Here is a 230,686-nt window from a genome sequence, read left to right as displayed (position 1 = left end):
GTCCTTGGGCACGATGACCGCCAATGCTCCGGCGGCATCCGCCGAACGCAGGCAGGCGCCGAGGTTGTGGGGATCGGTCACGCCGTCCAGCACCAGCAACAGCGGCGCGCCTTCGGTACGGTCGAGCAGCTCGTCGAGCATGGCCTCGCCCCAGACCTGGCTCGGACTGACGTCCGCGACCACGCCCTGGTGAACGCCCTCGACCCACGCGTCCATTTCACGACGCTCGGCCTGACCGATGGCAACCTTGTTTTGGGTAGCCAGTTCGACCAGCGCTTGCACACGCGGCTCGCTGCGACCTTCCGCCAACCACACTTGCTTGACACGCTTGGGGTGGTGACGCAGCAGGGCTTCTACGGCGTGCACGCCGTAGATTTTTTCCAGACTCATGACTTGGCCTTAGGTTTGCGCGACCCGCCGCTTTTCGCGGGGGCCGAACCCGCTTTTGGCGGGCCTTTACGGTGTTTGCTTGGCTTGCTCGACGACTTTTCCGCCCCGTGGGACTTTCCCCCAGACGCCGCTTTACCACCGCTTTTGGCTTCGTTGAGCAACTGCTGTTTCAACTCGCGACTCTTGCGCAGCTCGGCGTTTTTCGCCGCTGCGTCGCTGGGGCGGTAGGCTTCGGGAGCCTTGTCCTTGGCAGACGAACGGCGACCGGCCTTGGCTGGCTCAGGCTCTGCGGTTTTTGCAGGAGCACCTTTACCTCTGCCTTTGGTCGCAGGCGCTGCGGTCTCGCTGCCGCGCTTTTTACGGCCAGTCGGTGCTTCGGCCGGCTTGTCGGACATGCCGAAGTCGATCTTGCGCTCGTCGAGATCGACGCGCATGACCTGCACTTCCACGGTGTCGCCCAGGCGGAAGCTGCGGCCGGTGCGCTCGCCCGCCAGGCGGTGATGCACAGGATCAAAGTGGTAGTAATCGCCCGGCAAGGCGGTGACGTGCACCAGGCCCTCGACATAGATATCGGTCAGTTCGACGAACAGACCAAAGCCGGTCACAGCCGTGATCACGCCAGGGAACGACTCGCCCACGCGATCCTTCATGAACTCGCACTTGAGCCAGTTCACCACGTCGCGGGTCGCTTCGTCGGCACGGCGCTCGCTCATGGAACACTGCTCGCCCAACTGTTCCAGAGCCGCTTCGTCGTACGGATAGATCCGTGCCTTCGGAATGGTCATGGCACCGGCGCGCTTGACGTGCGGGGTGTTCTGCTTGGAATGGATCACGCTGCGGATCGCGCGGTGCGTGAGCAGGTCCGGATAACGGCGGATCGGCGAGGTGAAGTGGGTGTACGCCTCGTAATTCAGACCGAAGTGGCCCTGGTTGTCGGCGCTGTACACCGCCTGGCTCAGGGAGCGCAGCATCACGGTCTGGATCACATGGTAATCCGGACGGTCCTTGATGCTGGCCAGCAGTGCCTGGTAGTCCTTCGGCGTCGGACCGTCCTTGCCTTTGTGCAGGGACAGGCCGAGCTCGCCAAGGAAGGCGCGCAGTTTTTCCAGGCGCTCCGGCGGCGGGCCGTCGTGCACGCGGTACAACGCCGGAATCTCGTGTTTCTTGAGGAATTCGGCGGTGGCCACGTTGGCCGCCAGCATGCACTCTTCGATCAGCTTGTGCGCATCGTTACGGGTGGTCGGGGTGATCGCGGCGATCTTGCGCTCGGAACCGAAGACAATCCGGGTTTCCTGGGTCTCGAAATCGATCGCGCCACGCACGTGACGGGCACCCAGCAACACCTTGTACAGCGCGTACAGTTGCTTGAGGTGCGGCACCACGCCAGCGTATTCGGTACGCAGGGCCTTGGCTTCACTGGTCTTCGGCGTTTCCAGGATGGTGCTGACCTTGTTGTAGGTCAGGCGCGCCTGGGAGTGGATCACCGCTTCGTAGAACTGGTAGTCGGTCATTTCGCCGGTTTTGGAGATGGTCATCTCGCACACCATGGCCAAACGGTCGACTTTCGGGTTCAGCGAGCACAGGCCGTTGGACAGCTGCTCAGGCAGCATCGGAATCACGCGTTCAGGGAAATACACGGAGTTGCCGCGCACCTGGGCTTCGTTATCCAGGGCCGAACCGATCTTCACGTAGCTGGACACGTCGGCAATCGCGACGAACAACTTCCAGCCGCCGGAGAACAGGCGCAGCTTCCCGGGCTTGGCTTCGCAGTACACCGCATCGTCGAAGTCGCGGGCATCTTCGCCGTCGATGGTGACGAACGGCAGATGGCGCAAGTCGATGCGTTTTTCTTTATCTTTCTCTTCGACTTCCGGCTTGAGCTTGGCGGCTTCCTTGAGCACAGCGTCGGGCCAGACGTGAGGAATGTCGTAGGTGCGCAGCGCAACGTCGATCTCCATGCCCGGCGCCATGTAGTTGCCGACCACTTCAACGATATCGCCCTGGGGCTGGAAGCGCGCAGTGGGCCAGTGGGTGATTTTCACCTCGACGAACTGACCCACCTTCGCGGCGCCATTACGGCCCGGAGTAATCAGCACTTCCTGCTGGACCTTCGGGTTATCCGGCACAACGAAACCGATGCCGCCTTCTTCGAAGTAACGGCCAACGATGCTTTCATGGGCGCGGGACACCACTTCGACGATCACGCCTTCACGGCGACCGCGGCGGTCCAGGCCGGACACGCGAGCCAGGGCCCGGTCACCGTCGAACACCAGGCGCATTTGCGCCGGGCTCATGAACAGGTCGTCGCTGCCATCGTCCGGGATCAGGAAGCCGAAGCCGTCACGGTGACCGGCGATGCGGCCGAGGATCAGGTCGAGCTTGTCCACCGGCGCATAGGTGCCGCGCCGGGTGTAGATCAGTTGAGCGTCGCGCTCCATGGCGCGCAGACGGCGGCGCAGGGCTTCGAGTTGGTCCTCGGTGGTCAGACCGAACTCTTCGACCAACTGCTCGCGGCTAGCAGGCGAACCCCGATCGGCGAGATGCGCCAGGATCAGTTCACGGCTAGGAATAGGGTTTTCATATTTTTCCGCTTCACGAGCGGCCTCGGGATCGAGGGACTGCCAATCGGCCATTAGAGAGTTTTCACCTTGTCTATATGCGGGTTAGTTTGGCATAGGCTTAATGAAACGGGAAATTTCAAGCATTCGATAGCGTTTCCAGCGTCATTTGGCCAGCCCTTTGGCACCCCGGGAAGCACCGCTCGTGAAATTTAGCGGTTTTTTTCTCCCCAGGGGTTTACAGTTAAAAACACGCTCCGTATAGTGCGCGCCATCGACGACGTACACACGTTGCCGATACTGCCCAGATGGTGAAATTGGTAGACACGCCAGCTTCAGGTGCTGGTGACCGCAAGGTCGTGGAAGTTCGAGTCTTCTTCTGGGCACCAATTTCGAGCAGCAGGACAATGACCTGCAAGCTCAACAAAAACCCGCGAAAGCGGGTTTTTGCATTTCTGCCCCTTGGATTTGCGCTTGGCAATTACTAAAACAAAAACAGGGGTTTACAGATCAAAACGCGCTCCGTATAGTGCGCGACATCAACAGCGGCAACGCTGAAGATGCTGCCCAGATGGTGAAATTGGTAGACACGCCAGCTTCAGGTGCTGGTGACCGCAAGGTCGTGGAAGTTCGAGTCTTCTTCTGGGCACCAATTCAAGCTTCAAGGTCATGGCCTTGGAACTCACAGAAACCCGCGAAAGCGGGTTTTTGCGTTTTTGGGTTCTGGAAATATAGCTGAGCCGCTGAAATCGCTATCGCGAGCAAGCTCGCTCCCACAGTGGATTCATGTCGGACACAACATCTGTATCCACTGAAGATCACCTGTGGGAGCGAGCCTGCTCGCGATTAGGCCGGCTCAAACAACGCTAAGCCCTGAACTGCCCCAAACTTGCCTTCAACTGCGCCGCCAGGCTGTCCAGCACCTTACCGCTGGCGGTGGTCTCGACCACGGCCTGGGCGGCTTTTTCAGCCTGGGCATGGATGGTCTCCACCCGCCCACGCACCGCTTGCGCGCCCTGGGCCTGATGAGCCGCCGCCTGGGTCGCCAAACCGATGGCCGCATGCACCTGCTCGACAGACGCCTGCACCGACTGCTGCAGCCGCGCGCTGTCACGCAACACCAACAAACCTTCGCTGGCCTGACGCCCCGCCTGGCCAATGGCGGCCACCGCCTCGCGAGCGCCTTGCTGCAAGGCCACGATGTGCGCCTGGATATCGCCCGTCGAGCTCTGGGTCTTGCTCGCCAACGCCCGCACCTCGTCCGCCACCACCGCAAACCCGCGCCCGGTTTCCCCGGCCCGCGCCGCCTCGATGGCCGCGTTCAAGGCCAGCAAGTTGGTCTGCTCGGCAATGCCATGAATCACCGTCAGCACCACTTCAATCTGTTCGCTCTGCTGCGCCAGCCGTTCGATCACTTTCGCCCCGGTGTCCACCTGGCCGGCCAGCGCCTCGATCAAGCCGCCCACCTTGGCCGACGTCCGGGTGTTTTCATCGGTGGCCTGACGGATTTCCACCACTTGTTGCAGCGCCGCCTGCATTGCCTGACTTTCCGATTGAGCTTCGTCAGCCATTTGCGACAGCGCACGCAGGCTCTCGGCCACTTCATCGCGCTGCATGCCAGCCGCCGCGTCGGCGCCGGAGTTGCGCAGGGTCATCGCGCCGATTTCCACACCGGTACGCTGGGCCACATCGCCCGCCTCGCGCACGATGGGCTGCAACTTATCCACAAAGCGATTGACCGCGGAGGCCATGTCGCCGATTTCGTCCTTGCTGTTGATTTGCACACGCTTGGTCAGGTCACCCTCGCCCGCCGCCAGGTCGTTCATGGCGGCGATCAGCAGTTTCAAGCGATTGACCACTCGACGCCCCAGCACCACGGCCAGCAGGGCCAGCACGCCGAAGCCCACCAGCGCCAAGCCCAGGCCGATGCGCCAGCGCAAAGTGCCTGCGGCCTCCTGGACAGTGGAGGCGGTATTGGTTTGCATCTGCGTGGCCGTGGCCTGGGCCGACTCCAAGCGACCGCGCATGGCGGTGGCGCTGTCAGCCGCCGCGCCCTTGAGACTGTCGCCAACCAATTGGTCGCTGCTGGCGATCAAGGCCGAGAAGCGCTGGTCCAACGCCTTCAGGTCGGTTTCAACGGAAGCCGTGGAAACCCCCATCAAGACCTTGCCGATCTCTACGCCGTTGGGGTTGATCGAGGCTTCCAGGTAATACACAGACGGATCGTTCTTCGCCGCGTCCAGCACCTTGTCCAACGCCCGCTCGCCTTTGCCCTTCTCCAGCAGCGCCTTGTTGATCGGGTTTTCCCGGTTCAGGTAGCGGGTCAAGTGCTCACCATTGGCGTCGTCATAAATGACGAACAGCACGTTGGGATTGCGCTGGGCCCGACGGGCGAATTCAGAGAGGGTGGGCACGTCGTTATCCCACATGGCGCGCGGCGCAACGGACGCCAGGAGTTGCGCCATATCATTGGCGGAATCCCTCAAGTCCTTCTCCAACGTCCCACGCAACTGCGCCTGCTCGTCCTTCAGGCGAGCGGACAGCCCGGCGTTCAGTCGCTGGCGGGTATTGGCGGACAGGCTGTCCAGGCTTGACGTGACTTCGCGCCCGGCCTGCTCCAGTTCGGTGGAGAGCTTCTGGCTGTCCGCCCCCAGCCGCGCACCGAGGTCGGCTTCCAGCGCCGTGACGGTGCTTCGGGTCAGCGCAACGGCCACCAGCACCTGCACCAAAAGGGCGATACCCAGGGTAACGAACACAGGCCGCAGTAAACGGCTTTGTAACAGTGAGAGAACGGCCGACACGTGAAATCCCTCTACCAAACGCCATTAATTTGATGGCACTCGGAAAAGCGGTGCCTTGATGGAGTTGCATAGCAAGTGTCGTGCCGCCCGGCAGGCGGAAATGACAAAGGGCCCTAATGAGGGCCCTTTGTGTGTTACATCAACGACTTATCAGGCAAACGGATGACGCAGAACGATGGTTTCGTTGCGGTCCGGCCCCGTCGAAATAATGTCGATCGGCGCGCCGACCAACTCTTCGACGCGCTTGATGTAGTTGCGCGCGGCCACCGGCAGCTCTTCCAGGGTCTTGGCGCCCACGGTCGATTCGGTCCAGCCCGGCATCTGCTCGTACACCGGCTCCAGGCCGATGTAGCTGTCGGCATCGGTCGGTGCGTCGATGACAGCGCCGTCCTGGTTCTTGTAGCCCACGCAGATGTTGATGGTTTCCAGGCCGTCCAGCACGTCCAGCTTGGTCAGGCACAGGCCCGAGATGCTGTTGACGTCGATGGCGCGACGCAGGATGACGGCATCGAACCAGCCGCAACGACGGGCACGGCCGGTGGTGGCACCGAACTCGTGGCCACGCTTGGCCAGGAAAGCACCGACGTCGTCGAACAGCTCAGTCGGGAATGGACCCGAACCGACGCGCGTGGTGTAGGCCTTGGTGATGCCCAGGATGTAGTCCAGGTACATCGGGCCGAAACCCGAACCGGTGGCGATGCCGCCGGCAGTGGTGTTGGAGCTGGTGACGTACGGGTAGGTACCGTGGTCGATGTCCAGCAGCGAACCCTGGGCACCTTCGAACATGATGTCCTTGCCGGCGCGGCGCAGCTCATGCAGCTCGGCGGTGACGTCGAGCATCATCGGCTTGAGCAGCTCGGCGTATTCCATGCACTCATCCAGGGTTTTCTGGAAGTCGATGGCCGGCTCTTTGTAGTAATTGACCAGGACGAAGTTGTGGTAGTCCAGCAACTCACCCAGCTTGGCGGCGAAACGCTCACGGTGGAACAGGTCACCGATGCGCAGGCCACGACGGGCCACCTTGTCTTCGTAGGCCGGGCCGATGCCACGACCGGTGGTGCCGATCTTCAGCTCGCCACGGGCCTTTTCACGGGCCTGGTCCAGCGCAACGTGGTAGGACAGGATCAGCGGGCAGGACGGGCTGATACGCAGGCGCTCGCGCACCGGTACGCCTTTTTCTTCCAGCTTGATGATTTCCCGCAGCAAGGCGTCGGGCGCAACCACCACACCGTTGCCGATCAGGCACTGGACGCCTTCGCGCAGCACGCCCGACGGAATCAGGTGCAGGACGGTTTTTTCACCGTCGATCACCAAGGTGTGGCCTGCGTTGTGGCCACCCTGGTAGCGCACTACGGCGGCAGCATGTTCGGTCAGCAGATCAACGATCTTGCCTTTGCCCTCATCACCCCACTGGGTGCCCAGGACTACGACATTCTTACCCATAACACTTGTCCTCATTCGCGCAAACTTGGTGCCGGCTTCGGCCGGCGGGAAAACTCAAGAAGCCAGCGGCAATACTTGCCAAAGCCCGTTCTGCTGAATCAATTGCCGGTCGCAGTCCGCTTCACGGGCGGCGGCCAAAGGTTGCCCTGGCAAAGCCTGGACAACACGCTGACCCTCACTGCGCAACTGGCAGACCGCCTGCCAGAGTGCCGCATCCGTACTGTCAGGCATCCAGATACCGCCAGACGGTAGCTCGACTTCAGCACGCCCCAGGGTCACCAGGGTTTTCAAATCGGTGGAGAAACCGGTCGCCGGACGGGCACGACCGAAGTCCGCACCGATGTCGTCATAACGGCCGCCCTGGGCGATGGACTGACCCACGCCTGGTACGAATACCGCAAACACGACACCGGTGTGGTAGTGATAACCGCGCAACTCGCCCAGGTCGAAATACAGCGGCAACTCGGGGAAGCGCACCGACAGACGCTCGGCAATCGCCAGCAAGTCGTCCAGCGCGGCCAACACCGGCGCCGGCGCATGGGCCAGGCGTTCACGGGCCGCGACCAATACTTCACGCCCGCCGCACAGGTCCACCAGCGCCCGCAGCATGCCCGACAGATCGGCCGGCAGGCCCTCGGTCAGGCTGATGGCTTCGTCGATGGCCTTGCGTTGCAGGGCATCGAACAGCTGTTGCTCCACTTCGCCGGACAAACCGGCCGCACGGGCCAGGCCGCGATAGATACCGACATGCCCCAGGTCCATGTGGACATCCGGCACGTCAGCCAATTGCAGCATGGCCAGCATCAGGCTGATGACTTCCACGTCGCTGCTCGGGCTGGCATCGCCATACAACTCGGCGCCCAATTGGATCGGGCTGCGCGAAGAGGACAAGGCGCGCGGCTGGGCATGCAGCACGCTGCCGGCGTAGCACAGGCGGCTCGGGCCCTCGCGGCGCAGGGTGTGGGCGTCGATGCGCGCCACTTGCGGCGTGATGTCGGCACGAAAGCCCATCTGCCGACCCGACTGCGGATCGATTACCTTGAAGGTGCGCAGATCCAGGTCCTGGCCCGCGCCGGTGAGCAGGGATTCCAGGTACTCGATATGCGGGGTGACGACGAACTCGTAACCCCAGCTCTGGAACAGATCCAACACCTGCCGACGCGCTACTTCGATACGCGCAGCTTCCGGTGGCAGTACTTCTTCGATGCCATCTGGCAGCAGCCAGCGGTCTACCGTTGCCATTACGCCATTCCCCTATGGTCCGGGCGGCCAGCTTTCGGACTGGCCTTGAGTGAAGCAGAAAATGCCTGCGCCAGGCGCGCAGCTTGGGCAAAAAACGCGCAAGAGCGACGTGACGAATGGCCCATCATCGGCCTCGCCCGGCACTTTCCTCGAAAAACCTGTCGAGTCGTTCAACCCGACGCCTGCACCTATAAACCGCAATCGAACGTGCAGACGCAAAAAAGCCGGGAATTTCCCGGCTGCCGCATCATACACACGTTTTCCCAAAGGATCACCCCGCCCGACGTTTTAGCCGCCGGGCGGAGTGTCTCAGGTCAACGCCGCATCAAGGCTTGGACTTTTCCAGGTAGTGGAAGAAGTCGCTGCTTGGGTCCAGGACCAGGACGTCGGATTTGTTCGCGAAGCTTTCACGGTAGGCACGCAGGCTACGGTAGAACGCGTAGAACTCCTGATCCTGACCATAAGCCTTGGCGTAGATCGAAGCGGCCTGGGCATCACCATCACCACGGACCTCTTCCGATTCACGATAGGCTTCGGCCAGCAGCACGCGTCGTTGGCGATCGGCGTCGGCACGGATGCCTTCGGCCAGCTCGTTACCCTTGGCGCGGTGCTCGCGAGCTTCACGCTCACGCTCGGTGCTCATCCGCTCGAACACGCTGCGGTTCACTTCCTTCGGCAGGTCGATAGCCTTGACCCGGACATCGACCACTTCGATACCCAGCTCTTTTTCCGCCATCGCATTCAGCGAACGAGTGATATCGGCCATGAGCGCATCACGCTCGCCGGACACCACTTCATGCAACGTGCGCTTACCGAACTGGTCACGCAGGCCCGATTCCAGACGACGGGACAGACGCTCGTCGGCGATCTGCTTGAGGCCCGAGGTCGCGGTGTAGAAGCGCTCGGCATCCTTCACGCGCCACTTGGCGTAGGCGTCCACCATCACGGCTTTCTTTTCCAGTGTCAGGAAGCGTTGCGTCGGCGCATCCAGCGTCATCAGGCGAGCGTCGAACTTGCGCACCTTGTTGACGTACGGCACCTTCACATGCAGCCCCGGCTGAACATCAGCCTGGACCACGCGACCGAATTGCAGCAACACCGCGCGCTCGGTCTGAGCCACGATGTAGAAGCAGTTCCAGGCAGCGATCGCCACGACGACACCGACAATAAGGGCGATCAGCGATTTATTGCTCATCAGCGACTCTCCCTGGTACGTGCTTGCTGTTGTTGCAGGTCCGCCGCCGCACGGGTGCTGGCCTCATTGCTGGCCGCCGTCGAACTGGCCGGTGGCGTACTGGTGCTTCGACCGCTCTCGACCATCTTGTCCAGCGGCAGGTACAGCAGATTGCTCTGGCCGTTCTTGTTGCCGGTCACGAGGACCTTGCTGGTGTTGCTGAAGACTTCCTGCATGGTGTCCAGGTACAGACGCTGGCGGGTCACTTCAGGGGCCTTGCGATATTCGGCCACCAGCTTGGTGAAGCGATCGGCCTCACCCTTGGCACGGGAGACCACTTCATCGCGGTAACCGTTGGCATCCTCGATGATGCGCTGGGCCTGGCCACGAGCTTCCGGCACGACGCCGTTGGCATAGGTTTCGGCCTGGTTGCGCGAACGCTGCTCGTCTTCACGGGCACGGATCACGTCATCGAAGGCTTCCTGGACCTCACGCGGTGCCGCTGCGCTCTGGACGTTGACCTGGGTGACGGTGATACCGGTGCGATAGGTATCGAGGAAACGTTGCAGACGCTCCTTGATTTCGCTCGCCATCAGCTCACGACCTTCGGTCAGCACCTGGTCCATGGCGGTGGAACCCACCACATGGCGCAAGGCACTTTCGGTCGCGTGCTGCAAGCTGATCTCCGGCTGGTCGACGTTCAGTACGAAGTCCTGCAGGTTGGTGATCTTGTATTGCACGGTCAGCGGCACTTCGACGATGTTCTCGTCTTCAGTGAGCATCTGGCCCTGCTTGGTGTACGCCCGCTCACGCGTGACGTTCTCCATGTACTTCTGGTCGATCGGCGGGAAATAGATGTTCAGGCCCGGGCCAACCGTCTCGTAGTACTTGCCGAAGCGCAGCACCACGGCTTGCTCCTGTTCGTCCACGACATAGACCGCGCTGTACAGCCAGACAGCCGCCAGCACGACGAGGCCGATGCCGAGCAGGCCGAAACCGCCGCCCTTGCCCGAGCGACCACCGCCCTCATCACCGCGTTTTTTACCACCACCGAACAAACCGTTCAGGCTTTCCTGCAGCTTTCGGAAGGCCTCGTCGAGATCCGGCGGCCCCTTGCGGTCGCCGTTGTTACGACGCTTGCCACCCCAAGGATCCTGATTATTCGAGTTGCCACCCGGCTCATTCCAAGCCATAGCGCTCTCCATCTGATAAAGCAAAGACGCACCCACGGCGCGCCGACCAATGCTACAGAATGCCTGACACCGCTTTCTCAGGCTTTTATTGCAAAGTGTGTTGCTCGATGAATTCCATCGGTTGCAGCCCTTCGCGACTGACCAGCCGATTAAGCTCCGACCGAGGCAGGCGAACAGCCAGCAGGCAGACACCTTCTTCGTCGTGTTCTTCTTTTTGCACGGCCCCCAGCTCGAAAAACTGCGCACGAAGCCGGGCGAAACGTTGCGGCAACTTCAGGGTGCCGACAAACAGATCGTTGCCCAACAGCTCGGCCACGGCCTGCTTGAGCAGGTCCAGGCCGGTGCCATCACGGGCCGACAGCCAGACCCGTTGCGGCTTGCCATCGGCATCGCGCTGGATCTGCGGCTCCACGCCTTCGAGCAAATCGAGTTTGTTGTATACCTCGAGGATCGGCAAGTCCTGGGCTCCGATCTCGCCCAGCACCACCATCACCTGCTCGATCTGCAGCATCCGGTCCGGCTCGGCGGCATCGATCACGTGCAACAGCAGGTCGGAGTTGCTCGACTCTTCGAGCGTAGCCCGGAAAGCCTCGACCAGCTTATGCGGCAGGTGACGGATGAAGCCCACGGTGTCGGCCAGCACGATCGGCCCGAGGTCGTCCAGGTCGAGCCGGCGCAGGGTCGGGTCGAGCGTGGCGAACAACTGGTCGGCGGCGTAGACGTCGGATTGGGTGACATTGTTGAACAGGGTCGATTTGCCGGCGTTGGTATAACCCACCAGTGAAACCGTCGGGATATCCGCGCGCTTGCGACCGCGGCGCGACTGCTCGCGCTGGCTGCGGACCTTTTCCAGCCGCCCCTTGATCTGGCGCAGGCGAACCCGCAACAGGCGTCGGTCGGTTTCCAGCTGGGTTTCACCCGGGCCGCGCAGGCCGATACCGCCTTTCTGCCGCTCAAGGTGAGTCCAGCCGCGAACCAGCCGCGTACTCATGTGCTCAAGCTGGGCCAGTTCGACCTGGAGCTTGCCTTCATGGGTACGGGCGCGCTGGGCGAAGATATCGAGGATCAACCCCGTGCGGTCGATCACGCGACACTCGAAGACACGTTCGAGGTTACGTTCCTGACTGGGCGTGAGGATGTGGTTGAAAATCACCAGATCGACCTGCTCGGCCTTGACCAGGTCGCGCAACTCCTCGACCTTGCCACTGCCGATCAGGAACTTGGCGGTTGGCCGATGACGCGGCACGTTGAAAAACGCGACGGTCTCGGCGCCGGCCGAAAGTGCCAATTCCTGAAACTCCTGCGGATCTTCGCGCGCCTCAGGGTCCTGTCCATCCAAGTGAACGAGAATGGCTCGTTCACCACCACCGTGGCGCTCAAAGAACAAAGGAGGCTCCTATCAGGCGTTACCCGGTTCAGCGTCACCGCCTTCGGATTCGGTTGCGCTAGGCAGACGAATTGGACGAACGGGCACCACTGTCGAGATCGCGTGCTTGTAGACCATCTGGCTGACGGTGTTTTTCAGAAGGATGACGAACTGGTCGAAAGACTCGATCGTGCCTTGCAGTTTGATCCCGTTGACCAGATAGATGGACACCCCAACTTTCTCTTTACGTAAAGTGTTCAAGTAAGGGTCTTGTAGCGAATGCCCTTTTGACATGTGCCGCACTCCTTTAAGGATCAATAATAAAAATCGGAATCAGATGGCTTGGGCCGTCACACCCCCAAGGATAGACGGCAATTGCAAGGACTCAGCTCAATATGGAGATGGTCCCGAGGTATTTCAAGGCGCGTGGCAGATTGTCGCAATCGAGACTGTCGAGCCAATGCAGGTCAGTCCAGCTGCGCAGCCAGGTGAACTGGCGTTTCGCCAATTGGCGCGTGGCAATGATCCCACGCTCCTGCATCTCGGCTGACGTCAGCTTGCCGTCCAGGTAATCCCAGACTTGTCGATAACCTACCGCACGTATAGACGGCAACCCGGCATGCAGGTCACTTCGCTCACGCAGGGCTACGACCTCGTCTATGAACCCCTGTTCCAACATTAATGTGAATCTTTGTTCAATTCGCCGATGCAGCACTTGCCGGTTCGCCGGAGCGATGGCCAGATTCGCGACAGTATAGGGCAATTGTTGCAGTCCCGAAGCGGCTGCTTCAGTACTTTGCGCAGTTTGTCGCTGGCGCAGGGCAGTCATGCTCTGGCCGCTGACCCGATAAACCTCCAGGGCTCGACTCAGTCGCTGCGGGTCATTGGGGTGAATACGCGCTGCCGATTCCGGGTCGATGACCGCCAATTGCTCGTGCAGGGCTTGCCAGCCCAGGCGCGCGGCCTCCTCTTCGATCTGCGCGCGCACCTCGGGATCGGCGGCTGGCATGTCCGCCAGCCCCTCGACCAAGGCCTTGTAATACAGCATCGTGCCGCCCACCAGCAGGGGGATCTTGCCCCGCGCGGTGATTTCGGCCATGGCCTGGAGCGCGTCACGGCGGAAATCGGCCGCCGAATAGGCCTCGGCCGGGTCGAGGATGTCGATCAGCCGGTGGGGGAATTCGGCCAGCAGTTCTTTCGACGGCTTGGCGGTGCCGATGTCCATGCCTCGATAGACCAAGGCCGAATCAACACTGATCAACTCGCAGGGCAGGACCTTGGTCAACTCGATGGCCAGGTCGGTCTTGCCGGCGGCGGTCGGGCCCATCAGGAAAATCGCGGGTGGCAACGGGTTCATCAACGACCGCGCAGGAACAGTTTGTCCAGGTCGTCCAGGCCCAATTGGGTCCAGGTCGGCCGGCCATGGTTGCATTGACCACTGCGTTCGGTGTTTTCCATGTCCCGCAGCAGGCCGTTCATTTCCGGCAGGGCCAGGCGCCGGTTGGCGCGGATGGCGCCGTGGCAGGCCATGGTGCCGAGCAGTTCGTTCAGGTGCGCCTGGATCCGGTCGCTGGTGCCGTATTCCATCAAGTCCGCCAGTACGTCGCTGACCAGGCGATTGGCCTCGGCCTGCTTCAACAACGCCGGGATCTGGCGGATCGCCAGGGTTTCCGGGCCCAGGCGCTGCAATTCGAAGCCCAGGCGCTGGAACCAGGCCACATGTTCTTCGGCGCAATCGGCTTCGCGCTGGCTGACGGCCAGGGATTCGGGCACCAACAGCGGCTGGCCGCTCAGGCCTTCGCTGGCCATGGCAATTTTCAGGCGCTCGTACATGATCCGCTCATGGGCGGCGTGCATGTCCACCAGGACCAGGCCCTGGGCATTTTCCGAGAGGATATAGATGCCCTTGAGTTGCGCCAGGGCGTAGCCCAGCGGCGGGATATCGCCCTGGCCATCGGGCATCGCCGCCGCGCCGGCTTCCGGCAAGGGCTTGAAGAACTCGCGATAGGCCGCCTGGGCCTCGGCTGCGGGCACATTGGATTGTGGACGCGGGGTGTATTGATACTGATAGCCGCTGCCAGCGCCGCTGCCGGCCGTGTCGTAGCTCGGCTGAGGCTGGGGTTGCTCCAGCAATGCGTTGGCCGCCAGGCGCATTTCGCCCTGGGGCCCGAATTCGCCCGCCTCCAGCCCCGTTGGCCGGACCATGCCCGCCACTGCCGCTGGCGCCGCCAGTTGATCTTCCGGACGTACATCGCCCAAGGCGCGGTGCAAGGTGCCATAGAGGAAATCGTGGACCATGCGCCCGTCACGGAAACGCACCTCATGCTTGGTCGGGTGCACGTTGACGTCCACCACCGCCGGATCGACTTCAAAAAACAGCACGAAGGTCGGATGCCGGCCATTGAACAGCACGTCGCGATAGGCCTGACGCACCGCGTGAGCCACCAGTTTGTCGCGCACCGCCCGGCCGTTCACGTAGAAATACTGCAAGTCCGCCTGGCTGCGGGAGAACGTTGGCAAACCGACCCAACCCCACAGGTGCAGGCCATTTCGCTCCACCTCGATGGGCAAGGCCTGCTCCAGGAAACCCGCTCCGCACACCGCGCCCACGCGCCGGGCTCGGGCGGCATCGTCGCGGGCCTCGTGCAGGCTGAGGATAGTCTTGCCGTTGTGGCGCAAATGGAACGCCACGTCAAAACGCGCCAGGGCCAGGCGCTTGATGACTTCTTGAAGGTGATCGAATTCAGTTTTCTCGGCCTTGAGAAACTTGCGCCGTGCCGGGGTGTTGAAGAACAAATCGCGCACTTCTACCGAGGTGCCCACCGGATGGGCCGCGGGCTGGACGCGAGAGGCCATGTCGCGGCCTTCAGTCTCGACCTGCCAGGCCTGCTCGGCGTCGCGGGTGCGTGAGGTGAGGGTCAGGCGCGACACCGAACTGATGGATGCCAGCGCTTCACCCCGGAAACCCAGGCTCATGACCCGCTCAAGGTCTTCCAGGTCGCGGATCTTGCTGGTGGCGTGACGCGCCAGGGCCAGCGGCAGGTCGTCGGAGGAAATACCACCACCGTCGTCGCGCACCCGCAACAGCTTGACGCCACCCTGCTCGACATCCACATCGATGCGCTTGGCCCCGGAGTCGAGGCTGTTTTCCAGCAGCTCCTTGATGACCGACGCCGGACGCTCGACCACTTCCCCGGCGGCAATCTGGTTCGCCAGCCGAGGGCTGAGCAATTCGATGCGGGCGGTGCTGCCGATCACTTCGTCACTCATTGCTTGACCGCCACTTCGTTGCCCGGAATGGTCAGGGTCTGGCCGATCTTGAGCTCATCGCTCTTGAGATTGTTGGCGCTGCGCAAGGTGGCGGGCGACACCTGGTAGCGCACGGCAATCATCGCCAGGGTTTCGCCAGGGTTGACGCGGTGGTCCCGTGGCCCCTGGGCGATCTTGCCGGAATCCCGCAGCCAGGCGATGTAGGTGCCCGGCGGTGGGTTCTGCTGGAAGAACTGCCGCACGCCGCTGCTGATGGAGCGGGCCAGGGCCTGCTGGTGGCTGGAGGACGACAGCTTGGACGCTTCGTTTGAATTGGAGATGAAGCCGGTCTCCACCAGGATCGACGGGATGTCGGGCGACTTGAGCACCATGAACCCGGCCTGTTCGACACGCTGCTTGTGCAGCGGCGTGACACGACCGATGTTGCTCAGGACTTTCTGGCCGACGTTCAGGCTGGAGGTCAACGAGGCGGTCATCGACAAATCGAGCAAGACACCGGCAAGCATGCGGTCCTTGTCGTCGAGGCTGACGTTGCCGGCACCGCCGATCAGGTCGGAACGGTTTTCGCTGTCGGCCAGCCAGCGGGCGGTCTCGGACGTGGCGCCACGGTCGGACAGGGCAAACACCGAGGCCCCGAACGCGGCTTTCGAAGGCGCGGCGTCGGCGTGAATGGAGACGAACAGGTCGGCGCCTTTCTTGCGGGCGATCTCGGTACGACCGCGCAAAGGAATGAAATAGTCGCCGGTGCGGGTCAGTTCGGCGCGGAAGCCTTTCATGCCGTTGACCTGGCGCTGCAATTCACGGGCGATGGCCAGCACCACGTCTTTTTCACGTTGCCCGCGCGAGCCCGAGGCCCCCGGGTCCTCGCCGCCGTGACCGGCATCGATCACCACGATGATGTCACGCTTGCCGGCCGGGGCCGGTGGCAGCTTGAGCGCAGGCTCGGTCGGGGTCACCGGCACTGCGGGCACCGTGGCAACCTTGGTCGGCGGCGGTGGCGGTGGGTCGGCATCGGCCGGGTTGTCGAACAGGTCCACCACCAGCCGGTTGCCGTACTGGGCGTTGGGGGCCAGGGTGAAGCTTTTCGGGGTCACGGCTTTTTTCAGGTCGATGACCACCCGCAGGTCGGTGGGCGTACGCTGGGCCGAGCGCATCGCGGTAATCGGCGTATTGGCGGTAGCGACGTTCAATGGCGCGCCCAGGGAGGCACCGTTGATGTCGATCACCAGGCGATCCGGGGCGGTCAGGGTGAATACGCTGTGCTGCACCGGCCCCGTCAGGTCGAACACCAGCCGTGTGTTGTCCGGCGCCCGCCAGAGGCGAACGCTGTTGACCTTTGTCTCGGCCACAGCATCGACGGCCAGTGCCGTAAGCAACAGTCCTACGACAGCAACCACCGCGCGAAAGCGCATACCAAACCCCATCATCAATTAGTTTTCCAATGCCAAAGCGGCACACCACGACTCACCACGGGCGCCTTGCGGCGTCAGTTTCAGCGAACGCCCGCCGTTCTGCGCGCCAATGGTAATGGTCAGGTCGGGCTTTGGCAAAAAGCCTGCACCCTTCTGGGGCCATTCGATCAGACACAAGGCGTCATCTTCGAAATAATCGCGGATACCAAGGAATTCCAGTTCCTCAGGATCCACCAGTCGATACAGGTCGAAATGGAAGGCGCGAATGTCGCCGATCTCATAGGGCTCGACCAAGGTGAACGTGGGGCTCTTGACGGAGCCGACGTGCCCGAGGCCGCGGATGATGCCACGGGACAAGGTGGTTTTCCCCGCGCCGAGGTCGCCTTCGAGAAAAATCAGGCCGTGGCCGGCAGTGATCTGCGCGATGCGGGCGCCAAATTGTGTCATGGCTTGTTCGTCCGCCACGTACAGGGTTACTTCAGACACGGTGAATGCTCCTCCAACAACTGACGAATGGCCGGGATCAGATCGGTCGCCGCCAATCCCCGGCCCGAGCGACCGACCTTGGCACCGGCATTGGCATGCAGCCAGACCGCCAGGCACGCGGCCTCGAAGCTTTCCATGCCCTGGGCCAGCAAGGCCCCGACCACGCCAGCCAGCACATCCCCCAGGCCGGCGGTGGCCATGGCCGGATGGCCCTGACTGCAGACTGCCAGGCGCCCGTCCGGGCTGGCGACCAGGCTGCCGGCTCCCTTGAGAATCACCGTGGCGGTGTATTTCTGGCTCAAGGCATGAGCCGCCGCCGGACGATCGGCCTGCACCTGGGCGGTGGATATCCCCAGCAGCCGCGCCGCCTCGCCCGGATGCGGAGTGATCACGCAATGTTCAGGAAGACGGACATCGCCGGCGCTCAGCAGGTTCAGCGCATCGGCATCCCACACTTGCGGCAGTGGCGCATTGGCCGCCGCCGACAGCAGGCTGCGTCCCCAGGCGGCCTGGCCCAGGCCCGGTCCGACCACCAGCACGCTGGCCTGCTGGAGCAAGCCCATCAATTGGTTCGCCGAATGGGTGCCCTGCACCATGACTTCCGGCAAACGCGTCAGCGCGGCGGACACATGCTCGCTGCGGGTCGCCATCGAAATCATGCCCGCCCCGCAGCGCAGCGCGCTTTCGGCGCTCATCTGGATGGCGCCACCAAAGCCCCGGTCGCCACCGATCAACAGCACGTGACCGAACTTGCCTTTGTGGGAAGTGGCGGCGCGAGGTGTCAGATGCGGCAGATTGTGAGGTAGGAGCAGTCGGGCATTGGCCGGTGCCGCTTCAACGATATCCGGATCGGCGTGCAGGTCATTGAATACCAGCTCACCAATCCGGTCCGCCGCTTCGCCCGTGAACAACCCCAGCTTCAAGCCAATGAAGGTCACGGTCAGGTCGGCCGCCACTGCCGTACCCAACACCCGGCCGGTGTCGGCGCACAATCCAGAGGGGATATCCACCGCCGCGACCGGCAGGCCGCTGACGTTGATCGTATCGATGGCCTGCACATACGGCTCACGCACATCGCCACTCAGGCCCGTGCCAAGCAACGCGTCCAGCAGCACGCCACGCAACTCGGCTTCATCCGACCACGGTTCCATCGGCACGCCTACCGCCACCGCCTCGGCGTGGGCATTGGCGGCGTCCCCCTGCAATCGCCGGGGCTCGCCCACCGTCAGCACCCGCACCGACCAGCCAGCACGCCGGGCCAGGGTCGCGACCAGGTAACCATCGCCGGCATTGTTGCCATGGCCGGCCAGCACAGTCAGCTCATGGGCGCCGGGCCAGCGTCGGACGATCGCGCGCCAGGTGGCACGGGCAGCGCGCTGCATCAGTTCGAAGCCGGCAATACCCGCGGCGATCAGTTGTGCGTCGAGGGCCCGGACCTGCGCGGCGCTGTACAGCGCGTCGGGAAAATCATCTTTAGTGTGCGGCATGCGTCTTCGGGCTCCGATGTCTGGCAGAATTATACGCATCTCAGCTCTGGTTTCTCTCGCCTCATGCCTGCCATTCCCACAGACCTCCCCGCCCTCGCCCAATCCATCAAGGAATGGGGCCGCGAGCTGGGTTTCCAGCAGGTCGGCATCAGCGGCCTGGACCTCGCCGAGCATGAGCAACACCTGCAACGTTGGCTCGAGGCCGGCTACCACGGCGAAATGGACTACATGGGCGCCCATGGCAGCAAGCGCTCGCACCCTGAGGAACTGGTGCCGGGCACAGTGCGCGTGGTGTCCCTGCGCATGGACTACCTGCCGGGCGACACCCAGATGGCGCAGATGCTCGGCCAACCGGAAAAAGCCTACGTCTCGCGTTATGCGTTGGGCCGCGATTACCACAAATTGATCCGTAAACGCGTGCAGCAATTGGCGGAAAAAATCCAGGCGGTCATCGGTCCCTTTGGCTACCGCGCCTTCGTCGACAGCGCACCGGTGCTGGAAAAAGCCATCGCCGAGCAGGCCGGCCTGGGCTGGATCGGTAAAAACACCCTGGTATTGAACCGCAAGGCCGGCAGTTATTTCTTCCTGAGCGAGCTGTTCGTCGACTTGCCGCTGCCGACAGACCCGCCCCACGGCACCGAACATTGCGGAAAATGCACCGCGTGCCTGGACATCTGTCCGACAAATGCCTTCGTCGGGCCCTACGTGCTCGATGCCCGCCGCTGCATTTCCTACCTGACCATCGAGCTGAAAAGCGCCATTCCCGAAGAGTTGCGGCCACTGATCGGCAACCGGGTGTTCGGCTGCGACGATTGCCAGATTGTCTGCCCGTGGAACCGCTTCGCACGTCCGTCGGGGGAAAGCGATTTCAAACCGCGGCACAACCTGGACAATGCCGGGCTGGCCGAGTTGTTCCTGTGGGACGAAGACAAGTTTCTCAGCAGCACCGAAGGTTCACCGCTGCGCCGTGCCGGTTACGAGCGCTGGCTGCGCAATCTGGCGGTGGGCCTGGGCAATGCGCCGTCGACGATTCCCGTGCTGCAAGCGCTGGAGGCGCGGCGTGACTATCCGTCGGAGCTGGTGCGCGAGCATGTGGAATGGGCGTTACGCCAACATGCCGCGCGTCAGACTTCGTCGTTGTAGACGAATTTCGGCATTTCCCAGTGAAAGCGAATTGCCAGGAGCCGCAGCAGGAAACCGCCAAACAAGGTGATGAGGATCGCCTGCTCGTTCGGCAATTGCAGGAAGACACACAGCAGATAACACCACGCCGCGGCAAACGAGACGCTGGCGTAGAGTTCGCGACGGAAGATCAGCGGAATATCGTTGCAGAAGATGTCCCGCAGAATGCCACCGAACACCCCGGTGATCACCCCGCTGACCGACGCCACCAGCATGCCATGGCCCATTTCCAGGGCCGTCATGCACCCGATCAGCGTGAACGCCACCAGGCCCACGGCGTCGAGCACCAGGAACAATGAGCGCAGATGGCGCATCCAGCGCGCCAGGAACACCGTCAACATCGCCGCCGCAGTGGTCAGCACCAGGTATTCCGGGTGCTTGACCCACGTAAGCGGGTAATGACCGAGCAGCACGTCGCGCACCGAGCCGCCACCCAGCGCCGTGACACAGGCGATCAGCACCACGCCAAACCAGTCCATGCCCCGCCGCCCGGCAGACAAGGCACCGGTCATGGCTTCAGCGGTGATGGCGATCAGATAAAGCATCAGCAACATGATGGCGGTCCATACGGGAAGGCGCGCAGTCTAGCCAGTTTGGGCTGGCACCAAAAGAGGGCGCGCCCCCGTCTTCTGCCTGAACACCATGCCGCCAAGTCCAAACTGCCCTCTGTGGCGAGGGAGCTTGCTCCCGCTCGGCCGGTCCGACGCTTCGGGCGCAGCAGTCGCAAACCAGACAATCGAGTCTTCCAGGAAAACTGTTGGGGCCTGCTTCGCAGGCCAGCGGGAGCAAGTTCCCTCGCCACAAAAGCAATCTCGCCAGCCGCTGGAGTGCCGGTTAGAACTTGATGAAGTGCTTGCGGTAATGCTGCAACTCGGCAATGGACTCGCGGATGTCGTCCAGGGCCAGGTGGGTGCTGCCTTTCTGGAAGCTGTCGCGCACTTCCGGTGCCCAGCGGGCGGCCAGTTCCTTGAGGGTGGAGACGTCCAGGTTGCGGTAGTGGAAGTAGCTTTCCAGGGATTTCATGTGGGTATAAAGGAAGCGACGATCCTGGCAGATGCTGTTGCCACAGATCGGCGACTTGCCCTTGGGCACCCACTGCTCCAGGAACGCGAGGGTCTGGGCTTCGGCTTCGGCCATGCTGATCTTGCTCTCACGCACCCGTTGGGTCAGGCCCGAGCCGCCGTGCTGGCGGGTGTTCCACTCGTCCATGCCGGCCAGGATCTCGTCGCTGTGGTGGATCGCGATCACCGGGCCCTCGGCCAGGGTGTTGAGGTCGCTGTCGGTGACGATGGTGGCCATTTCGATGATGACGTCAGTGTCAGGGTTCAGACCGGTCATTTCCAGGTCGATCCAGATCAGGTTCTGCGGGTTTTGCATAGGGAGGCTCCTCGGCGTAGCCACGCAGTTTAGCCTAGGCAGCCCCTTGGGCGTGCTAAACTCGCCGCCGTTTTACCCTATTCGCTGTATTTCTTCATACGGAACACCCATGGCCAAACGCCAACTCAATCGTCGTCAAAACTGGCGCATCGAAAAGATCCAGGGTGAGCGCGCCGCCCGCGCCGCCAAACGCGAATCCAGTGCTGTCGAAGCCCTGGAGGGTGGCGACCTGGGCCCTGAACAGACCGGCCTGGTGATCGCCCACTTCGGCGTGCAGGTCGAGGTCGAGGCCCAGGAAGGCGAACTGGCCGGCCAGGTGTTCCGCTGCCACCTGCGCGCCAACCTGCCGGCGCTGGTGACGGGCGACCAGGTGGTCTGGCGTGCCGGCAACCAGGGCATCGGCGTGATCGTCGCGCAACTGCCGCGCCACACTGAGCTGTGCCGGCCGGACAGCCGAGGCCAGCTCAAGCCCGTGGCCGCCAACGTCGACATGATCGTTATCGTGTTCGCGCCGTTGCCCGAGCCCCACGCCAACCTGATCGACCGTTACCTGGTGGCTGCCGAGCACGCCGGCATCCGCCCGTTGCTGCTGCTCAACAAGTTTGACCTGATCGACGAACACAACGCCCCGGCGCTGAACGCCCTGCTGTCGGTCTACCGGGACTTGGGTTATCCGGTGCTGGAAGTCTCGGCCCACCACGGTAACGGCATGGAGCAACTGCAACAGCAGTTGGACGGGCGCATCAGTGTGTTCGTCGGCCAGTCCGGCGTCGGCAAGTCTTCGCTGGTCAACAGCCTGCTGCCGGAAGTCGAGACCCGCGTCGGGCCGTTGTCCGAGCTGTCCGGCCAAGGCACCCACACCACGACCACGGCGCGGCTGTTCCACTTTCCTGGTGGCGGTGAACTGATCGACTCGCCGGGTATCCGCGAATTCGGCCTGGGCCATGTCAGCCGGGCCGATGTCGAAGCCGGGTTCATCGAGTTCAACGAGCTGATCGGTACCTGCCGCTTCCGTGACTGCAAGCACGACCGCGAACCCGGTTGCGCCCTGCTCAAGGCCCTGGAAGAAGGTCGCGTGCATCAGCAACGGATGAACAGCTACCGCTCGATCATCGCCAGCCTGCCGGAAAGCAGCTACTGACCTGCACGCCGTATCAAGCCGATCACTCTTGTGGCGAGGGCGCTTGCTCCCGCTGGACTGCGAAGCAGGCCCCAACAGTCTCCAGCCAGACCGAGTTGTCCGGTCTTGCGACTGCTGCGCAGCCGAGCGGGAGCAAGCTCCCTCGCCACAAAGGCAAGCAATCCTCAAGTGAACAGTGGCCCCACAAAAAAGCCGACATCGAGGTCGGCTTTTTTGTGGTCACTGCGCCGGCGGCTCGGCCGGTTTCGGTGCGGTGTCGTCGAACAGGTTCAGCCGCTCGCGCAACTCATGGGCCGGTATGGGTTGCTGGTCCGCCGGCAACGCATTCGGATCGACCGCTGCACCTGGCGTAGCCTGTGGCGCTGGCACTTCACCCGGTGCACCCTCGCCCGGAACCGGATCGGGCGCCGGATCGTCGGTTTGTGAGCCCTCGATGGCTTTCTGCGCCTTCTTGGTCAACACCACGATGTCGATGCGCCGGTTGACCGGGTTGAACGGGTCCTTGCGGTCGAACAGCGCCGAAGAGGCATAACCGACTACCCGTGCCACCTGCTCGTCCGGATAGCTGCCGGCCACCAGGGCGCGACGGGCCGCGTTGGCGCGGTTGGCGGACAATTCCCAGTTTCCGTAGTCACCCTTACCGATGTAAGGCTTGGCATCGGTATGACCACTGATGCTGATTTTGTTCGGCACCGCCTTGATGGTGTCGGCCATGGCCAGCAGGATATCTTCGAAATAAGGCTTCAGACGTGCGCTGCCAGAATCGAACATCGGCCGGTTCTCGGCGTCCATGATCTGGATGCGCAAGCCGTTCGGGGTGATTTCGAACAGGATCTGGTCCTTGAACTTCTGCAGTTCCGGGTTCTCTTCGACCTTGTTCTGCAATTCCTGCAGCAGCAACTCCAAACGCTCGCGCTCGACCTGCTCGGCCATGCCCTCGACCTGCTCGGAATCCACCGTGACCTTGTCGGGCTGGGGCTGGGACTTGACCTCGGGATTGAGGGTCGTGTCCGGCGCCAGGGTCGGCGAGCCGCCCAGGTCGATGATGTAGGGCGTGCCGCTTTCGGAAAAGCCGACCGGGTCCTTGAAGTAACCGGCGATGGCGATCTTCTGTTCCGGGGTTGCCGTGGACAGCAGCCACAGCACCAGGAAGAACGCCATCATCGCCGTGGCGAAGTCGGCGAAGGCAATTTTCCAGGCGCCCCCGTGATGCCCCCCGGCAATGCGCTTGATGCGCTTTACAATAATCGGTTGATTATTTTCCATAACCTAAGTGCTCTGCTTCACAAATACTGTTCCATTTTGACGCTGCCTGTTGCTGCCATACTGCGTTGCCGCTCCTCGCCATAGCGGGCTATGACTCGTCGCGGCGCCTTGTCTGGCAGCAACAGTCACTCGCCAAAAAAGGAACGTATTTGTAAAGCAAAGCACTAGCGACCGCGAACCGCTTGTTCCAGCTCGGCGAAGCTTGGACGGTGCGCCGGGTACAGGACCTTGCGACCGAACTCCACCGCCAGCGATGGCGGCATGCCCGAGGCCGAGGCCACCAGGGACGCCTTGATGGCTTCGTAGACGTTGAGTTCTTCCTTGGCATCATGGGCCAGGGAGTGGGCCAGCGGGCCGAAGAAGCCATAGGCGGCCAAAATACCGAAGAAGGTACCTACCAGCGCCGCACCCACGTGCAGGCCGATGGACGCCTGGTCGCCTTCGCCCAGGGAGGCCATGGTCACCACGATCCCCAATACCGCCGCGACGATACCGAAGCCTGGCATGCCGTCGGCGATGCCGTTGACCGCGTGGGACGGGTGCTCCAGGTCTTCCTTGAGGCTGTACAGTTCCATGTCGAACAGGCCTTCGAGCTCATGGGGCGCCATGTTGCCGGACGACATGATGCGCAGGTAATCACAGATGAACGCCGTCATGCGGTCATCCTTCAGCACCGACGGATACTTGGCGAAAATCGGGCTGGCGGCGGCGTCTTCGATGTCGCCTTCGATCGCCATCATGCCTTCGCGGCGGCTTTTATTGAGGATTTCGTAGATCAGCCCCAGCACCTCCAGATAGAAGGTGTGGCTGAAACGCGAGCCGAACATGCTCAAGGATTTCTTGAGCACGTGCATCGTCATATAGCCAGGGTTGGCCTGCAAGAATGCACCGAGGGCCGCGCCACCGATGATCAACACCTCGAAGGGTTGGATCAGGGCGGCAATCTTGCCATGGGAGAGCACGTATCCGCCGAGTACGCTCGCGAACACGACAATGATGCCGATAATTTTAGCCATAGATAGAAAGTACTTATTTAAGTCGGGTTCAAGGTCATATTCGGAAGCTGAAAAATCTCTTCTTCTACTTATCGGCAAAACTGCGCCAGACTATAGGCTGTTCTGGCGAAAAGCCAATTAGCCCCGTTCCGGGCGTAGAGAATTCATACGATGATCACGTCCAGCCATGACTAACGAAACCAAGGTTCCAACGCCCCGACCGACCACCCTCGACGGCTGGGTGAAGCTGCTCAACGGCGTGCATCTGCCGGTGCCCCAGGCCAGCCACGACCTGGTCTGCAAGGCCCTCGCCGACAGCCGTCGCTCATTGCGCGACATCGCCGACCTGATGCAGGACAGCCCCGCGCTGGCCCTGAGCGTCATCCGCGAGGCCAACCATCACACCCATGGCAGCCTCGCTGAGCCTGCGGAAAATCTCGAAGTGGCCATCAACCGCCTCGGCCTCAAGCGCACCGAGGAGTTGCTTGCCCGCCTGCCGTCATTGCCGGGGCACGAAATCCCTGTTGCCTTGCGCCAACTGCAATTGATCAGCCAGCACGCCACGCAACAGGCCAATGGTTTTTTCGCCAGCCGCCTGGCGCGGCTGTGGCAAGACATCCACTGGGGCAGCCTGTTGTTCTTGTCGCCGCTCTGGCCGTTGGCCCTGACTCACCCACGGTTGCTCGGGGAATGGGAATTGCGAGTCGTCCATAAAGGCGAGTCCGCACGCAAGGTCGAGCGCGAACTGTTCGGCGTCCGCCTGCTGGAGATCTGCCTGGCGCTGGTGGAGACCTGGCGTTTGCCGATCTGGGTGGCGCAAGGTTATCGCCTGCTGCTCAACGAACGCCGCGAACTGGTGAAAGTCCTGCGCATCGCCCGGGACAGCGAACATCCGCTGCGCCAGCAGAATCGCCTGGACGACGACCCAACCCTGCGGCGCTGGCTCAACCAGCCGGCCAACACCGTGTTGCTGGCCAACGGCCTGGCCCTCGCGGCGCAGCAGGCCTGGGACAGCCCTCACAACACTCGCTGGCAATACCTCACCAGTTTGTATCTGCAAATGTCGATGGATGAAATCCAGCAGCAGTTGCACCAACAAGCCGCCAACAGCGCTCGCCATCACGCCATGCCGGACCTCTGGCACCCGGCCGTGGCGCTGATCTGGCCTTGGGGCAGCCGCCGTATCCACCCCGGCTTGCTGCCCGCCGCGCCGCCCAGCGCCCAGGACCTGAGCCAGTGGCGCAAGCAATGTTCCGCCATGCTGGTGGAGCCGAGCCCCTTCCTCAACGCCATGCACCTGACCTCGTCGGCACGGGACGCCCTGGTGGCCTGTGGCATGCGCAGGGTGATGATCCTGATGGCCGACCGCAGCCAGACCAGCGTGCGCGTTCACCAGACCGCCGGTTTGCCCAAGGACGCTGCGGCCATGAGCTTTACCATCAGCCAAAGCAAAATCTTGCAACGATTGCTGGCCCAGCAGGCCCAGGTTCGCCTGAACCCGGACAACAACGCACAGTTTTCGGCGCTATTACCGCCGGGCCTGCGCAGCCTGTTCCGCGGCGAGCACCTGCTGTTACGCTCACTGACCTGCAATGGCCGGGTAATCATGCTGGTGGCGGTGGACCAGGGCGGCGGGCCGTTCTCGGACGTCACCGTGCAAGCCTTCGGCAAAACCGTGCAATGCATCGAAAGGGCCCTGCATACCTTTACCAACCGCGGCCGCTGAACTTGATACAATCCTTTCCCTTTGCGCCCCTGGAGACCTCACATGCCTGACTTCTCTGGCTTGCCGCTGGTGATCGAGCCGAGCGAACTGCTGCCGCGCCTCGACGCCCGCGAACTGATTCTGGTGGACCTGACCAGCGCCGCCCGCTACAGCACCGGGCATATCCCTGGCGCACGCTTCGTCGACCCCAAGCGCACCCAGCTCGGCCAACCGCCGGCGCCGGGGCTGCTGCCGGCCAAAGCCGACCTGGAAGCATTGTTCGGCGAACTCGGGCACCACCCGGATGCGGTCTACGTGGTCTATGACGACGAAGGCGGCGGCTGGGCCGGGCGGTTTATCTGGCTGCTGGACGTGATCGGCCACGGGAACTACCACTACCTCGACGGCGGCTTGCTGTCGTGGCTGGATGAAAGCCTGCCGGTGTCCATCGACGTCCCTGCGCCCGTAGCGGGTCCGGTCAGCCTGACGCTGCACGACGCACCCACCGCCACCCGTGAATACCTGCAAAGCCGTCTCGGCGCTGCCGACCTGGCCATCTGGGACGCTCGCGGCCCGCTGGAATACTCTGGCGAGAAAGTCGTCGCGGCCCGGGGCGGACACATTCCCGGCGCGGTCAATTTCGAATGGACCGCCGGCATGGACAAGGCGCGCAACCTGCGCATCCGCAAAGACATGCCGCAAATCCTCGAACGATTGGGCATCACCCCTGATAAGGAAATCATCACCCACTGCCAGACTCACCACCGCTCTGGCTTCACCTACCTGGTGGCCAAGGCGCTCGGTTATCCACGGGTCAAAGGCTATGCCGGTTCCTGGGGCGAATGGGGCAACCACCCCGACACACCCATCGAGCTTTGAAGGTTCTTAAGGACAGTTAATGAAAAACCGTTTATTCATCCTCACCCAATACCTGCTGCCCCACCACCTGCTGTCGCGGCTGGCCGGCTGCATTGCCGAATGCCGCGTGCGCTGGTTCAAGAACGCCTTCACCACGTGGTTTGCCAAGCGCTACCAAGTGGACATGTCCCAGGCCCTGGTGGAAGACCTGACGGCCTACGAGCACTTCAACGCCTTCTTCACCCGCGCCCTGAAGGACGGCGCCCGCCCGCTGGACGAGACCCCGGGCGCGATTCTCAGCCCCGCCGACGGTGCCGTCAGCCAGCTCGGCCCGATCGAGCATGGCCGGGTATTCCAGGCCAAGGGCCACAGCTTCAGCGTGTTGGAACTGCTGGGCGGTGACGCGGCCAACGCAGCGCCGTTCATGGGTGGCGATTTCGCCACCATCTACCTGTCCCCCAAGGACTACCACCGCGTGCACATGCCACTGGCGGGCACCCTGCGGGAAATGGTCTACATCCCGGGGCGGATTTTCTCGGTCAACCAGACCACTGCCGAAAACGTGCCGGAGCTGTTTGCCCGTAACGAGCGCGTCGCGTGCATTTTCGACACCGAACGTGGGCCGATGGCCGTGGTGCTGGTGGGCGCGATGATCGTGGCCTCCATCGAAACCGTCTGGGCCGGGCTGGTGACGCCGCCCAAGCGCGAGCTGAAAACCTTCCGTTACGACGAAGCCGCACGTGCGCCGATTCATCTGGAAAAAGGTGCCGAACTGGGGCGCTTCAAGCTGGGTTCGACCGCCATCGTACTGTTCGGTCCGAACCAGGTGAAATGGGCCGAAGACCTGGTGGCCGGTTCGCCGGTGCAGATGGGTCAAGGACTGGCACTACCCAACGCTTGATGAGATAGCTAGCGGCGCAATCAACATGAGTCGCTACCCTCGCCGACGCTGCCACACTACGCCTTGGAGTTTTGTCCTGGCCCCCTTTCACTACCCTTGGAATAGGTATGACACGTTCGGCTTTTTCCAGATTCACCTTGCTTGTCTTGATGATCGGCTTCACTGCGCACCTGACGGGACTGCTGTTCATTACCGACGGCAGCACGTACACCACGATATCCAACGCGAGTCTTTTTATACCCGCGTTGCTTTTATGTGTGCTCGATGCGCGCCTACGTCAAGGCATTGTCCAAAAGCCCTACTGGCCGGTACTGCTGGTACTGGTCTTTTCGCTGCTGGTAGCGCTGCTGAATCCCGGGTCCGAAGCCTCCGCCTACGGACAATTCAAAACCGTGTTGTACGTAATGTTGTACCTGAGCGCGATTCATATACTGTCCCGGGAAGAACTGCTTGAGAAATGCCTGACGTTTGCCTTTGTGATCGCGGGTTTATTTGCGATTGCAGGTTTGATCATCCACTTCACCCAGCAAGACCAGAACATTTTTTTCTCTGGCAAACGTTTATACAAATTGGGCTATGGCAACTATGCCAACTTCAAGAACCCCATCATTGCGGCGCTGTATTACGGGTTCTTCGGCATTTACGGGTTCCACTTGTTAATGACCAAAACCTTCGGGCCATGGGTCAGGACGTTGTTCATGGCCTGTGTGCTAGGCCTTTCGCTGTACCTGTTCTGCACGCTTTCAAGAGCCGTCTGGCTTGGATATGGCTTGGCAATCGCTACGAGTATTCTTCTTCACCATAGTTTGAGGTCGAGGAAATGGTTGTGCCTGGCCGGCGTAGTATTCCTTGCAATGTCAGTATGGCTATGGCCCGTCATCGTCAAACAGCAAAGTCGTGGTTTCAACCTTCGCGACGTAATCTGGGCAGGCTGGCTAGACCGCATTGACGAGTTCTGGCTGTTTGGTGCCGGGGCGGGCAGTAATTTTGATATCTGCATATCCGAAGTGCATTGCTACAACCAAGTCCATAATCTCTTCCTGCAGTATTTTTACGAATTCGGCGTGACAGGTGCAGTGCTGTTATTGCTGGCCATCGCCTATGTTTTCAAGCGCGCGATCGACAGGAAGACCTGGCACCATCCCGTCGGTTCGGTAGGCCTGCCCCTGCTTATCTTCGGGGTTGTAACGGCTCTATTCGACTACCACACGGTGTTCAACAGGCCTGGCGTCTATTGGATCGTTTTCTGGCTGCCTATCGGAATGATTCTGTCCCAGAGGCTCGTACCCAGCACGCCTCGCGGCAAAGAGGTCGTCGATGCTTCTTGATATCTTCCGATCAGCCAAACGCTACTGGCATATCGAAATCCTTGGCGGTCTCGATAAACCGTTCAGGTGGAGACGGCTTTACCAAAAGTGTCAGCGCATCAACAGGTACCGCTACCTTTTCTGGTTCCGCCTGGCATACGCCATGCACCAGCAGGACAGCAAATTCTGGAGACGGCGCGGCAAGCTGCTCAACGAACGCATCAGCCGCCAGTTCAATGTAGAGATCATGCTGGGTGCCACCGTCGGGGAAGGCCTATGGATTGCCCATCCGAATGGAATCGTCATCACATCGCACGCCATCATTGGAAAAAATTTCAAGATCTGGCAGAACTGCACGCTGGGTATCAAGGGGCAAAGCGATACCGCAGTATTGCGCATTGGCGACGGCGTCCGGATACATGCTCATGCCTGTATCATCGCTGACCATTTGGAGCTGGGGGACAATGTGATCATTGGCGCAGGCGCCTTCGTCAACAAGAGCATCCCGGCCAACCACCTGTACATCACCAAGAGCGAAGGTGAAATGAAGGAATACGATCCCGCTTCAATGGGCCGCTTGCAGGACTAGACACCAGGGGTCGCGGTAGCATGATCTTTCGGCTACACCTGCTAGAGTTGGATACATCCTTTTCGTTTTCCCGCCGGAGCCTGTCCACGGCATGAATGAGACCAGCCCTCTCCAGCTATTGCGCGTCCTGACCCCGACACAATCACGCCTGTCGTTCTGCGATGCTACGCCAAAGGACCTCAAGCGCTGGATCGCCAACCTGCCCAAGGCCAACATCGGCGAGACCGCCCGCCTGCTGTACCAGGCCCTTGGCGAACTCAACCAACTGCTCACCCCCAGCGACAATCGCCTGCAACTGCTCGAACTGCTGCGGCCCGAGGTGTACTACGTCTGCAAGCACCTGGAGCGGCACTTCCTGCAACAGGCCATCGTGCTGGACGATCGCTCGCGCAAGATCGTCAACCTGTGCCAGGCCCTGCAAACCCAACTGGCGATGGGCTACAAACAGATCGTGGCGCGTATCGCGTCCAAATACACCAAGGACCGGGCCCGCCTGCTGAGCACCGCGTTGCAACGGGCGCTGCATGCCCTCAACGGCCCGCTGCTGCGTGCCAGCCAACTTTACAGCCCTGTGCCCGAGGGACTTTGGCTCGATCTGCATCAGTTGTACCGGATCGCCTGCCAGCACCGGCTACAGCACCTGAGCGTGAATGACGAACTGGCCAGCCAGGTTCATCAATTGAACGCCGAGCAAACCTATGTCGTCGCGCTGTTGCTGGGCGCATCACGCAGCAATCAGCTGCGCCAGAGCCAGATCGGGCGACTGACCGAAACGCTCGAATCCTGGAGCCAGTGGGTCAAGCTGGACCCTGCCACCAGCGCTACCAGCCTGTTCGCGGTCGCTCCGGAGCTGGATGTCGGGCCACGCTATCGCTCCAAGTTCCGCGCCGAACAGCAGCCGACCTTGCAGGGCTTCGATCCACAAGCATTGGTGCGGGCAATCGCCACTCATTTGGAACAGCCTGCCGATAACACCCTGCCAGTCCCTGGCGGCATGAGCGCCGATACCTTGCATCACCTGCAAGCCGCCTGGGGCGAAGCGGCTGAGCGCAGCTTCCAGCGCACCGAGGGCAATGGCACGCTGACGCTGTGCGTAGGCATGAGTGCGCTGCACTACTACCTCGGCGGTGAGCGCTCGTTCAACGAAATACTGAAGAGCCCGACTGCTCGCAAAGCCCGCTTCGAAGCCACGCCAAGCAAGACCAACGACACCTGGAGCCAGGCTTTCGACGCCGCCCCGACAGGCGACAACGACCTGCTGCCCTACGAAGAAATCGAATACCCGGTCAACCCGAGCGATGACGACAGCAGTCACTCCGACAACCAGCATCACTTCCCCACCTACGACCTGCCGATCATCAACCACAGCCCTGGCGGCTACTGCCTAGGCTGGCCCAAGGAAGTGCCGGAACAACTGCAAGCCGGGGAAATGATCGGCATCCGCGACGCCAGCGACCAAGCCTGGAGTGTCGCCGTGGTGCGCTGGATCCGCCAGGTGCGCAACGGCGCCATGCAAATGGGTATCGAACTGGTCGCCCCCCATGCCCAGCCGTGCGGACTGCAGCTGGTGCGGGACGAAAATGATCACGGCCATTATCTGCGCGGGCTGTTGCTTCCCGAGATCAGTGCGATTGACCTGCCCCCGACCATGATCGCCCCACGCCTGCCGTTTCAGGAGGGCCAGCGGGTATTGATCAACACCAATGGCCAGGAACGCCGCGCCGGCCTGGACCGACGAGTGACCAGCACGCACAGTTTCAATCAGTTTTCCTACCACCCGGAAGACTCGGCCGAAACCGGGGATGGCGGCGATCAGGAAGGGAATTTCGATTCGTTGTGGAAGTCGCTCTAAACAACGCACGAACGCTTTGTGGCGAGGGAGCTTGCTCCCGCTGGCCTGCGCAGCAGGCCCAAGGCGTACCTGACACATCTAGGTGTCAGGTTTTAGGGCCGCTACGCGCCCCAGCGGGAGCAAGCTCCCTCGCCACAAAAGCATGCACTCCAAACCGGCGCATGAGTCAGAGCTGCCCGTCCCGATCCCGGAAACCCAGCAGGTACAACACCCCATCCAGCCCCAGGGTGGAAATCGCTTGCCGGGCCGACTGCTTGACCAGCGGCTTGGCACGGAACGCCACGCCCAGGCCCGCGATCGCCAGCATCGGCAAGTCGTTGGCGCCGTCACCCACGGCGATGGTCTGCTCCAGGCGCAGGCCTTCTTTTTCCGCCAGTTCGCGCAGCAGGTCCGCCTTGCGCTGGGCATCGACGATCGGCTCGACGGCCACGCCGGTCACCTTGCCGTCCACCACTTCCAATTCGTTGGCAAACACGTAGTCGATGCCGAGCTTGGCCTGCAGTTGCTTGGCGAAGTAGGTGAAGCCACCGGACAGGATGGCGGTCTTGTAGCCCAGGCGCTTGAGTTCGGCGAACAGGGTCTCGGCGCCTTCGGTCAGGCGCAGGGAGGCGCCGATGGAGTCGAGCACGCTGACGTCCAGGCCTTGCAGCAGGGCCAGGCGCTCCTTGAAGCTGGCGCGGAAATCCAGCTCGCCGGCCATGGCTCGCTCAGTGATGGCCGAGACCTTGTCGCCGACACCGGCCGCCTTGGCCAGTTCGTCGATGACTTCAGCTTCGATCAGCGTCGAGTCCATGTCGAACACTGCCAGGCGGCGGTTACGGCGGAACAGCGAGTCTTCCTGGAAGGCGATGTCGACGTTCAGTTCCTGGGCCACGCTGAGGAACTCGGCACGCAACGCCTGGGGGTCGGCGGGCTCGCCGCGCACCGAAAACTCGATGCAGCCCTTGCCCTTGTCGGCCGGCGTGTCCAGGGGCATGCGCCCGGACAGGCGGTCGATGTGGTCGATGTTCAGGCCATATTGGGCGGTGATCGAGCTGACGCGCTGCAATTGCTCGGCGGTCACCTTGCGGGTCAACAGGGTCACGATGTGGCGCTTCTTGCCCTGGCCGGCCACCCACTGCTGGTAATCGTCCTCGGACACCGGGGTGAAGCGCACCTGCTGGTCGAGCTTGTAGGCGGTGAACAGGATGTCCTTGAGCACGGACTTGCTTTGTTCGGCGTCCGGGATTTCCACCAGGATGCCGAACGACAGCGTGTCATGGATCACCGCCTGACCGATGTCGAGAATGTTCACACCACCCTGGGCCAGAACGCCGGTAATGGCCGCAGTCAGACCCGGACGGTCGCTGCCAGTGATGTTTATCAGGACGATTTCGCGCAAGGCGCACCCCCGCAGGTGGAAAAAAACCGCATTCTACCCACATTCAGTGACCATCGGGCACCGCCAGTGCTTTGCCGGTCATGGGGCTGTCGCTATACTGCGCGTCAATTTCACGGACAAAGAGCCGAGCTCAGTGAACCGGCCCACGCCAGTCAAAACCGACAACTTCTTCCTGCTGATCTTCCGTGCACTGCGTCACCGTCGTGTGCCGATTGCATTGCGCATTGCCAGCCATAACGTGATCCTGGTCGCCCTGGCCCTGGTCATCTATGCCTGCGTGATGGGTTTGCAATTCAAGCAGGCGATGCACGAGCAGGCCGATGCCCTGGGTGAAAGCCTGACCACCCAGACCGCCACGTCCGCCACCGAGCTGCTGGTGTCCAACGACATCCTCAGCCTCAACGTGCTACTCAACAACCTGACCAAGAACAAGCTGGTGGCCCACGCCGCCATCTACAGCGTGGACAACCGCATCCTCGCCGAGGCCGGGCAGCGGCCCAAGCCTGGCCTGCTGGGCGAGTCCGGCGGCATGTACCAGAGCAAGATCACCTTCCAGGACGTGACCGCCGGGCAACTGCGCATCAGCCTGGACATGGACCAGTTCCAGCAACCGATGACCATCAGCCTGCAAAGCATGGGCATCCTCAGCGCGATCCTGCTGGCACTGGCATTGGCCTTGAGCCTGCGCCTGGGGCGGCACATCTCCACGCCGCTGTTGCAACTGCGTGTCTGGCTGCGGGACATCGACGAACACACGCCCGCCACCCAGCGCCAGGACGAAATCGGCGACCTGGCTCGGCAACTGCACGCCAGCTTCGCGCCGGAACCTGAGCCGGTGCCGGAACCTGACGACATTGACTACGTGGACGACGACGAGGCCGAGCCGGGTTTCGAAGTGCGTAACCTGCGCGATCCGGGCTTCGACGAAAGCCAGCCGATGCCCGCCTCCAAACCGGCGCCACGCCATGTGGTGCGCACGGTAGAAGACGAGGAAGACGATGACGCCTTCGCCGACCTGCGTGACGAATCCGTCGACGGAGCACCTCGACCGGTCGCCAGGCCTGTTGCTTCGGACCTGCCCCAGCACAGCGCCGTATTGGCCGTGCAGTTGGGCGCCCAGGATCAACTGCGCCGCCTGCCCCAGGCGCGCCTGAAGGAATTGCTCGAGCGCTACCGCGACTGCCTCGACCAGGCCGCATCGCTCTACCAGGGTGAATTGCACACCCTGAACGACGGCAGCACGCTGATGTTGTTCCACACCGAAGACAGCGGCGACGATTACCTGACCAACGCCATTTGCTGCGGTGAGTTGCTGCGTGCCCTGGGTCACCAGTTGCAGATCGAAGTCGCCGACAGCGGCATTACCCTGCAACTGCAATTGGGCCTGACTTTGGGTGATGGCTTGTTCGGCCTGAGCCAGATCGACCTGCTGCTGACCGAAACCGCCCAGGACGCCCTGGCGCTGTCGCAACACAGCCGCAACCTGCTGCTGGTGGAGCGCAAGATCAATGACGACGCCCTGATCCGTCAACGCGCCCGCATCCGCCCCATCGCCAGCCCCGAAGGCGCGTGCTGCGTGGAGCGCTTGATGGAGCCTTACCCGTCGATGCTGGAGCGGCAACTGGCGCGGATGCATGAGCGCCAGGTCTGAGCCTGATTGCCTGAAATAACGAAGCCCGCAGATGAGGATTGTCTGCGGGCTTTTTTGTGCCTTCAATGCCGCCATCGCGAGCAAGCTCGCTCCCACAAGGGATCCCAGCGAGCCACAGATCCCGTGTGGGAGCGAGCTTGCTCGCGATGAGGCCAGCACAACCACTGGAGAATCAATCCCGCAGAAACAAAAAAGCCCGCATCACTGCGGGCTTTGTCGTATATCCGGTCCAGGCATCAGAACCTGAACACTTCCATGTCCGTACGAATTGGCAAGGCCATGGGGATCTTGTCCTTTTCCTTTTCCACCGGTTTGGCCGGGGCAGGTGCGGACTTACGGGGCGCTGCTTCAGCGACAGGCGGCTGGTTGGCCAACGGCTTGAGCGACACCGACAGCTGTTCGGCCAGGCGTTGCAGAAGCACCCCCTGGGCCTGGACCTGCGCCGCGGTGGTGCCGGCATGGACCTCTTGCAGATGTACGATGCGGTTTTCACGCACCTTGCCACGCCGGTCGATCAACCGCCATTGGGCATCGAGCACTGCCGGCTGATCCTTGCCCGAGTCCAGGCGGGTAATCGACAGCAGCACTTGCACATCCGGGGTGAAGCCTTGGGTCGCAGGGGCCAGCACCACGCGTTGGCTGTCCAGATGCCCAGCGACTTGGCGCAGCAGCAATTGATCGATGTCAGAGGACAGGCTACCGGCCCAACGGCCGTCAGTGGCGGCTTGCAGGCTGCCGTCCGGTTGACGTTGCAACAAGGTTTCACGCTGCAGGTAGTCAGCGATCAGAACCGGGCCGAGCAATACGGCCATGCCTGTGCTTTGCGCAGGCTGGGACGGGGTTCCGCTGTCCAGTTGGTACAGCGACACCGGCTGGTTCATGCTGCAGCCCGCCAGGCCAAGCAGGCCGGCGAGCCACAAAATAGGGAGGCGCAGAGCAGTCATCGTTCCGTCCAGGTGGCAGCCACAAGGCTTGCCACAGTGAAAAAATACTCGGTCATTATGAAGAACGCTCGGCCACGCCGGCGCTTGAAAGGGCCTATCATCCGTGAATATGCGCGCCGACTCCAGCGCGAAAGCAACGATCTGCGGCATTTAATCGCAGACCGGGCCCTCTAGTACGCCTAACTGAGGTTTTCGACGAGCAGCGCATCGACCCGCTGAAACCCTCTCGGAAGCTTATTGCCCCGACGACCACGTTCACCCTTGTAATGCTCAAGATCGTCTGCTTTCAACGAAAGCGTGCGCTTGCCTGCCTGCAGCACAAGCGTCGCACCCTCCGGTAATACTGCAATATCCGTGACAAATTCCTCACGACTGGCGACCCGTTCGCCGGAAATACCAATAATCTTGTTGCCCTTGCCTTTACCCAGCTGTGGCAGGTCACTGATCTTGAACACCAGCAACCGGCCTTCGGTGGTGACCGACGCCAGCCAGTTGCTCTCCCGATCGGCAACCGGACGCGGCGCAATCACCTTGGCGTTGTTCGGCAGGCTCAACAACGCCTTGCCCGCCTTGTTCTTGGCTTGCAGGTCCTCGCCCTTGACCACGAACCCGTAACCCGCGTCCGATGCAATTACGTAGAGCCCATCATCATCAGGCATCAGCACGCATTCAAAAGTTGCACCCGGTGGCGGTGTTAAACGACCGGTCAGCGGTTCGCCCTGGCCGCGAGCCGATGGCAGGGTATGGGCCGGCACCGAATAACTGCGTCCGGTGGAGTCGACGAACACCGCAAACTGGTTGGAGCGCCCGGCCGCCAAGGCCTTGAAGCCGTCCCCGGCCTTATAGGAAAGCCCCGTCGCGTCAATATCATGACCCTTGGCCGAACGCACCCAGCCTTTTTCCGACAGCACGACGGTGACTTTCTCGTTCGGCAGCAGATCGTGCTCGCTCAGCGCCTTGGCTTCGGCGCGCTCGACGATCGGCGACCGACGGTCATCGCCGTAGGTCTCGGCGTCCTTGAGCAGTTCGGTGCGCACCAGTTTCTTGAGCTTGGCTTCGCTGCCCAGCAGGGCTTGCAACTTGGCCTGCTCCTTGAGCAACTCATCCTGCTCGGCCCGCAGCTTCATCTCTTCCAACCGCGCCAACTGCCGCAGCCGGGTGTCGAGGATGTAGTCGGCCTGGATTTCGCTCAGTGCGAATCGCTCGATCAGGCTGGCCTTGGGGTGCTCCTCGGTACGGATGATGTGGATCACTTCATCCAGGTTGAGGTAGGCGATCAGCAAGCCGTCCAACAGGTGCAGGCGGCGCTCGACCTTGTCCAGGCGAAATTGCAGGCGCCGGCGCACGGTCTTGACCCGGAACTCCAGCCATTCCACCAGCAAGGCCCGCAAGTTCTTCAGTTGCGGCTTGCCGTCCAGGCCGATGATGTTGATGTTGACCCGGTAGCTGGACTCCAAGTCAGTGCTGGCGAACAGGTGCTGCATCAGCGCGTCGTGGTCGACCCGGCTGTTGACCGGGATGATCACGATGCGGCACGGGTTTTCGTGGTCGGATTCGTCGCGCAAGTCGGCCACTTGCGGCGCTTTCGACGGTTTTGCCTGCATCATCGCGGCAATCTGTTCCAAGACCTTGGCCCCGGACACCTGATGCGGCAGCGCCGTGACAATGATGTCGCCATCTTCGATGTGGTACACGGCGCGCATGCGCACCGAACCGCGCCCGGTCTCGTAGATTTTCAGCAGGTCTGCGCGCGGGGTGATGATTTCGGCTTCGGTCGGATAGTCCGGGCCCTGGATGTGCTCGCAGAGCTGCTCCACCGTGGCTTTCGGTTCATCCAGCAGACGCACGCACGCCGTGGCCACTTCCCGCAGGTTGTGGGGCGGCACGTCGGTGGCCATGCCCACGGCGATGCCGGTGGTGCCATTGAGGAGGATATTCGGCAAACGTGCTGGCAACACCAGGGGTTCGTCGAGGGTGCCGTCGAAGTTCGGCCCCCAGTCCGCGGTGCCCTGGCCCAGTTCGCTGAGCAGCACCTCGGAATAACGCGACAGCCGTGCCTCGGTGTAACGCATGGCCGCGAAGGACTTGGGATCATCCGGCGCACCCCAGTTACCCTGGCCATCCACCAGCGTGTAGCGATAGCTGAACGGCTGGGCCATCAGCACCATGGCTTCGTAGCAGGCCGAGTCGCCGTGGGGGTGGAACTTACCGAGCACGTCACCGACGGTACGCGCCGATTTCTTGTGCTTGGAATCCGCATCCAGCCCCAGTTCACTCATGGCATAGATGATCCGCCGCTGGACCGGCTTCAAGCCGTCGCCGATGTGCGGCAAGGCGCGGTCCATGATCACGTACATGGAGTAATTGAGGTAGGCATTTTCGGTGAAGTCAGCCAGCGATCGGCGTTCTACGCCGTCTAAGCTGTCTGCAAGAATGTCGCTCATGCGGGCCTCATCAGTTCGTTGTCTGGCGCAGCAGCATGGTGCCGTCGCGCTGGGTAAATTCAAGTTTGTTCAGGGCACTCATGCCCAGCAGCACTTGCGTGCCACCCAGGCCCGGCGCCACCAGGGCACGGACATCGCGCAGCACGATGTCACCCAATTGCAGCCGGTCGATGCGCGTGCGGTAGCCCTCGCTCACACCATTGGCGGTGCTCAAGGTCACGCCGAAACCTTTTTCCAGCTTGAGGCGTTCGGCCAATTCCAACGGAATCGCCACGTCGGTGGCACCGGTGTCGAGCATGAAGTCCACCGGCTGGCCGTTGATCTGGCCGCTGGCGACGAAATGCCCCTGCCGGTTGCCGACCAGCTTCACCTCGATAAAACCTTCGCCTTTTTGCGAATGCACCTGGGCATTGGGATTGAGTTCCCGCTGCTCCCACTGGGCAAAAAACCGTGTCGCCAGAAACAGCGCCGCGCACCAGGCCAGGATCATCAACACCCGGCCGGCGCGCTTGCCTGGCGGTTGTGGGCTCACGGCGAGGCGCTCCAGCCACCGTCGGGCGCGGCGAAGCGCCAGACAATCGGCCGCTGTTCGCCATCGGCCCGCTTACCGTCGTTGTTGTCCTGGCCGATCCAGGCTCCGTCGGCGTCCACCACCAGCGCTTCGGCCAGCCCATAAGGCTGGGGATAACGACGGTTATCCTGCAACGCCTCGGCGGCGAACGACCAGCAACGTTCCACCTGGGCGGTCTGCGGGTCACGCCGGCAGATCTGATAGGCGTTGCGCTCCAAGGTAAACAGCTTGCCATTGAACAATGACAGGTCGGCGAAATCCCGGGAAACCGCCTTGGCCTTGGGGAACTGCGCCGGCTGCATTTCCTGGCCCGCCTCGCTGAGCAAGACACAATTGCCGTCGCAGTCCCACACCGTTTGCTGGCGCTTGATCAACAGCAGGCCGCGACGCTCACGCTCGGCCGCCAACCACAACTGGTCGCCGGCCGGGCTGACCGCAAGGCCTTCGAACAAGGCATTGAAGTGCAGCAACATGCCACTGCCCCGCGCCTGCCGGATCATCGTCGGGGCAATTTTCAGCCAGGATGCGGCCCCCGTCGGCGGTATGTACAGCACGGCGGCATGAGACTCGCTGACCACATAACGATTGCCGGCGCTGTCACAGCTGATGCCTTCGAAATCCAGCTCGCCACCGCGCAGGAACGACGCCGCCCAGGTTCGCGATCTCAAGCCCCAGGGCAAACCGCTGTCCGGCACCTTCGGCACCTCGATTCCAACCGCCTCGGCCTGCCAGACCGGCGCCTCGGAGGGCATGAGGCGATAGATCCGGTCATCATCGCGATCGGACACGGTCCACATCTCGCCGCCGCACAGCGCCAGCCCGGACAGGTTGCCACCGCGCATGCCGTCGACGGCATGCTCGGACAGCAGCTTCAGTTCCGGCGCCGGCCCTGCGACCACCATCCCCGCCCACAGCCACAACGCCAGGGCGAAACCGTTGCGCATCAGGCCAGCACCTCGGCCAGGTCCCCTTTGGATTCAAGCCAGGACTTGCGGTCGCCGGCGCGTTTCTTGGCCAGCAACATGTCCATCATTTCCGAAGTCGCTTCAAAATCATCCAGGGTCAACTGCACCAGGCGGCGAGTGTTCGGGTCCATGGTGGTTTCGCGCAACTGCGGCGGGTTCATCTCACCCAAGCCCTTGAATCGGGTGACCTGCGGCTTGCCCCGTTTCTTCTCCGCCACCAGGCGGTCGAGGATGCCGTCGCGCTCGGCTTCGTCCAGGGCATAGTAGATTTCCTTGCCCAGGTCGATGCGGTACAGCGGCGGCATCGCCACGTAGACGTGGCCGGCGTCCACCAGTGGGCGGAAATGCTGGACGAACAAGGCACAGAGCAGCGTGGCAATGTGCAGGCCGTCGGAGTCGGCGTCGGCGAGGATGCAGATCTTGCCGTAGCGCAGCTGGCTCATGTCCTCGGCGCCCGGATCGACGCCAATGGCCACGGCGATGTTATGCACTTCCTGGCTGGCCAGCACTTCACTGCCGTCCACTTCCCAGGTATTGAGGATCTTGCCCCGCAGCGGCAGGATTGCCTGGAACTCTTTATCCCGCGCCTGCTTGGCCGAGCCGCCGGCGGAGTCACCTTCCACCAGGAACAGCTCGGAACGCATCGGGTCCTGCCCGGCGCAATCGGCGAGCTTGCCCGGCAATGCCGGCCCTTGGGTGATGCGCTTGCGCTCGACTTTCTTGCTCGCTTTCAGACGACGACCGGCGTTGTTGATCGCCAGCTCCGCCAGGGCCAGGCCGGTTTCCGGGTTGGCGTTGAGCCACAGGCTGAACGCGTCCTTGACCACGCCGGAAACAAACGCCGCCGCTTCGCGAGACGACAGGCGCTCTTTGGTCTGGCCGGAGAATTGCGGTTCCTGCATCTTCATCGACAGGACGAAGGCAATGCGCTCCCAGACGTCTTCCGGCGCCAGCTTCACGCCACGGGGCAGCAGGTTGCGGAACTCGCAGAACTCGCGCATGGCGTCGAGCAGTCCCTGGCGCAAGCCGTTGACGTGGGTACCGCCCTGGGCCGTGGGGATCAGGTTGACGTAGCTTTCCTGGACACTTTCGCCGCCTTCGGGCAGCCACAACAGCGCCCAGTCCACGGCTTCCTTGTTACCGGCCAGGCTGCCACAGAACGGCTCGTCGGGCAGGCGCTCGAAACCACTGACCGCATCCACCAGATAAGAACGCAGGCCGTCTTCGTAATGCCATTCGACTTTTTCGCCGGTGGCCTTGTCCTCGAAACTGACCAGCAGCCCCGGGCACAACACGGCCTTGGCCTTGAGCACGTGCTTGAGGCGGCTGACGGAAAACTTCGGCGAATCGAAATACTTCGGATCCGGGGCAAAATACACGCTGGTCCCGGTGTTGCGCTTGCCGACGGTGCCGACCACTTCCAGCTCGGTGGCCTTGTAGCCGTCGGCGAACGTCATCTGGTATTCATTGCCGTCACGCTTGACCCGCACCCGCACCTGGGTCGACAAGGCGTTGACCACGGAAATACCCACCCCGTGCAGACCGCCGGAGAACTGGTAGTTCTTGTTGGAAAACTTGCCGCCGGCGTGGAGTTTGGTGAGGATCAGCTCGACGCCCGACACACCTTCTTCAGGGTGAATGTCCACCGGCATGCCGCGGCCGTCATCGCTGACTTCCAGCGAGTGATCGGCGTGCAGGATGACCTGCACCGATTTCGCATGCCCGGCCAAGGCTTCGTCGACACTGTTGTCGATGACTTCCTGGGCGAGGTGGTTCGGCCGACTGGTGTCGGTGTACATGCCGGGGCGCTTGCGCACCGGGTCGAGGCCCGAGAGGACTTCGATGGCGTCTGCGTTATAAGAGCTAGCGCTGGGAGTGGCCATGGGGTCTCGTCGTCAGTGTTCAATGAAAAAGGGGCGATGGTTCACAGCGAGGTGAAGTCGATCGCCTGGTACAAATCGGCGCCAATGCCGGCAAAACTCAACAATGCCGGTAACTGCTGGGCAAACCCTTGGAAACTGTGGTCGCCGCCGGCCTGGATGCGCAAGGCACAGGCGCGGTAATACTGCTGGGCGTGGCGATAATCCAGCGTTTCGTCACCGGTTTGCAACCATACTTGATACCGCTGCGGATCCCGGGGCGCCGGCACTTCCAGCTCGGCCAGGGCCGTCACGTGGTCGTGGGTCAATTCCCAGGCTTCGTCGGTGTATAAATTCTTCTGCGTACCCAGGTACCCGTCGAACATTCGATGCGGGCGCACGGCAGGATTGACCAACAGGGCCTTGAGCCCGTGGCGCTCGGCCAAGTGAGTGGCATAGTAGCCGCCGAGCGAGCTGCCGACCAGCAGCGGCCGCCCCAGTTCTGTAATCGCCTGTTCCAGCTGACCGATGGCCTGGCGAGGGTGGTGATGCAGGGCCGGCACCTGTAGCTGGTCGCTGAGGCCAAGGCGTGCCATCACTTCGACCAGTTGGCAGGCTTTGGTCGAGGCTGGGGCGCTGTTGAAGCCATGGATATAAAGGATCGAACCCGACATTGCCGACTCCCTGGGTGTTGGGCAAAGGCCGGAGTTTACAGGGAGATTGCGGGGGTTGGGGGGATTCGACCGTGTTGTCGCCCTCTATGAACCGTCGATCACAGCGCCTGTGGGAGCAAAGCTTGCTCGCGAGGCGGCTTGGTGTCCGACCTGGTTCTCCCAGTTGTACTTCGATCAAACTGTGGGAGCGAGCTTGCTCGCGATGGCGGTTTGACTGAGTACATATCCATTGCTGCGGTAACGGCCACTAATGGTTCCGCTCTTACAGCGGCTCACTTTTGAAAAGCGCAAAAGTAAGCAAAACGGTCCTGCCCCACCACTCGGTGCCTCGCTAGGGCTCGGCACCGAGTGGTGGGGCAAGCCTTTTTTGCTTACTTTTTTGGCGTTTGAAAAAAAGTGAGCCGCCGTAAGGGCGGAACCCTAAGTAGCCGTTACCGCAGAAATGGATATGTACTCCGTCAAGCAGAGCAAGCTCGCTCGACCCATTTATAGCCAGTCTTGCGACTGATCTCGTAAGCCTGGCAAAGCGCACTGAAGCTGGGCGGGCCTTTGATGTAGTCCGCGATGAATAGCAGTTTCAGGTCCATAGGTTTCAGCTCTCGCCATGGCATGGTCGGATCCTCGAAAACCGACCCTGCCAGTTAAAAACTGTTACCTATGTGCGTGAACTGATTTGTAACCTATGTGGGTGAGTCATACCGGCGGAACCCTAAGTAGCCGTTACCGCAGCAATGGATATGTACTCAGTCAGACCGCCATCGCGAGCAAGCTCGCTCCCACAGTTTGATCGCAGTACAACCGGGAGAGACAGGCCAGCTGTAAGCCTCAATACCCGTTGGAGCCATAGTCCGGGGTGAACGCAAACCCAACCACTCGCTCAACCCCAGTCTCCAACCGCCCATCCGGCAAAAGCCGCAACCACCGATACCCCGGCGCCTGCGAGCCCACCGCAAAATCCTCACTCCCCGGCTCAAACTGAATACAGGTCGAAGGCGAAGCCAACAAACGAACCCCCTCGCGCACCCGATCTATCTCCTGATGCACATGCCCCCACAACACCGCCCTAACCTGGGGAAACCGATCCAACACCGCAAACAGCGCCTCCGGATTACGCAACCCGATCGGCTCCATCCACACACACCCAATCGAAACGGGGTGATGATGCAGACACACCAGATGATGCCGCTCCGGCGCCTCGCTCAAGGCATTGGCCAACAGGATCAACTGTTCCTCGGCCAAAAATCCAGGCACCGAACCTGGCACGGCCGAATCGAGCATCGTCACCCGCCAATTGCCAATGTCCACCACCGGATCGAGCAACGTGCTCTTGATCGCCGCCTCAAGCATCACCTGCGGCTCATCATGGTTGCCGGGAATCCACCGCGCCGGCGCGTCGATTCGTGCAGTCAGTTGCCGAAACGCCTCATAGGATTGCAGCGTGCCGTCCTGGGACAAATCCCCGGTGGCAAGCATCAAATCGATGTTCGGTTGCTGCCTGAGCACCAGGTCAACGACCGCCCGCAAGCTGTCACGGGTATTCATGCCCAGCAACGAGGCCTCGGCCTCGGCGAACAAATGGCTGTCAGACAGTTGGACCAACAACGCCGCATCGGCCGTGGTCAAGCTGGATACGCTCGGCAAATCGCTTTCTCCCAGGCGCAATCACGCCGTTGCATGAAGCGGCAATTATGCTGGGGGACGATCGAAAGGGGAAACCCGCGAACCGGAACCGGTTCACAACTACCGAACGACTTCGAACTCGTGGCCCAGCGCCAGGCAATGACTCAGCCACTCGCCCAGGAACAGGTTCAACTGGGCTTTTTCATCCGGCTGGTGCATTGACGCATTGGGGTAAGGATAGATGCCACGAAAGCGTCGTGCATGTTCGGCGCTGACGACTTCGGCCATGCGCGCGTCGTGATAGACCTGCACTTCCAGTTGCGGCACCGGCAGCCAGGGCAGGCTGTGCTCCTGACGCACCTGCAAGGTGGTGGTGTAGGGGCAGGCCTGCAGCACTTCCAGGGCCAGCACGCCGAGCATCTGGTCGCCATGAGTGACGGCGATGCGGCGTGGCAGCGGATCGTTGCGCATGTCTGGCAACAAGCGCATCAGGCGGGCGTAATTGGCCTCGCAGGCGGCCTGCAACCCCACCAGATCGACGCGATAGCGGTCGCGCAGCTTGTTCAGGACCATAGCCCCCTCACTTCATCGCGATTCAAGGCCAGCCATTGCAAGGCAATGATGCTGGCCGCGTTGCAGATACGTCCGTCGCGCACGGCTTGCAAGGCATCCTCGTAGGCCCAGACCTTCACCCGAATGTCCTCGGCTTCCTCCAGAAGGCCATGCAGGCCGCCTGCCCCCGTGCTGTCGCAACGCCCCAGGTACAAATGTACGAATTCATTGCTGCCGCCCGGCGATGGAAAGTATTGGGTCATCGGCCAGAGCGCAGCGAAGACAAGCCCAGCTTCCTCCTGCGCTTCGCGATGAGCAACCTCTTCCGGTTGCTCGTCCTTGTCGATCAGCCCGGCCACCAGCTCTACCAGCCAGGGGTTGGTGGTCTTGCCAATGGCCCCCACGCGAAACTGCTCGATCAACACCACTTCATCGCGCTGCGGGTCGTAGGGCAGCACACACACCGCATCATGACGCACGAACAGTTCACGGTTGATCTCACGGCTCATGCCACCGGCAAACAACTCGTGGCGCAAGACGAGGCGGTCGAGCTTATAGAAACCCTTGAAGCAGGTCTCACGCTTGACGATGTCCACGGCGTTCGGTGTGGCGTTGGCGAAATCGGTCATGACAATCCTCGTGTGCAGTCGATCAATACGAGGTTCCAACCTCGGCTTCGCGCCATCCTAACGCGCTCGAACCCTTTGGGGCAGCCCCCTTCCAGTGATCGGGATGGACGGCTGCGCTTAAAATCACTCTAATGAGCTTAGTGGCGAACTGATTGCCTTGCCGACAGTCGAAGCGGGTAACTTTTTGCCTTTCCGTGTTTCATGAAGGACGCCCATGTCGCTTTTCAAAACTGCCTCCGTGGCTGCCATTGCCCTGACCCTGGGCGCTTGCCAAAGCCTGTTCCAACCCAACTATCGCGCACCGCTGGAGACCACTCGCGACGCTTCGGAACAATTGCAACCAGGTTGCGCCAGTGCCGACTGCCCGTTGGTGAACATCGATACCCTGCACTTTCCGGCCGAGCCCGCCCTGGATGGCATCATCGATAAACGCCTGCTGCAAATGACCCGCACCACCCCGGACGCCCCGGTGGCGCCGACGCTGGCGGCCTATCGCGAGCAGTTCCTGCGCAACGCCGCGCCAGGCAACAGCAGCTATTTGCAGGCCAAGGTACGTGAGCAACATGACGGCCTGGTGATCATCGAACTGTCCAGCTACCTGGACGCCGGCGGTGCCCACGGCACGCCGGGGCGCGGTTTCATCAACTATTCGCGCCAGCAGCACAAGGTGCTGACACTGTCGGACATGCTGCTGCCGGGCCAGGAAGAAGCCTTCTGGAAAGCCGCGCAAGTGGCTCACAACAGCTGGCTGATCAGCACCAAGCTGGATCAGGAACCCGAGTTCCTGAAACAGTGGTCCTTCCAGAAAACCCCACACATCGCGCTGACCTACGGCGGGGTGATCCTCAAGTACGAAGTGAGCACCATCGCGCCATACGCCCTGGGCCACATCGAACTGAAGATCGCCTATCCACGCCTCAATGGCATCCTCAAGCCCGAGCTGTTTCCCGGCCGTAGCTGAAGGCCCGGCCCAGCAACAGTTGCAGCAACCCTGCCAGGATCAGCGACGGCAGGGTTGCGCCGATGTCCGGATAGAAATTGGCCAGCAGGTGATAGGTGCTCACCCCACCCAACCAGGCCAACAGGGCCGGCCAGCGCAGCGCGGCTGACACCACTTGGCTGCTGCGTTTGCGCAGGATGAAGTGGTCCACCAACACCACGCCGAACAGCGGCGCGAACACCGAGCCGATCAGCAACAGGAAGTTCTGGTACTGCGCCAACGGTGCAAAGCAGGCGATCAAGGTGCAGATGACACCAATCGCCAGGGCCAGGTGCTCGACCTTCAACCCCGACAGCATGCCCGTCGATACCGCCGCCGAGTGGATGTCGGCGAAGGCATTTTCCGACTCGTCCAACAGAATCAGCAGCAGCGGAATACCCAATCCAGCACCCGCCAGGGCCAGCAGCAACGCGTTGACTTCACCGCTTGGCGCGAACGCCAGGGTGTAGGCCACGCCCAGGCTCATCAGCCAGAAGTTACCGATGAAGAAGCCCACCGCCGTACCGCCGAAGACGTTTTTGGCGCGCTTGCCGAAACGCGAGTAGTCGGCGATCAGCGGCAACCACGACAGCGGCATCGCGATGGCGATATCGAACCCCACCGCCAACGGCATCGAACCATCGCCCGCCTGAGCCCACAGCGCGGCCAGGTCAGCCTTGGCGAACAGGTTCCAGGTCAACCAGATGCAAGCCGCCAGCAGCAACCAGATACCCCACTTGCGCAGAACCTTGCGCACAAAGGTCAGCGGCCCGCTCACCGCAAGCAAAGTGGCCAGGGCGCCGAAGAACAGCGTCCACAGCAGTGGGTTCGAACCCAGGCTGCCTTCGCTGAAGGCCCGGGCACCCAACAGGCTGGCGGCATCGCGCATGACGATGATCTCGAACGAGCCCCAGCCGATCAGCTGCAGCAGGTTCAATACCGCCGGCACGCTCGCGCCCTTGCTGCCGAGGCTGAGCTTCAGCGCGGCCATGGCCGACAGGCCAGTGTCGCTGCCGATCACCCCGACCGCCGCCAGCAGCAGGACGCCCACCAGCGTGCCGAGGAAAATCGCCAGCAACGAACCGCTCAGGCCCAGGCCCGGCGCGAGCAAGGCACCGACTTGCAAGACCATCAGGCCGATGCCGAGGGAGAACCACAGGGAAAACAGATCGCGGGCGCCGAAGACGCGTTTGTCCAGGGGGACTGCGGCGTCGGGGGAGTAGGTGCTGGGTTGGATGTTCAAGGGTGGTTATCTCAGAGGGATATGTATTGTTTTTTGGCCGCTATCGCGAGCAAGCTCGCTCCCACAGGGGGCCTGCTGCGTGCACAAATCTTGTGAACAACAGAAACCCACTGTGGGAGCGAGCTTGCTCGCGATGAGGGCAGTGAAAACACCGCCCTCTTCAGCTCAAATCACACTTTCTTGTAAAGCTGACTACCTTCCTTCTTGAACCGCTCAGCCTGCTCCGCCAAGCCCTGGGCGACATCGACATCCACCGCTTCAATGCGTTGGTTCGCCGCGTACTCGCGCACTTCCTGGGTGATTTTCATCGAGCAGAATTTCGGCCCGCACATCGAGCAGAAATGCGCCACCTTGGCCGAGTCCTTCGGCAGGGTTTCGTCGTGATACGAGCGGGCGGTGTCCGGGTCGAGGCCGAGGTTGAACTGGTCTTCCCAACGGAACTCGAAACGCGCCTTGCTCAAGGCGTTGTCGCGGATCTGCGCGCCCGGGTGACCCTTGGCAAGGTCGGCTGCGTGGGCGGCGATCTTGTAGGTGATGATCCCGGTCTTGACGTCATCCTTGTTCGGCAAGCCGAGGTGTTCCTTCGGCGTGACGTAGCAAAGCATGGCGCAACCGAACCAGCCGATCATCGCCGCACCGATGCCGGAGGTGATGTGGTCGTAGCCCGGCGCGATGTCGGTGGTCAGCGGGCCGAGGGTGTAGAACGGCGCCTCGTCGCAGCACTCGAGCTGCTTGTCCATGTTCTCTTTGATCAACTGCATCGGCACGTGGCCCGGGCCTTCGATCATGCATTGCACGTCGTGCTTCCAGGCAGTCTTGGTCAGCTCGCCGAGGGTTTCCAGCTCGCCGAACTGCGCTTCGTCGTTGGCGTCGGCAATCGAGCCCGGACGCAGGCCATCGCCCAGCGAGAAGCTGACGTCGTAGGCCTTCATGATTTCGCAGATGTCTTCGAAATGGGTGTAGAGGAAGTTTTCCTTGTGGTGCGCCAGGCACCACTTGGCCATGATCGAACCACCACGGCTGACGATACCGGTGACGCGCTTGGCGGTCATCGGCACATAACGCAGCAACACGCCGGCGTGGATGGTGAAGTAGTCGACCCCCTGTTCGGCCTGCTCGATCAGCGTGTCGCGGAACAATTCCCAGGTCAGGTCTTCGGCCACGCCGCCGACTTTTTCCAGGGCCTGGTAGATTGGCACGGTGCCGATCGGCACGGGCGAGTTACGGATGATCCACTCGCGGGTTTCATGGATGTGCTTGCCGGTGGACAGGTCCATGACCGTGTCCGAACCCCAACGGATACCCCAGGTCAGCTTCGCCACTTCTTCTTCGATGGACGAACCCAGCGCACTGTTGCCAATGTTGCCGTTGATCTTCACCAGGAAGTTACGGCCGATGATCATCGGTTCCAGTTCGGTGTGGTTGATGTTGGCCGGGATGATCGCGCGGCCCCGGGCGATTTCGTCACGCACGAATTCCGCGGTGATGACCTTCGGCACGCTGGCGCCAAAGCTGTGACCGGCGTGTTGCTGGTCAAGCAGGCCAGCGGCGCGGGCGACTTCAAGCTTCATGTTTTCGCGGATGGCGACGTATTCCATCTCGGCGGTGATGATGCCTTTGCGCGCGTAGTGCATCTGGCTGACGTTGGCACCCGGCTTGGCGCGACGCGGATTGTTCACGTGGGCAAAGCGCAGCTTGGTCAGCTCGGGATCGGCCAGGCGCTCCTGGCCGAAGTTGGAACTCAGGCCCGCCAGGCGCTCGGTGTCGCCACGGGCTTCGATCCACGGCGAGCGCACATCGGCCAGGCCTTTGCGCACGTCGATGATCACGTTCGGGTCGGTGTACGGACCCGAGGTGTCGTAGACCACCACCGGCGCGTTGATTTCGCCGCCGAAGTCGGTGGGGGTCACGTCGAGGCTAATTTCGCGCATGGGCACGCGGATATCCGGGCGGCTGCCCTGGACGTAGATTTTTTGCGAGCGGGTAAAGGGCTGAACCGATTGTTGATCGACCTGGGCCGATTCACTGAGGTTGGTCGCGTTTTTTGATTTTGTCGTCATCACGGGCTCTCCAGACACACATCCAGGCAGTGGATTTTTGTCGGAGCGAACCTGTAACGAATGGACGCATCCCTGCACGGAAGTGCGGACGCTGTGCTTGCAGCTCGAGTGCGTTCAAGGGTCGAACGACATCCCGGACGAAGCACAAGAGGACTCGCCGGGTGACGAGAAATCTTGTTCCCTACGCAGGCGCTAACCTGATCAGGTTCAACGGGATCCGAAATTATTCGATCTCAGCCTCATAGCAAGGCACCCCGACAAGAACCCGGCCAGTCTAGACACAACCACGACAGAACGCCATCGCCAGGGCAAAAGGCGTGATGAATGGCGCATATACAGGATTGTTGCCGTGCCCAGGCGCAACTACACTCGCTACGCCGCGCGCCTGTTATGCGCATTCAATTTGAACGTAGGGATCGCCTCATGTTGCGCAAACTCTCACTGGCCCTCGCCGTGTCTTGTGCGTCCAATGGAATGGCCTGGGCCGCCGAAGCGCCTTTATCCACCCTGACCGACCTGGTCAGCGTGTACCAGGAAGCGGTGGACAACAACGCCGACCTGGCCGCCGCCCGCGCCCAGTATGGCGCCCAGAAGGAAGTGGTGCCCCAGGCCCGCGCCGGGCTGCTGCCCAACCTGTCGGCCGGTGCCGACCTGAACAACACCCGTACCGAGCTCGACCAACCGGCGATGACCGCCACCCGCAGTTCCACGGTCTACCAGGCCACGCTGTCCCAGCCGATTTTCCGCGCCGACCGCTGGTTCCAACTGCAAGCGGCCAAATCGGTCAATGAGCAGGCATCGCTGCAGTTGTCTGCCACCGAGCAGAACCTGATCCTGCAAAGCGCCGAAGCCTATTTCAATGTGCTGCGCAGCCAGGACAACCTGGCCTCGACCAAGGCCGAGGAAGCCGCGTTCAAGCGCCAGCTCGACCAGTCCAACGAACGTTTCGACGTGGGCCTGTCGGACAAGACCGACGTGCTGCAATCCCAGGCCAGCTACGATACCGCGCGGGCCAACCGGATCATCGCGCAACGCCAGGTCGAAGATGCCTTCGAAGCGCTGATCACCCTGACCAACCGCCAGTACAACTCGATCCAGGGCGTCGTCCACACCCTGCCGATCCTGCCGCCGGCGCCCAACGACGCCAAGGCCTGGGTAGACACTGCCGCCAAGCAGAACCTCAACCTGCTGGCCAGCAATTACGCCGTCGACGCCGCCGAAGACACCTTGCGCCAGCGCAAGGCCGGCCACGCGCCAACCCTCGATGCAATCGCCCAGTACCGCAAAGGTGACAACGACGGCCTCGGCTTTACCAACCCGAGCCCCACCGGCCAGCGCTACGGTGGCGACGCGGAGCAACGCACCATCGGCCTGCAATTGAGTATTCCGATCTACAGCGGCGGGCTGACCAGCTCCCAGGTTCGCGAGTCCTATTCGCAACTCACCCAGACCGAGCAGCAACGCGAAGCCCTGCGCCGCCAGGTGGTGGAAAACACCCGCAACCTGCATCGCGCGGTGAACACCGATGTGGAACAGGTCCAGGCCCGGCGCCAATCGATCATCTCCAACCAGAGCGCGGTGGACGCCACGGAAATCGGCTACCAGGTGGGCACTCGGAATGTCGTCGATGTGCTGGACGCCCAGCGCCAGCTGTACACCTCGGTGCGCGACTACAACAACGCCCGGTATGACTACATCCTGGACAACCTGCGCCTCAAGCAGGCCGCCGGGACGTTGAGTCCGGAGGACCTGCAAGCCCTGTCCCGCTATCTCAAGCCCGACTACAACCCGGACAAGGACTTCCTGCCGCCGGACTTGGCACAGGCGGCGGCACAGCAGTTGCGCTCGCGGCCTGCGCAATAACTTACCGCCCTCACTGGCAACGAGGGCTTCCTGTGGTGGGACGGCCTACCTGTGGCGAGGGAGCTTGCTCCCGCTGGCCTGCGAAGCAGGCCCAAAACCAGTCACCGCGCCCTGGCAGTCAGAATCGTGATGACCGGTTAGCGGCTGCTTCGCAGCCGAGCGGGAGCAAGCTCCCTCGCCACAACAGCTCAGTCGAGCAACCGCCCCAACCCCTCCAGCAACCGCTGCAACGCGCCCTGATTGCGGCGCATCACCGCAAGCCCCGCCTCGGCCATGCGCTGGGCGTCCCGGGGCAGTTCGAACAGGCGCTGGACCGCCAGGGCCAGGCTTTCGGCATCCTCCACTTCCGCCAGCGCACCGGCGGCACGCAGTTGCGCGGCGATTTCGAGGAAGTTGAACAGGTGCGGCCCACTGAGCACCGGTTTTGCCAGGGCCGCCGGTTCGAGCAGGTTGTGCCCGCCATTGGGCACCAGGCTGCCACCGACAAACGCGCTGTCGGCCAACGCATAGAGAAACAGCAGTTCGCCCATGGTGTCGCCGAGCAACACCGAAGCCTGGGCGGTAACCGGTTGCCCACCGGAGCGCCGCACCGTGACCAGACCCTCGCTTACACACAGTTGATGCACTGAGTCGAAGCGCTCGGGGTGACGGGGCACCAGGATCAGCAACGCATCGGGATAACTGTCGAGCAGCCGACGATGGGCGGCCAGTACCACTTCGTCCTCCCCCTCATGGGTGCTGGCGGCGATCCACACCGGGCGGTCCACCGCGTGCCACTCACGGCGCAAGGCACTGGCACTTTCGAGCAACTGCGGATCGATGGTCAGGTCGAACTTGATCGAGCCGGTGACCTCGACGGTTTCCGCCCGAGCCCCCAATTGGCGAAAACGCTCGGCTTCGGCTTCGGTCTGTACGGCGAACAGGCTCATCTCGGCGAGCATCGGCCGGGTGAGCTTGGGAAAGCGGGCATAACCCCGCGCCGAACGCTCGGATAACCGCGCGTTGGCCAGGGCCACGGGAATGCCGCGCCGGACGCATTGGTGAATGTGATTGGGCCACAGCTCGGTTTCCATGATCACCGCCAGGGACGGGTGCACCCGGTCGAGAAAACGCTCGGCCGCACACGGCAAGTCATAAGGCAGATAGCAATGCTGGATGCGCGGCTCGTTGGTGAACAGCGCCCGGATCCGCTCCGATCCGGTGGGCGTCATGCAAGTGACAGTGATTGGCAGCTGTGGATAACGTTGCAGCAAGGCGCGGATCATCGGCGCGGCGGCAATGCTCTCGCCCACCGACACCGCGTGCACCCAGATGCCCCCCGGGACCATGACCGGCAGCCCCCAGGAGAACCGCTCGCCAATGCGCCGGGCATAAGCCGGCGCCTTGCGGGCCCGCAGCCACAGCCGAATCGCTACCAGTGGCAGCCCCAGATAAAACAACGCGCTATAGAGAGTTCTGTTCATGGCGGCGGAGTTTATCGGTTTTTCAGCCGATCGCCTGCAACTGCACGGCAAAACGTTCCGCCAGCCAACGAGCGGCCGGGCCCAGGGGTTCATCGCGGCGCCAGACCAGTTCCACCACCAGGGCCGGCGGGGTCCATTCGCTGTTGAGCTCGATCATATCTCCCAGGTACGCCGGGTATTGCACAACATGCCGTGGCAGCCACGCCCAGCCCAGGCCACTCCTCAGCCATTCGGCCAACACATAGAAACTGTCGGCCCGCCACACCTGCGGGCTGGCCTGCTCGCTACCTGGATAGACACTCGATTGGGTCGCCATCAGTAACTGGCGGTGCCGGGCCATGTCCCGGCAGCTCACATACGCGTGGTTCGCCAAAGGATGGCCCCGGCTACACACCGTGACCATCTCGACGCTGCCCAGCACCCGGCGCTCCAGCGCCTCGGGGATCTGGTCGTGATAGAACAGCAAGCCGAGGTCGGCGCGCCGCTCCACCAGTTTGCGCGCCACGTCGCCCTGGGCGGCGCTGGCCAGTTGCACTTCGAGGGTGGGGAATTGCTCGGCCAGGGCCGCCAGGCTGTCGATGACCGGCTGATAAGGCATGGCCTCGTCCTGGGCCAGGCGTAGCGACGCCTCCTGCCCGCGCATCAAGGCCAGGGCGCGACCATTGAGGCGCTCGCACTGGCGCAGCACTTCCCTGGCCTCCTCGAGCAGCGCCACGCCCGCATCGGTGAGTTTAGGCTGGCGACCGCTGCTGCGGTCGAACAGGCTCACCCCCAAGTCATCCTCCAACAAGGCGATCGCACTGCTGATGGCCGATTGCGCCTTGCGCTGGTCCCGGGCCACCGCGGAAAACGAACGTTTCTCGGCAACTTCGGCAAACAACCGCAATTGCTCCAGGTTCCACTGCACGTTCATGGCTCAACCTATCTCATACACAGATAGGTAATGACTTTACCGCATCTGATCGATCTCTAGAATGGCCACATCGAAAGACGCAACCGTCAAAGAGGAATCGCCCATGAACGCCTACTACTACCTGGCCATTGCCATCTGCGCCGAAGTGATCGCCACCGTTTCGATGAAAGCGATCAAGGGCCTGAGCACACCGCTGCCCTTGCTGCTGGTCATCGTCGGCTACGGCACTGCGTTCTGGATGCTGACGCTGGTGGTGCGCACCGTACCGGTGGGCGTGGCTTATGCAGTCTGGGCCGGACTGGGAATCGTCATGGTCAGCGTGGCGGCGCTGTTCGTCTACGGGCAAAAACTGGACGTGCCAGCGATGCTGGGGATGGCGTTGATTGTTCTTGGGGTTGTCGTGATCCAACTCTTTTCCAAGACTGCTGGGCACTGAAAACACTGCCATTGAGTTGGAACACACTTGTGGCGAGGGAGCTTGCTCCCGCTGGGCTGCGCAGCAGCCCCAAAAAGCTTGGGACCGCTGCGCGATCCAGCGGGAGCAAGCTCCCTCGCCACAAAAGCGTTGCTCCCATGTGGCCGACGTTGATCGCCAACAAATGCCCTGCGCAGCGAGTCTGTATACTGCGCCCTTGTCTTGAACACTGAGGTCGCTCATGCCATCCGTTATTTCCACCGACATTCTGATTGTCGGCGCAGGCGTCGCCGGCCTCTGGCTGAACGCCCGCCTGCGTCGCCAGGGGTTCTCGACCGTGCTGGTGGAAAGCGCCAGCCTCGGCGGCGGGCAGAGTGTCAAATCCCAGGGCATCATCCATGGCGGCGCCAAGTACGCGTTGCATGGTGCCCTGACCGGGGCCTCGGAAGCCATCGCCGACATGCCGCGCCGCTGGCGCGAAGCCCTGAAAGGTGAAGGCGAGCTGGACCTGTCCGGCGTACGCATGCTGTCCGATGCCCATTACCTCTGGTCTCCCGGCACCCTGGCCGGCAACCTCACCAGTTTCTTCGCCAGCAAGGCCGTGCGCGGACGGGTCGACCAGGTCAAGGGCGATCAACTGCCGCCGGCCCTGCAAGACAAGCGCTTCAAGGGCAAGGTCTATCGCCTGGCCGAACTGGTGGTGGACGTGCCCAGCCTGATCGCGCGCCTGGCGGAACTGGCCGGCGACAGCCTGTTGGCCGGGCAGCGCATCGAGCCACTGCGCGAAGCCGGTGAGCTGGTCGGGCTGAAGGTCGACGACCGCGAGATCCGTGCCCAGCGCATTATCCTCAGCGCGGGCGCTGGCACCGCCGACCTGCTCAAGGCCCTGGGCCTGGACAAGCCGGCCATGCAGACGCGGCCGTTGCACATGGTCCTGGTCAAGGGACCGAACCTCAAGCCGCTTTACGCCCATTGCCTGGGCGGCGGACCGAAGCCACGCGTCACCGTGACCACCCATCCCGCCGCCGATGGCCAATGGGTCTGGTACCTGGGGGGCGACCTTGCCGAAGGCGATGCCGTCGCCCGCGAGCCCGCGGCACAAATCGCCGCCGCCCAGAAAGAACTCGGCCAACTGTTGCCCTGGGTCGACCTCAGCACCGCGCAATGGGCCACGCTACGGGTTGACCGCGCCGAACCGCTGCAATCAGGCCTGACCCGCCCGGATAATGCCTTCCTCGCCGAGCAGGAACGCCTGTTGGTGGGCTGGCCGACCAAACTGGCCCTGGCCCCGGACTTCGCCGATCGGGTGTTCAACGCGCTGCAACGCGATGGCATCCAACCCAGTCACCCGGCCCCGCTGCCGGACCTGCCGAAGCCGCCCATGGGCGTACCTGCCTGGGAGCAACTGCTGCCATGATCCAAGCGACCCTGCATGATCTCTATCGCCCCCTCGGCCATAACGGCCCGCGGGTGTCCCCCCTGGGCCTGGGCACCGTCAAGCTGGGCCGCGACCAGGGCGTCAAATACCCCAACGGGTTTCAGATTCCCGATGACAACGAAGCGCGCATGTTGCTCAAACTGGCGCGTGACCTGGGCATCAACCTGATCGACACCGCGCCGGCTTACGGCCGCAGTGAAGAACGCCTTGGCCCGCTGCTGCGCGGCCAACGCCAGGACTGGGTGATTGTGAGCAAGGTCGGCGAAGAATTCAGTGACGGCCAGTCGCGCCATGACTTCAGCGCCGCCCATACCCGATTCTCGGTGGAGCGCAGCCTCAAGCGCCTGGAAACCGACTATATCGACCTGGTCCTGGTGCATTCCGACGGCAACGATCTGGCGATCCTCAACGACAGCGAGGTCTACCCGACGCTGGCGGCGCTCAAGCGCGAGGGCAAGATCGGCGGTTTCGGTTTTTCCGGCAAGACCGTCGACGGCGGCCTCAAAGCCTTGGAGCAAGGCGATTGCGCGATGGTCACCTACAATCTGAACGAACAAAACGAAAAGGCTGTCATTGACTACGCCAGCACACACGGCAAAGCGATCCTGGTGAAAAAAGCCCTGGCCAGCGGCCACGTCTGCCTGAGCCCCGGGGTAGACCCGGTTCGCGCCAGTTTCGAACTGTTGTTTGAGCATCCTGGGGTCGCCAGTGCTATTGTCGGCACCATCAATCCGCTGCACCTCGCCCACAACGTCGCGACCGTCGCCACGGTCCTGCGTAAACACTGACGCCGCCCTACGCGGCCTGAAGGAAGGAGCCGACATGCCGCGTACGCTCATCAGAAAGAACCCAAGCAACTTCAAGACCCTGCCCCTGTTCGTCGAAGCGACCCCCGAAGGCCTGACTTACCAGAGTGTCGGGATGCCGCTGAATTTCGCCCAGACCTTGCAGCGTCGCCGCCCTGTCGCGGTGGCCGATGCCGAGCGTTTTTCCCTGGAGCTGGCCAACCTGGGCGTCTCGGTACGCCTGACGCTGCATTGGCAGAACCGCGATTATTGGGTGTTGGTGCGCCAGCGTCGACAGGATCGCGGCGACGTGGTGCTCAAGCTGATTTCCGGCTATGTCCCGGCCCACGAACTGAACCTGCCGCTGCTCACCGCCATCAGCGAAATTGCCGAAGAGTGCCTGCTGGAAACCCCTGAAGGCTGGCTGGGTGGACGCTTCAACGACACCTGGCTGCCGGCCCCCTACGCCACGGCCCTGCATTACCGCGAAGCCTTGCCGTTTCGCCTGACGCCGCTGTCGGGCTCGGCCCGCCCGGTGCGCAGCGCCAACCTGCAGCTGATCGAGCGGCCACGGGCCTACGTGCACCTGCCGACGGCATCGCTGCAATTGATTTATGACTTGCGCCTGGATGTGCCCAAGGAAGCCAAGTCCCTGAGCCTGTTTCACGTCGATGAACGCTTGGAAGGTGACCAACTGGTGGCCCGTCTGGACCGCAAGCGCCCGGACCTGTACCTGATGCCCCTGCAGGACGGGCAGCCCTTGCCCGAGCTGTACACCTTGAAAAAGGATCAGCTGCACCCGGCCAGCACCCGTGGCCTGTACCTGGCGGAAAGCTTCGCCCGGCAGGACGGCTGGCTGGTGCGCGACGAGCGGATTCGCTGGAAGGACTGGCTGCGCCAGCAAGGGCTGACGCCACCGGGCAAGGAGTCGGGCCTGACCCGACTCAAGGGTAAGGCCCGGCAGTTGCTCAAGAAGATCGTGCCGCGCAAGGTGGCTCGTTAGAAACCACACGACTCAGAGCGCTTTTGTGGCGAGGGAGCTTGCTCCCGCTTGGGTGCGCAGCGCCCATAAATGAGGTTGCTGCGCAACCCAGCGGGAGCAAGCTCCCTCGCCACAAAAAGCGAGCTGGCTATAGTACATAGGTTCAGTTATTGCGGATTTTTTCCACAATCGCCGTCGTCGAGCTGTTTTCCACCAGCCCCAACACTTTCACGGTACCGCCGTAGGCCGTGACGATGTCCGCGCCCACGACCTGATCGATCCCGTAGTCACCGCCCTTGACCAGCACATCCGGCTTGACCTGGCGCAGCAGGTTTTCCGGCGTGCCCTCGCTGAAACTGATCACCCAGTCCACCGCGCCCAGGCCAGCCAGGACCGCCATGCGCCGGTCAACGCTGTTGATCGGACGCCCGGGTCCTTTGAGACGGCTGACGGAGGCATCGTCATTGACCGCGACGATCAGGCGATCGCCCTGGGCCCGGGCCTGCTCGAGGTAGGTCACGTGGCCGGCGTGCAGGATGTCGAAGCAACCGTTGGTGAAGACAATGCTTTCGTTATGGGCGCGGGCGTCGTCCACCGCCAGTAGCAATTGCTCAAGGCCCAGCACGCCGCGCTCGGAGCCTTCCTCGCGCTGGATGGCGCGACGCAGCTCAGGGGCGCTGATGGCGGCCGTGCCAAGCTTGCCGACGACAATGCCTGCCGCCAGGTTCGCCAAGGCCACCGCGTGGGGCAATTCCTCGCCGGCAGCGATCGCCGCGGCCAGGGTGGAAATCACCGTGTCGCCGGCGCCCGTTACGTCGAACACTTCACGGGCACGGGCCGGCAGGTGCAGCGCCGGGTGATCGGGGCGCAGCAAGGTCATGCCGTGCTCGCCACGGGTCACCAGCAAGGCACCGAGGTCGAGGTCTTGCATCAACTGCGCGCCTTTGCTCACCAATTCGTGTTCATCGACGCAACCACCAACGATGGTTTCGAACTCGCTGAGGTTCGGCGTGATCAGGCTGGCGCCCCGGTAGATGGAAAAATCCTTGCCCTTGGGATCGGCCAGGACCGGGATGCCACGGGCACGGGCGGCCTGGATCAGCGACTGGTGGTTTTTCAACGCGCCTTTGCCGTAGTCCGACAACACCAGGACCTTGACGCCTTCGAGCAACTTGTCGACCTCGGCACCGAGGGCCAGCGGATCGGTGGCGAACGGTTCTTCGAAATCGATGCGCAGCAGTTGCTGGTGACGGCTCATGACCCGCAGCTTGACGATGGTCGGCTGGTGCGCAACGCGCTGGAATATCGCGCGTACACCCGCCCCCTTCAGGCTGTTGGTCAGGCTGTCGGCGGCCTCGTCGTCACCGGTCACGCCCACCAGCGACGCCGGCGCCCCGAGGGCAGCGATATTCAAGGCAACGTTGGCGGCACCACCGGGGCGGTCCTCGATGTGCTCGACCTTGACCACCGGTACCGGCGCCTCAGGGGAAATCCGTGAGGTACCGCCATGCCAGTAGCGGTCGAGCATGACATCGCCGACCACCAATACAGGGGCTTGATCGAATCGCGGCATGGACAACTTCATGGAGCATCCCACATACAAAATGAACAGGGGCGCGATATTAGCACAGGGTTGAGACAGGCTCGCCCACGGCTGCAATCGGATGAGAGGGCAGTCGCCGAACCCAGAAAAGCTCATGCCGCCGGACCGCCTTGCGGAAGAACTCGTCTTCTCCGGTGCGCGGCCAGCGGCGCCCGGCCAGCAGGCGCTGGATGGCGCGGCGCAAACGCCGCTTGAACGGAGGACGCCCCTGCAAGTCATGTTGCATGCCCAAGGCCATGGCCTTGTCCATACGGGTGGAAGCGTCCAACGACGGACTCCACAACCCATCGGCCGGCAAGGGCTCGATGGCCGGCGGCAACGCAATGCCATGGCCTGCCGGCCCCATCGGCCAGCGGTCGTTGTCGTGCAGATGATTGGCATAGAGCAGCAAGGTCCGCGGCCGCCAGGCACTGAGCTCGATCGCTTCCATCAGCGCTCGGGTGCTGGCGACATGATCGCTGTGCGGGTCCAGCTCGGGATGCGGCGTCAACACCACCTCGGGCCGGTGATGTTCGAGCAGACGTGCCAGGTCGGCCACCAGGTTGCGCCACGTCGGCAAGCCATCACTGTCACCCGGCAGGCTCAAGGCATTGAACCTGCGGACCTTGCGGATATCGCTCTCGCCCGACTCCCGCGAGCCGAAGCCTTCGTCCGGTGCCTTCGCCATGGCTTCCAACTGCAGGCAGTAATAACCCAGCTGCACGCATTGCTGTTGCGCCACACCTCCCCATAACGGCACGGCCAGGCTGTCCCAACTGCGCAAGCGCCCCTTGAGACGAGCGGCCTCGGCGGGGTCCAGGCCCATGTCGCGATAGCGCTCGGCTTCGATTTCCCCTTGGGTCAGCGTCACGATAGCCACATCGCTGGCACGGCTGTACAGCCCGAATGCAGCCAGTTCGGCGTCATCGGCGTGGGGGGCGACGATGAGCAGGCGCTGCTGGCCGAAATCCGGATTGCTCAGCACATGCAACGTAGCCTGCGGGGCAATGCTGCAAAAACGCCCGCGCAATGCCAGGGTGCCATCCGCGAGTGCCGAGCCTTGTCCGGACAGGTTGAGAAAACGCTCGCCGAAAACGCCCCGTTCGAGATCCTGGCGATCATCTCCAATCCAGACTTGGGGGTCGAGGAAGCGTCCCAGCCAATGGCTTTTTACCCGTACCTGCAAGATCAGCGTCTGCCCGGCATCGAATTCACCCGTGAGTTGCAGCTTCCCCCCCGTCAAACTGACGGGAAACCGAGGCGTACCTGGCGGGAAGTCATAGCGATAATCGTCCCCTGGGGCATAGAACAGATGGTCGGAGAACCAGGCTTCGTGGGCAACCCAGCCCAGCAGGAGAAATACCGGCAACGACCACCACGAAACCGTAAAGCCGAGCACCAGCGCCGCCAGCAGCACGCCAGCGAGTACCAGGCGCTTGCGTTGACGATGGCGTTTGAGCAGTTGCTGCTTGCGTGCGCTCACGGTTCTCTTCTCTCTTTCATGGGCTGCGTGTGCTCCCTCAAACCTGATAGACCGGAACCCGGTTGCACCAGCGATCCTTGTATTCGCGATCGGCGCGGCCGAACGAGTAGCGCAGCGGCTTGCCCGCTGCCCGGGCGAGTTCCCACTCGGCCTGGGTGTTGACGAAGCTGAGCACGCTGCCCGGACTGAAGTCGCGGCTCTGCGGATCAACCCCGCCATTGATATATTCCAGGCTGAACCAGCCGGGCGCCTCGACCCGATACAGAATCTGGATCGCCACCGGCTCGTCATTCAGATAAATCAGCGACCCGGTCATGAATTCGCGCATCAGGCTGAACACCTCGGCCAGATGCGTCTTGCCCGGGACTTCGAAATTCCAGCGACGCTGGAACAGGTCGGCATACACTGCGGCCTGTTCGCCGGGGGTCAGTTCGAGCATGGGCCGGATACTGCCTCCCGCGTCTTCCAGCAGCCGCTGTTCGCGGCGCTGGTTGTAGCGGAACTTCTTGCTGTAGTCCTCTGGCTCGCGCGCCAGCGCCAGGCCTTCCGGTTGCTCGACGAGGCCAGTGACGTGCGGTGCATTGAGTTCGGACACATACCGCACGCGGTGCCGCAGGCGAACCTGGGCGCCTTGGCTGACCGGCAGGATGACCTCGGCATTGCCCAGGTCGAGCATGCCACGCTTGCCCTCACGCTTGAGCACATCCTTGGATAGCGCCACATGCCGCCCCCAGGTGGGCATGGCGGCGCGCAGTTGGCCATCGACGAGCCATCCCAGGTAGCGCACCGGAATACCCACCAGCCCGGCCAGGCGCTCGACCACATCGGGGTGTGTCGCCACGCTGCCGCCGAACTGATGCCAGGCTTGGGCATAAGTCGCTGCGTCTATCGGGGTCCAACCGCTTTCTCGCCAGGCCCGCCAGTAACTCAGGATCAAACGAAGGACTCCTTCGCCGGCTCATCGGCGCCCTCGACGAAATCCTTTTCGTGCAGGCGTGCATAGAAGCCATTCAGCGCCAACAGCTCGGCGTGGGTGCCGCGCTCGACGATACGGCCCTTGTCCATCAGCAGGATCAGGTCGGCTTTTTCGATCGTCGACAACCGGTGGGCAATGACGAGCGTGGTGCGTCCTTTCATCACCTGGTCCAGGGCAGCCTGGATGTGGCGCTCGGACTCCGTGTCCAGGGCCGATGTCGCCTCATCGAGGATCAACAGCGGAGCGTTCTTGAGCAACGCCCTGGCAATCGCCAGGCGCTGGCGCTGACCACCGGAAAGCAGCACGCCGTTCTCGCCCACCAGCGTGTCGTAGCCCTGCGGCATCTGCTCGATGAATTCGGCGGCGTAGGCATCTTCGGCCGCCCTGCGGACATCTTCGAACGGTGCACCGGCGAGATCGCCATAGGCAATGTTGTTCGTCACGCTGTCGTTGAACAGCGTGACCTGCTGGTTTACCAAGGCAATGTGTCGACGCAGGTTGTTCAGCCGGTATTGCTCGACATCCACGCCATCGAGCAGTATCTGCCCCTTGTCGTGGTGATAGAAACGCGGGATGAGGTTGGCAAGGGTCGACTTGCCGCTGCCCGAGCGCCCTACCAGGGCGATCATCTGGCCCTCTTCGGCGGTAAAGGAGATATCGTCGAGCACGAGTTTTTCCGTGCCTGGGTACTGGAAGCTCAGGTTGCGCACCTCCAGTCGACCATTGACCCGGGCCATCTCCTGGGTACCCGTATCGACTTCAGGCTCTTCGTCGAGTTGCTCGAAAATGCTCTCCGCCGCGGCAAGCCCTTTCTGGATCGTGGCGCTGACTTCCGACAACTGGCGGATAGGCTTGGGTAGCAAGCCGGCGGCGGTGATATAGGCCACCAGCTCACCTGCCGAGGCATCGCCACGCAGGTAAAGCACCAGGTACATCAACACGGCCATGCCGATGTAGATCACCAGTTGCAGCATCGGCGTGTAGATCGACTGGGTGCGCGTCATGCCCAGGCTGCGGTTCATGTTATCGGCACTGGCCTTGTGGAACCGTTCGATCTCATAGCCTTCGCCACCGAAGCTGCGCACCACGCGGTAACCCTGGATGGTTTCCGAGGCCACATGGGTCACATCGCCCATCGCCACTTGGATTTTCTTGCTTTGCTTGCGGAATTTCTTGCTCGCGCTGCTCACCAGCAGGGCGATGACCGGCAGGATCGCCAGCAACACCAGGGTCATTTTCCAGTTGCTGTAGAGCAGATAGCCGAACAGGAACACCACGGTCAACCCCTCTCGGATGACGACCTTGATGGCATCGGTGGCGGCGCCGGTGACCATGGTCACGTTGTAGGTAATGCGGGAAATCAGGTGACCGGAGTTGTGGTTGTCGAAGTAGCGGTTGGGCAAGGTCAGCAGGTTGTCGAACAACGCGCAACGCAGGTCATGGACCACACCCCGGGCGACCTTGGCAAGGTAGTAGTTGCCCAGGAAAGAACCGATACCCTGGTAGACCGCGATCAGCACGATTAGCAGCGGCACCCCCAGTACCAGCGACACACCCATGAACTGGGTGTCATTGGGCTTTTGCAGTGCGTCGAGAAAATGCTTGAGCATGTCCGCCAGCATCGGCTGGCTGGATGCGAACAACACGAAGCCAACGATACTGACGGCGAAAGCGCCCCAATACGGGAGTACGTACTTTAGCAATCGCATGTAAATCTTCATGCTCGATTGCTGGTCGGAATTGGCCATTCGGTGCGCCTCGCACGTTTGAAAAGACAGACAAGCTGCAGATTGTAACAGCGAACCAATTGCAACATTGGTCCAGCCAGGACGAAGGAGTGGGAGTGCCGTCAGGAGGGCTCCTCACGGCACGGCCGCATGGTCAGGAGGCAGGAGCACTCCTATTGGAAACCTTGATGTCGGGGTTACCCCGAGCCGCCAATACTATGCTCAGCGCAATGGGCAGCCAAGTAATCAGCCAGTCCGCGTTGGGCTTGAGCCATAGGCCAATGCCATCTGTCAGCAATGACACGCCGGAGAAGACCCACAGTATCAGCAGCACCTGACCCAGCGGTTGCGCACGCGAAATCCAACCACGCCAGCCCGCAGCCAGCCATAGCAAGCCATACAACATCAGGCCAGGCACACCGAGACGTACACCGGTATCCAGGAAAAGGTTATGGGGATGCTTGAAGGGTCGCCGGATTTCGGCGACAGGAATGAGATATTCATGGAAACCCAGCCCTGTTGCCCAATGCTCCAACATCAATCGAATGCCAGCGCCCCATAGCTCTGGACGGTAGGACACACCACGCTGCAGAAAGATTTCCGGCGCGAATACAGCGATCAATGCGATCGCGGCAATCACCGGAGCGATCAATGCTGCGGTCAGTCGCGACGGTCGCGCCACGCCCGCCATCAACAGACCGGCCAGCAGGCCGATCCATACACCACGGGTCTGGTTGAAGCCCAAAAATACCGCGTACCCCAAGGCAGGAATGATCAGAAGCGTCATCACCCAAGGGCTGAAACGTTTGGTCTGCAACATGAATGTGCCGATGATCGCAAGGGCGCCCACCGCATGCGCGGCAGGGATGGCGGTGTCCCACAAACCGATGGCAAGTACTCGCGCGCTGAAAGGCCGGGCGCTGAACGGGTAGAAATAGACCCAAGAGGCCAAAGCAAAAACACCGCCCACAATCGATGCATACAGCAACATCGACTCGAACCGCCATGCACGGTTCTGTGCCGCCAGCAATATGCCAGACAGCGTCAGTGTCACATAGATCGTAACCTTGACCTTGCCGAGGACGTTCTCTCCTCCCTCGATCCAAAGCACCAGCAACGTCCAGGCCATGAACAATGCGTAGAACACGCACTCGGGTTGCTTGAACAACAACCGAAAATCCCGACGGAACAACGCCAGCAAGGCAGGCAGCCACAGCAGGAAAATCAACAACTGGTGATAAAGCTTGTTTTCCGGCAGTACCCAAGCACCACATAGAAGAACCAGAAAGCCAATGGATGCCCATGCCACCAGGACATCCTGGTCGATAAGTCTTTTTATAGTTTTCAACATTCAGGTTCTGCTCAGAATCCGATCGGCGACCCGTTGCAATTGAGCCTGATCGGCATTTTTCCAGCTGCCCTTGATGCAATAGCTCTCGGAAAGATAATGAAGGAAGTTGCGCCTCAAGCGCTCATCGAGCGGCCATTGCGGGAATCCACGGGCCAGCGCCATGACCTGGTCGGCATTATCAGCATGCATCACCAGCCCTTCCACATTGAAAAAGGCTTGGCCAAGCGTGAGCACGGGCTTGCCCAGCAGCAGGCTTTCCAGCCCCACGGTCGAATTGACCGTGATCACGAACTGACTGGCCTCGATCAACTGTTGCGTGGCATTGCCGTTGGCGAAGAGCAGGCGTTCATGGGTGCGCTCGTGCAGCTCGGGGTAGCTCTCGCGGCTGGACGGGTGCTCCTTGAACACCACCGTCATGCCTGTCTCCTCAGCGAGTCGCTCGCCTAAGGCAAACATATCGCGCATGTTCCTGATCCAGGGGGAAAACAGGCGGACCTGACTGTCGCGATCATCCTGGAACGGAATGAAGACGAACTGCGCGGGCAGCATGATCGGGGCCGGTCCGGCGCTGCGTGGCGCACGAGGGATCAACACCGGCGCAGCTTGGCTTTCCGGCACTGGATGCGGGTAATCGAGGTAGAAACTTGCGTCGCGCGGAACCGCGTTCAGGTAGTTCACGCCGCGCGGATCCACCGTAGTGGTGTCGGGCAACAGGCCGTTTTCGAAGAAGAAGGTCTTGCAACCGGCCGGCGCCAGTGCCGCCAGCAACCGGCAGTAACGATGGGCGCCGTTCCAGAACGCCAACGCATCGGGGCGCTCCCGGTCAAGCAAGGCCTGGGCGCGCAGCGCCATCCACAGGAGTTCGAGGCGTAGCAGCAGGCGATACAGCGCGCCATTGTTTTTTTTCTTGACCCGACGCTCCTCGCATTTCTCTTCGATCAGGCTCGGCCAATCGATGCGCGAAACAATCCTGGAGATTCGTAAAGACCTTGGCCAGGGCATGTGTTGAGGAGAAACGACTTTACCTTGCAGCTCGGTTTCGTTGAGCAAGCGGTTGAAATAAAGACCCTGGTGCTTGGCCAGGGAAATGAACAGCGTTTTCGTCATGGAATATCCAGAAAGACGGCGCCAGGCGAGCCGTGAACAAGGCGAACGCCCCGGTGAAAATTGACGCGACTATACCACAGCGGTTTTTGCCGCCTGCACACTGCGCTAACATACCCGGCTGCCCCTCCCATCGGGCCAAGCCTTGGAGCCTTGATGCAAACGCTTGATCCTACTGTTTACCTCGACCTGCGCGAAGGTGCCGATGTCCTCGAAGCCGATCGCCAAGGGGATAAAGTGCTGCGCCTGGCCGATGGCTCGATACTCAAGCTGTTCCGGCGCAAGCGTCTGCTGACCTCCGCGCTATGGTCGCCGTATGCCAGGCGCTTTGCCGACAACTGCCAGGCCTTGCATGAGCGCGGCATTGAGTGTCCGCGGGTTCGCCAGGTCTTTCGCATTCCCTCCATCGAGCGTGACGCGGTCCATTACGACCCGCTGCCTGGTCGCACCCTTCGGCAATTGCTGGACGGGGATGCCCCTGCCGACCTTCAGGCACGACTCGGTGAGTTCATGGCTGGCCTGCACCAGAAGGGCGTCTATTTTCGCTCCGCGCACCTGGGCAACGTCGTGCTGACACCTGAAGACACGCTGGGGCTGATCGACGTCGCCGACCTGAGGGCCTATGGCAAGCCGCTGCGCAAAGGGCTGCGCCTGCGCAACTTCAAACACATGTTGCGCTACCGCCAGGATCGCGAATGGCTGCTCAGGGACAATCGATTCCTGGAGCACTACCTCAGCCATCAGCAAACCTGCAACGAACGGGAGCTGAGGCTCGCGCTCGGTATCTGAATCGCCAATCAGCCGGCGGCGGGCAGCCTGGCTAATTCGAAGTCCTGCGCGGGATCCCTGTCGCGCAACAAGTCATCGACCAGCTCGACGGTTTTCGCCAACCCCTTGGAACCGTGTACCAAGTGATAATCGGCGAAGCCGCGGGCCTTGACCACGCAATCCGAATAATCGCGCTCTAGCGCCTGCAACTGCTGGGAAAAAGCCTGCTCGTCGCGCACTTGCGGCCCAAAGAACAACGCGTGGGAAAAAATATCCACATCGTTGCCAGCATTCACATGTATCACCGGCCGGCCTGCCAGCCCCGCCTCGATGCCGGCATTGGACATGATATTGACGACGACGCTGGCCTGGGCAAGCGCCTGTGCCAGCGAGCAGTCGATATCCAGCAGCTCAATGTTGGCGAATCGCGTCGCCGCGTCGATCCAGAATTGCGCCTTGCTGCGCGGGTGGCGCTTGAATAGCAGGCGATAATGCGGATTGCGCCCGGCCCAATCGCGCAGCAGCCGATAGGTATCCTCATAACCGGACTCTTTTTCTCGATCAGGCCCTACCCCCAAGACCAACAACGTCTTGATGCAGGGATCAGCGACGGGCAGGTCATAGCTTTCATCGACAAGGTAGGAACCGACCAGCACCACTGTCGACTCACCGAACCGCAGTCGACGCTCTTGCAAGGCTTCCAGCGAACTGCGCCCGAAGACGCCGTAATAATCGTAGTCGTTCATGCCCAGCCGGCGGGATGACTCCAACGTCGTGGCATGGGCCAGGTGCAGCAACCGGGCACCCCGCGCGGCCAACGCCAGGCGCAGGAACGGCGCGTGGAGGCTGCCATTGCGTTCGTTGATCAAGACTTTGGGTTGATAGGTCTCCACCAGCCATTGAGCGTGGGCGGCATAGACCAGGTAACGCAGGGGTACGGCCTGTGGCGGCGCCACGAGCATGCGCTGGGCGCACGCGTCGGCAGGAGCGCGCAGCGCGGCCTCCGTCAGTTGATGGCCGCGCTTGCGCAGGGCATCGATCAGCACGTTCTTGCGCTGCAGTGCCATGGACTTCGGTGCCGAATGCAACAGCAGCACTTGGCAGGGTGCCGCGCCTGTTGATCGCTTCAGGCACGCCTTGGCGCGCAGTCCAGTCGCGATATCCACCAGCACATCACGAGCCAGTCGCAACAGACTGCCAAGGCGACCGTGACGCTCGCGCAGCACTTTCCAGCGATAGCGGTCCAGTTCACGCGCCTTTCGGGCCCAGCTTCCGTCGGCCTGAAACCTATTGTCATCAGACCTCGAGGCGCTCACTTGAACAACAACCGGATGGCCTTGCGCGTGTAGGACCAGCGCGTGATAGACCGAAGATCGGTACGAATGGCCTGGGCATAAAAAACCTTGGCATTGGCATAGTCGCCGGCACTGTAGCAATCGCGGAACAACGACAGGCATCGCTGGGCCATGAAGGCTTGGCGCAGGTCCTGCAGTTCCTGCGGCATGCGTACCGGGGAAAACACTTCGTCCACCATGCCCACGCCCGCCGCCAGGCTCTGCCTGAGGTCATGGCGCATGCTGTCGCCATGCTTGTGGATCAGCGCCAACGGCTTTTGGAGTACGGTGCACGGAAAACGCGCCAGCACCTGGGCAAACACCGGGATATCTTCGACGTTGCGCAGATGCTCTGGGTAGTTGCCCGGCCCGAATACTTCGCGATGCATTGCACAGGCACCGTTGGACAGCGTCACCGTCTTGTCCAGCAGATAACCCCGAACACGCCCACGCGGCGTGGCCGGTAGTGGTTTTACTTCATGCTCGACGCGACGTCCGTCCGCAAACACCGACCAGTGGCCGCCGATAACCAGGCGAGTCTCGGGATGACTGGTTATATGCTGGGTCACCGCGGCAAGGGCACCGGGCGCCATCTCATCATCGGCGTCGAGGAAGATCAGGTATTGCCCCCGAGCCTCCTCAATCCCGCGGTTGCGGACCGACGACAGACCACCGTTGGGCTTGCGCAGGGCTCGGAAGCCCCCGGCATGTTCGGCCTGCAATTGCTCCAGGACCTGGGGCGTTGCATCGGTGGAACCATCGTCGATGACCAACAACTCAGCCTGGGCTTCGCTCAACTGCGCGATGACTGAATTCACCGCACGAGGCAAGGTCTCGGCGTAGTTGTAGGCCGGAATGATGACACTGACCAGCACCTCAGTCATAAGCGTCCACACCGTCCTTGACCACCAGAATGTCTTCCATGATCAGGTACTGCAGGTCGGAACCGAAGAACATGTTCAGCGCGTCGGTCGGCGAGCAGATCATCGGCTCGCCACGACGATTGAGCGAGGTGTTCAGCGACACGCCGTTGCCGGTCAGGACTTCCAGGGCCTTCATCATGTCGTAGTAGCGCGGGTTGTATTCGCGCTTGAGCACCTGGGCGCGGGAGGTGCCGTCTTCATGGACGACTTCCGGCACGCGGGTTTTCCATTCCTCGGCCACTTCGAAGGTGAAGGTCATGAAAGGGGCCGGGTGGTCGACCTTGATCATCTGCGGCGCAACGGTGTCGAGCATCGACGGACAGAACGGCCTCCAGCGCTCGCGGAACTTGATCTGTTCGTTGATCCGATCGGCCACGCCACTGGCGCTTGGGCAGCCGATGATCGAGCGACCGCCCAAGGCACGCGGGCCAAACTCCATGCGGCCCTGGAACCAGGCCACGGGGTTGCCGTCGACCATGATCTTGGCGATGCGCTCCGGGGTGTTGTCGATTTTGCGCCACTCAGGCTTGCTCGGATGGCGGGCGCACGCGGCGATCACATCTTCGTTGCTGTAGGCGGGACCGAGGTAGACGTGCTCCATCTTCTCCACCGGCACGCCACGGGCGTGGGACACATACGCCGCTGCCCCCACCGCCGTACCGGCGTCGCCGGAAGCCGGTTGCACGAACAGCTCCTTGACGTCGTCACGGGCGATGATCTTCTGGTTCAGCTTGACGTTCAGCGCACAGCCACCGGCGAAGGCCAGCTTGCCGGTTTCCTTTAGCACGTCACCCAGGTAGTGGTCGATCATCTGCAGTGCGAGCTTCTCGAACAGTGCCTGCATGCTCGCCGCGTAGTGGATGTACGGTTCGTCGGCGATATCGCCTTCACGTTTCGGACCGAGCCACTCGATCAGTTTCGGCGAGAAGTAGAAGCCCTTGCCCTTCTCTTTATAACGGCGCAGGCCGATTACGTTGGCGTAGTCGGTGTTGATCACCAATTCGCCATTTTCGAACGAGGCCAGGCGCGAGAAATCGTACTTGCTGGCATCGCCGTAGGGCGCCATGCCCATGACCTTGAATTCGCCATCGAGCATTTCAAAACCGAGGAACTCGGTGATCGCGCCGTACAGGCCACCCAGGGAGTCCGGGTCGAAGAATTCCTTGATCTTGTGGATCTTGCCGTTTTCGCCATAGCCGAAGAAGGTCGTGGCGTACTCACCCTTGCCGTCGATGCCCAGGATCGCGGTTTTTTCCTGGAAACCCGAGCAGTGGTAGGCGCTGGAAGCGTGGGCCAAGTGGTGCTCGACCGGTTCGATCTTGATCTTTTTCGGATCGAAGCCCAGTTGTTCCAGGCACCAGACAATCTTGCGGCGATAACGCTTGTAGCGACGGTTGCCCATCAGGATCGCGTCGAGGGCGCGGTCCGGGGCGTACCAGTAACGCTTGGCGTAGTGCCAGCGCGCTTCGCCGAACAGGCTGATGGGGGCGAAGGGGATCGCCACCACATCAACGTCGGAAGGCTTGATGCCGGCCTGCTCCAGACAGAACTTCGCCGACTCGTAGGGCATGCGGTTCTTTGCATGTTTATCGCGTACGAAGCGCTCTTCCTCGGCCGCCGCGATCAGCTTGCCGTCAATGTACAGCGCTGCGGAAGGATCATGGCTAAGGGCGCCGGACAGGCCAAGAATCGTCAATGCCACAGGGTCTAGCCTCTTATGTCTGCATACGGGCGACAAGCGCCGCGAAAAATGGATGTGCCGCGCAACAAGGGTGCGGGGCAGCTAAAGGGCGGGATTATAGCTTAAAAGCGGCCTTAAGCCTCTAGCGGTGAGTGGCGAACGTGCAGCAGACGATTGCTTGGCGCTGTTTGCAGGGCAGCGCATCGCACCTGTGGCGAGGGAGCTTGCTCCCGCTCGGCGGCGCAGCCGTCGTAAACCGGTTGATGCGGTTTTCCTGTAGGAATGCGCCGGCCTTTTGGGGCCGCTGCGCAGCCCAGCGGGAGCAAGCTCCCTCGCCACAGGGGCATCGGCGACCTCAAGTGAGCTAAAGGGTCTTTATCTGTGGTTCATAGGGCGGACGAAGCGCTATTGACCGTTTTGGGCAACCGCTGATCGATCACCCGATACAACGCACTGTCCTGCGGCCAATTGCGCATGAACCGCGCCCGATCCCGGGCGTAGGCCGGGGCGAAGCTGGCCTGGCTACGGTGCTGGCACATGGAGTCCAGGTCGATCAGCGCCCAGCGGTCGTCTTGCCAGAACAGGTTATGCCCTTTGAAATCACCGTGGCTGATGCGCTCGCGAATGAGGTCGGCGAACAAGCGATCCAGCGCCAGCAGCTCAGTCTCGGGGGCTTCGCCGCTCTCCACGTAAGGGGCGAAGCGCTCGATGATATCTGGGCCAGGCAGGTGCTCAGTGACCAGATAGGCGCCACGACGCAGCCACAGGAAACGCTTTTCCAGCAGCGCCAGCGGCTTGGGCGTGGCAATGCCGAGGAAGGCCAGGCGATGGCCTTCGCGCCAGGCATGCCAGGCACGGCTCGGACGCCAGAAGCGCTTGAGCCAATGGGCGAATCCCTTGATGTTGTAGCGCTTGACGATCAGTGTGCGGCCGTTCGCAACCACTTTTCCGACACTCGCCGCGCCGCCGGTCTTGTACAGGTGGCCTTGGTCGAGCAATGCATCGGCCTGCTCGAGCACGGGCGTCATCGCGGCCTCTTCATCGCGGCCGATCGCCCGCAACCCGAACGGCCCACGCTGCACGCTGAAGAGGCTGCACTCGCGCCCGACTTTTTCAAGAAAGTCTTTCAGCCGCCAGGCGTGCACCTTGTCGATCTGCTTTTGCAGGGCTTCCATGGGCAGCGCGTGTTCAGCGTTGCCCAGCAAGTAATACACCAGCAACTCTTCGTTGAACGGCTCGATGGATTTGGGAAGCTGGGCGAAAAACACGCCCAGATTCTCCAGCACCTTCTGCCGCGACAATGGCTGGCCGGGGGATTCGGCGCGGATGCCGGCGCCATCGATGAGATAAAGCTTGCCGCCGTGGCGCAACAAATTGTCCAGGTGCAGGTCTTCCTGCCACAGGCCTTTGCTGTGCAGCCGCGCTATCGCGTCCAAGGCCTCGGCCAGCACCGCCGTTTGTTCATCCGCCAGTATCGGCAGATGTTCGACCTGCTTCCAGGCGTCACCAAGACTCTCGGCATCTTCCAGCAGCTCGAACAGCAACCAGCCACCTTCGCCTTCCTTCAAGCCATCGGCCAGTAGCAACGGCGTCGTCAGCCCCTGCTCCGCCAGCAGGCGAACGCCTTGAAGCTCACGCTGGAAATGTCGGGGTGCCTTGCTGCCCACCAGCAACTTGGCCAACACCGGACGGCCTCGCCATATGCCGGCGCCCACGTAGCGCTGCCCTGGCAAAACCCGCAGTAGCGTCAACAACTGCAACTGCGCCGGGCCGGCGGCGTCCGCCAGCTCCAGGCTCAGGGGCAGGCCAGGATTGCGACCGGCATTTTTCAGTTCGGACAAAAGCATCAACGAGCCTCCTTGTCGCTACGTCGGGCGGCCAGCCGGGTCATCCAGCTGTCGACCAGAGCGCTGTCGAGCGGCTGCTCTAGATAAACAGACAGCAATTGGCGCACATCGTCGCTCTTCCAGGCGCCTGCCCGTCGCAACAGCGGCTCGAGGTCCTTGACCCGGTCACGTTGGCCGAACAACAGCGGCCGGGTTTTCTCCAGGTCAATCAGCTGTGCCTGGTAGCTGCCGTCGATGGCCTGCAGGAAAATATGCTTGGGATAGAAACAGCCATGCATTTGATGGGCATTGTGCAGGCGACGCGCCAAGTGACCACAGGCTTGAAGGATGCCTGTACGTTGTCCGGCACTCAGCGTCGACCAGCGCTGCAGCAGTGAATCAAGATCATCCCAGCCGTCCAGCGCACGCGTCAGCAGGACCGCCCGTGCCTCGCCGTTCACTTTGCGCTGACCATAGAACACCGCTTGCAGCGCGGGAATGTGCAACTGCCGATAACGGCTGATATTGCGAAATTCCCGGGAAAAGCTCGGTTCGCCAAACGGGTGGGACCAGGTCCGGGTGAGGTAATTGCTCTGGCGCTTGAGGTAATAACCCTGCCCTTCCAGCTCCAGCCGGAACACGCTGCTCCAGCCATCGCCCGAGGTGTTGGGTTCGTCCACCGCGTCCAGTTGCCGCGTCCACAAGGCCTCAAAGCTGTCCAGGCCATGACGTTGCAACAACGCCCGGTCTTCAGCGGCCAAAAAATCAGTCATTCGCGCCCCTCGAAAAATCTCACCACGTGGCGGATGCGCTTCTTGTCGCACGCATCGAGCCGGTCACGCTGGCGGTATTGCAGGTAAAAACGCAGGCGCTGCGTGGCCGACAAATGGTATTTGGCCACTTTATCCAGGCACGCCAAGTCCTTGGTAATACGGTACTTGAGCCAGAAACCGCGCCAGAAATCGCCGTTCGGGCAGTCGATCAGAAACAGCTGCGAACGGTCGTCGATGAGCAGGTTGCGCCACTTGAGATCGTTATGGGTGAAGCGGTGGTCGTGCATGGTTCGCGTATAACCGGCCAGTTGCCGGCTGACGTTATCGACCCAGGCACGGTCCGCCAGCCTCGGATCTTGACGCTCGGCGAGGGCCGAGAGGTCTTCGGTATGCGGCAGTTCGCGGGTGATCAGCGCCCCACGGGCATAGGTCGCGCCGTTTCGCTCCAAGCCCCAGCCCACGACTTCAGCGGTGGGGATGCCCCATTTGGCGAAGCGCTTGAGGTTCTGCCATTCGGACTTGACCCGTGGCTTGCCCAGGTAGCGCCGCAAGCCTTTGCCGGCCCCGACGTAGCGCTTGACGTAATAATTCACGCCGTTGCGCTGTACCCGGATCACCTCGGACAACGGGTCGCGGGTCAAGCGCTCTCCTTGCAATGCGAACACCGCTTCGAGGCTGCCAAAATCCTCTGCCAACTCGGCATATGCCGGTTCCAGATTCCAACCCGACATCAGAGCGCGTCCCCGTACCGCTGCTTGCGGGCATACAGTTTGTTGGCCTTGCCTTCGAGCCAGGCCAGCAGCGAAGCCTCTTCGGCGAGGATTCGACGCAGCGGCTGTTGGAAATAGCCTTTGAGAAAACGCAGCTTGTCGCGGCGGGTCAGGCCGATGTCCAGTGCCGAAAAATACAGCGCCGCCAGGTCCTTGTTACGCCAGCGAGTGGTGATGGCAGGACGGGTCTGGGCGCGGTGCAAGTCGATCACCGAGAGCTTGAAATCCCCAGGCGTCACCGGTTTGTCGGTGTGCAGGAGGAAGTGGCAGATGTAGCAGTCACGATGATTGACCCCGGCGCGGTGCATCATGCCGGTCATGCGCGCCACTTCGGCGATCAGCGCTCGCTTGAGCGTCGGCTGCGGCGGCTGCTTGACCCAGTCGATGCTGAAGTCTTCGAGGCTGACGGTCGGCGCCAGCTCTTCGGTGACGATGAACGAGTGCTGGTCCGCCGGGTTGCTGCCCTTCTCGCCGTAGGCGACCGCCGTCATGGTCGGCACACCCGCTTCCTGCAGGCGCTGGATCGCCTTCCACTCCTGCCCTGCGCCGAGTACCGGCAGCTTGGCGGTGAACAGGTTCTTGAAGATCTCGCCCCAACCGATTCCGCGGTGGATCTTCACGAAAAAACCGCGACCGTCCACCTCCGTGCGCAAGGTGCGCCGGGCCTCCAGTTCGCGATAGACCTCGCCCTTGAGCGCTTCGACTTCGGCGAACGCATCGCGCCCGGCCCAAAGGCTCTTGAACGGTTCGGCCAGCATCAGCTTCATTGCGCGTGCTCCGCCAATATCACATCCGCCGCGTGCTGCGGCATGCTGTAGAGGTCGGCCGTCTCGGCGAAGGCCAGACCGTTGCGGCTCCAGGCCGCCCGTGCCTGGGCGTCGTTCAACATGCGCCCCAGGTAGTCGGTGAGCTGGGCTTGTTCGAACGGCTCATCCAACACCAGGCCACTGTCGGCCTCGGCGATGTAATGGGCGTACCCACACACCGCGCTGACCAGCACCGGCAACCCGGCCACCAGTGCTTCGAGCAATACGGTGCCGGTGTTCTCGTTGTACGCCGGGTGGATCAACAGGTCGGCGCCCAGCAGGAAACGCGGGATATCGCTGCGGCCCTTGAGGAACCGCACATTGTCGCCCAGGCCCAGCGCGGCGCTTTGCAGTTGGAATACTTTGGGGTCGTCCTGGCCAATTACAAACAGCCGGGTGCGTTTTCTCAGCTCGGCTGGCAACGCGGCCAGGGCCTTGAGGCTGCGATCCACACCCTTGGTCTTGAACCCGGAGCCGATCTGCACCAGCAGCAGGTCGTCGTCGGCCAGCTCGAATTCGGCCCGGAACGCGGCGCGGATCTCGTCGGCGTCGGCGGGCCGGCGACGGTCCTGGGCGATGCCCGGCGGCAGCAGGTGGAAACGTTCCAGCGGGGTGCCGTAGTGCTTGATGAACAACGGCTGCTGGACTTCGGAGATCATCAGGACTTCGGTCTTGGCATCCTTGGCGAACACGGCCCGCTCATACTCGGCGAAATGCCGGTAGCGGCCCCAGCGCCGGTACAGCGAATTGCGCAGGTTCTGGGCCTTGTCTTCGAAGCAGCCGTCGGCGGCGTAGTACACGTCCAGGCCGGGCATTTTGTTGAAGCCGATCAACCGGTCCACCGGGCGCGTGGCCAGGTCGGCCTCCATCCACGCACTGAGCTTTTCGTTGCGACGATGATTGAACAGCGCCTTGACCGGTGCCACCAGCACCTCGAAGCCTGGCGGCACGTCACCCTCCCAGATCAGCGTGTAGACGCGGATCTGGTGGCCGCGTCGCTGGCACTCCAGGGCGATGCGCATGAAGTCACGCTGCAGGCCACCGAAGGGGAAATACTTGTAAAGGACAAAAGCCAATTGCATCAGCGCGGCTCCTCAGCCAATAACGTGCTCAGGTGGCTGGCAACACGCTCGGGGTTCAGACGCGTGAAGCACAGGGGCTGCTCGCGTTTCAGGTCAAACCGCCGGGCATCCTCGGCGGTTGGCGGGTAAGTGCAGTGTTTCTGCATGCATGGCGCACAGGGGAAATCACTGGCGAGGTGAATCTGGCCCCTGCCATAGGCGCCGGTCAGCACCGGATTGGTCGGGCCGAGCAAGGAAATGGTCGGCACGTCCAGGGCCGCGGCCAGATGGCCGAGACCGGTGTCCACGGCCACGCAAGCCTGGGCCCCGGCAAGCACCTTGCCCATGCCGCCGAGGTTCAGCTTCGGCAGTACCAAGGCGTTGCGCAGCCCGTTGGCGATGCGTTCGGCCCGGGCCTTCTCGGCTGGATTTCCCCACGGCAGTTTGACGACCACGCCGAACTGGCCCATGCGCTCGGTGAGCTGGCGCCAGTAAAGCTCGGGCCAATGCTTGGATTCCCAGGTCGTGCCATGCAGGAACACCACATAAGGGTAAGGACGCGGCAATTCCACCAGTCGGTCGATGTCGAGGCCATAGCTGCCTTGGGTTTTCGGTAAGTCATAGCCCAGCGCCAAGGCGAACAATTGACGCACCCGCTCGACCGCATGTTGACCACGGGCCACGGCCAGGCGACGCGAATAGAAGCGCGCCGCGAGGGGCTCACGCGCAGAATCCCTATCCAGGCCAGCCACCGGCGCCTTGACGTAGCGGGTCAGCCAGGCACTTTTCAACAGGCCTTGGGCATCGATCACCAGGTCGTACTTTTCGGCGCGCACGCTCTGCTTGAAACGTCGCCATTCGCCACTCTTGATGGTTTGCCAAAGGTTCTTGCGCCAGCGACGGATCGCCACGGGAATGACCTTGCCCACGGCCGGGTGCCAGGTGGGGATTTCGGCAAAGCCTTCTTCCACCACCCAGTCGAACTTGATGCCGGGAATCGCCCGCGCCGCGTCGGTCAGCGCCGGCAACGTGTGGACCACATCCCCCAGCGACGAGGTCTTGATCAGCAATACCCGCAAGTTACCGGACCTCCACGGGGGTGCCCTGCAAACGCTCCAGGGCCTCGTTCACCGACGGCGGCATGAGCTGGCGCAGGCAATTGTAATGACCGAAACGGCAGGTACGATCGAAGCATGGACTGCACTCGATGCCCAGGCGCACGACTTCGACCTGGTCGGCCAGCGGTGGCGTGAAGCCTGGCGAGGTGGAACCGTAGACCGCCACCAATGGACGATTCAAGGCCGCGGCCACATGCATCAGGCCCGAGTCGTTGGAGACCACCGAGTCGGCGCAGGACAGCAGGTCGATGGCCTCGGCCAGGGAGGTGTCGCCACTGAGGTTCACTGACTCTTCCCGAAGACCCGGGATCAGCCGCGAGCGGATGTCCTCGCCCACCGGGTGATCTTTTTTCGAACCGAACAGCCAGACTTGCCAGCCTTCGCGAATTTTCGCCTCGGCCACCTGGGCATAGTGCTCCGCCGGCCAGCGCTTGGATTCGCCGAACTCCGCACCTGGACACAGGGCAAGCACTGGGCGATCCAGGCTCAGGCCGAACTTGGCCAGCGCCGCGTCACGGGTCACCGGGTCGATCCGCAGGCTCGGCCGCGGATACGGCTTGGGCAACTCGGAGCCAGGTTCGTAGGCCAGGGCCATGAAGCGCTCGATCATCAACGGATAACGTTCTTTGTCCAGCTTGCGCACGTCGTTGAGCAGGCCGTAGCGAAACTCGCCACGCCAGCCGGTGCGCTTGGGGATGCCGGCGAAGAACGGCACCAGCGCCGACTTCAACGAGTTGGGCAACAGGATCGCCTGGTCGTACTGACCGGCCAGGGATTTGCCGATGCGCCGACGGGTCGCCAGCTCCAGCGCGCCGTGGCCGAGCGGGAAGCTCAAGGCCTTGCGCACTTCGGGCATACGTTCCAGGATCGGCCGGCTCCACTCTGGGGCCAGGACGTCGATTTCGCACTGCGGATGACGCTGTTTCAAACACTGGAACAGTGTCTGCGCCATCACCATGTCACCGACCCAACTGGGCCCAACGATCAAAATATTCATGTGCTTTCCAAAAACGATACGGGGAGGCCTACGCCTCCCCGCCTCGAGAATCACTGTGGCTTAGGTCGTTGCCTGTTGCCCTAATCTACAACACACCGCCAATCAACTGTGGGAGCGAGCTTGCTCGCGAAGAGGCCGGCACCTCCAACATCAATTCCGCTTGACCCACCGCTTTCGCGAGCAGGCTCGCTCCCACAGGGCCCCGCATAGGTTTCAAGCTCTGCGCAACACCACAAATCCATTGTGGGAGCGAGCTTGCTCGCGAAGGGGCCAGCACATCCAACATCAATGTCGCCTGACACTCCACCTTCGCGAGCAAGCTCGCTCCCACAGGGGTCCTGCATACGTTTCCAGCAACGTGCAGCACCGCCAATCCATTGTGGGAGCGAGCCTGCTCGCGAAGGGGCCAGCACATTCAACATCAATGTCGCCTGACACTCCGCTATCGCGAGCAAGCTCGCTCCCACATTTAAAGCTTCAGCGCAGTCCCAGCTCCCGCCAGATCCGCATTACCTGCCGGCGCTCAGCCACGAACTGGTCGCCTGCGATCACCCCGGCATCTTTCTGCAAGGCTTGGCGGTGAGCGGCGGAGCGGTAGGCTTTGTAGGCCTCGCGCAACAGTGTCGCGTCTTCGGCCGGCATCAACCCGACTTCCTGCAACCCGTCCAGGATGCGGATGTTATCGGTGTAGCGCACCAGCGATGGATGCTCTTCGGACCACGCCAGGGCCGCGTATTGCACCATAAATTCAATATCGACGATACCTCCGGCATCCTGCTTGAGGTCGAAGGGCGCCGCGGCCTCGAAGGCATTCGGCGCGGTCCCGGCGGCGGTGGCCTTGCTGCCAAGGTTGTCACGCATCTTGGCGCGCATCTCGCTGACTTCCTGGCGCAGCGTCGGCAAGTCACGCTTGCGTCCCAACACCTGGACGCGGACCTTCTCGAAGGCCTGGCCCACGTCCTGACTGCCCACCAGCACGCGGGCTCGCACCAGCGCCTGATGCTCCCAGGTCCAGGCTTCGTTCTCCTGGTAGCGGGCAAACGCCCCGAGGGAACTGACCAGCAACCCCGACGCCCCGGACGGTCGCAGGCGCATATCCACTTCATACAACTGCCCGGAGTTGGTCTGGGCGGTCAGCAGGTGAATGATCCGCTGGCCAAGCCGGGTGAAGAATTGCGCGCCGTCGATGGGTTTCGGGCCGTCGGTTTCCGCCTGCGGGTCGCCATCGTGGATGAACACCAGGTCCAGGTCGGAACCATGGCCCAATTCCAGGCCGCCGACTTTCCCATAGCCGACAATAATGAAGCCCGGATCACACAGGCTGCCGTCGGTGCGCAACGGCACGCCGTGCTTGGCGGCCGTCTGGCGCCAGGCCAGGGCCAGCACTTGTTCGAGAATCGCCTCGGCCAGCCAGGTCAGGTAATCGCTGACCTTCATCAACGGCAGGCTGCCGGCGATTTCCGACGCCGCCACCCGCAGACGGTGCGCCAGCTTGAAATGCCGCAACGCCTCCATTTGCTGCTCCAGATCATCCTCGGGAATGCGCGTCAGGCGCTCACGCAACTCCGCCGCCAATTCTGGCGCCAGGGGCGGCTTGAACAGCCGGCCCTCGTTGAGCAATTCATCGAGCAGCAGCGGGAAACGGGTGATTTGCTCGGCAATCCACGGGCTCGCCGCGCACAGCGTCAGCAAGCGCCGCAGGGCCCCGGGGTTTTCCGTCAATAAGACCAGGTAGGCCGAACGGCGGGCCACAGCTTCTACCAAGGGCAGCACCCGCTCCAACACCAGGTCCGGATCGGCATGCTCCACAGCCTGGGCCAGCAGGCGTGGAATGAATGCATCCAGGCGTTCGCGCCCCAAGCGCTGCATGGCGCGCAATTGCGGGCTGCCGCGCAGGATGGCCAGGGCCTTGAGGGCTTTGGGCGCATCAACGAAACCGCCCTCTTCCAACTGACGGCACGCCACTTCTTCATTCTGGCTGTCTTCCCACAACGGCAACCATTCGCCGCCGACCACCACTTCGCTTTCACCGCCCTCTTCTTCATCCGGGTCGGCGATGACCTGGCCGAAATGCCAGGCCACGCGCCCGCGCCAGTACATCAATTGCTCATGAAAGGCCGACCAGTCGGCAAAACCCAGCATGAACGCAATGCGCGCCTGATCCTGCGGGCTGTCCGGCAGCATCTGGGTCTGACGATCGGCAATGGCCTGGATCGCATGCTCGGTATAGCGCAGGAATTCGTAGCCCTGGCGCAGCTCATCGATCACCTTGGCCGGCAGGTAACCCTGGCCCTCCAGGGTGTTCAACACCTTGAGCAGCGGCCGCTGCTGCAAGCTCAAGTCGCGTCCACCGTGGATCAGCTGGAACGCCTGGGCAATGAACTCGACCTCGCGAATGCCGCCCGAGCCCAGCTTGATGTTGTCGGCCATGCCCTTGCGCCGCACCTCCTGCTGGATCAGTTGCTTCATGGTGCGCAGCGCTTCGATGGCGGAGAAATCCAGGTAACGGCGATAGACGAACGGACGCAGCATGTCGAGCAGTTGCGCGCCGGCCACCTGGTCGCCAGCCACCACCCGCGCCTTGATCATGGCGTAGCGTTCCCAGTCGCGGCCCTGGTCCTGGTAATACTGCTCCAGGGCATTGAAGCTCAGCACCAGCGCACCGGCCGAGCCGTAGGGGCGCAGCCGCATGTCGACGCGGAACACGAAGCCGTCGACGGTCATCGGGTCGAGGGCCTTGATCAGGCGCTGGCCGACGCGGATGAAAAATTCCTGGTTATCCAGCGGCCGCTTGACGCCTACGGTTTCACCACCCTCGGGATACGCGAAGATCAGGTCGATGTCCGACGACAGGTTCAGCTCCACCGCCCCCAGCTTGCCCATGCCGAGGATGACCATCTGCTGCGGCTCGCCGCTGCGCCGCCCGGTGGGCGTGCCGAACTGCTGGCTGAGGCGCTGGTACAACCATTGGTAAGCCTGGTCGATGCAGGTGTCGGCCATGTCCGAGAGGTCGCGACAGGTCTGGACCAGATCGGCCTGGCGGGTCAGGTCGCGCCAGATGATCCGCACTTGCTGGCGGGTACGTTGGCGACGCAGGACGCGGCCCAGTTCGTCTTCGGTTTCGGCGGCCTGGACGGCAGCGCCGATCTGCGCACACATTTCGCCGGGTGCCAGGCTGCGGTCCAGTTCGCCGCTGCGCACCAGCTCCAGGAGCATCACCGGGTCACGAACACTCTGCTCGATGACAAAGTCGCTGGCGGCGGCAATACGGCTGAACGCCTCCCAGCGTTGCGGGGTCCAGGCCGACAGCCCATGATCGTCGTCGAGGCAGGCGACCGCCGCACGGAACGACTGCTCGGCACGACTGACCAATGACTGGAGAATTGCCGGTACTTCGACAAGCGAGGGCAGGCTCATGGTCTATCCTTGATCGGCGCGGGAAAGGCTGGATGTAGTGTTTTTTCAAAAGACACTACCTGATCGACTGTCGAACAAAGATGATAAATAGCTGAAAATCTGATTTTATTGGCAGCCGGCATCAAGTTTTTACCTGTTCGAGTTGGCTAAAGACCAACAGTAACGATTATTCTCACAACGAAACGAGGGGCCACGAGCCGCTCAGGTGTAGTTTTACTACTCGTCTATACATTCGAAAGGCTGAAACGGCCGACGATTTGTAGTAAAACTACACGCCGCCGAAACAACCTTCGGCAATCCAAGAATTTATATCGTCTGCCCACAAGGCCAGTCGCAAACTCAGGCAACCGATTCTGGTAGCCTTTCCGCCCTGGAGCAAGCCATGCAAGACCTCGATCCCGTCGAAACCCAGGAATGGCTGGACGCCCTGGAATCGGTTCTCGACAAAGAAGGCGAAGACCGTGCTCATTATCTGATGACCCGTATGGGCGAACTCGCGACCCGCAGCGGTTCGCAACTGCCCTACGCCATCACCACGCCGTACCGCAACACGATCCCCGTTACCCACGAAGCACGCATGCCTGGCGACCTGTTCATGGAACGCCGCATTCGCTCGCTGGTACGCTGGAACGCGTTGGCCATGGTCATGCGTACCAACCTGAAAGATTCTGACCTGGGCGGTCACATCTCCAGCTTCGCCTCCAGCGCGACGCTGTATGACATCGGCTTCAACTACTTCTTCCAGGCCCCGACCGACGAACACGGCGGCGACCTGATCTACTTCCAGGGTCACGCATCGCCAGGCGTCTACGCCCGTGCGTTCATGGAAGGCCGCATTACCGAAGACCAGATGAACAACTTCCGCCAGGAAGTGGACGGCAACGGCCTGTCCTCGTACCCGCACCCTTGGCTGATGCCGGACTTCTGGCAGTTCCCGACCGTTTCCATGGGCCTGGGCCCGATCCAGGCGATCTACCAGGCACGCTTCATGAAGTACCTGGAAGCTCGTGGCTTCATCCAGCCAGGCAAGCAGAAGGTCTGGTGCTTCATGGGCGACGGCGAGTGCGACGAGCCGGAATCCCTGGGCGCGATCTCCCTGGCCGGCCGCGAGAAGCTGGACAACCTGATCTTTGTCATCAACTGCAACCTGCAGCGCCTCGACGGCCCGGTTCGCGGCAACGCCAAGATCATCCAGGAACTCGAAGGCGTGTTCCGTGGCGCCCAGTGGAACGTCAACAAAGTCATCTGGGGCCGCTTCTGGGACCCACTGCTGGCCAAGGACGTCGACGGCATCCTGCAACGTCGCATGGACGAAGTCATCGACGGCGAATACCAGAACTACAAGGCCAAGGACGGCGCGTTCGTCCGCGAGCACTTCTTCAACTCGCCTGAACTCAAGGCCATGGTCGCCGACCTGTCCGACGACGAGATCTGGAAGCTCAACCGTGGCGGCCACGACCCGTACAAGGTCTACGCGGCGTACCACCAGGCGGTCAACCACAAAGAACAGCCGACCGTCATCCTGGCCAAGACCATCAAGGGTTATGGCACCGGTGCCGGCGAAGCGAAGAACACCGCGCACAACACCAAGAAAGTCGATGTCGACAGCCTGAAGCTGTTCCGCGACCGTTTCGACATTCCGGTCAAGGACAGCGAGCTGGAAAACCTGCCGTTCTTCAAGCCGGAAGAAGGCAGCGCCGAAGCCCGTTACCTGGCCGAGCGCCGTGCCGCCCTGGGCGGTTTCGTGCCGCAGCGTCGCGCCAAGAGCTTCAGCATCCCGACCCCGCCACTGGAAACCCTCAAGGCAATCCTGGACGGCTCGGGCGACCGTGAAATCTCCACCACCATGGCCTTCGTGCGGATCCTCGCGCAATTGGTCAAGGACAAGGAAATCGGCCAGCGCATCGTCCCGATCATCCCGGACGAAGCCCGTACCTTCGGTATGGAAGGCATGTTCCGCCAGTTGGGCATCTACTCGTCCGTCGGCCAGCTCTACGAGCCAGTCGATAAAGACCAGGTGATGTTCTACCGCGAAGACAAGAAGGGCCAGATCCTCGAGGAAGGCATCAACGAAGCGGGCGCCATGAGCTCCTTCATTGCCGCCGGTACTTCGTACTCCAGCCACAACCAGCCGATGCTGCCGTTCTACATCTTCTACTCGATGTTCGGCTTCCAGCGTATCGGTGACCTGGCCTGGGCCGCTGGCGACAGCCGCACCCGTGGCTTCCTGATCGGCGGCACCGCCGGCCGTACCACCCTCAACGGTGAAGGCCTGCAGCACGAAGACGGCCACAGCCACATGCTGGCCGGGACCATCCCGAACTGCCGCACCTATGATCCGACCTACGGCTACGAGCTGGCGGTGATCATCCAGGACGGCATGAAGAAGATGACCGAAGAGCAACAGGACGTCTTCTACTACATCACCGTGATGAACGAGTCCTACCAGCAGCCAGCCATGCCGGCCGGCGTGGAAGCAGGCATCGTCAAGGGCATGTACCTGCTCGAGGAAGACACCCGCGAAGCGGCGCATCACGTTCAACTGATGGGCTCCGGCACCATCCTGCGTGAAGTGCGTGAAGCGGCGAAGATCCTGCGTGAAGAGTTCAACGTCGGTGCCGACGTCTGGAGCGTCACCAGCTTCAACGAACTGCGTCGCGACGGCCTGGCCGTAGAACGCAGCAACCGCCTGCACCCTGGCCAGAAGCCAAAGCTGAGCTACGTCGAAGAGTGCCTGAACGGTCGCAAAGGTCCGGTCATCGCCTCCACCGACTACATGAAGCTGTTCGCCGAGCAGATCCGCCAGTGGGTGCCTTCCAAGGAATTCAAAGTGCTGGGCACCGACGGTTTCGGCCGTAGCGACAGCCGCAAGAAGCTGCGTCACTTCTTCGAAGTCGACCGTAAGTTCGTTGTGTTGGCAGCCCTGGAAGCCCTGGCTGACCGTGGCGATATCGAACCTAAAGTGGTGGCCGAAGCCATCGCCAAGTTCGGCATCGATCCGGAAAAACGCAACCCACTGGACTGCTGAGGAGAATTTTCGTGAGCGAACTCATTCGCGTACCTGACATCGGCAGCGGTGAAGGTGAAGTAATTGAACTGTTTGTGAAGGTCGGCGACCGTATCGAAGCCGACCAGAGCATCCTGACGCTTGAATCGGACAAGGCCAGCATGGAAGTGCCTGCGCCGAAGGCCGGTGTCATCAAGAGCCTGAAAGTGAAGCTGGGCGACCGCTTGAAGGAAGGCGACGAACTGCTGGAGCTGGAAGTCGAGGGCGCCGCTGCGGCGCCTGAAGCGGCCGCCCCTGCGGCTGCCCCGGCAGCGGCTGAAAAGCCTGCCGCCGCGCCGGCTGCCGAAGCGGCTCCCGCGCCCGCTGCGGCGCCTGCCGCTGCCAGCGTCCAGGACATCCATGTCCCGGACATCGGTTCGTCGGGCAAGGCCAAGATCATCGAAGTGTTGGTCAAGGCTGGCGACACCGTCGAAGCCGACCAGTCGCTGATCACCCTGGAATCCGACAAGGCCAGCATGGAAATCCCATCGCCGGCCGCCGGTGTGGTGGAAAGCGTCGAGGTCAAGCTGGACGACGAAGTCGGCACCGGTGACCTGATCCTGAAGCTGAAAGTAGCCGGCGCCTCGGCACCTGCAGCGCCTGCCCCGGCCGCCAAGGCTGAGGCCGCTCCAACACCAGCCGCCGCGCCTGCGGCCAAGGCTGAAGCAGCCCCTGCTCCTGTCGCCGCTGCGCCTGCGCCTAGCGGTGCCAAGGTGCATGCCGGCCCAGCGGTGCGTCAGCTGGCCCGTGAATTCGGTGTCGAGCTGTCCGCCGTAGGCCCGAGCGGCCCTCACGGTCGCGTGCTCAAGGAAGACGTGCAAGCCTACGTCAAGGCCATGATGCAGAAGGCCAAGAACGCACCGACCGAAGGCGCCACCGGCGGCGCGGGCATCCCGCCGATCCCGGCGGTGGACTTCAGCCGCTTCGGCGAAACCGAAGAAGTGGCCATGACTCGCCTGATGCAGATCGGCGCGTCGAGCCTGCACCGCAGCTGGCTGAACATCCCGCACGTGACGCAGTTCGACCAGGCCGATATCACCGAGCTGGAAGCTTTCCGCGTCGCGCAGAAAGCCGTGGCGGAAAAGGCCGGCGTGAAGCTGACCGTGCTGCCATTGCTGCTCAAGGCCTGTGCGCACCTGCTCAAGGAACTGCCGGACTTCAACAGCTCCCTGGCCCCAAGCGGCAAGGCTGTGATCCGCAAGAAATACGTGCACATCGGCTTTGCCGTCGACACCCCGGAAGGTCTGCTGGTACCGGTCATCCGCAACGTCGACCAGAAGAGCCTGCTGCAACTGGCTGGCGAAGCCGCTGCCCTGGCCGAAAAAGCCCGGAACAAGAAGCTCACCGCCGACGACATGCAGGGCGCCTGCTTCACCATCTCCAGCCTCGGCCACATTGGCGGCACCGGCTTCACGCCGATCGTCAACGCGCCGGAAGTGGCGATCCTGGGTGTTTCCAAGGCCACCATCCAGCCAGTCTGGGACGGTAAAGCCTTCCAGCCGAAGCTGATGCTGCCACTGTCGCTGTCCTACGATCACCGTGTGATCAACGGCGCCGCCGCCGCACGCTTCACCAAGCGCCTGAGCGACTTGCTGGGCGACATCCGCACCATCCTGCTGTAACACCGGGCGGCCCTCCCTTGGGAGGGCCATTCGGAGCACCGTTTCCGAGCGCCACGCTCGTACCTCAACCCCGTCCGTTTGGCGGGGCTTTTTTTGCCTGGAAATCAAGCCAGGTACAGGGATGCTGGATGGGCCGGCCTCATCGCGAGCAAGCTCGCTCCCACAAGGGTCTTGTGGTGCCGCACTGCACTTGAAACTGAAGAGCCCCTCCTGTGGGAGCGAGCTTGCTCGCGATAGCGGTATGTCAGACAGCCCGGCAATTTTCCTACCCCGCCAGTTTTAAATGACTACGCCCCCTGTAGTCATTCCCCACAACCCGCGCCCCCTTCCCTATCGATATTTATCGCCCGCCGAGCTTTAGCATCGAACCGCCAAGGCACCTTGATGGGTGCGCCATTAAAACTTCGAATGGATTCGAATATGTTCAAACCTACCGTCGGCCCGATTGTCGGGCACACGACCACGGACCATGCCCGGATATTCCTGCGCGGCGATCATGGCAACAGCCAGGTATTTGCCGGCATCCGCCACCGACGCCGAGGGAATACAGGCTGGTCGAAAGGGCAATTTGTCCAACTGAAGGCCTACCGCGACATGTCCGATGTCATCGTGTTGAAAGGTCTTCAACCCGACACCGCCTACGAATACCAGGCCGGCTGGTTCAGCCCCCTGAGCCCGACCCATACCGTGGAAACCATTCAGGAACTGCCCTTGCAATGGCCCAGGAACACCTATTGCTTGCGCACGCCGACCGATAAAACCGATGCGCCGCGGGCTTATATCGTGGGCTCGTGTCGCTACTTGCGGATCGTCGCCAACACCCCGCTGCTACCTGCCCTTGGGGATCGCACCTTCGCCGGCATCAATCGCGTCGTCGAACAAGCCGACCCGCCGATCAGCGCGGTATTGATGACCGGCGACCAGGTTTACCTCGATGACTTGAATGTCATCGGCCCGGACCGAGCCTATAAAAACATCCTCTTCAGATACCGAACGGTATTTGCCCAGCCGCAGATCAGCAAGCTGATGGCTGGCACCCCGACCTACATGATCCTCGACGACCATGAAATCGAAGACAACTGGCCCGCCAGGAGAACCGCCCAGGACGACCTCCTGTATGCCAATGCCATGAGCGCTTATCGGCTTTACCAGGCCAGCCACGGGCCCGTCCATGAACTGTCGGGCGACGGAACATTAAACAGGGCGTTGACCCGCTACTGGTACACCTTTGCCCACGGGGATATCCATTGGTTCGTTACCGACAGCCGGACGCAACGCAACCTGTCGGCGGACGACCGGCGCATCCTCGACCATGAACAGGAACAGGCCCTGCTTGAATGGCTCGTCAGCAGCCCCGCCCGGGTCAAGCTCGTCGTCACCAGTGTGATGTTTTTCCCAGACAGCAAGCGCAATGACGGCGATGCCTGGCAGGCGTTTCCGGCACAACGGCTGCGACTGCTGGACAGCATCCGCCGTCAGCGGATCAAAAACGTAGTGTTCATTTCGGGTGACGTCCACGGTTCCATGACCAGCCGGCTGCGGCACAGCGAGGATCCTGATTTCGAGGTCAACACCGTGGTTTCCTCGCCGTTCTACAACAGCAAACTGCTGCCTTTTGCAAAAGCCGCGGATTTTATTTTCCACCGGCCCATGGCCCGCACGGACAGCGGTGAGTACCGCTATGAACTGACCAGCGAAGTGGTGAGCCAGGACAACTTCGCCCACCTGCAGGTCACGGCGCAGAGCCTCCAGGTCACCTTCCACGACCGTGACGCAAGGCCCTTGCAGGCAGTCGATATCCCGCTGCGATGAACTTCCATGCCCTCTGATCGGCTGGCGACTGGAGAAATCCCGTTGTCGGCCGATAAAAGGTTTATAGCACTTGGCCTTCATCTCTCTTGTCAGCCAGTGCTGCAATGATGCAACCTTGCGCCAATCCGTAATAACGAGGGCGTCAGCCCGGCGCGATCAGCATTTTCGAAGCGAGTTTCCCCATGAAAAGCCAACCCGATGCCGCCAGCCGTATGGCGGCCGAGGTAGTGACGCAGTTACCGGTGCCCGCGCGGCTCGGTATGCTGCGTTTCGAACGGCTGAATGAAGCTAGCTGGGCGCTGTTGTTCCTCGACCCCAATTGCGAGCGACACTTCGGCCTGCCGGCGGTAGAGCTGTGCTCGCTGGTCAGTTCGCCCTACGCCAGCCTGATGGAGCCCGAAGCGCGCTATCAACTGCACGACGCCATCCAGCAGCAACTGGCCCAGGCCGCGCATTACCAGATTCGCTACACGCTCCACACCGCCAAGGGGCCGATGAACGTGCTGGAGACGGGCGAAGCCTATAAACAGCACAATCGCCACCTGCTGCGCGGCTACCTGCTGGTAGTGGACAATTTGCTGCAAAGCGAACCCTCCATGCCGGCCCTGGACCTGGAAACCCAGAACTCGCGCCTGCAGATCGCCCTGGAACTGAACCAGCGCGCCCAGCAAGAACAACTCCAGCATCTGGACCGCGTACGTGCCCAACAGGACCTGATCCTGCTACTGACCCGCCAACGCTACAGCGCCAACAATTCCCTGCTCGAAGCGGCTGAACTCATCACCCGCAGCGCCTGCGACATCTACCAGATCGATTGCGCCAGTATCTGGAACCTCGACGATGGCAAGCTGGTGCCGATTTCCGCCTATAACCGCGCGTCCCAGGAATATTTCCTGCCAGCGGTGATCGACGCCAACGAGTTTCCCGACTACATGGAGGCGCTGCAGACCTGCCGCGCCATCGACGCCCACAATGCGATGCGCGACCCGCGTACCCGGGAAATGGCCGGGAACCTGCGCGCTCGCGACGTCAACGCCATTCTCGACGCCAGCGTGCGTATCGACGGCCAAGTGGTGGGCGTGCTGTGCCTGGAACAAGTGGGCGCCACCCGCGCCTGGCAGTCGGATGAAATCGCCTTTGCCGGCGAGCTGGCGGACCAGTTCGCCCAAGTCATCAACAACCACAACCGACGCACCGCCACCAGCGCCCTGCACCTGTTCCAGCGGGCCGTGGAGCAGAGCGCCAACGCGTTCCTGCTGGTCAATTGCGACGGCGTGGTGGAGTACGTCAACCCAAGCTTCACCGCGATCACCCAGTACACCACCGAGGAAGTCCACGGCCAGCGTCTCTCGGAACTGCCGGCCCTGGAAAACCTCAGCGAACTGCTGTTCGACGCGCCCTCGGCGCTGGCCCAGAGCAATAGCTGGCAGGGCGAGTTCAAGAGCCGGCGCAAGAACCTGGAACCCTACTGGGGCCAGTTGTCGATTTCCAAGGTCTACGGCGACAACCGCGAGTTGACCCACTATATCGGCATCTACGAAGACATCACCCAGACCAAGCTGGCCCAGCAGCGCATCGAGCGCCTGGCCTACACCGACAATCTGACCAACCTGGGCAATCGCCCGGCGTTCATCCGCAACCTCGATGAACGCTTCGCCCGGGACAGTGACTCGCCTATCAGTCTGCTGCTGGTGGACATCGACAACTTCAAGCGCATCAACGACAGTCTCGGCCACCAGACCGGCGACAAACTGTTGATCAGCCTGGCCCGGCGCCTGCGCAACAGCTTGAGCCCCAGTGGCAGCCTGGCGCGCTTCGCCAGTAACGAATTCGCGGTGCTGCTGGACGACACCGATCTGGAGGCCGGGCAGCAGATCGCCAGCCAGTTGCTGATGACCCTCGACAAACCGATGTTCGTCGACAACCAGTTGATCAGCGTGACCGGCTCCGTGGGCCTCGCCTGCGCGCCGCTGCACGGTCGCGACCCGCAGACGCTGATGCGCAACGCCGGCCTTGCCCTGCACAAGGCCAAGGCCAACGGCAAGCACCAGGTCCAAGTGTTCACCGAAGCACTGAATGCCGAGGCCAGCTACAAGCTGTTCGTGGAAAACAACCTGCGACGCGCCTTGACCCAGAACGAACTGGACGTGTTCTACCAGCCCAAGCTGTGCCTGCGCAGCGGCCGCCTGCTGGGCATGGAAGCGCTGCTGCGCTGGAATCATCCGGAAAAGGGCATGATCCGCCCGGACCAGTTCATCAGCGTGGCCGAAGAAACCGGCCTGATCATCCCCATTGGCAAATGGATCGCCCGCCAGGCCTGCCGGATGAGCAAACAGCTGACCGCCGCCGGCCTGGGTAACCTGCAAGTGGCGATCAACTTGTCACCCAAGCAGTTCTCCGACCCGGACCTGGTCGCCTCCATCGCCAGCATCCTCAAGGAGGAACAACTGCCGGCGCGGCTGCTGGAACTGGAGCTGACCGAAGGCCTGCTGCTGGAAGCCACCGAAGACACCCACTTGCAGCTCGACCAGCTCAAGCGCCTGGGCCTGACCCTGGCCATGGACGACTTCGGCACCGGTTATTCGTCCCTCAGCTACCTGAAGAAATTCCCGATCGACATCATCAAGATCGATCGCAGCTTCATCCATGAGATCCCCGACAACCAGGACGACATGGAAATCACCTCGGCGGTGATCGCCATGGCCCACAACCTGAAACTCAAGGTCGTGGCCGAAGGCATCGAAACCGCCCAGCAACTGACGTTCCTGCGGCGTCATCGTTGCGACGTCGGCCAGGGCTACCTGTTCGACCGGCCAATCCCTGGCGCGGAGCTGATCGAAAAGCTCAAGCGCTACCCGCGCGGGCCTCTGGTCTGACAGCTGCGTATAGCTTGCGGCGGCTTTTCTGAGGCACACTGACGGTCTATTTCGCTCAAATCCATCTGACTGAGAGGACTGATCATGGTCTTGCGCTCGGAAATCCTGGTGAACAAAAACGTGCTTCCTACTCCTGATCAAGCTCTGCCTGGCCGTGAAACCCCGATGACCGTGCCGGAAAAACACTTCGTCCACGACGCGCCCCTGCTGGGCCCGTTTGCCATGGATGTGGACTTCGCGATCTTCGGCCTCGGTTGCTTCTGGGGCGCAGAGCGCAAGTTCTGGCAGCGTGAAGGCGTGGTCAGTACCGCGGTGGGTTACGCCGGCGGTTTCACGCCGAACCCGACGTATGAAGAGGTCTGCTCGGGCCTTACCGGCCACAGCGAAGTGGTCCTGGTGGTCTACGAGCCAGCGAAAGTCAGCTACGAAGAGCTGCTGAAGATGTTCTGGGAACTGCACAACCCGACCCAGGGCATGCGCCAGGGGAACGACATCGGCACCCAGTACCGTTCGGTGATCTATGCCACGAACCCGACTCAACTGGCAGCGGCCAGACACAGCGAGCAAGTCTTCCAGGCTGAGCTGACCAAGGCCGGCAAAGGCACCATCACCACCGAAATCGAAGAAGCGCCGACGTTCTACTTCGCCGAGGCCTATCACCAGCAGTACCTGGCGAAGAATCCTGAAGGCTATTGCGGGATCGGCGGCACCGGCGTGACCTGCCCGATCTGACTACAAGCTTCGCGAGCAGGCTCGCTCCCACAGGTCCAGCGGCATACCCAAATGTTGCATGCACACCAGGGCCAATGTGGGAGCGAGCCTGCTCGCGATAGCGGTGGGTCTGGAGCGGTAATGCTGAATGTGCCGCCGCCATCGCGAGCAAGCTCGCTCCCACACTGGTTCTGAGGTGTGTCCAATATTTCTGTTCGCCCTGAACCCTGTGGGAGCGAGCTTGCTCGCGATGGCGCCCTTCCAGACGCCCTCAAACCATCAGCTCTCAGCGATCAACCAATCCATCTGCCACCCACCTTGGGTCTGCCCGAGCTTTTTCGACAGCCACGGCAGCAGCTCACGCAACTCTTCTTCCAGTCCCCACGGCGGGTTGGCAATCGCCAGGCCGGAACCGTTCAGGCTGTTGGGCGTCGCCAGCGGGTGCACCAACAGTTCCACCCGCAACAGCTTCGGCGCGCCCGTGCCAGCCAGGTCTTGGTAGAAACGACGCAACATCCGCTGGTCCTTCACCGGGTACCAGATGGCCGCCACCGTCTGGCGCATCCGGCCAATCGCCTCCTTGAGCGAGGCGGCACAGCGTTGCATTTCGTCAAGCTGTTCGAAGGGTGGATCGATCAGCATCAGCGCACGTTTTTCCGCCACCGGCAGCAACGCCCGCGGCACATGCCAGCCTTCACCCAGGTGCACCGCCACGCGACGGTCGCCTTTCATGTTGTCCTTGAGCAACACGCCGTCTTCCGGATGTTTCTCATTAAGCAGCACACGGTCGTGCGGACGGGTCAGGCGCCGCGCCAGTTCCGGCGAGCCCGGGTAGTAGCGCAATTCCCCGTCCGGGTTCATCTCGTGCAGCACTTTCATGTAGTCGGCAGTCAACGGCGGCAGGTCGCCCTCGCCCCACAACCGCGCGATGCCTTCCAAGTACTCACCGGTACGATTGGCCTGGTCGCCCTGCAAGTCATACAGCCCGATGCCCGCGTGGGTATCGAGGTAGGCGAAGGGCTGTTCCTTGCGCGACATCAGCGCGATGAGGCGGGTCAAGGTCAGGTGTTTGAACACGTCGGCGTGATTGCCGGCGTGGAAGGCGTGGCGATAATTCATGGCGGCTCCTGCGAAGGGCGACGAGTTTACCTTGAAGCGCGTCGAACGTCAGGGGTTGGCAGCCCGGCGGACACGCCACGATCAGCAAGCTCGCGCAGCAAGTACGCCTGCAAGGGCGCCTTGGGCGCGGCAAGCGGCTTCGATCGCTGAAGAAAATGGGTAATCTTGCACCGCAGGATGCGCTGGTCGACCCGCTCACACAGAGACGGATGCTCTTCGCCCAGCCATGTGAGCAAGTTATCCACCAGACAGTCCATCGACCCCTCGGCCATGGCCTCCAGCAGCGCCACCGGCACTTCCCACCAAGGAAAAATTCGGGCCGGTCGCTGGACGTTTCCCACGAACTCAAGAGATTGACCGTTGATCAGGCAACGACTGATCACCGGCAAGAGCTGCCCGGCGTCCACCGCCGTCGATTGCAGGATCGGCCCCATGAACCGCCCATCCCAAAAGCGCAGGAAAACCGCCTTGCCACCCGGCAGCAACACCTGGGTGAGCCCACGTAAATGCTCGGCAAGGTCTTCCTGGCCAGCACGCGCCACCGCCAGCCACCCCCAATCGAGTGAATCGGTGGCCGCTATCCAGTCAAGGAACTCACTGTCTGCGCGAACAAGCCCTACATAAGGCATGACCGCTTCCCATCCGGCATACGGCGTGTCGGCCCAGATCGGCGTGGGCGTCGTGGCCATCGAGCGCCGCCAGGCCGATAACGGCCCAGCGCTGCTGGCGCTGCTGAAAATGGCGAACAGTTGCTCGGACGCCTGCAGCGGATGGTGCTCAAGCCATGCTCGGGGAGATGGGTCGCCGTTCATGCACGCCTCCGGCCATTGACAGGTTTATGAGTAACCGGCGGCACTGTGCAGACGCCGTTTCTACAACGTTCACATTCCTCACAGAATGGCGCCGAGCCTTGGAAACTGAGGACTTGCGCCACGGAAAGCCGAGGCGCCGCCGCTGGGACCGGTTTCCCGGCGCCGCCCGGCGAACCCGCTGCCGCGTCCATCACCGCCATCGGCGCCCCACCGACCTCGATCGGCACACTGCTGAAAATCCCACCGGCACCGATGTTGATCCAATGGCCGCCAGCCTGGAGGGTCACACTAGCGCCACCGTCCAGAACCACTTGCTGGCCGGCACTGACATGAAACTGCTGGCCGGCGTTCAGGACCTGGCTGGTCACCCGAATATGCCGCTCGCCACTCACCAGCAAGTGATCGTCCTGGCGGACTTCAGCCTGGCGCCTACCGTGGGTGACGCGCTGCTCATCGGCCTTTAGCTCGTGCCGCGCCGTGCCGGTGACAACGATGCTACGCTCGTGATCGACCTGCACCCGCTGATCGTGCAACACATGCTGGGTCCAGTTTCGCTGGGCCCGAAGGTAGATCTCCTCGGCCCCCTTGCGGTCCTCGATGCGCAGTTCGTTATAGCCTTCGCCACCAGGGCTGCTCTGGCTGCGCCAGATACTGCGGGTCTTGTCCGCCGGCAGTTCCAGCGGCACCGGGTTGGCGCCATTGGGCAGGCAACCGACCACCAACGGCTTGTCCACGTCGCCATCGATGAACCCCACCAGCACTTCCATGCCGACCCGGGGAATCATCACCGCACCGTAGCGATCATGGGCCCAACCCGCGGCCACTCGCAGCCAGCAACTGGAATGCTCATCGCGCTGGCCGTGACGATCCCAGACCAGTTGCACCTTGACCCGCCCGAATTCATCGCAATGGATCTCGCTGCCCTGCGGCCCGGTCACCACCGCTGATTGATAGCCGTGGGCATGGGGCTTTTCGTGCTGCAAGGACGGCCGAAAGAACACGTCCCATGGCGTGGCGAAGAAGGTATTTCTATAACCCTGGAATTCATCCGGACTGGAGGAGGCTGTTTCTTCCCGCACCTGGGGTTGACGGCCATGATGGCTGATCTGGGTCAGGAGCCACAGATCGTTCCACTGTTCCCGGGGATGGTTCTTGATGCGCATGAAATGCCCGCTGACGAAGGCGCTGTCATCGCTGTCGCCCTGTGCCACGCGATGATTGGCGCCGTGACGCTCAAGGGCGCGTCGGGTCAGGTGCTTGCCATCGTCACGGTCGCAGAACCCACCGGGGTAGCGATAGTCCTCAAGGACAGGACGTTGCCGATTGTAGAGCTCGGCTTGCAATGTCACGCCAGGCTTGCGGAAGTCGTAGTCGCGCAACGTCACGGCCGTGGTATGGGTCTGGATTCGCACCGCCAAGCGCTTGATGGCCGGCGCGTCGGCAGCCATGCCGCTGTCGGGAAGGTACAACGTCGATTCGGGCAGGCAAGGAAACACGGTCTGGTCATCACCGAACACCAGCAGATGACCGTCAGGGCGGTGGCGAAAATGGTAGTGGATACCGACTTCAGCGCAGATCCGCTCAATGAACGCCAGGTCGCTTTCACCGTACTGCACACAGTATTCACGCTCGGGGTATTGCCCTGCGAGGGTGAATTCGTAGGCACCCGCCAGGATCCCGTGATCCTTCAAGACTTGGGCGACGATAGCGGGCACGCTCAAGCGCTGGAAGATCCGCTGGTTGATACGATGGCGCAAGTAGGCCAGGCGCGGCACCAAAGTGACCTGGTAGCGAGTCAGGCGCTTGCCCGAGTCGCCTTGGGCGACGCTATAGAGCTGACCGTGTATGCCACCGTCCCGGTCGTCGAACCCCAGGAATGCCTGACGATGCAGAAGCTCTTCCAGTGCCAGGTCGGACCGTTCGCTGACCAGTTCCAGGTCAAAACGATAGGGCTGGCTGATGGCTTCCGTGCCCTTGAACTCAAGCACCTTGAGCTCGCTCGGTTGGTTGTCGAGCGTCAGCGTGAATCGCGGCGGGAACATCCTATGTGCCTCTGCTGAATGGAGGTGGATGATTCTGCACGAGCACCAGGGACGTGTATTGGAGGCGCAAAAAAACAGATTTGCCCTACAGCCAAGAAGCCAAAAGCTGCTAAGCGTGATGCATTTTCCGATAGACATTCGAAGCATCACGGCCAACCGCTACCGTCCTACAAACGAATCAGCAGTTTCTTGCAACGTGCTCGATCTCTGGCCAACAGTGGGCGTGATAACGTGCGTCAGTCGCAAAAAGCAAAGGACGCATGACATGACGACACGCTACGCAAAAATCGCAATGACCCTGGCACTCGCTGCATTCGCCTTCCTGACGGTGTTCAACAACCTCACGGACTACCGCTCCAATTTCAATTTCGTCCAGCATGTCCTGAGCATGGACACCACCTTCCCCGACAATGCCGCCCGGTATCGCGCCCTCGATAAACCATGGATGTGGCACGGCGCCTATTGGCTGATCATCTTCGGCGAGGCATTGACGGCGGGGCTGCTAGGCTACGGCGCAGTGAAACTGTGGCAGGCACGCCGGGCCGAGGCCGGGGTGTTTGCCCGCGCCAAACGATGGACCGTGGCCGGGTTGACGGTCGGTTTCTTCGTCTGGTTCTTTGGTTTCATGGTGGTCGGCGGCGAATGGTTCCTGATGTGGCAATCAGAAATCTGGAATGGCCAGGACGCTGCGTTCAGATTCTACATGGCGATCCTGGGCGTGTTGATCTTTCTCAACCAGCCTGATGCCGAGATGAAGTGATATCCGTGGCGAGGGAGCTTGCTCCCGCTGGACTGCGTAGCAGTCCCTTTTTGTGAGCGCTTCGCACTCAAGCGGGAGCAAGCTCCCTCGCCACATTGGATCACCTGCGGGCTCAAGGCCGCGCAGAAAGTCTTACTGGTTCAGACGGAAATCTTTCTCGGCCGCTTCGAAGCGCTGCACCATACCGGTGGTAGGCGTGCCCATCTTGCTGACGAAGTAGATAGCCAGGCTGGCGAAGATGAAGCCTGGGATGATTTCGTACAGACCCAGCAGCTCGAAATGCTTCCAGACAACGACGGTGATCGCACCGACCAGGATACCGGCCAGGGCGCCGTTGCGAGTCATGTTCTTCCAGACCACGGAGATCAGGACCACCGGACCGAAGGCGGCACCGAAGCCGGCCCAGGCGTAGCTCACCAGGCCCAGTACACGGTTTTCCGGGTTGGCGGCCAGGGCAATGGCAACCAAGGCCACCAGCAGCACCATGGCGCGACCGACCCAGACCAGTTCCAGCTGGGAAGCGCTCTTGCGCAGGAAGGTCTTGTAGAAGTCTTCGGTCAGGGCGCTGGAGCACACCAGCAACTGGCAGCTCAGGGTGCTCATCACCGCCGCCAGGATGGCCGACAGCAGGACACCGGCAACCCAAGGGTTGAACAGGATCTTCGCCAGCTCGATGAACACGCGCTCAGGGTTTTCGGTCACGGGACCGGCCACTTCAGGGTGCGCCGAGAAGTAGGCGATACCGAAGAAGCCAACCGCCACGGTGCCGCCCAGGCACAGGATCATCCAGGCCATGGAGATACGACGCGCCTTGGCAATCGACTTGACCGAATCCGCCGCCATGAAGCGCGCCAGGATGTGCGGTTGGCCGAAGTAGCCCAGGCCCCAGCCCATCAGCGAAATAATGCCGATGAAGGTGGTGTTTTTCAGCATGTCGAAGGACGTAGGATCTTTCGCTTCGATCGCCAGGAACGTGGTGTCCACGCCACCGGTGGCCAACAGTACGATGATTGGCGTGAGGATCAGCGCGAAGATCATCAGGGTGGCTTGTACGGTGTCGGTCCAGCTCACCGCCAGGAAACCACCGACGAAGGTGTAGGCGATGGTCGCGGCAGCACCGGCCCACAGCGCGGTCTCGTAGGACATGCCGAAGGTGCTTTCGAACAGACGGGCACCGGCCACGATGCCGGAAGCGCAGTAGATGGTGAAGAACACCAGGATCACCACCGCAGAGATGATCCGCAGCAGGCCGCTCGTGTCTTCGAAACGGCTGGAGAAGTAATCCGGCAGCGTCAGGGCGTCACCGTTGTGCTCGGTCTGCACCCGCAGGCGACCGGCCACGAACAGCCAGTTCAGGTAGGCACCGATGACCAGGCCGATGGCGATCCAGCTTTCCGACAGGCCGGACATGTAGATGGCACCCGGCAAACCCATCAACAACCAGCCGCTCATGTCGGAAGCACCGGCGGACAACGCCGTGACCACGCTGCCCAGGCTGCGACCGCCCAGGATGTAGTCGGAAAGGTTATTGGTGGAGCGGTAAGCCATCAGGCCGATCAGGACCATGGCTGCGATGTAGATCACGAAAGTGATCAAGGTGGGATTACTAACACTCATGAGTTACGCCCTGGCTTTGTTTTTATGATGCGGTGGCAGTTGAAAGCGTCGACAACGCTGAAGTTGTAGCAACGATTTGCAGTCCCGCGAATTTATGACTGATGTTTCCCCAGGAAAGCCATCAGCCGATGCCCCTCGGCTTGGAACCGGTTGCACCTTGGCCGCGAATGCTATTCAACAAATCAAATAAGGTGCAACCAGTTTCGTTCGAATAAGTTGCACCTGATCGGTTTTGTCGCAAAATCGCCGTTTTTTGCTCCCTTTTAGTGCAGTAAACGGCCCATCTCTAGAAGCCAAAGCACTAAGGCGGTGCAGGAATGGCGGGGCAGTATTTACTTCCAGATGAGCTGCCTGTCATTTCGAGAAAAAAAGGGTTGCACCCGGTTGCACCTCAATCAGCGCGCAGCTAATCTTGCCGCCAGCTGATGCCACGCCACACGTGGTAAACATGAGGATAAAAATATGGCTACCACCACCCTTGGGGTCAAACTCGACGACCCGACCCGCGAACGCCTCAAGGCGGCCGCAACCTCGATTGATCGCACGCCGCACTGGCTGATCAAGCAGGCAATTTTCAATTACCTGGAAAAACTCGAGGGTGGTGCAACCCTGACCGAGCTGAACGGTTCCCCTCGTGCCGACAGCGACGATGCTGGCGATGTACAGGTCGACCACGCTCACCAATGCTTCCTCGAGTTTGCCGAGAGCATCCTGCCGCAATCGGTCCTGCGCGCCTCCATCACCGCCGCTTACCGCCGCCCGGAGCCGGAAGTGGTACCGATGCTGATGGAGCAGGCCCGACTGCCGGCCGAAATGGCCGAAGCCACCAATAAGCTGGCGGCGTCGATTGCTGAAAAACTGCGTAACCAGAAGAGTGCCGGCGGCCGTGCCGGTATCGTTCAGGGCCTGCTGCAGGAATTTTCCCTGTCTTCCCAAGAAGGCGTGGCGCTGATGTGCCTGGCCGAGGCGCTGCTGCGCATCCCGGACAAAGGTACCCGCGATGCCCTGATCCGCGACAAGATCAGCACCGGCAACTGGCACCCACACCTGGGCAACAGCCCGTCGCTGTTCGTCAACGCCGCCACCTGGGGCCTGTTGCTGACCGGCAAGCTGGTCGCCACCCATAATGAAGCAGGCCTGACTTCGTCCCTGAGCCGCATCATCGGCAAGAGCGGCGAGCCGATGATCCGCAAGGGCGTCGACATGGCCATGCGCTTGATGGGCGAGCAATTCGTCACCGGCGAAACCATCGCCGAAGCCCTGGCCAACGCCAGCAAGTTCGAATCCAAGGGCTTCCGCTATTCCTACGACATGCTGGGTGAAGCCGCGCTCACCGAACATGACGCTCAGAAATACCTGGCCTCGTACGAACAAGCCATTCACTCGATCGGCAAAGCCTCCCATGGTCGTGGGATTTATGAAGGCCCGGGCATTTCCATCAAGCTCTCGGCCCTGCACCCGCGCTACAGCCGCGCCCAGTACGAGCGCGTCATGGACGAGCTGTACCCGCGCCTGCTGTCGCTGACCCTGCTGGCCAAGCAATACGACATCGGCCTGAACATCGACGCCGAAGAAGCCGACCGCCTCGAACTGTCCCTGGACCTGCTGGAGCGCCTGTGCTTCGAGCCGCAGTTGACCGGCTGGAACGGCATCGGCTTCGTGATCCAGGCGTACCAGAAGCGCTGCCCATACGTGATCGACTACGTCATCGACCTGGCCCGCCGCAGCCGCCACCGCTTGATGATTCGCCTGGTAAAAGGCGCGTACTGGGACAGCGAGATCAAGCGCGCCCAGGTCGAAGGCCTGGAAGGCTATCCGGTCTACACCCGCAAGGTGTACACCGACGTGTCCTACATCGCTTGCGCCCGCAAGCTGCTGTCGGTGCCGGAAGTCATCTACCCGCAGTTCGCCACGCACAACGCCCATACCCTGTCGGCCATCTACCACATCGCTGGTCAGAACTATTACCCAGGCCAGTACGAATTCCAGTGCCTGCACGGCATGGGTGAACCGCTGTACGAACAGGTTGTAGGCAAGGTCTCCGAAGGCAAGCTGAACCGTCCGTGCCGTGTGTACGCGCCGGTCGGTACCCACGAAACACTGCTGGCCTACCTCGTACGCCGCCTGCTGGAAAACGGCGCGAACACTTCGTTCGTCAACCGCATCGCCGACCAGTCGATTTCCATCCAGGAACTGGTCGCCGATCCAGTGGCCAGCATTGAGCAGATGGCAACCCTGGAGGGCGGTTTCGGCCTGCCGCACCCGCGCATCCCACTGCCACGCGACCTGTACGGCAGCGACCGCGCCAACTCCAGCGGCATCGACCTGGCCAACGAACATCGCCTGGCATCGCTGTCTTGCGCCCTGCTGGCTACCGCCCATAACGACTGGAAAGCCGTGCCGATGCTCGGTTGCGCCGCTAGCGAAGAAAGCCCGGCAGCGGTGCTCAACCCGTCCGATCACCGCGATGTGGTTGGCCATGTGCAGGAAGCCACGGTTGCCGACGTCGACAACGCCATTCAGTGCGCCCTCAACGCCGCACCGATCTGGCAGGCCACGCCACCGGCCGAGCGCGCTGCGATCCTCGAGCGCGCCGCCGACCTGATGGAAGGTGAGATCCAGCCGCTGATGGGCCTGCTGGCCCGCGAAGCCGGCAAGACCTTCGCCAACGCGATTGCCGAAGTACGTGAAGCCGTGGACTTCCTGCGCTACTACGCAGTGCAGGCGCGCAACGATTTCACCAACGACGCCCACCGCCCATTGGGCCCGGTGGTCTGCATCAGCCCGTGGAACTTCCCGCTGGCGATTTTCAGCGGCCAGGTCGCTGCCGCTCTGGCCGCCGGCAACCCGGTTCTGGCCAAGCCCGCCGAACAGACGCCACTGGTGGCGGCCCAGGCGGTGCGCCTGATGCTCGAAGCCGGTATTCCGGAGGGCGTCCTGCAACTGCTGCCGGGTCGCGGCGAAACCGTCGGTGCCCGCCTGGTGGGTGATGAGCGCGTCAAGGGCGTGATGTTCACCGGCTCCACCGAAGTCGCCCGCCTGCTGCAACGCAACATCGCCGGTCGCCTGGACAGCCAGGGCCGGCCGATCCCGCTGATCGCCGAGACCGGCGGCCAGAACGCGATGATCGTCGATTCCTCGGCCCTGACCGAACAAGTGGTCATCGATGTGGTGTCGTCGGCCTTCGACAGCGCCGGCCAGCGTTGCTCGGCCCTGCGGGTCCTGTGCTTGCAGGAAGATTCCGCCGACCGCGTCATCGAAATGCTCAAGGGTGCCATGGCCGAATCGCGCCTCGGCAATCCTGAGCGCCTGTCCGTGGACATCGGCCCGGTGATCGATGCCGAAGCCAAGGCCGGCATCGAGAAACACATCCAGGCCATGCGCGACAAGGGTCGCGCCGTGTACCAGATGGCAATCGCCGACAGTGACGAGTGCAAGCGCGGCACCTTCGTGATGCCGACCTTGATCGAACTGGAAAGCTTCGACGAGTTGCAGCGTGAAATCTTCGGCCCGGTGCTGCACGTGGTGCGTTACAAGCGCAAGGAGCTGGATCAGTTGATCAACCAGATCAACGCTTCCGGCTATGGCCTGACCCTGGGCGTGCATACCCGCATCGACGAGACCATCGCCAAGGTCATCGACAATGTGCATGCGGGCAACGTGTACGTGAACCGCAACATTGTCGGCGCCGTGGTCGGTGTCCAGCCGTTTGGTGGCGAAGGCCTGTCGGGCACCGGCCCCAAGGCCGGTGGGCCGCTGTATCTGTACCGCCTGCTGTCGATGCGTCCTACCGATGCGATCCAGCAATCCTTCGTCCGTGGCGATGCGCTGGCGACACCGGACCTGCGATTGCGCGAGGCCATGGGCAAACCGCTGGCGGCGCTGCAAGCCTGGGCTGACAGCCAGAAGCTCGCCGAACTGAGCGCCCTGTGCGTGCAGTTCGCGGCTCAGTCGCAAAGCGGTATTACCCGTCAGCTGACTGGCCCGACCGGTGAACGCAACAGCTACGCCATCCTGCCGCGCGAGCACGTGCTGTGCCTGGCCGACGTGGAAGGCGACCTGCTGACGCAACTGGCGGCGGTATTGGCCGTGGGCGGCTCGGCCGTGTGGCCGGAAACCGAGACCAGCAAGGCTGTGTTCGCACGCTTGCCGAAGGATATTCAGGCGCGCATCCAGCGGGTGGCCGACTGGACCAAGGACGATGTGCTGTTCGATGCGGTCCTGCATCACGGGGACTCGGATCAATTGCGCGGTGTTTGCCAGCAAGTGGCCAAGCGTGCCGGCGCCATCGTCGGTGTGCACGGGTTGTCCCAGGGCGAAACCAATATTGCCTTGGAACGCTTGGTTATCGAACGTGCGCTGAGCGTCAATACCGCTGCGGCGGGTGGTAACGCCAGCCTGATGACCATCGGCTAAATGCTGTAAGCCAGGCACCTGCAATAGGTGCTCGGCAATAGAAATCCCTGTGGGAGCGAGCTTGCTCGCGATAGCGGTGCTTCAGTCAGGAATGTTGTCGACTGGAACACTGCTATCGCGAGCAAGCTCGCTCCCACACTTTTTTGATTAGCGTCACCCTCGCTCCTCCATCACCCAAATCAATCATCCTGTTCAGCCTCCATCCCCACGCCTAGACTCGGCCCATTCCAAAAAAAGGTAGGCCGCCATGTCCGAGACGCTGCTCAGTTCCCGCAATCTGGCTTTCGAGCTGTACGAAGTCCTCGATGCCGAGGGCCTGACTCAGCGCGAGCGGTTTGCCGAGCACAATCGCGAAACCTTCGATGCAGCCCTCGGCACGGCCCGCAGCATCGCCGAGAAATTTTTCGCGCCTCACAACCGCAAGAATGATGAAAACGAACCGCGCTACGAGAACGGCGAGGCGATCCTGATTCCCGAGGTGAAACCGGCGGTGGATGCCTTCCTGGAGGCCGGGTTCCTCAATGCCGCGCGCAGTTTCGAGGCCGGTGGCATGCAACTGCCGACGTTGCTGTCCCAGGCCTGTTTCGCGCACTTCCAGTCGGCCAATGCCGCGTCGACCTCTTATCCGTTCCTGACCATGGGCGCGGCGAACCTGATCGAAAGCTTCGGCAGCGACGAGCAGAAGCAGCGCTTCCTGCAACCGATGATCGACGGTCGCTTCTTCGGCACCATGGCCCTGACCGAGCCCCATGCTGGCTCATCGCTGTCGGATATTCGTACACGCGCAGAGCCGGCGCCCGACGGCACCTATCGACTCAAAGGCAACAAGATCTTTATCTCTGGTGGCGATCATCCGCTGTCGGAAAACATCGTGCACATGGTCTTGGCGAAATTGCCGGATGCACCGCCGGGCGTGAAAGGCATTTCGTTGTTTATCGTGCCCAAGTTCCTGGTCAACGACGACGGCAGCCTCGGCCCGCGTAACGACGTGCTGCTGGCCGGGTTGTTCCACAAGATGGGCTGGCGCGGCACCACGTCCACGGCGCTGAACTTCGGCGACAACGGCGAATGTGTTGGTTACCTCGTCGGCAAACCGCACCACGGCCTGAGCTACATGTTCCAGATGATGAACGAGGCGCGGATCGGCGTCGGCATGGGCGCGGTGATGCTCGGTTACGCCGGCTACCTGTATTCCCTTGAGTACGCCCGCGAACGCCCGCAGGGACGGGTGCCCGACAACAAGGACCCGACCACCGCCCCCGTGGCAATCATCCAGCACGCCGACGTGCGGCGCATGCTGCTGACCCAGAAGGCCTACGTCGAGGGTTCGTTTGACCTGGGCCTTTATGCAGCCCGGCTGTTCGACGACACCACCACCCTGGACAGCGAAGCCGAGCGACGGCGCGCCCATGAGCTGCTGGACCTGCTGACCCCCATCGTCAAGTCCTGGCCCTCGGAGTTCTGCCTGAAAGCCAACGAGCTGGCGATCCAGATTCTCGGCGGCCACGGCTACACCCGCGAATACCCGGTGGAGCAGTACTACCGCGACAACCGCTTGAACCCGATCCATGAAGGCACCCACGGCATCCAATCCCTGGACCTGCTGGGACGCAAGCTGGCGCAGAACGGCGGTGCCGGCCTCAAGCAGTTGATTCGCCTCGTAGCCGACACCACCGAACGGGCCCAGGCGCACCCATCGCTGACGCCGCTGCGCCAGCCGCTGGAAGCGCTGGTGGCGCGCCTGCAAACCGTCACCCTCGGTTTGCTGACGGACCTGGCCCAGGGCAAGGTCAACGGCAGCCTCGCCAACTCGGCGCTGTACCTGAAGGTGTTTGGACACATGGTGATCGGCTGGCGCTGGCTGGAGCAAGCGATTCGTGCCGAGGAAGGCCTGGCCAAGGGCAACGCGGCGGACAGCGACTTCTATAAAGGCAAGCTGCAAGCGGCGCGCTACTTCCTGACCTGGGAAGTGCCGGGGTGTCACCATGAGCTGGCGATTCTTGAGGCACGGGATGATACGTGCCTGGGGATGCGGGATGAGTGGTTCTGAGCCACTGCTTGTGGTGTGGCTGACATCCAATCGCGAGCAAGCTCGCTCCCACACAAAGCCCTGCAGTCAACATTCGCTAACGGGTCAGACCTGCTGAATCGTCTTGGCAATCACCTCGACCGTGGCGCTGACTTGCTCTTGGTAACGGTCGAGTTCCGCTTGATGCTGCTTCTGCATTTCCATCTGCTGCGAACACAGGTTCATGGCCGCCAATACCAGCAGGCGATCACCGATCAGCGTCGGGTATTTCCTTTTGGTATCGGCCAGTGCGGCCTTGAGCATCGAAGCGGCGTCCAGCAGGGCCTGTTCCTGCCCGGCCGGCGCTTTGATTGAATAGTCTTCTCCCAGGATCGAGATGACCGTCACCCCATCGGCGCCGTGCTTCATGCGCTGACAGGACCGGCGCTGGCGCGCTCGATCAGGGCCTGGATGCGGGCCGCGGTGGCGCCGTGCAGTTCTTCCTGTTCCATCAGGCTCAGTTGCAGGCTTTCGTTTTCATCCTTGGCCTTGGCAAGTTCGGCGCTCAGGGTTTCGTTCAGGCCGGTGAGTTGCAGATTCTGTTGCACCAGGTCGTTGACCAGTTGCTCCAGTTGGCTGAGGGATGCTTCCAACATATTGATTTCCAGGCTTTTCCAAGGGGCGCGTACGATAAAGAAAAGTCACCGCCGATGCCACGCTTTACGCAGTGGCGGCGCTTCGCTCGCGAGCTGTAGAGACTGCGATTCAAGCATCTTGTTCCTACCCTTCGTCGCACGGCGACTGCTGCACTGCGACAAAAGCACGCACGGCACTCAAGACTTCGGTCGCTAGACCGATAAGTCAGTGAAACCAGTCACAGCCCCGCACGGACGCGCTTCTTCACGGTAACTTCCATGTCCCTACGTAATATGAACATCGCGCCGCGGGCGTTCCTGGGGTTTGCCCTGATCGGCGCCCTGATGCTGGCCCTTGGGGTGTTTGCCCTGAGCCAGATGAGCAAGATTCGCGTATCTGGCGACAACATCGCCCAAAACAGCGTCCCCAGTATCAAGGCCCTGAACGAGTTCACCCAGCTCACCCTGCGTCTGCGCGTGTTGTCCTATCGCCTGCTGACCAACCGCGAAGCGGATACCCAGCAAAAAACCCTGGATCTGTTCGAGCAACGCAACCAGCAGGTCCGCGCCGCACAGACGGCCTATGAAAAACTCATCAGCGCGCCTGAAGAACGGGCCGCGTATGACCAGTATGTGCAGCTGCTTAATCAGTACCGCCAGCTCGAAGAGCGGATGAAAACCCTGTCGCGCAACAATCAGGTCAACGAACTGCAAGCGCTGCTCAACACCGAGCTGATGAGCAATTCCGACGCCGTCAACGCCGTGCTGGCTCGCTTGACGGACATCAATAACCAGCAAGCGGAAGCATTCAATAAAAACGCGGCGCAACAATATTCCACCGCGTTCAACTGGGTCGTCACCCTGCTGGTCATCGCCACTGGCCTGACCGTGCTGTTCGCCTGGCTGCTGACCAACAGCATCACCAAGCCGATCGCCAACGCATTGGATGCCGCCGAGGAAATCGCCAAGGGCAACCTGACCCGGCCGATCACCGTTGACGGCAGCGACGAAGCCGGCCGCCTGCTGCGGGCGATGTCGACCATGCAGGAAAAACTGCGCGACACCCTGCAACGAATCTCCGGCTCGGCCACACAGTTGGCGTCCGCCGCTGAAGAACTCAACAGCGTCACCGACGAAAGCGCCCGTGGCCTGACCCAGCAGAACAACGAAATCGAACAGGCCGCCACGGCGGTCAACGAAATGACCAGCGCCGTGGAAGAAGTCGCCCGCAATGCGGTCAGCACGTCGGAAGCGTCCAGGAACGCCACTACGTCCGCTGGCGACGGCCGCGACCTGGTGCAGGAAACCGTTGGCGCCATCGAACGCATGAGTGCCGACGTACAAAGCACTGCCTCGTTGATCGGCAACCTGGCCAATGAGTCCCGGGATATCGGCAAGGTTCTGGATGTGATCCGCGGCCTGGCCGACCAGACCAACCTGCTGGCCCTGAACGCCGCCATCGAAGCCGCTCGCGCCGGTGAGGCCGGACGAGGCTTTGCCGTGGTCGCCGACGAAGTCCGTGCCCTGGCCCATCGCACCCAGCAGTCGACCAGCGAAATCGAACGCATGATCGGCAGCATCCAGAGCGGCACCGAACAGGCCGTGGATTCGATGCGCAACAGCACCGAACGCGCCGAATCGACACTGAACATCGCCCGCGGCGCCGGCATGTCCCTGGACACGATCAACAGCGCCATCGTCGAGATCAACGAACGCAACCTGGTGATCGCCAGCGCCGCCGAAGAACAGGCCCAGGTGGCCCGTGAGGTGGACCGCAACCTGGTGAACATCCGCGACCTGTCGGTGCAATCGGCCACCGGCGCCAACCAGACCAGTGCCGCCAGCGCCGAACTGTCGCGCCTGGCCGTGGACTTGAACAGCATGGTTGGGCGGTTCAGCCTTTAACCGCAAACCTATTGATCGCTCACACTCCGCGAGCGATCAATGCTGTTGTGGCGAGGGAGCTTGCTCCCGCTGGACTGCGAAGCGGCCCCAAAACCTCAAAAGCGACGACTGCTTCGCAGCCGAGCGGGAGCAAGCTCCCTCGCCACAATGTTTCGCTCCAGGATCCGCCCTTTTCTCAAACTTCCCGCTTACCTGGGATCGACGACATCCAACGCCTGGTTTGCCAATAGCTCCCCGAGCTCGATCAACTGTTGCAGCCCCAGCGCAACGTGTCGTCGCGAGCCTTTCAGGTCGAACGCCAGGTCACTGGCCATCGCATTGGCCGAGGCCAGCGTTTCGCTGAGCTTGGCCAACAGGCTTTCGGCATCGACGCCCTCCACGAAGGTGAACAGCTGGTCCGGGGATGGCTTCTTGTTGGGCGGGGCGGGCTGCGGGTTCAGATAGGAATCGATGATGCGCTCGGCGTTGGCGTCGGCCGCGATATCCAGGTGTATGGGCGGGACGGGTGGGTCTTGGATGATTTTGTAAGCTCTTTTAACCGCTAAATCCTTCACTTCGTAAGTCATGATATTCCTCGCCCCTATTGATGTTTTATGCGTTGAGGCGCTACGCCTTATTCAGAAACCGTCTATAAAACTGTCAGGACTTACAGTAGAGCAGGTCGCACTATCTGATCAGCATGCTTAGTAGCGACTCTTCAGGAAGGGGTTTCACCTGGAATTTGAGTCTATATAAAACCGCTTCGGAAGCAGTGTTCATCTAGTGAGCTCTACGCTCGCACTGCGCAATCTATCAAGGAGAACTATCATGCCAGATGAAATCACCCCCCGCGAGGATCAAGCCCCTGAGCAGGAATCCCAAGGTGCTCCAGGCAGCGGCGTAACCATCCCCGAAGCTGTATATAAAATTTACACCTATTTAGGTGACAACAAGCTTGTTGACATGTCGCTGCAAGCAGAAGGCAACAACGTGCACAACGTCAAAGTGTATCGTGATACCAGCGCCTCCGAATCCACTTGGCTTTTTATCTCCAAACCTGCAAAAGGCGGGTATCTGATAGCCAACGGAAGGAACTATTCCCTTGCACTCGGAGAGTCCACCAACAATAGTGTAATTACCTCAGCTATTACGGAGCGTCCAGCCCAAATTTGGGTTCTAAAAAGTGCGGGTAACGAATTCTATTATTTCGAAAACAAATATGACGGCAAGGTGATGGATTTGCATGGGGCTAGCACGGCGGACAACACTAACATTATCAACAATCGTTATAGCGGATGGAACAACCAGAAGTTTAGGTTGGTAAGGATAAGAGACCTTCCGGAGGGACCAAAGTCAAAATGATGTCCTCTATAAGTAAACAACAACAGAAAAAGCAGAAAAATGGAGCAGACGAAAAAGGGGACAGATTATTTAACGCTAACTAAATCTATCCCCTTTACCCTAAGTTGATTAATCAACTGGCTCTCGTGGCGAGGGAGCTTGCTCCCGCTGGGCTGCGAAGCGGCCCCAAAACCTCAAAAGCGACGACTGCTTCGCAGTCGAGCGGGAGCAAGCTCCCTCGCCACAAGGGCTGCGCCCAAACTCCAATCCCAAACCTTTTTTGACAGCATCACATTTCAACAGGTTAGAATCGCTGGCACGTAGACTGCATGGTCAGTTTGCGCCCGTCCTTCAGTTCTCCCGGAGTAACGCCTTTGACTGCAACGACCATCAACAGCCTGTTCTTGATCGGCGCGTTGCTGGTAGGTGCGAGCATCCTAGTGAGTTCTCTTTCGTCCCGCCTGGGCATCCCGATCCTGGTGATCATCCTGGCCGTGGGCATGGTGGCCGGTGTCGACGGCGCCGGTATTCTTTTCGATAACTACGCCACGGCCTATCTGGTCGGCAACCTCGCATTGGCGGTCATCCTGCTCGATGGCGGCTTGCGCACGCGGGTGTCGAGCTTTCGCGTGGCGCTGTGGCCGGCCTTGTCCCTGGCGACGGTCGGGGTGTTGATTACCACCGGACTGACCGGCCTGGCGGCGGCGTGGCTGTTTGACCTCAATCTGATGCAGGGCTTGTTGATCGGCGCCATCGTCGGCTCGACCGACGCCGCGGCGGTGTTCTCGCTGCTGGGCGGCAAAGGCCTGAACGAACGGGTCAGCGCCACCCTGGAAATCGAGTCCGGCAGCAACGACCCCATGGCGGTGTTCCTCACCGTCACCTTGATCGGCATGCTGGCCAGCGGTGAAACCGGCCTGCACTGGAGCCTGTTGGGGCATCTGGTGCAAGAGTTCGGGATTGGCGCCGTGATCGGCCTGGGCGGTGGCTGGCTGATGCTGCAGATGGTCAACCGCATCAACCTGGCCAACGGGCTCTACCCGATCCTGGTCATCAGCGGCGGCCTGGCCGTGTTCGCCCTGACCAACGCCCTGCACGGCAGCGGCTTCCTGGCGGTGTACCTGTGCGGCCTGGTACTGGGCAACCGTCCGGTGCGCAGCCGCCATGGCATCCTGCACATGCTCGATGGCATGGCGTGGCTGGCGCAGATCGGCATGTTCCTGGTGCTGGGGCTGCTGGTCACGCCCCACGACCTGTTGCCGATCGCCCTGCCGGCCCTGGGGCTGGCGTTGTGGATGATCCTGTTTGCCCGTCCGTTGTCAGTCATGGTCGGCCTGCTGCCGTTCAAGGCGTTCCATAGCCGTGAAAAAGCGTTTATCTCCTGGGTCGGGCTGCGCGGCGCGGTGCCGATCATCCTGGCCGTGTTCCCGCTGATGGCCGGCCTGCCCCAGGCGCAGCTCTATTTCAACCTGGCGTTTTTTATCGTGCTGGTCTCGCTGCTGGTGCAGGGCACGAGCTTGCCGTGGGTCGCCAAGTTGTTGCATGTGACCGTCCCGCCCGAGCCACTGCCGATTTCCCGGGCCGCGCTGGAAGTGCACGTCACCAGCGAATGGGAGCTGTTCATCTATCGCCTGGGCAAGGAAAAATGGTGCATCGGCTCGCCCCTGCGGGACCTGAAAATGCCCGATGGAACCCGCATCGCGGCCCTGTTCCGTGGCCAGCAATTGCTCCATCCGTCGGGTAGTACGGTGCTGGAAGTCGATGATTTGCTGTGTGTTATCGGCCATGAACACGATTTGCCAGCCCTTGGAAAACTGTTCAGCCAGGCACCGCAACGAGGCCTGGATTTGCGCTTCTTCGGCGACTTCGTACTCGAAGGAGACGCCCAGCTGGCCGCGGTTGCCGCACTCTACGGGTTGAAGCTGGACGGCATCGATCCAGACATGACCCTGGGCCGCTTCATTGCCCAGAAAGTGGGCGGTGCGCCAGTAGTCGGCGACCAAGTGGACTGGAACAATACCCTGTGGACCGTCGCGGCCATGGACGGGAACAAGATCGGCAAAGTGGGCGTCAGATTCCCCGAAGGAAGTCGCCCGGGTCCCGGCTTGTTCCTCTAAACTGCTCCCACTCTCACTTGCTTGACCGGTCTCTATGCCTACCCTGCGCTCCTTTTTCGCCATTGCCCTGCTCGGCCTGAGTCTTTCCATCTGCACGGTGCACGCCGCCGAGCCGCCCACCAGTGCCTCGGTACAGGCCAGCCTGGACAAGATCGGCGACCGCAAACTGCCGGAAGCCGACCAGAAAGCCCTGCAGGCCGTCTTGCAGAACACGCTGACCCAGCTCAACAACAAGGCTGATTACGAACAGAAGCTGCAGGCGCTCAAACAGCAACTGGCCACGGCGCCCAAGCAGAACATCGAGAACCAGCGCGAACTGGCGCGGCTCAAGGGCACCACGGTGGTGCCGGTGGCGCAACGCTATGCCAACCTGCCGATTCCCCAGCTCGAACAAATGCTCACGGAGCGCTCCACCCAGCAGAGCGACCTGCAAAAAGCCCTGGCCGATGCCAACAGCCTGGTCATCACCGCCCAGACCCGCCCCGAGCGCGCCCAGGCGGAAATCTCCACCAGCCAGACCCGCATCCAGCAGATCAACACGATTCTCAAGGCCGGTCGGGATGCCGGCAAGGCCCTCAGCGCCGAGCAGCGCGACCAGCTCAACGCCGAGTTGGCGGCACTCAATGCGCTGATCCCACTGCGCCGCCAGGAACTGGCCGGCAACAGCCAACTGCAGGACCTGGGCAACGGCCAGCACGATCTGCTGACGGAAAAAATCGCCCGCATGGAGCAGGAAATCCAGGACCTGCAAAACCTGATCAACCAGAAGCGCCTGGCCCAATCCCAGGAGACAGTGACCCAGCAATCCATCGAAGCCCAGAAGGCCGGTGGCAGCAGCTTGCTGGCGACCGAAAGCTCAGCCAACCTGAAGCTCTCAGACTACCTGCTCAAAAGCACTGACCGTCTCAACGAAGTCACTCAGCAGAACCTGCAGACCAAGCAATTGCTGGACAGCGTGACCCAGACCGACGCCGCCCTGGACGAACAGATCAGCGTGCTCAAGGGCAGCCTGCTGCTCTCCAAGATTCTCTACAAGCAGCGCCAGACCCTGCCGCGCCTGAAGCTGGACCAGACCCTAGCCGACCAGATCGCCGACATCCGCCTGTACCAGTTCGAAGTCAGCCAACAACGTGAGCTGCTGAACAACCCCAGTGCCTATGTCGACAACCTGCTGGCCTCGCAACCCTCGGAACAAGCCACGCCGCAACTGCGCAAGACCTTGCTGGAGCTGGCACTGACCCGCGTCGACCTGCTGGAGCGCCTGAACCGGGAGTTGAGCGCGGTACTCAACGAATCCATCACCTTGCAGCTCAACCAGAAGCAACTGCTCAGCACCGCCCAGAACCTGCGGGCGACGCTTGAAGAGCAGATGTTCTGGATTCCCAGCAACAAGCCGCTGGATTTCGAATGGATGCGTGCCGTGCCGACGCGCCTGGAGAAACAGATCGACTCGCTGCCTTGGGCGTCGAGCCTCAGTGAGCTGGCCGATGGCCTGACCCAACGCCCCTTGCTGTTCCTGCCCCTGGTGCTGCTGATCGGCGTGCTGCTGTGGCGGCGCAAGAATCTCTATGCCCGCTTGAACAAGGTCCACCAGGACGTCGGCCACTTCAAGCGCGACAGCCAGTGGCACACCCCCCAGGCGATCCTGATAAACATCCTGCTGGCAATGCCGGTCGCCCTGGCGCTGACCCTCTGCGGCTATGCCTTGCAGATCGACGCCCGCGGCCAGAACGCCAACCTCGGCGCGGCGCTGCTGCAGATCGGCCAGGCATGGCTGGTGTTCTACACCGCCTATCGAGTGCTGGCGCCAGGCGGCGTGGCCGAGTTGCATTTCCGCTGGGAGAAACCCCAGGTCGAATTCCTCCAAGGCTGGATTCGCCGGCTCGGGCTGGTGGTACTGGCGTTGGTGGCCGTGGTGGCGGTGGCCGAGTTGCAACCTTCAACCTTGGCCGATGACGTGCTCGGCATGCCGGTGGTGCTGACCTGCTACGCCCTGATGGCGTGGTTGCTCAGTCGCCTGTTGCTCAGCAGTCCAACGCACAAGAACACTTCGCTGTTCCGCAAGGCCGTCGGGGTGCTGTTCACCGCGCTGCCGATCGCCCTGTTCGTGGCGGTGTGCTTCGGCTACTACTACACCGCGCTGAAACTCAGCGACCGGCTGATCAATACCCTGTACCTGCTGATGTTCTGGCTGGTGATCGAAGCCACCTTCGTGCGCGGCCTGTCGGTCGCGGCGCGACGCCTGGCCTACCAGCGCGCCCTGGCCAAGCGCCAGGCGGCCAAGGAAGCCGGCGACGGCGAAGCGGTGGTCGAAGAGCCGACCCTGGATATCGAGAAGGTCAACGAGCAATCCCTGCGCCTGATCCGCCTCGCCCTGCTCGGCGGCTTCATGGCCGCGCTGTATTGGGTCTGGTCGGACCTGATCAGCGTGTTCTCGTACCTGGACAACATCACGCTCTACGAGTACACCAGCGGCACCGGCGTCAACATGAGCATGGTGCCCATCAGCATTGGTGACATGCTCGGCGCGCTGATCATCATCGGCATTACCTTTGCCCTGGCACGCAACCTGCCGGGCTTGCTGGAAGTGTTCGTGCTGTCAAAGCTCAACCTTGCCCAAGGCAGCGCTTACGCGACCACCACGCTGTTGTCCTACGTCATCGCCGGCGTCGGCTTCGTCACCACGCTCTCTACCCTGGGCGTGAGCTGGGACAAGCTGCAATGGCTGGTGGCGGCACTGTCGGTTGGCCTGGGTTTCGGCATGCAGGAGATCTTCGCCAACTTCATCTCCGGCATCATGATCCTGTTCGAACGCCCGGTGCGCATCGGCGACACCATCACCATCGGCAACCTGTCGGGCACGGTCAGCAAGATCCGCATTCGCGCGACCACCATCACCGACTTCGATCGCAAGGACATCATTGTCCCGAACAAGACCTTCATCACCGGGCAACTGATCAACTGGTCGCTGACCGACACCGTGACCCGCGTGACCCTGAAGCTGGGCGTGGACTATGGCTCGGACCTCGACCGGGTTCGCGAACTGCTGCTCAAGGCCGCCCGCGACAACCCGCGCGTGCTGAAGGAGCCAGAGCCCATCGTGTACTTCCTGAACTTCGGTGAAAGCACACTGGACCATGAACTGCGCATGCACGTACGTGACCTGGGCGACCGCAACCCGGTGCTGGACGAGATCAATCGCTTCATCAACCGGGAATTCAAAAAGGAACATATCAATATTTCGTTCCGTCAGATGGAGATCTATCTGAAGAACCTGCAAGGCCAGGAATACAAACTGGTGCCCGCAGAGCCCGACAAAAAGACCATTCCGCCCGTGCCTTCGGCGGTCGCCAGCATCAAACCGGTGTCCGAACCTCCGCAGGGTAAACTCGACTGACTTGGGTTGCCTACGGGCGGTCCCGCTGGAGACGGCCATGAAATCGCTGGAAACGCTGACCTTCGATAACCGCTTCGCCCGCCTGGGCGACGGTTTCTCGGCCCACGTGCTGCCCGAGCCCATCGACAATCCACGACTGGTGGTCGCCAGCCCGGCGGCCATGGCGCTGCTGGACCTGGATCCGGCAGAAGCCGAGACAGCGCTGTTCGCCGAGATCTTCGGCGGCCACAAGCTCTGGGCTGAAACCGAACCTCGGGCGATGGTGTATTCGGGTCATCAGTTTGGCCACTACAACCCACAACTGGGCGATGGCCGCGGGTTGCTGCTGGGCGAGGTGTACAACGAGGCCGGCGAGCACTGGGACCTGCACCTCAAGGGCGCCGGCCAGACGCCGTTCTCACGGATGGGCGACGGGCGCGCGGTGCTGCGCTCCTCGATCCGCGAATTCCTCGCCTCCGAGGCCTTGCACGCCCTGGGCATCCCCACCACCCGCGCGTTGTGCGTGATCGGCTCGGACACCCCGGTATGGCGCGAAAAACAGGAGCGCGCCGCCATGGTGCTGCGCCTGGCGCCGAGCCATGTGCGTTTCGGCCATTTCGAATACTTCTACTACACCAAGAAACCCGAACTGCACGCAGCCCTCGCCGAGCACGTCTTGAACCTGCATTTTGCCGAATGCCGTGAGCAGCCGGAGCCGTACCTGGCGATGTACCGCGAAATCGTCGAGCGCAACGCCGAGCTGATTGCAAAATGGCAGGCCTACGGTTTCTGCCACGGCGTAATGAACACCGACAACATGTCGATCCTGGGCATCACCTTCGACTTCGGGCCGTTCGCCTTCCTCGATGACTTCGACGCCAACTTCATCTGCAACCACTCCGATGACCAGGGCCGCTATTCGTTCAGCAACCAGGTGCCAATCGGCCAGTGGAACCTCAGCGCCCTGGCCCAGGCCTTGACCCCCTTCATCAACGTCGACGCGCTGCGCGAGACCCTCGGGCTGTACTTGCCGCTGTACCAGGCTCACTACCTGGACTTGATGCGCCGCCGCCTCGGTTTGACCGTCGCCGAAGAGGATGACCAGAAACTGGTGGAGCGCCTGCTGCAACTGATGCAGAACAGCGGCGTCGACTACAGCCTGTTCTTCCGTCGACTCGGCGACCAGGCGCCCGAGCAAGCCATTGCCACCCTGCGCGACGACTTCGTCGACCTCAAGGGATTCGACGCCTGGGGCGAGCTCTATACCGCCCGCGTCAACCGCGAAGGCCCCGTCGATCAAGACCAACGCCGCGCCCGCATGCACGCCGTCAACCCGCTGTACGTGCTGCGCAACTACCTGGCACAGAAAGCCATCGACGCCGCCGAATCAGGCGGCTACGACGAAGTCCGCCGCCTGCACACCGTCTTGAGTCACCCATTTGAAGAACAACCGGGCATGGACAGCTACGCCGAGCGCCCGCCGGAATGGGGCAAACATCTGGAAATCAGTTGCTCGTCGTAACCCTTCCTGGCCACAGATTCAGGGTTGTCTGATCGACAGTCATCGCGAGCAAGCTCGCTCCCACAGGGGTTGGGTGTTGCCGCAAATATCGCAGTCACACAGCCATCCATGTGGGAGCGAGCTTGCTCGCGATGGCAATCTTCAGTTAATCACAGGCCTCTCAGGCAAATGCTGAAGCCCTTGACCATCACCGCGTTTATTTCGATGTAGGACCACGCAGGAGCAGGCTACGCCGCCTTGCGCCATTGCCTACAACTACGCCAGAATCCGCCGGCTTGTGCGCCTTGGGGTCGGGCTTTATCGTTTCCCCGTCGCTGAAAATCAGCGATCGGGTTTAGCAGCTCGAACAACATCAAGGCACGCCAGTGTCGCCATTCGAACAGTTGATCACCATAGACTTGTCAGCATTATGGCGGCTATGCGTGGGGCACTTCGGTGCGCCGGGTTCCTTGATGCCTGGTCTGCTAACCCGCGTACAGCCGCCACCCTCTTCGTTTAGCAGCGACGGGTGACGGCTCCACTCATCAAGGAGTTTCATCCATGTTCAAAGCAACCCCTAACCCGCCAGATACCGACCCAGCCAACCCGAACTCAAAAGAATTCGACGAAACAGCTGACCGCGTCCTCGACTACTACCTCAACCCAAAACCCAGCAAACCCGAGGCCGATCCAAGCCAAATGTTCACCGTCGTCAATGGCGTCGACACCGAAACCCTGCTCGCCAACCTCAACGAAAACCTGGCCTCGGCCAACGCCATGGTCAGCGACCTGGTATTCGACCTGAAAGGCTCCAGGCGGCAAGTCGCCCTAGGCATTCAGCAATTGATCGAACTAAGCGTTTTACTGGCGAACCGGGCACTGGACAACGTCGAACCCCGCCAGTCGACATAGCGCATCCCCCGGTGGCGAGGGAGCTTGCTCCCGCTGGGCTGCGCAGCGGCCCCAAACCTCAAAAGCGACGACTGCTTCGCAGCCGAGCGGGAGCAAGCTCCCTCGCCACAGTGAGCGCGCCAAACCATCAAATAAAGGTCTCAACCGATACGCCGAAGCGCTCCGCCAACCAGCGGATCTGCCTCAAATTGAGCTGACGCTTGCCGCTCAATATCTCCGATACCACCGACTGGGTACCGACACCCGGCAAGTCACTCTGGCTCATCCCATGCTCGCGCATCAGATAACGAAGCGCCTCAACGCCAGTGGCCTTGGGCATCGGCCGGTGTTGATGATCCCAGGCCTCGATCCATTCACCGATAATGTCCACCAGGCTCATCAACGGGTGGGCTTCTTCTTCGCCAACCAACTCCAACAATTCATCGAGCGCTGCGACCAACCGGTCGTAATCCTCTTCGCTCCTGGGCTTACGCAGCAAGGGAGACACAAACTCCCAATGGGCGGCGACTTGTTCGATCAGTGCACTCATCCCTTTTCCTCATCGCATTTTGCTATGGACTAGATAAACACAAATCGCACTTATCGCAAATTGCGATAATGCTAGGAAGAAAAGATGACAGCTTTTACGGCGAGGATTGGTCTGGACGAGAGTCATCGCGAGCAAGCTCGCTCCCACAGGGGTGGGGTGTTGTCGCAAATATCGCAGTCACACAGCCATCCATGTGGGAGCGAGCTTGCTCGCGATGGCAATCTTCAATTTATCGCAGGTTACTCACCCAACCTTATCGTTCCCCTGCTCAGGCGTCTCGATCCCCGGCTCTGCCTTTTCAACCCCCTTCTCCTTGGGTTTGGCCGCTGGTTTTTCCTCGGGATAGCCGGGCATGCCGCGGGCGTCTTCAGGGGTCAGTTCGTCCCGGTCGTGGCGGCGGTCGGTGGCGTAGGACGGGGCGGCGTTGGGGTCTTCATCGCGGCCGGCGGTGCCGAGGACGAAGCCGTCGTCGTTGGGGTTATCCACTGTTTGGGGAGTGGCTGGGTCTTGAGGATGGCTCATGGGACCTCCTGAGTCTGCAAACAGGTACGTGGTGTCTTTTTGAGGCCGTGACAGCTTTTCAGTGCGGCGCACCTGATGAATGGCAATTCTGGTTGGAAGGTCCGATGAAAAACCTGTGGGAGCCGAGCTTGCTCGCGATGAAGGCACCTCGATCTACCGGAAGAGCGCGTTATCGTTCATCGCGAGCAAGCTCGGCTCCCACAAAAGCTTGGCTCCCACAGAAGCACTTCACTCAAGGGCGCCTGCCCTACGCCATATCACTGTGGCTGAATTCTTCTGCCAGAAAGTCGATCAGCGTACGCACCGACGGCAGCAACCCGCGGCGTGAGGCAAAGATCGCATGGACGATCCCGCACTTCGGCGTCCAGCCCGACACCAGTTCCACCAGCCGGCCGGCCGCGATGTCTTCGCGCACCACCACGGTGGGCAGGTGGGCGATGCCGATGCCTGCCAGCACCGCATGACGCAGGGCCAGCAGGTCGTCGGTGACCATGCGTGGCGCGTGACGGATCAGCGCGCGGGTGCCATCCGGGCCGAACAACTCCCACTGGTATTCCCGCTGCGCCGCGCCCCAGTGCACGCTGGGCAAGCCGTTGAGGTCCGCCGGGGAGGCCGGTGAAGACAAGCGCTCGAGGAACGCCGGGCTGCCCACCAGGCACTGGGTGCTGTTGCTCAGTACCTTCATGACCATGTCGGTGTTTTCCAGCGGCGGAAAGCGCACCCGTAAGGCGATATCGAACCCTTCATGGATCAAGTCGACCCGGCGGTTGGTGCTCTCGATGAACAACTCCACCCGCGGGTACTTGAGCATGTAGCGGGTCAACATCGGCCCGACCCAACTGTTGAGCAGCGCCGTCGGGCAACTGATGCGCACCAGCCCCTGGGGTTCGGAGCGGTTGCGCTCGATCACTTCCGCCGCGCTCTCGGCCTCGACCCGCATCGCCAGGCAACGCTGGTAATAAGCCTGGCCGATCTCCGTCAGCGTGCAATGGCGGCTGGTGCGATGGAGCAAGCGCACCCCGAGCCGCTCTTCCAACTGGGCGATACGCCGGCTGAGCTTTGACTTCGGCATGTCCAGCGCCCGGCCGGCCGCGGCGAACCCACGGTGCTCGACCACCTGGGTGAAATAGTAAAGCGTATTGAGGTCTTCGATGATCGTTCTCCAAATAGAACGCTAAGGCTGATTTTCGCAGTCTAGCGCTTCAAAGGTGCCAGTTTTAATCTACACCCATCGAAACGCAACACGGATTCAAACCGGCGCTTCGGCCAGATGAGTCACCCAATAATCGCTGCACCGAATTCACAACCTTAACCACGCCGAAACCTTCGGCAAACAAAACTTGATGAGGGCTACGCCATGACTACTTCCTACAACCGTCTCGACAAAGATAACGCCGCCGTTCTGCTGGTCGATCACCAAGCCGGTCTGCTGTCGCTGGTACGCGACATCGACCCGGACCGTTTCAAGAACAACGTACTGGCCCTGGCTGACCTGGCGAAGTACTTCCAACTGCCGACCATCCTCACCACCAGCTTCGAAACCGGCCCCAACGGCCCGTTGATGCCCGAGCTCAAGACATTGTTTCCGGACGCGCCGTACATCGCCCGTCCTGGCCAGATCAACGCCTGGGACAACGAAGATTTCGTCAAGGCAATCAAGGCCACTGGCAAGAAACAACTGATCATCGCCGGCGTCGTCACCGAAGTCTGCGTAGCCTTCCCGGCCCTGTCAGCCCTGGCTGAAGGTTTCGAAGTGTTCGTGGTCACCGATGCGTCTGGCACGTTCAACGAACTGACCCGTCAATCGGCCTGGGACCGCATGTCTTCCTCCGGTGCGCAATTGATGACCTGGTTCGGCCTGGCCTGTGAACTGCACCGCGACTGGCGCAACGACGTGGAAGGCCTGGCGACCCTGTTCTCCAACCACATCCCGGACTACCGCAACCTGATGACCAGCTACAACACGCTGACCAACGGCAAATAACAGCCACACCGATACACCCCTGTGGGAGCGAGCTTGCTCGCGATAGCGGTCTGACAGTCGAGGCAATATTGACTGATACACCGCCATCGCGAGCAAGCTCGCTCCCACAGGTTTTTGTGGTGGTTTCTATATAGTGTTCAATCTGTGCCAAGGATTTTCTGGAGACTGGTCTGATGCTGATCCCCTGCCCCCATTGCAACGGGCTCAATCGCATACCCGCCGAACGCCTGGGCGACCAGCCCAAGTGCGGGCGCTGCAAAGCCCAGGTGTTATTGAGCAAGCCGTTCGAACTCAAGCAAGGCGACTATGCCAGCCAGATCAAAGGCGACCTGCCGTTGCTGGTGGATGTGTGGGCCGATTGGTGTGGGCCATGCAAGTCCTTCGCGCCCGTGTTCGAACAGGCCGCCGCGCAACTGGCGGGCAAATGTCGGCTGGCCAAGCTCGACAGCGAGGCCAACCAGCAGTTGTCGGCGCAGTTGGGGATCCGCTCGATTCCCAGCCTGATTCTGTTCAAGGATGGCCGGGAGGTGGCGCGCCAGAGTGGGGCGTTTCCCTTGCCTCAACTGATGGCTTGGTTGCGCAGCCAGGGGATTTGAAGCCATGAGAAAAGTGTGGGAGCGAGCTTGCTCGCGATAGCGGTGTACCGGTCAATACTGTGTCGCCTGACAGGCAGCTATCGCGAGCAAGCTCGCTCCCACAGTGATTCTTTCAAGTGGATTTCAATCAGGCGCTTTCCAGCAGGCTATGCAATTCCATGAACTGTTGGGTCAGTTTGTGCCGCGGGTCGAGGTGGATCAGCGGCAGGCTGGCCTGGTGGGATTCGCGCATGCGCACCGAACTGCTCAGGTACACCGGCAACACCGGCAGGCCTTCGGCGATCAGTTCGTCGAGAATCTGCTGCGGCAGGCTGGCGCGGGCCTGGAACTGGTTGACCACGATACCTTCGACTTCCAGGCCTTCGTTATGGTCGTCCTTGAGCTCTTCGATTTCCGCCAGCAGGCCGTACAGGGCCTGACGGGAAAAACTGTCGCAGTCGAAAGGAATCAACACCCTATCAGCAGCGATCAGCGCCGAAACCGCATAGAAATTCAAGGCTGGCGGGGTGTCCAGGTAAATCCGGTCGTAATCCTCCTCCAGCTCTTCGAGCAATTTGCGCAGCTTGTTGATCTTGTGCTTGGCCTCGAGCTTGGGCTGCAGGTCCGTCAGCTCCGCCGTGGCGGTGATGACATGCAGGTTGTCGAAGGGTGTTTCGTAGATATCCACCTTGTTCTTTTTCGAGAACGGCCCGGACGACAGGGTCTGCTTGAAAAAATCGGCAATGCCCATGGGGATGTCATCGCCGGTCAGGCCAGTCAGGTATTGAGTGGAGTTGGCCTGGGCATCCAGGTCTATCAATAGCGTGCGATAGCCTTCGCTGGCGCTGACCGCCGCCAGATTGCAGGCGATGCTGGACTTGCCCACGCCACCTTTCTGATTGAACACCACACGCCGCATGTCAAAACCTCCGTGTATCAAAGATTCCCGAGTGTAGTAGGGCGCGACACCGCTTAGCTACCTTCTGCGTAGAAGGACTACAGCGACGGTGGCTTTTCCAACGATTCAGGCGTCAATCAAGTCCAGTCAATGACAGGAACAACCGACAGACAAACTCGCGATGATCGCGACAATGGTCCTGGCCTGACATTGAGCGGACCAACCCGTACATTTTGCTGGACAAAATGTAACCAGTATTTGCTACAAGCCAACCGCACCGGGATAATGCGCGCCACTTGGGTCGCAAGGCCATGCAGGGTTGGACGCGGGTCAAACCACTGAACCGTGACAATAAAAGCCCGCAGGGGTGGGGTGAAGTTTGTGATCAATTTCAATATCGCCCAATGGCGCGCATGGGCCCCTGGGCTCGAAAGCGTGGATGATTGGCAGGCATGGAGCCGACAGCCGGTCGTATTGCCAGCCAGCGATGCCGCCCCTGACGTCTCGTTCCTGCCCGCCATGCAACGCCGGCGCCTCAGTCGCCTGGCGCGGATGGCCTTCAGCGTCGGCTGGCCACTGGCCGAGGGCCGTCCGGCCCTACCGTTGGTCTTTATTTCCCGTCACGGTGAAACCCCGCGCACGTTCGAGATTCTGAAGGACCTGGCGGCCGACCTGCCCTTGTCGCCGACCCAATTCAGCCTGTCGGTCCATAACGCGGTGATCGGCCTGTGGTCGATCATGCGCAGCGAAACCAGCGAAATGACCTCCCTGGCCGCCACGGGCGATGGGTTGGAGCATGGCGTGCTGGAGGCCGCAGCGCTGTTGAACGAAGGCTCGCCGGCGGTGTTGCTGGTGATTACCGAGGAACAACCGCCGCAGGTCTACGCTCCGTGGGTCGATGACGTGCCTTTTCCCTATGCCGTGGGCCTGCTGCTGACCCCGGGCGACGATTGGCAACTGGACCTGTCCGCACAGGCCGACCACTCGCCTGGCAGCGACTGGCCCCATGCCCTGGATCTGTTGCGTACCCTGCTGAACAACGAAACCACCTGCCAACATGCCTGGAAGAATCGTGTATGGACCTGGCAACGCAACCGGTGACCGGCAAACATCGCGACGCCTATTACTGGCGCCTGGTCGCGACCGCCGCCAGCTTCGCCCTGTTCGGGCTGGGCGGGCTGTGCCTGCGTTTGCTGGTGTTCCCGTTGCTGGCCTGGTTGCCCGGGGATGCCAAGGCCCACCGACAAAGGGCTCGTCGCACCGTCGGGCGGTTGTTCTGGTTCTTTATCCGATTCATGGCCCGCACCGGGGTGCTCACCTACCAGATCGATGGCGCCGAACGGCTCGGGCGTCCCGGGCAGATGATCATTGCCAATCACCCGTCGCTGATCGACGTGGTGTTCCTGATCGGGCTGGTGCGCGACGCCAACTGCGTGGTCAAGCAAAGCCTGTGGGAGAATCCTTTCACCCGTGGCCCATTGCGTTCCACCCAATACATCAGCAACGACGGCAGCATGGACATGCTCGATGCTGCCAGCGATGCCTTGCAAAATGGCCAGACGCTGATCGTCTTTCCCGAAGGGACGCGCACCCAGCCAGGCCAGGCGCCGGCCTTTCATCGGGGGGCCGCGGCCATTGCCCTGCGGGGTGCGAAAATCCTCACGCCCGTCACGATCAAGGTCAACCCCACGACCCTGACCAAGGCCGAACCCTGGTATCGCATCCCTCGGTGTCGCGTGCACTTCAGTTTTCACGTCGGGGCCGATATAGACCCACAGGCGTTCGCTGCGCTCGGCCCGCCACCCCAGGCTTCGCGCAGGCTCAACGATTTCTTGCATCACTATTACATCAAGGAGCTCGCCGAAGATGAGCGATCTGCACCGTGACATCAAACAGCTGATCATCGAAGCCCTTGGCTTGGAAGACATCGGCATCGACGACATCGGCGACGATCAGACCCTGTTCGGCGAAGGCCTGGGCCTGGACTCGGTGGATGCCCTGGAGCTTGGCCTGGCGATCCAGAAAAAATATGGCATCAAGATCGACGCCGACGCCAAGGACACCCGTAACCATTTCAGCAATGTGGCAAGCCTTGCGGCCTTCGTCACTGCAAAAAGCGCCTGAGACCGACCATGCAAACTCGTGACGACATTTTCAACACCCTGCGTGATGCCCTGGTCGAACTCTTCGAACTGGACCCAGCACGCGTGACGCTGGAATCGAACCTGTACCAGGACTTGGAAATCGACAGCATCGATGCGGTCGACCTGATCGATCACATCAAGCGCCAGACCGGCAAGAAAATCGCAGCCGAAGAATTCAAGTCGGTGCGCACCGTCAATGACGTGGTCGAGGCGGTCTATCGACTGGTCCAACCGGCCGCATGACCCGGCTGATTGGCCTCGGCCTGCTACTGGCAGGCCTGCTGTACCCCTTTGCGGTGTATTTCGGCATGGAGCATTTCGCCCCGTGGCAGTTCGGGCTGCTGCTGGGGAGCCTGTGGCTGGCCCGGGCGTTGCTTGGCAAGGGCGGCGCCGGCAGCCGTTGGATGGCTGTCACGGCGATCGGTTTTTGTGTGTTGCTCGCGCTGTTCGACAGCCCGCTCCTGCTGCGCTGGTACCCCGTGCTGATAAGCGGGTTCATGCTCGGGCTGTTCGCCCTGAGCCTGAAATACGGCCCGCCGATGATTGAACGCCTGGCCCGCCTGCGCGAACCGCAGCTGCCGGCCAAGGCGGTGGTGTATACCCGCCAGGTCACGGTGGCCTGGTGTGTGTTTTTCCTGTGTAACGGTTTGCTCGCCGCCGCCCTGACCATTTGGGCGCCGCTGAGCTGGTGGATGTTGTACACCGGCCTGATTTCCTACGGACTGATGGGGCTGCTGTTTGCCATTGAATGGCTCATACGACAACGGGTAAGAGGCCGCCCATGAATTGGATAACACTTGAGCAGATGTTGCTCAGGGCTCAGCCGGAACGCACCGTTACGGTCGCTCCGGCGCTGGATCACTCGCAACTGCGGGACGCGGCGTTGTGCCTGGCGGCGGGCCTGCAAGCCCGGGGCGTGCAGCATGTGGCGGTGCACCTGGACGATGCCGCCGACCTGGCCATCGCCCTGCTCGGCGCTTGGCGTGCCGGGGTGCGGGTGCTGCTGCCCGCCGACCTGCAAGCGCAGACTCGCCAGCGCTGGGCGGCGGACGTGGACCTGTGGTTGACCGACCAGCCCGGCGACACCCATCCCGGCGACGTGCGACACGCGCCGATGGATGGGGCCGAACTGGACCTCGATCACTGTTGGCTGAGCCTGTGCACCTCCGGCTCCAGCGGCGAGCCCAAGCGCATCGAGAAAACCCTGCGGCAGTTGAGTAACGAAGTCCAGGCCCTGGAGCAACTGTGGGGCGCCGACCTCGGCCCGGCCTGCATGATCGGCAGCGTGGCCGCCCAGCACATCTACGGACTACTGTTTCGGGTGCTGTGGCCGCTGTGCGCCGGGCGTCCATTCACGCGTCGGCAACTGGCATTTCCCGAGGACCTGCAACGGGCCAGCCGTGAACAACCGGCGTTCGCCTGGGTCGCCAGCCCGGCATTGCTCAAGCGCATGGGCGACAACCTCGATTGGCCGGCCCTGAGCAGCGTGCGCCGAGTGTTTTCCTCTGGCGGCGCCTTGCCCTCCGAGGCTGCACAAAGCTTGCAGCGACGCCTGGGACAATGGCCGACGGAAATTTTCGGCAGCTCGGAAACCGGCGGCATCGCCTGGCGCCAGGGCGGCGGATTGTGGCAACCCTTTGCCGGCGTCGAGTTGCGCCAGGACAGCGACGGCGCCTTGCTGATCGCTTCGCCCTATCTGCCGGCCGGGCATGTGGAACATACCGCTGATGCGACGCGGATCGCCGACGACGGGCGCTTCGAGCTGCTCGGGCGACTGGACCGTATCGTCAAGCTTGAAGAAAAACGCATTTCCCTGCCGATGCTGGAACAAGCACTGGTGGCCCACGACTGGGTCAGCGAAGCGCGATTGGGCGTGGTGCAGGAGAATCGCGCCTCCCTTGGCGCGCTGGTGGTGCTGAGTGATGCCGGCCTGCATGCCTTGCGCAACCAGGGCAGACGCGCCGTTACCGAGGGCCTGCGCCGGCACCTGAGCGCCCACTGCGAACCCCTCGCCCTGCCACGGCGCTGGCGCTGGCTGCGGCAGTTGCCGCTCAACGCCCAGGGCAAGTTGCCCCAGGCCGAGGTCGAAGCGCTGCTGCTGGCGCCACGTCCAAAAGGCCCCGAAGTCCTGGAACGAGTCGAAACCGATGGGGAATGGAGCCTGCAGTTGATCGTGCCGCCAGACCTGGCGTACTTCAGCGGTCATTTTCCCACCGCGCCGGTGTTGCCGGGCGTGGTGCAGGTCGACTGGGCCTTGAGCCTCGGCCGCCAACTGCTGGACCTGCCGCCCCGGTTTGTCGGCATGGAAGTGCTGAAATTCCAGCAACTGGTGCGCCCCGGCGATGAAATCCAGCTGCACCTGCGTTTCGACCGCGAGCGCGGCAAGCTGTACTTTGCCTTCCGCAATGACACGGCGGCGTGCTCCAGTGGGCGGATTGTGTTGGGGGAAAACAATGCCTAGGCAACTGCACAGATCACTGTGGCGAGGGAGCTTGCTCCCGCTGGGTGGCGCAGCCGCCCTCGCTTTTTTGGCGGTTGCTACGCAACCGAGCGGGAGCAAGCTCCCTCGCCACAAAGAATGCCTTTGCAACAGGGGCAGAGCCCATGCATAACCCCTGCGCCGTCATCCCGGTCTACAACCACGAAACCGCCATCTCGGCGGTGGTCCTGGCGTTGCTCGCCAACGGCCTGCCCTGTGTGCTGGTGGATGACGCCAGCAGCCCGGCGTGTGCCGCGGTGCTGGAACGGCTGGCCGAAGGCGAGCAGGTGCATCTGCTCAGGCTGGCCGTCAACCAGGGCAAGGGCGGTGCAGTGATGGCCGGCCTGCGCGAAGCCTCGCGCCTGGGTTTCAGCCATGCGCTGCAGGTGGATGCCGACGGACAGCACGATCTTGGCGACGTAAAGACGTTCATCGAGCAATCCCGGGCCCACCCGGACGCGGTGATCTGCGGGTATCCGCACTACGACGCCAGCGTGCCGAAAGGGCGCCTGTATGCGCGCTACCTCACCCACGTCATGGTCTGGATCAACAGCCTGTCCCTGCAAATCCGCGACTCGATGTGCGGCTTTCGGGTCTATCCCTTGGCACCGACCCTGGCCGTGATCGACTCGGCCAACATCGGCAAGCGCATGGATTTCGACTCGGACATCCTCGTGCGCCTGGCCTGGCGCAATCAGCCGATGCACTGGCTGCACACCCGGGTCCATTACCCCCAGGATGGGGTTTCGCACTTTCGCCTGTTCCACGACAACGTGCTGATTTCCAGCATGCACACCCGGTTGTTCTTCGGCATGCTGGTGCGCTTTCCCCTGATTCTCTGGCGACGGTGGCGGGCATGAGTCTTCAGGCAGACAAACAGCATTGGGCCGACCGCCAGGAGCGCGGCAGTTACTGGCTGATGAAACTCACCGCCCTCGCCGCCAAGGTGCTCGGCCGGCGCTTGCTGACCCCGTTGCTGTACGGCATCGTCCTGTACTTCTTCATTTTCGGTCGTAGCGCCCGGCAGGCAGCCTGGCAATACCAGCAACGCCTGGCCGACTGGAGCGCACGTCCCGAATTGCGCCCGACCCGCTGGCGGGTGTTCGGGCAGTTCATGGCCTTTGCCGATTCCCTGCTCGATAAACTCGACGTCTGGAACGGCAAGTTGAGCATCGACCAGATCGAAATCGTCGACCCGGCGCTGTTGCGCAATCATCTGCGCGATGCCCGCGGACAAATGCTGGTGGGCGCGCACCTGGGCAACCTGGAGATGTGCCGGGCCCTGGCCGAGCTGGGCGAGAAAGTCACCATGAACGTGCTGGTGCACACCAAGCACGCCGAGCAGTTCAACCGCTTGCTGGGCGAGGCCGGCGCCACGCACCTGCGGCTGATCCAGGTCAGCGAACTGGACCCGGTGATCATGTTGCAGCTGAGCGAACGCCTGGAGCGCGGCGAATGGCTGGCGATTGCCGGCGACCGCGTGCCGCTGCACGGCGGGCGCAGCGTGACCGTGGACTTCATGGGTCACCCGGCGGCATTCCCGCAGGGCCCGTGGTTGCTGGCCGGCCTGCTCAAATGCCCGGTCAACCTGCTGATGTGCCTCAAGCACGAGGGGCGCTATCGCGTCACCCTCGAACCCTTCGCCGATGCCGTGACGTGGAAGCGCAACGAGCGTGAGCAAGTGATCGCCCACTGGGCCGCCCGCTACGCCGAGCGCCTGGCGCAGTACTGCCTCCAGGGCCCGCAACAGTGGTTCAACTTTTACCCTTTCTGGAAGACCGATGACGATGCCCACTCTTGAGCCGGTAACCTTCGGCGAACGCCCCTTGCGCATTGAAGACGTGCTGGCCCTGGCCAACCGCCAGGCGCCGACGCAGTTGCAGGATGACCCGGCGTTCCGCCTGCGCATCGCCAAGGGTGCGCAGTTCCTCGATTCCCTGCTGGACAAGGAAGGCGTGATCTACGGCGTGACCACCGGTTACGGCGACTCTTGCGTGGTGGCCGTGCCGCTGCACCACGTCGAGGCCCTGCCCCGTCACCTGTACACGTTCCACGGCTGCGGCTTGGGCAAGCTGCTCGACGCCCAGGCCACTCGCGCCGTGCTCGCGGCGCGTTTGCAGTCGCTGTGCCACGGCGTGTCGGGGGTGCGGGTGGAACTGCTGGAACGCCTCCAGGCCTTTCTCGAACACGACATCCTGCCGCTGATTCCGGAAGAAGGTTCGGTGGGCGCCAGCGGCGATTTGACGCCGCTGTCCTACGTCGCCGCCACGCTTTCCGGCGAACGGGAGGTCATGTTCCGTGGCGAGCGCCGCCTGGCCGCCGACGTGCACCGTGAACTGGGCTGGACGCCGCTGGTGCTGCGGCCCAAGGAAGCCCTGGCGCTGATGAACGGCACCGCGGTGATGACCGGCCTGGCCTGCCTGGCCTTCGCCCGCGCCGACTACCTGCTGCAACTGGCGACCCGCATCACCGCGCTGAACGTGGTCGCCCTGCAAGGCAATCCGGAACACTTCGATGAACGCCTGTTCGCCGCCAAACCACATCCGGGGCAGATGCAAGTCGCCGCGTGGCTGCGCAAGGACCTGGCAATCGACGCGCCGACCGCGCCACTGCATCGCCTGCAAGATCGCTATTCCCTGCGCTGCGCGCCCCATGTGCTCGGGGTATTGGCCGACAGCCTGGGCTGGCTGCGCGGGTTCATCGAAACCGAACTCAACAGCGCCAACGACAACCCGATCATCGACGCCGAAGCCGAGCGCGTGCTCCATGGCGGGCATTTCTACGGCGGGCACATCGCCTTCGCCATGGACAGCCTGAAGAACCTGGTGGCCAACGTCGCCGACCTGCTGGACCGGCAACTCGCGCTGCTGGTGGACGAGCGCTACAACCATGGCCTGCCGAGCAACCTTTCCGGCGCCAGTGCCGAGCGAGCGATGCTCAACCACGGCTTCAAGGCCGTGCAGATCGGCACCAGCGCCTGGACCGCCGAAGCCCTGAAAAACACGATGCCGGCCAGCGTGTTCTCGCGCTCCACCGAGTGCCACAACCAGGACAAGGTGAGCATGGGCACCATCGCCGCCCGGGACGCGATCCGCGTGCTGGAACTGACCGAACAAGTGGCCGCCGCCACCTTGCTCGCCGCCAACCAGGGCGTCTGGCTGCGCAGCCGTGCCGAAGACGCACGTCCACTGCCACCGGCCCTGGCCGCCATGCACCAGCAACTGGCCGGGGATTTCCCGCCGGTCATCGAAGACCGCGCCCTGGAAGGCGAACTGCGCCTGTGCCTGCAACGCATCGCCGAGCAACACTGGAGGCTGCATGCGTAGCCAAGGTGTTTTGCACGTCGACACGCAGATCGTGGTGCCATTTTTCGACGTCGATTCGATGAACGTGGTCTGGCACGGCCATTACGTCAAATACCTGGAAGTGGCCCGCTGTGCCCTGCTCGACCTGATCGGCCACAACTACAACGACATGCTCGAATCGGGGCATGCGTGGCCGGTAATCGACCTGCAGTTGCGCTACGTACGCGGTGCCGTGTTCGGCCAGGCCCTGACCGTGCGCGCCAGTCTGGTGGAGTGGGAAAACCGGCTGAAGATCAACTACCTGATCAGTGATGCCGCGACAGGCGAACGCTTCACCCGGGCCAGTTCAGTGCAAGTGGCCGTGGACATGGCCACTCGCGAGATGCTGCTGGCCTCGCCACGGGTCTTTGTCGAAGCCGTCGAGAGGAAACTGTCATGAAGCGCCTGTTCATCTGGCTGCTGCTGTGCAGCCTGTCGCCGCTGGCCCAGGCGTTCGATCTACAGCAATTAAGTGACCAACTGGCCCGCCCGGAGGTGATCCACGGCCAGTTCATCCAGGAAAAACACCTGCGCGCCCTGCCCCAACCCCTCACCAGCAAGGGCCGCTTCGTACTGGCGAAAAACCACGGGCTGCTGTGGTTGCTGCAAACCCCGCTGCAACAGGACTACCGCATCACCGCCCAGGGCATCGCCCGGCGGGACGGCAATGCCTGGCAAATGCTGCCGAACAAGAGCGCCGGCGCCGAGCAGAACCGGCTGTTCCTGGCGGTATTGCAGGGCGACAGCAGTGGCCTGCAACGGGATTTCGAGCTGAGCCTGTCGGGCGAGCCGCAGCAGTGGAAGCTCACCTTGACCCCGCGCTCGGTGCTGCTCAAGCAAGTCTTCAAGCAGATCAACATTGACGGCGGCGAACTGGTCCAGCGCATCGAACTGCTGGAAACCCAGGGCGACAGCACCGTGCTGCGCATGCTGGACGCTACCGCCGCGCAACCTTTGAGCGAAGCGGAGCAACATGACTTTGCCGAGTGAACGGATGCTGCCCCGGCTGTTCTTGATCCTGCTGCTGGCGGTGCTCGCGCTCGCCGGCTGGCAATGGCGCAACGGCGCGCCGCTGTCGGCCAACCTCATGGAGCTGGTGCCGGGCACCTCGCCCGATGCCCTGGAGCTGATCGCCGAGCAGCGCATGCAAGAGCCGCTCAACCGCGAGGTGCTGGTACTGGTCGGCCATACCGATCGCCAGCAAGCCATCGCCCTGGCGCAAACCCTGGGTGAGCAATGGCAGGCCAGCGGCCTGTTCGACAAGGTGCAATGGACGCTGCAGGCCGACGTGCCGGCGCTGCGCACGCAACTGCTCAACGGCCGGCTGGCGATGCTCTCGGCGGCGGACCGGGAGCAATTGATCGAGCAGCCCCAGGCGTTCATCCAACAGCGGGTGCAGGCCTTGTTCGATCCGTTCAGCGGTTTCAGCCTGGTGCCGAACCAGGACGATTGGCTGGGCCTGACCGGGCGTATCCAGAACAGCCAGCCACAACGCGGCGCGATCCAATTCGACATCGGCAGCGGTGCATTGATCGCCGATGCCGACGGTAAAAGCTGGGTGATGCTGCGGGCTCGCGCCCAGGGCAACGCCTTCGACATGAACCTGCCGCTGCAAGTGGCCGAACTGCTGCAACGCAGCCGCGACCAGGCGAGCCAGGCCCAAGGGCAATTGCTGGCCGCCAGTGGCCTGCTGTACGCCGCCAGCGGCCAGCAACAGGCATCGCGGGAAATCACCTGGGTTGGCGGTGGTGCAACCATCGGCATCTTGCTGCTGCTGTTGCTGGCCTTCCGGCGCCTGCGTGTGTGGCTGGCGTTCGTGCCGGTGCTGGTGGGCATGCTGTTCGGCGCGGTGGCGTGCGTGGCCTTGTTCGGACGCATGCATGTGATGACGTTGGTGCTGGGTTCGAGCCTGATCGGTGTCGCGGTGGATTACCCGCTGCACTACCTGTCCAAGAGCTGGAGCCTCAAGCCGTGGCGCAGCTGGCCGGCCTTGCGCCTGACCCTGCCGGGGCTGAGCCTGAGCCTGGCGACCACCTGCATCGGCTATCTGGCCCTGGCTTGGACGCCGTTCCCGGCCCTGACCCAGATCGCGATATTTTCCGCCGCCGGGCTGGTGGGCGCCTACTTGACTGCGGTCTGCCTGTTGCCGGCGCTGCTCAAAGGCGCAGACCTGCGTCCCGCCCAGTGGCCGCTGCGGCTGTGCGAATGCCTGCTCCAGATCCGCCAGGCGTTATTGGCGAGGGTGCCCACGCCGGTGCTGCTGGTGCTGTTGCTGAGCTTCTGCGCGGGCGGTCTGTGGCACCTGACCACGAAAAACGACATCCGCCAATGGATCGGCACACCCCAGCACCTCACCGACGAAGCCCGCGACATCGCGCGCATCACCGGCTTTCAGCCCACCAGCCAGTTCTTCCTGATCCGCGCCGACGATCAGCCCCAACTGCTGGAGCGCCAGACCGCCCTCAACGAGCGACTGGATCAGTTGATCGCCCTGGAAAAACTCCAGGGCTACCTGTCACTGAACCAACTGGTAAGCCCGCCCGCCGACCAGCAGAAAGTACGCGAAGCACTGGCCCGATTGCCGGACTTCTGGCAACCGCTGCTCGACCTGGGCGTGCCGCTCGGCGCACTGCAAGGGGAGCTGGCGCAATTGCAGGCCTTGCCGGTGACAGACATCGATGCCGCGCTGGCCGGCCCCCTGGCCGAGCCGTACCGCACACTCTGGCTCGGCCCCACGACGCAAGGCGTGGCCGCCATGATCAGCCTGCAAGGCTTGAACGATGCCGCGCTGCTGCGCGTGCAAGCCTTGGACCTGCCGGGCGTGCAACTGGTGGATCGCCTGGGTGACCTGAACCGGGTCTTCGCCGCCACGCAGGTCAGCGCCGCCGAGTTGAAACTGGCCTCCTGCGTGCTGATTGTGCTGCTGCTGATCTGGCCTTTCGGGGTCAGCGCGGCCTTGCGCATCGTTGCCCTGCCGTTGCTGGCCGCGCTGTGCAGCCTGGCGAGCCTCGGCTGGCTGGGACAACCACTGACGTTGTTCAGCCTGTTCGGCCTGTTGCTGGTGACGGCCATCGGCGTCGATTACGCGATCCTGATGCGCGAACAGATCGGCGGTGCCGCCGTGAGCCTGCTGGGCACCCTGCTGGCAGCCGTCACCACCTGGCTGTCGTTCGGCCTGCTGGCATTGTCCAGCACACCGGCGGTGAGTAACTTCGGCCTGGCGGTGAGCCTGGGGCTGGCCTTCAGTTTCATGCTGGCGCCCTGGGTCGGGCGCCAGGAACACCCTATACCTGCTCAAGAAGATCAACGATGACCCAGGATATTCAAGGAATCCCAATGCCTGTCACTGAAACGGAATATCGCCAGGTCGTCATCATCGGTGCCGGCCCCTCCGGTGCCATCGCCGCCGCCCTGCTCAAGCGCAAGGGCCACGATGTGCTGGTCATCGAGCGCCAGCATTTTCCACGGTTCTCCATCGGTGAGAGCCTGTTGTCCCATTGCCTGGATTTCGTCGAAGAAGCCGGCATGCTCGACGCGGTGAATGCCGCCGGCTTCCAGCGCAAGAACGGCGCCGCGTTTGCCTGGGGCGAACGCTACAGCGCCTTCGATTTTGGCGAGACCTTCAGCAACGGCAAGCCCACGACTTTCCAGGTGCAACGCGCCGACTTCGACAAGTTGCTGGCCGACCAGGCCGCCCTGCAAGGCGTTGAAATCCGCTACGGCCAAGCGATCACCAGCGCCGACTTCAGCCTCGCCAAGCCACGCCTGGGCGTGCAGCGCGAAGACGGCAGCGAGTACCGTGTCGAAGCCGACTTCGTGCTCGATGCCAGCGGCTATGGCCGCGTCCTGCCGCGCCTGCTGGACCTTGAGGCGCCGTCGAACTTCCCGGTGCGCCAGGCCGTGTTCACCCACATCGAGGATCGCATCGACGCCCCGGCGTTCGACCGGGAAAAAATCCTCATCACCACCCACCCGAGCAAACGCGACGTGTGGTTCTGGACCATTCCGTTCAGCGGCGGACGCTGCTCGGTGGGCGTGGTCGCGGCGGTGGAACATTTCGCCGGCCGCACCGACGACCTCGATGCCTGCCTGCGCGGTTTCATCGACGAAACCCCGAGCCTGGCCGGCGTGCTGCAGAACGCGGTGTGGGACACTCCGGCACGGACCATCGGCGGCTATTCGGCCAACGTCAAGACCCTGCACGGCCCAGGCTTTGCCCTGTTGGGCAACGCCGCGGAATTCCTCGACCCGGTGTTCTCCTCCGGCGTGACCATTGCCATGCGGTCGGCAAGCATGGCCGCTGACGTGCTCCACCGTCAGCTGCAAGGGGAAAGCGTGGATTGGCAAAGTGAATTCGCCGAACCGCTCAAGCGCGGCGTCGATACCTTCCGCTGCTACGTCGAAGGCTGGTACGCCGGCACCTTCCAGGACGTGATTTTCTACACCGAAGGCTCTGACGACATCCGCCGCATGATCAGCTCGATCCTGGCCGGCTACGCCTGGGATCAGCGCAACCCGTTCGTCAGTGAGCCCAAGCGGCGCCTGCGCATGCTCTCGGAAATCTGCGCGAGCCCGGCGCCGAGCCAGCAACCATGAGCTACCTGAGCGACAACTACGTCGAAGAAACCCGCTTCGGCTTCTGGTTCCTGCGCAGCCACACCTGGCAGCACCATGTGTTGCGCGTGGCGATCAACGACCTGCGCAGCCTGTTCAGCAACCCGCTGCCGGCCCACCCGGTATTGCTGGACGCCGGCTGCGGCCAGGGCAAGTCGTTCCAGTACCTGCGCCAGGCGTTCGCACCACAACGCCTGATCGGTGTGGATGCCGACCCTCACAGCCTCGACCTGAGCCGGGAGGAAGCCGCCCGCCAGGGCATGGCCGTGGAGCTGATCGGCAGCGACTGCGCGACCTTGGCAGTGCCCGACGCCAGCGTCGACCTGCTGTTCTGCCACCAGACGTTCCATCACTTGGTGGAACAGGAAAAAGCCCTCGCCGAATTCTACCGCGTCCTCAAGCCCGGCGGCTATTTGCTGTTCGCCGAATCCACCGAAGCCTACATCGACACCTGGGTGATCCGCTGGCTGTTCCGCCACCCGATGCACGTACAGAAAAGTGCTGCGCAGTACCTGCAGATGATCCGCGATCAAGGGTTCCAGTTCGAAGAACGCAACGTGTCCTACCCGTACCTGTGGTGGAGCCGTGCCAAGGATTTCGGCCTGCTGGAGCGCTACGGCCTACGCCGGCCCAAGCCGTTTGGCGAGCGTGAGGAAACCTTGGTCAACGTGGTGGCGCGCAAGCCTCGCGAAGGGGCTGCAGGATGATCCGTGGCCTGCTGATCGCCTGCGTGTTGCTGCTCAGTGCCTGCGCCAGCCAGGCACCACTGCCCGCCCGCACGCCTACCCTGGCATTGCCGATGCAACTGCACATCGAGCGGACAATGGCCGGCCAGCGTCAGGACTGGTTGCTGGTGGTCCAGCGCGAAGGCAACGGCATCCGTTGGTCGATGATGGACCCGTTGGGCATTCCCCTGGCCCGCCAGCGCCTAGTCGATGGCCAGTGGCAGGCCGACGGTCTGCTGCCCCCCAATGCCGAGGCCCGGGAATTGTTCGCCGCCCTGCTGTTCGCCCTGACGCCTGCGGTCGAGCTGCCCGGCAACTACCCGGCGGCGCGACAACAGGCGTCGCAACGGACCCTCGAGAATCGTTGGCAGGTGCGCTACACACAACCGCTGGATTTTGAAATGAGCCTGCCCCAAGGCCTGCGCTACCGCATCACACCGTTGACCGAGAACGCCCCATGATTCATGCCGATCAGCCAAGTGACTACCACGGGGAAACACACAAACCGTGGCGAGGGAGCTTGCTCCCGCTGGGCTGCGCAGCAGCCCCAAAACAGGGCCGCTTCGCGACCCAGCGGGAGCAAGCTCCCTCGCCACAGGATGATTGCTCGGCTTTATTTCTCTTAACTGACTGGCATTAGCCCATGACCGCCTATTTGAATGCCCTCGGGGTGATCTGCGCCTTGGGTCGCGACAAACACACCGTCGCGCGCAACCTGTTTGCCGGTGACTGCTCGGGCGTGCGCAGCGAGGCTGGGTGGGTGGCCGAACGGGCCTTGCCGGTCGCCGCGGTGCCCGGTGAACTCGCGTCCATCCCCCCGGCCCTGGCAGCGCAACGCAGCCGCAACAATCAACTGCTGCTGGAGGCAGGGCTGCAAATCCGCACCGAGATCGACCAGGCCATCCAGGCCTACGGTCGCGCCCGCATCGGCATCGTCCTGGGCACCAGCACGTCGGGTATCGATGAGGCGAGCCAGGGCATCGCCCATTACCTGCGCGAGCAACGCTTCCCCGACGGCTATGACTATCAGCAACAGGAGCTCAGCGCACCGGCCAACTTTCTGTCCGACTGGCTCGGCCTCAGTGGCCCGTCCTACGTGATTTCCACAGCCTGCACTTCCAGCGCCCGCGCCTTGATGAGCGCCCGGCGCCTGTTGGACCTGGGCCTGTGCGATGCCGTGCTGTGCGGTGGCGTGGACAGTTTGTGCAAATTGACCCTCAACGGTTTTTCCGCACTGGAGGCGGTGTCGAACGAGCGCTGCAATCCGTTCTCGGTGAACCGCAGCGGCATCAACATCGGCGAAGCAGCGGTGCTGTTCCTCATGAGCAAGACGCCAGGCGAGGGTGTACCGATTGCCTTGCTCGGCGACGGCGCCAGTTCCGATGCCCACCATATTTCCGCGCCTGAGCCCAGCGGTCGCGGCGCGCGCCAGGCCATGGAAAAAGCCCTGCGCTGCGCCGGCCTCGACGCCAGCCAGATCGATTACCTGAACCTGCACGGCACGGCCACCCAACACAATGACGCCATGGAAAGCCAGGCCGTGGCCGGGCTGTTTCCGGCGGGCGTGCCCTGCTCGTCCACCAAGCCCATGACCGGCCATACCCTCGGTGCGGCGGGGGCGTTGGAAGCGGCGTTCTGCTGGCTGGCCCTGAGCACCGAAAACATCGCCCTGGCCCTGCCGCCGCATGTCTGGGACGGCCAGGCCGATCCTGCCCTGCCGGCGCTGGACTGGGTCACCATCCACACCCGCCTGGACCCGGCCACCCCGCGCCGCCTGATGAGCAACTCATTTGCCTTCGGCGGCAACAACGTCAGCCTGATTATCGGAGACGCCCCATGATTGACTGGCCGCTCGCCGAACTGCTGCCCCATGCCGGCGACATGATCCTCATCGACCGGATCCTGTCGTTCGATGACGAACAGATCCACACCCACGCCACCGTCACGTCCGGCGGCTTGTTCAACCGCGACGACGGTGCACTGCCGGCCTGGGTCGGCATCGAGTTGATGGCCCAGAGCGTCGCGGCGTTTGCCGGTTGCCACGCACGCCAACGCGGCGATGCCGTGGCGCTGGGTTTTCTGCTCGGCACCCGCAAGTTCGAATGCAACGTCGACTGTTTTCCCCTCGGCACCGAGCTGAGCATCCATGGCGTGCGCTCCCTGGAAGACGACAACGGCATGGGCGTGTTCGAATGCCACATCCACGCGCCAGGCATCCATGCCACGGCCCGGCTCAATGTCTTCCGTCCGCCCCAGGCCGCCCATTACCTTCATGAACCGTCCGCAACAGGAAACCCGTCATGACTGAATCCGTACTGGTCACCGGCTCCAGCCGTGGCATCGGCCGCGCCATCGCCCTGCGCCTGGCCCAGGCCGGGCATGACATCGTGCTGCACTGCCGCAGCGGCCGCGCCGAGGCCGAAACAGTCCAGGCCCAAATCCAGGCCCTGGGCCGCAACGCCCGGGTGCTGCAATTCGACGTGGCCGACCGCGCCGCCTGCAAGGCCATTCTCGAAGCCGACGTGGAAACCCACGGCGCCTATTACGGCGTGGTGCTCAATGCCGGCCTGACCCGCGATGGCGCCTTCCCCGCCCTGAGCGAGGACGACTGGGATGTGGTGATGCGCACCAACCTCGACGGTTTCTACAACGTGCTGCATCCGGTGATGATGCCGATGATCCGTCGCCGCGCCGCCGGACGGATCGTCTGCATCACCTCGGTTTCCGGGCTGATCGGCAATCGCGGCCAGGTCAACTACAGTGCCTCGAAGGCTGGATTGATCGGCGCGGCCAAGGCGTTGGCAATCGAGCTGGGCAAGCGCAAGATCACCGTCAACTGCGTCGCGCCGGGGTTGATCGACACTGCCATGCTCGATGAAAACGTACCTGTGGAAGAACTGATGAAAATGATCCCCGCCCAGCGCATGGGCACCCCGGAAGAAGTGGCAGGCGCGGTGAACTTCCTGATGTCCGCCGAAGCCGGCTACATCACCCGGCAGGTCCTGGCCGTCAACGGAGGCTTGTGCTGATGAAGCGCGTCGTCGTCACCGGCATGGCCGGCATCACGTCCATAGGCAGCGACTGGGACACCATCGCCGCCAACTTCGCCGCCAACCGCAGCGGCATCCGGCGCATGGATGAGTGGGACCGTTTCACCGAACTGAACACACGACTGGCCGGGCCCATCGACGACTTCCAGGTTCCGGCCCACTGGACCCGCAAGCAACTGCGCAGCATGGGCCGGGTCTCGCGCCTGGCAGTGGGCGCGGCGGAACAGGCCCTGGCCGATGCCGGCCTGCTGGGCGACGAATCGATCAAGGACGGGCGCATGGGCGTGTCCTGCGGTTCGTCCACTGGCAGCACCGACGAGATCAAGGCGTTCGGCAACATGCTGCTCAACAGCGTGGCCGAAGGCCTGAACGCCAACTCCTACGTGCGCATGATGCCCCACACCACGGCGGCCAACATCAGCATCTTCTTCGGGCTGACCGGACGCCTGATCCCGACGTCCAGTGCCTGCACCAGCGGCAGCCATGGCATCGGCTATGCCTACGAGGCCATCAAGTTCGGACGCCTGCCGTTGATGCTCGCTGGCGGCGCGGAGGAATTGTGCCCGACCGAAGCGATGGTCTTCGATGCGCTCTATGCCACCAGCCTGAAAAACGATGCGCCGCAAACCAGCCCGCGGCCCTACGACAAGGGGCGCGATGGCCTGGTGATCGGCGAAGGCGCGGGCATGCTCGTACTGGAGGAACTGGAACACGCCCTGGCCCGGGGCGCACGGATTCACGCCGAGATCGTCGGCTTTGGCAGCAACGCCGACGGCCAGCACGCCACCCGTCCCGAACTGATCACCATGCGCCGGGCCATGGAACTGGCCCTGGAAGATGCCGGCCTCGAACCCTCGGCCATCGGCTACGTCAATGGCCATGGCACCGCCACCGAACAGGGCGACATTGCCGAAACCCAGGCCACCAGCAGCCTGTTTGGCGAACACATGCCCATCAGCTCGCAGAAGAGCTTCCTCGGCCACACCCTGGGTGCCTGCGGAGCGCTGGAGTCCTGGTTCAGCATCGAAATGCTGAACCGCGACCTCTACGTGCACACGTTCAACCTCGATGAAGTCGACCCCCAGTGCGGCAAGCTCGATTACCTGCGCAACGAATTCCGGCCGATGAGCCATGAATACGTGATGAACAACAACTTCGCCTTTGGTGGGGTCAACACCTCGCTGATTTTCCGCCGCTGGCACTGATAACCGCTATCCCTGGTCAAGGAGACTGATGATGTCATTGAAGAAAATCGCCGTTACCGCCGCCCTGTTGCTCAGCGCCATGCCGACCCTCAGCCAGGCCCGTGATACCACGCTTTACCTGCCTTTCGACAAAGTCGTCAACGAAGCCATCCGCACCGGCAAGATCGACCGCAGCGTGAAGTTCTACCTGGCGGGCGACGAGCCACAGGGCAAAGTCAGCGTGCTCAGCGCAGGCGAGGTCACCAATAAAAAAACCAACGCCTTCAATAAATCCGACGTAGAAGCCTGCGAATGGGTGGTGCAATCGGCGCTGATCAGCCTGCACCAAGCCGCCAAGGCCGCGGGCGCCAACGCCGTCATCAACATCGTCAGCTTCTACAAGCGCAACGAACGCCAGGATGCCACCACCTATGAATGCCACGCCGGCGCGATCATGGCCGGTGTTGCGTTGAAAGGGGACTTGGCGAAGGTGCAATAAAAAGCACCTGGGCCATGCCCTTGCGATCTTCGCTGGAGTGTGGAGCTGTCGAGTGCAACGAGGCTGCGATCTTTCCCCAAACACTTGAGTCCCAAGTGAAAGATCAAAAAATCAAAAGATCGCAGCCTTCGGCAGCTCCTACAGGGTCCGATAGCGGTGGGTCAGCGATGGTGATGTTGGCTATGCTGCCGTCATCGCGAGCAAGCTTGCTCCCACAGGGCTTGGTGGCGTGGCCAGATACTCCGAACACCCCAAATCCACTGTGGGAGCGAGCTTGCTCGCGATGGCGGTGGGTCAGTGCCGGTGATGTTGGCTGTACAGCCACCATTGCGAGCAAGCTCAGCTCCCACAGGGTTTGGGCTTGACGCCTCGGTGCTCTTCAACCTGTTTGGAGAATCCCAGCAGTCTGTGTAACAGCCATGAATCTTGCTCCCGCCGGGCTGCGCAGCAGCCTCTGTTTTATTAGCCGTTCTCCTTCATCGCATTCGGGTGCAGGTAATAAACCTCCGCCAACCTGAGCGCAGGCAAAAAGTCCTCCGCCATCGGCACCCCTTCACGCACGATGATCATGAAACGCCTCTGCAGCGTATTGATAATCTCATCGCCATTGCTCAAGCGACTGCCGACCAGCGCAATGTCGCTATTGTTTTTCCCGGCACCGGTGATGATCCGTGCCGTGCTGCCATCGGCGTACACCACCTCATCGCCTTTCTGCGCGGCGCGTACTTTCCAGCCATTATCCAAGGTGAACGTCAACGACGACGACACCTGCTGGATCGTTCCGCCGTCACGCGTCTGGCTGCCCTCGGTGGCCACTCGGTAGATGGCGATGGGCGGATGAGCTTCGACGAAGGCTTTTTGGCGGTTCATGAATGCCGCGACTTCTTCGCCGTAACCCTCCAGTTGGCGTGGCTCCAAGTACAAGTCATCCAAATGACGAAGTGATTCATGGGAGATTTCGTTGGTGTAAGGGGCATCCAAAGATGAGTGCATTTCCAAGGACCTTATTCATGGGCTTCAGGCTGCGCTCCTTGGCGTCGGGAATGAGCGCTGAGCCGGACGATTCGGAATGATGAATAAGACGTTGCAGGGCAGGTGAGTCGCAATCCCATCGGCCTGGCATCTGGAACAAATAGGAAGTGTCGTAACCGGAAATGCGCATTTTCCTACAATCTCGACGCAGTTCTTCCCTCCTCTCCTGCGGATCCCAATCGAAACATCGCTTTCGCCGCCTGTCGGACCTGTCAACTCTGACAGTATCGAAGAGGCTCAAACCCACTCCAGACTCCACACACCAAAAGCACTCCCTCACCCCAAGGATTGCTTGAGTCAACGTTCGGTCAGCTGTCCACCTTCCGAGCCACAACGCGCAGGTTGATCTCAAACAACGACGGCCCCCGATGGATAAGAAACTGATGGAGACGATAACCTGGTCGGGCATCGTCTCCACCTCGTCCCGACCTCACGGTATAACCGCCGCAGGGGAACCAAAAGTTGTGGTTGACGATGTGAAGCTGACACACGCTTACGCACACGTGAATGGAATTTGCCTGCATTACGTGATGAGCGGCGATGGCGAACAGCCGGTCCTGCTGATACATGGGTTTCCAGGCAGTTGGCGCAACTGGGAACCGTTGATCGGGCCGTTGGTGCGGGCAGGGTTTACCCCCATCATTCCTGATTTTCGCGGCGCGGGGGAAACGGATATTTCAAGCGATGGCTATGACAAGAAGAACATGGCCCATGACCTGCACGAACTGGTGATGCATCTAAAGCTCCAGCAAGTCGATGTGGTTGGCCACGATATGGGATTGGTCATTGCCTATGCCTACGCCGCGCTTTATCCAAATGACACCAAGCACGTCATATTGATGGACGGTTTCCTTCCCGGTATCCCCGGATGGGAAAGTGCTTATAACGGCGACCTGGCAACCGGCGTTGCCAGCAAATGGCATTTCCGGTTCTTTGGCAAAACAGCGACGGCAATGATCAAAGGGCAGGAAAAAACCTACCTGGACATGTTCTTCGACGACTTTGTTTTCGACGGCAACGACAAGGTGCCGGATGAAGTGCGACAGGCCCTGGTGACGGATTACACCCGGCCTGGGCGCATGGAGGCCGCCTTCAAACTCTATTCAGCCTGGGTGGAACATGACGCCAAGGACAACCTGGAATTCTCCAGGAACAAGCTGACGGGTCCGGTACTTACCATCGGTGGCGACCATTCCCGGGGACGGACGCTGGCCGAGCAGGCTACTTTTATCGCCGCGCAACCGCACTCACTGACATTGATAAACACCGGGCACTGGTTGCTTGAAGAACAACCGCAAGCCACCCGCGACGCGATCCTGGCGTTCCTGCGGTACAAAAAATATCCGCGATCCCTGAAACTCGTGACTCCACACTGACAACTGCACCGCCGCCCTTCCTTCGTGCGGTATCTATTTACCGCTCCTGCGTCGGTTTTCCCCAATAGCTTGTCTTTTCCCAAACTTTCCCAGGAAGAGACTATGTTGGATCACGACTTATCGGGCCAGATCAACGCCTCGCAGCAACGAATGATTAACCTGAGCAAAGCCGCGCCACGGCCTTCTGAGGTCACCCGGCAGCACCTGGACTATTGGCTCAAACGAAGCTTTCCCATCCTGCCGGTCGACATGGCAGTGGACAAGCTGTCCGTGCGTCTATCGCAAAAAGCTCCCATCCCTCAATCGGACGGTGAACCCAACGGGTCAAGCTCCGAACCAACGGATAAAGACATCACCAGCCTTGAGATTTTTTTCTGGCGCGCCATCACCGGCCAGATCGATATCAGCGACAGCTTGGCGGATCTGGATAACCTTGAAATAGTCCAGGAGTTGGACAGTTCCAAGCGAGTGCCCACCCTTCTGAACAGTCATCGGGCGAAAGAAAAATTCCGTCAACTGCTCAATACCACGCCAGTCGCTTATGAACAGCTGCTCACGACGTCGCTGGATAGCTTCTGGGATAGGCCCGCCGCGTTCAGCCAGGGACAAAACGTCAACGGCTGGTTGGCGGACGAACTCGCTACGCAACTCAAGGCACTGGCGGACCTTCATCTACACGACAAGACGCTGAGCCCGCCGATGCACAAGGCGATAATGGATTCGCTGTCGGCGCCGGACGCGGCGTCTCGAAACAAGCTGGCGGAACGTTACAGGCCCTGGGTGTACAGCCTGAGCGCCATCTACCTTGATTGGGGATTGTCCGTTCCGGTGATCAGCGCCGTTACCCTGTCCCGGCACAACGCGGATACGGATTGGGGCGGCGCCGTACTGTACCGTCCCGGTAAGCCGTTGGAGATCTACGAGAATTTGCAGCAACTGAAGACCTCGTTCATAGGCGACAGCGCCGCCGATGAGGTGGAACTCGTGCCGTTGGCGCAAAACTTCCTGACGCGTTTGGTCTCGGACGTGCGGACGGCGCAAAAATCCGCCATTCGCGATGCCTTGTCGGACGACATTGTCGAAGGGGAAAACATCTCCAGTTGGGGGCATCGGCTGGACGCCGCAGCGGACCTGGGTATTCGACTGGATCTGGCTGGCGTCCTGGACGAACGTGAGTTTCGGCTGAAACTGGCAAGCCTGGATCATTGGCTAAACGCCAACCCGCACATCATCGGCAACGACCGCCTGGCATGGTGGAAAGCGACGCAGGCCCTGCAGAACACCATCGCCGATACGCCAGCACCGCCGGACCCAGTGTCAATGGCCACTCCAGAGGCCATTCGAGACCAGGCCCGCACGCTACTCGCCAGCTACATCAAAGAAAAATACCCACCTGCCGACCCTGAAGACATCACCCTGAGCATTCGAAAAGAGACGCTCGATCCGCACGCACCGACGGGCCATTCACCGTTCGGGTCCGGGGTCTCCATGGGCAGTGCGAAAGCGTTCCATGACGACAGGCGCTCCCTGACGGACTGGGCGATATCCAACCTGACAGATGATGAACGCCAGGCAGCTCACCACACCGTGGTCGGCCCGTTGAGCTTCCCGCAGATTGTCGAGGTCATCGAGCGGGCAGACGTGGGTGCGCGCCTTCCGGCAGAGCTGCAACGCATGGCACGGGAGCGACAGAATCAATGGATGAGTGTGAAAGCAAAGCAAATGCGGGCCGAGGTGTGGTCGGCCCACATCTCGGGAGACTTGCGACACGACAAGGACAACACCGGCTTGAAGCTGGTCTTGGCGGCGCTGGATTGCCCTGGATCGGCGGGACGTGACAAGGTCAACGGGCACGAAGTGGTCGTCCGGCAATTGCATTGGGGCAACAGCGTGCTGAAGGACCTGCTTGCGTTCGGAGTGAAGTCATTCGCCAGCCGTCCTTCATTGACCTTGTACACGCCAGGTGCGCCGGACGGAAAGACCTTCAGGGACGTGGATGCATCAGGCAGCGGTCGAGCGCTGCAGACGGCGTTGGCGCAGACCCTCACCGCTACCCCGGAAATGACCCGCTGGCTGATCTCTCAACTTCCGCTGCTGGAGCAAGCCGTACAGCTCGCAAGCCTGTTGCCGGCAGAAGACAACCTGACCATCCACGAAAAAATCAAGAAGGTCACGCAATCGGTTTTCACCTGGACGAAGGACAGGACGCGAAGCGATTTCGCCTTGAAAGTCACTTCACCCGTGGTCGAGGGAGACCTGTTCACGACACTGCATGAAACGCAAATAACCCATGCCCTCAAAACGGTACAGGCCCTGACAGTGACCAACGCCGAACGCGACAGCGCGGCGGCTCGGGAAGGGCGTCGCAACGGTGTAGCCCTGTTGACGGGGGCTATGTCGATGGCCCCGGCAGGCCGCTTGGGTGGGACAGTGGGACGCGCAATTCTACCGACCATGGCAGGCGGTGCCGCCGTCTCGGCGATACAGGATGAAGGCGGTAGCGTCAGCCAGTGGGCAAGCGATTTCATCCGCGGGCTGGGTGAGGTGCTGGCCGAGGGCGGGCAAGATTTGATCATGGCCCGCGCGACGCGGCCCAGAGGCAACGCCTACCCGGCCTTGGCATCGCTGCCTCGCATGCCGGACCCGCGGTTGGAGTCATTCCGACTGAAAGGCTTCGAGGGCAAGGGCCTGGTGCCGGAGGGGCGCGACCGCTATAGGGATTTGCACGGGCAGGGTTATCTGAAACTAGGCAAAGATTATTTCAAGACGGTTTTCCAGGACGGCGAGCAAGTCATCTACGCGCCGAACAACCGCACGGACCAGCGCACAGTGACGTGGGCAAACGGCCAATGGGCCGTTCAGGAGCGTCGGCGTTTGCTCGGCGGTGGTGTGTATTGGAGTCGAACCCAAGAAAGTCCGGAAGACAAGAAACACAACGCCTTGGTGGAAGGGGTCCTGCCCAACGGGCATGACCTCCCCAGTGAAGCAGTCGATGTGATGAAACGTGTGATTCACTCAATGCCCGAAACATTGCTGGACCGCGTACTTCAAGAAAGCATGAACGATATAGGCGCCGCCGATATCGAAAGCTACCGCTTGCACTTGAAACACATCAATCGCCAGAACGCTAAAGATTACGAACCCAAACGTAAACACCTACTTGATAAGCTTGGCATTTGGGATCTTGTCGAACAAACGAGTAATACGCTTCAGAAAGAAAAAAACCTCTCCCTGAGCCTTCCGCAAAAATATCGACTTTATGACACGCTCATCATGCACAAGGAGGAATTCATCCTCGAAGGACGCCTGAAGGCCAGCGCAACTATCCTGCCGGATAACGTAACCGGTGCGAAATACATTGTGATCACCCCAAGAAACGGGCGAAAAAAAGACGCCGTCGACAAAATATCGAAAGACATCAGCGACACAGTCAACATTGTCGAGAAACAGCTGGAATCCAAACTTGACACCTTGTTCCCTGGAGACGAACCCTCCGTGGTTGCTGCAAGAGAGGCCTACATCGAATCACCGGAATATCGAATCGACAATATTGATGAGTTTCGAAAAGAGCGACTGCGCCGACACAAACCCGGGCTACTCACGGAGATCAGGAACTACAAAATTCGCCATATCATCATTAACCGAGGCAGGACACAGCGAAGTGCGCTTCTCACCACCGAAAATGACATCGATACCTTCACCCGCTCGCTCAAAAACTACAGCCCATTCGATATCGAGCTGGTCACCCAAGCCGCCTCCCACAAGGTGACCGGACAAGCAGCCTCTTCTGTTCCAGCCCCTGCCGCGGCGAAGCCCTCGACGGTTATCCCTGAGTACACGGTGACAGTCAGCCCCCTGGCTGACGCGCAGATGTCATATGACAATTTCCCGGCCCCCGCCCGGGCGAAAGTCAGGGAAATCATGGATGACCTCCGAGCCGGCAGAATCACCACTAAAAAAATCAACCGCTATTACTGGTACGACATGGCACAGTTGGCTCCCGGCGGCGGACGGGGCGCATGGCGCGCCGCATTCGAACGTCAAGGCAATACCTGGATTCTCCAGGGCTTCTACGACTATCACGCCACCAGACACGCCACGTTTTGGGGGGACTAAGCCAAGCGCAAGGCCAGCCCCGGGATTTGGGCAAACAGGCGCGGCCTGCATCGAATGCCATCGTTAGGCACTGGATGATTGCGCTCCGTCGGTCAACAGCCCTATGAATGCTTGTGCCATCGGCGAACGCTGGTCCTTGCGCTGGACCAGCCACACCGCCGAGACCGCCGCCGGGTCGAGCAGCGGCCGATAGACCACGCCGTCGATACGCATGCGTTGGTAAGATGCCGGCAGCACCGAGACCCCGAGGCCAGCCGCCACCAGGCCGATGATGGTCATGGCCTCCCCCGCTTCCTGGGCGAAGTGCGGGCTGAAACCGGCGTCGCGGGCCAACGTTAAAAGCTGGGCGTAAAGACCGCTGCCATAGCTTCGCGGGAAAAATACGAAAGGCTCGTGGGCCAGCGCCGACAGGTACAAGCCTTCGTCGCTGCCCTGGGCGAGCGGATGCTTGGCGCTGAGCACGGCTACCAGCGGTTCGCGGCTGAGTTCGATTTCCCTCAGGGTATCGGGCAGGGGCAACGGCCGCATGATGCCCACCTCGATGGCTTCGTCCACCAACGCATCCGATACCTGGGTGCTGCTCATTTCCCGCAGGTTAAGGTGAACGGCCGGGAAGCGTTGACGGAAGGCGAAGATGGCTTGGGGAATGGTCGAGTTGAACGGTGCCGAGGACGTGAAGCCGATCTTGAGTTCGCCTAACTCCCCCAGTTGCGCACGGCGGGCCACGTCGGCGGCCTTGTCGACCTGGGCCAACACCCGTCGCGCTTCTTCAAGGAACAACCGCCCGGCTTCGCTCAATTCGACCCGACGATTGGTACGCTCGAACAGCCGCGCGCCAATCTCCTGTTCCAGTGCCTGGATCTGCTGGCTCAGCGGCGGCTGGGAGATCCCCAGGGCCAGCGCGGCGCGGCCGAAATGCAGTTCTTCGGCAACGGCGATGAAATAACGCAGGTGACGCAGTTCCATGGGGCCGCCCAATAGGTCGTTTAACGTCTTAAACAGGTCGAACAATATATTGGATAGAAACATTAGCCGGCTATATGCTTTTTTCATTGCCTGCCTGATCGTGTCCTTGCGAGGTCCACCGTGAAAACTGCTGTCGCTCCACTGGCCCATGAAATCCCGCCACGCGTGCAGGACAATGTCACCGTCGAACTCAAGGACATCTACATCGAGAAAGGCACGCCGTTGTTCATGCGCACGGTGCTGGCGCTGTTCTGCGGTGGCTTTGCGACCTTCGCCCTGCTGTATTGCGTGCAACCGATGATGCCGCTGCTGTCCAGGGAGTTTTCCATCAACGCGGCGCAGAGCAGCCTGGTCTTGTCGGTGGCGACCGGCCTGCTCGCCGTCGGCCTGTTGATCACCGGTCCGATTTCCGACCGCATCGGCCGCAAATCGGTGATGGTCACGGCGCTGTTCGCCGCGTCGCTGTGCACGATTGCCAGCGCGATGATGCCGACTTGGGAAGGTGTACTGCTGCTACGCGCCTTGGTCGGGCTGTCGTTGAGCGGGTTGGCGGCGGTGGCGATGACTTACCTGAGCGAGGAAATCCACCCCAAGCACATTGGCTTGGCGATGGGGCTGTACATCGCCGGCAACGCCATCGGCGGCATGTGCGGACGCCTGATCGCCGGGGTCTTGATCGACTTCGTCAGCTGGCACACGGCAATGCTGGTGGTAGGTGGCCTGGCGCTGATTGCGGCGGCGGTGTTCTGGCGGATTCTTCCCGAGTCACGCAACTTCCGTCCGCGCTCGTTGCACCCGCGCAGCCTGCTGGATGGGTTCACCCTGCACTTTCGCGATGCCGGGTTGCCGCTGTTGTTTCTCGAAGCGTTCGTGCTGATGGGCGCCTTCGTGACGCTGTTCAACTACATCGGCTATCGCCTGCTGGCCGCGCCTTATCACCTGGATCAGGCCTTCGTCGGGTTGCTGTCGGTGGTGTACCTGTCGGGTATCTACAGCTCGGCAAAAGTCGGTGCACTGGCGGACCAGCTCGGTCGGCGCAAAATGCTCTGGGCGACCATCGCGCTGATGCTCGCTGGCCTCTTGCTGACCATGGCCACGCCGCTGTGGCTGGTGATCCTGGGCATGCTGGTGTTCACCTTCGGTTTCTTCGGCGCCCATTCGGTCGCCAGCAGCTGGATCGGCCGCCGCGCCTTCAAGGCCAAGGGCCAAGCCTCGTCGCTTTATCTGTTCAGCTATTACGCTGGATCCAGCGTTGCAGGGACGGCGGGCGGCGTGGCCTGGCACCTGGGCGGCTGGAACGGGATCGGCCTGTTCATCGGTGGCTTGCTGGTGATTGCGTTGTGGGTGGCGGTGAAGCTGGCGAAATTGCCGTTGTTGCCGGGGAATGTGCAGGTCTAGCCCTCACTTTCACCTCCGGGACAGCGTCGCTACTTTGTGGCGAGGGAGCTTGCTCCCGCTGGGTGGCGCAGCCGCCCCAAAAACAGACACCGCGGTGCAACAGGTAAGCCCTGCAGACCGCTCTACGGCTGCTACGCAGCCGAGCGGGAGCAAGCTCCCTCGCCACAGAAGCTCATATTCTTGATCAAAGTTGTTGTGCAATCAGTCGGTCATTGATGCAAAACCACCCGCGCGCCCAACACACCATTCTCCACCTCCAAGGTCAACGACCGCAGACCCGCCCCCTCCCGCTCTTGTTGATCCAACCACTGCAGCAACGCATTCGCCTCACCACTGACGGCGAGTCGCAACGAGTCGCCGTCGGCCTCCATTTCCGCGATGTCCAACCCCGCCGCTGTCGCACTTGCATTGACGCGCACCGACAAGGGTCGGGTGGCGGCAGTCCTGTGCCGGGAGGGTTCGGCGCGCTGGATCCGGGCGTTCAGTTCGGCTTGTTGGCGATGCTGTCGTTCGGCAACCTCCAGCCGTTGCCGGGTCGGTTGCCAAATCGCGGTGTAGGCCAGCGCCACCGACAACAATCCGGCAAGCCCCAGCAACAAACCTTGCTCTCGGCGCGAAAGGTTTCCCCAGGCCTGTTTCAAGACCCGCCATCCATCGACGTTCATCAACTGCTCTCCAGTGTGAGGATGGCCTGCACGCGGTTGTTTTGCTTGCTGGCGCTGCCCAGGGTGACGGGCAATCCGTTTTGCTGTCCGCGTTCACGCAGTTGTTCAAGCTCGACAAAACTGTTCGCCGTCAGCTGGATTTTCCAGCCATCGCCTTCGCGAAAATCGATGCGCTGCACCTCAACGTTGCTGGCACCGATGACCTGCTCGGTCAGACGGGTCAGACGCGCAACCTGAGTATCCGGACCTGGCCCACGACGGCTCTGCAACGCCTGGAACTGCGCCGCCAGGTCGACGATCCGCTCCTGCTCCGGATACAACGACCTGAATCGCTGTTCGCTTTGGACGTACAGACGCCGGGTTTCACTTTCAAGAAAGCCTATGCGCGCTTCACTGAAGGCCCAGGTGAGCATCAGCGCGCCGAGCGCAGCCACCGAAGCGCCCCGCCACGGCAGCGGTTGGCGGCGCCGACGGAACTCGCCCTGCAACAGGTCAATGGGATGTCCGCACGTGCTCAACAGCCACTCATCGATGCCTTGGCGATCACGGTCCTCGTCCAGCCAGTGCATCTCCTCAGGCAAGCCAGGCTTGAGCGTTGCCAAGCCTTGTACCGACAACGACATCCGCGCCGACAGCCCTCCACCCAACAGCCAGCGCCCGAACCAGCGCACCCCAAACGCCTGGTCATCAGCAATCAGATCAGCATCGACATGCACCGCACGGGTATCGATGCCTTGTTCGGCGAGCAGCGCCAACAGCGCCTGGAACCGGTCTCGCGCCGTCACCATCAGCGGATAGCGGTGCTGACGATCCCGCGGGCCGATGCTGATGTGCAGCGCCTCCAGGTTTTCACTCAGTTGCTCTTCGATGGCGAATGCGAGGGCCTGGGGCCGGGGCTGGCGTCGAGACGGCCACGGATCGCTGCGCAACCAACTGCACATTTCCATTGGCAACAGCACATCGACGGGCCGGCCGTTCAGCTCGCCGGCCGCCTCGTGCAACGGCAGGCGACGACGCTCACCGGTTGGCGACCACACGCAGCACGGCCAGTTGGCGCAAGGCGCGTCCAGGCCTTCGGCGGTCAAGTAAAGCCAGGCTTTCATCAAGGAAACTCGCTGGGACTGAAGGGTAAGAAACGACGCTGACGAACCGTCCAGCGCCCACTAACAGAATCGCGCTCGATATCCGAGGCCAGGCGCAGACGGCTGTCGCCATGGATCACGCTCACCGTGATTCGAAACCAGCGGCTGCCCACGCCCAACCCATGGCTGTTGAGGCCGACTCCGGACAGCAACGGGTCGTTAGTAAACGCCTGCACGCTGGCGTATGGCGCGTGACGACGCTGGTTGATCAATGCCTGGGTGGGCCCGGCTTCCATCCCATCGAGGGTCCTCAGCACACGCTGCGAGGCGGTATTGATGTTCAGCCGCGCGTCCGTGGGCAGCAACACCACCCAGGGTTCCAGGCGCCGCAGCGTCTGGCCGTCGACGCCCGGCAGCAGACGCAGTTGACTCAACTCCTGCACCGGCCCGACCTGAGGCAACGTCAGTGACGGCAGATCCAGCAAGGCCAGCAGGCGACTCCAGCGACCGAGGCTGACCTGATCGATTTGCCCCAGCGCCAGCAACGTGTTGAGATTCAGGCGCCCGGACAAATCCTCGATAGCGATGCGCAGCTCGGCGCCGTCCACCTCCAACACGGGCTCGAGCCGAGCCCAATCCTGGCTCAGGTCAACGGGCCCGGACGACGTGATCCCACTGCCTTCCAACACCACCCGCGCCCAGTCTTCCCCCGCCAACCCCAATTGCCGCAACTGGACCTGTTGCAGTTGCTGCGCGCTGCTGTGCAACAACAGGCGATGGCTGCGCAACAGGCCACCGACCAGCAGCAAGGCCAGGCTCAGCACCAGCAGCACGCTGATCAGCGCCACGCCGCGTTGGCGCCTCATGGCAGCGCCTCTGGCAACAGCAACACTCGACGGATCTGCTCGAAACGCCCCGCCGACACGATCAATTCCAGCGCCAGCGGCGCGCTGCCCTTCACGGTTTCGCGGTGCCAGCCCCGCTGGCGGTCGAACACGCGCCAGCTCAGGCTGTGGACGTCGTCGAGCAACTTCTGCCGCTGCGCAAGCGTCGTGCCTTCACCGACACTCTCGCGCCATAACGCACCGCCCTGGAGCTGATAGCTCACCGCTTGCCGTTCGCTGCGCGGCTGGTCCAATGGGTTGCGCCAATGGCTGCGCTGCAACCGCAAGTGCCCCGGCGCGAGCACGACCGAGTCGACAACCGCCTGCCACACATCCCGCTCGATCACGCCGACAGCACGCTGCAAGGCCCGGATGTCGCGCTCATGCTGACCGGCTCCCTGCTGGGTCCGCACGACGCCATCGAACAACCGCCAACTGGCCAGGCCGAGCAAGGCAAAAATGCCGATGGCGATGACCAGCTCCAACAAGGTGAAACCCGACTGCTTATTCATGATGGCTTCGGATCCACCCGATGGTGCGGTACGCGACGGTCGCGCTGTCGCCGCGGCTAACCTGGATCTCGACCTGCAACAGCCGCCCATCACGGGCCGGGGCGATCCGCTGTTGCAAGACCCAATCGCGGCGATCAAGGTGCCGGCTCAGTCGCTGTTGTCCGGGCGGTGTGACGGCTTGCAGGCGCAGTTCGCTCAACTGATTGTCCGCCAGCCAGGCGCCGAACAGACGGTCCTCCAGACCAGCGCTTTGCTTGAGCACAAACTGGCTGGCCGAAAGCACGGCCGCCGCCAGCGTCGCGAAAATCGCCAGGGCAATCATGACTTCCAGCAGCGTGAAGCCCTGGCAACCGGCGGCCTGCCTGAGCGCATTACTCATCGATCAGCAGCTCCGCCAGGCCATCGCTCGAGACCCGGGCAATCGACTGGCCAGCGACTTTGATCAGCAGCCTGAACGGGCTGATCTCGTCACTGCTGAGCATCAGCAATTGCGGCGGGCCTTGAACGTCGTCGAGGCGCAGGACATGACCCTCCTGCTCCAGCCCGAGCGTCAGGCCCTCGGGCAAGCGATGCAACGCCGATACCGCCGTCCAGTCCTGGGCTTCGAGCCGCAACGCCTGATAACCGTCGGGCTGCACACGCACCCCGTATTCCTGCCCATCCAACACCGCCCGCTCGCGCAACTGCTGCACCACCGCGACGAAGTCCCGCGCCTGCTGCCGGGCCTCCCGGGCCGGACTCGACCCCGTGGCGAAGCGGACCATACCCGCCAGGACGCCGATCAAGACGATGACCACCATCAGCTCCAGCAAGGTGAAACCCCGACAACGATGCTGCATGTTCATTCGGCCCAATTGCCGATGTCGGCCGCCATCCCTTCACCGCCCAGTACGCCATCGGCGCCCAGGGAGTAGAGGTCATAGCTGCCATCGACAGACTTGTGCCCAGGGTTGAGGTACTGGTAGGGCGTACCCCAGGGGTCGATCGGCAGGCTTTTCAGATAACCCTGGGGGTTCCAGTTCCTAGCGGCGGGCGTGCCGGACGGGCGCTTGCTCAACGCCTCCAGGCCTTGTTGGGTCGAGGGGTACTGGAGGTTGTCGAGACGGTACATTTCCAGGGCCGTGGAGATTGCCTGGATGTCGGTACGGGCGGCCGTGACCTTGGCCTGGTCGGGTCGGCTCATGAACTGCGGCACCACGATGGCGCCCAGCACGCCAATGATGACCACCACCACCATGATTTCGATCAGGGTAAAGCCGCGTTGTTGATGACGTGCGGATCGGTTGCTTTGGAGTTTCATCGGTCAATTCACCAATTGGTTGAGGCTCAGGATCGGTAGGAGGATGGCCATGACAATCAGCAGCACGACGCCGCCCATCAACACCAACATGGCCGGTTCGAATAGGCTCACCACCAGCGCGATACGCGCCGCGAGGCTGGCCTCCTGTTGTTCGGCGGCCCGGGCGAGCATGTTGTCGAGTTCGCCGGCCCGCTCACCGCTGGCGATCATGTGCAGCATCAACGGCGGGATATCGCCGCCCTGCTCCAGGCCACGCGTAAGCGTCCCGCCTTCGCGGACCGAACGGGCGACGTCGGCCATGCGGGCGCGGATCGTCAGGTTGCCGATCACCTGCGCGGCGATGTGCAAGGCATCCACCAACGGCACCGCGCTTTTGCTCAGGATCGCCAGGGTGCTGGCAAATCGCGCCGCCTCCATCGCCCGCAGCACTTCGCTCAACACCGGCAGCCGCAACAGCAAACGATGCCAGCGCAGGCGCCACGCCGGCTGGCGCAGGCTCCAGCGCCACAGCCCGAACAGCCCGGCCAGCGCACCGAGCATCAACAGGCCATAGCGGCGCAAGCCATCGCTCACGGCGATCAGCGCCTGGGTCAGCCAAGGCAACGGCTGGCCGCTGTCGATGAAAATCTTCACCACATCCGGCACCACGTAGCCCAGCAGGAAGCCAACAATCGCGACACAAGCCAACATAAGGATCAGTGGATACACCAACGCCAGTTGGATGCGCTGGCGCGATGCTTGCCGCGCTTGGGTGTAGCTCGCCAGCTGTTCCAACACTTGCCCCAGGTGCCCGGATTGCTCGCCCGCCGCGACCGTGGCACAGAACAGCTCGGGGAACGCCTGGGGAAAGGCCCTCAGGGCCGTCGCCAATGCGTGGCCTTCCATCACCCGGCTGCGCACCGCCGCCAGCAGGTGGGCGACGCGGCGCTTCTGGCTCTGTTGCGCCACCGCTCCCAGGGATTCTTCGAGGGGCAGGCCGGCCTGGATCAAGGTGGACAACTGCAACGTCAGCAATGCCAGATCTGCCGGGCTCAAACGCGCTCCGGCATGTCGCCCGCCCAAGGTCCGCGGTTCCTTGGCTTCAGCCAGTTCGCTGGGCAGCAAGCCGCGCTCGCGCAGCAACTGGCGAGCATGGCGCGGGCTGTCGGCTTCCACACGGCCCTTGCAGCGGCGGCCCTGGGCGTCTTCGGCCCGATAGTCGAAGGTCGGCATGGTGCTAATCCTCCTGGGTGATGCGCAGCAGCTCGTCGACGCTGGTCAGGCCTTCCAGCACCCGCTGGCGACCGTCCTGGAACAGGCTGCGGGAGGTCTTGCGCGCCTCGGCGGCCAGCGCCTGCTCGGTGGCGCCCTGGTGGATCAGTTGCGACAGCGCGGCGCTGACATTCACCAGCTCATAGATCCCGAAGCGCCCGCGATAGCCTTTCTGGCATTGCTCGCAGCCCTGGGCCTTGAACAACCGGGGCGCGGCAGTGGCGTCGAGGCCCAGCCGCCGGCAGGTGGCGGCGTCAGCCACATAGGGCGTCTTGCAGGACGGGCACAGACGACGCAGTAAGCGCTGGGCGACGATGCCAGCCAGGGACGACGCCAGCAGATAGGCATCCACGCCCATGTCCACCAGCCGCGTGACGGCGCCGACGGCGGTGTTGGTGTGCAGGGTCGAGAGCACCAGGTGCCCGGTCAGCGACGCCTGGACGGCGATTTCGGCGGTCTCGCGGTCGCGTATTTCACCCACCATCACCACGTCTGGGTCCTGGCGCAAAATGGCCCGCAAACCGCGGGCGAAGGTCATGTCGACTTTCGGGTTGACCGGCATCTGGCCGATGCCCGGCAGGTGATATTCGATGGGGTCTTCGACAGTGAGAATGTTGCGGCTCTGGTCATTGATGCTGCTCAGCGCCGCGTACAGGCTGGTGGTCTTCCCCGACCCCGTAGGCCCGGTGACCAGCACGATGCCGTGGGGCTTGCCGAGCAACTGGCGCAGACTCGCCAGGGTGTCGTCGGGCAGGCCCAGGCGTTGCAGCTCCAGGCGCCCGGCCTGCTTGTCGAGCAGGCGCAACACCACGCGCTCGCCATGGGCCGAAGGCAGGGTCGAGACCCGCACATCGACTTCGTGCCCGGCCAGGCGCAAGGCCATTCGCCCATCTTGGGGCACGCGTTTTTCGGCGATGTCCAGACGCGCCATGACCTTGATCCGCGACACCAGCAGGTTCGCCAGTTCCCGGCGCGGCCGGAGCATTTCCTGCAACTGACCGTCGATGCGCATGCGCACCGACAGGTACTGCTCGAACGTTTCCAGGTGCACGTCCGAGGCGTGCTCGCGGACGGCCTCGCTGAGCAAGGCATTGATCAGGCGGATGATCGGCGCATCGCCCTGCTGCTCCAGCAGGTCGGTGGTCTGCGGCATCTGGTCGGCCAGGCTGAGCAGGTCCAGTTCCTCGTCCAGGCCTTGGGCGACCTGTTCGGCGGCACTCTGGCCCTGGCGATAGACGCTGGCAAGGCGCGCAGCGAACTGTGCCGGTTCCAGTATCTGGATCGGCAAGTCCCGCCCGCACAGACGCCGCACTTCGGCCACGGCGGTGAGCGGTGTATCGCGGCGCATGACCAGGCTCAACGTCGGCCCCGCGCCTTCCAGCATCACGCCCAGGCGCCTGGCGAAACCAAAGGGCAACGGGGCTTGCGGGTCAGTCACAGGGCACCCGAGCGCTGTTGCGGATCGATCGCCGGTGCATCGGTGGATGACTCGAACAACTGGTGGGCATCCCGGGGCAGCAGCAGCGAATTGTTTTTTCGCGAGCCGGGTTTGCTCAGCTCCCGGAGCGCGTCGTAGCGCTGGCGGCTGACCTCGGCCAGGTCTTCGTTGCTGCGCACGATGGTCGGGCGCAGGAACACCATCAGGTTGCTCTTGGTCTGGGTGTCGCGGTTCCAGCGAAACAACGCACCCAAATACGGAATGCTGCGTAACAGCGGCACACCGCTTTGCTGGGTGCGGACACTGTCGCGGATCAGGCCGCCGATCACGATGATCTCGCCATCGTCCGCCAGGATCGTGCTCTTCAAGGCGCGCTTGTTGGTGATCAGGTCGGAGGAGTCCACGCCGGAAACAGACGGCGCGATGTCCGAAACCTCCTGCTCCACTTCCAGGCGCAAGGTCGAGCCTTCGTTGATGTAGGGCTTGACCTTGAGGCTGATGCCGACGTCCTTGCGCTCCACGGTGGTGAACGGGTTGTCCGCGCCGTTGCCACTGGTGGCGTAGGAGCCCGTCTTGAACGGGACGTTCTGGCCCACGATGATTTCCGCTTCCTGGTTATCCAGGGTCAGCAGGCTGGGGGTGGACAGCAGGTTGCTGTGAGTGTTGCTCGCCAGCGCCGAGATCAGCGCACTGAAGCGGTCGCCGCCCAGCCGCAGGATCGCACCTTCCGGTCCTTTATCCAGCTCACTGAGGTTCAGGTTGCCGATGATCGGGATGTCGGTACCCGGAAAGTTGATAAACCCGGTCGCGCCGCCTCTGTCGAGGCCCCACTGCACGCCCAAGGCTTCGGTAATGTCCCCGGAAACCTCCACGATGGCCGCGTGGATAAGCACTTGGGCCCGAGGTTGATCCAGTTCACGAACGATGTTTTCGATGATACGAATCTGGGCCGGGTCGGCAATCAGCACCAGGGCATTCTGGCTTTCATCGGCCTTGATCATGAACGGGCGGGTGGCGGCAATGTCTCGCTGGCCAGCGAGTGCCGGCGTGGTTTTTTTATCCTGCCCGACGCCTTCCAGCACTTCGGCCAATTGCTTGGCATCGCTGTGGCGCAGGCGGATGACCCGGGCGTTGTCCTGGGATGCCGCAGCCGGGACATCCAGGCTCTGGGCCAGGTCGACCAGGCGCTGGCGCACCGTCGGCGGGCCGATGATCACCAGTCGATTGCTGCGGGCATCAGCGATCACCACGCCCGCCATGTCACCCTCGCGCTTGCCTAGGGAGGCTTCCATTAGCGGCGCGATGTCCCCGGCCTGGGCATGCCGCAACCGCACCGCCACATGATTGCGGTTGCGCCCTGAGTCCAACTGCCGAACCACGTCGGCGAGGCGCTGGACATTGGCAGCGGTGTCGGTGACCACCAGGGCATTGGACGATACCGAAGGGCCGACGTAACCATTGGCCGACACCAGGGGCCGGATCAACCCGGCGACGTCGGCGGCGATGCTTGATTGCAGGTCCAGGACCCGGGTGACGAACTGCGACGGCGTGGCGCTTTTTGCATCCGCGATTGCGGCTCGCGTCTTGGCATCGCTGACCGGCATGATCAGGATGCGCTCGCCCTCGTCGATCACCGTGAAGTTATGCGCATCGAGGACCGAATAGAACAACCGACGCACGCCTTCGCGGTCCAGCGCCTCGCGGGACATGACGGTAATGCGTCCTGAGACTCTGGGATCGAGCACCACGGTCTTGCCGAGGATCGCTGAGAACTCCTCGACCACGTCGCGCAGTTCTGCGTTGTTCATTGCCAATTGCCAGCGAGTCTCTTCGGCTTGCAGTGCACTGGCGAACACCAATGGGCAGGACACGGCAACACAGAACAGGACGCGCGATACACGATCCCGGATAAAGCTATTCATGATTCGATCACTCTGATTGCCCCGCCACCGGGCGTAGGTATTGCGAGGAATGCAGCGCGGCATGGCGCCCGTCTTCGAGGCCCAACCGACGCAGCACGGGCTTGGCCGCGGGTTGCAAGGCCAACCGTTCTTCCCGGCCATTGCGCCACAACGTCACATGACTGGCCTCGACCCGGCGCAGCACGCTGCCACCGGGCAAGCGCTCGCCGACCTGGTACACACGCGGGCCGGCAGCGTCCGCCAGCAACGCCCGGGACAATCCCTGGTCGACAACAAAACTGGCTTGCAAGGTAATGGGCTCGGCGCTCGGCGCCTGGGCACCTTCAGGCGCCAGGCCGAGCACGGTCGCCACCGCTTGCACGTTGGGCAAGTCACGGGCCGGCGCCACCGGCGAGTCGGCGACTACCGGCACGTTACGGTCCAATGCCTGGCGAAAACGCCACTCTTGCCCCGCCAGGAATACGCCGTAGAGCAGCGGCACCAGCACCAGTGCCAATTTCGGCAAACGGTTGCCGGCCCACAAAGACAGGCTCACCTTTGCGCTCACTGGAGCGTGCCCGCAGGCTTGGCGAAGAACATTCGCCGCACCACCCTGCGTCCGGAAAGCTCATGCCAGAGCACGGCGCACAGATGCAGCGCGACCAGCAGCGAAAGCACCATGCACGACAGTGCGTGGACGGTGTTGGCCAGCTCGATCAATACCGGATCAGCCAATGGCTGGGGGAATCGAACGAGGCCAAAGACATTGATGGCGCTTTTCATCATCAGCACGCCAGTCACCAGCACGACGCCGATGACCAGATAGATCAGCGCATGCACAGCAAAGGCCAGCCTTTTGTCCCCTGCAAGCGCCGCCCCACGGGACTTCTGCTCGCAAACAAACAGCCAGGCCCGCCACAGGAAAAACGGAATGAACAGCGTCGTCAGCGACACGTTGAGTGACCCGACCCAATGCTCGGTCGAAGCCGAGACAGGGTTGAACGCCACATAAAAACCGGACGCCAACGCCCATAAAATAATGGCCGCCGACAACCAGTGCAGCAGCACCCGTCGCCTGGAGTAATGGATAGACATCACTGCGTCCTCGTGTGAAAGCCCCAGGCAACCCGTACGGATCGGCTGGGGCCATGCTTGTAGGACTTACAGCTTGTCCCAGGCGCTCTGCCAGGACGCACCGACACCAGGCTCAAAGCCGTTCGCTGTCGGGGAGTACTGCTTGCAGTAGCCGGACGCGGGGAACGGCTTGCATTCGAAGACTTCGTCAGTCTTGGGCTGCAACACTTTCGTACCGGCGGTGTAGTCGCTGATGCCTTCAGGGAACACGAAGTCGTATTCGATACCCGCGCCTTCGCCGGTCAGAGTGACCGACTTGGTATCCTGGCGAGTAGTACGCCCGTCTTCGGTGGTACCCACCAGCGTCAGGGTATGAACCCCCGGGGCGCTGCGCACGTCCAGGCTCAGCCCGGTGCTGCCTTCACCCACCTTGCTCACGACACCCACTTGCTTGTTCTTCTCATCGAACAACGTGGCTTCGAGGTTCATCCGGCGGTTTGTCTGTGCGGTGAACGCCATGCTGACCCGACCTTTGTCGAGTACGTACTCCGGCTGCAGGGAGGAAATCCCCATGCTGGCGCCGGCGTCTTCCTGCATTTCCAATTGCACTTCATAGCGGGTCACACCGCTTTCTTTCTGGGCATAGAGGCTGTTGGGGCCCTTGATCGGCGTGATATTGCCGTCTTCGTCACGAATGCCGGCACGAATGAGGGGATAGGCACTGTTGAGGGCCTCGGCCAATTTGAACGACCAGTTTTCAGCCTTGCCTTCCTCAGCGTTGTCGATGCTGATCTGCAGGCTGTACTCGGCATTTTCGCCGGAGGCGGAAAATGCCCGGGCCTTGACCTTGTCACCCACCAGGAGTTGGGTCGATGGCGCAATACTGCCCACCGGCGACCAGCCACCCGGCAACGCGGCTTCGGCGAGGATGTTCACATCCACCGGGTTGTAGAAGGCGGCATCGGTATCACCCACTGTCCAGACACCCAGGATGACGTGATGACCCGATTTACTGTCCGGAATGACACAGTTGTGCGGGGCTCCGCTCACCGGGAGTTGATTACCGCCATCCACCGTGCAGAACGGTGTGCTGTCGAACGAGGCACGCTTGAGCACTTCGTTCGGGTTCCAGCCGTCGCGGGTAATGAAATATTCGTGTTTGGTCGCCGGGTGCGCGGCGGAGTAGTGCCATTGAAAGATAATGTTGCGGTCCCTGATTTCGGTCAGGTGCCAGCGCGAAGACGATTGCGCATCGAGTGCAGAAAAGTTGACGTTGCCGCCGCTGGCGATTTTACCGTCGATAGGGCCCTGCAACGGCCCGCCGCCTGCACCATTCGGGAAGCCCTTGAAGGTTTCGCCGGTACTCTGCGGTTCGTATTGCGCCCCGCCACAGTTCAAATTGACGCCTTGCTGGCACAACAGTGCCCGGGAAGGCGGTACTTGAACGAAACCATGGGCCAGCACACTTTGCGATGCAGCCATGGCCGACAACAGAACTAATGAAGACGCACACCCCGTTAATACATTGCCCTTATTGAAGTTATTTTTCATATAAATTCCAGACTAATCATCAAAATGAAAGACGCGTCACCGCCTGCTTGAAAGGCGCGCCAGACTGCTCAGCGCCCGCCCTTACAAGTGCCCGGAACCTTATAGAAACTTAAGGATTCTCTATGTAGGATAAATCTCTCAACATGGAAGGAATGATCTCTGATTCGATTTCCCTTACATAATTAGAGAAACATCTTACGAACAAAAATCCCCAACAAACAAAAGCAAACAAATACACCCAAAAAATAATCGACTGGTTATAGATTGAACGGTTAACCGCGGACAAAAAAAAGCCTGTCCGGCACGGGTCCGGACAGGCTGGGTGACGGGGATCAAACGTGGTATTGCGCCGACAACTCATGCACCGCCCGCAGGAAGGCACCGGCGTGTTCCGGGTCGACTTCCGGGGTGATGCCGTGGCCGAGGTTGAACACATGGCCGCTGCCACTGCCGTAGCTGGCCAGGATCCGCCCGACTTCAGCGCGGATCGCTTCAGGCTTGGCGTAGAGCACGGTCGGGTCCATGTTGCCTTGCAGCGCAACCTTATGGCCAACGCGCTCACGAGCGTTGCCGATGTCGCAGGTCCAGTCCAGGCCCAGGGCGTCGGCGCCGGTATCGGCGATGCTTTCCAGCCACAGGCCACCGTTCTTGGTGAACAGGATCACTGGGACTTTGCGGCCTTCGTGCTCGCGGATCAGGCCGCTGACGATTTTGCGCATGTAGGCCAAGGAAAACTCCTGGTACGCCGCCGCCGACAGGTTGCCGCCCCAGGTATCGAAAATCTGCACCGCTTGCGCACCGGCCATGATCTGGCCGTTGAGGTAGGACGTGACCGACTGCGCCAGCTTGTCCAGCAACAAGTGCATGGCTTGCGGGTTGTCGTAGAGCATCGCCTTGGTCTTGCGGAAGTCCTTCGACGAGCCGCCTTCGACCATGTAGGTCGCGAGGGTCCACGGGCTGCCGGAGAAACCGATCAGCGGCACACGGCCGTTGAGTTCACGGCGAATGGTGCTGACCGCATCCATGACGTAGCCCAGGTCCTTCTGCGGATCGGGAATCGGCAGGGCTTCGATGTCGGCCAAGGTACTGACGACTTTCTTGAAGCGCGGGCCTTCTCCGGTCTCGAAGTACAGGCCTTGGCCCATGGCATCGGGAATGGTGAGGATGTCGGAGAACAGGATCGCCGCGTCCAACTGCGGGTAACGGTCCAGCGGCTGCATCGTGACTTCGCAGGCGAACTGCGGGTTCATGCACAGGCTCATGAAGTCGCCCGCCTTGGCGCGGCTGGCGCGGTATTCCGGCAGATAGCGACCGGCCTGGCGCATCATCCACACCGGGGTGACGTCTACGGGTTGCTTGAGCAGGGCGCGAAGGAAACGGTCGTTCTTCAGGGCAGTCATGTCGGCATCCGGAAAAAAAGTGCGGGCATTTTCTCAGAGCGCGACGTAAAAGGCACGGCAAGAGCCGTGCCTTTTATCTATCGGGGCAATTTGTCGCGGTGCAACACAGTCTTCTAACACCACAAAACAACTGTGGGAGCGAGCTTGCTCGCGATAGCGGCTTGTCAGCCAATACATCTGGCGACTGATCTACCGCTATCGCGAGCAAGCTCGCTCCCACAGGGTTGGGTGTCGTTCGGTCAGACTTGTAGGTAATCCAGGATCCCTTCCGCCGCATTGCGGCCTTCGAAGATCGCCGTCACCACCAGGTCGGAACCCCGGACCATGTCGCCACCGGCGAAGATCTTCGGGTTGCTGGTCTGGTGTTTGTACTGGCCCTGCTCCGGTGCCACGACACGGCCCTGGCTGTCGGTCTGGATGCTGAACTGCTCGAACCACGGCGCCGGGCTCGGGCGGAAGCCGAAAGCGATGACCACGGCGTCGGCCGGGATGATCTCTTCGGAGCCCGGGATCGGCTCGGGGCTACGGCGGCCACGGGCGTCCGGCTCGCCGAGACGGGTCTCGACCACCTTCACGCCTTCGACCTTGTCTTCACCGACAATGGCGATCGGCTGGCGGTTGTAGAGGAACTTCACGCCTTCTTCCTTGGCGTTCTTCACCTCTTTGCGCGAGCCGGGCATGTTCGCTTCGTCACGACGATAGGCGCAGGTCACCGACTTGGCGCCCTGGCGAATCGACGTGCGATTGCAGTCCATCGCCGTGTCGCCACCGCCGAGCACCACGACCTTCTTGCCCTTCATGTCGACGAAATCTTCCGGCGACTTTTCGAAGCCCAGGTTGCGGTTGACGTTGGCGATCAGGAAATCCAGCGCGTCGTAGACGCCCGGCAGGTCCTCACCGGCAAAGCCGCCCTTCATGTAGGTGTAGGTGCCCATGCCCATGAAGACCGCATCGTATTCTTCGAGCAGTTGCTCCATGGTCACGTCCTTGCCCACCTCGGTGTTCAGGCGGAACTCGATGCCCATGCCGGTGAAGACTTCGCGGCGATTGCTCAGCACGGTCTTTTCCAGCTTGAACTCGGGAATGCCGAAGGTCAGCAGACCGCCGATTTCCGGGTTCTTGTCGAACACCACCGGGGTCACGCCACCGCGTACCAGTACGTCGGCACAGCCCAGGCCCGCCGGGCCCGCGCCGATGATCGCCACGCGCTTGCCGGTCGGCTTGACCTTGGACATGTCCGGACGCCAGCCCATGGCGAACGCGGTGTCGGTGATGTATTTCTCCACCGAACCGATGGTCACCGCGCCAAAACCGTCGTTGAGGGTGCAAGCACCTTCACATAGACGATCCTGGGGGCACACCCGGCCGCAGACTTCCGGCAGGGTGTTGGTCTGGTGGGACAATTCGGCGGCCTGGAGGATGTTGCCCTCGGCCACCAGTTTCAACCAGTTGGGAATGAAGTTGTGCACCGGGCACTTCCATTCGCAGTACGGGTTACCGCAACCCAGGCAGCGGTGAGCCTGGTCGGCCGACTGCTGGGGTTTGAAAGGCTCGTAGATCTCCACGAACTCTTTCTTGCGTTGACGCAACAGTTTCTTCTTCGGATCCTTGCGCCCGACATCGATGAACTGGAAGTCGTTATTCAGACGTTCAGCCATTGTTAAAACCTCATCAAACTCTTCAGGCGCATATCACTGCGGGTTGGCACGAGTGCTGGAAAGCAACGACTTCAGGTTGGCAGCCTTGGGCTTGACCAGCCAGAAACGGCGCAAGTAGTCATCGAGGTTCTCGGCGAGCTCACGACCCCACTCGCTGTCGGTTTCCGCGACGTACTCGTTCAGCACGTTTTGCAGATGGCTGCGGTAGGCCTCCATCGCCTCGCCGCTGATCCGCTGGATTTCCACCAGTTCGTGGTTGACCCGGTCAACGAAGGTGTTGTCCTGGTCGAGCACGTAGGCGAAACCGCCGGTCATGCCAGAGCCGAAGTTATAACCGGTCTTGCCCAGCACGCAGACAAAACCACCGGTCATGTACTCGCAGCAGTGATCGCCGGTGCCTTCCACCACGGTGTGGGCGCCGGAGTTACGCACGGCAAAACGCTCGCCCGCGGTGCCGGCGGCGAACAGCTTGCCGCCCGTGGCGCCGTAGAGGCAGGTGTTGCCGATGATGGCACTGTCCTGGGTCTTGTAGACGCTGCCCTTGGGCGGAACGATGACCAGCTTGCCGCCGGTCATGCCCTTGCCCACGTAGTCGTTGGCATCGCCTTCCAGGTACATGTTCAAGCCACCGGCGTTCCAGACGCCGAAGCTCTGGCCTGCGGTGCCCTTGAAGCGGAAGGTCACCGGTGCCTTGGCCATGCCCTGGTTGCCGTGCTTGCGCGCGATTTCGCCGGAGATCCGCGCACCGATGGAACGGTCGCAGTTGCAGATGTCCAGTTCGAACTCGGCACCGCTCAGGTCGTTGATCGCCGCAGCGGCCATGTCGACCATTTTCTCGGCCAGCTCACCCTTGTCGAATGGCGGGTTGCGATCAACCTGGCAGAACTGAGGCTTGTCTGCCGGAATCAGATCGCTGCCCAGCAAAGGGGTCAGGTCCAGGTGCTGTTGCTTGGCGGTCTGCCCCTCGATGATGTCCAGCAGATCGGTACGGCCGATCAGCTCTTCAAGGGAGCGAACGCCCAGTTTCGCCAACCACTCGCGGGTTTCCTCGGCCACGTAGGTGAAGAAATTCACCACCATGTCGACGGTGCCGATGTAGTGGTCCTTGCGCAGCTTGTCGTTCTGGGTCGCCACGCCGGTGGCGCAGTTGTTCAGGTGGCAGATGCGCAGGTATTTGCAGCCCAGGGCGATCATCGGCGCGGTGCCGAAGCCGAAGCTCTCGGCGCCGAGGATGGCGGCCTTGATCACGTCCAGGCCAGTCTTCAGGCCACCGTCGGTCTGCACCCGGACCTTGCCGCGCAAGTCGTTGCCGCGCAGGGTCTGGTGGGTTTCGGCCAGGCCCAGTTCCCACGGCGCACCGGCGTACTTGATCGAGGTCAGCGGCGATGCACCGGTGCCGCCGTCGTAGCCGGAGATGGTGATCAGGTCGGCATAGGCCTTGGCCACGCCAGCGGCGATGGTGCCAACGCCCGCTTCCGCCACCAGTTTCACCGAGACCAGCGCCTTGGGGTTCACCTGCTTGAGGTCGAAGATCAGTTGCGACAAGTCTTCGATCGAGTAGATGTCGTGGTGCGGTGGTGGCGAGATCAGGGTCACGCCGGGAACCGCGTAACGCAGCTTGGCAATCAGGCCGTTGACCTTGCCACCAGGCAGTTGGCCGCCTTCGCCGGGCTTGGCACCCTGGGCGACCTTGATCTGCAGCACTTCGGCGTTGACCAGGTATTCCGGTGTCACACCGAAGCGGCCGGTGGCCACCTGCTTGATTTTCGAACTCTTGATGGTGCCGTAGCGCGCCGGGTCTTCGCCGCCTTCACCGGAGTTGGAACGCGCACCGAGGCGGTTCATGGCTTCGGCCAGGGCTTCGTGGGCTTCCGGGGACAACGCACCGAGGGAAATACCGGCCGAATCGAAGCGCTTGAGCACCGACTCCAGCGGCTCCACTTCACTGATGTCCAGCGGCGTGTCGAGGGTCTTGACCTTGAGCAGGTCGCGGATCATCGACACCGGACGGTTGTCCACCAGCGAGGTGTATTCCTTGAACTTGCTGTAGTCGCCCTGTTGCACGGCGGCTTGCAAGGTGTTGACCACGTCCGGGTTGTAGGCGTGGTATTCGCCACCGTGAACGAACTTCAGCAGGCCACCTTGCTGGATCGGCTTGCGCGGGCTCCAGGCTTCGGCGGCCAGGGCTTTCTGTTCGGCTTCAATGTCGACGAAGCGCGCCCCCTTGATACGGCTCGGCACGCCACGGAAGCTCAGTTCGCAGACTTCTTCGGACAGGCCGATGGCCTCGAACAATTGCGCGCCACGGTACGAGGCGATGGTCGAGATACCCATTTTCGACAGGATCTTGAGCAGGCCCTTGGTGATGCCCTTGCGGTAGTTCTTGAACACCTCGTAGAGGTCGCCCAGCACTTCACCGGTACGGATCAGGTCGCCCAGCACTTCATAAGCCAGGAACGGATACACCGCCGAAGCGCCGAAGCCGATCAGCACCGCGAAGTGATGCGGATCGCGTGCGGTAGCGGTTTCCACCAGGATGTTGGAGTCGCAGCGCAGGCCTTTTTCGGTCAGGCGATGGTGCACCGCACCCGTGGCCAGCGAGGCGTGGATCGGCAGTTTGCCCGGGGCGATGTGACGGTCGGTCAGCACGATCTGGGTACGCCCGGCGCGCGCCGCTTCTTCAGCCTGGTCCGCAACGTTGCGGATCGCCGCTTCCAGGCCAATGTTCTCGTCGTAGTTCAGGTCGATGACCTGGCGCTCGAAGCCGGGACGATCAAGGTTGGTCAGCGAGCGCCACTTGGCCGGGGAAATGACCGGCGAACTGAGGATCACCCGCGAGGCGTGTTCCGGCGACTCTTGGAAAATGTTGCGCTCGGCACCGAGGCAGATTTCCAGGGACATCACGATCGCCTCGCGCAGCGGGTCGATCGGTGGGTTAGTCACCTGGGCGAACTGCTGGCGGAAATAGTCGTACGGTGTACGCACGCGTTGCGACAACACGGCCATCGGCGTGTCGTCGCCCATGGAGCCGACCGCTTCGTAGCCCTGTTCGCCCAACGGACGCAGCACCTGGTCACGCTCTTCGAACGTCACCTGGTACATCTTCATGTACTGCTTGAGCTGGTCGACATCATAGAAAGCCGAACCGTGGTCGTTGTCTTCCATGGTCGCCTGGATGCGCAGGGCGTTCTTGCGCAGCCATTGCTTGTACGGATGACGGGACTTGAGGCGGTTGTCGATGGCATCGGTGTCGAGGATCTGGCCGGTCTCGGTGTCCACGGCAAAGATCTGGCCCGGGCCTACGCGGCCCTTGGCGATGACGTCATGGGGCTGGTAGTTCCAGACGCCGATTTCCGAGGCCAGGGTGATGAACCCGTTGGTGGTGGTGACCCAGCGCGCCGGACGCAGGCCGTTACGGTCGAGCAGGCAGACGGCGTAGCGACCGTCGGTCATGACGATACCGGCCGGGCCGTCCCACGGTTCCATGTGCATGGAGTTGTATTCGTAGAAGGCGCGCAGGTCCGGGTCCATGGTCTCGACGTTCTGCCAGGCTGGCGGCACGAGCATGCGCACGCCACGGAACAGATCGATGCCACCGGTCACCATCAGTTCGAGCATGTTGTCCATGCTCGAGGAGTCCGAACCCACGCGGTTGACCAGCGGGCCAAGCTCTTCGAGGTCCGGCATCAGGTCGTTGGCGAACTTGGTGCGACGGGCCACGGCCCAGTTGCGGTTGCCGGTGATGGTGTTGATCTCGCCGTTGTGGGCGAGGAAGCGGAATGGCTGGGCCAGCGGCCATTTCGGCAGGGTGTTGGTGGAGAAGCGCTGGTGGAACACGCAGATCGCGGTTTTCAGGCGCTCGTCGCTGAGGTCTGGATAGAAGGCGGTGAGGTCCGCCGGCATCATCAGGCCTTTATAAATGATGGTCTTGTGGGAAAAGCTGCAGATGTAGTGATCGGTGTCGGCGGCATTGGCCACGGACGAACGACGACGGGAGCTGAACAGCTTGATCGACATGTCCTGGTCGCTCAGGCCTTCGCCAGCGATGAACACCTGCTCGATCTGCGGCAGGCGCTCGAGTGCCAAGCGGCCGAGGACGCTGGTGTCGATCGGCACTTTGCGCCAGCCAACCAGTTGCAGGCCGGCGGCCAGGATCTCGCGGTTCATGTTTTCGCGAGCCGCCTCGGCCTTCACCGGGTCCTGGTTGAAGAACACCATGCCCACGGCGTACTGCTTGGGCAGGATTACCCCAAACGTTTCCTGGGCTACGGCACGCAGGAACTCGTCGGGTTTTTGAATCAGCAAGCCACAACCGTCACCGGTCTTGCCGTCGGCGTTGATCCCACCGCGGTGGGTCATGCAGGTCAGGGCCTCAATGGCCGTTTGCAAAAGGGTATGACTGGGCTCGCCCTGCATATGGGCTATCAGGCCAAAACCGCAGTTATCCTTGAATTCATCTGGTTGGTACAGACCTGCTTTCATAGACACTTTCTCACCAGGCTGCCTCTTATCGAGACAAATTTCTTTTCAATTCAACCAGTTGCATGCCGCGCCGAACGTACGCCAGCTTTGCGGGGGCAAAAGGGAGGTCATTGTACACACCGACACAGGGGCTCACAAATTTGACGACGAACTGTCGCAAATCCATGTCGCATTTGTGAAAGGTTTAAAGCTATATGCTGTGCTAGTCAAAACTTTTTTGGGTTCGACCGCTACGACTCAAACGCTACTGTGACGCAGACACCACAAGGCGCGCGGCCTGAAAGGCCGCCCGCCCTTGCGGAAATTTTGAGGTTGCCGGGAGAGGCGGCCTGGGTAAGGCCGCCGAATCTTCAGCGAGTTGCTGCCAGTTCCTGTTGGACGCTGGCGACAGTGCGAGGCCAAGGTTTACCAGCCTGAACCTTCGCTGGCAAGGCCTTGATGGCGGAAACGGCTGCATCACGGTTGGCAAAGCTGCCGTAGGTGATGACATAGAGCGGCTTGCCGTTGAGCACTTTCTTGAAATAACGGTACTCGCCGCCCTGTTCCTTGACGAAGTTCTGCGCCGCGGTTTCGGAGCTTGTGCCGAGGATCTGCACCACGTAGTTGCCCGGTGCCTGGCCGGCGTACCAGCTACCGCCCGCGGCCTTGGCCGGGGCAGCGGCAGGCTTGGCCGCCGGTGCTGGCGCTGCCGGCTTGGCCGCAGGCGCTGGAACCGGTGCAGGCTTGGCGGTGGCGACCTGAGTGGGCGCTGGGGTCGGTTTGGCGGCTGGAGCCGGTGCAGGCGTCGTCGGCGCAGGACCGGCCGGTACGCCCGCAGGCGGCGCGGTGGTGGTCACGGTAGGTGGCACGTCGCTGGTGTCTTCGATCGGAGGCGGCGCACCGTCGTCACCCTCGGTGATTCCACCTGCGGCTTCCGCCAGGGGCCCGCGCATGACCGGTTGCGAGTTGCCGACCAGCGGCAGCGGCATCGGCTGGGTATTGCCGGCGAATTCCACCGCCGGTGCACCGCCGTTGGGTTGCGGTGTACCTTGGCCAAGGGGCAGTTGCGCCTGTTCGTTGGCAGGTGCGCCGGTGGTTGGCGCCTTGCTGCGACCCGGCATCAGCCAGGCGGCGGCAACCGCAACCACGACGACTGCGGAAATTGCCAATACGTGTTTCTTCGGCATGTTGAACCCCATACTTGGACGCTTCACCGCTGAGCGGCTGGCAATCATGACTTCGATGAGAGCATCGCGGGCAACCTGGTTGATGTTGCCAGGCCAACCGTCGGAGCTTTCGTGAATCTCAGAGATCTGATCGGCGGTGAAAAGTTCGATGCCCCGCCCCGCACCTTCAAGACGCTGGGCCAGGTATTCACGCGTTTCTTCCTCGGTATAGGGCGCCAGTTCGATGACGTGGAAGCGCTCTTCCTCGAGGTTCAACTGATCCAGGTCGGCAATCAGCGACGACTCGCCGAACAGGAACACATGAGGGCGACCCTCCGGCGCACCGGCCGCCAGGGCCAGCAGGGCTTCGAGGGCCGACTCGTCGAGTTGCTCGGCATCGTCCACCAGCAGATAGACTTCCTGCCCGGTCAGCGCCAGTTGCACGATCTGATCGAGAATGGCACCGACTTCAGCCTGGGCGACGTTCAGCGCCTGGGCCACCTGGCGCAACACGCCGGCGGCATCGCCGGCGCCACGGGCCGATACCACCACGCTTTGCACCGACTGTTTGTTGGTGCTGGCCACCAGGGCCTGGCGCAGCAAGGTCTTGCCGCTGCCCTGGGGACCGGTGACCACCAGGAGCAACTGGCTGTAGCGCGCCAGGTGATGCAACTGGCCCAGCACCGGCTTGCGCTGGGCGGGGAAGAACTTGAAGCCCGGGACCCGTGGGGCAAAAGGGTCATGACTCAATTGGAAATGGCCGAGGAAAGCCTCGTCGGCATGCAAACTAGTCATCGCAGTCTTATTAACCTTTAAGCTGAGCCAGGGCGCGGTAGTCCGCTCCCAGCGTGGCCTGTAGAACTTCTTTCGGATAATCGTCGGTCACCACCGCTTCGCCCATGTGGCGCAGCAGCACCAGGCGCAGACGACCGTCGATCACTTTTTTGTCGATTGCCATGTGTTGAAGAAAATCCGCCTCGCTCATTTCCTCGGGCGGAACCACCGGCAGCCCGGCGCGCTGGAACAGACGAATACCGCGATCGCGCTCCTGCTCGCTGATCCAACCCAGGCGCGCGGACATCTCCAGGGCCATGACCGTACCGGCCGCAACCGCTTCACCGTGCAGCCAGACACCATAGCCCATGTGGGTTTCGATGGCATGGCCAAAGGTGTGCCCCAGGTTGAGCGTGGCGCGCACCCCGGACTCACGCTCATCGGCACCGACCACGGCGGCCTTGGCGGCGCAGGAGCGCTCGATGGCGTAGGTCAGCGCCGACTGGTCCAACGCACGCAGGCGGTCGACGTTCTCTTCGAGCCAGCCCAGGAACGGTTCATCGCAGATCAGCCCGTACTTGATGACTTCCGCCAGACCCGCAGACAGTTCGCGCGCCGGCAAGGTATTGAGGGTGGCGGTGTCGATCAGCACCACGTTGGGCTGATAGAACGCACCGACCATGTTCTTGCCCAGCGGATGATTGATCCCGGTCTTGCCGCCCACCGACGAGTCGACCTGCGACAGCAGCGTAGTGGGGATCTGGATGAAATCGACACCACGCTGGTAGCAGGCGGCGGCAAAACCGGCCATGTCGCCGATCACGCCGCCACCCAGGGCAACCACCGTGGTGCGGCGATCGTGACGTGCGGTCAGCAGGCCGTCGAAAATCAGTTGCAGGGTTTCCCAATTCTTGAAGGCTTCGCCGTCGGGCAATACCACGGAAATCACCGAGAAGGCCGACAGGCTGCGGGTCAGACGCTCCAGATACAGAGGCGCGACGGTATCATTGGAAACGATCGCCACTTGCCGCCCGGCGATATGCGGCGCCAGCAGTTCGGGCTGGTCCAACAAGCCTTCGCCAATATGAATCGGGTAGCTGCGCTCGCCCAGGTCGACCTTAAGTGTCTGCATGTGTCCCCACAGTGAAGATGGAATCAGGCGTCCTGCCTGCAATTAACGAAAGTCCACGGTGCTTGCCCTGACGCCAGTTAATGGCCATACGCCACGCCCCAGGCGGACCAAAACGGGACGTCGAGGATAGCGCATTTCGCCAGGCGCATTAACGGGGCGGAAGTTGCTGAAGGCGATCGAGAATGTCCAGCACCACCATCCGCGGCGGCCGCTCGTCGGTTTCCACCACCAGGTCGGCGATCTCCCGATACAGCGGGTCACGCAGCGCCAGCAAGTCGCGCAGGGTCTTGGCCGGGTCAGCGGTGCGCAACAGCGGCCGGTTGCGGTCCCGGGCCGTGCGGCCGACCTGCTGCTCGACAGAGGCGTGCAGATAGACCACTCGTCCGCCGGCATGCAGCGCCCGACGATTGGCTTCGCGCATTACCGCGCCACCGCCGGTGGCCAACACCACGCCCTCGAACGCGCACAGCTCGGCAATCATCGCCTGCTCACGGTCGCGAAAGCCCGGCTCGCCTTCCTTATCGAAGATCCATGGGATATTGGCGCCCGTGCGCAATTCAATTTCCTTGTCGGAATCTTTGAACGGCAGGCGCAGCTCTTTGGCCAGCAAACGGCCGATGGTGCTTTTTCCAGCGCCCATCGGCCCAACAAGAATCAAATTTCGCACAGAATCAACGACTCACAGCAATCGCCTGGTTATTCATGATACGCGGAGTGAGGAACACCAGCAGCTCGGATTTTTTCTCCGAAACCACATCACGCCGGAAAAGGCGGCCAAGATACGGCACATCGCCAAGAAATGGCACCTTATCTACGACCTTGCTCTGAGTATTTGAGAAAACCCCGCCAATCACAATGGTCTCGCCATCGTTGACCAGGACCTTGGCGTTGACTTCGTTTTTCTTGATCGGCGGCACATCCTGGACCTTGTTCAGGTAGTCCGGCTCATCCTTGGTGACCTTGACCTCCATGATGATGCGGTTGTCCGGGGTGATTTGCGGGGTCACCTCCAGGGACAGCGAGGCCTCCTTGAACGACACCGAGGTGGCGCCGCTGGAGCTGGCTTCCTGATAAGGAATCTCCGTGCCCTTGAGGATCTTGGCCGTCTCCTTGTCGGATGTCACCACCTTGGGCTGGGAGACGATTTCCCCGTTACCGGTTTTCTCCATGGCCGTCAGTTCAAGGTCCAGCAATACGTTATCGGTGATGAACGCAATGCCGATCCCCGAGGTATTGCCCGAGGCACCCAGGTCCACGAACGGCTGATTGGTGCCGGTACTGCCCGGCGTGCCGATGGTCGTGGAGGTGCCGGTAGTCACTCCCGAGGAATTCCAGTTGCCCTTGTTCTGGATCGAACCGCCCCAGCGCACGCCCAGGCTTTTGTCGTAGTCGACGTTGGCCTCGACAATTCGCGCCTCGATCATCACCTGGCGCACCGGAATATCCAGCTGCGCCACGATCCGGCGCAGTTCGTCGAGCCGGTCCTGGGTCTGGTAGGCAATGATGTTGTTGGTTCGCTCATCCACCGTGATCGTGCCGCGCTCGTCGGCTTTCGCCTCGGCGCTGGTCACCGACTGGAACAGCTTGGCGATGTCCGCCGCCTTCGCATAATTGACCTGCAGCAGTTCACGCCGCAGTGGCGCCAGGTCGGCAATCTGCTTTTGCGACTCCAGCTCCTGGCGCTCCCGCGCCGCGATTTCATCGGCCGGGGCCACCAGCAGCACGTTGCCGACCTTGCGCTTGTCCAACCCCTTGGTCTTGAGCACCAGGTCCAGCGCCTGGTCCCAAGGCACATTCTGCAAGCGCAGGGTGATACCGCCCTGCACCGTGTCGCTGGCCACCAGGTTCAGGTTGGTAAAGTCGGCAATCAATTGCAGGACCGAACGCACCTCAATGTCCTGGAAGTTGAGCGAGAGTTTTTCGCCGCTGTAGGCAGCGCGGTCGGCGTTGCGTTTTTGCAGGTCGTCGACAGTCATGGGCCGGACGCTGACGGTGAGCTTGTTGTCGGTCTGGTAGGTCGAGTAGTCGAAGGTGCCGCTGGGCTCGATGCTGATGGTCGCTCGGTCGCTACCGGCGCTGGCATTGACGAATTGCACCGGGGTGGCGAAGTCCTTGACGTCCAGGCGCACCCGCAGCGGCTCGGGCAATTGGGTCTTGGCGAAATTGAGAATGATCTTGCCTTCACGCTCCTGGATGTCCGGGGCGATGGACGGATCGGACAAATCGATCACCACGTTGCCTTCGCCCTGGGTCCCGCGCTGGAAATCCACCCCACGGATCGCCTTGCCCATCGGCGCATTGCTCCTGGCAGGCGCCGCGCTGGCAACCGCCGGGCGCGGAGCCTGGACGGTGCTGTTGCGGGCAGTGCTCTTCGGGGCGCCGCCCTTGCCGACCACCACGAACAGGTTATTGCCTTCGACCCGGGTGTCATACGGCGCCAGTTGGGTCAGGCCAATGATCAACCGGGTGCGATCCCCCGCCTCGACCACGGTGGCGCTACGCGCGTTGCCCCCACCCAGGTCGCGGCTTCTACTGGCCAGTTGATTGGTCACGCCCGGCAGGTCCAGCGCAATCCGGGCCGGTTGTTCGGTGGTGTAGCCCCGCGGTGTCGGCGGCGGTCCGTCGAAGGTAAGTTTCAACTCGACACGGTCCCCCGGCAACGCCGCCACATCCAGCGTTTTCAGGCCGGCCCCAAGAACCATCGGCGACAACAGCGCTGTCCATAGCGAAATACCGAGGGCTGAAAAAAACCTGTTCATTGTTCGACTTCCACTATGAATGCTCTTTCAAAGGAATGGTCCGGGGTCGCTCCAGCCAGGCACCCTCGCCATCGGGAACGATTTCGACCACATCGACCTGGGTGGCGCTGATGGCGACGATTCGTCCGTCATTGCGTCCCAGATAGTCACCGACCTTGAGCCGGTGCACCCCGCCCGCGCCCCGCAGGAGCGCGAAGGAGCCAGCGGCGTTGGAGATCGTACCGACCATTTCGAACTGCTCGATGTTGAAGCCTTCCAGGTACTGCTTGACCCGGTTGGGGTCGGGCCGGACGTTGCGCGAGCCGCGCTGCCGGTCGGCCTGGTCCACACGGACCTGCCGGGAAAACGGGCTGCGCAGGTTGGCGGCGCTGTAGGTAAAGGTCTCCTGGGGCCTGAACGTCGGCGTCGGCTCGATCTTGCCGGGCGGGCGCAGGCGCACTTCGTTCATGTAGGCGTCCAGGTCGCTGAACCCGCTGTCATTGTTGCAGCCCGCCAACACGACCAGGCCTGCCAGCAGCCAGAGATGGCGCACCATCGGCCTCATGGCTGCGCCTCCTGTTCGTTGTAGCGGTAGGTCTTGGCCTGGATGCTCATGCGCAGTTTTGTGCCCGCCTCGGGCTCCATCGGGGCGATCTCGAAATCATGCAGCGTGACGATCCGGGGCAGCCCCGCCACCCCACTGACGAACGTCGCCAGGTCGTGGTAGCCGCCGGTCACGGTGATCTGGATCGGCAGCTCGATATAGAAAGGCTGGGTGACTTCCGGCAGCAGCTTGATTTCCTCGAACTCCAGGCCGCTGCCCAACCCGGTGCGGGTAATGTCTTCCAGCAGGCCCGGCACCTCGGTATCGCTGGGCAATTGCCGCAACAGCACACCAAAAGACGTCTCCATCTGTTTCATCTGCTCGGTGTAGCGTTCCAGGTTCGCGGCCATATGGGCCTTGCCCGCGAATTGCGCCTTGAGCGTGTTCTCTTCCTCGCGCACCTGCTGTAATTGGTTTTCCAGGTCACTCAAGGCAAAGTTATAGCCCAGCCCCAGCACCAGGGCCACCAGCAGGATGCCGGCCAGCCATTTGATCGGCGCCGGCCAGGAGCCGATGTTGTTGGTGTCCAGGTCACTGATGTCGATCTTGCGCAGCGCGTCGAACCACTCCCCCGGCTTCATTCGGCGTCCTCCACTTCGACCGGGCGGGTCTGGCGAACCGTCAGTTGGAAAACGTTGGCCTGGTCGAGCTGGCCAGCGGTGGTCGCCTTGACCTCCGTCAAACTGGGCGCATCGAACAGGTCCGACGAGTCCAGGTTGCGCATCAGGTCCGAGACCCGGTTGTTCGATTCCGCAGCGCCCTTGATGAAGAGCGTCCGGTCTTCCATTTTCACTTCGGTGAAGTACACGCCATCCGGCAGGGTCCGCACCAACTGGTCGAAGATGCGCCCGCTGACCGGTCGATTTCCTTGCAAGTCCTGGATGATGCGCATGCGCTCCAGCAATTGCTGGCGACGGGCTTTCAATTCGCTGATCTGCTTGATGCGTTCGTCCAGCACGGCGATCTGGCCGGAGAGATGGCTATTGCGAGCGACCTGGTGGTCGATGGCGTTGTCGATGTAGCGGACGGCGACCAGAATCACCCCGACCGCTCCGACCAGCGCGCCCACCAGGGCCAGCAGAAAGCGTTTGCGCCGCTCTTCGCGCAGCTCTTCGCGCCAGGGAAGCAGGTTGATCCGCGCCATCAGTCGAAACTCCTGAGGGCCAGCCCGCAAGCGATCATCAGCGCCGGCGCATCACTGGCCAGGGCACCGGCATTGACCTTGCTGCTCAGGGCCATGTTGGTGAACGGGTTGGCCACCTGGGTCGGCGTGCCCAGGCGTTGCTCGATCAGCCGGTCCAGGCCAGCGACGGAAGCCGTGCCCCCGGCCAGCAGGATGTGATCCACCGCGCTGTACTGGCCCGAGGCGAAGAAAAATTGCAGGGAGCGCGAAACCTGCTGCACCAGGGCCTCGCGAAAAGGTTGCAACACTTCGCCGAGATAATCGTCCGGCAGCCCACCCTGCTTCTTTGCCAGGCCCGCCTGCTCGGGCGTCAGGCCGTAGCGGCGCTGAATTTCCTCGGTCAACTGGCGGCCGCCGAACAGTTGTTCGCGGGTATAGATGATGCGCCCGTTGTGCAGCACGCTGAGGGTGGTCATGGTGGCGCCGATGTCGATGACCGCCACTGTCAGCCGCTCCTGGGACACGGCCAGTTGCGTGGCGAGCAGGCCAAACGCTCGTTCCAGCGCATACGCCTCCACATCCACCACCCGGGCCGTCAGCCCGGCGAGCGCCAACGCCGCCTCGCGGACCTCGACGTTTTCCTTGCGACAGGCCGCCAGCAGTACTTCGACGCGCTCGGCGCTGCGGGGCGAAACGCCCATCACTTCGAAATCGATGGCCACCTCATCCAGCGGATAGGGGATGTACTGATCGGCCTCGATCTTGAGCTGGTTCTCCATCTCGTCGTCGGACAGGCCGGCGTCCATCTCGATGGTCTTGGTGATCACCGCCGAGCCCGCCACGGCCACCGCCACGCTGCGCAGGGGTGTCCTGGCCTTGGCCAGCAGCCGCGACAACGCCTGCCCCACCCCTTCGAGTTCGGCGATGTTTTTCTCGATCACAGCGTTGGCCGGCAACGGTTCGACCGCGTAGGACTCGACGCGGTATCGCTCGCCCTGGCGACTCAACTCGAGCAGCTTCACCGACGTCGAACTGATGTCGATCCCCAGAAGCGCATGGGCTTTTTTATTGAAGAGTCGTAGCACTACCAATTCCCTATGACTATCCGTGAGTTACGGACTCTCTAATATGCATTGCGTTCAATCACGGCCGTCCGACGGACGTGCGTATGGCATGCCTGACGAAAAAAAATGCTTATAATGCCCAGCGTTTTTTTTCGCTTTGTTGCAAGCACGGGTCCATCCCTGCACCTGGCGCCTTTTTCAATCTTTGCCTGGATATCCAAAAGCCTTGATTCGTCTGCTGAAATTTTTCGGATGGTCCATCGTCGCCGTTTTCTGCGGACTGCTCTTGGGCCTGAGCGGTGCTTTTCTTTACCTTAGTCCGGGTTTGCCGTCCGTGGAGGCGCTGAGAAGTATTCAGTTGCAGATTCCTTTGCGGGTATACAGCAGCGACGACAAGTTGATCGCCGAATTTGGCGAAATGCGCCGCACACCGATCCGTTTCGCCGACATTCCCCCCAATTTCATCAATGCGTTACTAAGTGCTGAAGACGATAACTTCGCCAACCACTATGGCGTCGACCCTGGCAGCCTGATGCGCGCGGCCAGCCAGTTGGTCAAGAGCGGGCACATCCAGTCCGGCGGCAGCACCATCACCATGCAGGTGGCCAAGAACTTCTTCCTGACCAGCGAGCGCAGCTTTTCGCGCAAGACCACCGAGATCCTCCTGGCCCTGCAGATCGAACGGCAACTGACCAAGGATGAAATCCTCGAGCTGTACGTGAACAAGATTTACCTGGGCAACCGCGCCTACGGCATCGAGGCGGCGGCGCAGGTGTATTACGGCAAGTCGATCCGCGATGTGAGCCTGGCGCAGATGGCAATGATCGCCGGCCTGCCCAAGGCCCCGTCGCGCTTCAACCCGCTGGCCAACCCGACGCGCAGCAAGGAGCGACGCGACTGGATCCTGGGACGTATGTACAAGCTTGGCAAGATCACCGAGGCCGACTACACCGCCGCGATCAATGAGCCGCTGAACGCCAGCTATCACGTGCCGACGCCGGAAGTGAACGCCCCGTACATTGCCGAGATGGCCCGTGCCGAGATGGTCGGGCGTTATGGCAGCGACGCCTATACCGAAGGTTTTCGCGTGACCACCACGGTGCCGAGCAACTTGCAGGAAATGGCCAACACCGCGCTGCACGAGGGCCTGATGACCTACGACCAGCGCCACGGCTACCGTGGCCCTGAATCGCGCCTGCCGGGCAAGACCAAGGAAGCCTGGGCCTTGGAACTGACCAAGCAACGCACCATCAGCAGCCTGGAGCCGGCGATCGTCACCTCGGTGGACAAGGACGGCATCAAGGTGCTGACCCGCAACGGCGAGCAGGAAGAACACGTAGCCTGGGACACCATGAAATGGGCCCGCCCATTCCTCAACACCAACAGCATGGGCGCCAACCCACGGCAACCGTCGGACGTGGCCCAGGTCGGCGACCTGATCCGCGTCCAGCGCCAGGCGGACAATACGCTCAAGTTCAGCCAGATCCCGGCCGCCCAGGGCGCGCTGGTGTCCCTCGACCCACAGAACGGCGCGATCCGCTCGCTGGTGGGTGGCTTCGCCTTCGAGCAAAGCAATTACAACCGCGCCTTGCAGGCCAAGCGCCAGCCAGGCTCGAGCTTCAAGCCGTTTGTCTACAGCGCCGCCCTGGATAACGGCTATACCGCCGCCAGCCTGGTGAACGATGCGCCGATCGTGTTCGTCGATGAGTACCTGGACAAGGTCTGGCGACCGAAGAACGACACCAATACCTTCCTGGGCCCGATTCGCCTGCGCGAGGCACTGTACAAATCCCGCAACCTGGTGTCGATCCGCTTGCTGCAAGCGCTGGGCGTGGACCGTACCATCGACTACATCAGCAAGTTCGGCTTCAACAAGCAGGACCTGCCGCGCAACCTGTCCCTGGCCTTGGGCACCGCGACCTTGACGCCGATGGAAATCGCCATGGGCTGGAGCACGTTTGCCAACGGCGGCTACAAGATCACCCCGTACATCATCGACAAGATCGAAAGTCGCAATGGCGAGACACTGTTTGTTGCCAACCCGCCACGGGTCCCCACGGGCGAGCAGGCCAGCGATGGCGTCGCCGCACCGTCCACCGAGACGTTCACGGTCAATGCGACACCAGGCGAGGCCACCACTGCCCCAGGCCTGCCGCAAGCGCCCGCCATCGCGGAGCGCATTGTCGATGGCCGCACCACCTACATTCTCAACAGCATGCTGCAGGACGTGATCAAGCTCGGCACTGGCCGTCGCGCCCTGGCCCTGGGCCGCACTGACCTGGCGGGCAAGACCGGCACCACCAATGAATCCAAGGACGCCTGGTTCTCCGGCTACAACGCCGACTACGTGACCACTGTCTGGACCGGTTTCGACCAGCCTGAAAGCCTGGGTCGCCGCGAGTTCGGCGGCACCGTGGCGCTGCCGATCTGGATGAACTACATGGGCGCCGCCCTCAAGGACAAACCGCCGCACACCCAGCCGGAGCCGGAAGGCATCCTCAGCCTGCGGGTCGACCCGGTCAGCGGCCGCGCGGCCACGCCAGGCACCCCGGGTGCGTACTTCGAACTGTTCAAGAGCGAAGACACGCCACCGTCGGTCAACGAGTTGGGCAACGGCGTCGCCCCGGGCAGCCCGCTGCCGGCGGACGAAGCGGCACCGATCGATCTGTTCTGACCAACCCCTCCTCCCCGTGGGAGCCGAGCTTGCTCGCGATGGCGACAGCCCAGGCAACCCAAAACCCGTGGCGAGGGAGCTTGCTCCCGCTGGCCTGCGCAGCAGGCCCTGCATGTTTATAGACCGACCGCATTGCCCGGTTTGCGACTGCTGCGCAGCCGAGCGGGAGCAAGCTCCCTCGCCACAGGGGTTGGATTGGAGTTCAAGCGCTGGGCTTGAGAGACCTCGGGTGAACTGAAAATCATCATCGCGAGCAAGCTCGCTCCCACAGAGAGATTTGTGGCGGTCGCACAATCAACGTCCACCACCGAACCAATGTGGGAGCGAGCTTGCTCGCGATGGCGTCAGCCCAGGCAACCCAAAACCCGTGACGAGGGAGCTTGCTCCCGCTGGCCTGCGCAGCAGGCCCTGCATGTTTATAGACCGACCGCATTGCCCGGCTTGCGACTGCTGCGCAGCCGAGCGGGAGCAATCTCCCTCGCCACAGGGGTTGGATTGAGGCTCGGGCGCTGGGCTTGAGAGACTTGGGGTGAATTGAAGATCGTCATCGCGAGCAAGCTCGCTCCCACAGGGGGATTTGTGGCGGTCGTACAAAATCGGCAGGCATTAAAAAAGCCCCGACTCACAGAGCCGGGGCTTTTTGTTGAGGCGCTACAACGGCTTAGCCGTTGAACACGTCATCCACGCTCTTGAGCGGGTAGTTCTTTGGATACGGCAGGGTCGCCACGCCCGTCTCGATGGCGGCCTTGGCCACGGCATCGGAGATCAGGGTGATCAGGCGGGCGTCCATTGGTTTCGGGATGATGTACTCACGACCGAATTCCAGCTTGATGCCGCCGTAGGCGTCGCACACTTCCTGAGGCACCGGCAACTTGGCCAGTTCGCGCAGGGCGTTGGCGGCCGCGACTTTCATTTCTTCGTTGATGCGCTTGGCGCGAACGTCCAGGGCACCACGGAAGATGAACGGGAAGCCCAATACGTTGTTGACCTGGTTCGGATAGTCCGAACGGCCGGTGGCCATGATCACGTCGTTGCGGGTCGCGTGGGCCAGTTCCGGGGAGATTTCCGGGTCCGGGTTCGAGCAGGCGAACACGATCGGGTTCGGCGCCATGCGCAGCAGGTTTTCCGGGCTCAGCAGGTTCGGGCCCGACAGGCCGACGAACACATCGGCACCGTCCAGCGCGTCCGCCAGGGAGCGCTTGTCGGTCGCGTGGGCGAACACGGCTTTGTACTGGTTCAGGTCGTCACGGCCGGAGTGGATCACGCCGGTACGGTCGACCATGAAGATGTTTTCGATCTTGGCGCCCATGCTCACCAGCAACTTCATGCAGGAGATGGCCGCAGCGCCGGCACCCAGGCAGACGATCTTGGCTTCCGGCAGGGTCTTGCCGGCGATTTCCAGGGCGTTGATCATGCCGGCCGCGGTAACGATCGCGGTGCCATGCTGGTCATCGTGGAATACCGGAATGTCGCACTGTTCGATCAGGGCGCGCTCGATCTCGAAGCACTCAGGTGCCTTGATGTCTTCCAGGTTGATGCCACCGAAGGTGATGGAGATGCGCTTGACGGTGTCGATGAAGGCTTGCGGGCTCTCGGAATCGACTTCGATGTCGAATACGTCGATACCGGCAAAACGCTTGAACAGCACGCCCTTGCCTTCCATGACTGGCTTTGAAGCCAATGGGCCGAGGTTACCCAGGCCGAGGATCGCGGTGCCATCGGAAATGACTGCAACCAGGTTGCCTTTACCGGTGTATTTGTAGGCCAGTTCAGGGTCGCGAGCGATTTCGCGGACTGGTTCGGCTACGCCGGGGCTGTAGGCCAGCGACAAGTCGCGAGCAGTAGCGGTGGCCTTGGTGAGCTCGACACTCAGCTTTCCTGGACGAGGATGAGCGTGATATTCGAGAGCGGCAGTTTTCAGATCAGACATGTGGGCATTCCGCTTTTTACTGTGTTGGACAGACGGACCGCCGAGGATACGCGCCTCGCAAAGTCCCCACAAGACTGACCAGTCACTGCTGTCAAGCGCCCTGCCCTACGACTTTGGGCCAAGAGCCGCGAAACACAAGGGCTACATGCATACAATATAGCGACGAAATGTCTACAATTTTTTCCTACAGGATTGCTTCCAGCATGGCCGGATCAGTCAACGGCAACATCCATCGCGCTTGACCGGTTTTATTTCCGCCACGCCGGGCGCGGTCGATAACCCAGCCACGCGCCTCGATTGTGCGCCCTTTGAGCCGCTCCAGAGCCGAGGCATCAAAACGTCTCTGCACATTGGGCGCAATATGCAGGACAACCGCCCCCTGCAATTCAATCCAGACACCACCGCGATTGCGTTGCACGCTTTCTACTCGTCCACGGGTCAGCACGAAGCCGGGGGCATTGATCTGCTCCGCTCGCACCACCGGGGATTTTTTCCAAATACCTGATCCGGCTTGGCGCGCATGACGTTCGGCCATTTGCTGACAACCGACCAGGTCGACGTTCGGCGCGACTGCCACCAGAAACCCCAACCCTTCGGCAATCAGGCGCTCTTCGAGATTCTCGCCCTGGGCGTTGTAGATATGAGCCAGGGTGCGACCGTAATCATCCCGGTCGTCCTTGCCAGGCAATACGCCCACCCGGCCACCGCTGGCAGCCACCAGGGCCTCGAGTCGCTGGCGCGCCGCCACGGCGAACGGCTCGTCGGCGCGGCCGCGCTTGCCCAGTTCAGGGCTGTTGAGGCCGATCATCCGAACGCGGCGGCCATCCTCCAGGTACAAGGTGTCGCCATCCACCACGCGTTGCACCGCCACTTGGGGCAGGTCGCCCGGCGAAGGGCAGGCCGCCTGGGCACCGCAGAGCCAAATCGCAGACACAAAAAAGGCGCCCGCGAGGGACGCCTTCTTTATCAGTCTGGAGCAGTCGAGACGACCATCCAAAATGATCAGCCTCAGGCTTTTGGAGTAACTTTGCCGAAAGCACCGAAACGATCGGCGAACTTCTGAACGCGGCCGCCGGTATCCAGAGTCTTTTGCTTACCGGTGTAGAACGGGTGGCATTCGTTGCAAACGTCGATCGCCAGGGCTTTGCCGTAGGTCGAACGCGTTTCGAACTTGTTGCCGCAGCTGCAGGTTACGGCAATTTCTGGGTATTCCGGATGGATATCGGTTTTCATGCTGTTTTCCTCAGGCTAGCGTGCCGCCACCCAACACTATTGTTGAATACCGCACGTAATTAGGCCGCGGATTCTACCAGACATCGTCATTCGCGCAAGCTATGCCTTGTACCAACCGTCTGCTAGGCTCCCGGCCTCAAGCACAATCCCTGTGGGAGCGAGCTTGCTCGCGATGGCGGTGGGTCTGCCGCATGCATGTTGACTGACAAGCCGCCATCGCGAGCAAGCTCGCTCCCACATTGAGCCTTGCGTATTTGTCCGCCTACCGAGATCCCCGCGTGCCCGACGCCATTCTGCGCCTCGCCCTGCCTTCGCCCCTGCGCCGCCTGTTCGACTACCGCGCCCCGGCCGGGATCCTGCGCGCCCAGTTGCAGCCGGGCATGCGCCTGCGGGTGCCGTTCGGCCGGCGGGAAATGATCGGTATCCTGGTGGAAGTCACCGACCACAGCGAAGTCCCGGCCGACAAGCTCAAACCGGCCCTGGCGCTGCTTGATGCCACGCCGCCGCTGCCCGCCTCGCTGTTCAAGCTGTGCCTGTGGACGTCCCAGTATTACCAGCACAGCCTCGGCGATACCCTGAGCTGGGCGCTGCCGGTGCTGCTGCGCCAGGGCGAGCTGGCCGAGGCGCGCCAAGAGCGGTTCTGGTCGGTGGCCCCGGGGGCCTCGCTGGACGATCCCCGCATCGCTCGCGCCCCGCGCCAGCGCGAAGCCTTGGCGACCCTGGCCCAACACCCCCATGGCGTGGCCCATCAACTGCTGAGCAAACTGATGCTCAGCAAGGACAGCCTGGACCTGTTGCTGGCCAAGGACCTGGTCCAGGTGGAAATCCGCCGGCACGCCCCCGGCGCCCGCCATGAACATTGGCTGGCCCAGCCGGAACTGCCGCTCAATGCCGAGCAGCGGGCCGCTTGCGAAGCGATTCGCGCAGGTTTTGACAGTTATCATGCCTTTCTGTTGGCAGGCGTCACCGGCAGCGGCAAGACCGAGGTCTACCTGCAACTGATCCGCCAGACCCTGGAGGCCGGCAAGCAGGCCCTGGTGCTGATTCCGGAAATCAACCTCGGCCCGCAAACCCTGGCGCGCTTCGAGCAACGCTTCAATGCGCGGATCGCCCTGGTGCACTCGGCGGTCAACGACCGTGAACGCCTGGAAGCCTGGCTCGCCGCCCGCGACGGCGAGGCCGACATCATCATCGGCACCCGCTCGGCCCTGTTCACGCCGATGAAGAACCCTGGCCTGATCATCATCGACGAAGAGCACGATGGCTCTTATAAACAGCAGGAAGGCCTGCGCTATCACGCCCGCGACCTGGCATTGGTGCGCGCCCGCCAGGAAAACATCCCGATCGTGCTCGGCTCGGCCACGCCCTCGCTGGAAAGCCTGCACAACGCCTATACCGGCCGCTACGGCCTGTTGCGCCTGAACGAACGGGCCGGCGGTGCCAAGCAACCGCGTTTCCTGCGCCTGGACGTGAAAAGTCGTCCGCTGGACAGCGGCATTTCCGGACCGATGCAGCAAGCCATCGGCCAGACCCTGGCCGCCGGGCAACAGGTCCTGGTGTTCCTCAATCGCCGCGGTTTTGCCCCGACCCTGCTGTGTCACGACTGTGGCTGGATGTCTGGCTGCGAACGCTGCGACGCGCGGATGACCGTGCATCAACGCCATGGCGAGCTGCGTTGTCACCATTGCGGCCACGTCGAGCGCGTGCCAAGGCATTGCCCACAGTGCGGCAAAGTGGACTTGCGCCCGGTCGGCGCCGGCACCGAACGCGCCGAAGAACGCCTGGGCATCCTGTTTCCGGACTACCCGGTGTTGCGGGTCGACCGTGACAGCACCTCGCGCAAGGACGCGATGAACCAACTGTTCGCGACGATCCAGAAGGGTCAGCCGTGCATATTGGTGGGCACGCAGATGCTCGCCAAGGGGCATCACTTCCCACGGGTCACCCTGGTGTCGATCCTCGACGCCGATGGCGGGCTATTCTCCGGCGACTTCCGCGCCAGCGAGCGCATGGCGCAGTTGATCGTCCAAGTCGCGGGCCGGGCCGGACGGGCCGAGGAACCGGGCAAAGTGATCATCCAGACGCACCTGGCCGATCACCCGCTGCTGATCCAACTGACCGAGCAGGGCTACTTCGCCTTCGCCGAGCAAGCCTTGAGCGAACGCCGCAGCGCCGGCCTGCCGCCCTTTGCCCACCTGGCGCTGTTGCGGGCCGAAGCCCACAAGCCGGGGCAGGCCGAAGGTTTCCTCGATGAAGCTTGCAGCGAGGCGGAGCGTTTGCTGGCAGAGCAGAGCCTCACCGGCATCGAACTCCTGGGGCCGGTGCCGGCGCCGATGGAACGGCGAGCCGGGCGCTATCGCGCGCAACTTTTATTGCAGGCCAATGCCCGGGCGCCGCTGCATCGACTGCTGAGCGCCTGGCTACTGGTACTGGAACAGATGCCCAACGGGCGGGCGGTGCGCTGGTCGCTGGATGTGGATCCGGTGGATTTGTATTAATGGATCGCTAATCTGGCCCTTGTGGGAGCGAGCTTGCTCGCGATGGCGGCGGGTCAGCTTGCATGAATATTGAATGCCAGACCGCTATCGCGAGCAAGCTCGCTCCCACAAGGGGATTGCGTACATCCAGGCCAGCAAGAATAGTCACCACACATCCCCAACCAACCCGCTACAGTTGGCAAGCTCGCCCGCGCCACGGATAATGCCCAGTTTTTCCACCAGCGCATCGAAGCGCCGCCGCGCCTGCGGTTGAAAGAGAAGACCATGAAAGACACCATTCGCCAGCTCATCCAGCAAGCCATCACCCAACTCGTCGCTGAAGGTGTGCTGCCAGAAGGCCTGTCGCCGGCGATTCAGGTCGAAAACACCCGCGACAAGACCCACGGCGACTTCGCCAGCAACATCGCGATGATGCTCGCCAAGCCGGCCGGCATGAAACCTCGCGACCTGGCGGAAAAAATCATCGCCGCGCTGCCCGCCGACGAGAACGTCAGCAAGGCCGACATCGCCGGCCCCGGGTTCATCAATTTCTTCCAGAACACCCAGGCCCTGGCTTCGCGCCTGGACGCGGCCCTGGCCGACGAACGCATCGGCGTGCGCAAGGCCGGCCCGTTGCAGCGCACCGTCGTCGACCTCTCGGCCCCCAACCTGGCCAAGGAAATGCACGTCGGCCACCTGCGCTCGACCATCATCGGCGACGGCGTGGCCCGGGTCCTGGAGTTTCTTGGCGACACCGTGATCCGCCAGAACCACGTCGGCGACTGGGGCACCCAGTTCGGCATGCTGATGGCTTACCTCCAGGAGAACCCGATCACCAGCGACGAGCTGTCGGACCTGGAGAACTTCTACCGCGCCGCCAAGCAACGCTTCGACGAGTCGCCGGAGTTCGCCGACCGCGCCCGTGGCCTGGTGGTCAAGTTGCAGGCCGGCGATGCCGAGTGCCTGGCGCTGTGGACCAAGTTCAAGGACATCTCCCTGTCCCATTGCCAGAAAATCTACGAGCTGCTGAACGTCAAATTGACCATGGCCGACGTGATGGGCGAAAGCGCCTACAACGACGACCTGGTCAACGTGGTCAACGACCTCCGCGCCAAGGGCATGCTGGTGGAAAGCAACGGCGCCCAGTGCGTGTTCCTCGACCAGTTCAAGACCGCCGATGGCGAGCCGCTGCCGGTGATCATCGTCAAGGCCGACGGCGGCTACCTCTACGCCACCACCGACCTGGCGGCCGTGCGCTACCGCAACCGCGTGCTCAAGGCCGATCGGGTGCTGTATTTCGTCGATCAGCGTCAGGCCCTGCACTTCCAGCAAGTGTTCGAAGTGGCACGCCTGGCTGGTTTCGTGACCCATCCGATGGAGATGGAGCACATGGGCTTCGGCACCATGAACGGCGCCGACGGTCGTCCGTTCAAGACCCGCGACGGCGGCACGGTGAAGCTGATCGACCTGCTGACCGAAGCCCAGGACCGCGCCTACACCCTGGTCAAGGGCAAGAACCCGGACCTGGCCGAAGACGAGCTGCGCAACATCGCCAAGGTCGTGGGCATCGACGCGGTGAAATACGCCGACCTGTCCAAGCACCGCACCAGCGACTACAGCTTCAACTTCGACCTGATGCTCAATTTCGAAGGCAACACCGCGCCGTACCTGCTGTACGCCTACACCCGCGTGGCGGGCGTGTTCCGCAAGCTCGGCAAAGGCTTCAATGAAATAGACGGCCAGATTGTGCTCGAAGCGCCACAGGAGCAGGAGCTCGCGGCGAAACTGGCGCAGTTCGGCGAAGTGCTGAACAACGTCGCCGACAAAGGCACGCCGCACACGCTATGCGCCTACCTGTACGATGTCGCCGGCCTGTTCTCCAGCTTCTACGAGAACTGCCCGATCCTCAACGCGCAGACCCCGGAGCAAGTGCAGAGCCGCCTGCGCCTCGCCGCACTGACCGGGCGCACGCTCAAGCAAGGCCTGGAACTGCTCGGCCTGGAAACCCTGGAGCGCATGTAAGTTGGCCGCCAAGAAAAAACCTGCACCCAAGCGCGGCGCCAGTCGTTACCAGCCCCCGGCCAAACAGCCGATTCCAGGCTGGTTGTGGATGGCCATCGGCCTGACCGTCGGCGCGTTCATTGTGTTTTTGATGAAGCTGGAGCCGGGCCAGGGCGATGACGTCAAGCGCGTCCGCCAAGAGCAGCAGAAAGCCACGCGCATCGCCGAGGCCAACAAGACCCCGCCGAGCCCGACGCAACCAGTGAAGCCGAAGTACGACTTCTACACCTTGCTGCCGGAATCGGAAGTCATCGTGCCGCCCGACGCCGTGCCGGAGAAGACCCTGCCGACGCCGCAAGTACCCCAGGTACCCACCACACCGGTGACCCCGGCCGAAGCGGCGAAAATCGACACCGCCCGCGCCCAGGCGGCCCTGGCCGGCATCACGCCGCCACCGGCCCCGCCGGTGCAAAAAGCCGCGCCGGTGACGAAGTTCTTCCTGCAAGCCGGTTCTTTCCGCAAGGAAGCCGACGCCGACAAGGTCCGCGCGCAGATCATTCTGCTGGGCCAGTCGGTGTCGGTGGAGTCCGGGACAGTGAAGGACGAGACCTGGTACCGGGTACTGGTCGGCCCGTTCAGTAACCGCGAGGAACTGACCAAGGCCCAGAAACAATTGGCGGGCAGTGGTTTCAGCAACCTGTTGTTACAACAACGCCAGAGCCGCTGATTTTCGCTGAGCCCCCTGTGGCCGGGGGGCTTTTGTGGCGAGGGAGCAAGCTCCCTCGCCACAAAGAAGTCCTCTGCCAAAAACAGCGAGGGACCACTCATCCCCTCCGCACCCTTGCAGTTGAAAAACCCCACGCCACCCCCATATGAGTTCCATCCGGGCATTTTCGCCCCGCTGCGTGGAGACTCTTCCCTTGACCACCATCGTTTCAGTCCGCCGTCATGGCAAAGTCGTCATGGGCGGCGACGGCCAGGTTTCATTGGGCAACACCGTGATGAAAGGCAACGCGAAGAAAGTTCGTCGCCTGTATCACGGCGAGGTCATCGCCGGTTTCGCCGGGGCCACTGCCGACGCCTTCACGTTGTTCGAACGTTTCGAAGGCCAGCTTGAGAAACACCAGGGCCACTTGGTCCGCGCCGCCGTGGAGTTGGCCAAGGAATGGCGCACCGACCGCTCCCTGAGCCGCCTCGAAGCCATGCTCGCGGTCGCCAACAAGGACGCCTCGTTGATCATCACCGGCAACGGCGACGTCGTTGAGCCCGAGGATGGCCTGATCGCCATGGGTTCCGGCGGTGCCTACGCACAGGCCGCGGCCAGCGCCCTGCTGAAAAAGACCGACCTGTCGGCCCGCGAGATCGTCGAGACTGCCTTGGGCATCGCCGGCGACATCTGTGTCTTCACCAATCACACCCAGACCATTGAGGAGCAGGACCTCGCGGAGTAAGCCCTTCCAGGCCCAGACTTCTGCTTGAGGACCGCCAAATACTATGTCCATGACTCCCCGCGAAATCGTCCACGAACTCAACCGCCATATTATCGGCCAGGACGATGCCAAGCGCGCCGTCGCCATCGCCCTGCGTAACCGCTGGCGCCGGATGCAGCTGCCCGAAGAGCTGCGCGTCGAAGTGACCCCCAAGAACATCCTGATGATTGGCCCGACCGGTGTCGGCAAGACCGAAATCGCCCGACGCCTGGCCAAGCTCGCCAATGCGCCGTTCATCAAGGTCGAAGCCACCAAGTTCACCGAAGTCGGTTATGTCGGCCGCGACGTCGAATCGATCATCCGTGACTTGGCCGACGCGGCGATCAAGTTGCTGCGCGAACAGGAAATCACCAAGGTCCGCCATCGCGCCGAAGACGCTGCCGAAGAACGCATTCTCGATGCGCTCCTGCCGCCAGCGCGCATGGGCTTCAACGCCGACTCCGCCGCGACACAGGATTCCAACACCCGCCAGTTGTTCCGCAAGCGCCTGCGCGAAGGCCAACTGGATGACAAGGAAATCGAGATCGAAGTGGCCGAAATGGCTGGCGTCGACATTTCCGCGCCACCGGGCATGGAAGAAATGACCAACCAGTTGCAGAGCCTGTTTGCCAACATGGGCAAGGGCAAGAAGAAGAGCCGCAAGCTCAAGGTCAAGGAAGCGCTGAAACTGGTGCGCGACGAAGAAGCCGGCCGCCTGGTCAACGAAGAAGAATTGAAGGCCAAGGCACTGGAAGCGGTCGAGCAGCATGGCATCGTGTTTATCGATGAAATCGACAAGGTTGCCAAGCGCGGCAATGTCGGCGGTGCCGATGTGTCCCGCGAAGGCGTTCAACGCGACCTGCTGCCGCTGATCGAAGGCTGCACGGTCAACACCAAGCTGGGCATGGTCAAGACCGACCACATCCTGTTCATTGCGTCCGGCGCGTTCCACCTGAGCAAACCGAGCGACCTGGTGCCGGAGCTGCAGGGCCGCCTGCCGATCCGTGTCGAACTCAAGGCGCTGACGCCGGAAGACTTCGAGCGCATCCTCAGCGAGCCCCATGCGTCCCTGACCGAACAGTACTGCGCGCTGCTCAAGACCGAAGGCCTGAACATCGAGTTCACGCCAGAAGGCATCAAGCGCCTGGCCCAGATCGCCTGGCAGGTCAACGAGAAGACCGAGAACATCGGCGCCCGTCGCCTGCACACCCTGCTCGAACGCTTGCTCGAGGAAGTGTCGTTCAGCGCCGGCGACCTGGCCAGCGCCCACAACGAAGCGCCGATTCTCATCGACGCCGAATACGTCAACAGCCACCTGGGTGAACTGGCGCAGAACGAAGACCTGTCGCGGTATATCCTGTAAGCCACCGACATGTGAGCGGGCTCCTGTGGCGAGGGAGCTTGCTCCCGCTGGGCCGCGAAGCGGCCCCAAAACTCGTGACCGCCGCTTATCAAGCAAATTGTCGCGAGTCTTTTTGGGAGGGCTTCGCCCTGGAGCGCCAGCCCGGTCCAGCGGGAGCAAGCTCCCTCGCCACATAGCGTTCACATAAGGCTTCAAGAGGACGATCCCATGACCAAACTCCCCACCGCCATCAACCTGCACAAAGCCTCCAAGACCCTGACGCTCAAATACGCGCCGGACGAGGAGTATCACCTGCCCGCTGAATTCCTGCGGGTGCACTCGCCTTCCGCCGAGGTCCAGGGCCACGGCAAACCCATCCTGCAATACGGCAAGCTCAACGTCGCCCTGACCAAGGTCGAACCGGCCGGCCAGTACGCACTGAAACTGACCTTCGACGACGGCCACGACAGCGGTTTGTTCACCTGGGACTACCTCTACCAGTTGGCGGTGCGCCAGCAAGACTTGTGGAACGATTATCTTGACGAACTCAAGGCCGCCGGAAAAACCCGCGATCCGAACGAGTCCGTCGTCAAGCTGATGCTCTAACTCAAGGGCTGGCGCTTTAGGGCGAATTTTCTAGACTCATCTGCTTGAATGCCCGCGCAGCAACGTCAATGACTGGCCTGCTTGCGAAAAAAATTAAACTCGGGTAACCAATGGAGCTGGCAAGTTCCCTGCAAAGGAACCGGCGAGTTCCTGGCACACGTTTCCTCATTGCCCTCGATGCGGAATTTATGGTCACCCCGAGCAGCGTACCTGGTATTGGCCTTGCGGCTTCATGGCACGATCCCGGTACTCGTCTGAAGGACAATGGAGCGTCGTAGATGAGCAACAAGAACAACGATGAGTTGAAGTACCAAGCCTCGGAAAACACCCTGGGCTTGAATCCCGTCGTCGGCTTGCGCAGGAAAGACCTGCTGGCCTCTGCCCGGATGGTGCTGACCCAGGCCATCAAGCAACCACTGCACAGCGTCAAGCACGTCGCCCATTTCGGCGTCGAGCTCAAGAACGTCCTGTTCGGCAAGTCCGAGCTGCAACCGGCCGGCGACGATCGTCGCTTCGCCGACCCGGCGTGGAGCCAGAACCCACTCTACAAACGTTACCTGCAAACCTACCTGGCGTGGCGCAAGGAGCTGCACGCCTGGATCGACGACAGCAACCTCCCGCCCGCGGACATCAGCCGCGGGCATTTCGTAATCAACCTGATGACCGAAGCCATGGCCCCGACCAACTCGGCGGCCAACCCGGCGGCGGTCAAGCGCTTCTTCGAAACCGGCGGCAAGAGCCTGCTCGACGGGCTGTCCCACCTGGCCAAGGATATCGTGCACAACGGTGGGATGCCGAGCCAGGTGAACATGGGCGCGTTCGAGGTCGGCAAGAGCCTGGGCGTGACCGAAGGCGCCGTGGTGTTTCGCAACGACGTGCTGGAGCTGATCCAGTACCGGCCCATCACCGAGCAGGTCCACGAGCGACCGCTGCTGGTGGTGCCGCCACAGATCAACAAGTTCTACGTCTTCGACCTGAGCCCGGACAAGAGCCTGGCGCGTTTCTGCCTGCGCAGCAACGTACAGACGTTCATTGTCAGCTGGCGCAACCCCACCAAGGCGCAGCGCGAGTGGGGCCTGTCGACCTACATCGAGGCGCTCAAGGAAGCGGTGGACGTGGTCACGGCCATCACCGGCAGCAAGGACGTGAACATGCTCGGCGCCTGCTCCGGCGGCATCACCTGCACCGCGCTGCTGGGCCATTACGCCGCCCTCGGCGAGAAAAAGGTCAATGCCCTGACCTTGCTGGTGAGTGTGCTCGACACCACCCTGGACACCGACGTGGCGCTGTTCGTCGATGAACAGACCCTGGAAGCGGCCAAGCGCCACTCCTACCAGGCCGGCGTACTCGAAGGCCGCGACATGGCCAAGGTCTTTGCCTGGATGCGCCCCAACGACCTGATCTGGAACTACTGGGTCAACAATTACCTGTTGGGCAACGAACCGCCGGTGTTCGACATCCTGTTCTGGAACAACGACACCACACGGCTGCCGGCGGCGTTCCACGGCGACCTCATCGAAATGTTCAAGAACAATCCACTGATCCGCCCCAACGCATTGGAAGTGTGCGGCACGCCCATCGACCTCAAGCAGGTCACCGCCGACATCTTCTCGCTGGCCGGCACCAACGACCACATCACGCCATGGAAGTCCTGCTACAAGTCCGCGCAATTGTTCGGCGGCAAGGTGGAGTTCGTGCTGTCGAGCAGCGGTCATATCCAGAGCATTCTCAACCCGCCCGGCAACCCCAAGTCGCGCTACATGACCGGCGAGGACATGCCGGCCAAGGCCGAGGACTGGCAGGAAAACTCCACCAAGCACACCGACTCCTGGTGGCTGCACTGGCAGGCCTGGCAGGCCGAGCGCTCGGGAAAACTGAAAAAGGCCCCGACCGTGCTGGGCAACAAGGCCTACCCGGCCGGTGAAGCGGCGCCGGGCACCTATGTGCATGAGCGGTAATGGATGCAACTCGTCTGCTGCGGGGGTGGGCTTGCTCACGAATACATCCCGCCAGCCGACACTGAATGCAAGGCCCACGCGCTGGCGAACATCAAACTCATGTTCACAGCGGATCCAAATGTGGGAGCGAGCTTGCTCGCGATGACGGCGGCACATCCGACAGCAATGTAGGCTGACACACCGCAATCGCGAGCAAGCTCGCTCCCACAGGGATCGGGGAAAAATGAAAGACAGCGACCCAACCCACAGGGCTTGAAGCATGCCGCAACCGTACATCTTCCGTACCGTCGATCTGGATGGCCAGACCTTGCGCACCGCGGTACGTCCCGGCAAGCCTCACTTGACGCCATTGCTGATTTTCAACGGCATCGGCGCCAACCTGGAGCTGGTGTTTCCGTTCATCCAGGCCCTGGACCCGGACCTGGAAGTCATCGCCTTTGACGTGCCTGGCGTCGGCGGTTCATCGACGCCTAACCGGCCGTATCGCTTTCCGGGCCTGGCCAAACTCACCGCGCGGATGCTCGATTACCTCGACTACGGGCAGGTCAACGTGATCGGCGTATCCTGGGGGGGCGCCTTGGCCCAGCAGTTCGCCTACGACTACCCGGAGCGCTGCAAGAAGCTGGTATTGGCGGCCACAGCGGCCGGGGCGGTGATGGTGCCGGGCAAACCGAAGGTGCTGTGGATGATGGCCAGCCCCCGGCGCTATGTTCAACCGTCCCACGTGATGCGTATCGCGCCACTGATCTACGGTGGTTCGTTCCGCCGCGACCCGAGCCTGGCGGCCAGCCACGCAGCCAAGGTGCGTTCGGCGGGCAAGCTCGGTTATTACTGGCAACTGTTCGCCGGCCTCGGCTGGACCAGCATCCACTGGCTGCACAAGATCCACCAGCCAACCCTGGTGCTGGCCGGCGATGACGACCCGCTGATTCCACTGATCAACATGCGCATGCTGGCCTGGCGCATTCCCAACGCCCAATTGCACATCATCGATGACGGCCATCTGTTCCTGATCACCCGGGCCGAGGCGGTGGCGCCGATCATCATGAAATTCCTGGAGGAAGAACGTCAGCGCGCGGTGATGCATCCGCATCCCTCGCCGCTGGGCGGTGGCTGAAACCGCCCATTAGCGCCTGGCAGGACGCCGGATTGCGCAGCAACCCGAAACAGCGACTATGTTGTCTGGTTCGGTGTGTTTGTTTTTAGCCTGATGACGAAGGAGTTGACTCATGCGCGACAAACCGGCGAAGGGTTCCATGCCCGCACCTGCCAGTTTCATCAACGCACAAAGTGCGGTCACCGGACTGCGTGGCAGGGACCTGCTGTCCACCTTGCGCAGCGTGGCCGCACACGGCTTGCGCAACCCGGTGCACAGTGCCCGGCATGCGTTGAAACTGGGCAGTCAATTGGGCCGTGTGCTGCTGGGCGAGACCCTTCACCCCACCAACCCCACCAACCCCAACGACCCGCGTTTCGCCGACCCCACCTGGCAGCTCAACCCCTTCTACCGCCGCAGTTTGCAGGCCTACCTGAGTTGGCAAAAACAGGTCAAGAGCTGGATCGACGAAAGCGACATGAACGAGGACGATCGCGCCCGCGCCCACTTCGCCTTCGCCCTGCTCAACGACGCCGTAGCGCCGTCCAATACCTTGCTCAACCCGCTGGCGGTCAAGGAACTGTTCAACTCCGGCGGCTCCAGCCTGGTCCGCGGCATCAGCCACCTGGTGGACGATCTGCTGCACAACGACGGCTTGCCGCGCCAAACCACGCCCCACGCCTTTGAAGTAGGCAAGACCCTGGCGACCACGCCCGGCGCGGTGGTGTTTCGCAACGAACTGCTCGAACTGATCCAGTACCGGCCCATGAGCGAAAAGCAGTACGCCAAGCCATTGCTGATCGTCCCGCCGCAGATCAACAAGTTCTACATCTTCGACCTCAGCCCCTCCAACAGCTTTGTCCAGTACGCCCTGAAAAACGGTTTGCAGGTCTTCATCATCAGTTGGCGCAACCCGGACGTACGCCACCGCGAATGGGGCCTGTCCAGCTATGTCGAGGCCACCGAAGAGGCGATGAATGTGTGCCGGGCGATCACTGGCGCTCGCGAGGTCAACCTGATGGGCGCCTGCGCCGGGGGCATGACCATTGCCGCCCTGCAAGGCCACCTGCAAGCCAAGCGCCAGCTGCGCCGGGTCGCCAGCGCCACGTACCTGGTGAGCCTGCTGGACAGCCAGATCGACAGCCCGGCCACGCTGTTCATCGACGAGCAGACTCTCGAAGCCGCCAAGCGCCGCTCCTACCAGAAAGGCATCCTCGATGGTCGCGACATGGCCCGGGTGTTCGCCTGGATGCGCCCCAACGATCTGATCTGGACCTACTTCATCAACAACTACCTGCTGGGCAAGGAGCCGCCAGCCTTCGACATCCTCTACTGGAACAACGACTGCACGCGGCTGCCGGCGGCCTACCACGGCGACCTGCTGGACTTCTTCAAGCACAACCCACTGACCCATCCCGGCGGCCTGGAAGTGTGCGGCACGCCCATCGACCTGCAAAAAGTGACAGTGGACAGCTTCAGCGTGGGCGGTATCAACGACCACATCACGCCCTGGGACGCGGTGTATCGCTCGACCCTCCTGCTGGGGGGCGAAAAACGCTTCGTGCTCTCCAACAGCGGCCATGTCCAGAGCATCCTCAACCCGCCAGGCAACCCCAAGGCCAACTACATCGAAAGCGCGAAACTGAGCAGCGACCCGCGAGCCTGGTACTACGACGCCACGCATGTCGAAGGCAGCTGGTGGACGCAATGGCTGGGCTGGATCCAGGCTCGCTCCGGCGCCCAGCACGAAACCCAGATGACCTTGGGCAACGTTAATTACCCGCCGCTGGACGCCGCCCCTGGAACCTATGTTCGCGTGCGCTGAAGGCCTCACGCCACGGCCAGGCGCTTGGCCGTGGCACGACTTGACATTAAGAAGACCGGATGAAAACCCGCGACCGCATCCTTGAATGTGCCCTGCAATTATTCAACGAAAAGGGCGAGCCGAACGTATCGACGATGGAAGTTGCCAACGAAATGGGCATCAGCCCAGGCAACCTCTACTACCACTTCCATGGCAAGGAACCGCTGATCCTCGGGCTGTTCGAGCGCTTCCAGAGCGAGCTGGCGCCGCTGCTCGACCCTCCGGCGGACGCGCAGTTGGCGCCGGAAGACTACTGGCTGTTCCTGCACTTGATCGTCGAGCGCCTGGCCCAGTACCGGTTTCTGTTCCAGGACCTGTCCAACCTGGCCGGACGCCTGCCAAAGCTGGCCAAGGGCATCCGTCAGTTGCTCAACGCCCTGAAGCGAACCCTCGCCTCACTGCTGGCGCAACTCAAGGCGCAGGAGCTGCTGGTCAGCGATACCCAGGCCCTGGGGCAGTTGGTGGAGCAGATCACCATGACCTTGCTGTTCTCCCTGGACTATCAGCGGATCCTCGGCCGCGAGGGCGAGGTTCGATTGGTGGTCTACCAGATCATGATGCTGGTGGCCCCGCACCTGCCGCCTGCGACCAAAGTGGCGACCGAACGATTGGCGCTGCGATACCTGGAAGAGCACGACTAACCAGTGGCAGGTCCATTGTGGGAGCGAGCTTGCTCCGGGCGGCGATCCGACGATGACGGCCGCACATCCACCATCAATGTGACTGACCCACCGCTATCGCGAGCAAGCTCGCTCCCACAGGTTGACCTGCGTACAAATAAAAAAGCCCGGCCTACATAGACCGGGCATTTTTATCAGCCCTGATATCAGGACTGGGTAGATGGCGGCGTTGGAGCCTGCGCCGGTGCTGGAGTGGCGACCGGGGTCGGAGCCGCGGCGGAGTTCGTCGTGCTCGCCGGGGTTGCCGGTTTGGCGGCCGCGGTGGGTGCCTTGGGTGCGGCAGCCTTTGGCGCGGCCGGTTTTTTCACGGCAGGCTTTTTCGCCGCAGCAGGTTTGGCCGCCGCTTTTGCCGCAGGCTTGGCAGCGGGTTTAGCCGCTGGTTTAGCCGCCGCAGGTTTAGCTGCCGCCGTCTTGGCCGCCGGTTTGGCTGCAGGTTTTGCAGCAGGCTTGGCGGCCGCTTTCGCCGCTACCGGTTTGGCTGCCGCCTTGGCAGCGGGTTTGGCCGCTGCGGTTTTAGCCGCTGGCTTGGCCGCTGCTTTCGCCGCAGGTTTGGCTGCGGGTTTTGCCGCCGCCTTGACCAGTGGCTTGGCGGCCGTTTTAGCGGCCGGCTTGGCCGCCGCCGTCTTGGTCGCCACGGGTGCGACTTTGGCGCCGGTGAGTTTTTCGATCTGCTTGGTCAGTGTGTCGACCTTGCTGTGCAGCGCCTTGACTTCATTACGGCTCGGCACGCCCAGGCGGGAGATCGCACTGTTCAGACGCTTGTCGAAAGCCCCTTCCAGTTCGTCCCATTTGCCCAGTGCACGATCTTTCACGCCGCCGATTCGCGACTTGGCGGACTCGGCAGAGTCCTTGGCTGCATCGACTTGTTTGCCGACCGCCGTCTTGGTGAGTTTTTCGGCCTTTTCGCCGTCCTTAACCAGAGACTCGAAGAGCTTGCTGCCGTCAGTGTCGATCTTCGAGTACACGCCTAAACCAGCCAGCCAGATTTTGCGGGAATACTTTTCAATCTTCCCGGCCCACGAGCTGCCTTCTTTTTCTGTGATTTTTTTGCCAGCCATCCCGTTCTCCTTAATGTTTACGCGCGACACGTTCGAGCAATGCTGTCAGCTCATCGAGCTTAGCAGAGAGTGCCTCAACGTCATGTTTAGACGGAATGCCGATACGATTCAAGGCACTTGCAACCCGGGCATCGAATACCTTCTCGACTTTATCGAGTTGTACTTCAACCCGAGCCTTGAACGTATTGACGTCGGTCTTGGCTTCAATCAATTCGCTGTTGGCCGCTTCAAGTTTCCCGGCAATTTTCTTTTTGCCTTTGGTTTCAATAAGTTCGCCAGCTTTTACCAACTCTTGAAAATACTCGCCGCCTTCCTGACCGACCTTCGTGTAGGCGCCCAGACCCGCCAGCCAGATCTTGCGCGCGTACGTTTTCACGTCGCTGAGCGTGGAAGATTCAACGTCGGTTTTTTTCTTGAAAATAACTTTGGCCATGGTGCACCTCACTTGAAAAAGGTTTGAGGAACTGCCCGCACAGGGACGGGCTCAGGCACAAAGTAGTGGCAATAATTAGAAACGGCACCCTAACAACTGACACATATCCCGAAGGTGACGACTGCCATTGTGGGAGCGAGCTTGCTCGCGATGGCGGAGTGTCAGCCAAGCTTGATGTGACTGAATCAATGCAATCGCGAGCAAGCTCGCTCCCACAGGGGTAAGTGGTGAACCTTAATTTGCATTCGCCACCCTTCGGTCAATCAAGCCAACGCCTTATCCAGCGCCTTTTCGATTTCGCCTTTGATCGTGCCGCTCATGGCCGACATCAACATGCCCAGCTCCACGTCGACGCGAATCGAATCCTCGCCCACGTGCACTTCGCCCTTGACCCCGGAACGCTTGAGTTTCAGCGTGTCGCCTTCCCAAGTAGGCTCCAGGCCATAGCCGCTGGACAACTTTGCGGCCAACTTGTCAGCCTTTTGGCGGGCCGCTTCCTTGCCCAAGCCATGGGCACGTTCAACAGTAATACGGGCCATCTGATAACTCCTGCCGGATCGAGACTTGCCTGAACGTTCAGACCCTACCTGCGTCAAAACGTCCCGGCGGTCGCCCATCTTACCTTCAGCCTTGCCAAGACAAAGCCCTCCACCGGGATTAGAATGTCCCGCATTCTTTTTTGGTGACCGCGATATGACTGATCAGCGCAAAGGCAGCGATGCCGAACCCACCACTCACTTCGGCTTCAAGAACGTGCCGGAAAGCCAGAAGGCGGAAAAAGTCGCCGAGGTTTTTCACTCCGTAGCCGCCAAGTACGACTTGATGAACGACCTGCTCTCGGGCGGCATGCACCGCCTCTGGAAGCGTTTCGCGATCGAGTTGTCGGGCGTGCGCAGTGGTAACCGCGTGCTGGACATCGCCGGCGGCACGGGCGACCTGACGAAGAAGTTCTCCCACATCGTCGGGCCGACCGGCCAGGTGGTCCTGGCCGACATCAACGAATCCATGCTCAAGGTCGGTCGCGACCGCCTGCTGGACCTGGGTGTGGCCGGCAATGTCGAATTCGTCCAGGCCGACGCCGAGAAGCTGCCGTTCCCCGATAACCATTTCGACTGCGTGACCATCGCTTTCGGCCTGCGCAACGTCACCCACAAGGAAGACGCCCTGCGTTCGATGCTGCGCGTGCTCAAGCCCGGCGGTCGCCTGCTGGTGCTGGAGTTCTCCAAGCCAACCAACGCGCTGATGTCCAAGGCCTATGACGCCTACTCGTTCGCCTTCATGCCGTTGATGGGCAAGCTGATCACCAATGACTCGGAAAGCTACCGCTACCTGGCCGAATCGATCCGCATGCACCCGAACCAGGAAACCCTGAAGTCGATGATGGTCGAGGCCGGTTTCGACCGCGTGACCTACCACAACATGACCGCAGGCATCGTCGCCCTGCATCGCGGTATCAAGCCCTGATGTTGCTCACCGGCCTGCTCGCCAGCGTCGAACTCGGCCTCAACCGGGTGCTGCGCCTGGACAGCACGGCGCTCCCGCGCCTGGCGCACTTGAGCGGCAAAGTGATCGCCGTCGACTGCCGTAGCCCGGCGTTGCGGTTATTCATCCTGCCCAGCGACGAAGGCCTGATGCTCGCCGCCCACTGGGAAGCCGAAGTGGACTGCACGCTGCGCGCACCGGCGTCGAGCCTGCTGAGCCTGGCCCTGGGCAAGGACAAGAGCGCGGTGCTGCACAGCCCCGACATCGAGCTCGACGGCGACAGCGGCGTACTGCTGGAACTGGCGGCGATTCTCCAGGATCTGGAGCTGGACTGGGAATACGAAGTGTCCCGCTGGATCGGCCCGGTGGCGACCCAGCTACTCAGCGGTCATTTGAACAGCCGCCGCCGCTGGTATCGCCAGGGCTTCGCCAGCCTGGGACAGAATCTGAGTGAATACCTGGCCGAAGAATCGCGTACCCTCGTAGGCCAACGCGAGGCCCAGGCCCGTTTTGATGAACTGGACCAGGTCAAGGTTGACCTGGAACGACTCGAGGCGCGTTTCGAGCGCCTTTCCCGATCCCTTGAAACCAAGCGATAACGCATGAAGCTGCTTGCCGTCCGCCGTTTGTTGCGCATCCAGCGCGTCGTGATCCGCTACCGCCTCGATGACCTGCTGTTCGCCTTGCCGTTGCCCTGGTTTCTCCTGGCGATGCGTTTCGTGCTGCCGTGGCGCTGGTTTCCCCGGCGAACCCTGGACCTGACGCGCGGCGCGCGCTTGCGCCTGGCTCTGCAGGACCTGGGACCGATCTTCATCAAGTTCGGGCAGATCCTCTCGACCCGTCGCGACCTGTTGCCCGAAGACATCGCCGACGAGCTGATGTTGCTGCAAGACCGCGTGCCGCCGTTCGATTCCAAGCTGTCGGTGGCGCTGATCGAGGAACAGCTGGGCAAGAAGATCAGCGAAGTCTTCAGCCGTTTCGATGTCGAGCCCCTGGCCTCGGCTTCCGTGGCCCAGGTTCACGCCGCGCAACTCAAGAGCGGCGAAGAAGTGGTGGTCAAGGTCATTCGCCCGGGCCTCAAGCCGATCATCGCCCAGGACCTGGCGTGGCTGTTCATTCTCGCCCGTGCCGCCGAGCGGCTGTCGGCCGATGCCCGTCTGCTGCACCCGGTGGACGTGGTCCAGGATTACGAAAAAACCATCTACGACGAACTCGACCTGCTGCGCGAGGCCGCCAACGCCAGCCAGTTGCGCCGCAACTTCGAGGGCTCGCCGCTGCTCTATGTGCCGCAAGTCTATTGGGACTGGTGCCGGCCGAAAGTATTGGTGATGGAGCGCATCTACGGCATCCAGGTGACTGACCTGGCGACCTTGGCCGACCAGCGCACTGACATGAAATTGCTGGCCGAGCGCGGCGTGGAAATTTTCTTCACCCAGGTGTTTCGCGACAGTTTCTTCCACGCCGACATGCACCCGGGCAACATCTTCGTCAGCACCGTGCAGCCATGGAGCCCGCAATACATTGCCATCGACTGCGGCATCGTCGGCAGCCTGACCCCTGAGGACCAGGACTACCTGGCACGTAACCTGTTCGCCTTCTTCAAGCGTGACTACCGTCGCGTCGCCCAACTGCACATCGATTCAGGCTGGGTGCCGGCCGAGACCAAGCTCAACGAATTCGAAGCGGCGATCCGTACCGTGTGCGAACCGATCTTCGAAAAACCGTTAAAAGATATTTCCTTCGGCCAGGTGCTGATGCGCCTGTTCCAGACTGCGCGTCGCTTCAACATGGAGGTCCAGCCGCAGTTGGTGCTGTTGCAGAAAACCCTGCTGAACATCGAGGGTCTGGGTCGTCAACTGTACCCGGACCTCGACCTGTGGAACACCGCCCAACCGTTCCTCGAACGCTGGATGCGCGAGCGCGTCAGCCCGCGAACCTTGCTGGGCAACGTGCAGAGCCAGTTCGAGCAGATCCCGCACCTGGCCAACATGACCCGCGACCTGCTCGAACGCATGTCCCAGCCCCACGCCCACGACCCGGCGCCCCCATGGCACCGACGCAAGGACGACTGGCTGTTGCGCCTGCTTGGCGCGGCTCACCTGGGTGGCGGCGCGGTGCTGGCGACCGGCGGGCCGCTGAGCCAACTGGGCCATTGGCCGGCCGGTATCATGGTGGTGGTCGGTCTGTATCTGGTCGTTCGTCGATAGCCAGCACCGGTTCACGCTGGCACACTGTTTCAACGCTGGGCCCGCCGATTCCAGGTGCGCGGCCCATGGTCGGAGTCAACGATGAAAAACTGGCAGGACGAGATCAAGTGGGACGCTGACGGCCTGGTGCCGGCCATCGCCCAGGACCACAAGACCGGGCGCGTATTGATGATGGCCTGGATGAACCGCGAAGCACTGGCCCTGACCGCTGCCGAGAACCGCGCCATCTATTGGTCACGTTCCCGTGGCAAGCTGTGGCGCAAGGGTGAAGAGTCCGGCCACGTGCAGCACCTGCATGAGATGCGCCTGGACTGCGACGGCGACGTCATCATCCTGATGGTCGAGCAGGTCGGCGAGATTGCCTGCCACACCGGCCGTCAAAGCTGCTTTTATCGCGTCTTCGAGAACGGCGATTGGAAAACCGTCGACCCGGTGCTCAAGGACCCGCATGCCATTTATTCAGGACATACCCATGAGTGACACCCTGACCCGCCTGGCCCAGGTGCTGGAAGAGCGCAAGGGCGCCGCCGCCGACAGTTCCTATGTCGCCAGCCTGTACCACAAGGGCTTGAACAAGATTCTGGAGAAAGTCGGCGAAGAGTCGGTCGAGACCATCATCGCAGCCAAGGACGCCGCCATCAGCGGCGACTGCAGCGACGTGATCTACGAGACCGCCGACCTGTGGTTTCACAGCCTGGTCATGCTGGCCCAACTGGGGCAGCATCCGCAGGCCGTACTGGATGAATTGGACCGTCGTTTCGGTCTGTCCGGGCACGTCGAGAAAGCCTCGCGCCCGTCCGCCTGATCAATTTTTGAGAGGAGTAGCCACATGGGTATCTTTGACTGGAAACACTGGGTCGTCATCCTGGTCGTCGTGGTGCTGGTGTTCGGTACCAAGAAACTGAAAAACCTCGGCACCGATGTCGGCGAGTCGATCAAGGGCTTTCGCAAAGCCATGAACGATGATGAAAAACCGGCCGATCCGACGACCACCCAAGCCCAGCCCGGCCAACCGGCCCAACCGGTACACCCGCAGGCCACGCAGCCTGTGAATGCACCGAATACCATCGATGTGCAGGCCCAGAAAGTCGAAGAGCCCATCCGCAAAGACTCGTGAGCACTGACTAATGTTTGGGATCAGCTTCACTGAACTGCTGCTCGTCGGCCTCGTCGCCCTGTTGGTACTAGGCCCCGAGCGCCTGCCGGGTGCTGCGCGCACTGCCGGTCTGTGGATCGGGCGCCTGAAGCGCAGCTTCAATGCGATCAAACAGGAAGTTGAACGTGAAATCGGTGCCGACGATATCCGTCGGCAACTGCACAACGAGCATATTCTGTCCCTGGAGCAGGAAGCGCGGAAAATCTTCACGCCGACCCAGCAGGAGCCAACGCCGGTCCAGCCCGTGGCCGAGCCGACGATGGCTTCCCAAACGCCAGAAAGCGGCGTGCCGGTGGCAGAACCGGCGCCAGCGACACCGACGGTAGCGGACACAGCCTCCACCGCTGCGCCTAACGACCCTACTTTGCCGCCGCGAGCCCCATGAGCGATATCCCTGAAAACGACCAGCCGATGCCGCTGGTATCGCACCTCACCGAGTTGCGCACCCGCCTGCTGCGTTGCGTCGCGGCGGTTTTCATCATCTTCGCCGGGCTGTTTTCGTTCACCCAGCAGATCTACACCTTCGTCTCCACGCCGCTGCGCCAGTACTTGCCCGTAGGGGCGACGATGATCGCCACCGACGTGTCGTCGCCGTTCCTGACGCCACTGAAGCTGACGATGATGGTCTCGCTGTTCCTGGCGATCCCGGTGATCCTGCACCAGATCTGGGGCTTCATCGCACCGGGCCTGTACAAGCATGAAAAACGCATCGCCGTGCCGCTGCTGGTGTCCAGCATCCTGCTGTTCTACACCGGCATGGCCTTCGCCTATTACCTGGTGTTCCCGCTGATCTTCAAGTTCTTCGCCGCCGCCACCCCGGCGGGCGTGGAGATGATGACGGACATCAGCAGCTACCTGGATTTCGTCATGACGCTGTTCTTCGCCTTCGGCGTGGCGTTCGAAATCCCGGTGGCGGTGGTGCTGCTGGTGTGGATCGGCGTGGTCGACGTCGCCTACCTGAAGAAGATCCGCCCCTACGTGATCATCGGCTGCTTCGTGGTCGGCATGATCCTGACCCCGCCGGACATCTTCTCCCAGACCCTGTTGGCCGTGCCGATGTGGCTACTGTTCGAGATCGGCATCCTGTTCGGCGGCCTGGTGCGCAAACGTCGGCAGGAAGACCCCGAGGACCAACCGGTCGATGACCACAACGATCAGCCGCCAGCGACCCAAGCGTGAACCTGCTGCTGCTCGAAGAGGCCGATTTCATCGGGCCTGACCGCGTCATCCTGAGCGATCGCCGGTTGACCCACATGCAGGAAGTCCACCGCAGCGCGGTCGGCGACAGCCTGCGTGTCGGGCGCATTGGCGGGTTGATGGGCACAGCCCAGGTGCTGCGCCTGGAAGCTCGGGAAGCCGAACTGCAAGTGATCCTCGACCAGGCGCCACCGGCCAAGTTGCCGCTGACCCTGATGCTCGCCCTGCCGCGTCCGAAAATGCTCCGGCGAGTGTTCCAGACCGTTGCCACCATGGGCGTGCCGCGGGTGGTGCTGGTCAACAGCTATCGCGTGGAAAAGAGCTTTTGGCAGACGCCGTTCCTGGAGCCCAAGGCGATTCGTGAGCAATTGATCCTGGGCCTGGAGCAGGCTCGGGACAGCGTGCTGCCTGAAATCGTCATTGAAAAACGCTTCAAGCCCTTCGTTGAAGACCGCCTGCCGGCCCTTGTGGACGGGACCCTCGGGCTGGTCGGTCACCCGGGCAACCACCCGCCCTGCCCCCGGGCCCTGACGGAACCCGTCACCCTGGCAATTGGCCCCGAAGGAGGCTGGATCCCCTACGAGATCGACCTGCTGGGCAAGGCCGGCTTGCAACCGGTGCAGTTGGGAGAGCGGATCCTGCGGGTCGAAACTGCCGTTACGGCCCTACTAGCGCGGCTGTTCTAACGGCCCGACTGTTTCCCTGTGGCGAGGGAGCTTGCTCCCGCTCGGCTGCGAAGCAGTCGCAAAATCCTGAAGCTGAGGTGGCCGCTCCGCGACCAAGCGGGAGCAAGCTCCCTCGCCACGAAATATCGACAAACGCCTACAGATCCCACCCAAGCCGCCGATACAGTCCCCATAAAACCAAATCAGCGCTCCAAGGGAGTATCAGCATGTTCGGGTGGCTTGCCCAGGGTCTGGGAAATGTAAGCGTTAACCGCAAACTCGGCGCAGGCTTCGGCCTGGTGCTGCTCCTCACCTTGATGATTGCGTTCACCGGCTGGTCCGGCCTGGGCAATGTCATCAGCCGGGGCGACAAGCTGGGGTTCATTGCCAGTCTCAATGACTTGAGCAAGGACTTGAGCCTGGCCAGCATCGACTACAACACCACGCGGGGCGAGAAAGGGCCGCAACAGGTCAATGACCTGCTTGGCAAACTCGAAGCCGGGCTGAAAACCGCTCGCGAGTTGATCGAACAGCCAGCCGATGTTGCATTGATCGACCAGCAACTGGCCGCCGTCGCCGAATACAAAAGCGCCTTCGCTCAGATGACCAGCGCCACCGTCAGCCGCGAAGATGCCCGCAGCAAGCTGGGCGCCAGCGCCGACAACACCGTGGCCCGGGTCGCCGAAGTGGAAAAAGCGCTGCTGCAAGGTGGCGACATCACCCAGTTCAACAGCATCGTGACCTTGAGCAAGGCCATCCAACAGGCGCGCTATCAGGTTCGCGGCTACACCTACAGCGGTAAAAGCGAGGCCCAACAACCGGCCATCGATGCAATCACCGATGTCTTGAAACTCTTGGCACGCTTGCCGGCGCAGTTGCCCGAAGAGCACGCCGACAAGCTCCAACAGGCCAGCGACTCGATGAACATCTATCGAGCGGCAGTCAGCCAGTTCCGCGATTCCCAACTTGATAACGGCGCCGCATTGCAGCGCATGAGTCAGCAGGGCCAGGTACTGATCGATTCCAGCCAGAAGCTCACCGTGTCCCAGACCGCCGTGCGTGACCACGACACCGCCCAGGCCAAGAGCGTCCTGATCGCAGCCGCCGCACTGGCGCTGTTGTTTGGCGTGATCGCCGCCCTGCTCATTACTCGGCAGATCGTCGGCCCGCTGGATGAGACCCTGAAGGTGGCAGAACGTGTCGCCGCAGGCGACCTGACCCACAACCTTACCTCCGAACGCCGCGACGAACTCGGCCAACTGCAACGCGCCATGCAACGCATGACCGTAGGCTTGCGGCAGTTGATCGGCGGCATCGGCGAAGGCGTTACCCAGATCGCCAGCGCAGCCGAGCAACTCTCAGCCGTGACCGAACAGACCAGCGCCGGGGTCAACAGCCAAAAAGTGGAAACCGATCAGGTCGCCACCGCCATGCACGAAATGACCGCCACGGTGCAGGAAGTGGCGCGCAACGCCGAGGAGGCCTCCGAAGCCGCCGTCGCCGCTGACCAGCAAGCCCGTGAAGGCGACAAAGTGGTTGGCGAAGCCATCGCCCAGATCGAACGCCTGGCCAAGGAAGTGGGCAACTCCACTGCCGCCATGGGCGATTTGAAGCGCGAAAGCGACAAGATCGGCAGCGTCCTGGATGTGATCAAGTCCGTCGCCCAGCAAACCAACCTGCTGGCCCTCAACGCAGCCATCGAAGCGGCCCGTGCCGGTGAGGCCGGTCGCGGCTTCGCCGTGGTGGCCGATGAGGTCCGTAGCCTGGCCCAGCGCACCCAGAAATCCACCGAAGAGATTGAAGAACTGATCGTGGGCCTGCAAAACGGCACCGAACAGGTCGCGACTATCATGGACAACAGCCGTAGCCTGACCGACAGCAGCGTCGAACTGACCCGTCGTGCGGGGAGCTCGTTGGAGAACATCACTCGGACGGTTTCGGCGATCCAGTCGATGAATCAGCAAATTGCCGCAGCGGCCGAGCAGCAGAGTGCGGTGGCTGAGGAGATTAATCGTAGCGTGCTGAATGTGCGTGATGTGTCGGAGCAGACGGCGTCGTCCAGTGAGGAGACGGCTGCCTCCAGTGCTGAGCTGGCACGGTTGGGGGTTCATTTGCAGACGTTGGTGGGGCGGTTTCGGGTTTGATGTCCTTTGGGGCTGCTCACTTTTGAGAAGCCCGGAAGCCCGGCCCAGTCAAAAGTAAGCAAAGCCCTCCTGCCCCACCACTCGGTGCCTCGCCTAGGCTCGGCATGCCTGAACGAAGGCATTGGCCGCGAGGCGGCCTGATAGCCGACCTGGCTCTTGGTGGGCTCGCGTCTCTCCTGTGGGAGCGAGCCTGCTCGCGAAGAGGCCGGCACATCCAACATCACCGCAAACTGACACATCGCCATCGCGAGCAAGCTCGCTCCCACATAGGTTTTTGGTCGCTTATAAGATCAGCGTCCACCCGCCGATCCCTGTGGGAGCCGAGCTTGCTCGCGATGGCGGTGGGTCTATGATCTAGCCTTCACTTCCACTGGAAAGCCATTTTTCCTGAGCAAACAACAAACCCGTGGCGAGGGAGCTTGCTCCCGCTCGGCTGCGCAGCAGTCGTAAAAAACCACCCTGCTGTTCCCAGACGCACTTTGCAGAATGGTTTTGGGGCTGCTCCGCAGCCCAGCGGGAGCAAGCTCCCTCGCCACAAGGGCGATCCGCAGATAGAAAATGCGCCCAATAAAAAGCCCCGCTTCCTTCCAGAAGCGGGGCTTTTTTGCGTATCAGGCCAGTTGAGGCTGTACGCTCACCGGCTGTAGCGGCAGCAGCGGCGCATGAGGGTCGGCCTTGACCGATTCACGCCATGCCGCCAGCCACTCGGGATGCGCCTCGCTCCAGACCTGCTCGTGCAGGCGGGACAAGGCCACCGGGTCGCTCAGCAAGGCCAGCCGCTCAGCGTTATTGAGACCGGCAGGGCCAACCTTCAGGGCGTGACGAACGCGTTCGACCCGCAGCCATTCAATCGGCTCGGCCTTACCGTGACGCGAGGTGGCCAATGCATACGCCAAGGCGTTCTGTTGTGGATCGACCACCGCCCGGATGAAGCCGTCGTTCAGCGCGTGCCAACGGTTCTCATGGGTGTACTGGTCCGTCGACAGCAGCTCCTGGGGCGGTGCGTATTCCTCGGGAATCAGGAACAAGCTTTCATCACGGGATTTCAAGCCCAGGCCCACGCGACTGGAGATCACCGACACCGGGATCGACAGGATCAGCGACCCGACAATCGGCACCAGCCACCAGAGGAAGCTTGGGTTCAGCCAGATCACCAGCAAGGCCCAGAAGAAGCCCAGCAAGGTTTGCGGACCGTGACGCTTGACCGCTTCGCTCCAGGGCGTGGAGTCGTCGTCACGTTTCGGCGAGTTCCAGGTTGCGGCCCAGCCCAGGAACGCGGCGAGCACGAAGCGGGTGTGGAAGATCATCCGCACCGGCGCCAGCAGCATGGAGAACAGCATCTCCAGCAGCATCGACATGGTCACCTTGAACTTGCCGCCGAACTCCTTCGCACCTTTGGCCCAAATCAGCACGATACTCAGCAGTTTGGGCAGGAACAGCAACACGATGGTGGTCGAGAACAAGGCGATGGCCTTTTCCGGATGCCATTGCGGCCACAGCGGATATAGCTGGCGTGGCTCCAGGAAGTACTGCGGCTCCATCAGCGTGTTCACCGCCAGCAGCGCGGTGGACAGCACCAGGAAGAAGAACCACAGCGGCGCCGACAGATAAGACATCACGCCGGTCAGGAACACCGCACGGTGCACCGGGTGCATGCCCTTGACCAGGAACAGCCGGAAGTTCATCAGGTTGCCGTGGCACCAGCGACGGTCACGCTTGAGTTCGTCCAGCAGGTTCGGCGGCAGCTCTTCGTAGCTGCCCGGCAGGTCATAGGCAATCCAGACGCCCCAGCCGGCACGGCGCATCAGCGCGGCTTCGACGAAGTCGTGGGACAGGATCGCGCCCGAGAACGCACCTTTACCCGGCAACGGCGCCAAGGCGCAGTGATCGATGAACGGCTTCATGCGGATGATCGCGTTGTGACCCCAGTAATGGGATTCACCCAACTGCCAGAAGTGCAGGCCGGCGGTGAACAGCGGACCGTACACCCGCGTGGCGAACTGCTGCATGCGCGCATACAACGTGTCCATGCCCGAAGCCCGTGGCGCGGTCTGGATGATGCCGGCGTCCGGCGTGGCTTCCATCAGGCGCACCAGGCTGGTCAGGCATTCGCCGCTCATCACCGAGTCCGCGTCGAGCACGACCATGTACTTGTAGTCGCTGCCCCAACGACGGCAGAAGTCGTCGAGGTTGCCGCTCTTGCGTTTCACGCGACGGCGACGGCGACGGTAGAAGATCTTGCCGAAGCCCCCGGCCTCACGGCAGACGTCCAGCCAGGCCTGCTGTTCGGCCACGCAGATATCGGTCTCGTTACTGTCGCTGAGCACGAAGAAATCGAAGCGATCCAGGTCACCGGTGGCGGCCACCGACTCGAAGGTGGCGCGCAAACCGGCGAATACCCGCGGCACGTCTTCATTGCAGATCGGCATCACCAGCGCGGTGCGGGCATCCTTGGGAATCGGCTCATTGCCGGCGCTGGCGCCGGAGATGCGGTATTTGTCGTGGCCGGTGAGCAATTCGAGAAAGCCCATCAGCGCTGTCCAGAAACCTGCCGACACCCAGCAGAACAGAATCCCGAACAGAATCAGGATGCTGGTCTGCAACGCATACGGCAGCACTTGCGTGGCCGTCTGCAACAGCGGTTGGTGCAGGACTTCATCCAGGTCGACGAACGACCAGCCCTGGTACGGCATGATGCCCTTCATGTACCAACCGGCGACGATGGTCTGGCCGAGCATCAGGATCAGCAGGATGTAGCGGCGGATCGAACCCACGGTACGCCAGCGTGCATGGGGCAGCACGCGCTCATCCTTGGGCGGCTTCGGCGGATTGGTGCGACCGGTCAGGCGCCGCCAGGCGCGCACCAGGATATTGGTGCGCCACGGCTCCGGCACGACCTTGGTCCGACGGATCGGCGGCGTCGCTTTCAGGCACACCCGGCCACTGGCGTCGAGCCCAAGCATTTCCGCTTCTTCAAGCTCTTCGGCGGTGCTCAGGGTCAGCCGGCGGCCCACCGAGGCTTGCACAGCCTCGGTGGGCGCGTCGAACGTCGGCGACGACAGGCGTTCGTGCAATTCGCTGAAGGACTTGCAGCCCGCCAGTTCGGCGCGCTGCTCGTCGGTCATGGGCAAGTGGGCCAGGTACTCACTGAGCGTCTCTGGCTGTACTGGAGTATTACTCATCGGCTGGCAACTGATAGCTCCAGGTCTCGGTCAGGACTTGCTCAGTCGGTTCCGGTTCCTGCTGGGTTGGGGTTGGTTCGACCGCGGCGGTGTCCGCCTGGACAGCCGCCTTGGCTTCGTCTTGCGCTTTTTCTTTCGCGAGCTCTTTTTCAGTCTGCTGGCGGGCGATCTTGTCAGCCTTGGCCAGGGTCGTGGTCGCGGAATGCGAGGCGGCCGGGGCTTCGACAGGCGTCAGCGGACGAACCAGTGCCGCACGCATCTCGGTGGCCTGTTTCGGGTCCTTGATCTTCAGTCGCAGCGTCAGGCGCCAGCCCTTGGTTTCAGGGTTGTAGCGCACGCTGTTCTCGACGATCTCGCCGTTGTCGCCAACGCTCACCTGGCTACGCACTTCGGCGTCTTCAGGCAACGCTTGCAGGGACGGTCCTTCGAAATCCACCAGGTAGGCCACGCTGCCGTCCGGTTGACGGATCAGGTTGGACTGTTTCACATCGCCGGTGGAACGCAGGGTCTGCTTGACCCAGGCACTGTCTGGCGAGTGCAGGTTGGCTTCGTCGAGGGTCCAGTGCAGACGGTAGGCGAAGTCCAGTGGCTGGCCTGGCTCAGGCAGTTTTTCCGGGCTCCAGAACGCAACGATGTTGTCGTTGGTTTCGTCGGCGGTAGGGATCTCGACCAGATCGACGGTGCCCTTGCCCCAATCGCCTTTCGGTTCGATCCAGGCGCTTGGGCGTTTTTCGTAACGGTCATCCAGGTCTTCATAGTGGCTGAAGTCACGACCACGTTGCAGCAGGCCGAAACCACGCGGGTTTTCTACCGAGAAGTTGCTCACGGCCAAGTGTTTCGGGTTGTTCAGCGGACGCCAGATCCACTCGCCGTTGCCGGCATGGATGGACAGGCCGCTGGAATCGTGGAGTTCACGACGGTAGTTGAGCACCTTGGACGGCTGGTTGGCGCCGAACAGGAACATGCTGGTCAACGGGGCGATGCCCAGTTTGTTGACGCGATCGCGCAGGAACACCCGGGATTTCACGTCGACAACGGTGTCGGTGCCCGGACGCACGGTCAGGCGATAAGCGCCAGTGGCCCGTGGCGAATCCAGCAGGGCGAAGATCACCAGGTGCTTGTCGGTGGGTTTCGGACGCTGGATCCAGAACTCGCGAAAGCGTGGGAACTCTTCACCAGATGGCAACGCGGTGTCGATGGCCATGCCACGCGCGGACAAGCCGTAGACCTGGCCCTTGCCGATGACGCGGAAATAACTCGCGCCCAGCATGGTCATGATTTCGTCTTGCTTGTCGGCCTTGTTGATCGGGTACAACACGCGGAAACCGGCGTAGCCCAGCTGTTCGGTGGCCTTGGGATCGAACTTCACGTCGCCGAAATCGAACCGTGTCGGGTCGTACTTGATCTCGTCGACGGTGGTCGCGGTGATTTCGTTGATCTTCACCGGCGTGTCGAAATGCATGCCCTGGTGATAGAAGGACAGTCGGAACGGGGTCTTCTGGTCGGCCCATTCCGCTTTTTCGGTGCGGAAACGGATTTTCTGATAATCGGCGAACTTCATTTCGCGGAATTCGTTCGGCAAATTGCTGCGCGGGGCTTCGAATTTCTGCCCGGCCAGTTCTTGTGCCTTCGCCGATACATCATCCAGGCTGAATGCCCACAGTTGGCCCGCGCCGAACAGGCACAGCAGGGCCGAGCCCGCTACCAAGGCGCTTCTAAACCGTTTGGCAGTCATTTTTGGTGCATTACAGGGACTAACAATCACGAGCAACCCTCGCCGAAAACTGATCAAAAAACCAACGGCCAGATAAAGTATCTACACGGTAACGGCGCTGAAAAACCGTTCCTGCGGACCACTCTTGCCAAGTTGGCGAGCATTGTTCCGACTCCGACGGGGCAAAATGATTCCCCAAACGGTTCAGGACAAGTCTCTACCTAAGTCAAATGGACCAGCGAACGCTGATCCCCCGTAGCGCGCGATTATCTAGTAGCCCGCGTGACAACGCATCAGGGGTAGCAAAGTATTTATCGAGAAAACTCCCTGTTTAGCCTCGAAACAGAACGGAAAAGATGTTTCAAACGCTTTCAGGACTGTAACAGGAAGGTTACCGGGCCATCATTGACCAGATGCACCTGCATGTCGGCGCCGAATCTACCTGATGCCACTGTGCCATGCACCTGTTTCGCCTGGGCCAGCAAATAGTTGAACAACTCTTCGCCCAAGGCCGGAGGTGCGGCCGTGGAAAAACTTGGACGCAGGCCGCTTTTGGTGTCCGCCGCCAAGGTGAACTGCGACACCAGCAGCAGCCCACCACCGACATCCACCAGGGACAGGTTCATCTTGCCCTCGGCGTCGCTGAACACGCGATAGTTAAGCAGCTTGTGCAGGAGTTTGTCGGCGCTGGCCCGGGTATCCCCGGGCTCGACGGCCACCAGCACCAGCAAGCCTTGGTCTACGGCCCCGACGATCTCACCGGCTACTTCGACCCGTGCGCGGCGCACACGTTGCAACAGCCCCTTCATGCTTCTTCGGGCGGCAGGTCGAGCAGGCGCCGGGCCATTTGCGCAGCAGCGCGCACCAGCGCATCGGTAATTCCCGGCTCCGAAGCGGCGTGACCGGCGTCGCGGATCACCTGCAGTTCGCTGTTGGGCCAGTTCTGATGCAGCTCCCAGGCGTTGTCCAACGGGCAGATGACGTCGTAGCGGCCGTGCACGATGACGCCCGGCAAATGGGCGATCTTGCCCATGTCGCGAATCAACTGGTTGGGTTCGAGAAATGCATTGTTGGTGAAGTAGTGGCATTCGATCCGGGCAATCGACAGCGCCCGCTGCGGCTCGGAGAAACGATCGACCACCAGCGGGTTCGGCCGCAGGGTCGCGGTACGACCTTCCCAAGTGGACCAGGCCTTGGCCGCATGCATCTGGGCAATCTGGTCGTTACCGGTCAGGCGCTTGTGGAAAGCGCTGAGCAAGTCGTCGCGCTCATCCAGGGGAATCGGCGCGATGTAGTCTTGCCAATAGTCGGGAAACAGGCGACTGGCGCCAGCCTGGTAGAACCACTCGATTTCCTGCGGACGGCAGAGAAAGATCCCACGCAGGATCAGGCCATGCACCCGCTCCGGATGGGTCTGGGCGTAGGCCAGGGCCAGGGTCGAGCCCCAGGAACCGCCGAACAGCACCCATTTTTCGATGCCCAGGTGCTTGCGGATGCGCTCCAGATCTTCGACCAGATCCCAGGTGGTGTTGTTTTCCAGGCTGGCGTGGGGGGTGGAGCGACCGCAACCGCGCTGGTCGAAGGTGACGATACGGTAAAGGTTCGGATCGAAGTAGCGACGGCTCTGCGCGTCGCAGCCAGCACCCGGGCCACCGTGAATGAACACCACTGGCAGACCTTCCGGGGAACCGCTTTCATCGACATAGAGCGTGTGGGTGTCATCGACAGCCAGATCGTGCCGGGCATGGGGTTTGATCTGCGGGTACAAAGTCTGCATTGCGCGCTCCGTAAGGGGTCGAGTCATCCCTGTGGGGACGTCTATTTAATCTGCCGTCCGGCATCATAAACCCGAATCACCTGAATGAGCATGCCCCCTGCGCAGTCAAAGCATGTCAGCCAGGAACGCCAGCAGCGTGCGATACAACTGATCGACCTCTGGCACCTGGCCCCGGCCACGCAAGCAACCGTGGACCAGCCCTTCGCCGATATACAGCACGGAGTCCACCCCTGCGGCTTTCAGCCGTTCGCTGTAACGGACACCATCGTCGCGCAGCGGGTCCCATTGCGCGACGGCAACCAGCGCTGGCGGCACGCCGCCCAGGTCCTCGGCGAGTAGCGGCATGGCATAAGGCGTGGGCCGGGCGCCACACAGGTACAGCGCCTCATAGCGCTCCAGATCGCGGCCACTCAAGAGCGGGGCATCTTCACACGCTTGGCGTGAGGGCAAATCCGCCGGGCCACCAAGCGCCGGGTAGATCAACACCTGGGCCCGGGGCAACGGCTGCCCGGCGTCGCGCAAGGCCAAGCACAACGCAGCGGCGAGATTGCCGCCGGCACTGTCACCGGCCACCGCCCGGCGACGCGGGTCGATGGTAAACGGGGTGTCCGCCAAGTGGTGCCACACCGCGAGGCAATCTTCGAACGCGGCCGGAAACGGATGCTCCGGGGCCAGCCGGTAATCCACCGCCACGACCAACGCGCCAAGCTCAGCCGCCAGTTCCATGCAGATGAAGTCATGAGAGTCCAGGTCCCCCACCACCCAACCGCCACCGTGCAGGTAGAGAATGCACGGCCAGCCGGCGAGCGGCGGCGCAATGCGCGGGTGATAGGCCCGGATGGCCACGCCGGCCAACTGCAAATCCTCCACCGCGAGCGTTGGCGGACGCGGCGGGGTAAACGCCCGGCACATCTGGCTGTAGGCCTGGCGCGAACCGTCGAGGCTGTCGTCCGGGGCGGTGAAGCTCAGGGTTTTGTCGATGAAGGCGGACATTGCCTGGGAAAGTGGGTAGGCCATCTTGGGTTGCCATGCGTCGAAAGAGGATGTGGCTCAGCCGTTTTTAGCTTTTGTGGCTTCTGTGGCTTCTGTGGCTTCTGTGGCTTCTGTGGCTTCTGTGGCTTCTGTGGCTTCTGTGGCTTCTGTGGCGAGGGAGCTTGCTCCCGCTCGGGTGCGCAGCGCCCGCTTTTTTTCTAGGGCTGCTTCGCAACCCAGCGGGAGCAAGCTCCCTCGCCACAGGGGTATCAGTGTCCACAAGGTTGTGTCAGTTCTTGAGACTGGCCTGCACCGCCGCAATTCCATCCTTGCCATCGAAGCTGGTCACGCCAGCGAGCCAGCGCTGCAGATCCTCGGGATGCTCGCGCAGCCATTGCCGGGCGACGTCCTGGGGTGTCTTGCGCTCCATGATCGGCACCATCAGCTGGCTTTCCTGGGCGGCGGTGAACGTGAGATTTTCCAGCAGCCGCTGAACGTTGGGGCAACGCTGGGCGTAGTCCGGCGCGGTCACCGTGGACACGGTCGCGGCGCCTTCGTTCGGACCATAGACGTCTTCGCTGCCCGTCAGGTAGGCGATGTTCATGTTGATGTTCATCGGGTGCGGGGTCCAGCCAACGAACACCACGAACTCCTTGCGATTAACCGCCCGCTGTACCGCCGCCAGCATCCCGGCCTCACCGGATTCGATCAACTTGAAGTCCTTGAGGCCAAAGTGATTGGTTTCGATCATGGTCTTGATGGTGGTGTTGGCGCCACTGCCTGGCTCAATCCCATAGATCTTGCCACCGAGCTGATCCTTGAACCGGGCGATGTCGTCAAAGGTCTTGAGCCCCGCCGCGGCCACGTAGTCCGGCACGGCCAAGGTGGCCTGGGCATCGGCCAGGCTGGGTTTATCCAGGACCTTCACCTGGTTGGCAACCAGGAATGGGGCGATGTTCTTGTCCATCGCCGGTTTCCAATAACCCAGGAAGATGTCGAGCCGCTTGTCGCGGATGCCGGCGAAGATGATCTGCTGCACGGCGCTGGTCTGCTTGCTTTCGTAGCCCAGCCCGGTGAGCAACACGTCGGCCATGCCGCTAGTGGCGATCACGTCGGTCCAGTTGACCACGCCCATGCGTACGGCCTGGCAGGATGCAGGCTCGGCGGCCATCGCGCCGGAGCTTAGTAGAACGGTACCGCAGAGGAACGACAGACAGCGCTTGGACAGTCTTTTCATCGCGAGGGGTCTCGTGCGGCAGTGGATTGTTGTAGGTCGGTGTCTAGGTGCACCGTGCCTGGAACATTACGCAGCGTCGAGGGGGCAAAGGTGAACTGTGGCGACTTGGTTTTGCACGGTGGCGACAGGGAGAGGGGCTTGAAATGTTTTTGTGGCGAGGGAGCTTGCTCCCGCTCGGTTGCGTAGCAACCAAAAAAAGCGAGGGCGGCTTCGCCACCCAGCGGGAGCAAGCTCCCTCGCCACAGAAGCCCCTGTTCACAAGAAGTCCTTCACAAAGACTGCTTGGTCACAGGTTAACGTTTGTAGGCCTTTTGCCCCCACGCCAGGAAGCCTTCCAACAACTCCCTGAGCACCACCTGGGTCGGCGCCGCCAGATCCGCGCGGTAATTGAACGGTTCGAACTCTTCCATGTAGGTGCTTTGGCACAGCTCCAGTTGCACCGCGTGGATGTCCTCGGCCGGGTTTCCGTAATGCCGGGTGATGTGCCCGCCCTTGAAACGCCCGTTGAGCACATGGGTGAACTGATCATGGCGGGCGCAAATGCCTTCGAGTTGGCTGGCCAGGGCCGGGTCGCAGCTGGCGCCGTTGAACGTGCCCAGGTTGAAATCCGGCAACTTGCCGTCGAACAGGTGCGGGATCACCGAACGGATCGAGTGGGCATCGAACAGCAAGGCATAGCCGAACTCGGCCTTGAGCCGCGCCAGCTCCTGCGCCAGCGCCTGGTGGTACGGCATCCAGACTTGTTGCAGATACGTCGCCCGCTCCTCGGCCGACGGTTCCAGTCCTTCGCGAAACAACGGCACGCCATCGAACAGCGTCGCCGGGTACAGACCGGTGGTGGCGCCGACGTACATCGGCTTGTCATCGGCGGGGCGATTCAGGTCGACGACGAACCGCGAGTACTCGGCGGCCAGGGTGCTGGCGCCCAGCTCGGCGGCAAATTCGTAGAGCCTTGGAATGTGCCAGTCGGTGTCTGGCAGGCTCTGGGCCTCAGGGATCAACCCGGCCTGTACCGCCGGGGTCAGGCGCAGGCCGGCGTGGGGCATGCTGATCAACAGCGGCACGCGCCCTTGCTTGAAATTCAGGACCTTCTCCACAACCGTTCTCCTCAATCGATTTCCACGCCGTGACGCACGACGCGTTTTTCCAGATCGCCACCGAGCCAGTACGCCAGGTCAGCGGGGCGGTCGATGTGCCAGGCGACAAAATCCGCGACCTTGCCGGCTTCCAGCGAACCGTGGGTCTGCGCCATACCCAAGGCCTGGGCCGCATGAATCGTCGCCCCCGCCAAGGCTTCTTCCGGGGTCATGCGAAAACAGGTGCAGGCCATGTTCAACATCAAGCGCAACGACAACGCCGGCGAAGTGCCGGGGTTGAGGTCGCTGGCCACGGCGATTTTCACGCCGTGCTTGCGCAGGGCATCCATGGGTGGCAGCTGGGTTTCGCGCAGGAAATAAAACGCCCCCGGCAGCAACACCGCCACGGTGCCGGACGCGGCCATGGCCATGGCGTCGTCTTCGGTCATGAACTCCAAGTGATCGGCCGACAGCGCCTGGTAACGCGCCGCCAGGCTGGAACCGTGCAGCGATGACAACTGTTCGGCGTGCAGCTTCACCGGCAGGCCCAATTGCTGTGCAGTGATGAACACCCGCTCGACCTGCTCCGGGGAAAAGGCCAGGTATTCGCAAAAGGCGTCCACCGCATCCACCAGCCCCTCTGCCGCCAGGGCCGGCAGCATCTCGGTGCAGATGTGCTCGATGTAATCATCGGCGCGGTCCTTGTATTCCGGCGGCAAGGCGTGGGCCGCCAGGCAGGTGCTGCGTACGCTGACCGGAAGTTCGGCAGCGAGACGGCGAATGACCCGCAATATCTTGCGTTCGCTGGCCAGGTCCAGGCCATAACCGGACTTGATTTCCACCGTGGTCACGCCGTCACGCATCAGGCTTTTCAGGCGTTTGGCCGCGCTGGCGAACAGCTCGTCTTCACTGGCGGCGCGGGTGGCGCGCACGGTACTGGCGATGCCACCGCCGGCCGCGGCGATTTCGGCGTAGCTGACACCTTGCAGGCGCTGTTCGAACTCACCACTGCGGTTGCCGCCAAACACCGTGTGGGTGTGGCAATCGATCAGCCCCGGCGTGACCCAGGCGCCCTTGAGGTCGTAGACCGCCGGGTAGTCGCCTGCTGGCAACTCGGCGCGCGGGCCGATCCAATGAATGTGCTCGCCCTGGGTGACGATGGCGGCGTCTTCGATGATCGAGTAGACGCCCTGGGCCATGGTGGCGGCGTGGCAGTTTTGCCAGAGGGTTTTCATCCCGGTTTCCTCGTCGCATTCAAAATCGGATCGCGAGCAAGCTCGCTCCCACAGGGATCAGGGGTGTACCCCAAATGAAGGGCTCGACACCGGTCCCCTGTGGGAGCGAGCTTGCTCGCGAAGGGGCCCTTACAGGCTCGGCAATAACTGCGCCGTAACCAATTCGTTCAGGCACCGACTCGCCAACAGCTCGCTGGCTGCATTGATGTCCGGCGCAAAGAACCGGTCCTTTTCATAGAACGGCACTTCTGCACGCAACAATGCCCTGGCCTGCTCCAGCTTGGCGGAGGTTTTCAAACCACCGCGCAGGTCCAGGCCCTGGCACGCCGCGAGCCATTCCACCGCGAGAATCCCGCGAGTGTTCTCGGCCATTTCCCACAGGCGCTTGCCGGCGGCCGGGGCCATGGAGACATGGTCTTCCTGGTTGGCCGAGGTCGGCAGGCTGTCCACCGAATGGGGGTGGGACAGCGCCTTGTTTTCACTGGCCAGGGCGGCCGCGGTCACTTGGGCAATCATGAAGCCGGAGTTCACCCCGCCATTGGCCACCAGGAACGGCGGCAGTTGCGACATGTGCTTGTCCATCATCAGCGAAATGCGCCGCTCGCTCAGGGAGCCGATCTCAGCGATCGCCAAGGCCATGTTGTCGGCGGCCATCGCCACCGGTTCGGCGTGGAAGTTGCCACCGGAAATCACGTCGCCCTCGGCAGCGAACACCAGCGGGTTGTCCGACACCGCGTTGGCCTCGATCACCAGCACTTCGGCAGCCTGGCGGAACTGGGTCAGGCAGGCGCCCATCACTTGCGGCTGGCAGCGCAGGGAGTACGGGTCCTGGACCTTGTCGCAGTTCTGGTGCGAATCGGAGACTTCGCTGCGCTCGCCCAGCAGGTCGCGGTAGGCCGCGGCGGCATCGATCTGGCCTTTCTGGCCGCGGGCGGCATGGATACGCGCATCGAATGGCGAACGCGAACCGAGCACCGCTTCCACCGTGAGGCTGCCCAGGGCCAGGGCACCGGCGAACAGGTCTTCGCCTTCGAACAGGCCACGCAGGGCAAACGCGGTGGAGACCTGGGTGCCGTTGAGCAGCGCCAGGCCTTCCTTGGCGGCCAGGGTCAGGGGCGCGAGGCCGGCGACTTTCAGGGCATCGACGGCCGGCAGCCATTCGCCCTTGTAGCGGGCCTTGCCTTCGCCCAGCAGCACCAGGGACATATGGGCCAGCGGCGCCAGGTCACCGGACGCACCGACCGAACCCTTGAGCGGGATGTGCGGGTAGACCTCGGCATTGATCAGCGCAATCAGCGCATCGATCACCTGCCGACGGATGCCGGAAAAACCCCGGCTCAGGCTGTTGACCTTGAGCACCATGACCAACCGCACCAGCGCATCGCTGATCGGCTCGCCCACGCCAGCGGCATGGGACAGCACCAGGGAGCGCTGCAGGTTCTCCAGGTCTTCGCTGGCGATGCGGGTCGAGGCCAACAGGCCGAAACCGGTGTTGATGCCATAGGCGGTACGGTTCTCGGCGAGGATCTGTTCCACGCACGCAACACTGGCCTCGATCTGCGCCGACGCGCTGGCGTCCAGGCTCAGGGTGACCGGGTGCTGATAGATGTCACGCAATTGAGCCAGGCTCAATTGGCCGGGAATCAGGTTTAAGGCAGTCATGTATTGCTCCTTTTGAGAGTTTTGTTTTTCACCCGCCAGTCGCTCCGGAATGTTCCGTTATCCGTCACCTTCGCTTTTTGGGCGATGCCTTGTGGGCTATAGGTGCCTTGGCACGCTGGCGCTATTTTTGATCAGTTCAAATTGGGTAGTACGTTGTGCAGCACGTTCGGATCTTTTAGCAGCCCGGCGGCGCTGGCGATGTCCGGCGCCAGCCAGCGGTCCTGGTCGTAGGCCGGAACACGCTCGCGCAGTAACTTCCAGGCGATGTCCGTCCCGGCGCCGAAGCGCTGCGTCTTGAGAAATTCAAAGGCCTGGGCCGCCAGCAGGTATTCGATGGCGAGGATCTGCGTGCAGTTTTCCAACGCCCGGTGCAGCTTCAGGGCGGCGTTGGTGCCCATGCTCAGATGGTCTTCCTGCAACCCGGAGGTGACGAAATTGTCCAGCACCGCCGGTTGCGCCAATTGCTTGTTTTCCGCGCACAGCGATGCGGCGACGTATTGCACGATCATCATCCCCGAGTTCACGCCGGGGTTGGCCACCAGGAAGGCTGGCAGGCCGCTGACGTGCGGGTTGATCAGACGGTCGAGGCGGCGCTCGGCGATGGAGCCGATCTCTGCCATGGCAATCGCCAGCAGGTCTGCCGCCAACGCCACCGATTGGCCGTGGGGATTGGCCTGGGACATGACCCGGAAGTTCTCCGGTGTCCCCAGCAGCAGCGGGTTATCGGTCACCGAGTTGAGTTCGGATTCGATCTGTTGCCGGGCATGGGCCAATTGGTCGCGAGCCGCGCCGTGTACCTGGGGAATCGAACGGATACTCAAGGCGTCTTGGGTGCGGATGCCCAGGCTCGCGGCGATGACCTCGCTGCCGTCGAGCAATGCCCGCAGATTGACGCCGACCTGCTGCATGCCCGGATGCGGCTTAAGCGCCATGACGTCGGCGTCGAACGCGGCGATCTGGCCGCGCTGGGCCTCGAAACTCATGGCGCCGATCACGTCGGCCCATTGCACCAGCCGCGTGGCATCGGCCAAGGCCAGGCAACTGAGACCGGTCATGCACGGCGTGCCGTTGACCAGGCACAAACCGTCCTTGGCCCCCAGTTGCACCGGTTGCAAACCTTCGGCGGCCAGGGCCTGTTGCGCCGGGACGATTTGCCCGCGATAGCTGACCTGGCCAACGCCCAGCAACGCAATGCCGATGTGGGCCATGTGGGTCAGGTAACCCACCGAACCCTGGGACGGCACTTGCGGGGTGATGCCGCGATTGAGCAGGGCCAGCAACGCCTCGACCACGCGGCGGTGGATGCCGGACTTGCCCTGGCTGTAGTTGTGGATGGCGGCGCAGAGAATCGCCCGGGTCTGCTCGTCGGAGAGCGCCGGGCCGACGCCACAGGCATGGCTGAGCAGGGTGTTGCGCGACAGTTGGCTGAGTTGTTCATCCTTGAGCGAGACATTGCACAAGGCGCCCAGGCCGGTGTTGACGCCATAGGCGCGTTCGCCGCTGGCAACGATGCGCTGGACGATGGCCTGGGCATTGTCGATCCGCGCCCAGGTCTGGGTCGACAGCTCGAGCACAGCGCCGAAGCGGGCGACGGCGACCACGTCCTGCCAGCGCAGGGGGGCGCCGGTGATGATGATTTTTTCAGCCTGGGACATCTCAAACCTCATGGAAAATTCTTTTCAGCAGCACATCTGGCTAAAGACACAGCCTCTGTGGCGAGGGAGCTTGCTCCCGCTGGACTGCGCAGCAGGCCCAAAAGAAGCGGCCGCTACGCGCCCGAGCGGGAGCAAGCTCCCTCGCCACAAAAGCGCGCCAGCCACCACAACCTCAAACCACGGCAGCCCTGCGCTGCACAAACCGATCGACATACTCATCCGCCGGCGAGTGCAGGATCTCCCGCGGCGTGCCGACCTGGATCAGCTTGCCGTCCTTGAGAATCGCAATGCGATTGCCGATGCGCACGGCCTCGTCGAGGTCGTGGGTGATGAAAACGATGGTCTTGTGCAGGGTCTTTTGCAGTTCCAGCAACTGGTCCTGCATTTCCGCGCGGATCAGCGGGTCGAGGGCACTGAAGGCTTCGTCCATCAAGATGATGTCCGTGTCCGCCGCCAAGGCCCGGGCCAGGCCGACGCGCTGGCGCATGCCGCCGGAGAGCTGGTGCGGGTATTTGTTCTCGTAGCCTTTCAGGCCCACGGTGTTGATCCAGTGCAGCGCCCGCTCGGCGCACACCTGCTTGCTCTCGCCGCGCACTTTCAAGCCGTAGGCGACGTTGTCCAGCACGCTCTTGTGGGGCAGCAGGCCAAAGCTCTGGAACACCATGCTGATCTTGTGCCGGCGAAATTCGCGCAAGGCGTCCATGTCCAGTTGCAGGATGTCTTCGCCGTCCACCAGGATCGCGCCGCTAGTGGGATCGATCAGCCGGTTGAAGTGGCGCACCAACGTGGATTTGCCGGAGCCGGACAGGCCCATGATCACGAAGATCTCACCGGTGCCGATGCTCAGCGACAGGTCGTTCACGCCGACCACGCAGCCGGTTTCGGCCAGCACCTGGTCCTTGGTCTTGTTCTGGCGGATCAGCTCCAGGGCTTCCTTGGAGCGGTTGCCGAAAATCTTGAAGACGTTCTTGACTTCGATCTTGCTGATGGCTGCGTTGTTCATTTGCTCACCTCATGCCGAGGACGACCATAGGCCTGGGTAATGCGGTCGATGACCACGGCGAGAATCACGATGGCCAGGCCCGCTTCCAGGCCACGCCCGACGTTGAGGGTCTGGATGCCCACCAACACATCTTCACCCAAGCCACGGGCGCCGATCATCGAGGCGATGACTACCATCGACAGGGCCATCATGGTGGTCTGGTTGATCCCGGCCATGATGCTCGGCAGGGCCAGGGGCAGTTGCACGCCGAACAGCTGCTGCCAACGGTTGGCGCCGAAGGCGTTGATCGCCTCCATCACTTCACCGTCCACCTGGCGGATGCCCAGGTCAGTCAGGCGAATCAACGGCGGCGCGGCGTAGATCACCGTGGCGAAGATCGCCGGGACCTTGCCCAGGCCAAACAGCATCAACACCGGAATCAGGTACACGAAGCTCGGCATGGTCTGCATGATGTCCAGCAACGGCATCAACACCGAACGCAGGCGATTGCTGCGCGCCGAGAGAATGCCCAGGGGAATGCCGATCATCACCGAGATCAGCGTCGCCACCAGCATCAGGGCGAGGGTCTGCATCAATTTGTCCCACAGGCCCACCGCACCCACCAGGAACAACAGGCCGACGATCACCGCCGTAGCGACGACCTTGCGGGTGGCGTGCCAGGCAACGCCGCCGACGATGGCCAGCATCAACCACCACGGCGCCATGCGCAGCAGGCCTTCGAGGTTGACGATGGCCCACAGCAGGGTGTCGGAGATGTGCCGGAACACATCGCCATAATTGGTCACCAGGGAATCGACCCAACCGTTGACCCAGTCGGCGATGGAGAAGGTAAAGCTTTCGGGAAACATAAGAGACTCTCGATCAGGTGGATGCGGTGAATGTCCCGGGCCAGCCCCACGGTTGGCCGGGAAAGATTCGACCTACAGAGCCGCGTCGATTTTCTTGGCAGCGTCTTCACTGACCCAGGCGTGCCAGACTTCAGGATGTTCCTTCAGGAAGATCTTCGCCAGTTTCGGCGACTCGATCCGCTCTTTGGCCATGCGCCCGAGGTTCTGGTTCAGGATATCGATCGGCAGGTTGACCTTTTCCAGCACCGCCACCAGTTCCGGGGCTTCGTCGTGGAAGGTCTTGGACAGGCCGACCTTGATGCTCACGCTTTTATCCACGCCGGGTTTTTCTTCGAGTTTGACCAAGTCCACCTGGCCCATCAGCGGCGTTGGCGACCAGTAGTAGAACAGGATCGGCTCGCCACGCTTGTAGCTCGACAGCACCGCCGCATCCAGGGCCGGGCCGGTGCCTGGACGGAAGTTGGTGTAGGTTTTTTCCAGGCCGTAGCTCTTCAGCATTTCGCTGTTGTCCAGCTCGCAGGTCCAGCCGGCCGGGCAGTTGTAGAAGCGGCCCTTGGACGGCTCTTCCTGATCCTTGAACACGGCGGCGTACTGGCCCAGGTCGGCGATGTTCTTCAGGCCCGGGGCCTTGGCTTCGAGCTTGCGCTTGGCATCGCCTTCGATCACGTAGCGCGGCACGTACCAACCTTCGATGGCGCCCACCACCGGGGCCCCGACGCCGACCACCTTGCCGGCCTTCTCGGCCTTGTTCCAGACTTCACTGCGGCCGACCCACTCTTCGGCAAATACCTGGATGTCGTTGCTGCTCAGGGCGTTTTCCATGGTGATGGAGTTGCCGGGCAGGCTGTCGGTCTTGCAGTCGTAGCCTTTTTCCAGCACCACTTGCAGGACGTCGGTCAGCAGCATGCCGCTTTCCCAGTTCAGGCCGGCGAATTTCACCGGTTTACCCGACTCGCACCAACCGGCCGCTTGCGTGGCGCCGGCGCTGGCCAGCAGGCCCATGGAAAGCAATGTGGTCAGCAGGGTCTTGTTCGACTTCATTATGTGACGCTCCTAATCAGTTGGATTGGCTTACGGCAGTCAAGAGGCATCCAGCCCTGTCAACGTCCCATCAGACCGCTTGGATGCGGCCCGCCCTGCTCGGTTGTGCGTCAACCGCGTCCTGCTCGACCGGCAGGATCAATTGATCGGGTACTGCGCTGTGCCACTTCCTGGCGACGACGTAATACAGCGCCGCCGGGACCACCAGGCCGATGATCCAGGAGATGTCCACACCGCCCATGGCTTTCACCAACGGACCGGTATAGAACTTGGTGGCAATGAACGGCAACTGAACCAGTACACCAAAGACGTAGACGCTGATGCCGAGGGCATTCCAGCGACCGTAGCGACCCTTCGGATCGTTCAGTGCCGGCACGTCATAACGCTCGCGCGTGATGCAGTAGTAGTCCACCAGGTTGATCGCGCTCCACGGTGTGAAGAACGCCAGCAAGAACAAGATGAAGGACTTGAACGCACCGAGGAACGAGTGCTGGCCGAGCAGCGCGATCAAGGTCGCCGCGCCGACAATGAACAGCACGAATACCAGGCGCTGCACACGCGTTACGTTCAGGTGTCCTCGGAACCCGCTGATGATGGTCGCGATGCACATGAAGCTGCCGTAGGAGTTCAGCGTGGAGATGGTGACCTTGCCGAACGCGATGCTGAAGTACAGCAACGCAGCCGTGCCACCGGTACCGCCCAGGCCAACGATATAGGCCACTTCGTGACCAGCGAACTGCCCGTTGGCCGAGGCGGCGGCAAACACGCCGAGGATCATCGCCACTTGCGCGCCGATGACTGAACCGGCACCTGCGGCAAAAAAGGTTTTCACCGAAGAGGTCTTGCTCGGCAGGTAACGCGAATAGTCCGCCACGTAGGGGCCGAAGGCGATCTGCCAGGAGGCCGCGAGCGACACCGCCAGCAGGAAACTGCTCCAGCTGAAATGGCGGATTTGCAGGAGTGCGCCCACGTCGGTCTGGCTGATCAGGCGAGCGAACAGGTAAACAAAGGCAATCACACCAATCACGCTGGCGACACGGCCAATGAAGTGAATCACCCGATACCCGAGCACCGTGACCAGCACGATGACACTGGCGAAAATGAGGATGCCGACACTGTCGCTGACGCCAAACAACTGGCCCAGCGCCTGGCCGGAAAGCACGGTTCCCGTTGCGGTGAAACCCAGGTACATCAGGCACACCAGCACGATCGGGATGGCCGCGCCATACACACCAAACTGCACCCGGCTGGAGATCATCTGCGGCAGGCCAAGCTTTGGCCCTTGGGCGGCATGCAACGCCATGACGCCACCGCCGAGCACCTGGCCGATCAGCAAACCGATCAACGACCAGAACACATCACCGCCCAGCACCACCGCCAATGCACCGGTGACGATTGCAGTGATTTGCAGGTTGGCCCCCATCCAGAGGGTGAACTGGCTCAACAGCCGACCGTGTCGCTCCGCTTCCGGGATGTAGTCGATCGAACGTTTCTCGATCAACGGCTTGCTGCTTGCGCGTGTGCTGGTGACAGCCATGGTTCAACCTCTGTGGATTGTTCTGCAATTCATCCCTGTGGGAGCGAGCTTGCTCGCGATGAGGGCGTGTCAGTAGACGGAACCGGTACTGATCCACCGATATCGCGAGCAAGCTCGCTCCCACAAGGGATCCGGGATTACTTGCCGGTAATCATCGGCAGGTTCAGCCCCTGCTCCTTCGCGCAATCAATGGCGATCTGGTAACCGGCATCGGCATGGCGCATCACACCAGTGCCCGGGTCGTTGTGCAGCACGCGGGCAATCCGCTCGGCCGCTTCGTCGGTGCCGTCGCAGACGATCACCATGCCCGAATGCTGGGAGAAGCCCATGCCGACGCCGCCACCGTGGTGCAGCGACACCCACGTCGCGCCGCTGGCGGTGTTGAGCAAGGCATTGAGCAGCGGCCAGTCGGAAACGGCGTCGGAGCCGTCCTGCATGGATTCGGTTTCACGGTTCGGGCTGGCCACGGAGCCGGAATCGAGGTGGTCGCGGCCGATGACGATCGGCGCCGACAACTCACCGCTGCGCACCATCTCGTTGAACGCCAGGCCCAACTTGGCGCGCTGGCCCAGGCCAACCCAGCAGATCCGTGCCGGCAAGCCCTGGAAGCTGATGCGCTCGCGGGCCATGTCCAGCCAGTTGTGCAGGTGGGCGTCGTCGGGGATCAGTTCCTTGACCTTGGCGTCGGTCTTGTAGATGTCCTGCGGGTCACCGGACAGCGCCGCCCAGCGGAACGGGCCGATGCCGCGGCAAAACAGCGGACGGATGTAGGCCGGGACGAAACCCGGGAAGTCGAAGGCATTCTCGACGCCTTCTTCCTGGGCCATCTGGCGGATGTTGTTGCCGTAGTCGAAGGTCGGCACGCCCATTTTCTGGAAGGCCAGCATGGCTTTGACGTGCACGGCCATCGATTGCTTGGCGGCCTTCACCACGGCGGCGGGCTCGGTCTTGGCGCGGGCACGGTATTCGTCCCAGGTCCAGCCGGCCGGCAGATAGCCGTTGAGGGGGTCGTGGGCGCTGGTCTGGTCGGTGACCATGTCCGGACGCACACCACGACGGACCATTTCCGGCAGGATTTCGGCCGCATTCCCACACAGCGCGATGGAAATGGCCTTGCCTTCAGCGGTGTATTTCTCGATGCGCGCCAGGGCGTCGTCGAGGTCTTTGGCCTGCTCGTCGACGTAGCGGGTTTTCAGGCGGAAATCGATGCTCACCTGCTGGCACTCGATGTTAAGCGAGCATGCGCCGGCCAAGGTCGCGGCCAACGGTTGCGCACCGCCCATGCCGCCCAGGCCGGCGGTCAGGACCCAGCGGCCCTTGAGGTTGGAATCGTAATGCTGGCGACCGGCCTCGACGAAGGTTTCATAGGTGCCTTGCACGATGCCCTGGCTGCCGATGTAGATCCAGCTGCCGGCGGTCATCTGGCCGTACATGGCCAGGCCCTTGGCGTCGAGTTCGTTGAAATGTTCCCAACTGGCCCAGTGCGGCACCAGGTTGGAGTTGGCGATCAGTACGCGGGGGGCGTTGCTGTGGGTCTTGAACACACCCACCGGCTTGCCGGATTGCACCAGCAGGGTTTCGTCGTCATTCAGGTGGGTGAGGCTTTCGACGATCTTGTCGTAGCACTCCCAGTTGCGCGCCGCGCGGCCGATGCCACCGTAGACCACCAGTTCCTTGGGGTTCTCGGCCACTTCCGGGTCGAGGTTGTTCATCAGCATGCGCAGCGGCGCTTCGGTCAGCCAGCTCTTGGCGGTCAGCGTGTTACCGCGAGGGGCGCGGATTTCAACGTCACGGTATTTTTCGGGTTTGCGGGTAGCGTCGGTCACAGCAAAAACTCCTCAGCGATCAATCCAGACCAGCCCGGGCAGTGGGCAGCGATTTCTATGAACGTTGCGTTGAATATCGGCGACTCATACGCATACGTCTTTACTTGTATGTACAAGCATATGCAATCAAGCGGCCAACTTGTTGGCGACACTGCTCAGGACCGGTTGGGGAAATGGCTGAAAGCCTTATGATTTATGGGCTGCTGAGCTGCATGAAATTTTTGAAGAGGGTTTTCGAGGGGGAAATCGGAGGGGCACAGAAGCGTGGTATTGCGCCACGCTGGGGCGTTCGGTAACAAGTTGGTGCGTGCGGAAGGAACAATAAACACGCTTTTTGTGGCGAGGGAGCTTGCTCCCGCTGGGCTGCGCAGCAGCCCCAAAAAACAGGGCCGCTCTGCGCCCCAGCGGGAGCAAGCTCCCTCGCCACAAAAACTCTGGCGCAGGACTTCTTTAGTGGGCCGTCAGCTCGATCACGCAGCATTGGCCGTGGGTCGAGACATCCACCAACCCGGTGTTACCGCTCAGTTGCAAACAGTCGTAGAGGCCCAAGTCCACGGCGGACTCACCGATCTTGATAGCCAGTCCCGGAGCGGCACTAAACACCAGCACCGTTGCCGCCTCGCTGAAAAACCGTTGCTGGCCGCCCAACCATTGCAATCGCGCGCGGTAACGCTGCGGTGCGTAGATCAGATTGAAGTCACGAATCGGTCCGCCCAACAGCGTGCAATGCACATGGCTCTCGCCGCTGAACGCAAAAGCGTCCAGCGGATAAAGCGCCCGCGTAGCCTGACCATCGACATTCAACGTCATGCCGTCACCCTGCAAGACACTGATGACCCGCTCGTAACCGGCGAAGGTGGAAAAACCACCCGACTCACCGATGTCGGCAATCGACAGCCTCCAGCCGAAACCCTCCAGGCCGGTGCCGGCATCGCGAGTGATTTCCTCGGTACTGCCGCCGCCGTTCTTCCAAGGCATGCGCGGGTAATCCGCGGCACGTAACACTTTCAATTGGCTCATTTATGAAAACGCCCTTCCAGACTGTGACGGGAGCCCGGATGGATCAGGCGTGCGGCGGTGACCGGTTGGCGCCCGGACCAGGTGCGGCGACGGATCAACAGGCACGGCTCGCCCCTTTCGATCTGCAACAGCTTGCATTCGCTCGGCTCGGCCAGGATCGCCTCCACTACGTGCTCGCCTTCGGTCAGCGGCGCAACCTGGTTCAGGTAGGCGTAGGGGGTTTGCACGGTGAAGTCCTGCTTGAGGTATTCAGGTGCCACCAGTGCGTTGACGAAACGGTCCTCGATTTGCACGGGGATGTCGTTCTCGAAATGCACGATCAGTGAATGGAACACCTTCTGGCCTTCACGCATGTCCAGGGCCAGGGCCCGCTCGGAACCGGCCGCCTCTTCTTCCAGGGTGATGACCTTGCAGCTGTGACGATGACCACGGGAGGCGATTTCATCCGCGATGTTATGCACTTCGAACAACGCGGACTGGCTCTTGGGCTCGGCCACGAAGGTGCCGACGCCCTGCATGCGCACCAACAGGCCGTCGGCGGTCATTTCCCGCAGGGCACGGTTGATGGTCATGCGGCTGAAACCCAGCTGGCTGACCAGCTCGCTTTCCGACGGCACACGGTAATGCGGAGGCCAGTTTCCACTGTCGATCTGCTGGGTGATCATTTGTTTAACGCGGGCGTACAAGGGCGCCGGACTGTCACCCATGTTTGCGGCCAGCGGCGGTTTGGCAGGCGGAGTCGGCACGGCGGTTCCCTGTTCTGCGAATAAGGTTGCTAGCTTGCCGGAGTTTACCGGCCAGGCAAACGTCTGTATATGTATATACAAATTACGCACGATGAGGTTGAACCATGTCCGCCTTCTTTGCCGAACGCGCGCTGCTGCCTAGTGGATGGGCCGATGATGTACGTCTTGAGGTGGATGCCGCAGGCGTCCTGACCCATATCCAGGCCGGTTCCCACGCAGACGGCGCCGAACGGCTGGGCGGTCCGCTGTTGCCGGGCATGCCGAACCTGCACTCCCACGCCTTCCAACGGGCGATGGCCGGGCTGGCGGAAGTGGCGGGCAATCCCAACGACAGTTTCTGGACCTGGCGCGACTTGATGTACCGCCTCGTCGGAAAAATCAGCCCCGACCAACTCGGCATCATCGCCCGCCAGCTGTACATCGAAATGCTCAAGGCCGGCTATACCTCGGTCGCTGAATTCCACTATGTCCACCATGACACCGACGGCGCGCCCTACGCCGACCCGGCGGAGCTGGCCCTGCGCATCAGCCACGCCGCCAGTGCCGCCGGCATTGGCCTGACGCTGCTGCCGGTGCTCTACAGCCATTCCGGCTTTGGCGGCCAGGCACCCAACGACGGGCAGCGCCGGTTCATCAACAGCACCGAAAACTACTTGAAACTTCAGTCGCGCTTGCAGCCGATCCTGGCCGGGCAAGCGTCCCAGGCGCTGGGCCTGTGCTTCCACTCCCTGCGCGCCGTGACACCCGGGCAGATCCAGGACGTGCTGGCCGCCAGCGACCGTGATTGCCCGGTGCACATCCACATCGCCGAGCAGCAAAAGGAAGTCGACGACTGCCTGGACTGGAGCGGCGCGCGTCCGCTGCAATGGCTGTATGACAACACCGAGGTCGATCAGCGCTGGTGCCTGGTCCACGCCACCCACGCCAACGCCCGGGAAGTCGCCCTCATGGCCAAGAGCCGGGCGATTGCCGGCCTGTGCCTGACCACCGAAGCCAACCTGGGGGACGGGATTTTCCCGGCCGTGGATTTCCTCGCCCAGGGCGGACGCCTCGGTATCGGCTCCGACAGCCATGTGTCATTGAGCGTGGTCGAAGAATTGCGCTGGCTGGAATATGGCCAGCGCCTGCGGGATCAACGGCGCAACCGTTTGTATCGGGCGGATCAGCCGATGGTTGGCCGCACCTTGTTTGACGCGGCATTGGAAGGGGGTGCCCAGGCCCTAGGGCAGCCGATCGGCGCTCTCGAAATCGGCAAGCGCGCAGACTGGCTGGTGCTCGATGGCAACGATCCATACCTGGCCACGGCCCAGGGCGACGGGATCCTCAATCGCTGGCTGTTCGCCGGCGGCGATCGCCAGGTGCGCGATGTGATGGTCGGCGGACAGTGGGTGGTGCGTGAGGGGCGTCATGCCGGCGAAGAGGAAAGCGCCCGGGCGTTTACCCAGGTATTGCGCGAATTGCTGGGCTGACCCCAAAAATCAATGTGACAGATACCAAATGTGGGAGCGAGCTTGCTCGCGATGAGGCCTTTACCTTCAACATGAATGTTGATTGAAAGTCCGCTATCGCGAGCAAGCTAGCTCCCACATTGGTTTTCGGGTGACTGTCAGTCCGAAGTCTTGGCCATCTGCCGGTCCGACGCGCGCCAGACCAGGCGTGTCGTGTCGTAGCCCTGCTGGCGCGCCTTGCTCAGCAATTCCTCGCGCACGACGCTGTTGACGGTCGGTGTGCGGGACAGCAGCCACATGTAGCGACGGCTCGGGTCGCCGACGATGGCGGTCTTGTAGTCATCGCTGACATAGAGCACCCAGTATTGCCCCTTCGCCACGCCCGGGACGATCCGGGAAAACCAGTTATCGAATTCGACCCAGAGCTTGTCGGTCTTGCCCGGCACCTGCGGCGTCGCGGTGCCCCTGGCTTCTTCCCACTGCCAGTCCGAGGTCAGGCAGCGATTGAGCACGCCCACGTTGCCGTCTGGCTTGAGGGTGTAGTGAGCTTCCGATTGCGCGCAATTGCGCTGGAAATACATGGGCAGGCGGGCCAACTCATACCAGGTCCCTTGGTAACGCTTGAGATTGACGCTGTTGACCGTCTTGGGTGCCAACGGATCTTCGCCAGAAGTGGCACAGCCAGCCAATACCAGGCCAGCCAAAAGCACAAACACTAACCGCATCATTATTTTTCTCCCGCAGGCCTGTGGCCTCGGTTTACTTCAGGCCTTGGCCGGAAAACATCAACACTTTGTCACCGGCGTACTGCACGCTGATAAAGCTTTTCTGGTCGCCCCAGGTGCAGCTGGACATGCCGAGGGCGCCTGAGCAATCGGTCGGTTTCCCCAGCAACGTTTCGACTTCGGCCTTGGGCATGCCAGCCGACAGCTTCGAATAGTTTTCCTGGTTGACCTTGCTGCATGCGGTCAGCACGACGCACATAAACAGCAGAGCGATAGAACGCAGCGACATGGTGTAACTCCTGGAACGGAAGGGAGGTGGCAGGGTGCCAACCTGATCCTTAGAAGAGAAAACCCCTATCTGGTTCCCTCGCGCCGCCAGTATTTATTGGCCGTGCAGAGGTGTTTCATCGGTGAATCACTCGGTTTGTGACGCCGTCGTACCTTTCGTCGGGATTGGACCCTGGACGCCTGATGAGCCGGGCTTCTACGCCGATAAAAAGTCACAGCGCAAAATCCTGCGTTATGGCAAATTGACAGCCCGTCCTGACCCGTCCCTCCGCGGTAGTGTTCTTAATGACCAGAAACATGAAATTCAGCCATAAAATCCTGCTGGCTGCTGCCCTCGTGGTGGCCGTTGCTTTCGCCTGTTTCATCCTGTTCAACGACTACCGTCAACGCCAAAGCCTGCACGCCAGCACCGAGACTTCCATGCAGGAACTCGGCAGCCTGACCAGCCGTAACATCCAGACATGGGTCGACGGCCGTATCCAATTGCTGCAATCGCTGGCCCAACAGATCGCCGTGGACGGCAGCAGTGCCGACAGCCTCAAGCGCGCCGTGGGCCTGCCGGCCTATACCGGCAACTTCCAGCTCAGCTATTTCGGCGGCACCGACGGCGTGATGTTCTCGGTACCGGCCGGCAATCGCGCCGCCGACTACGACCCGCGCGCCCGCGGCTGGTACAAGGCTGCCAACAGCGCACAGCAAACCATCGTCACTGAACCCTACATCGCCGCTTCATCGGGCAAGCTGGTGATCACCGTCGCCACCCCGGTACAACGCCAGAACCAGATGATCGGCGTGGCCGGTGCGGACATCGACCTGTCCAGCGTCAGCACCATCATCAACTCGCTGAACTTCGGCGGCCACGGCCACGCGTTCATCGTCAGCGCCGACGGCAAGATCCTGATCCACCCCGACAGCAAGCGCGTGCTCAAGACCCTGGCCGAGGCCTACCCCAACGGCGCGCCGCAAATCAGCCCGGGCGTGAAGGAAGTCGATCTCGACGGCAAGTCCCAATTCATCTCCTTCACCCGCGTCAATGGTGTGCCGGGCGCCGATTGGTACGTGGCGCTGGTGCTCGACAA

188 protein-coding genes, 2 tRNA genes, 3 pseudogenes and 1 riboswitch (2 of these 194 only partly in view) are annotated in these 230,686 nt (G+C 62.1%); of the genes and pseudogenes, 80 read left to right on the top strand and 113 right to left on the bottom strand.

The window, feature by feature from the left end; all coding sequences use genetic code 11:
* Both rlmB and rnr read right to left on the bottom strand, forming a co-directional pair.
* Positions 1 to 390 carry the 5' portion of a 23S rRNA (guanosine(2251)-2'-O)-methyltransferase RlmB gene (rlmB, locus tag J3P85_RS02490; protein WP_060739416.1) on the bottom strand. 369 nt of this gene lie to the left of the window's left edge, so 390 of the gene's 759 nt are visible here — the first part of the coding sequence; its start codon is at positions 388 to 390; its stop codon lies off the left edge, out of view.
* Positions 387 to 3,023, bottom strand: a complete 2,637-nt coding sequence (gene rnr, locus J3P85_RS02485) for a ribonuclease R (RefSeq protein ID WP_411386344.1) — start codon at positions 3,021 to 3,023, stop codon at positions 387 to 389. Before rnr ends, rlmB begins: the two co-directional genes overlap by 4 nt.
* Before the next feature lie 227 nt (positions 3,024 to 3,250).
* On the opposite strand from rnr, the gene J3P85_RS02480 reads away from it, so the two are divergent.
* Together J3P85_RS02480 and J3P85_RS02475 are read left to right on the top strand one after the other, a co-directional pair.
* Positions 3,251 to 3,337 (top strand) — tRNA-Leu (locus tag J3P85_RS02480).
* Between the two features lie 176 nt (positions 3,338 to 3,513).
* Positions 3,514 to 3,600, top strand: a tRNA-Leu gene (locus tag J3P85_RS02475).
* A gap of 214 nt (positions 3,601 to 3,814) precedes the next feature.
* Here J3P85_RS02475 and J3P85_RS02470 read toward each other — a convergent pair.
* From J3P85_RS02470 to J3P85_RS02410, 13 genes and pseudogenes are all read right to left on the bottom strand, one after another.
* The gene (locus J3P85_RS02470; protein WP_371128541.1) at positions 3,815 to 4,519 is read right to left on the bottom strand and encodes a methyl-accepting chemotaxis protein; all 705 of its coding nucleotides are present in this window, start codon (positions 4,517 to 4,519) and stop codon (positions 3,815 to 3,817) included.
* Positions 4,520 to 4,720: 201 nt separating this feature from the next.
* Positions 4,721 to 4,774, bottom strand: a pseudogene (locus tag J3P85_RS02465) (hypothetical protein); the annotation flags it as partial.
* 1,125 nt (positions 4,775 to 5,899) lie between these two features.
* Entirely contained in the window at positions 5,900 to 7,192 is a 1,293-nt protein-coding gene (locus tag J3P85_RS02460) for an adenylosuccinate synthase (protein WP_003186407.1), read from the bottom strand.
* 54 nt (positions 7,193 to 7,246) lie between these two features.
* Entirely contained in the window at positions 7,247 to 8,434 is a 1,188-nt protein-coding gene (locus tag J3P85_RS02455) for an ATP phosphoribosyltransferase regulatory subunit (protein ID WP_434704781.1), read from the bottom strand.
* Positions 8,435 to 8,759: 325 nt separating this feature from the next.
* Positions 8,760 to 9,629, bottom strand: a complete 870-nt coding sequence (gene hflC, locus J3P85_RS02450) for a protease modulator HflC (protein ID WP_053117908.1) — start codon at positions 9,627 to 9,629, stop codon at positions 8,760 to 8,762.
* Positions 9,629 to 10,801: an FtsH protease activity modulator HflK gene (gene hflK, locus J3P85_RS02445; RefSeq protein WP_434704780.1), complete on the bottom strand. Its 1,173-nt coding sequence runs from the start codon at positions 10,799 to 10,801 to the stop codon at positions 9,629 to 9,631. The genes hflC and hflK overlap by 1 nt, the downstream gene beginning before the upstream one ends.
* An 85-nt stretch (positions 10,802 to 10,886) precedes the next feature.
* Complete coding sequence (hflX, locus tag J3P85_RS02440; protein ID WP_053117904.1) at positions 10,887 to 12,188, bottom strand: ribosome rescue GTPase HflX; 1,302 nt, start codon at positions 12,186 to 12,188, stop codon at positions 10,887 to 10,889.
* Positions 12,189 to 12,200: 12 nt separating this feature from the next.
* Positions 12,201 to 12,461, bottom strand: a complete 261-nt coding sequence (gene hfq, locus J3P85_RS02435; protein WP_003186419.1) for an RNA chaperone Hfq — start codon at positions 12,459 to 12,461, stop codon at positions 12,201 to 12,203.
* A 91-nt stretch (positions 12,462 to 12,552) separates the two neighbouring features.
* Positions 12,553 to 13,524 (bottom strand): tRNA (adenosine(37)-N6)-dimethylallyltransferase MiaA, encoded by a 972-nt coding sequence (miaA, locus tag J3P85_RS02430; protein ID WP_434704779.1) that lies wholly within the window; start codon positions 13,522 to 13,524, stop codon positions 12,553 to 12,555.
* Positions 13,524 to 15,437 carry a DNA mismatch repair endonuclease MutL gene (mutL, locus tag J3P85_RS02425; protein WP_434704778.1) on the bottom strand — a complete coding sequence of 638 codons (1,914 nt, stop codon included), beginning with the start codon at positions 15,435 to 15,437 and terminating at the stop codon, positions 13,524 to 13,526. The genes miaA and mutL overlap by 1 nt, the downstream gene beginning before the upstream one ends.
* On the bottom strand, positions 15,434 to 16,864 hold the full coding sequence (locus J3P85_RS02420; RefSeq protein WP_186707988.1) for an N-acetylmuramoyl-L-alanine amidase: 1,431 nt from the start codon (positions 16,862 to 16,864) through the stop codon (positions 15,434 to 15,436). Before J3P85_RS02420 ends, mutL begins: the two co-directional genes overlap by 4 nt.
* Positions 16,865 to 16,867: 3 nt before the next feature.
* Entirely contained in the window at positions 16,868 to 17,335 is a 468-nt protein-coding gene (tsaE, locus tag J3P85_RS02415) for a tRNA (adenosine(37)-N6)-threonylcarbamoyltransferase complex ATPase subunit type 1 TsaE (RefSeq protein WP_186707990.1), read from the bottom strand.
* Complete coding sequence (locus J3P85_RS02410) at positions 17,323 to 18,822, bottom strand: NAD(P)H-hydrate dehydratase (protein ID WP_434704777.1); 1,500 nt, start codon at positions 18,820 to 18,822, stop codon at positions 17,323 to 17,325. The genes tsaE and J3P85_RS02410 overlap by 13 nt, the downstream gene beginning before the upstream one ends.
* A 63-nt stretch (positions 18,823 to 18,885) precedes the next feature.
* On the opposite strand from J3P85_RS02410, the gene queG reads away from it, so the two are divergent.
* Entirely contained in the window at positions 18,886 to 19,965 is a 1,080-nt protein-coding gene (queG, locus tag J3P85_RS02405) for a tRNA epoxyqueuosine(34) reductase QueG (RefSeq protein ID WP_434704776.1), read from the top strand.
* Here the strand turns inward: queG and J3P85_RS02400 are convergent.
* Entirely contained in the window at positions 19,947 to 20,561 is a 615-nt protein-coding gene (locus tag J3P85_RS02400) for a trimeric intracellular cation channel family protein (RefSeq protein ID WP_170866829.1), read from the bottom strand. The two genes, queG and J3P85_RS02400, sit on opposite strands and share 19 nt — an antisense overlap.
* 277 nt (positions 20,562 to 20,838) lie before the next feature.
* On the bottom strand, positions 20,839 to 21,381 hold the full coding sequence (gene orn, locus J3P85_RS02395) for an oligoribonuclease (RefSeq protein WP_122567314.1): 543 nt from the start codon (positions 21,379 to 21,381) through the stop codon (positions 20,839 to 20,841).
* A 109-nt stretch (positions 21,382 to 21,490) separates the two neighbouring features.
* Here orn and rsgA point away from each other — a divergent pair, with 109 nt between their 5' ends.
* A complete protein-coding gene (gene rsgA / locus J3P85_RS02390; RefSeq protein WP_072407102.1) occupies positions 21,491 to 22,522 on the top strand; it encodes a small ribosomal subunit biogenesis GTPase RsgA in 1,032 nt (343 codons plus the stop codon).
* Between the two features lie 219 nt (positions 22,523 to 22,741).
* Here the strand turns inward: rsgA and motB are convergent, their stop codons facing one another.
* Together motB and motA are read right to left on the bottom strand one after the other, a co-directional pair.
* Positions 22,742 to 23,788, bottom strand: a complete 1,047-nt coding sequence (gene motB / locus J3P85_RS02385) for a flagellar motor protein MotB (protein ID WP_434704775.1) — start codon at positions 23,786 to 23,788, stop codon at positions 22,742 to 22,744.
* A gap of 164 nt (positions 23,789 to 23,952) precedes the next feature.
* Complete coding sequence (gene motA / locus J3P85_RS02380) at positions 23,953 to 24,804, bottom strand: flagellar motor stator protein MotA (RefSeq protein ID WP_186707998.1); 852 nt, start codon at positions 24,802 to 24,804, stop codon at positions 23,953 to 23,955.
* Positions 24,805 to 24,970: 166 nt separating this feature from the next.
* Here motA and J3P85_RS02375 point away from each other — a divergent pair, with 166 nt between their 5' ends.
* The 6 genes from J3P85_RS02375 to J3P85_RS02350 all read left to right on the top strand — a co-directional run bounded on the left by J3P85_RS02375 (position 24,971) and on the right by J3P85_RS02350 (position 31,995).
* On the top strand, positions 24,971 to 26,509 hold the full coding sequence (locus tag J3P85_RS02375) for an HDOD domain-containing protein (protein ID WP_434704774.1): 1,539 nt from the start codon (positions 24,971 to 24,973) through the stop codon (positions 26,507 to 26,509).
* Between the two features lie 42 nt (positions 26,510 to 26,551).
* Positions 26,552 to 27,367: a rhodanese-like domain-containing protein gene (locus J3P85_RS02370; protein ID WP_434704771.1), complete on the top strand. Its 816-nt coding sequence runs from the start codon at positions 26,552 to 26,554 to the stop codon at positions 27,365 to 27,367.
* Between the two features lie 19 nt (positions 27,368 to 27,386).
* Positions 27,387 to 28,247: an archaetidylserine decarboxylase gene (gene asd / locus J3P85_RS02365; RefSeq protein ID WP_434704770.1), complete on the top strand. Its 861-nt coding sequence runs from the start codon at positions 27,387 to 27,389 to the stop codon at positions 28,245 to 28,247.
* 107 nt (positions 28,248 to 28,354) lie between these two features.
* A complete protein-coding gene (locus J3P85_RS02360) occupies positions 28,355 to 29,575 on the top strand; it encodes an O-antigen ligase family protein (RefSeq protein ID WP_434704769.1) in 1,221 nt (406 codons plus the stop codon).
* Positions 29,565 to 30,143, top strand: coding sequence for a serine acetyltransferase (locus J3P85_RS02355; protein ID WP_434704768.1), 579 nt, complete (start codon positions 29,565 to 29,567; stop codon positions 30,141 to 30,143). Before J3P85_RS02360 ends, J3P85_RS02355 begins: the two co-directional genes overlap by 11 nt.
* 91 nt (positions 30,144 to 30,234) lie before the next feature.
* On the top strand, positions 30,235 to 31,995 hold the full coding sequence (locus J3P85_RS02350) for a molecular chaperone (protein ID WP_434704767.1): 1,761 nt from the start codon (positions 30,235 to 30,237) through the stop codon (positions 31,993 to 31,995).
* 166 nt (positions 31,996 to 32,161) lie between these two features.
* Here the strand turns inward: J3P85_RS02350 and serB are convergent, their stop codons facing one another.
* A complete protein-coding gene (gene serB, locus J3P85_RS02345) occupies positions 32,162 to 33,376 on the bottom strand; it encodes a phosphoserine phosphatase SerB (RefSeq protein ID WP_053117868.1) in 1,215 nt (404 codons plus the stop codon).
* Positions 33,377 to 33,509: 133 nt separating this feature from the next.
* Between serB and J3P85_RS02340 the strand changes: the two genes are divergently transcribed.
* Positions 33,510 to 35,027, top strand: a complete 1,518-nt coding sequence (locus tag J3P85_RS02340) for an AhpA/YtjB family protein (protein ID WP_434704766.1) — start codon at positions 33,510 to 33,512, stop codon at positions 35,025 to 35,027.
* 236 nt (positions 35,028 to 35,263) lie between these two features.
* Here J3P85_RS02340 and J3P85_RS02335 read toward each other — a convergent pair whose 3' ends face one another.
* From J3P85_RS02335 to J3P85_RS02290, 10 genes and pseudogenes are all read right to left on the bottom strand, one after another.
* Complete coding sequence (locus J3P85_RS02335) at positions 35,264 to 35,971, bottom strand: PqiC family protein (RefSeq protein ID WP_411386334.1); 708 nt, start codon at positions 35,969 to 35,971, stop codon at positions 35,264 to 35,266.
* Positions 35,972 to 36,150: 179 nt separating this feature from the next.
* On the bottom strand, positions 36,151 to 38,415 hold the full coding sequence (gene parC / locus J3P85_RS02330) for a DNA topoisomerase IV subunit A (RefSeq protein WP_411386333.1): 2,265 nt from the start codon (positions 38,413 to 38,415) through the stop codon (positions 36,151 to 36,153).
* A gap of 10 nt (positions 38,416 to 38,425) precedes the next feature.
* Positions 38,426 to 38,947, bottom strand: coding sequence for a retropepsin-like aspartic protease family protein (locus tag J3P85_RS02325; RefSeq protein WP_434704765.1), 522 nt, complete (start codon positions 38,945 to 38,947; stop codon positions 38,426 to 38,428).
* Positions 38,944 to 39,930 (bottom strand): esterase-like activity of phytase family protein, encoded by a 987-nt coding sequence (locus J3P85_RS02320; RefSeq protein ID WP_434704764.1) that lies wholly within the window; start codon positions 39,928 to 39,930, stop codon positions 38,944 to 38,946. The genes J3P85_RS02325 and J3P85_RS02320 overlap by 4 nt, the downstream gene beginning before the upstream one ends.
* Positions 39,930 to 41,834: a DNA topoisomerase IV subunit B gene (gene parE / locus J3P85_RS02315; RefSeq protein ID WP_053181455.1), complete on the bottom strand. Its 1,905-nt coding sequence runs from the start codon at positions 41,832 to 41,834 to the stop codon at positions 39,930 to 39,932. The genes J3P85_RS02320 and parE overlap by 1 nt, the downstream gene beginning before the upstream one ends.
* A 41-nt stretch (positions 41,835 to 41,875) precedes the next feature.
* Positions 41,876 to 42,484 carry a YqiA/YcfP family alpha/beta fold hydrolase gene (locus tag J3P85_RS02310; protein ID WP_434704763.1) on the bottom strand — a complete coding sequence of 203 codons (609 nt, stop codon included), beginning with the start codon at positions 42,482 to 42,484 and terminating at the stop codon, positions 41,876 to 41,878.
* A 473-nt stretch (positions 42,485 to 42,957) separates the two neighbouring features.
* Positions 42,958 to 43,095, bottom strand: a pseudogene (locus J3P85_RS02305) (IS481 family transposase); the annotation flags it as partial.
* Between the two features lie 214 nt (positions 43,096 to 43,309).
* Positions 43,310 to 44,125 carry a 3',5'-cyclic-AMP phosphodiesterase gene (gene cpdA, locus J3P85_RS02300; RefSeq protein WP_434704762.1) on the bottom strand — a complete coding sequence of 272 codons (816 nt, stop codon included), beginning with the start codon at positions 44,123 to 44,125 and terminating at the stop codon, positions 43,310 to 43,312.
* A 99-nt stretch (positions 44,126 to 44,224) separates the two neighbouring features.
* On the bottom strand, positions 44,225 to 44,677 hold the full coding sequence (locus J3P85_RS02295; protein ID WP_092205313.1) for a DUF1249 domain-containing protein: 453 nt from the start codon (positions 44,675 to 44,677) through the stop codon (positions 44,225 to 44,227).
* Positions 44,668 to 45,285 carry an NUDIX domain-containing protein gene (locus tag J3P85_RS02290; RefSeq protein ID WP_250962814.1) on the bottom strand — a complete coding sequence of 206 codons (618 nt, stop codon included), beginning with the start codon at positions 45,283 to 45,285 and terminating at the stop codon, positions 44,668 to 44,670. Before J3P85_RS02290 ends, J3P85_RS02295 begins: the two co-directional genes overlap by 10 nt.
* 214 nt (positions 45,286 to 45,499) lie before the next feature.
* Here J3P85_RS02290 and J3P85_RS02285 point away from each other — a divergent pair, with 214 nt between their 5' ends.
* Positions 45,500 to 46,246 carry a DUF3298 domain-containing protein gene (locus J3P85_RS02285; RefSeq protein WP_434704761.1) on the top strand — a complete coding sequence of 249 codons (747 nt, stop codon included), beginning with the start codon at positions 45,500 to 45,502 and terminating at the stop codon, positions 46,244 to 46,246.
* Here J3P85_RS02285 and cytX read toward each other — a convergent pair.
* Positions 46,215 to 47,507 carry a putative hydroxymethylpyrimidine transporter CytX gene (gene cytX / locus J3P85_RS02280; protein WP_434704760.1) on the bottom strand — a complete coding sequence of 431 codons (1,293 nt, stop codon included), beginning with the start codon at positions 47,505 to 47,507 and terminating at the stop codon, positions 46,215 to 46,217. The two genes, J3P85_RS02285 and cytX, sit on opposite strands and share 32 nt — an antisense overlap.
* Positions 47,508 to 47,677: 170 nt before the next feature.
* A complete protein-coding gene (thiC, locus tag J3P85_RS02275) occupies positions 47,678 to 49,567 on the bottom strand; it encodes a phosphomethylpyrimidine synthase ThiC (protein WP_434704759.1) in 1,890 nt (629 codons plus the stop codon).
* 161 nt (positions 49,568 to 49,728) lie between these two features.
* Positions 49,729 to 49,834, bottom strand: a riboswitch (TPP riboswitch).
* Positions 49,835 to 49,990: 156 nt separating this feature from the next.
* On the opposite strand from thiC, the gene J3P85_RS02270 reads away from it, so the two are divergent.
* A complete protein-coding gene (locus J3P85_RS02270; RefSeq protein WP_434704758.1) occupies positions 49,991 to 51,430 on the top strand; it encodes a TolC family outer membrane protein in 1,440 nt (479 codons plus the stop codon).
* 188 nt (positions 51,431 to 51,618) lie between these two features.
* Here J3P85_RS02270 and waaA read toward each other — a convergent pair whose 3' ends face one another.
* Together waaA and J3P85_RS02260 are read right to left on the bottom strand one after the other, a co-directional pair.
* Entirely contained in the window at positions 51,619 to 52,893 is a 1,275-nt protein-coding gene (gene waaA / locus J3P85_RS02265) for a lipid IV(A) 3-deoxy-D-manno-octulosonic acid transferase (RefSeq protein WP_434704757.1), read from the bottom strand.
* Between the two features lie 22 nt (positions 52,894 to 52,915).
* Complete coding sequence (locus J3P85_RS02260) at positions 52,916 to 53,806, bottom strand: LysR family transcriptional regulator (RefSeq protein WP_186708041.1); 891 nt, start codon at positions 53,804 to 53,806, stop codon at positions 52,916 to 52,918.
* Between the two features lie 103 nt (positions 53,807 to 53,909).
* On the opposite strand from J3P85_RS02260, the gene J3P85_RS02255 reads away from it, so the two are divergent.
* The 4 genes from J3P85_RS02255 to J3P85_RS02240 all read left to right on the top strand — a co-directional run bounded on the left by J3P85_RS02255 (position 53,910) and on the right by J3P85_RS02240 (position 57,447).
* The gene (locus J3P85_RS02255) at positions 53,910 to 54,242 is read left to right on the top strand and encodes a DMT family transporter (protein WP_434704756.1); all 333 of its coding nucleotides are present in this window, start codon (positions 53,910 to 53,912) and stop codon (positions 54,240 to 54,242) included.
* A gap of 220 nt (positions 54,243 to 54,462) precedes the next feature.
* Positions 54,463 to 55,638 (top strand): NAD(P)/FAD-dependent oxidoreductase, encoded by a 1,176-nt coding sequence (locus tag J3P85_RS02250; protein ID WP_434704755.1) that lies wholly within the window; start codon positions 54,463 to 54,465, stop codon positions 55,636 to 55,638.
* A complete protein-coding gene (locus J3P85_RS02245; protein ID WP_434704754.1) occupies positions 55,635 to 56,447 on the top strand; it encodes an aldo/keto reductase in 813 nt (270 codons plus the stop codon). The genes J3P85_RS02250 and J3P85_RS02245 overlap by 4 nt, the downstream gene beginning before the upstream one ends.
* Before the next feature lie 34 nt (positions 56,448 to 56,481).
* The gene (locus J3P85_RS02240) at positions 56,482 to 57,447 is read left to right on the top strand and encodes a hypothetical protein (RefSeq protein WP_053117832.1); all 966 of its coding nucleotides are present in this window, start codon (positions 56,482 to 56,484) and stop codon (positions 57,445 to 57,447) included.
* Positions 57,448 to 57,589: 142 nt separating this feature from the next.
* On the opposite strand, the gene hldE is transcribed toward J3P85_RS02240, so the two are convergent.
* The 6 genes from hldE to J3P85_RS02210 form a co-directional block, all read right to left on the bottom strand.
* Positions 57,590 to 59,011 (bottom strand): bifunctional D-glycero-beta-D-manno-heptose-7-phosphate kinase/D-glycero-beta-D-manno-heptose 1-phosphate adenylyltransferase HldE, encoded by a 1,422-nt coding sequence (gene hldE, locus J3P85_RS02235; RefSeq protein WP_186708047.1) that lies wholly within the window; start codon positions 59,009 to 59,011, stop codon positions 57,590 to 57,592.
* 37 nt (positions 59,012 to 59,048) lie between these two features.
* The gene (locus J3P85_RS02230; protein ID WP_434704753.1) at positions 59,049 to 60,491 is read right to left on the bottom strand and encodes a PIG-L deacetylase family protein; all 1,443 of its coding nucleotides are present in this window, start codon (positions 60,489 to 60,491) and stop codon (positions 59,049 to 59,051) included.
* A 37-nt stretch (positions 60,492 to 60,528) separates the two neighbouring features.
* Positions 60,529 to 61,425: a GNAT family N-acetyltransferase gene (locus J3P85_RS02225; RefSeq protein ID WP_186729502.1), complete on the bottom strand. Its 897-nt coding sequence runs from the start codon at positions 61,423 to 61,425 to the stop codon at positions 60,529 to 60,531.
* Positions 61,425 to 63,215, bottom strand: a complete 1,791-nt coding sequence (gene msbA / locus J3P85_RS02220; protein WP_434704752.1) for a lipid A export permease/ATP-binding protein MsbA — start codon at positions 63,213 to 63,215, stop codon at positions 61,425 to 61,427. The genes J3P85_RS02225 and msbA overlap by 1 nt, the downstream gene beginning before the upstream one ends.
* Before the next feature lie 133 nt (positions 63,216 to 63,348).
* Positions 63,349 to 64,542, bottom strand: a complete 1,194-nt coding sequence (locus J3P85_RS02215; RefSeq protein WP_434704751.1) for an O-antigen ligase family protein — start codon at positions 64,540 to 64,542, stop codon at positions 63,349 to 63,351.
* 3 nt (positions 64,543 to 64,545) lie between these two features.
* On the bottom strand, positions 64,546 to 65,652 hold the full coding sequence (locus J3P85_RS02210; protein ID WP_434704750.1) for a capsular polysaccharide export protein, LipB/KpsS family: 1,107 nt from the start codon (positions 65,650 to 65,652) through the stop codon (positions 64,546 to 64,548).
* A gap of 153 nt (positions 65,653 to 65,805) precedes the next feature.
* Here J3P85_RS02210 and J3P85_RS02205 point away from each other — a divergent pair, with 153 nt between their 5' ends.
* Positions 65,806 to 66,438 carry a toluene tolerance protein gene (locus tag J3P85_RS02205; protein ID WP_434704749.1) on the top strand — a complete coding sequence of 211 codons (633 nt, stop codon included), beginning with the start codon at positions 65,806 to 65,808 and terminating at the stop codon, positions 66,436 to 66,438.
* Between the two features lie 8 nt (positions 66,439 to 66,446).
* On the opposite strand, the gene J3P85_RS02200 is transcribed toward J3P85_RS02205, so the two are convergent.
* The 11 genes from J3P85_RS02200 to glnE all read right to left on the bottom strand — a co-directional run bounded on the left by J3P85_RS02200 (position 66,447) and on the right by glnE (position 81,123).
* Entirely contained in the window at positions 66,447 to 67,733 is a 1,287-nt protein-coding gene (locus tag J3P85_RS02200) for a capsule biosynthesis protein (protein ID WP_434704748.1), read from the bottom strand.
* Entirely contained in the window at positions 67,730 to 68,635 is a 906-nt protein-coding gene (locus tag J3P85_RS02195; RefSeq protein WP_434704747.1) for a glycosyltransferase family 2 protein, read from the bottom strand. The genes J3P85_RS02200 and J3P85_RS02195 overlap by 4 nt, the downstream gene beginning before the upstream one ends.
* Positions 68,628 to 70,376 (bottom strand): carbamoyltransferase C-terminal domain-containing protein, encoded by a 1,749-nt coding sequence (locus J3P85_RS02190; protein ID WP_186708065.1) that lies wholly within the window; start codon positions 70,374 to 70,376, stop codon positions 68,628 to 68,630. The genes J3P85_RS02195 and J3P85_RS02190 overlap by 8 nt, the downstream gene beginning before the upstream one ends.
* Before the next feature lie 365 nt (positions 70,377 to 70,741).
* On the bottom strand, positions 70,742 to 72,202 hold the full coding sequence (locus tag J3P85_RS02185) for a lipopolysaccharide kinase InaA family protein (RefSeq protein WP_434704746.1): 1,461 nt from the start codon (positions 72,200 to 72,202) through the stop codon (positions 70,742 to 70,744).
* Positions 72,202 to 72,954: a lipopolysaccharide kinase InaA family protein gene (locus J3P85_RS02180; protein ID WP_186708069.1), complete on the bottom strand. Its 753-nt coding sequence runs from the start codon at positions 72,952 to 72,954 to the stop codon at positions 72,202 to 72,204. Before J3P85_RS02180 ends, J3P85_RS02185 begins: the two co-directional genes overlap by 1 nt.
* Complete coding sequence (locus tag J3P85_RS02175; protein WP_186708072.1) at positions 72,951 to 73,685, bottom strand: lipopolysaccharide kinase InaA family protein; 735 nt, start codon at positions 73,683 to 73,685, stop codon at positions 72,951 to 72,953. Before J3P85_RS02175 ends, J3P85_RS02180 begins: the two co-directional genes overlap by 4 nt.
* Positions 73,685 to 74,491 carry a lipopolysaccharide core heptose(I) kinase RfaP gene (rfaP, locus tag J3P85_RS02170; protein WP_186708074.1) on the bottom strand — a complete coding sequence of 269 codons (807 nt, stop codon included), beginning with the start codon at positions 74,489 to 74,491 and terminating at the stop codon, positions 73,685 to 73,687. The genes J3P85_RS02175 and rfaP overlap by 1 nt, the downstream gene beginning before the upstream one ends.
* Positions 74,488 to 75,612, bottom strand: coding sequence for a glycosyltransferase family 4 protein (locus J3P85_RS02165; RefSeq protein ID WP_434704745.1), 1,125 nt, complete (start codon positions 75,610 to 75,612; stop codon positions 74,488 to 74,490). The genes rfaP and J3P85_RS02165 overlap by 4 nt, the downstream gene beginning before the upstream one ends.
* Entirely contained in the window at positions 75,612 to 76,670 is a 1,059-nt protein-coding gene (gene waaC / locus J3P85_RS02160; protein WP_434704744.1) for a lipopolysaccharide heptosyltransferase I, read from the bottom strand. Before waaC ends, J3P85_RS02165 begins: the two co-directional genes overlap by 1 nt.
* A gap of 1 nt (position 76,671) precedes the next feature.
* A complete protein-coding gene (gene waaF / locus J3P85_RS02155) occupies positions 76,672 to 77,706 on the bottom strand; it encodes a lipopolysaccharide heptosyltransferase II (protein ID WP_186708080.1) in 1,035 nt (344 codons plus the stop codon).
* A gap of 477 nt (positions 77,707 to 78,183) precedes the next feature.
* Positions 78,184 to 81,123 (bottom strand): bifunctional [glutamate--ammonia ligase]-adenylyl-L-tyrosine phosphorylase/[glutamate--ammonia-ligase] adenylyltransferase, encoded by a 2,940-nt coding sequence (gene glnE, locus J3P85_RS02150; RefSeq protein ID WP_434704743.1) that lies wholly within the window; start codon positions 81,121 to 81,123, stop codon positions 78,184 to 78,186.
* Between the two features lie 382 nt (positions 81,124 to 81,505).
* On the opposite strand from glnE, the gene aceE reads away from it, so the two are divergent.
* The 5 genes from aceE to msrA all read left to right on the top strand — a co-directional run bounded on the left by aceE (position 81,506) and on the right by msrA (position 91,211).
* The gene (gene aceE, locus J3P85_RS02145; RefSeq protein WP_053117793.1) at positions 81,506 to 84,151 is read left to right on the top strand and encodes a pyruvate dehydrogenase (acetyl-transferring), homodimeric type; all 2,646 of its coding nucleotides are present in this window, start codon (positions 81,506 to 81,508) and stop codon (positions 84,149 to 84,151) included.
* Between the two features lie 11 nt (positions 84,152 to 84,162).
* Positions 84,163 to 85,791, top strand: coding sequence for a dihydrolipoyllysine-residue acetyltransferase (gene aceF, locus J3P85_RS02140; protein WP_434704742.1), 1,629 nt, complete (start codon positions 84,163 to 84,165; stop codon positions 85,789 to 85,791).
* A 420-nt stretch (positions 85,792 to 86,211) separates the two neighbouring features.
* Entirely contained in the window at positions 86,212 to 87,603 is a 1,392-nt protein-coding gene (locus J3P85_RS02135) for an alkaline phosphatase D family protein (protein ID WP_434704741.1), read from the top strand.
* Positions 87,604 to 87,785: 182 nt separating this feature from the next.
* On the top strand, positions 87,786 to 90,479 hold the full coding sequence (locus tag J3P85_RS02130) for a putative bifunctional diguanylate cyclase/phosphodiesterase (protein WP_434704740.1): 2,694 nt from the start codon (positions 87,786 to 87,788) through the stop codon (positions 90,477 to 90,479).
* An 84-nt stretch (positions 90,480 to 90,563) separates the two neighbouring features.
* Positions 90,564 to 91,211: a peptide-methionine (S)-S-oxide reductase MsrA gene (gene msrA / locus J3P85_RS02125; protein ID WP_434704739.1), complete on the top strand. Its 648-nt coding sequence runs from the start codon at positions 90,564 to 90,566 to the stop codon at positions 91,209 to 91,211.
* 258 nt (positions 91,212 to 91,469) lie between these two features.
* Here the strand turns inward: msrA and J3P85_RS02120 are convergent, their stop codons facing one another.
* From J3P85_RS02120 to J3P85_RS02110, 3 genes are read right to left on the bottom strand one after another with little or no spacing between them, the layout of a single operon-like run.
* Positions 91,470 to 92,309: a 23S rRNA (adenine(2030)-N(6))-methyltransferase RlmJ gene (locus J3P85_RS02120; RefSeq protein ID WP_434704738.1), complete on the bottom strand. Its 840-nt coding sequence runs from the start codon at positions 92,307 to 92,309 to the stop codon at positions 91,470 to 91,472.
* 26 nt (positions 92,310 to 92,335) lie between these two features.
* Positions 92,336 to 93,121, bottom strand: a complete 786-nt coding sequence (locus tag J3P85_RS02115) for a DUF4123 domain-containing protein (RefSeq protein WP_434704737.1) — start codon at positions 93,119 to 93,121, stop codon at positions 92,336 to 92,338.
* On the bottom strand, positions 93,118 to 95,163 hold the full coding sequence (locus J3P85_RS02110; protein ID WP_434704735.1) for a type VI secretion system tip protein VgrG: 2,046 nt from the start codon (positions 95,161 to 95,163) through the stop codon (positions 93,118 to 93,120). Before J3P85_RS02110 ends, J3P85_RS02115 begins: the two co-directional genes overlap by 4 nt.
* Before the next feature lie 265 nt (positions 95,164 to 95,428).
* Here J3P85_RS02110 and J3P85_RS02105 point away from each other — a divergent pair, with 265 nt between their 5' ends.
* Complete coding sequence (locus J3P85_RS02105; protein ID WP_434704734.1) at positions 95,429 to 95,923, top strand: DUF2165 family protein; 495 nt, start codon at positions 95,429 to 95,431, stop codon at positions 95,921 to 95,923.
* A 132-nt stretch (positions 95,924 to 96,055) separates the two neighbouring features.
* On the opposite strand, the gene putP is transcribed toward J3P85_RS02105, so the two are convergent.
* Positions 96,056 to 97,540: a sodium/proline symporter PutP gene (gene putP / locus J3P85_RS02100; protein WP_186706027.1), complete on the bottom strand. Its 1,485-nt coding sequence runs from the start codon at positions 97,538 to 97,540 to the stop codon at positions 96,056 to 96,058.
* A 462-nt stretch (positions 97,541 to 98,002) separates the two neighbouring features.
* On the opposite strand from putP, the gene putA reads away from it, so the two are divergent.
* Together putA and J3P85_RS02090 are read left to right on the top strand one after the other, a co-directional pair.
* Positions 98,003 to 101,956 carry a trifunctional transcriptional regulator/proline dehydrogenase/L-glutamate gamma-semialdehyde dehydrogenase gene (gene putA / locus J3P85_RS02095; protein WP_434704732.1) on the top strand — a complete coding sequence of 1,318 codons (3,954 nt, stop codon included), beginning with the start codon at positions 98,003 to 98,005 and terminating at the stop codon, positions 101,954 to 101,956.
* Positions 101,957 to 102,203: 247 nt separating this feature from the next.
* Positions 102,204 to 104,006: an acyl-CoA dehydrogenase gene (locus J3P85_RS02090; protein WP_434704731.1), complete on the top strand. Its 1,803-nt coding sequence runs from the start codon at positions 102,204 to 102,206 to the stop codon at positions 104,004 to 104,006.
* An 84-nt stretch (positions 104,007 to 104,090) separates the two neighbouring features.
* Here J3P85_RS02090 and J3P85_RS02085 read toward each other — a convergent pair whose 3' ends face one another.
* Positions 104,091 to 104,393, bottom strand: coding sequence for a cell division protein ZapA (locus tag J3P85_RS02085; RefSeq protein ID WP_186706030.1), 303 nt, complete (start codon positions 104,391 to 104,393; stop codon positions 104,091 to 104,093).
* Entirely contained in the window at positions 104,390 to 104,620 is a 231-nt protein-coding gene (locus J3P85_RS02080; RefSeq protein WP_250962252.1) for a hypothetical protein, read from the bottom strand. Before J3P85_RS02080 ends, J3P85_RS02085 begins: the two co-directional genes overlap by 4 nt.
* A gap of 258 nt (positions 104,621 to 104,878) precedes the next feature.
* Between J3P85_RS02080 and J3P85_RS02075 the strand changes: the two genes are divergently transcribed.
* Positions 104,879 to 106,504 (top strand): methyl-accepting chemotaxis protein, encoded by a 1,626-nt coding sequence (locus J3P85_RS02075; RefSeq protein ID WP_434704730.1) that lies wholly within the window; start codon positions 104,879 to 104,881, stop codon positions 106,502 to 106,504.
* Between the two features lie 188 nt (positions 106,505 to 106,692).
* On the opposite strand, the gene J3P85_RS02070 is transcribed toward J3P85_RS02075, so the two are convergent.
* Positions 106,693 to 107,070, bottom strand: coding sequence for a DUF6124 family protein (locus J3P85_RS02070; protein WP_434704729.1), 378 nt, complete (start codon positions 107,068 to 107,070; stop codon positions 106,693 to 106,695).
* A gap of 241 nt (positions 107,071 to 107,311) precedes the next feature.
* Between J3P85_RS02070 and J3P85_RS02065 the strand changes: the two genes are divergently transcribed.
* The 5 genes from J3P85_RS02065 to J3P85_RS02045 all read left to right on the top strand — a co-directional run bounded on the left by J3P85_RS02065 (position 107,312) and on the right by J3P85_RS02045 (position 115,730).
* Complete coding sequence (locus J3P85_RS02065; protein WP_434704728.1) at positions 107,312 to 107,845, top strand: RICIN domain-containing protein; 534 nt, start codon at positions 107,312 to 107,314, stop codon at positions 107,843 to 107,845.
* A gap of 353 nt (positions 107,846 to 108,198) precedes the next feature.
* Positions 108,199 to 109,941, top strand: coding sequence for a potassium/proton antiporter (locus J3P85_RS02060; RefSeq protein ID WP_434704727.1), 1,743 nt, complete (start codon positions 108,199 to 108,201; stop codon positions 109,939 to 109,941).
* A 34-nt stretch (positions 109,942 to 109,975) separates the two neighbouring features.
* Positions 109,976 to 113,338, top strand: a complete 3,363-nt coding sequence (gene mscK, locus J3P85_RS02055; protein ID WP_434704726.1) for a mechanosensitive channel MscK — start codon at positions 109,976 to 109,978, stop codon at positions 113,336 to 113,338.
* Positions 113,339 to 113,375: 37 nt separating this feature from the next.
* On the top strand, positions 113,376 to 114,839 hold the full coding sequence (gene selO, locus J3P85_RS02050; protein WP_434704725.1) for a protein adenylyltransferase SelO: 1,464 nt from the start codon (positions 113,376 to 113,378) through the stop codon (positions 114,837 to 114,839).
* 540 nt (positions 114,840 to 115,379) lie between these two features.
* Positions 115,380 to 115,730, top strand: coding sequence for a DUF6124 family protein (locus J3P85_RS02045; protein ID WP_434704724.1), 351 nt, complete (start codon positions 115,380 to 115,382; stop codon positions 115,728 to 115,730).
* Between the two features lie 127 nt (positions 115,731 to 115,857).
* Here the strand turns inward: J3P85_RS02045 and J3P85_RS02040 are convergent, their stop codons facing one another.
* The 3 genes from J3P85_RS02040 to J3P85_RS02030 all read right to left on the bottom strand — a co-directional run bounded on the left by J3P85_RS02040 (position 115,858) and on the right by J3P85_RS02030 (position 117,934).
* Entirely contained in the window at positions 115,858 to 116,259 is a 402-nt protein-coding gene (locus tag J3P85_RS02040) for a helix-turn-helix domain-containing protein (RefSeq protein WP_434704723.1), read from the bottom strand.
* A 243-nt stretch (positions 116,260 to 116,502) separates the two neighbouring features.
* Positions 116,503 to 116,781: a hypothetical protein gene (locus tag J3P85_RS02035; RefSeq protein ID WP_434704722.1), complete on the bottom strand. Its 279-nt coding sequence runs from the start codon at positions 116,779 to 116,781 to the stop codon at positions 116,503 to 116,505.
* A gap of 247 nt (positions 116,782 to 117,028) precedes the next feature.
* Complete coding sequence (locus tag J3P85_RS02030; protein WP_434706314.1) at positions 117,029 to 117,934, bottom strand: LysR family transcriptional regulator; 906 nt, start codon at positions 117,932 to 117,934, stop codon at positions 117,029 to 117,031.
* Between the two features lie 204 nt (positions 117,935 to 118,138).
* Here J3P85_RS02030 and ycaC point away from each other — a divergent pair, with 204 nt between their 5' ends.
* Together ycaC and trxC are read left to right on the top strand one after the other, a co-directional pair.
* Positions 118,139 to 118,765, top strand: a complete 627-nt coding sequence (gene ycaC, locus J3P85_RS02025) for an isochorismate family cysteine hydrolase YcaC (RefSeq protein WP_030140945.1) — start codon at positions 118,139 to 118,141, stop codon at positions 118,763 to 118,765.
* Between the two features lie 173 nt (positions 118,766 to 118,938).
* Positions 118,939 to 119,361: a thioredoxin TrxC gene (gene trxC, locus J3P85_RS02020; protein ID WP_434704721.1), complete on the top strand. Its 423-nt coding sequence runs from the start codon at positions 118,939 to 118,941 to the stop codon at positions 119,359 to 119,361.
* Between the two features lie 127 nt (positions 119,362 to 119,488).
* On the opposite strand, the gene J3P85_RS02015 is transcribed toward trxC, so the two are convergent.
* A complete protein-coding gene (locus J3P85_RS02015) occupies positions 119,489 to 120,259 on the bottom strand; it encodes a ParA family protein (protein ID WP_186706040.1) in 771 nt (256 codons plus the stop codon).
* Between the two features lie 360 nt (positions 120,260 to 120,619).
* Between J3P85_RS02015 and J3P85_RS02010 the strand changes: the two genes are divergently transcribed.
* The 20 genes from J3P85_RS02010 (at position 120,620) to J3P85_RS01915 (ending at position 138,277) form a co-directional block, all read left to right on the top strand.
* Positions 120,620 to 121,339, top strand: a complete 720-nt coding sequence (locus J3P85_RS02010) for a beta-ketoacyl synthase chain length factor (RefSeq protein WP_434704720.1) — start codon at positions 120,620 to 120,622, stop codon at positions 121,337 to 121,339.
* Complete coding sequence (locus J3P85_RS02005; protein ID WP_434704718.1) at positions 121,315 to 122,124, top strand: lysophospholipid acyltransferase family protein; 810 nt, start codon at positions 121,315 to 121,317, stop codon at positions 122,122 to 122,124. Before J3P85_RS02010 ends, J3P85_RS02005 begins: the two co-directional genes overlap by 25 nt.
* Entirely contained in the window at positions 122,105 to 122,362 is a 258-nt protein-coding gene (locus tag J3P85_RS02000; protein WP_411386297.1) for a phosphopantetheine-binding protein, read from the top strand. Before J3P85_RS02005 ends, J3P85_RS02000 begins: the two co-directional genes overlap by 20 nt.
* 8 nt (positions 122,363 to 122,370) lie before the next feature.
* Positions 122,371 to 122,625, top strand: coding sequence for an acyl carrier protein (locus tag J3P85_RS01995; protein ID WP_186706044.1), 255 nt, complete (start codon positions 122,371 to 122,373; stop codon positions 122,623 to 122,625).
* Positions 122,622 to 123,167, top strand: coding sequence for a hypothetical protein (locus J3P85_RS01990; RefSeq protein WP_434572820.1), 546 nt, complete (start codon positions 122,622 to 122,624; stop codon positions 123,165 to 123,167). Before J3P85_RS01995 ends, J3P85_RS01990 begins: the two co-directional genes overlap by 4 nt.
* A complete protein-coding gene (locus J3P85_RS01985; RefSeq protein WP_434704717.1) occupies positions 123,164 to 124,843 on the top strand; it encodes an AMP-binding protein in 1,680 nt (559 codons plus the stop codon). Before J3P85_RS01990 ends, J3P85_RS01985 begins: the two co-directional genes overlap by 4 nt.
* Before the next feature lie 143 nt (positions 124,844 to 124,986).
* Positions 124,987 to 125,721: a glycosyltransferase family 2 protein gene (locus J3P85_RS01980; RefSeq protein WP_434704716.1), complete on the top strand. Its 735-nt coding sequence runs from the start codon at positions 124,987 to 124,989 to the stop codon at positions 125,719 to 125,721.
* Positions 125,718 to 126,662, top strand: a complete 945-nt coding sequence (locus tag J3P85_RS01975; RefSeq protein WP_434704715.1) for a glycosyl transferase — start codon at positions 125,718 to 125,720, stop codon at positions 126,660 to 126,662. The genes J3P85_RS01980 and J3P85_RS01975 overlap by 4 nt, the downstream gene beginning before the upstream one ends.
* Positions 126,643 to 128,187, top strand: coding sequence for an HAL/PAL/TAL family ammonia-lyase (locus J3P85_RS01970; protein WP_434704714.1), 1,545 nt, complete (start codon positions 126,643 to 126,645; stop codon positions 128,185 to 128,187). Before J3P85_RS01975 ends, J3P85_RS01970 begins: the two co-directional genes overlap by 20 nt.
* On the top strand, positions 128,180 to 128,605 hold the full coding sequence (locus J3P85_RS01965) for an acyl-CoA thioesterase (RefSeq protein WP_186706050.1): 426 nt from the start codon (positions 128,180 to 128,182) through the stop codon (positions 128,603 to 128,605). Before J3P85_RS01970 ends, J3P85_RS01965 begins: the two co-directional genes overlap by 8 nt.
* Positions 128,602 to 129,195 carry a LolA family protein gene (locus tag J3P85_RS01960; RefSeq protein WP_434704713.1) on the top strand — a complete coding sequence of 198 codons (594 nt, stop codon included), beginning with the start codon at positions 128,602 to 128,604 and terminating at the stop codon, positions 129,193 to 129,195. The genes J3P85_RS01965 and J3P85_RS01960 overlap by 4 nt, the downstream gene beginning before the upstream one ends.
* A complete protein-coding gene (locus J3P85_RS01955; protein WP_434704712.1) occupies positions 129,179 to 131,518 on the top strand; it encodes an MMPL family transporter in 2,340 nt (779 codons plus the stop codon). Before J3P85_RS01960 ends, J3P85_RS01955 begins: the two co-directional genes overlap by 17 nt.
* Positions 131,519 to 131,541: 23 nt before the next feature.
* On the top strand, positions 131,542 to 132,801 hold the full coding sequence (locus J3P85_RS01950) for an NAD(P)/FAD-dependent oxidoreductase (RefSeq protein WP_434704711.1): 1,260 nt from the start codon (positions 131,542 to 131,544) through the stop codon (positions 132,799 to 132,801).
* Complete coding sequence (locus tag J3P85_RS01945; protein WP_434704710.1) at positions 132,798 to 133,526, top strand: class I SAM-dependent methyltransferase; 729 nt, start codon at positions 132,798 to 132,800, stop codon at positions 133,524 to 133,526. Before J3P85_RS01950 ends, J3P85_RS01945 begins: the two co-directional genes overlap by 4 nt.
* Positions 133,523 to 134,005, top strand: a complete 483-nt coding sequence (locus tag J3P85_RS01940; RefSeq protein WP_434704709.1) for a DUF3261 domain-containing protein — start codon at positions 133,523 to 133,525, stop codon at positions 134,003 to 134,005. Before J3P85_RS01945 ends, J3P85_RS01940 begins: the two co-directional genes overlap by 4 nt.
* A 182-nt stretch (positions 134,006 to 134,187) precedes the next feature.
* On the top strand, positions 134,188 to 135,384 hold the full coding sequence (locus tag J3P85_RS01935; RefSeq protein WP_434704708.1) for a beta-ketoacyl-[acyl-carrier-protein] synthase family protein: 1,197 nt from the start codon (positions 134,188 to 134,190) through the stop codon (positions 135,382 to 135,384).
* Entirely contained in the window at positions 135,381 to 135,848 is a 468-nt protein-coding gene (locus tag J3P85_RS01930) for an ApeP family dehydratase (protein ID WP_434704707.1), read from the top strand. The genes J3P85_RS01935 and J3P85_RS01930 overlap by 4 nt, the downstream gene beginning before the upstream one ends.
* A complete protein-coding gene (gene fabG, locus J3P85_RS01925; RefSeq protein WP_003197011.1) occupies positions 135,845 to 136,573 on the top strand; it encodes a 3-oxoacyl-ACP reductase FabG in 729 nt (242 codons plus the stop codon). Before J3P85_RS01930 ends, fabG begins: the two co-directional genes overlap by 4 nt.
* Positions 136,573 to 137,799: a beta-ketoacyl-ACP synthase gene (locus tag J3P85_RS01920; RefSeq protein ID WP_186706059.1), complete on the top strand. Its 1,227-nt coding sequence runs from the start codon at positions 136,573 to 136,575 to the stop codon at positions 137,797 to 137,799. Before fabG ends, J3P85_RS01920 begins: the two co-directional genes overlap by 1 nt.
* Positions 137,800 to 137,830: 31 nt before the next feature.
* A complete protein-coding gene (locus J3P85_RS01915; RefSeq protein WP_434704706.1) occupies positions 137,831 to 138,277 on the top strand; it encodes an excinuclease in 447 nt (148 codons plus the stop codon).
* 462 nt (positions 138,278 to 138,739) lie between these two features.
* Here the strand turns inward: J3P85_RS01915 and J3P85_RS01910 are convergent, their stop codons facing one another.
* Positions 138,740 to 139,270 carry a hypothetical protein gene (locus tag J3P85_RS01910; protein WP_434704705.1) on the bottom strand — a complete coding sequence of 177 codons (531 nt, stop codon included), beginning with the start codon at positions 139,268 to 139,270 and terminating at the stop codon, positions 138,740 to 138,742.
* Between the two features lie 407 nt (positions 139,271 to 139,677).
* Between J3P85_RS01910 and J3P85_RS01905 the strand changes: the two genes are divergently transcribed.
* Both J3P85_RS01905 and J3P85_RS01900 read left to right on the top strand, forming a co-directional pair.
* Positions 139,678 to 140,685 (top strand): alpha/beta fold hydrolase, encoded by a 1,008-nt coding sequence (locus J3P85_RS01905; protein ID WP_434704704.1) that lies wholly within the window; start codon positions 139,678 to 139,680, stop codon positions 140,683 to 140,685.
* 102 nt (positions 140,686 to 140,787) lie between these two features.
* Positions 140,788 to 144,801 (top strand): dermonecrotic toxin domain-containing protein, encoded by a 4,014-nt coding sequence (locus J3P85_RS01900; protein ID WP_434704703.1) that lies wholly within the window; start codon positions 140,788 to 140,790, stop codon positions 144,799 to 144,801.
* A 63-nt stretch (positions 144,802 to 144,864) separates the two neighbouring features.
* Here J3P85_RS01900 and J3P85_RS01895 read toward each other — a convergent pair whose 3' ends face one another.
* Positions 144,865 to 145,767 (bottom strand): LysR family transcriptional regulator, encoded by a 903-nt coding sequence (locus J3P85_RS01895; protein WP_434704702.1) that lies wholly within the window; start codon positions 145,765 to 145,767, stop codon positions 144,865 to 144,867.
* A gap of 141 nt (positions 145,768 to 145,908) precedes the next feature.
* Between J3P85_RS01895 and J3P85_RS01890 the strand changes: the two genes are divergently transcribed.
* Positions 145,909 to 147,165, top strand: coding sequence for an MFS transporter (locus J3P85_RS01890; protein WP_434706313.1), 1,257 nt, complete (start codon positions 145,909 to 145,911; stop codon positions 147,163 to 147,165).
* Between the two features lie 209 nt (positions 147,166 to 147,374).
* On the opposite strand, the gene gspM is transcribed toward J3P85_RS01890, so the two are convergent.
* From gspM to J3P85_RS01770, 24 genes are all read right to left on the bottom strand, one after another.
* Positions 147,375 to 147,830 (bottom strand): type II secretion system protein GspM, encoded by a 456-nt coding sequence (gspM, locus tag J3P85_RS01885; protein ID WP_434704701.1) that lies wholly within the window; start codon positions 147,828 to 147,830, stop codon positions 147,375 to 147,377.
* On the bottom strand, positions 147,830 to 148,933 hold the full coding sequence (gene gspL / locus J3P85_RS01880; protein WP_434704699.1) for a type II secretion system protein GspL: 1,104 nt from the start codon (positions 148,931 to 148,933) through the stop codon (positions 147,830 to 147,832). The genes gspM and gspL overlap by 1 nt, the downstream gene beginning before the upstream one ends.
* A complete protein-coding gene (locus J3P85_RS01875; RefSeq protein ID WP_434704698.1) occupies positions 148,933 to 149,778 on the bottom strand; it encodes a type II secretion system protein GspK in 846 nt (281 codons plus the stop codon). Before J3P85_RS01875 ends, gspL begins: the two co-directional genes overlap by 1 nt.
* A complete protein-coding gene (locus J3P85_RS01870) occupies positions 149,775 to 150,308 on the bottom strand; it encodes a type II secretion system protein GspJ (RefSeq protein ID WP_434704697.1) in 534 nt (177 codons plus the stop codon). Before J3P85_RS01870 ends, J3P85_RS01875 begins: the two co-directional genes overlap by 4 nt.
* Positions 150,301 to 150,687 carry a type II secretion system minor pseudopilin GspI gene (gene gspI / locus J3P85_RS01865; protein WP_434704696.1) on the bottom strand — a complete coding sequence of 129 codons (387 nt, stop codon included), beginning with the start codon at positions 150,685 to 150,687 and terminating at the stop codon, positions 150,301 to 150,303. The genes J3P85_RS01870 and gspI overlap by 8 nt, the downstream gene beginning before the upstream one ends.
* Complete coding sequence (gspH, locus tag J3P85_RS01860; protein ID WP_434704694.1) at positions 150,680 to 151,147, bottom strand: type II secretion system minor pseudopilin GspH; 468 nt, start codon at positions 151,145 to 151,147, stop codon at positions 150,680 to 150,682. The genes gspI and gspH overlap by 8 nt, the downstream gene beginning before the upstream one ends.
* 2 nt (positions 151,148 to 151,149) lie before the next feature.
* Complete coding sequence (gene gspG, locus J3P85_RS01855) at positions 151,150 to 151,608, bottom strand: type II secretion system major pseudopilin GspG (protein ID WP_434704693.1); 459 nt, start codon at positions 151,606 to 151,608, stop codon at positions 151,150 to 151,152.
* A gap of 3 nt (positions 151,609 to 151,611) precedes the next feature.
* The gene (gspF, locus tag J3P85_RS01850) at positions 151,612 to 152,820 is read right to left on the bottom strand and encodes a type II secretion system inner membrane protein GspF (protein WP_434704692.1); all 1,209 of its coding nucleotides are present in this window, start codon (positions 152,818 to 152,820) and stop codon (positions 151,612 to 151,614) included.
* A 4-nt stretch (positions 152,821 to 152,824) separates the two neighbouring features.
* Entirely contained in the window at positions 152,825 to 154,243 is a 1,419-nt protein-coding gene (gspE, locus tag J3P85_RS01845) for a type II secretion system ATPase GspE (RefSeq protein ID WP_434706312.1), read from the bottom strand.
* A 50-nt stretch (positions 154,244 to 154,293) separates the two neighbouring features.
* Positions 154,294 to 156,219, bottom strand: coding sequence for a type II secretion system secretin GspD (gene gspD, locus J3P85_RS01840; RefSeq protein WP_434704691.1), 1,926 nt, complete (start codon positions 156,217 to 156,219; stop codon positions 154,294 to 154,296).
* Positions 156,220 to 156,226: 7 nt separating this feature from the next.
* Entirely contained in the window at positions 156,227 to 156,754 is a 528-nt protein-coding gene (locus J3P85_RS01835; RefSeq protein ID WP_434704690.1) for a type II secretion system protein N, read from the bottom strand.
* Positions 156,755 to 156,762: 8 nt separating this feature from the next.
* Complete coding sequence (locus tag J3P85_RS01830) at positions 156,763 to 157,293, bottom strand: cytochrome b (protein ID WP_434706311.1); 531 nt, start codon at positions 157,291 to 157,293, stop codon at positions 156,763 to 156,765.
* A gap of 66 nt (positions 157,294 to 157,359) precedes the next feature.
* On the bottom strand, positions 157,360 to 158,823 hold the full coding sequence (gene gbpA, locus J3P85_RS01825; RefSeq protein ID WP_434704689.1) for an N-acetylglucosamine-binding protein GbpA: 1,464 nt from the start codon (positions 158,821 to 158,823) through the stop codon (positions 157,360 to 157,362).
* A gap of 332 nt (positions 158,824 to 159,155) precedes the next feature.
* Positions 159,156 to 160,223: a uroporphyrinogen decarboxylase gene (gene hemE / locus J3P85_RS01820; RefSeq protein WP_250962292.1), complete on the bottom strand. Its 1,068-nt coding sequence runs from the start codon at positions 160,221 to 160,223 to the stop codon at positions 159,156 to 159,158.
* Positions 160,224 to 160,462: 239 nt separating this feature from the next.
* Positions 160,463 to 161,881: an FAD-dependent oxidoreductase gene (locus J3P85_RS01815; protein ID WP_003196992.1), complete on the bottom strand. Its 1,419-nt coding sequence runs from the start codon at positions 161,879 to 161,881 to the stop codon at positions 160,463 to 160,465.
* Positions 161,882 to 161,914: 33 nt separating this feature from the next.
* Entirely contained in the window at positions 161,915 to 166,363 is a 4,449-nt protein-coding gene (gene gltB / locus J3P85_RS01810; protein WP_434704688.1) for a glutamate synthase large subunit, read from the bottom strand.
* 350 nt (positions 166,364 to 166,713) lie between these two features.
* Positions 166,714 to 168,303 carry an AAA family ATPase gene (locus tag J3P85_RS01805; RefSeq protein WP_434704687.1) on the bottom strand — a complete coding sequence of 530 codons (1,590 nt, stop codon included), beginning with the start codon at positions 168,301 to 168,303 and terminating at the stop codon, positions 166,714 to 166,716.
* Positions 168,304 to 168,313: 10 nt separating this feature from the next.
* Positions 168,314 to 169,414: a 3-dehydroquinate synthase gene (aroB, locus tag J3P85_RS01800; RefSeq protein WP_434704686.1), complete on the bottom strand. Its 1,101-nt coding sequence runs from the start codon at positions 169,412 to 169,414 to the stop codon at positions 168,314 to 168,316.
* Between the two features lie 148 nt (positions 169,415 to 169,562).
* On the bottom strand, positions 169,563 to 170,081 hold the full coding sequence (aroK, locus tag J3P85_RS01795) for a shikimate kinase AroK (RefSeq protein WP_053117665.1): 519 nt from the start codon (positions 170,079 to 170,081) through the stop codon (positions 169,563 to 169,565).
* Between the two features lie 4 nt (positions 170,082 to 170,085).
* Positions 170,086 to 172,173, bottom strand: a complete 2,088-nt coding sequence (gene pilQ / locus J3P85_RS01790; RefSeq protein ID WP_434704685.1) for a type IV pilus secretin PilQ — start codon at positions 172,171 to 172,173, stop codon at positions 170,086 to 170,088.
* Between the two features lie 13 nt (positions 172,174 to 172,186).
* A complete protein-coding gene (locus tag J3P85_RS01785; RefSeq protein WP_434704684.1) occupies positions 172,187 to 172,717 on the bottom strand; it encodes a pilus assembly protein PilP in 531 nt (176 codons plus the stop codon).
* Positions 172,714 to 173,337: a type 4a pilus biogenesis protein PilO gene (gene pilO, locus J3P85_RS01780; RefSeq protein ID WP_053117658.1), complete on the bottom strand. Its 624-nt coding sequence runs from the start codon at positions 173,335 to 173,337 to the stop codon at positions 172,714 to 172,716. The genes J3P85_RS01785 and pilO overlap by 4 nt, the downstream gene beginning before the upstream one ends.
* Positions 173,334 to 173,900 carry a PilN domain-containing protein gene (locus J3P85_RS01775; protein ID WP_186706084.1) on the bottom strand — a complete coding sequence of 189 codons (567 nt, stop codon included), beginning with the start codon at positions 173,898 to 173,900 and terminating at the stop codon, positions 173,334 to 173,336. Before J3P85_RS01775 ends, pilO begins: the two co-directional genes overlap by 4 nt.
* Entirely contained in the window at positions 173,900 to 174,964 is a 1,065-nt protein-coding gene (locus J3P85_RS01770) for a pilus assembly protein PilM (protein WP_434704683.1), read from the bottom strand. The genes J3P85_RS01775 and J3P85_RS01770 overlap by 1 nt, the downstream gene beginning before the upstream one ends.
* Positions 174,965 to 175,172: 208 nt before the next feature.
* On the opposite strand from J3P85_RS01770, the gene J3P85_RS01765 reads away from it, so the two are divergent.
* Positions 175,173 to 177,617 (top strand): penicillin-binding protein 1A, encoded by a 2,445-nt coding sequence (locus tag J3P85_RS01765; protein ID WP_434706310.1) that lies wholly within the window; start codon positions 175,173 to 175,175, stop codon positions 177,615 to 177,617.
* 661 nt (positions 177,618 to 178,278) lie between these two features.
* Here the strand turns inward: J3P85_RS01765 and J3P85_RS01760 are convergent.
* The 3 genes from J3P85_RS01760 to rpmE all read right to left on the bottom strand — a co-directional run bounded on the left by J3P85_RS01760 (position 178,279) and on the right by rpmE (position 180,780).
* Complete coding sequence (locus tag J3P85_RS01760) at positions 178,279 to 179,547, bottom strand: malic enzyme-like NAD(P)-binding protein (protein WP_053117649.1); 1,269 nt, start codon at positions 179,545 to 179,547, stop codon at positions 178,279 to 178,281.
* A 184-nt stretch (positions 179,548 to 179,731) separates the two neighbouring features.
* Entirely contained in the window at positions 179,732 to 180,544 is an 813-nt protein-coding gene (locus J3P85_RS01755) for a thermonuclease family protein (protein WP_434704682.1), read from the bottom strand.
* An 11-nt stretch (positions 180,545 to 180,555) separates the two neighbouring features.
* Entirely contained in the window at positions 180,556 to 180,780 is a 225-nt protein-coding gene (rpmE, locus tag J3P85_RS01750; RefSeq protein ID WP_053117645.1) for a 50S ribosomal protein L31, read from the bottom strand.
* A 278-nt stretch (positions 180,781 to 181,058) separates the two neighbouring features.
* On the opposite strand from rpmE, the gene J3P85_RS01745 reads away from it, so the two are divergent.
* From J3P85_RS01745 to J3P85_RS01700, 10 genes are all read left to right on the top strand, one after another.
* Positions 181,059 to 183,278, top strand: coding sequence for a primosomal protein N' (locus J3P85_RS01745; protein ID WP_434704681.1), 2,220 nt, complete (start codon positions 181,059 to 181,061; stop codon positions 183,276 to 183,278).
* A gap of 264 nt (positions 183,279 to 183,542) precedes the next feature.
* Entirely contained in the window at positions 183,543 to 185,279 is a 1,737-nt protein-coding gene (gene argS, locus J3P85_RS01740) for an arginine--tRNA ligase (protein WP_434704680.1), read from the top strand.
* Position 185,280: 1 nt separating this feature from the next.
* Positions 185,281 to 185,985 (top strand): SPOR domain-containing protein, encoded by a 705-nt coding sequence (locus J3P85_RS01735; RefSeq protein WP_053117638.1) that lies wholly within the window; start codon positions 185,281 to 185,283, stop codon positions 185,983 to 185,985.
* 193 nt (positions 185,986 to 186,178) lie between these two features.
* Positions 186,179 to 186,709 (top strand): ATP-dependent protease subunit HslV, encoded by a 531-nt coding sequence (gene hslV / locus J3P85_RS01730; protein WP_003196958.1) that lies wholly within the window; start codon positions 186,179 to 186,181, stop codon positions 186,707 to 186,709.
* 43 nt (positions 186,710 to 186,752) lie between these two features.
* Entirely contained in the window at positions 186,753 to 188,090 is a 1,338-nt protein-coding gene (hslU, locus tag J3P85_RS01725; RefSeq protein WP_411386266.1) for an ATP-dependent protease ATPase subunit HslU, read from the top strand.
* 207 nt (positions 188,091 to 188,297) lie between these two features.
* Positions 188,298 to 188,675: a gamma-butyrobetaine hydroxylase-like domain-containing protein gene (locus J3P85_RS01720; RefSeq protein ID WP_207962976.1), complete on the top strand. Its 378-nt coding sequence runs from the start codon at positions 188,298 to 188,300 to the stop codon at positions 188,673 to 188,675.
* A gap of 278 nt (positions 188,676 to 188,953) precedes the next feature.
* Positions 188,954 to 190,633, top strand: coding sequence for a class II poly(R)-hydroxyalkanoic acid synthase (gene phaC / locus J3P85_RS01715; RefSeq protein ID WP_186706094.1), 1,680 nt, complete (start codon positions 188,954 to 188,956; stop codon positions 190,631 to 190,633).
* A 259-nt stretch (positions 190,634 to 190,892) separates the two neighbouring features.
* Positions 190,893 to 191,750: a poly(3-hydroxyalkanoate) depolymerase gene (phaZ, locus tag J3P85_RS01710; protein ID WP_003186648.1), complete on the top strand. Its 858-nt coding sequence runs from the start codon at positions 190,893 to 190,895 to the stop codon at positions 191,748 to 191,750.
* Positions 191,751 to 191,862: 112 nt separating this feature from the next.
* A complete protein-coding gene (gene phaC / locus J3P85_RS01705) occupies positions 191,863 to 193,554 on the top strand; it encodes a class II poly(R)-hydroxyalkanoic acid synthase (RefSeq protein ID WP_434704679.1) in 1,692 nt (563 codons plus the stop codon).
* A gap of 59 nt (positions 193,555 to 193,613) precedes the next feature.
* Positions 193,614 to 194,234: a TetR/AcrR family transcriptional regulator gene (locus J3P85_RS01700; RefSeq protein WP_434704678.1), complete on the top strand. Its 621-nt coding sequence runs from the start codon at positions 193,614 to 193,616 to the stop codon at positions 194,232 to 194,234.
* Positions 194,235 to 194,419: 185 nt separating this feature from the next.
* Here J3P85_RS01700 and J3P85_RS01695 read toward each other — a convergent pair whose 3' ends face one another.
* The 3 genes from J3P85_RS01695 to J3P85_RS01685 form a co-directional block, all read right to left on the bottom strand.
* Positions 194,420 to 195,331, bottom strand: coding sequence for a phasin family protein (locus tag J3P85_RS01695; protein ID WP_434704677.1), 912 nt, complete (start codon positions 195,329 to 195,331; stop codon positions 194,420 to 194,422).
* Between the two features lie 10 nt (positions 195,332 to 195,341).
* Positions 195,342 to 195,764, bottom strand: a complete 423-nt coding sequence (locus J3P85_RS01690) for a phasin family protein (protein ID WP_434704676.1) — start codon at positions 195,762 to 195,764, stop codon at positions 195,342 to 195,344.
* A gap of 263 nt (positions 195,765 to 196,027) precedes the next feature.
* Positions 196,028 to 196,303 (bottom strand): polyhydroxyalkanoic acid system family protein, encoded by a 276-nt coding sequence (locus J3P85_RS01685; RefSeq protein WP_434704675.1) that lies wholly within the window; start codon positions 196,301 to 196,303, stop codon positions 196,028 to 196,030.
* A gap of 154 nt (positions 196,304 to 196,457) precedes the next feature.
* Between J3P85_RS01685 and ubiE the strand changes: the two genes are divergently transcribed.
* The 10 genes and pseudogenes from ubiE to J3P85_RS01635 all read left to right on the top strand — a co-directional run bounded on the left by ubiE (position 196,458) and on the right by J3P85_RS01635 (position 204,615).
* On the top strand, positions 196,458 to 197,228 hold the full coding sequence (ubiE, locus tag J3P85_RS01680; protein WP_003196937.1) for a bifunctional demethylmenaquinone methyltransferase/2-methoxy-6-polyprenyl-1,4-benzoquinol methylase UbiE: 771 nt from the start codon (positions 196,458 to 196,460) through the stop codon (positions 197,226 to 197,228).
* Positions 197,228 to 197,852, top strand: a pseudogene (locus tag J3P85_RS01675) (ubiquinone biosynthesis accessory factor UbiJ). The gene ubiE and the pseudogene J3P85_RS01675 overlap by 1 nt, the downstream one beginning before the upstream one ends.
* Positions 197,849 to 199,453, top strand: coding sequence for a ubiquinone biosynthesis regulatory protein kinase UbiB (ubiB, locus tag J3P85_RS01670; RefSeq protein WP_434704674.1), 1,605 nt, complete (start codon positions 197,849 to 197,851; stop codon positions 199,451 to 199,453). The pseudogene J3P85_RS01675 and the gene ubiB overlap by 4 nt, the downstream one beginning before the upstream one ends.
* A gap of 81 nt (positions 199,454 to 199,534) precedes the next feature.
* Complete coding sequence (gene hisI / locus J3P85_RS01665) at positions 199,535 to 199,933, top strand: phosphoribosyl-AMP cyclohydrolase (protein ID WP_003196931.1); 399 nt, start codon at positions 199,535 to 199,537, stop codon at positions 199,931 to 199,933.
* Positions 199,926 to 200,258, top strand: a complete 333-nt coding sequence (locus tag J3P85_RS01660) for a phosphoribosyl-ATP diphosphatase (protein ID WP_003186671.1) — start codon at positions 199,926 to 199,928, stop codon at positions 200,256 to 200,258. The genes hisI and J3P85_RS01660 overlap by 8 nt, the downstream gene beginning before the upstream one ends.
* A 24-nt stretch (positions 200,259 to 200,282) precedes the next feature.
* Positions 200,283 to 200,570, top strand: coding sequence for a twin-arginine translocase TatA/TatE family subunit (locus J3P85_RS01655; RefSeq protein WP_186706102.1), 288 nt, complete (start codon positions 200,283 to 200,285; stop codon positions 200,568 to 200,570).
* Positions 200,571 to 200,580: 10 nt separating this feature from the next.
* Positions 200,581 to 200,994 (top strand): Sec-independent protein translocase protein TatB, encoded by a 414-nt coding sequence (tatB, locus tag J3P85_RS01650; RefSeq protein WP_434704673.1) that lies wholly within the window; start codon positions 200,581 to 200,583, stop codon positions 200,992 to 200,994.
* Positions 200,991 to 201,788 (top strand): twin-arginine translocase subunit TatC, encoded by a 798-nt coding sequence (gene tatC, locus J3P85_RS01645; protein WP_186706104.1) that lies wholly within the window; start codon positions 200,991 to 200,993, stop codon positions 201,786 to 201,788. The genes tatB and tatC overlap by 4 nt, the downstream gene beginning before the upstream one ends.
* Positions 201,785 to 202,492: a 16S rRNA (uracil(1498)-N(3))-methyltransferase gene (locus J3P85_RS01640; protein ID WP_434704672.1), complete on the top strand. Its 708-nt coding sequence runs from the start codon at positions 201,785 to 201,787 to the stop codon at positions 202,490 to 202,492. The genes tatC and J3P85_RS01640 overlap by 4 nt, the downstream gene beginning before the upstream one ends.
* 206 nt (positions 202,493 to 202,698) lie before the next feature.
* The gene (locus J3P85_RS01635; protein WP_434704671.1) at positions 202,699 to 204,615 is read left to right on the top strand and encodes a methyl-accepting chemotaxis protein; all 1,917 of its coding nucleotides are present in this window, start codon (positions 202,699 to 202,701) and stop codon (positions 204,613 to 204,615) included.
* Between the two features lie 611 nt (positions 204,616 to 205,226).
* Here J3P85_RS01635 and mdoH read toward each other — a convergent pair.
* The 17 genes from mdoH to hutC all read right to left on the bottom strand — a co-directional run bounded on the left by mdoH (position 205,227) and on the right by hutC (position 227,107).
* Positions 205,227 to 207,797, bottom strand: a complete 2,571-nt coding sequence (mdoH, locus tag J3P85_RS01630; RefSeq protein WP_434704670.1) for a glucans biosynthesis glucosyltransferase MdoH — start codon at positions 207,795 to 207,797, stop codon at positions 205,227 to 205,229.
* Entirely contained in the window at positions 207,790 to 209,532 is a 1,743-nt protein-coding gene (locus J3P85_RS01625; RefSeq protein ID WP_434704669.1) for a glucan biosynthesis protein G, read from the bottom strand. The genes mdoH and J3P85_RS01625 overlap by 8 nt, the downstream gene beginning before the upstream one ends.
* Positions 209,533 to 209,882: 350 nt before the next feature.
* Positions 209,883 to 210,320, bottom strand: coding sequence for a D-aminoacyl-tRNA deacylase (gene dtd / locus J3P85_RS01620; protein WP_434704668.1), 438 nt, complete (start codon positions 210,318 to 210,320; stop codon positions 209,883 to 209,885).
* Positions 210,317 to 211,288: a prolyl aminopeptidase gene (pip, locus tag J3P85_RS01615; protein ID WP_003196909.1), complete on the bottom strand. Its 972-nt coding sequence runs from the start codon at positions 211,286 to 211,288 to the stop codon at positions 210,317 to 210,319. The genes dtd and pip overlap by 4 nt, the downstream gene beginning before the upstream one ends.
* Before the next feature lie 105 nt (positions 211,289 to 211,393).
* A complete protein-coding gene (locus J3P85_RS01610) occupies positions 211,394 to 212,305 on the bottom strand; it encodes an alpha/beta hydrolase (protein WP_434704667.1) in 912 nt (303 codons plus the stop codon).
* A 244-nt stretch (positions 212,306 to 212,549) separates the two neighbouring features.
* The gene (locus J3P85_RS01605; RefSeq protein ID WP_434704666.1) at positions 212,550 to 213,497 is read right to left on the bottom strand and encodes a choline ABC transporter substrate-binding protein; all 948 of its coding nucleotides are present in this window, start codon (positions 213,495 to 213,497) and stop codon (positions 212,550 to 212,552) included.
* A gap of 293 nt (positions 213,498 to 213,790) precedes the next feature.
* Positions 213,791 to 214,594, bottom strand: coding sequence for an N-formylglutamate deformylase (gene hutG / locus J3P85_RS01600; RefSeq protein WP_434704665.1), 804 nt, complete (start codon positions 214,592 to 214,594; stop codon positions 213,791 to 213,793).
* An 11-nt stretch (positions 214,595 to 214,605) separates the two neighbouring features.
* On the bottom strand, positions 214,606 to 215,808 hold the full coding sequence (gene hutI / locus J3P85_RS01595; RefSeq protein ID WP_434704664.1) for an imidazolonepropionase: 1,203 nt from the start codon (positions 215,806 to 215,808) through the stop codon (positions 214,606 to 214,608).
* 129 nt (positions 215,809 to 215,937) lie between these two features.
* On the bottom strand, positions 215,938 to 217,470 hold the full coding sequence (hutH, locus tag J3P85_RS01590) for a histidine ammonia-lyase (RefSeq protein ID WP_434704662.1): 1,533 nt from the start codon (positions 217,468 to 217,470) through the stop codon (positions 215,938 to 215,940).
* 131 nt (positions 217,471 to 217,601) lie between these two features.
* Positions 217,602 to 219,125 carry a histidine ammonia-lyase gene (hutH, locus tag J3P85_RS01585; RefSeq protein ID WP_434706309.1) on the bottom strand — a complete coding sequence of 508 codons (1,524 nt, stop codon included), beginning with the start codon at positions 219,123 to 219,125 and terminating at the stop codon, positions 217,602 to 217,604.
* A gap of 172 nt (positions 219,126 to 219,297) precedes the next feature.
* A complete protein-coding gene (locus tag J3P85_RS01580) occupies positions 219,298 to 220,128 on the bottom strand; it encodes a quaternary amine ABC transporter ATP-binding protein (protein WP_063323338.1) in 831 nt (276 codons plus the stop codon).
* The gene (locus J3P85_RS01575; RefSeq protein WP_181290757.1) at positions 220,125 to 220,976 is read right to left on the bottom strand and encodes an ABC transporter permease; all 852 of its coding nucleotides are present in this window, start codon (positions 220,974 to 220,976) and stop codon (positions 220,125 to 220,127) included. The genes J3P85_RS01580 and J3P85_RS01575 overlap by 4 nt, the downstream gene beginning before the upstream one ends.
* 72 nt (positions 220,977 to 221,048) lie before the next feature.
* Positions 221,049 to 222,017, bottom strand: a complete 969-nt coding sequence (locus J3P85_RS01570) for an ABC transporter substrate-binding protein (RefSeq protein ID WP_186706118.1) — start codon at positions 222,015 to 222,017, stop codon at positions 221,049 to 221,051.
* Between the two features lie 70 nt (positions 222,018 to 222,087).
* Positions 222,088 to 223,554, bottom strand: coding sequence for a purine-cytosine permease family protein (locus J3P85_RS01565; protein ID WP_434704661.1), 1,467 nt, complete (start codon positions 223,552 to 223,554; stop codon positions 222,088 to 222,090).
* A 137-nt stretch (positions 223,555 to 223,691) separates the two neighbouring features.
* Positions 223,692 to 225,380 carry a urocanate hydratase gene (hutU, locus tag J3P85_RS01560; RefSeq protein WP_186706120.1) on the bottom strand — a complete coding sequence of 563 codons (1,689 nt, stop codon included), beginning with the start codon at positions 225,378 to 225,380 and terminating at the stop codon, positions 223,692 to 223,694.
* A gap of 450 nt (positions 225,381 to 225,830) precedes the next feature.
* On the bottom strand, positions 225,831 to 226,400 hold the full coding sequence (locus J3P85_RS01555) for a HutD/Ves family protein (RefSeq protein WP_434704660.1): 570 nt from the start codon (positions 226,398 to 226,400) through the stop codon (positions 225,831 to 225,833).
* A complete protein-coding gene (gene hutC, locus J3P85_RS01550; protein WP_014336125.1) occupies positions 226,397 to 227,107 on the bottom strand; it encodes a histidine utilization repressor in 711 nt (236 codons plus the stop codon). The genes J3P85_RS01555 and hutC overlap by 4 nt, the downstream gene beginning before the upstream one ends.
* Before the next feature lie 143 nt (positions 227,108 to 227,250).
* Between hutC and J3P85_RS01545 the strand changes: the two genes are divergently transcribed.
* A complete protein-coding gene (locus J3P85_RS01545) occupies positions 227,251 to 228,615 on the top strand; it encodes a formimidoylglutamate deiminase (RefSeq protein ID WP_434704659.1) in 1,365 nt (454 codons plus the stop codon).
* 137 nt (positions 228,616 to 228,752) lie between these two features.
* On the opposite strand, the gene J3P85_RS01540 is transcribed toward J3P85_RS01545, so the two are convergent.
* Positions 228,753 to 229,322: a lipocalin family protein gene (locus J3P85_RS01540; RefSeq protein WP_250961905.1), complete on the bottom strand. Its 570-nt coding sequence runs from the start codon at positions 229,320 to 229,322 to the stop codon at positions 228,753 to 228,755.
* Between the two features lie 31 nt (positions 229,323 to 229,353).
* Positions 229,354 to 229,608, bottom strand: a complete 255-nt coding sequence (locus J3P85_RS01535) for a hypothetical protein (protein WP_003186715.1) — start codon at positions 229,606 to 229,608, stop codon at positions 229,354 to 229,356.
* Positions 229,609 to 229,892: 284 nt separating this feature from the next.
* On the opposite strand from J3P85_RS01535, the gene J3P85_RS01530 reads away from it, so the two are divergent.
* Positions 229,893 to 230,686, top strand: partial view of a methyl-accepting chemotaxis protein gene (locus J3P85_RS01530; protein ID WP_434704658.1) — the beginning only. It continues 1,099 nt past the right edge of the window; the window shows 794 of its 1,893 coding nt (coding positions 1-794); the start codon lies at positions 229,893 to 229,895; its stop codon lies beyond the right edge, outside the window.

This window comes from Pseudomonas sp. Z1-12 (assembly GCF_051132015.1).
Lineage (GTDB): Bacteria > Pseudomonadota > Gammaproteobacteria > Pseudomonadales > Pseudomonadaceae > Aquipseudomonas > Aquipseudomonas zanjanensis.
Note: the sequence above shows the minus strand (reverse complement) of the source record. Positions and strands in the feature narration are given on the sequence as shown.

Coding starts and splice junctions, on each gene's coding strand:
- rnr (WP_411386344.1), bottom strand. CDS start 3,023: ATGGCCGATTGGCAGTCCCTCGATCCCGAGGCCGCTCGTGAAGCGGAA.
- J3P85_RS02080 (WP_250962252.1), bottom strand. CDS start 104,620: ATGTTGGAAGCATCCCTCAGCCAACTGGAGCAACTGGTCAACGACCTG.
- hutC (WP_014336125.1), bottom strand. CDS start 227,107: ATGGGTGACAGTCCGGCGCCCTTGTACGCCCGCGTTAAACAAATGATC.
- J3P85_RS02070 (WP_434704729.1), bottom strand. CDS start 107,070: ATGACTTACGAAGTGAAGGATTTAGCGGTTAAAAGAGCTTACAAAATC.
- J3P85_RS01915 (WP_434704706.1), top strand. CDS start 137,831: ATGTCATTGAAGAAAATCGCCGTTACCGCCGCCCTGTTGCTCAGCGCC.
- J3P85_RS01935 (WP_434704708.1), top strand. CDS start 134,188: ATGACCGCCTATTTGAATGCCCTCGGGGTGATCTGCGCCTTGGGTCGC.
- gspD (WP_434704691.1), bottom strand. CDS start 156,219: ATGAATAGCTTTATCCGGGATCGTGTATCGCGCGTCCTGTTCTGTGTT.
- J3P85_RS01910 (WP_434704705.1), bottom strand. CDS start 139,270: ATGCACTCATCTTTGGATGCCCCTTACACCAACGAAATCTCCCATGAA.
- hemE (WP_250962292.1), bottom strand. CDS start 160,223: ATGACTGCCCTGAAGAACGACCGTTTCCTTCGCGCCCTGCTCAAGCAA.
- J3P85_RS01980 (WP_434704716.1), top strand. CDS start 124,987: ATGCATAACCCCTGCGCCGTCATCCCGGTCTACAACCACGAAACCGCC.
- aroB (WP_434704686.1), bottom strand. CDS start 169,414: ATGCAGACACTTAAGGTCGACCTGGGCGAGCGCAGCTACCCGATTCAT.
- J3P85_RS02270 (WP_434704758.1), top strand. CDS start 49,991: ATGTTGCGCAAACTCTCACTGGCCCTCGCCGTGTCTTGTGCGTCCAAT.
- J3P85_RS02185 (WP_434704746.1), bottom strand. CDS start 72,202: ATGCTTTTGTCCGAACTGAAAAATGCCGGTCGCAATCCTGGCCTGCCC.
- J3P85_RS01575 (WP_181290757.1), bottom strand. CDS start 220,976: ATGTTTCCCGAAAGCTTTACCTTCTCCATCGCCGACTGGGTCAACGGT.
- J3P85_RS01660 (WP_003186671.1), top strand. CDS start 199,926: ATGAGTGACACCCTGACCCGCCTGGCCCAGGTGCTGGAAGAGCGCAAG.
- queG (WP_434704776.1), top strand. CDS start 18,886: ATGCCTGCCATTCCCACAGACCTCCCCGCCCTCGCCCAATCCATCAAG.
- miaA (WP_434704779.1), bottom strand. CDS start 13,524: ATGAACCCGTTGCCACCCGCGATTTTCCTGATGGGCCCGACCGCCGCC.
- J3P85_RS01535 (WP_003186715.1), bottom strand. CDS start 229,608: ATGTCGCTGCGTTCTATCGCTCTGCTGTTTATGTGCGTCGTGCTGACC.
- J3P85_RS01970 (WP_434704714.1), top strand. CDS start 126,643: ATGACGATGCCCACTCTTGAGCCGGTAACCTTCGGCGAACGCCCCTTG.
- J3P85_RS01830 (WP_434706311.1), bottom strand. CDS start 157,293: ATGTCTATCCATTACTCCAGGCGACGGGTGCTGCTGCACTGGTTGTCG.
- J3P85_RS02260 (WP_186708041.1), bottom strand. CDS start 53,806: ATGAACGTGCAGTGGAACCTGGAGCAATTGCGGTTGTTTGCCGAAGTT.
- pilO (WP_053117658.1), bottom strand. CDS start 173,337: ATGAAGCCGGGGGAGTGGTTCGACGCGCTGCGCAAGATCGACATCAGT.
- J3P85_RS01965 (WP_186706050.1), top strand. CDS start 128,180: ATGCGTAGCCAAGGTGTTTTGCACGTCGACACGCAGATCGTGGTGCCA.
- J3P85_RS01580 (WP_063323338.1), bottom strand. CDS start 220,128: ATGAACAACGCAGCCATCAGCAAGATCGAAGTCAAGAACGTCTTCAAG.
- gspF (WP_434704692.1), bottom strand. CDS start 152,820: ATGCCGACCTTCGACTATCGGGCCGAAGACGCCCAGGGCCGCCGCTGC.
- tatC (WP_186706104.1), top strand. CDS start 200,991: ATGAGCGATATCCCTGAAAACGACCAGCCGATGCCGCTGGTATCGCAC.
- gspE (WP_434706312.1), bottom strand. CDS start 154,243: ATGCTGGAAGGCGCGGGGCCGACGTTGAGCCTGGTCATGCGCCGCGAT.
- asd (WP_434704770.1), top strand. CDS start 27,387: ATGAAAAACCGTTTATTCATCCTCACCCAATACCTGCTGCCCCACCAC.
- J3P85_RS02005 (WP_434704718.1), top strand. CDS start 121,315: ATGGACCTGGCAACGCAACCGGTGACCGGCAAACATCGCGACGCCTAT.
- J3P85_RS02115 (WP_434704737.1), bottom strand. CDS start 93,121: ATGAACGGCGACCCATCTCCCCGAGCATGGCTTGAGCACCATCCGCTG.
- fabG (WP_003197011.1), top strand. CDS start 135,845: ATGACTGAATCCGTACTGGTCACCGGCTCCAGCCGTGGCATCGGCCGC.
- J3P85_RS02065 (WP_434704728.1), top strand. CDS start 107,312: ATGCCAGATGAAATCACCCCCCGCGAGGATCAAGCCCCTGAGCAGGAA.
- J3P85_RS01870 (WP_434704697.1), bottom strand. CDS start 150,308: ATGAATAAGCAGTCGGGTTTCACCTTGTTGGAGCTGGTCATCGCCATC.
- pip (WP_003196909.1), bottom strand. CDS start 211,288: ATGCAGACTTTGTACCCGCAGATCAAACCCCATGCCCGGCACGATCTG.
- J3P85_RS02110 (WP_434704735.1), bottom strand. CDS start 95,163: ATGTTCCCGCCGCGATTCACGCTGACGCTCGACAACCAACCGAGCGAG.
- J3P85_RS02370 (WP_434704771.1), top strand. CDS start 26,552: ATGCCTGACTTCTCTGGCTTGCCGCTGGTGATCGAGCCGAGCGAACTG.
- J3P85_RS01955 (WP_434704712.1), top strand. CDS start 129,179: ATGACTTTGCCGAGTGAACGGATGCTGCCCCGGCTGTTCTTGATCCTG.
- J3P85_RS01635 (WP_434704671.1), top strand. CDS start 202,699: ATGTTCGGGTGGCTTGCCCAGGGTCTGGGAAATGTAAGCGTTAACCGC.
- hisI (WP_003196931.1), top strand. CDS start 199,535: ATGAAAAACTGGCAGGACGAGATCAAGTGGGACGCTGACGGCCTGGTG.
- J3P85_RS02360 (WP_434704769.1), top strand. CDS start 28,355: ATGACACGTTCGGCTTTTTCCAGATTCACCTTGCTTGTCTTGATGATC.
- gspM (WP_434704701.1), bottom strand. CDS start 147,830: ATGAACGTCGATGGATGGCGGGTCTTGAAACAGGCCTGGGGAAACCTT.
- J3P85_RS02255 (WP_434704756.1), top strand. CDS start 53,910: ATGAACGCCTACTACTACCTGGCCATTGCCATCTGCGCCGAAGTGATC.
- J3P85_RS02320 (WP_434704764.1), bottom strand. CDS start 39,930: ATGCGCAACGGTTTCGCCCTGGCGTTGTGGCTGTGGGCGGGGATGGTG.
- selO (WP_434704725.1), top strand. CDS start 113,376: ATGAAATCGCTGGAAACGCTGACCTTCGATAACCGCTTCGCCCGCCTG.
- J3P85_RS02015 (WP_186706040.1), bottom strand. CDS start 120,259: ATGCGGCGTGTGGTGTTCAATCAGAAAGGTGGCGTGGGCAAGTCCAGC.
- J3P85_RS02310 (WP_434704763.1), bottom strand. CDS start 42,484: ATGTCGGGTTCGATCCTTTATATCCATGGCTTCAACAGCGCCCCAGCC.
- J3P85_RS01690 (WP_434704676.1), bottom strand. CDS start 195,764: ATGGCCAAAGTTATTTTCAAGAAAAAAACCGACGTTGAATCTTCCACG.
- glnE (WP_434704743.1), bottom strand. CDS start 81,123: ATGAGCCTGCCCTCGCTTGTCGAAGTACCGGCAATTCTCCAGTCATTG.
- msbA (WP_434704752.1), bottom strand. CDS start 63,215: ATGGCCAATTCCGACCAGCAATCGAGCATGAAGATTTACATGCGATTG.
- J3P85_RS02375 (WP_434704774.1), top strand. CDS start 24,971: ATGACTAACGAAACCAAGGTTCCAACGCCCCGACCGACCACCCTCGAC.
- J3P85_RS01940 (WP_434704709.1), top strand. CDS start 133,523: ATGATCCGTGGCCTGCTGATCGCCTGCGTGTTGCTGCTCAGTGCCTGC.
- hutH (WP_434704662.1), bottom strand. CDS start 217,470: ATGACTGCCTTAAACCTGATTCCCGGCCAATTGAGCCTGGCTCAATTG.
- hslU (WP_411386266.1), top strand. CDS start 186,753: ATGTCCATGACTCCCCGCGAAATCGTCCACGAACTCAACCGCCATATT.
- parC (WP_411386333.1), bottom strand. CDS start 38,415: ATGAGCGACATTCTTGCAGACAGCTTAGACGGCGTAGAACGCCGATCG.
- J3P85_RS02460 (WP_003186407.1), bottom strand. CDS start 7,192: ATGGGTAAGAATGTCGTAGTCCTGGGCACCCAGTGGGGTGATGAGGGC.
- rpmE (WP_053117645.1), bottom strand. CDS start 180,780: ATGAAAACCGATATCCATCCGGAATACCCAGAAATTGCCGTAACCTGC.
- J3P85_RS02120 (WP_434704738.1), bottom strand. CDS start 92,309: ATGAATTATCGCCACGCCTTCCACGCCGGCAATCACGCCGACGTGTTC.
- msrA (WP_434704739.1), top strand. CDS start 90,564: ATGGTCTTGCGCTCGGAAATCCTGGTGAACAAAAACGTGCTTCCTACT.
- aceE (WP_053117793.1), top strand. CDS start 81,506: ATGCAAGACCTCGATCCCGTCGAAACCCAGGAATGGCTGGACGCCCTG.
- J3P85_RS01720 (WP_207962976.1), top strand. CDS start 188,298: ATGACCAAACTCCCCACCGCCATCAACCTGCACAAAGCCTCCAAGACC.
- gbpA (WP_434704689.1), bottom strand. CDS start 158,823: ATGAAAAATAACTTCAATAAGGGCAATGTATTAACGGGGTGTGCGTCT.
- J3P85_RS02285 (WP_434704761.1), top strand. CDS start 45,500: ATGTCGCTTTTCAAAACTGCCTCCGTGGCTGCCATTGCCCTGACCCTG.
- ycaC (WP_030140945.1), top strand. CDS start 118,139: ATGACTACTTCCTACAACCGTCTCGACAAAGATAACGCCGCCGTTCTG.
- putP (WP_186706027.1), bottom strand. CDS start 97,540: ATGAGTGTTAGTAATCCCACCTTGATCACTTTCGTGATCTACATCGCA.
- J3P85_RS01625 (WP_434704669.1), bottom strand. CDS start 209,532: ATGACTGCCAAACGGTTTAGAAGCGCCTTGGTAGCGGGCTCGGCCCTG.
- J3P85_RS01905 (WP_434704704.1), top strand. CDS start 139,678: ATGGATAAGAAACTGATGGAGACGATAACCTGGTCGGGCATCGTCTCC.
- mscK (WP_434704726.1), top strand. CDS start 109,976: ATGCCTACCCTGCGCTCCTTTTTCGCCATTGCCCTGCTCGGCCTGAGT.
- J3P85_RS01695 (WP_434704677.1), bottom strand. CDS start 195,331: ATGGCTGGCAAAAAAATCACAGAAAAAGAAGGCAGCTCGTGGGCCGGG.
- phaC (WP_434704679.1), top strand. CDS start 191,863: ATGCGCGACAAACCGGCGAAGGGTTCCATGCCCGCACCTGCCAGTTTC.
- phaC (WP_186706094.1), top strand. CDS start 188,954: ATGAGCAACAAGAACAACGATGAGTTGAAGTACCAAGCCTCGGAAAAC.
- pilQ (WP_434704685.1), bottom strand. CDS start 172,173: ATGAACAGGTTTTTTTCAGCCCTCGGTATTTCGCTATGGACAGCGCTG.
- waaF (WP_186708080.1), bottom strand. CDS start 77,706: ATGAATATTTTGATCGTTGGGCCCAGTTGGGTCGGTGACATGGTGATG.
- J3P85_RS02350 (WP_434704767.1), top strand. CDS start 30,235: ATGAATGAGACCAGCCCTCTCCAGCTATTGCGCGTCCTGACCCCGACA.
- gspI (WP_434704696.1), bottom strand. CDS start 150,687: ATGAGTAATGCGCTCAGGCAGGCCGCCGGTTGCCAGGGCTTCACGCTG.
- J3P85_RS01555 (WP_434704660.1), bottom strand. CDS start 226,400: ATGAGCCAATTGAAAGTGTTACGTGCCGCGGATTACCCGCGCATGCCT.
- J3P85_RS01895 (WP_434704702.1), bottom strand. CDS start 145,767: ATGGAACTGCGTCACCTGCGTTATTTCATCGCCGTTGCCGAAGAACTG.
- hflK (WP_434704780.1), bottom strand. CDS start 10,801: ATGGCTTGGAATGAGCCGGGTGGCAACTCGAATAATCAGGATCCTTGG.
- mutL (WP_434704778.1), bottom strand. CDS start 15,437: ATGAGTGACGAAGTGATCGGCAGCACCGCCCGCATCGAATTGCTCAGC.
- J3P85_RS02250 (WP_434704755.1), top strand. CDS start 54,463: ATGCCATCCGTTATTTCCACCGACATTCTGATTGTCGGCGCAGGCGTC.
- J3P85_RS01875 (WP_434704698.1), bottom strand. CDS start 149,778: ATGAGGCGCCAACGCGGCGTGGCGCTGATCAGCGTGCTGCTGGTGCTG.
- J3P85_RS02165 (WP_434704745.1), bottom strand. CDS start 75,612: ATGCAATTGGCTTTTGTCCTTTACAAGTATTTCCCCTTCGGTGGCCTG.
- J3P85_RS01920 (WP_186706059.1), top strand. CDS start 136,573: ATGAAGCGCGTCGTCGTCACCGGCATGGCCGGCATCACGTCCATAGGC.
- parE (WP_053181455.1), bottom strand. CDS start 41,834: ATGGCCACTCCCAGCGCTAGCTCTTATAACGCAGACGCCATCGAAGTC.
- J3P85_RS01760 (WP_053117649.1), bottom strand. CDS start 179,547: ATGTCTGATCTGAAAACTGCCGCTCTCGAATATCACGCTCATCCTCGT.
- J3P85_RS02210 (WP_434704750.1), bottom strand. CDS start 65,652: ATGACGAAAACGCTGTTCATTTCCCTGGCCAAGCACCAGGGTCTTTAT.
- hutH (WP_434706309.1), bottom strand. CDS start 219,125: ATGTCCCAGGCTGAAAAAATCATCATCACCGGCGCCCCCCTGCGCTGG.
- J3P85_RS01815 (WP_003196992.1), bottom strand. CDS start 161,881: ATGGCTGAACGTCTGAATAACGACTTCCAGTTCATCGATGTCGGGCGC.
- J3P85_RS01805 (WP_434704687.1), bottom strand. CDS start 168,303: ATGACTAGTTTGCATGCCGACGAGGCTTTCCTCGGCCATTTCCAATTG.
- phaZ (WP_003186648.1), top strand. CDS start 190,893: ATGCCGCAACCGTACATCTTCCGTACCGTCGATCTGGATGGCCAGACC.
- argS (WP_434704680.1), top strand. CDS start 183,543: ATGAAAGACACCATTCGCCAGCTCATCCAGCAAGCCATCACCCAACTC.
- waaA (WP_434704757.1), bottom strand. CDS start 52,893: ATGAACAGAACTCTCTATAGCGCGTTGTTTTATCTGGGGCTGCCACTG.
- J3P85_RS02240 (WP_053117832.1), top strand. CDS start 56,482: ATGCCGCGTACGCTCATCAGAAAGAACCCAAGCAACTTCAAGACCCTG.
- J3P85_RS02335 (WP_411386334.1), bottom strand. CDS start 35,971: ATGACTGCTCTGCGCCTCCCTATTTTGTGGCTCGCCGGCCTGCTTGGC.
- J3P85_RS01950 (WP_434704711.1), top strand. CDS start 131,542: ATGCCTGTCACTGAAACGGAATATCGCCAGGTCGTCATCATCGGTGCC.
- gspG (WP_434704693.1), bottom strand. CDS start 151,608: ATGAAACTCCAAAGCAACCGATCCGCACGTCATCAACAACGCGGCTTT.
- J3P85_RS02040 (WP_434704723.1), bottom strand. CDS start 116,259: ATGAGTGCACTGATCGAACAAGTCGCCGCCCATTGGGAGTTTGTGTCT.
- J3P85_RS02075 (WP_434704730.1), top strand. CDS start 104,879: ATGTCCCTACGTAATATGAACATCGCGCCGCGGGCGTTCCTGGGGTTT.
- J3P85_RS02090 (WP_434704731.1), top strand. CDS start 102,204: ATGTCCGAGACGCTGCTCAGTTCCCGCAATCTGGCTTTCGAGCTGTAC.
- mdoH (WP_434704670.1), bottom strand. CDS start 207,797: ATGAGTAATACTCCAGTACAGCCAGAGACGCTCAGTGAGTACCTGGCC.
- J3P85_RS01945 (WP_434704710.1), top strand. CDS start 132,798: ATGAGCTACCTGAGCGACAACTACGTCGAAGAAACCCGCTTCGGCTTC.
- J3P85_RS01775 (WP_186706084.1), bottom strand. CDS start 173,900: ATGGCGCGGATCAACCTGCTTCCCTGGCGCGAAGAGCTGCGCGAAGAG.
- putA (WP_434704732.1), top strand. CDS start 98,003: ATGGCTACCACCACCCTTGGGGTCAAACTCGACGACCCGACCCGCGAA.
- hflC (WP_053117908.1), bottom strand. CDS start 9,629: ATGAGCAATAAATCGCTGATCGCCCTTATTGTCGGTGTCGTCGTGGCG.
- J3P85_RS01900 (WP_434704703.1), top strand. CDS start 140,788: ATGTTGGATCACGACTTATCGGGCCAGATCAACGCCTCGCAGCAACGA.
- rfaP (WP_186708074.1), bottom strand. CDS start 74,491: ATGAAGCTGATGCTGGCCGAACCGTTCAAGAGCCTTTGGGCCGGGCGC.
- ubiB (WP_434704674.1), top strand. CDS start 197,849: ATGAAGCTGCTTGCCGTCCGCCGTTTGTTGCGCATCCAGCGCGTCGTG.
- tatB (WP_434704673.1), top strand. CDS start 200,581: ATGTTTGGGATCAGCTTCACTGAACTGCTGCTCGTCGGCCTCGTCGCC.
- J3P85_RS02195 (WP_434704747.1), bottom strand. CDS start 68,635: ATGACTGAGGTGCTGGTCAGTGTCATCATTCCGGCCTACAACTACGCC.
- J3P85_RS01990 (WP_434572820.1), top strand. CDS start 122,622: ATGACCCGGCTGATTGGCCTCGGCCTGCTACTGGCAGGCCTGCTGTAC.
- J3P85_RS02035 (WP_434704722.1), bottom strand. CDS start 116,781: ATGAGCCATCCTCAAGACCCAGCCACTCCCCAAACAGTGGATAACCCC.
- dtd (WP_434704668.1), bottom strand. CDS start 210,320: ATGAAGGGGCTGTTGCAACGTGTGCGCCGCGCACGGGTCGAAGTAGCC.
- J3P85_RS01565 (WP_434704661.1), bottom strand. CDS start 223,554: ATGGCTGTCACCAGCACACGCGCAAGCAGCAAGCCGTTGATCGAGAAA.
- hldE (WP_186708047.1), bottom strand. CDS start 59,011: ATGAAGTTGTCCATGCCGCGATTCGATCAAGCCCCTGTATTGGTGGTC.
- J3P85_RS01545 (WP_434704659.1), top strand. CDS start 227,251: ATGTCCGCCTTCTTTGCCGAACGCGCGCTGCTGCCTAGTGGATGGGCC.
- J3P85_RS01700 (WP_434704678.1), top strand. CDS start 193,614: ATGAAAACCCGCGACCGCATCCTTGAATGTGCCCTGCAATTATTCAAC.
- J3P85_RS02045 (WP_434704724.1), top strand. CDS start 115,380: ATGTTCAAAGCAACCCCTAACCCGCCAGATACCGACCCAGCCAACCCG.
- J3P85_RS02205 (WP_434704749.1), top strand. CDS start 65,806: ATGCAAACGCTTGATCCTACTGTTTACCTCGACCTGCGCGAAGGTGCC.
- gltB (WP_434704688.1), bottom strand. CDS start 166,363: ATGAAAGCAGGTCTGTACCAACCAGATGAATTCAAGGATAACTGCGGT.
- orn (WP_122567314.1), bottom strand. CDS start 21,381: ATGCAAAACCCGCAGAACCTGATCTGGATCGACCTGGAAATGACCGGT.
- J3P85_RS02135 (WP_434704741.1), top strand. CDS start 86,212: ATGTTCAAACCTACCGTCGGCCCGATTGTCGGGCACACGACCACGGAC.
- J3P85_RS02420 (WP_186707988.1), bottom strand. CDS start 16,864: ATGATGGGGTTTGGTATGCGCTTTCGCGCGGTGGTTGCTGTCGTAGGA.
- J3P85_RS01960 (WP_434704713.1), top strand. CDS start 128,602: ATGAAGCGCCTGTTCATCTGGCTGCTGCTGTGCAGCCTGTCGCCGCTG.
- J3P85_RS01570 (WP_186706118.1), bottom strand. CDS start 222,017: ATGAAGTCGAACAAGACCCTGCTGACCACATTGCTTTCCATGGGCCTG.
- J3P85_RS02175 (WP_186708072.1), bottom strand. CDS start 73,685: ATGTCGGGTTGGAATCTGGAACCGGCATATGCCGAGTTGGCAGAGGAT.
- J3P85_RS01605 (WP_434704666.1), bottom strand. CDS start 213,497: ATGAAAAGACTGTCCAAGCGCTGTCTGTCGTTCCTCTGCGGTACCGTT.
- J3P85_RS02410 (WP_434704777.1), bottom strand. CDS start 18,822: ATGCCGCACACTAAAGATGATTTTCCCGACGCGCTGTACAGCGCCGCG.
- rsgA (WP_072407102.1), top strand. CDS start 21,491: ATGGCCAAACGCCAACTCAATCGTCGTCAAAACTGGCGCATCGAAAAG.
- J3P85_RS02000 (WP_411386297.1), top strand. CDS start 122,105: ATGAGCGATCTGCACCGTGACATCAAACAGCTGATCATCGAAGCCCTT.
- J3P85_RS02245 (WP_434704754.1), top strand. CDS start 55,635: ATGATCCAAGCGACCCTGCATGATCTCTATCGCCCCCTCGGCCATAAC.
- J3P85_RS02295 (WP_092205313.1), bottom strand. CDS start 44,677: ATGGTCCTGAACAAGCTGCGCGACCGCTATCGCGTCGATCTGGTGGGG.
- J3P85_RS01985 (WP_434704717.1), top strand. CDS start 123,164: ATGAATTGGATAACACTTGAGCAGATGTTGCTCAGGGCTCAGCCGGAA.
- hutI (WP_434704664.1), bottom strand. CDS start 215,808: ATGAAAACCCTCTGGCAAAACTGCCACGCCGCCACCATGGCCCAGGGC.
- hfq (WP_003186419.1), bottom strand. CDS start 12,461: ATGTCAAAAGGGCATTCGCTACAAGACCCTTACTTGAACACTTTACGT.
- J3P85_RS02455 (WP_434704781.1), bottom strand. CDS start 8,434: ATGGCAACGGTAGACCGCTGGCTGCTGCCAGATGGCATCGAAGAAGTA.
- motB (WP_434704775.1), bottom strand. CDS start 23,788: ATGGAAAATAATCAACCGATTATTGTAAAGCGCATCAAGCGCATTGCC.
- trxC (WP_434704721.1), top strand. CDS start 118,939: ATGCTGATCCCCTGCCCCCATTGCAACGGGCTCAATCGCATACCCGCC.
- motA (WP_186707998.1), bottom strand. CDS start 24,804: ATGGCTAAAATTATCGGCATCATTGTCGTGTTCGCGAGCGTACTCGGC.
- J3P85_RS02105 (WP_434704734.1), top strand. CDS start 95,429: ATGACGACACGCTACGCAAAAATCGCAATGACCCTGGCACTCGCTGCA.
- J3P85_RS01540 (WP_250961905.1), bottom strand. CDS start 229,322: ATGATGCGGTTAGTGTTTGTGCTTTTGGCTGGCCTGGTATTGGCTGGC.
- J3P85_RS01685 (WP_434704675.1), bottom strand. CDS start 196,303: ATGGCCCGTATTACTGTTGAACGTGCCCATGGCTTGGGCAAGGAAGCG.
- J3P85_RS01655 (WP_186706102.1), top strand. CDS start 200,283: ATGGGTATCTTTGACTGGAAACACTGGGTCGTCATCCTGGTCGTCGTG.
- thiC (WP_434704759.1), bottom strand. CDS start 49,567: ATGACGACAAAATCAAAAAACGCGACCAACCTCAGTGAATCGGCCCAG.
- J3P85_RS01610 (WP_434704667.1), bottom strand. CDS start 212,305: ATGGCCTACCCACTTTCCCAGGCAATGTCCGCCTTCATCGACAAAACC.
- J3P85_RS01785 (WP_434704684.1), bottom strand. CDS start 172,717: ATGAGGCCGATGGTGCGCCATCTCTGGCTGCTGGCAGGCCTGGTCGTG.
- J3P85_RS02290 (WP_250962814.1), bottom strand. CDS start 45,285: ATGACCGATTTCGCCAACGCCACACCGAACGCCGTGGACATCGTCAAG.
- J3P85_RS02180 (WP_186708069.1), bottom strand. CDS start 72,954: ATGACTGATTTTTTGGCCGCTGAAGACCGGGCGTTGTTGCAACGTCAT.
- J3P85_RS02470 (WP_371128541.1), bottom strand. CDS start 4,519: ATGGCTGACGAAGCTCAATCGGAAAGTCAGGCAATGCAGGCGGCGCTG.
- J3P85_RS01995 (WP_186706044.1), top strand. CDS start 122,371: ATGCAAACTCGTGACGACATTTTCAACACCCTGCGTGATGCCCTGGTC.
- gspL (WP_434704699.1), bottom strand. CDS start 148,933: ATGAAAGCCTGGCTTTACTTGACCGCCGAAGGCCTGGACGCGCCTTGC.
- J3P85_RS02355 (WP_434704768.1), top strand. CDS start 29,565: ATGCTTCTTGATATCTTCCGATCAGCCAAACGCTACTGGCATATCGAA.
- J3P85_RS01975 (WP_434704715.1), top strand. CDS start 125,718: ATGAGTCTTCAGGCAGACAAACAGCATTGGGCCGACCGCCAGGAGCGC.
- J3P85_RS01930 (WP_434704707.1), top strand. CDS start 135,381: ATGATTGACTGGCCGCTCGCCGAACTGCTGCCCCATGCCGGCGACATG.
- J3P85_RS02085 (WP_186706030.1), bottom strand. CDS start 104,393: ATGAAGCACGGCGCCGATGGGGTGACGGTCATCTCGATCCTGGGAGAA.
- J3P85_RS02130 (WP_434704740.1), top strand. CDS start 87,786: ATGAAAAGCCAACCCGATGCCGCCAGCCGTATGGCGGCCGAGGTAGTG.
- ubiE (WP_003196937.1), top strand. CDS start 196,458: ATGACTGATCAGCGCAAAGGCAGCGATGCCGAACCCACCACTCACTTC.
- gspH (WP_434704694.1), bottom strand. CDS start 151,147: ATGCAGCATCGTTGTCGGGGTTTCACCTTGCTGGAGCTGATGGTGGTC.